This is a genomic window from Arenibacter echinorum (assembly GCF_003259375.1).
In the GTDB taxonomy this organism is placed as follows: Bacteria; Bacteroidota; Bacteroidia; order Flavobacteriales; family Flavobacteriaceae; genus Arenibacter; species Arenibacter echinorum.
The window spans coordinates 1-194,517 of sequence record NZ_QLLN01000008.1 but is presented as its reverse complement, the minus strand read 5'-3'; the positions used below and the strand labels follow the sequence as shown (position 1 = coordinate 194,517).

General features: G+C 38.8%; 183 protein-coding genes, 1 other RNA gene, 1 pseudogene and 1 riboswitch. Of the genes and pseudogenes, 101 read left to right on the top strand and 84 right to left on the bottom strand.

Annotated elements, in window-relative coordinates:
• The first annotated feature begins 280 nt into the window (after positions 1 to 280).
• From LV92_RS19400 to trhA, 4 genes are all read left to right on the top strand, one after another.
• Complete coding sequence (locus LV92_RS19400) at positions 281 to 2,182, top strand: 3-keto-disaccharide hydrolase (RefSeq protein ID WP_111625251.1); 1,902 nt, start codon at positions 281 to 283, stop codon at positions 2,180 to 2,182.
• A gap of 16 nt (positions 2,183 to 2,198) precedes the next feature.
• A complete protein-coding gene (locus LV92_RS19395; protein ID WP_111625250.1) occupies positions 2,199 to 4,157 on the top strand; it encodes a plastocyanin/azurin family copper-binding protein in 1,959 nt (652 codons plus the stop codon).
• A gap of 200 nt (positions 4,158 to 4,357) precedes the next feature.
• Positions 4,358 to 6,835: a TonB-dependent receptor plug domain-containing protein gene (locus LV92_RS19390; RefSeq protein ID WP_146613561.1), complete on the top strand. Its 2,478-nt coding sequence runs from the start codon at positions 4,358 to 4,360 to the stop codon at positions 6,833 to 6,835.
• Positions 6,836 to 7,005: 170 nt separating this feature from the next.
• Positions 7,006 to 7,623, top strand: coding sequence for a PAQR family membrane homeostasis protein TrhA (gene trhA, locus LV92_RS19385; protein WP_111625248.1), 618 nt, complete (start codon positions 7,006 to 7,008; stop codon positions 7,621 to 7,623).
• Here trhA and LV92_RS19380 read toward each other — a convergent pair.
• Positions 7,620 to 8,048, bottom strand: a complete 429-nt coding sequence (locus LV92_RS19380) for a DUF4268 domain-containing protein (protein WP_111625247.1) — start codon at positions 8,046 to 8,048, stop codon at positions 7,620 to 7,622. The two genes, trhA and LV92_RS19380, sit on opposite strands and share 4 nt — an antisense overlap.
• The gene (locus tag LV92_RS19375) at positions 8,049 to 8,720 is read right to left on the bottom strand and encodes a ZIP family metal transporter (protein ID WP_111625246.1); all 672 of its coding nucleotides are present in this window, start codon (positions 8,718 to 8,720) and stop codon (positions 8,049 to 8,051) included.
• A 90-nt stretch (positions 8,721 to 8,810) separates the two neighbouring features.
• On the opposite strand from LV92_RS19375, the gene LV92_RS19370 reads away from it, so the two are divergent.
• Positions 8,811 to 9,974, top strand: coding sequence for a THUMP domain-containing class I SAM-dependent RNA methyltransferase (locus LV92_RS19370; protein WP_111625245.1), 1,164 nt, complete (start codon positions 8,811 to 8,813; stop codon positions 9,972 to 9,974).
• A 240-nt stretch (positions 9,975 to 10,214) separates the two neighbouring features.
• Here the strand turns inward: LV92_RS19370 and LV92_RS19360 are convergent, their stop codons facing one another.
• Genes LV92_RS19360 through rlmD form a run of 3 tightly spaced genes read right to left on the bottom strand, consistent with a single transcriptional unit; the run spans position 10,215 to position 12,974 of the window.
• Entirely contained in the window at positions 10,215 to 11,036 is an 822-nt protein-coding gene (locus tag LV92_RS19360) for a DUF6048 family protein (protein WP_111625243.1), read from the bottom strand.
• Positions 11,017 to 11,547: a DUF6452 family protein gene (locus LV92_RS19355; RefSeq protein ID WP_111625242.1), complete on the bottom strand. Its 531-nt coding sequence runs from the start codon at positions 11,545 to 11,547 to the stop codon at positions 11,017 to 11,019. The genes LV92_RS19360 and LV92_RS19355 overlap by 20 nt, the downstream gene beginning before the upstream one ends.
• Positions 11,548 to 11,558: 11 nt before the next feature.
• Positions 11,559 to 12,974 carry a 23S rRNA (uracil(1939)-C(5))-methyltransferase RlmD gene (rlmD, locus tag LV92_RS19350; protein ID WP_111625241.1) on the bottom strand — a complete coding sequence of 472 codons (1,416 nt, stop codon included), beginning with the start codon at positions 12,972 to 12,974 and terminating at the stop codon, positions 11,559 to 11,561.
• Positions 12,975 to 13,200: 226 nt separating this feature from the next.
• Here rlmD and LV92_RS19345 point away from each other — a divergent pair, with 226 nt between their 5' ends.
• The 5 genes from LV92_RS19345 to rocD all read left to right on the top strand — a co-directional run bounded on the left by LV92_RS19345 (position 13,201) and on the right by rocD (position 19,460).
• Complete coding sequence (locus LV92_RS19345; protein WP_111625268.1) at positions 13,201 to 14,667, top strand: sulfatase; 1,467 nt, start codon at positions 13,201 to 13,203, stop codon at positions 14,665 to 14,667.
• Positions 14,668 to 14,729: 62 nt separating this feature from the next.
• Positions 14,730 to 15,968 carry a glycoside hydrolase family protein gene (locus LV92_RS19340; protein WP_111625240.1) on the top strand — a complete coding sequence of 413 codons (1,239 nt, stop codon included), beginning with the start codon at positions 14,730 to 14,732 and terminating at the stop codon, positions 15,966 to 15,968.
• Positions 15,969 to 16,056: 88 nt separating this feature from the next.
• Positions 16,057 to 17,130 (top strand): glycoside hydrolase family protein, encoded by a 1,074-nt coding sequence (locus LV92_RS19335; RefSeq protein ID WP_111625239.1) that lies wholly within the window; start codon positions 16,057 to 16,059, stop codon positions 17,128 to 17,130.
• Positions 17,127 to 18,035, top strand: coding sequence for an endonuclease/exonuclease/phosphatase family protein (locus tag LV92_RS19330; protein WP_111625238.1), 909 nt, complete (start codon positions 17,127 to 17,129; stop codon positions 18,033 to 18,035). The genes LV92_RS19335 and LV92_RS19330 overlap by 4 nt, the downstream gene beginning before the upstream one ends.
• 144 nt (positions 18,036 to 18,179) lie before the next feature.
• Positions 18,180 to 19,460 (top strand): ornithine--oxo-acid transaminase, encoded by a 1,281-nt coding sequence (gene rocD, locus LV92_RS19325; RefSeq protein ID WP_111625267.1) that lies wholly within the window; start codon positions 18,180 to 18,182, stop codon positions 19,458 to 19,460.
• A 53-nt stretch (positions 19,461 to 19,513) separates the two neighbouring features.
• On the opposite strand, the gene LV92_RS19320 is transcribed toward rocD, so the two are convergent.
• From LV92_RS19320 to LV92_RS19305, 4 genes are read right to left on the bottom strand one after another with little or no spacing between them, the layout of a single operon-like run.
• A complete protein-coding gene (locus tag LV92_RS19320; protein WP_146613560.1) occupies positions 19,514 to 19,897 on the bottom strand; it encodes a DUF2752 domain-containing protein in 384 nt (127 codons plus the stop codon).
• 19 nt (positions 19,898 to 19,916) lie between these two features.
• Positions 19,917 to 20,201: a CD225/dispanin family protein gene (locus LV92_RS19315; RefSeq protein WP_111625236.1), complete on the bottom strand. Its 285-nt coding sequence runs from the start codon at positions 20,199 to 20,201 to the stop codon at positions 19,917 to 19,919.
• Between the two features lie 37 nt (positions 20,202 to 20,238).
• Positions 20,239 to 20,577 carry a CCC motif membrane protein gene (locus LV92_RS19310; protein WP_111625235.1) on the bottom strand — a complete coding sequence of 113 codons (339 nt, stop codon included), beginning with the start codon at positions 20,575 to 20,577 and terminating at the stop codon, positions 20,239 to 20,241.
• 8 nt (positions 20,578 to 20,585) lie between these two features.
• Complete coding sequence (locus LV92_RS19305; RefSeq protein WP_245946439.1) at positions 20,586 to 20,846, bottom strand: DUF2752 domain-containing protein; 261 nt, start codon at positions 20,844 to 20,846, stop codon at positions 20,586 to 20,588.
• A 101-nt stretch (positions 20,847 to 20,947) separates the two neighbouring features.
• Between LV92_RS19305 and LV92_RS19300 the strand changes: the two genes are divergently transcribed.
• The gene (locus LV92_RS19300; RefSeq protein WP_111625234.1) at positions 20,948 to 21,145 is read left to right on the top strand and encodes a hypothetical protein; all 198 of its coding nucleotides are present in this window, start codon (positions 20,948 to 20,950) and stop codon (positions 21,143 to 21,145) included.
• On the top strand, positions 21,145 to 21,693 hold the full coding sequence (locus LV92_RS19295) for a Smr/MutS family protein (RefSeq protein ID WP_111625233.1): 549 nt from the start codon (positions 21,145 to 21,147) through the stop codon (positions 21,691 to 21,693). The genes LV92_RS19300 and LV92_RS19295 overlap by 1 nt, the downstream gene beginning before the upstream one ends.
• Here LV92_RS19295 and LV92_RS19290 read toward each other — a convergent pair whose 3' ends face one another.
• Positions 21,694 to 22,203: a hypothetical protein gene (locus LV92_RS19290; protein ID WP_111625232.1), complete on the bottom strand. Its 510-nt coding sequence runs from the start codon at positions 22,201 to 22,203 to the stop codon at positions 21,694 to 21,696.
• Between the two features lie 134 nt (positions 22,204 to 22,337).
• On the opposite strand from LV92_RS19290, the gene LV92_RS19285 reads away from it, so the two are divergent.
• On the top strand, positions 22,338 to 23,486 hold the full coding sequence (locus LV92_RS19285) for a cysteine desulfurase family protein (RefSeq protein ID WP_111625265.1): 1,149 nt from the start codon (positions 22,338 to 22,340) through the stop codon (positions 23,484 to 23,486).
• Here the strand turns inward: LV92_RS19285 and LV92_RS19280 are convergent.
• From LV92_RS19280 to LV92_RS19270, 3 genes are all read right to left on the bottom strand, one after another.
• Entirely contained in the window at positions 23,483 to 24,136 is a 654-nt protein-coding gene (locus LV92_RS19280; RefSeq protein WP_111625231.1) for a hypothetical protein, read from the bottom strand. The two genes, LV92_RS19285 and LV92_RS19280, sit on opposite strands and share 4 nt — an antisense overlap.
• Positions 24,137 to 24,255: 119 nt before the next feature.
• The gene (locus tag LV92_RS19275; protein ID WP_111625264.1) at positions 24,256 to 26,724 is read right to left on the bottom strand and encodes a TonB-dependent receptor; all 2,469 of its coding nucleotides are present in this window, start codon (positions 26,722 to 26,724) and stop codon (positions 24,256 to 24,258) included.
• Between the two features lie 4 nt (positions 26,725 to 26,728).
• Complete coding sequence (locus LV92_RS19270; RefSeq protein WP_111625230.1) at positions 26,729 to 28,417, bottom strand: M23 family metallopeptidase; 1,689 nt, start codon at positions 28,415 to 28,417, stop codon at positions 26,729 to 26,731.
• 195 nt (positions 28,418 to 28,612) lie between these two features.
• On the opposite strand from LV92_RS19270, the gene LV92_RS19265 reads away from it, so the two are divergent.
• From LV92_RS19265 to LV92_RS22100, 6 genes and pseudogenes are all read left to right on the top strand, one after another.
• Positions 28,613 to 28,903, top strand: a complete 291-nt coding sequence (locus LV92_RS19265) for a hypothetical protein (protein ID WP_031444723.1) — start codon at positions 28,613 to 28,615, stop codon at positions 28,901 to 28,903.
• 14 nt (positions 28,904 to 28,917) lie between these two features.
• Complete coding sequence (locus LV92_RS19260; protein ID WP_031444722.1) at positions 28,918 to 29,214, top strand: cell division protein ZapA; 297 nt, start codon at positions 28,918 to 28,920, stop codon at positions 29,212 to 29,214.
• Positions 29,215 to 29,268: 54 nt separating this feature from the next.
• Positions 29,269 to 29,378, top strand: a non-coding RNA gene (gene ssrS, locus LV92_RS19255) — 6S RNA.
• 54 nt (positions 29,379 to 29,432) lie between these two features.
• Positions 29,433 to 30,998 carry a ribonuclease Y gene (rny, locus tag LV92_RS19250; RefSeq protein WP_111625229.1) on the top strand — a complete coding sequence of 522 codons (1,566 nt, stop codon included), beginning with the start codon at positions 29,433 to 29,435 and terminating at the stop codon, positions 30,996 to 30,998.
• Between the two features lie 204 nt (positions 30,999 to 31,202).
• Positions 31,203 to 31,874, top strand: a pseudogene (locus LV92_RS22190) (transglutaminase-like domain-containing protein); the annotation flags it as partial.
• A gap of 24 nt (positions 31,875 to 31,898) precedes the next feature.
• Entirely contained in the window at positions 31,899 to 32,033 is a 135-nt protein-coding gene (locus LV92_RS22100; RefSeq protein WP_262511307.1) for a hypothetical protein, read from the top strand.
• A gap of 15 nt (positions 32,034 to 32,048) precedes the next feature.
• Here the strand turns inward: LV92_RS22100 and LV92_RS19240 are convergent, their stop codons facing one another.
• The 13 genes from LV92_RS19240 to LV92_RS19180 all read right to left on the bottom strand — a co-directional run bounded on the left by LV92_RS19240 (position 32,049) and on the right by LV92_RS19180 (position 48,956).
• Positions 32,049 to 32,900, bottom strand: coding sequence for a hypothetical protein (locus LV92_RS19240; RefSeq protein WP_111625228.1), 852 nt, complete (start codon positions 32,898 to 32,900; stop codon positions 32,049 to 32,051).
• 59 nt (positions 32,901 to 32,959) lie between these two features.
• Positions 32,960 to 35,146, bottom strand: a complete 2,187-nt coding sequence (locus tag LV92_RS19235; protein WP_111625227.1) for a DUF349 domain-containing protein — start codon at positions 35,144 to 35,146, stop codon at positions 32,960 to 32,962.
• 153 nt (positions 35,147 to 35,299) lie between these two features.
• Positions 35,300 to 36,052: a shikimate dehydrogenase family protein gene (locus LV92_RS19230; protein WP_111625226.1), complete on the bottom strand. Its 753-nt coding sequence runs from the start codon at positions 36,050 to 36,052 to the stop codon at positions 35,300 to 35,302.
• Positions 36,030 to 37,043: a DUF368 domain-containing protein gene (locus LV92_RS19225; RefSeq protein WP_111625225.1), complete on the bottom strand. Its 1,014-nt coding sequence runs from the start codon at positions 37,041 to 37,043 to the stop codon at positions 36,030 to 36,032. The genes LV92_RS19230 and LV92_RS19225 overlap by 23 nt, the downstream gene beginning before the upstream one ends.
• Positions 37,044 to 37,057: 14 nt before the next feature.
• Complete coding sequence (locus LV92_RS19220; protein ID WP_111625224.1) at positions 37,058 to 37,975, bottom strand: DUF368 domain-containing protein; 918 nt, start codon at positions 37,973 to 37,975, stop codon at positions 37,058 to 37,060.
• Between the two features lie 28 nt (positions 37,976 to 38,003).
• On the bottom strand, positions 38,004 to 39,404 hold the full coding sequence (locus LV92_RS19215) for a tetratricopeptide repeat protein (RefSeq protein WP_111625223.1): 1,401 nt from the start codon (positions 39,402 to 39,404) through the stop codon (positions 38,004 to 38,006).
• A 95-nt stretch (positions 39,405 to 39,499) separates the two neighbouring features.
• On the bottom strand, positions 39,500 to 40,681 hold the full coding sequence (locus tag LV92_RS19210) for an aspartate aminotransferase family protein (RefSeq protein WP_111625222.1): 1,182 nt from the start codon (positions 40,679 to 40,681) through the stop codon (positions 39,500 to 39,502).
• A 5-nt stretch (positions 40,682 to 40,686) separates the two neighbouring features.
• On the bottom strand, positions 40,687 to 42,705 hold the full coding sequence (locus LV92_RS19205) for an OstA-like protein (RefSeq protein ID WP_111625221.1): 2,019 nt from the start codon (positions 42,703 to 42,705) through the stop codon (positions 40,687 to 40,689).
• Between the two features lie 111 nt (positions 42,706 to 42,816).
• Positions 42,817 to 44,088 carry an adenylosuccinate synthase gene (locus LV92_RS19200; protein ID WP_111625220.1) on the bottom strand — a complete coding sequence of 424 codons (1,272 nt, stop codon included), beginning with the start codon at positions 44,086 to 44,088 and terminating at the stop codon, positions 42,817 to 42,819.
• Between the two features lie 16 nt (positions 44,089 to 44,104).
• Positions 44,105 to 44,560 (bottom strand): Fur family transcriptional regulator, encoded by a 456-nt coding sequence (locus LV92_RS19195; RefSeq protein ID WP_031444710.1) that lies wholly within the window; start codon positions 44,558 to 44,560, stop codon positions 44,105 to 44,107.
• A gap of 41 nt (positions 44,561 to 44,601) precedes the next feature.
• Positions 44,602 to 46,806 (bottom strand): RelA/SpoT family protein, encoded by a 2,205-nt coding sequence (locus tag LV92_RS19190; protein WP_111625262.1) that lies wholly within the window; start codon positions 46,804 to 46,806, stop codon positions 44,602 to 44,604.
• Between the two features lie 44 nt (positions 46,807 to 46,850).
• On the bottom strand, positions 46,851 to 48,083 hold the full coding sequence (locus tag LV92_RS19185; protein ID WP_111625219.1) for a M48 family metallopeptidase: 1,233 nt from the start codon (positions 48,081 to 48,083) through the stop codon (positions 46,851 to 46,853).
• Between the two features lie 63 nt (positions 48,084 to 48,146).
• A complete protein-coding gene (locus LV92_RS19180) occupies positions 48,147 to 48,956 on the bottom strand; it encodes a TrmH family RNA methyltransferase (protein ID WP_111625218.1) in 810 nt (269 codons plus the stop codon).
• A 72-nt stretch (positions 48,957 to 49,028) separates the two neighbouring features.
• On the opposite strand from LV92_RS19180, the gene LV92_RS19175 reads away from it, so the two are divergent.
• Entirely contained in the window at positions 49,029 to 49,832 is an 804-nt protein-coding gene (locus LV92_RS19175) for a DUF6503 family protein (RefSeq protein ID WP_111625217.1), read from the top strand.
• Positions 49,833 to 50,027: 195 nt separating this feature from the next.
• Here LV92_RS19175 and LV92_RS19170 read toward each other — a convergent pair whose 3' ends face one another.
• Positions 50,028 to 51,095 (bottom strand): DUF3810 domain-containing protein, encoded by a 1,068-nt coding sequence (locus LV92_RS19170; RefSeq protein ID WP_111625216.1) that lies wholly within the window; start codon positions 51,093 to 51,095, stop codon positions 50,028 to 50,030.
• Positions 51,096 to 51,167: 72 nt separating this feature from the next.
• Between LV92_RS19170 and LV92_RS19165 the strand changes: the two genes are divergently transcribed.
• Together LV92_RS19165 and LV92_RS19160 are read left to right on the top strand one after the other, a co-directional pair.
• On the top strand, positions 51,168 to 52,628 hold the full coding sequence (locus LV92_RS19165) for an aminoacyl-histidine dipeptidase (RefSeq protein ID WP_111625215.1): 1,461 nt from the start codon (positions 51,168 to 51,170) through the stop codon (positions 52,626 to 52,628).
• Positions 52,629 to 52,793: 165 nt separating this feature from the next.
• Positions 52,794 to 53,255 (top strand): CBS domain-containing protein, encoded by a 462-nt coding sequence (locus LV92_RS19160; protein WP_111625214.1) that lies wholly within the window; start codon positions 52,794 to 52,796, stop codon positions 53,253 to 53,255.
• Positions 53,256 to 53,408: 153 nt separating this feature from the next.
• Here the strand turns inward: LV92_RS19160 and LV92_RS19155 are convergent, their stop codons facing one another.
• From LV92_RS19155 to LV92_RS19145, 3 genes are read right to left on the bottom strand one after another with little or no spacing between them, the layout of a single operon-like run.
• Positions 53,409 to 54,515 (bottom strand): peptidylprolyl isomerase, encoded by a 1,107-nt coding sequence (locus LV92_RS19155; protein ID WP_111625213.1) that lies wholly within the window; start codon positions 54,513 to 54,515, stop codon positions 53,409 to 53,411.
• Between the two features lie 11 nt (positions 54,516 to 54,526).
• Positions 54,527 to 55,072 (bottom strand): gliding motility-associated peptidyl-prolyl isomerase GldI, encoded by a 546-nt coding sequence (gene gldI, locus LV92_RS19150; protein ID WP_111625212.1) that lies wholly within the window; start codon positions 55,070 to 55,072, stop codon positions 54,527 to 54,529.
• The gene (locus LV92_RS19145) at positions 55,069 to 56,085 is read right to left on the bottom strand and encodes a DHH family phosphoesterase (RefSeq protein ID WP_111625211.1); all 1,017 of its coding nucleotides are present in this window, start codon (positions 56,083 to 56,085) and stop codon (positions 55,069 to 55,071) included. Before LV92_RS19145 ends, gldI begins: the two co-directional genes overlap by 4 nt.
• Before the next feature lie 421 nt (positions 56,086 to 56,506).
• On the opposite strand from LV92_RS19145, the gene LV92_RS19140 reads away from it, so the two are divergent.
• Both LV92_RS19140 and LV92_RS19135 read left to right on the top strand, forming a co-directional pair.
• Positions 56,507 to 57,445: a calcium/sodium antiporter gene (locus tag LV92_RS19140; protein ID WP_111625210.1), complete on the top strand. Its 939-nt coding sequence runs from the start codon at positions 56,507 to 56,509 to the stop codon at positions 57,443 to 57,445.
• 22 nt (positions 57,446 to 57,467) lie between these two features.
• Positions 57,468 to 59,081, top strand: a complete 1,614-nt coding sequence (locus tag LV92_RS19135) for a carboxypeptidase-like regulatory domain-containing protein (protein ID WP_111625209.1) — start codon at positions 57,468 to 57,470, stop codon at positions 59,079 to 59,081.
• A 75-nt stretch (positions 59,082 to 59,156) separates the two neighbouring features.
• On the opposite strand, the gene LV92_RS19130 is transcribed toward LV92_RS19135, so the two are convergent.
• Complete coding sequence (locus tag LV92_RS19130) at positions 59,157 to 60,170, bottom strand: glutamine synthetase beta-grasp domain-containing protein (RefSeq protein WP_111625208.1); 1,014 nt, start codon at positions 60,168 to 60,170, stop codon at positions 59,157 to 59,159.
• A gap of 197 nt (positions 60,171 to 60,367) precedes the next feature.
• Between LV92_RS19130 and LV92_RS19125 the strand changes: the two genes are divergently transcribed.
• The 4 genes from LV92_RS19125 (at position 60,368) to LV92_RS19110 (ending at position 65,554) form a co-directional block, all read left to right on the top strand.
• Entirely contained in the window at positions 60,368 to 62,554 is a 2,187-nt protein-coding gene (locus tag LV92_RS19125; RefSeq protein WP_111625261.1) for a glutamine synthetase III family protein, read from the top strand.
• 90 nt (positions 62,555 to 62,644) lie between these two features.
• A complete protein-coding gene (locus tag LV92_RS19120; protein ID WP_111625207.1) occupies positions 62,645 to 63,823 on the top strand; it encodes an AIR synthase related protein in 1,179 nt (392 codons plus the stop codon).
• A gap of 49 nt (positions 63,824 to 63,872) precedes the next feature.
• On the top strand, positions 63,873 to 64,316 hold the full coding sequence (locus tag LV92_RS19115) for a QcrA and Rieske domain-containing protein (RefSeq protein WP_111625206.1): 444 nt from the start codon (positions 63,873 to 63,875) through the stop codon (positions 64,314 to 64,316).
• Positions 64,317 to 64,600: 284 nt separating this feature from the next.
• Positions 64,601 to 65,554, top strand: coding sequence for an FAD:protein FMN transferase (locus tag LV92_RS19110; protein ID WP_245946438.1), 954 nt, complete (start codon positions 64,601 to 64,603; stop codon positions 65,552 to 65,554).
• A gap of 3 nt (positions 65,555 to 65,557) precedes the next feature.
• Here LV92_RS19110 and LV92_RS19105 read toward each other — a convergent pair whose 3' ends face one another.
• Positions 65,558 to 66,205 (bottom strand): ATP-binding cassette domain-containing protein, encoded by a 648-nt coding sequence (locus tag LV92_RS19105; RefSeq protein ID WP_111625205.1) that lies wholly within the window; start codon positions 66,203 to 66,205, stop codon positions 65,558 to 65,560.
• Between the two features lie 387 nt (positions 66,206 to 66,592).
• Here LV92_RS19105 and prfA point away from each other — a divergent pair, with 387 nt between their 5' ends.
• Entirely contained in the window at positions 66,593 to 67,669 is a 1,077-nt protein-coding gene (prfA, locus tag LV92_RS19095; RefSeq protein ID WP_111625203.1) for a peptide chain release factor 1, read from the top strand.
• 5 nt (positions 67,670 to 67,674) lie between these two features.
• Positions 67,675 to 68,493, top strand: a complete 819-nt coding sequence (gene pyrF, locus LV92_RS19090; RefSeq protein WP_111625202.1) for an orotidine-5'-phosphate decarboxylase — start codon at positions 67,675 to 67,677, stop codon at positions 68,491 to 68,493.
• A gap of 6 nt (positions 68,494 to 68,499) precedes the next feature.
• Here the strand turns inward: pyrF and LV92_RS19085 are convergent, their stop codons facing one another.
• Positions 68,500 to 68,697 carry a hypothetical protein gene (locus tag LV92_RS19085; protein WP_111625201.1) on the bottom strand — a complete coding sequence of 66 codons (198 nt, stop codon included), beginning with the start codon at positions 68,695 to 68,697 and terminating at the stop codon, positions 68,500 to 68,502.
• A gap of 187 nt (positions 68,698 to 68,884) precedes the next feature.
• Here LV92_RS19085 and LV92_RS19080 point away from each other — a divergent pair, with 187 nt between their 5' ends.
• A complete protein-coding gene (locus LV92_RS19080; protein WP_111625200.1) occupies positions 68,885 to 69,664 on the top strand; it encodes an alpha/beta fold hydrolase in 780 nt (259 codons plus the stop codon).
• Positions 69,665 to 69,940: 276 nt separating this feature from the next.
• Here LV92_RS19080 and LV92_RS19075 read toward each other — a convergent pair whose 3' ends face one another.
• Both LV92_RS19075 and purU read right to left on the bottom strand, forming a co-directional pair.
• The gene (locus LV92_RS19075; RefSeq protein ID WP_111625199.1) at positions 69,941 to 70,642 is read right to left on the bottom strand and encodes a DUF4197 domain-containing protein; all 702 of its coding nucleotides are present in this window, start codon (positions 70,640 to 70,642) and stop codon (positions 69,941 to 69,943) included.
• A 56-nt stretch (positions 70,643 to 70,698) separates the two neighbouring features.
• Positions 70,699 to 71,550 (bottom strand): formyltetrahydrofolate deformylase, encoded by an 852-nt coding sequence (gene purU, locus LV92_RS19070; protein WP_111625198.1) that lies wholly within the window; start codon positions 71,548 to 71,550, stop codon positions 70,699 to 70,701.
• Positions 71,551 to 71,803: 253 nt separating this feature from the next.
• Between purU and LV92_RS19060 the strand changes: the two genes are divergently transcribed.
• The gene (locus LV92_RS19060) at positions 71,804 to 75,262 is read left to right on the top strand and encodes a methylmalonyl-CoA mutase family protein (protein WP_111625196.1); all 3,459 of its coding nucleotides are present in this window, start codon (positions 71,804 to 71,806) and stop codon (positions 75,260 to 75,262) included.
• Positions 75,263 to 75,357: 95 nt separating this feature from the next.
• Here the strand turns inward: LV92_RS19060 and LV92_RS19055 are convergent, their stop codons facing one another.
• Complete coding sequence (locus tag LV92_RS19055; RefSeq protein ID WP_111625195.1) at positions 75,358 to 75,750, bottom strand: hypothetical protein; 393 nt, start codon at positions 75,748 to 75,750, stop codon at positions 75,358 to 75,360.
• Positions 75,751 to 75,868: 118 nt separating this feature from the next.
• Here LV92_RS19055 and LV92_RS19050 point away from each other — a divergent pair, with 118 nt between their 5' ends.
• The 3 genes from LV92_RS19050 (at position 75,869) to LV92_RS19040 (ending at position 78,843) form a co-directional block, all read left to right on the top strand.
• Positions 75,869 to 76,321 carry an Lrp/AsnC family transcriptional regulator gene (locus LV92_RS19050; RefSeq protein WP_111625259.1) on the top strand — a complete coding sequence of 151 codons (453 nt, stop codon included), beginning with the start codon at positions 75,869 to 75,871 and terminating at the stop codon, positions 76,319 to 76,321.
• 208 nt (positions 76,322 to 76,529) lie between these two features.
• The gene (locus LV92_RS19045) at positions 76,530 to 77,942 is read left to right on the top strand and encodes an alpha/beta hydrolase (RefSeq protein ID WP_111625194.1); all 1,413 of its coding nucleotides are present in this window, start codon (positions 76,530 to 76,532) and stop codon (positions 77,940 to 77,942) included.
• Positions 77,943 to 78,201: 259 nt separating this feature from the next.
• The gene (locus LV92_RS19040) at positions 78,202 to 78,843 is read left to right on the top strand and encodes a DUF1684 domain-containing protein (protein ID WP_111625258.1); all 642 of its coding nucleotides are present in this window, start codon (positions 78,202 to 78,204) and stop codon (positions 78,841 to 78,843) included.
• 51 nt (positions 78,844 to 78,894) lie between these two features.
• Here the strand turns inward: LV92_RS19040 and LV92_RS19035 are convergent, their stop codons facing one another.
• The 4 genes from LV92_RS19035 to crcB form a co-directional block, all read right to left on the bottom strand.
• Positions 78,895 to 79,962 carry an outer membrane beta-barrel protein gene (locus LV92_RS19035; RefSeq protein WP_111625193.1) on the bottom strand — a complete coding sequence of 356 codons (1,068 nt, stop codon included), beginning with the start codon at positions 79,960 to 79,962 and terminating at the stop codon, positions 78,895 to 78,897.
• A 118-nt stretch (positions 79,963 to 80,080) separates the two neighbouring features.
• Positions 80,081 to 81,331, bottom strand: a complete 1,251-nt coding sequence (locus tag LV92_RS19030) for an ammonium transporter (protein ID WP_111625192.1) — start codon at positions 81,329 to 81,331, stop codon at positions 80,081 to 80,083.
• A gap of 30 nt (positions 81,332 to 81,361) precedes the next feature.
• Positions 81,362 to 81,700, bottom strand: a complete 339-nt coding sequence (locus tag LV92_RS19025) for a P-II family nitrogen regulator (protein WP_111625191.1) — start codon at positions 81,698 to 81,700, stop codon at positions 81,362 to 81,364.
• Between the two features lie 297 nt (positions 81,701 to 81,997).
• A complete protein-coding gene (gene crcB / locus LV92_RS19020) occupies positions 81,998 to 82,366 on the bottom strand; it encodes a fluoride efflux transporter CrcB (protein WP_111625190.1) in 369 nt (122 codons plus the stop codon).
• A 664-nt stretch (positions 82,367 to 83,030) separates the two neighbouring features.
• On the opposite strand from crcB, the gene LV92_RS19010 reads away from it, so the two are divergent.
• Positions 83,031 to 83,420, top strand: a complete 390-nt coding sequence (locus LV92_RS19010) for a pyrophosphohydrolase domain-containing protein (RefSeq protein ID WP_111625188.1) — start codon at positions 83,031 to 83,033, stop codon at positions 83,418 to 83,420.
• A gap of 91 nt (positions 83,421 to 83,511) precedes the next feature.
• Here the strand turns inward: LV92_RS19010 and LV92_RS19005 are convergent, their stop codons facing one another.
• The gene (locus LV92_RS19005) at positions 83,512 to 84,585 is read right to left on the bottom strand and encodes a branched-chain amino acid aminotransferase (protein WP_111625187.1); all 1,074 of its coding nucleotides are present in this window, start codon (positions 84,583 to 84,585) and stop codon (positions 83,512 to 83,514) included.
• A 129-nt stretch (positions 84,586 to 84,714) separates the two neighbouring features.
• Between LV92_RS19005 and LV92_RS19000 the strand changes: the two genes are divergently transcribed.
• From LV92_RS19000 to LV92_RS18955, 10 genes are all read left to right on the top strand, one after another.
• Complete coding sequence (locus LV92_RS19000) at positions 84,715 to 85,194, top strand: DUF4920 domain-containing protein (RefSeq protein ID WP_111625186.1); 480 nt, start codon at positions 84,715 to 84,717, stop codon at positions 85,192 to 85,194.
• Between the two features lies 1 nt (position 85,195).
• Positions 85,196 to 85,861, top strand: coding sequence for a tRNA (5-methylaminomethyl-2-thiouridine)(34)-methyltransferase MnmD (gene mnmD / locus LV92_RS18995; RefSeq protein ID WP_111625185.1), 666 nt, complete (start codon positions 85,196 to 85,198; stop codon positions 85,859 to 85,861).
• 126 nt (positions 85,862 to 85,987) lie between these two features.
• A complete protein-coding gene (locus LV92_RS18990; protein ID WP_111625184.1) occupies positions 85,988 to 86,950 on the top strand; it encodes a TIGR01777 family oxidoreductase in 963 nt (320 codons plus the stop codon).
• Positions 86,951 to 87,094: 144 nt separating this feature from the next.
• Positions 87,095 to 87,667: a nucleotide exchange factor GrpE gene (locus tag LV92_RS18985; RefSeq protein WP_111625183.1), complete on the top strand. Its 573-nt coding sequence runs from the start codon at positions 87,095 to 87,097 to the stop codon at positions 87,665 to 87,667.
• Between the two features lie 9 nt (positions 87,668 to 87,676).
• A complete protein-coding gene (dnaJ, locus tag LV92_RS18980) occupies positions 87,677 to 88,801 on the top strand; it encodes a molecular chaperone DnaJ (protein ID WP_111625182.1) in 1,125 nt (374 codons plus the stop codon).
• A 544-nt stretch (positions 88,802 to 89,345) separates the two neighbouring features.
• Entirely contained in the window at positions 89,346 to 90,269 is a 924-nt protein-coding gene (locus tag LV92_RS18975) for an ABC transporter ATP-binding protein (RefSeq protein WP_111625181.1), read from the top strand.
• Between the two features lie 5 nt (positions 90,270 to 90,274).
• Complete coding sequence (locus LV92_RS18970) at positions 90,275 to 91,612, top strand: ABC transporter permease (RefSeq protein ID WP_111625180.1); 1,338 nt, start codon at positions 90,275 to 90,277, stop codon at positions 91,610 to 91,612.
• Position 91,613: 1 nt separating this feature from the next.
• Complete coding sequence (locus LV92_RS18965) at positions 91,614 to 92,510, top strand: mechanosensitive ion channel family protein (RefSeq protein WP_111625179.1); 897 nt, start codon at positions 91,614 to 91,616, stop codon at positions 92,508 to 92,510.
• Positions 92,500 to 93,378 (top strand): DUF6268 family outer membrane beta-barrel protein, encoded by an 879-nt coding sequence (locus LV92_RS18960; protein ID WP_111625178.1) that lies wholly within the window; start codon positions 92,500 to 92,502, stop codon positions 93,376 to 93,378. Before LV92_RS18965 ends, LV92_RS18960 begins: the two co-directional genes overlap by 11 nt.
• A gap of 11 nt (positions 93,379 to 93,389) precedes the next feature.
• On the top strand, positions 93,390 to 94,553 hold the full coding sequence (locus LV92_RS18955; RefSeq protein ID WP_111625177.1) for a sigma-54-dependent transcriptional regulator: 1,164 nt from the start codon (positions 93,390 to 93,392) through the stop codon (positions 94,551 to 94,553).
• A gap of 152 nt (positions 94,554 to 94,705) precedes the next feature.
• On the opposite strand, the gene LV92_RS18950 is transcribed toward LV92_RS18955, so the two are convergent.
• Entirely contained in the window at positions 94,706 to 95,395 is a 690-nt protein-coding gene (locus tag LV92_RS18950; RefSeq protein WP_111625176.1) for a hypothetical protein, read from the bottom strand.
• A 413-nt stretch (positions 95,396 to 95,808) separates the two neighbouring features.
• Between LV92_RS18950 and LV92_RS18945 the strand changes: the two genes are divergently transcribed.
• From LV92_RS18945 to LV92_RS18935, 3 genes are all read left to right on the top strand, one after another.
• Positions 95,809 to 96,687: a PPK2 family polyphosphate kinase gene (locus LV92_RS18945; RefSeq protein ID WP_111625175.1), complete on the top strand. Its 879-nt coding sequence runs from the start codon at positions 95,809 to 95,811 to the stop codon at positions 96,685 to 96,687.
• A complete protein-coding gene (locus tag LV92_RS18940) occupies positions 96,684 to 98,060 on the top strand; it encodes a M20/M25/M40 family metallo-hydrolase (protein ID WP_111625174.1) in 1,377 nt (458 codons plus the stop codon). The genes LV92_RS18945 and LV92_RS18940 overlap by 4 nt, the downstream gene beginning before the upstream one ends.
• Positions 98,061 to 98,211: 151 nt before the next feature.
• A complete protein-coding gene (locus LV92_RS18935; protein WP_111625173.1) occupies positions 98,212 to 99,144 on the top strand; it encodes a peptidylprolyl isomerase in 933 nt (310 codons plus the stop codon).
• A gap of 474 nt (positions 99,145 to 99,618) precedes the next feature.
• Here LV92_RS18935 and LV92_RS18930 read toward each other — a convergent pair whose 3' ends face one another.
• Entirely contained in the window at positions 99,619 to 99,810 is a 192-nt protein-coding gene (locus tag LV92_RS18930) for a cold-shock protein (RefSeq protein ID WP_026812084.1), read from the bottom strand.
• 340 nt (positions 99,811 to 100,150) lie between these two features.
• Positions 100,151 to 100,789: a peroxiredoxin gene (locus LV92_RS18925; protein WP_111625172.1), complete on the bottom strand. Its 639-nt coding sequence runs from the start codon at positions 100,787 to 100,789 to the stop codon at positions 100,151 to 100,153.
• 367 nt (positions 100,790 to 101,156) lie between these two features.
• Here LV92_RS18925 and LV92_RS18920 point away from each other — a divergent pair, with 367 nt between their 5' ends.
• Positions 101,157 to 101,708 carry a YfiT family bacillithiol transferase gene (locus LV92_RS18920; protein ID WP_111625171.1) on the top strand — a complete coding sequence of 184 codons (552 nt, stop codon included), beginning with the start codon at positions 101,157 to 101,159 and terminating at the stop codon, positions 101,706 to 101,708.
• 73 nt (positions 101,709 to 101,781) lie between these two features.
• Here the strand turns inward: LV92_RS18920 and LV92_RS18915 are convergent, their stop codons facing one another.
• Complete coding sequence (locus LV92_RS18915) at positions 101,782 to 102,342, bottom strand: thioredoxin family protein (protein ID WP_111625170.1); 561 nt, start codon at positions 102,340 to 102,342, stop codon at positions 101,782 to 101,784.
• A 247-nt stretch (positions 102,343 to 102,589) separates the two neighbouring features.
• Between LV92_RS18915 and LV92_RS22130 the strand changes: the two genes are divergently transcribed.
• The 4 genes from LV92_RS22130 to LV92_RS18895 are packed head-to-tail and all read left to right on the top strand — an operon-like array spanning position 102,590 to position 105,053.
• On the top strand, positions 102,590 to 102,757 hold the full coding sequence (locus LV92_RS22130; protein ID WP_317046776.1) for a hypothetical protein: 168 nt from the start codon (positions 102,590 to 102,592) through the stop codon (positions 102,755 to 102,757).
• A complete protein-coding gene (locus tag LV92_RS18905) occupies positions 102,754 to 103,092 on the top strand; it encodes a tRNA-binding protein (protein WP_111625169.1) in 339 nt (112 codons plus the stop codon). Before LV92_RS22130 ends, LV92_RS18905 begins: the two co-directional genes overlap by 4 nt.
• Before the next feature lie 3 nt (positions 103,093 to 103,095).
• Positions 103,096 to 104,016 (top strand): bile acid:sodium symporter family protein, encoded by a 921-nt coding sequence (locus tag LV92_RS18900; RefSeq protein WP_111625168.1) that lies wholly within the window; start codon positions 103,096 to 103,098, stop codon positions 104,014 to 104,016.
• Positions 104,013 to 105,053 (top strand): lysophospholipid acyltransferase family protein, encoded by a 1,041-nt coding sequence (locus tag LV92_RS18895; protein ID WP_111625167.1) that lies wholly within the window; start codon positions 104,013 to 104,015, stop codon positions 105,051 to 105,053. Before LV92_RS18900 ends, LV92_RS18895 begins: the two co-directional genes overlap by 4 nt.
• An 81-nt stretch (positions 105,054 to 105,134) precedes the next feature.
• Here the strand turns inward: LV92_RS18895 and LV92_RS18890 are convergent, their stop codons facing one another.
• Positions 105,135 to 105,506, bottom strand: a complete 372-nt coding sequence (locus LV92_RS18890; RefSeq protein ID WP_031444651.1) for a PUR family DNA/RNA-binding protein — start codon at positions 105,504 to 105,506, stop codon at positions 105,135 to 105,137.
• A gap of 80 nt (positions 105,507 to 105,586) precedes the next feature.
• Positions 105,587 to 107,341, bottom strand: a complete 1,755-nt coding sequence (locus LV92_RS18885) for an ABC transporter ATP-binding protein (RefSeq protein ID WP_111625166.1) — start codon at positions 107,339 to 107,341, stop codon at positions 105,587 to 105,589.
• A gap of 179 nt (positions 107,342 to 107,520) precedes the next feature.
• Here LV92_RS18885 and nusB point away from each other — a divergent pair, with 179 nt between their 5' ends.
• The 7 genes from nusB (at position 107,521) to LV92_RS18850 (ending at position 115,551) form a co-directional block, all read left to right on the top strand.
• Positions 107,521 to 108,468, top strand: coding sequence for a transcription antitermination factor NusB (nusB, locus tag LV92_RS18880; protein ID WP_111625165.1), 948 nt, complete (start codon positions 107,521 to 107,523; stop codon positions 108,466 to 108,468).
• A gap of 132 nt (positions 108,469 to 108,600) precedes the next feature.
• On the top strand, positions 108,601 to 109,074 hold the full coding sequence (locus LV92_RS18875) for a DUF1573 domain-containing protein (protein WP_111625164.1): 474 nt from the start codon (positions 108,601 to 108,603) through the stop codon (positions 109,072 to 109,074).
• 12 nt (positions 109,075 to 109,086) lie between these two features.
• Positions 109,087 to 109,374: a preprotein translocase subunit YajC gene (gene yajC, locus LV92_RS18870; protein ID WP_111625163.1), complete on the top strand. Its 288-nt coding sequence runs from the start codon at positions 109,087 to 109,089 to the stop codon at positions 109,372 to 109,374.
• Between the two features lie 96 nt (positions 109,375 to 109,470).
• Positions 109,471 to 110,790 (top strand): Gfo/Idh/MocA family protein, encoded by a 1,320-nt coding sequence (locus tag LV92_RS18865; protein ID WP_111625162.1) that lies wholly within the window; start codon positions 109,471 to 109,473, stop codon positions 110,788 to 110,790.
• Positions 110,791 to 111,109: 319 nt separating this feature from the next.
• The gene (locus LV92_RS18860; RefSeq protein WP_111625161.1) at positions 111,110 to 112,897 is read left to right on the top strand and encodes an FAD-dependent oxidoreductase; all 1,788 of its coding nucleotides are present in this window, start codon (positions 111,110 to 111,112) and stop codon (positions 112,895 to 112,897) included.
• Between the two features lie 45 nt (positions 112,898 to 112,942).
• Positions 112,943 to 114,058, top strand: coding sequence for a hypothetical protein (locus tag LV92_RS18855; RefSeq protein WP_111625160.1), 1,116 nt, complete (start codon positions 112,943 to 112,945; stop codon positions 114,056 to 114,058).
• A gap of 53 nt (positions 114,059 to 114,111) precedes the next feature.
• Complete coding sequence (locus tag LV92_RS18850; protein WP_111625159.1) at positions 114,112 to 115,551, top strand: carbon starvation CstA family protein; 1,440 nt, start codon at positions 114,112 to 114,114, stop codon at positions 115,549 to 115,551.
• 25 nt (positions 115,552 to 115,576) lie between these two features.
• Here LV92_RS18850 and LV92_RS18845 read toward each other — a convergent pair whose 3' ends face one another.
• The 7 genes from LV92_RS18845 to LV92_RS18815 form a co-directional block, all read right to left on the bottom strand.
• Positions 115,577 to 116,629 (bottom strand): proline iminopeptidase-family hydrolase, encoded by a 1,053-nt coding sequence (locus LV92_RS18845; RefSeq protein ID WP_111625158.1) that lies wholly within the window; start codon positions 116,627 to 116,629, stop codon positions 115,577 to 115,579.
• A 282-nt stretch (positions 116,630 to 116,911) separates the two neighbouring features.
• Entirely contained in the window at positions 116,912 to 117,949 is a 1,038-nt protein-coding gene (locus LV92_RS18840; RefSeq protein WP_111625157.1) for a methyltransferase, read from the bottom strand.
• A 591-nt stretch (positions 117,950 to 118,540) separates the two neighbouring features.
• The gene (locus tag LV92_RS18835) at positions 118,541 to 118,960 is read right to left on the bottom strand and encodes a RidA family protein (RefSeq protein ID WP_394336286.1); all 420 of its coding nucleotides are present in this window, start codon (positions 118,958 to 118,960) and stop codon (positions 118,541 to 118,543) included.
• A gap of 118 nt (positions 118,961 to 119,078) precedes the next feature.
• On the bottom strand, positions 119,079 to 119,999 hold the full coding sequence (locus LV92_RS21835; RefSeq protein WP_170126360.1) for an ester cyclase: 921 nt from the start codon (positions 119,997 to 119,999) through the stop codon (positions 119,079 to 119,081).
• A 61-nt stretch (positions 120,000 to 120,060) separates the two neighbouring features.
• Entirely contained in the window at positions 120,061 to 120,495 is a 435-nt protein-coding gene (locus tag LV92_RS18825) for a hypothetical protein (RefSeq protein ID WP_146613559.1), read from the bottom strand.
• A 174-nt stretch (positions 120,496 to 120,669) separates the two neighbouring features.
• Positions 120,670 to 121,437, bottom strand: a complete 768-nt coding sequence (locus LV92_RS18820) for a hypothetical protein (RefSeq protein ID WP_111625154.1) — start codon at positions 121,435 to 121,437, stop codon at positions 120,670 to 120,672.
• A gap of 58 nt (positions 121,438 to 121,495) precedes the next feature.
• Positions 121,496 to 122,035, bottom strand: coding sequence for an ester cyclase (locus LV92_RS18815; RefSeq protein WP_111625153.1), 540 nt, complete (start codon positions 122,033 to 122,035; stop codon positions 121,496 to 121,498).
• 183 nt (positions 122,036 to 122,218) lie between these two features.
• Here LV92_RS18815 and LV92_RS18810 point away from each other — a divergent pair, with 183 nt between their 5' ends.
• The 3 genes from LV92_RS18810 to LV92_RS18800 all read left to right on the top strand — a co-directional run bounded on the left by LV92_RS18810 (position 122,219) and on the right by LV92_RS18800 (position 125,912).
• On the top strand, positions 122,219 to 124,171 hold the full coding sequence (locus tag LV92_RS18810) for a histidine kinase dimerization/phosphoacceptor domain -containing protein (protein ID WP_111625152.1): 1,953 nt from the start codon (positions 122,219 to 122,221) through the stop codon (positions 124,169 to 124,171).
• A 2-nt stretch (positions 124,172 to 124,173) separates the two neighbouring features.
• Complete coding sequence (locus LV92_RS18805) at positions 124,174 to 124,908, top strand: LytR/AlgR family response regulator transcription factor (protein WP_111625151.1); 735 nt, start codon at positions 124,174 to 124,176, stop codon at positions 124,906 to 124,908.
• A gap of 215 nt (positions 124,909 to 125,123) precedes the next feature.
• On the top strand, positions 125,124 to 125,912 hold the full coding sequence (locus LV92_RS18800) for a hypothetical protein (RefSeq protein ID WP_170126359.1): 789 nt from the start codon (positions 125,124 to 125,126) through the stop codon (positions 125,910 to 125,912).
• A 120-nt stretch (positions 125,913 to 126,032) separates the two neighbouring features.
• Here the strand turns inward: LV92_RS18800 and rpiA are convergent, their stop codons facing one another.
• The 6 genes from rpiA to LV92_RS18770 form a co-directional block, all read right to left on the bottom strand.
• Positions 126,033 to 126,707 (bottom strand): ribose-5-phosphate isomerase RpiA, encoded by a 675-nt coding sequence (rpiA, locus tag LV92_RS18795; RefSeq protein ID WP_111625149.1) that lies wholly within the window; start codon positions 126,705 to 126,707, stop codon positions 126,033 to 126,035.
• Between the two features lie 44 nt (positions 126,708 to 126,751).
• Positions 126,752 to 127,360 carry an FMN-binding negative transcriptional regulator gene (locus tag LV92_RS18790; protein ID WP_111625148.1) on the bottom strand — a complete coding sequence of 203 codons (609 nt, stop codon included), beginning with the start codon at positions 127,358 to 127,360 and terminating at the stop codon, positions 126,752 to 126,754.
• A gap of 42 nt (positions 127,361 to 127,402) precedes the next feature.
• A complete protein-coding gene (locus tag LV92_RS18785; protein ID WP_111625147.1) occupies positions 127,403 to 128,245 on the bottom strand; it encodes an endonuclease/exonuclease/phosphatase family protein in 843 nt (280 codons plus the stop codon).
• Positions 128,246 to 128,375: 130 nt separating this feature from the next.
• Positions 128,376 to 129,650 (bottom strand): DEAD/DEAH box helicase, encoded by a 1,275-nt coding sequence (locus LV92_RS18780; protein ID WP_111625146.1) that lies wholly within the window; start codon positions 129,648 to 129,650, stop codon positions 128,376 to 128,378.
• 71 nt (positions 129,651 to 129,721) lie between these two features.
• Complete coding sequence (locus LV92_RS18775) at positions 129,722 to 131,278, bottom strand: NAD(P)/FAD-dependent oxidoreductase (RefSeq protein ID WP_111625145.1); 1,557 nt, start codon at positions 131,276 to 131,278, stop codon at positions 129,722 to 129,724.
• A 74-nt stretch (positions 131,279 to 131,352) separates the two neighbouring features.
• Positions 131,353 to 132,219: an AraC family transcriptional regulator gene (locus LV92_RS18770; protein ID WP_111625144.1), complete on the bottom strand. Its 867-nt coding sequence runs from the start codon at positions 132,217 to 132,219 to the stop codon at positions 131,353 to 131,355.
• A 195-nt stretch (positions 132,220 to 132,414) separates the two neighbouring features.
• Between LV92_RS18770 and LV92_RS18765 the strand changes: the two genes are divergently transcribed.
• The 9 genes from LV92_RS18765 to LV92_RS18725 all read left to right on the top strand — a co-directional run bounded on the left by LV92_RS18765 (position 132,415) and on the right by LV92_RS18725 (position 142,176).
• Positions 132,415 to 135,921 (top strand): PVC-type heme-binding CxxCH protein, encoded by a 3,507-nt coding sequence (locus LV92_RS18765; protein ID WP_111625143.1) that lies wholly within the window; start codon positions 132,415 to 132,417, stop codon positions 135,919 to 135,921.
• An 83-nt stretch (positions 135,922 to 136,004) separates the two neighbouring features.
• Complete coding sequence (locus LV92_RS18760) at positions 136,005 to 136,862, top strand: sugar phosphate isomerase/epimerase family protein (RefSeq protein ID WP_111625142.1); 858 nt, start codon at positions 136,005 to 136,007, stop codon at positions 136,860 to 136,862.
• Between the two features lie 13 nt (positions 136,863 to 136,875).
• Entirely contained in the window at positions 136,876 to 138,006 is a 1,131-nt protein-coding gene (locus LV92_RS18755) for a Gfo/Idh/MocA family protein (RefSeq protein ID WP_111625141.1), read from the top strand.
• Between the two features lie 675 nt (positions 138,007 to 138,681).
• Positions 138,682 to 138,984, top strand: a complete 303-nt coding sequence (locus LV92_RS18750) for a hypothetical protein (RefSeq protein WP_111625140.1) — start codon at positions 138,682 to 138,684, stop codon at positions 138,982 to 138,984.
• A 6-nt stretch (positions 138,985 to 138,990) separates the two neighbouring features.
• A complete protein-coding gene (locus LV92_RS18745) occupies positions 138,991 to 140,328 on the top strand; it encodes a 2TM domain-containing protein (protein WP_111625139.1) in 1,338 nt (445 codons plus the stop codon).
• Positions 140,329 to 140,418: 90 nt separating this feature from the next.
• Complete coding sequence (locus LV92_RS18740; RefSeq protein WP_111625138.1) at positions 140,419 to 140,721, top strand: 2TM domain-containing protein; 303 nt, start codon at positions 140,419 to 140,421, stop codon at positions 140,719 to 140,721.
• Positions 140,712 to 141,050: a 2TM domain-containing protein gene (locus LV92_RS18735; protein WP_111625137.1), complete on the top strand. Its 339-nt coding sequence runs from the start codon at positions 140,712 to 140,714 to the stop codon at positions 141,048 to 141,050. The genes LV92_RS18740 and LV92_RS18735 overlap by 10 nt, the downstream gene beginning before the upstream one ends.
• Positions 141,050 to 141,373, top strand: a complete 324-nt coding sequence (locus tag LV92_RS18730) for a 2TM domain-containing protein (protein ID WP_111625136.1) — start codon at positions 141,050 to 141,052, stop codon at positions 141,371 to 141,373. Before LV92_RS18735 ends, LV92_RS18730 begins: the two co-directional genes overlap by 1 nt.
• A 47-nt stretch (positions 141,374 to 141,420) precedes the next feature.
• Positions 141,421 to 142,176 carry a LytR/AlgR family response regulator transcription factor gene (locus LV92_RS18725; RefSeq protein WP_111625135.1) on the top strand — a complete coding sequence of 252 codons (756 nt, stop codon included), beginning with the start codon at positions 141,421 to 141,423 and terminating at the stop codon, positions 142,174 to 142,176.
• A 91-nt stretch (positions 142,177 to 142,267) separates the two neighbouring features.
• Here LV92_RS18725 and LV92_RS18720 read toward each other — a convergent pair whose 3' ends face one another.
• A complete protein-coding gene (locus LV92_RS18720; RefSeq protein WP_111625134.1) occupies positions 142,268 to 143,455 on the bottom strand; it encodes an LETM1-related biofilm-associated protein in 1,188 nt (395 codons plus the stop codon).
• Between the two features lie 178 nt (positions 143,456 to 143,633).
• Here LV92_RS18720 and LV92_RS18715 point away from each other — a divergent pair, with 178 nt between their 5' ends.
• From LV92_RS18715 to LV92_RS18705, 3 genes are all read left to right on the top strand, one after another.
• Positions 143,634 to 144,314, top strand: coding sequence for a DUF4331 family protein (locus LV92_RS18715; protein WP_111625133.1), 681 nt, complete (start codon positions 143,634 to 143,636; stop codon positions 144,312 to 144,314).
• A 25-nt stretch (positions 144,315 to 144,339) separates the two neighbouring features.
• Entirely contained in the window at positions 144,340 to 145,107 is a 768-nt protein-coding gene (locus LV92_RS18710) for a DUF4331 family protein (RefSeq protein WP_111625132.1), read from the top strand.
• 222 nt (positions 145,108 to 145,329) lie between these two features.
• Positions 145,330 to 146,607 carry a tetratricopeptide repeat protein gene (locus LV92_RS18705; protein WP_111625131.1) on the top strand — a complete coding sequence of 426 codons (1,278 nt, stop codon included), beginning with the start codon at positions 145,330 to 145,332 and terminating at the stop codon, positions 146,605 to 146,607.
• A 120-nt stretch (positions 146,608 to 146,727) separates the two neighbouring features.
• Here the strand turns inward: LV92_RS18705 and LV92_RS18695 are convergent, their stop codons facing one another.
• Positions 146,728 to 147,009, bottom strand: a complete 282-nt coding sequence (locus tag LV92_RS18695) for a hypothetical protein (protein ID WP_111625130.1) — start codon at positions 147,007 to 147,009, stop codon at positions 146,728 to 146,730.
• An 86-nt stretch (positions 147,010 to 147,095) separates the two neighbouring features.
• Positions 147,096 to 148,502, bottom strand: coding sequence for an NADP-dependent phosphogluconate dehydrogenase (gndA, locus tag LV92_RS18690; RefSeq protein WP_111625129.1), 1,407 nt, complete (start codon positions 148,500 to 148,502; stop codon positions 147,096 to 147,098).
• 189 nt (positions 148,503 to 148,691) lie between these two features.
• On the opposite strand from gndA, the gene zwf reads away from it, so the two are divergent.
• Together zwf and pgl are read left to right on the top strand one after the other, a co-directional pair.
• A complete protein-coding gene (gene zwf, locus LV92_RS18685; RefSeq protein ID WP_111625128.1) occupies positions 148,692 to 150,224 on the top strand; it encodes a glucose-6-phosphate dehydrogenase in 1,533 nt (510 codons plus the stop codon).
• 25 nt (positions 150,225 to 150,249) lie between these two features.
• Positions 150,250 to 150,960 carry a 6-phosphogluconolactonase gene (gene pgl / locus LV92_RS18680; protein ID WP_111625127.1) on the top strand — a complete coding sequence of 237 codons (711 nt, stop codon included), beginning with the start codon at positions 150,250 to 150,252 and terminating at the stop codon, positions 150,958 to 150,960.
• Here pgl and LV92_RS18675 read toward each other — a convergent pair.
• From LV92_RS18675 to LV92_RS18650, 6 genes are all read right to left on the bottom strand, one after another.
• On the bottom strand, positions 150,957 to 151,508 hold the full coding sequence (locus LV92_RS18675) for an acyl-CoA thioesterase (RefSeq protein WP_111625126.1): 552 nt from the start codon (positions 151,506 to 151,508) through the stop codon (positions 150,957 to 150,959). The genes pgl and LV92_RS18675 overlap by 4 nt on opposite strands.
• Positions 151,509 to 151,513: 5 nt before the next feature.
• Positions 151,514 to 151,870 (bottom strand): 6-phosphogluconate dehydrogenase, encoded by a 357-nt coding sequence (locus LV92_RS18670; protein WP_111625125.1) that lies wholly within the window; start codon positions 151,868 to 151,870, stop codon positions 151,514 to 151,516.
• A gap of 18 nt (positions 151,871 to 151,888) precedes the next feature.
• Positions 151,889 to 153,238 (bottom strand): DNA recombination protein RmuC, encoded by a 1,350-nt coding sequence (rmuC, locus tag LV92_RS18665; RefSeq protein WP_111625124.1) that lies wholly within the window; start codon positions 153,236 to 153,238, stop codon positions 151,889 to 151,891.
• Positions 153,239 to 153,302: 64 nt separating this feature from the next.
• Positions 153,303 to 154,097 (bottom strand): ABC transporter ATP-binding protein, encoded by a 795-nt coding sequence (locus LV92_RS18660; RefSeq protein ID WP_111625123.1) that lies wholly within the window; start codon positions 154,095 to 154,097, stop codon positions 153,303 to 153,305.
• A 112-nt stretch (positions 154,098 to 154,209) separates the two neighbouring features.
• Positions 154,210 to 155,241, bottom strand: coding sequence for a FecCD family ABC transporter permease (locus LV92_RS18655; protein WP_245946437.1), 1,032 nt, complete (start codon positions 155,239 to 155,241; stop codon positions 154,210 to 154,212).
• The gene (locus LV92_RS18650; RefSeq protein ID WP_111625121.1) at positions 155,242 to 156,387 is read right to left on the bottom strand and encodes an ABC transporter substrate-binding protein; all 1,146 of its coding nucleotides are present in this window, start codon (positions 156,385 to 156,387) and stop codon (positions 155,242 to 155,244) included.
• Positions 156,388 to 156,645: 258 nt separating this feature from the next.
• Positions 156,646 to 156,862, top strand: a riboswitch (cobalamin riboswitch).
• Between the two features lie 33 nt (positions 156,863 to 156,895).
• Here LV92_RS18650 and LV92_RS18645 point away from each other — a divergent pair.
• On the top strand, positions 156,896 to 158,740 hold the full coding sequence (locus LV92_RS18645; RefSeq protein ID WP_111625120.1) for a TonB-dependent receptor: 1,845 nt from the start codon (positions 156,896 to 156,898) through the stop codon (positions 158,738 to 158,740).
• A gap of 14 nt (positions 158,741 to 158,754) precedes the next feature.
• Positions 158,755 to 159,810 (top strand): YncE family protein, encoded by a 1,056-nt coding sequence (locus LV92_RS18640; RefSeq protein WP_111625119.1) that lies wholly within the window; start codon positions 158,755 to 158,757, stop codon positions 159,808 to 159,810.
• A 162-nt stretch (positions 159,811 to 159,972) separates the two neighbouring features.
• On the opposite strand, the gene LV92_RS18635 is transcribed toward LV92_RS18640, so the two are convergent.
• Both LV92_RS18635 and LV92_RS18630 read right to left on the bottom strand, forming a co-directional pair.
• A complete protein-coding gene (locus tag LV92_RS18635) occupies positions 159,973 to 161,445 on the bottom strand; it encodes a S41 family peptidase (protein ID WP_111625118.1) in 1,473 nt (490 codons plus the stop codon).
• A 93-nt stretch (positions 161,446 to 161,538) separates the two neighbouring features.
• Positions 161,539 to 163,032 carry a S41 family peptidase gene (locus tag LV92_RS18630; protein ID WP_111625256.1) on the bottom strand — a complete coding sequence of 498 codons (1,494 nt, stop codon included), beginning with the start codon at positions 163,030 to 163,032 and terminating at the stop codon, positions 161,539 to 161,541.
• A gap of 240 nt (positions 163,033 to 163,272) precedes the next feature.
• Here LV92_RS18630 and LV92_RS18625 point away from each other — a divergent pair, with 240 nt between their 5' ends.
• The 5 genes from LV92_RS18625 (at position 163,273) to LV92_RS18605 (ending at position 166,445) form a co-directional block, all read left to right on the top strand.
• Complete coding sequence (locus LV92_RS18625) at positions 163,273 to 163,782, top strand: RNA polymerase sigma factor (RefSeq protein ID WP_111625117.1); 510 nt, start codon at positions 163,273 to 163,275, stop codon at positions 163,780 to 163,782.
• On the top strand, positions 163,769 to 164,191 hold the full coding sequence (locus LV92_RS18620; protein ID WP_111625116.1) for a hypothetical protein: 423 nt from the start codon (positions 163,769 to 163,771) through the stop codon (positions 164,189 to 164,191). Before LV92_RS18625 ends, LV92_RS18620 begins: the two co-directional genes overlap by 14 nt.
• A gap of 10 nt (positions 164,192 to 164,201) precedes the next feature.
• The gene (locus LV92_RS18615; protein ID WP_111625255.1) at positions 164,202 to 164,747 is read left to right on the top strand and encodes a DUF4252 domain-containing protein; all 546 of its coding nucleotides are present in this window, start codon (positions 164,202 to 164,204) and stop codon (positions 164,745 to 164,747) included.
• A gap of 70 nt (positions 164,748 to 164,817) precedes the next feature.
• A complete protein-coding gene (locus LV92_RS18610; RefSeq protein ID WP_111625115.1) occupies positions 164,818 to 165,363 on the top strand; it encodes a DUF4252 domain-containing protein in 546 nt (181 codons plus the stop codon).
• 266 nt (positions 165,364 to 165,629) lie between these two features.
• Positions 165,630 to 166,445 (top strand): mechanosensitive ion channel family protein, encoded by an 816-nt coding sequence (locus tag LV92_RS18605; protein ID WP_111625114.1) that lies wholly within the window; start codon positions 165,630 to 165,632, stop codon positions 166,443 to 166,445.
• A gap of 128 nt (positions 166,446 to 166,573) precedes the next feature.
• On the opposite strand, the gene purB is transcribed toward LV92_RS18605, so the two are convergent.
• The 3 genes from purB to LV92_RS18590 form a co-directional block, all read right to left on the bottom strand.
• Positions 166,574 to 167,917: an adenylosuccinate lyase gene (purB, locus tag LV92_RS18600; protein WP_111625113.1), complete on the bottom strand. Its 1,344-nt coding sequence runs from the start codon at positions 167,915 to 167,917 to the stop codon at positions 166,574 to 166,576.
• Between the two features lie 105 nt (positions 167,918 to 168,022).
• Positions 168,023 to 168,517: an adenylosuccinate lyase gene (locus LV92_RS18595; RefSeq protein ID WP_317046774.1), complete on the bottom strand. Its 495-nt coding sequence runs from the start codon at positions 168,515 to 168,517 to the stop codon at positions 168,023 to 168,025.
• Between the two features lie 221 nt (positions 168,518 to 168,738).
• Positions 168,739 to 169,431 (bottom strand): SIR2 family NAD-dependent protein deacylase, encoded by a 693-nt coding sequence (locus tag LV92_RS18590; protein ID WP_111625111.1) that lies wholly within the window; start codon positions 169,429 to 169,431, stop codon positions 168,739 to 168,741.
• A 61-nt stretch (positions 169,432 to 169,492) separates the two neighbouring features.
• Between LV92_RS18590 and LV92_RS18585 the strand changes: the two genes are divergently transcribed.
• Both LV92_RS18585 and LV92_RS18580 read left to right on the top strand, forming a co-directional pair.
• A complete protein-coding gene (locus LV92_RS18585; RefSeq protein WP_111625110.1) occupies positions 169,493 to 170,149 on the top strand; it encodes a TrmH family RNA methyltransferase in 657 nt (218 codons plus the stop codon).
• A gap of 46 nt (positions 170,150 to 170,195) precedes the next feature.
• On the top strand, positions 170,196 to 170,723 hold the full coding sequence (locus LV92_RS18580) for an SRPBCC family protein (protein WP_111625109.1): 528 nt from the start codon (positions 170,196 to 170,198) through the stop codon (positions 170,721 to 170,723).
• 227 nt (positions 170,724 to 170,950) lie between these two features.
• Here the strand turns inward: LV92_RS18580 and LV92_RS18575 are convergent, their stop codons facing one another.
• The 6 genes from LV92_RS18575 to LV92_RS18550 form a co-directional block, all read right to left on the bottom strand.
• Positions 170,951 to 171,766, bottom strand: coding sequence for a metallophosphoesterase (locus LV92_RS18575; protein ID WP_111625108.1), 816 nt, complete (start codon positions 171,764 to 171,766; stop codon positions 170,951 to 170,953).
• Positions 171,767 to 171,906: 140 nt separating this feature from the next.
• On the bottom strand, positions 171,907 to 173,601 hold the full coding sequence (locus LV92_RS18570) for an alpha-amylase family glycosyl hydrolase (RefSeq protein WP_111625254.1): 1,695 nt from the start codon (positions 173,599 to 173,601) through the stop codon (positions 171,907 to 171,909).
• Between the two features lie 144 nt (positions 173,602 to 173,745).
• Entirely contained in the window at positions 173,746 to 174,525 is a 780-nt protein-coding gene (locus tag LV92_RS18565) for a carboxypeptidase-like regulatory domain-containing protein (protein WP_111625107.1), read from the bottom strand.
• Between the two features lie 77 nt (positions 174,526 to 174,602).
• A complete protein-coding gene (locus tag LV92_RS18560) occupies positions 174,603 to 176,411 on the bottom strand; it encodes a DEAD/DEAH box helicase (RefSeq protein ID WP_111625106.1) in 1,809 nt (602 codons plus the stop codon).
• A 161-nt stretch (positions 176,412 to 176,572) separates the two neighbouring features.
• Entirely contained in the window at positions 176,573 to 177,217 is a 645-nt protein-coding gene (locus LV92_RS18555) for a DUF4337 domain-containing protein (protein WP_111625105.1), read from the bottom strand.
• The gene (locus LV92_RS18550) at positions 177,204 to 177,794 is read right to left on the bottom strand and encodes a non-canonical purine NTP diphosphatase (protein WP_111625104.1); all 591 of its coding nucleotides are present in this window, start codon (positions 177,792 to 177,794) and stop codon (positions 177,204 to 177,206) included. Before LV92_RS18550 ends, LV92_RS18555 begins: the two co-directional genes overlap by 14 nt.
• A 109-nt stretch (positions 177,795 to 177,903) precedes the next feature.
• Here LV92_RS18550 and LV92_RS18545 point away from each other — a divergent pair, with 109 nt between their 5' ends.
• From LV92_RS18545 to serA, 4 genes are all read left to right on the top strand, one after another.
• Complete coding sequence (locus LV92_RS18545; RefSeq protein WP_111625103.1) at positions 177,904 to 178,356, top strand: methyltransferase family protein; 453 nt, start codon at positions 177,904 to 177,906, stop codon at positions 178,354 to 178,356.
• 86 nt (positions 178,357 to 178,442) lie between these two features.
• On the top strand, positions 178,443 to 179,054 hold the full coding sequence (locus LV92_RS18540; RefSeq protein WP_111625102.1) for a SatD family protein: 612 nt from the start codon (positions 178,443 to 178,445) through the stop codon (positions 179,052 to 179,054).
• The gene (locus LV92_RS18535; protein ID WP_111625101.1) at positions 179,051 to 179,752 is read left to right on the top strand and encodes a DUF3307 domain-containing protein; all 702 of its coding nucleotides are present in this window, start codon (positions 179,051 to 179,053) and stop codon (positions 179,750 to 179,752) included. The genes LV92_RS18540 and LV92_RS18535 overlap by 4 nt, the downstream gene beginning before the upstream one ends.
• A 264-nt stretch (positions 179,753 to 180,016) precedes the next feature.
• The gene (gene serA / locus LV92_RS18530; RefSeq protein WP_111625100.1) at positions 180,017 to 181,909 is read left to right on the top strand and encodes a phosphoglycerate dehydrogenase; all 1,893 of its coding nucleotides are present in this window, start codon (positions 180,017 to 180,019) and stop codon (positions 181,907 to 181,909) included.
• Positions 181,910 to 182,070: 161 nt separating this feature from the next.
• Here serA and rlmH read toward each other — a convergent pair whose 3' ends face one another.
• Positions 182,071 to 182,544, bottom strand: coding sequence for a 23S rRNA (pseudouridine(1915)-N(3))-methyltransferase RlmH (gene rlmH / locus LV92_RS18525; protein WP_111625099.1), 474 nt, complete (start codon positions 182,542 to 182,544; stop codon positions 182,071 to 182,073).
• Between the two features lie 213 nt (positions 182,545 to 182,757).
• Here rlmH and nadC point away from each other — a divergent pair, with 213 nt between their 5' ends.
• From nadC to priA, 4 genes are read left to right on the top strand one after another with little or no spacing between them, the layout of a single operon-like run.
• Positions 182,758 to 183,615 (top strand): carboxylating nicotinate-nucleotide diphosphorylase, encoded by an 858-nt coding sequence (gene nadC / locus LV92_RS18520; RefSeq protein ID WP_111625098.1) that lies wholly within the window; start codon positions 182,758 to 182,760, stop codon positions 183,613 to 183,615.
• Positions 183,616 to 184,602, top strand: coding sequence for a YihY/virulence factor BrkB family protein (locus LV92_RS18515; protein WP_111625097.1), 987 nt, complete (start codon positions 183,616 to 183,618; stop codon positions 184,600 to 184,602).
• Positions 184,586 to 185,026, top strand: coding sequence for a DUF2147 domain-containing protein (locus tag LV92_RS18510; protein ID WP_111625253.1), 441 nt, complete (start codon positions 184,586 to 184,588; stop codon positions 185,024 to 185,026). Before LV92_RS18515 ends, LV92_RS18510 begins: the two co-directional genes overlap by 17 nt.
• 13 nt (positions 185,027 to 185,039) lie before the next feature.
• Positions 185,040 to 187,496 (top strand): replication restart helicase PriA, encoded by a 2,457-nt coding sequence (priA, locus tag LV92_RS18505; protein WP_111625096.1) that lies wholly within the window; start codon positions 185,040 to 185,042, stop codon positions 187,494 to 187,496.
• A 4-nt stretch (positions 187,497 to 187,500) separates the two neighbouring features.
• On the opposite strand, the gene LV92_RS18500 is transcribed toward priA, so the two are convergent.
• Positions 187,501 to 188,193, bottom strand: a complete 693-nt coding sequence (locus LV92_RS18500; protein WP_031444569.1) for a LytR/AlgR family response regulator transcription factor — start codon at positions 188,191 to 188,193, stop codon at positions 187,501 to 187,503.
• A gap of 234 nt (positions 188,194 to 188,427) precedes the next feature.
• On the opposite strand from LV92_RS18500, the gene rpsF reads away from it, so the two are divergent.
• The 5 genes from rpsF (at position 188,428) to hisS (ending at position 191,589) form a co-directional block, all read left to right on the top strand.
• Positions 188,428 to 188,766: a 30S ribosomal protein S6 gene (rpsF, locus tag LV92_RS18495; RefSeq protein WP_111625095.1), complete on the top strand. Its 339-nt coding sequence runs from the start codon at positions 188,428 to 188,430 to the stop codon at positions 188,764 to 188,766.
• Between the two features lie 2 nt (positions 188,767 to 188,768).
• Positions 188,769 to 189,068 (top strand): 30S ribosomal protein S18, encoded by a 300-nt coding sequence (gene rpsR, locus LV92_RS18490; protein WP_176225701.1) that lies wholly within the window; start codon positions 188,769 to 188,771, stop codon positions 189,066 to 189,068.
• A 13-nt stretch (positions 189,069 to 189,081) separates the two neighbouring features.
• Positions 189,082 to 189,537 carry a 50S ribosomal protein L9 gene (gene rplI / locus LV92_RS18485; protein ID WP_111625094.1) on the top strand — a complete coding sequence of 152 codons (456 nt, stop codon included), beginning with the start codon at positions 189,082 to 189,084 and terminating at the stop codon, positions 189,535 to 189,537.
• Between the two features lie 140 nt (positions 189,538 to 189,677).
• Positions 189,678 to 190,148, top strand: coding sequence for a DUF6495 family protein (locus tag LV92_RS18480; protein ID WP_111625252.1), 471 nt, complete (start codon positions 189,678 to 189,680; stop codon positions 190,146 to 190,148).
• Positions 190,149 to 190,212: 64 nt separating this feature from the next.
• A complete protein-coding gene (gene hisS / locus LV92_RS18475; RefSeq protein WP_111625093.1) occupies positions 190,213 to 191,589 on the top strand; it encodes a histidine--tRNA ligase in 1,377 nt (458 codons plus the stop codon).
• Here hisS and LV92_RS18470 read toward each other — a convergent pair.
• Positions 191,584 to 192,132 carry an NUDIX hydrolase gene (locus tag LV92_RS18470; protein WP_111625092.1) on the bottom strand — a complete coding sequence of 183 codons (549 nt, stop codon included), beginning with the start codon at positions 192,130 to 192,132 and terminating at the stop codon, positions 191,584 to 191,586. The genes hisS and LV92_RS18470 overlap by 6 nt on opposite strands.
• A 76-nt stretch (positions 192,133 to 192,208) precedes the next feature.
• On the bottom strand, positions 192,209 to 193,297 hold the full coding sequence (locus LV92_RS18465; RefSeq protein WP_111625091.1) for a M42 family metallopeptidase: 1,089 nt from the start codon (positions 193,295 to 193,297) through the stop codon (positions 192,209 to 192,211).
• Positions 193,298 to 193,437: 140 nt separating this feature from the next.
• Between LV92_RS18465 and LV92_RS18460 the strand changes: the two genes are divergently transcribed.
• On the top strand, positions 193,438 to 194,088 hold the full coding sequence (locus LV92_RS18460; RefSeq protein WP_245946436.1) for a DUF4294 domain-containing protein: 651 nt from the start codon (positions 193,438 to 193,440) through the stop codon (positions 194,086 to 194,088).
• The last annotated feature ends 429 nt before the right edge of the window (positions 194,089 to 194,517 follow it).

The following is a 194,517-nucleotide window of genomic DNA, read 5'->3' as shown; positions in this document are numbered from 1 at the left end:
GCACTTACCATGTATATGGTAGGTGCTTTTTTTTGGACCAAAGTCATATAAGGGACTCCCCATATATAATTGGTTTCCTCATCTGTCTAGAATATAGGAGGAGATAACCGACTTATTTTTATACTTACGAAAACCTTTTCGTAGTTCAAATGCCCAGTGTTCGGAGGCTTGGCGATAAAGTGTTTTTTAGCATGTCTTTGGTGATATAGAAGTTTTATAACTTATAGTTATATATTTAAGGTTTGGAACTATTGTTTCAAGTAACTTAAGCTTCAATTTTATGAAAACACCATTGTTTTTAAGTGGGTTATTGCTGATTTTTATTTCATGCGGTGATCGTCCATCCAAAGAAACTACAACCACTACTAGTGAATCTACCAAAATAAAGGATTATCTGCCATTCACTGAGCTCCAACTAGACGACCTATCCTTATTTAAGGTGGAAAACGATAATTGGAAGATTGTTGGAGATGTCTATGTTGATAGGAAGCAGGACAAGTTATTGACATCCTCGCCAGGAAAAGGGATTTTGGCGAACATTCCGGATGGACAAATAAAAAATGGTCACATTTTTACAAATTTTGAACATGGGAATATAGAAATTGAGCTGGATGTGATGATGCCGGTCAACTCAAATTCTGGACTCTATTTTCAGGGTAGATATGAAGTTCAATTATTGGATAGTTGGGGTGTAAAGGAGCCTACATCTGGTGATATAGGAGGTATTTATCAGCGTTGGGACGATAGTAGGGAAGGTGATCATAAAGCTTATGAGGGACATTCCCCAAAAACCAACGCTTCAAAATCTCCAGGATTATGGCAGCATTTTAAAATTATATTTCATGCTCCCAAATTTGACGCTTCTGGTAATAAAATCAAAAATGCCGTTTTTCAAGAGGTATGGTTGAATGATGAGTTGATTCAGGAAGATGTAGAGGTAACTGGCCCTACAAGGGCTTCTTCCTTTAACGATGAAAAAGCTAGAGGGCCATTAATTATTCAAGGTGATCACGGACCGGTAGCGATAAGGAATCTAAAATACAAGCTATACGAAGATAAAAAGGTATCCCTATTGGATATCCATATGACCGAATACGAAAGCAATTCTGATTCAATTGCTGCCTTTGACACCCTAACAGTGATTAGGGATATAAAGGCAGACAGTATTTCTGCCAAAATGGTCACAGGGGATAGGGTGAAAAGAATATTGAAGTATGATGGTCAAATTGATGTTTCAAATTCAGGAACCTATCTCTTTGATATAGGGGTGAACAATGGTGGTGCCCTATTGATAATTGGAACCGATACTATAGTTGATTTAAATGGGGATTACAGTTTGGATACACCTGGGATAGGGGAAGTAGAACTGGAAAAAGGAAAACTGCCTTTCACTTTTATCTATAATAAACACAATCCTTGGAATTCTGGATTTAGAATAGAAGTGGAAGGTCCGGAAATACAAAAGATGTCCTTGAATGCCAAGAATTCTTTGGGTTCTTCCAATAGAGGACCAGCAGAGAATATATTGATTCAGGTTCTGAATGAGCCTACAACCCAGCGCGGATTTATGATGCATAATGGTGAAAAAAGGACACATTGCATCGCGGTAGGTACCCCGGAAAATATAAATTTCTCCTATGATTTAAGCAGGGAGTCCATATTACAGGTCTGGCATGGCGATTTTCTGGATGTTACCCAAATGTGGCATGCCCGAGGGATTAATCAACTTGCTGAACCCAAAGGTTTTTCGGTATCCTTTCACGGTGATCCAGATTTTATGATTTTGGAAAATAAGGACATAGTTTGGCCAGATAGTATTCCGTCAAATGTAAATTATAAGCAATTGGGATATGAAATAGAGGACAATGGTCTTCCAGTATTTTTAGTACAAGTAGAGGGAACGTCTATTAGCAATACATTTAAACCCTCTAAAAATGGTCGTGGGCTAACACGTACCATTGCCATTGAGGGCAATGGGGACATATGGCATAAAATTGCAGAAGGGGAATCTATTCACAAACTCGAGGATGGTACTTTCATTATTAACGATGAAAGTTATTTTATAGATTTTTCAAAAAAAAACAATTTAACTCCTCTGGTACGTCATTCCAATGGAAAGGATGAATTACTTCTAAAAATACCCGCAGGTAGCAAGAACATTAAGTACAATATTATTTGGTAACCCAAAACAACCAATTATGCAGATTTTAAGACAGGCAGTTTTTTTTGTATTACTAATAGTTGCAGTGCAAATTACATTTGGTCAGGACAGTTCGGACATGGCCAAAAAGGAATCGGAATATTATAAAATAGTAGATGTACCCATCCCAAAAGACATCGTTTTGGAAGTGGGTGGTCTAACTTTAACGGATGACGATAAATTAGGAGTTTCAACAAGAAGGGGTGAGGTATGGCTAATAGATAAACCCTATAGCTTAAATCCACAGTACAAGAGGTATGCCAATGGGTTGCATGAGGCATTGGGCTTGGCCTATAAGGACAATGGATTTTATCTTTCCCAAAGAGGGGAACTTACTAGATTGGAGGATAGGAACGGGGATGGAAAGGCAGATAGTTATAAGACTGTTTACTCTTGGCCATTGTCTGGTAATTACCACGATTATTCCTATGGGCCGTTAATTTTGCCCAATGGGGATATGTTGGTTACCTTAAATTTATCATGGATTGGTCATGGAGCCAGTTTGGTTAAATGGAGGGGGTGGATGTTAAAAATAACACCTGAAGGTGAAATGACTCCGATAGCGACCGGGTTAAGGTCGCCAGCGGGTTTCCAAGTCAGTCCTGAAGGCGATTATTTTTACACCGAAAACCAAGGAGATTGGGTAGGATCGGGAAGGATGACCCATTTGGAAGTTGGTGATTTTGCAGGTAATCCTGAAGGTTTAAGATGGACAGATGACCCACAGTCTCCCTTAAAATTAAAACAGGAAGAAATTGAAAAGCAATCTGGTTTAAGTCTTTATGAATATGCCAAAAAAGTGCCTGCGCTAAAGGCTCCTGCTATTTGGTTTCCCCATACCATACAGGGAATTTCTACATCGGATATTTTATATGATACCACCAAAGGGGATTTTGGTCCCTTTGAAGGACAGATGTTTATCGGTGACCAAGGGCATAGTAAGATTATGCGGGTTTTTATGGAGAAAGTCAATGGGGTGTATCAAGGTGCTTCATTTTTATTTCGTGAGGGCTTTTCTTCGGGTATATTAAGAATGATTTGGGGGAGTGATACCAGTATGTTTGTTGGAATGACCAGTAGGGGATGGTCTTCCACAGGTAAAGAAAACTTTGGTTTACAAAGATTGGTCTGGACAGGGAAAGTACCCTTTGAGATAAAAACTATGAAAGCACTTGATGATGGATTTCAATTGGAATTCACTCAACCTGTCAATAGAAAGTTGGCCAGTGATGTAGCTAACTATAAAATGAAAAATTTTACTTATCAATATCATAATACCTACGGTAGTCCCATTGTGGAGGAACAGCCGGTAATGGTACACAAAGCAGAGGTTTCGCCAGATAGGCTTTCCGTTAAATTAACTTTGCACGGAATGCGGTTGGGCTTTATTCACGAGATTAAAATCCCAGACCTTACCTCTGAGATTGGCAAAAAACTATTGCATAACACAGGTTACTATACTTTGAACGAAGTCCCTGGCGGAGTTTTGAAGTCACCACAAATGACAGGAATTGCCAAATCGGGTAAAAACATTGATCAACCTAAAAGAATAACAAAAATGCCTATTGATTGGAATAATAAATCCGATCAAAAATTAATGATAGGTACCAAACCTGGTTTAAAGTATGATGTTGAGGAAGTGCAGGTGAAAAGAGGAGCTAAGGTAGAGCTCACTTTTAATAATAACGACGATATGATGCACAACCTCGTAATTACCCAGAAAGGTGTGGAGTCGGTGGATAAGGTGGGGCAAATGGCCTTAATGCTGGGATTGGACGGGCCTGACTATAACTATGTACCGGATACCGATTTAGTGCTTTATCACACCGCTATTATGCAACCGGAAACAGCTGAAAAGATTTATGTTAAAATGCCTGAGGAACCAGGTGAATATTGGATAGTATGTACTTTTCCAGGTCATTCATCGGTGATGAGGGCCAAGCTTATTGTCCAATAATACTGAAAGAGATTATCTGTAGTTTATTGGTTTATTTATTTTTTAACGGGACCTTATTTCGTGGTTGGTGAAAATGTTCATTTCAATGACTTAATGTGCAAATGGTTCGCGAATATTTCTTTTTGCCAAAGTTAAATTATGTTTTTTTTAAAGAAAAAATTGTAGATTTAATTTTACAGTCGAACTAAATATTGAACCTTTTGAAAATATCATCATTAGTATTATTTCTTTGGATTGTGTTCACTAATTTCACTTATTCCCAGGGAAAGGATACATCTGAATATTCTATAGCTAATGATTCCATTAATTATCGGGAAAAGGTGTTCTTGCATCTGGACAAATCATATTATAATGCGGGGGAAGATATTTGGTTTAAAGTATACCTTTTAAACGCGGCTTCCCACTTATGGGATGCTATAAGGAATGTAGTATATGTAGATATTGTTGGTCCGGACAACAAAATAATAGACTTCAAAATAATTAGGATAGAAGATGGTATTGGCAATGGGGACTTTGCCTTGCCTTCAGATTTATATGGAGGTGCGTATACGCTAAGGGCCTATACAAACTATATGAGGAATTTTGAAGAGGACTATTTTTTTAGGCAGCAGATATACATTAGCCCATTGAACTTTATAACGAAAAGCGCTGGGACTGTTTTGGATGGGATTGATCAGGTGGAATCGGAAGTAGTATTGGAAGGGCAAATTCCAGATTTGCAATTTTTCCCTGAGGGTGGGCACTTGGTCAATGATTATTTTAACCGTGTTGGTTTCAAAATATTAGGGGTAGATGGCAGGTCCATGGATATTGAAGGTGTAATTTTAGATGATACGGGTGTCCAAATCACTGAATTTACATCTGCCCATTTAGGGATGGGACTTTTCGATATTAAGCCTGTAGCGGGAAGAAAATACACTGCCAATATTATGTATAATGGCAAAAAATATTCCTATGATCTGCCACATGGGGTCAATAATGGAATTGTAATGCGGGTCCAGGAATTAAGGGATTATTATCAAATAAATATTCAAACATCAAGTGCCAATGGGCTTAAAGGCTATAGTTTGCTTGGGAGCCAGCGAACGGGAACAATATATAATGCCCAAATTAAGCAGGATAAATCTATAGCTGTTTTTAAGGTCGATAAAAAGCTCCTTGTGACCGGTATTGCCCAATTTACCCTTATGGATGAAAAGAGTAAAGCCATTTCCGAGAGATTGGTATTTTACGATGACAGCAGTTCGTCTCCCCAAATAAAAATTATTCCTACTTCGCACACCAATGCCAAAAATGGCACGGTGGAATTAAGTGTAGAACTGGATTCCGATGGAATGGAGATATCGAATTTCGGAGCAAATATGTCTATGTCCATTATAGATTTAGCGGCAGCGTCACCTAGGGAATTTCAGTCCGATATACGAACGTATTTGTTGTTAAATTCAGAATTAAAAGGGGATATAGAACATCCTGGTTACTACTTTTATTCCGAAGATCCTAAAAGAAGACAGTTCTTGGACCTGTTGATGATGACTCAAGGATGGCGACAGTTTATAGTAAACGATTTGCCGAATATCAAGGGTGATTCGTTTGAGTTTATTAAGGAATTGGGAATCTCTGTGGAAGGCGGGGTGCGTAAATTTCACAATCCTGAAAAACCGGATGTAGCTACCGTGAAATTAACTTTTCAAGACAGTAATCTGATGGGTCGCCTAAGCATAAAATCCGACGAAGACGGAAGTTTTAAGTTTTTGGGGCTAGATATTATGGAAGATAATAAATTGGCTTTTGAAATGGTGGATTATGAGCGTCCAATGAAAGAATTCGCTGTTCAATTGGATTCCATAAGACCTGCACCCGTCAGTGCCATTAAGAAGGAGTATGGGCTAAGGGAAACTACCAACTTTGAACAATTTTTAGAAAATCCTAATGCAAGAAAAGGCTTTGATACGAATTTTGAAAACGAAATGATGAAATTGATCCAATTGGATGAAGTATTGATCTTAACTGAAGGTAAGTCAAAGAAAAAAGAGATGGATACAAAAAGAAGCACCAATTCTATTTACAGCAGTGTATCCAATACAGTGGATTTTTCAGAAATAAGAAATCAGCCCTATCCGAATATTTTGGCGGCTTTACGTGCACGTGTCCCTGGGGTAGATGTGTATGGTGGATTTGTGGCTATTAGAGGTGTTAATTCCATGAGTTCGGAAAGAGGAACCACCCCCCTTTTCCTTTTAAATGGTGTACCTGTAAACCAAGAAGCAATTGAAAACGTCCCTGTTTGGGAGGTCGATTTTATTGATGTTTTAAAAGGGTCTAGAGCTTCCATTTTTGGTTCCGAAGGAGGAAACGGTGTTATTGCAGTGTACACCCTAACAGGTAAGGAGCTTAAGGATCAGAAAAATAAAGTTGCTGGCAATGTGTTTAACTACCAGGGATTTTATAAGCCCAGAAAGTTTTACGAACCGGCGTATGGAAATGACGATCTGGGAGCGAATAGGAAAAAATTCAGTTCCACCCTCCATTGGGAGCCCACAGTGAAAATGGATAATAATGGAAAGAGCAAAGTGATTTTTCCAGCAGGAACGAAATCTTCCATCTATAGAGTTGTTTTACAAGGAATTACCAACGATGGTTTACCACTGGCTTCCGAAGCTGTTTTTGAAGTAGATTGATCGTTGCCCAATAAGCTTTTGGTGTAATACGTAGATTTAATGGCGTAATGGAGCTATTTGCCTGGTTATAAGTGTTATTTGTGCAGACGGGGCAATATTATTTATTTCCTAAGATATGGCATTCATGTAAAATTTACTTTGGTTAATTTTACATTATCAACAACCAACAAATGCTGGAAAAAGAGGAAAAATTGAACACCCTTTCACATGCCCTTGGCATCCTTCTTGGGCTAATAGGCTTTATTGTGCTTTATCAGATAAACGATCGGCACAATGCCTATGGAATTTTTTCCATTGTTGTTTACAGCTTTACCTTTGTGCTTTTATTTACGGCATCAACCTTATACCATCTTGTAAAGGATCCAAATTTGAAAAATAGATTACGAATATTGGATCACATCAGTATTTATTTTTTAATTGCGGGGACCTATACACCAGTGGCCTTGATATTGTTGGAAAAAGGTAATGGGTGGCTACTATTTTATATTGTCTGGGGTATAGCTGCTGTTGGTACGCTAATGAAGTTATTTTACACTGGCAAATACGAATTTATATCGCTTTTACTTTATTTGGTAATGGGTTGGTTGATCGTATTGGATTTGGATAATTTACTAAGCAATACCACGACCATTGGAATGGGAACCCTTTTTTTAGGGGGTGCATTTTATACTTTAGGGATACTGTTTTACGCTATGGAAAGGATCCCTTATAATCACTTTATCTGGCATTTGTTCGTGCTGGGAGGTGCCATAAGTCATTGGTTTTTTATTATGATCGATGTGGTTTAGGGACGAATAATATCTTCATATTCGTTGAAGAAATCTTCAAATTTGGTCATGTTTTCCTTCAAAAATACCATGGTCTCTTGCCAGGTGTTTTTGTTATGTATGGAAACATTGTTCAAACTAACGGAGACCCTCGATATTTCCTTACCGTTGTCTAGGAAAACCGTATCCTGGAACAGGGCATTTGGTAGATATTCCTCTTTGAAAAGCGACTGAAGTGAAATTAATTTTTCCCATAATTCCATACGTTTCTCCAGATTTTGATTTTCAATATCCATTGAAACCATGGCAGTGGACAAATCAAAGTGGAACTTAAATGAGAAATCCTTTATTCCGGTGTTGTAAAGAATCCATTTTCTTGGAAATGATTTTCCAAAAGAAATCCAGAAATCCTGCCTTAACTTTTTTGCTTCTTCCTTACTAAACATTTACAGGGAATAAGCAATTACGATACCTAGTATAATGACCACCAATTTACGCAGGTTGAATTTGTGCGCTTCCGAACTTTCAAACAAAATAACCGTTGAGATATGGAGGAAAACACCAATTACCAAAGCGTTCAGCAAGACGGCATACCTATGGACAAACTCATAATTGGCTGCAATGTAGGTACCTATGGGGGTCATCACAGAGAAAAGAACGATAAAAAATATTGCGGATTGCAATTTTATCTTAGAGCTTAATAAGAATATGCTGAGGATAATGGCAATGGGGATTTTATGGATCAGAATTCCGTATAGAATTGTACCGTGATTTTCTATGGGCAATCCTTCAAGCAGGGAATGGATACAAAGGCTTATGAAAAGCATCCAAGGAAAATCCGATTTTTCAGGATCTAAATGAACATGCCCGTGTTCGGCCCCCTTGGAAAAAAATTCAAGAAAAATCTGGAGCAGTATCCCCAACATAATAAATACCCCTACCGTTTTTGGTTCTGCACTGCCATAAACTTCGGGGAACAATTCAAATACAGTAAGTGCCAGCAAAAAAGCGCCGCTGAAAGCTAAAAGAAGTTTAAAGACTTCCTTGTTTTTTGGTTTTGTGAAGTATACAAATATAAAACTCAGTAATACACCAAGAATGGGTAATAAATATTTCATTTAGGATTAGTTCTGGTATTCTACAAAATTATCATATTGGCTAATAAGGGCTAAAATTAACGTATTTTTGCGGTAATCTTAAAGGTAGATATGAACAATAATTTTAAAATGGTGGCCAAAACCATGTTTGGTTTTGAAGAAATTTTGGCAAAGGAACTGCGAAACCTTGGTGCAGGAAATGTTGAAGAAGGGGTTAGGAGCGTTTTTTTTGAAGGCGATACAGGCTTTATGTACAAGGCAAACCTTTGTTTGCGGACTGCGATTAAAATAGTGAAACCTATTCATTCATTTCGCGTTCGGGATGAGAACGATCTTTACAAAAAAATCTATGCCATGGATTGGTTCGATTATCTGTCGACCTCCACGACTTTTGCCATAGACGCCACAGTAAATAGTGAAAATTTTACCCACTCCTTATATATATCCCAAAAAACCAAAGATGCCATAGTGGATAAGTTTAGGGATACAGATGGTAGTAGGCCGGATGTAGATATAAAATTCCCGGATGTTAGGATCAATATCCATATACAAAATGATCAATGCAATGTGGCCTTGGATTCTTCAGGGAGGTCGTTACATCAACGTGGGTACAGGACGGCTACCAATATTGCGCCCATAAATGAGGTTTTGGCCGCAGGTCTTTTATTGTTAAGTGGATGGGATGGACAATGCGACTTTTTGGATCCCATGTGCGGTAGTGGCACTTTATTGACAGAAGCAGCCATGATTGCCTGTAATATTCCGGCCAACATTAATAGGAAGGAATTTGCCTTTGAGAAATGGCATGATTTTGATGCCGATCTTTTTGAAAAAATTGTGGACAGCAGTCTCAAAAGGACACGGGAGTTTAATCATAAGATCATTGGATATGACAAGGCGCCATCTGCAGTGCGAAAGGCTCAGGATAATATTGTTAATGCCAATTTATCCGATTATATAACCGTTGAAAGGAAAAACTTCTTTGATACCGAAAAATTCACTGACAAACATTTGCATATGGTGTTCAATCCACCTTACGGTGAGCGATTGGATATAGAAATGGAGGATTTTTATAGCGATATAGGAAACACTTTAAAACGCAATTATCCAGGGACCGATGCCTGGTTCATTACATCCAATTTGGAGGCCTTAAAATTTGTGGGGCTTCGTCCTTCAAGGAAGATAAAGGTCTTTAATAGTCATTTGGAATCGCGCTTGGTAAAATACGTAATGTACGAGGGGAGCAAGAAGGCCAAATTTAACAAGGAGGAATAACCCGTATTTGATAATTTAAAAGTATAGTAATCTTGAAACCAAAACACAAGGCCCTTTTCTTTAATTTTCTAGGCTTCGCCATTTTATTTGTGGCAGGCAGATTATTACTTGGGATGTTCTTATCGCTCAATACTCTGGTTCTAGCTTTTATAGCCGCGGTGGCCGCAAGTATATTGGCTCCCAAATTTAGTGCTGTAAAAACAAGATCAGGAGAAAAACTGATGATGAAATGGATTTTTATTAAGGGTTTCCGGGAGCTCTAGGTTTTTCTGGCATTGGTGGCTGCTTTTCTTCCTTTTCCTTAATTTTTTTTGCTTTTTTGTAGAGCGGTAAAAAATAGGTTATGGAATAGTTGTAGCCAACGCCAAATTTGCTACCGTCGGTAACTTTATTGAATCCAGGAATCCATAGATTACTAAAATTATCCGGTTCCTTGTTGCTGACCAAGAATCCGATGCGAACGCTTGCCCCCAAATAAATGTTGGCGAAGAGTTCGGCTTTTACACCTAGCACGGCCTCCAGCCAACTGGCATTTAATCCGCTATATTCTTGGGCGACATTGGAGCCCCAGGGAAAATCATTTACAGCGTTGGGGTCAGGATTGATTTGATATTCGGGATCGTTCCAATACCGGTTGGTGTCAAAAATTTGATAATTGTTCAAAGTTTGGCTAAAGGTACTATAGGCATAGCGCCCCCCGACATGTATTGAATTGTTCATACCATACCAATTGCTATAGGTGTTATAATCCACCCCAAGTTTTAAATAGCTTCCAGAAGTGGTAAAATTGTATAGGTCCTCTTGTCTGGTATTCTTTTCATTACCCAGTTCTGCGGCCACATACAGTTTGTTCGTTATCCTGTAATCCCCAACTAATTCAAGTCCTTGGTAATCATCGTTTAAAAAGGAAATTAACAGGCGACTAAGATCTATTCCCACCCTAATACCGTAAGGGTCGGTATGGGCCACTGTATCTTTTGGCTGCAAGTCGATAGGCTTGCTTTGGGAAGATCCCAAAAGAAAGGTGAGAAATAAAAAACTACTAATGATATATCTTAACATGGGCCGCTATTGAATTTTCTACCAATGGGGTTACAATTTCTATATCCTTTATCCAGTTATCGGTTTCCGTTTTTAAATCGCCGCTTAAATCTTCATAATTGGCAATATATCCACACGCCCTGGAAACAAACTTATCTATTCTATTGTAATTTAAGTACAAGGTATCTAAATCTCCCCCTTCAACGGTAACTGTTTCGCCACCGGAATCTGTAGTTTCAACATCTGAAGAGTTGCTAATAAAATAAAAACCTGTGGTGTTTTCTGTAACCTTTAAAGGAATGGAAATAGAATCCGAATCGGTTCTGTCGGATACGGTCGTAACCGTAGTATTCTGACCAACTCCCACAATTCTAAATTTGGTTACCTTTTTTAATTCGGTGGGGTTGTCCACATCATAAAATCTTATCACTAGTAGTGGGGTGTCCCCGTCTATACAGATATCATCTTTTTCGCAGGCTCCAAAGCTGATGAATGTAATTAAAACTAGTATTGGAATATAGAATTTCTTCATGCTCGGGTGGACTATTTGGTCCGTTTCTTTAAAAGTACAACATTTTCAACATGATGGGTTTGCGGAAACATATCCACGGGCTGCACTTTCAATATTTCATAATCGTCCTTCATCATTTCCAAATCCCTGGCTTGTGTAGCGCTGTTGCAGCTTACATATACGACCTTTTCTGGAGCAATGGATAGTATTTGCTGTACAACGGCCGCATGCATACCATCTCTGGGAGGATCGGTAATAATTAGATCTGGCCTTCCGTGTTCCTTTATGAAAGTAGGATTAAAGACATTCTTCATATCCCCTACAAAGAAATCTACGTTGTCTATTTTATTTCTTTTTGCATTAGCCTTGGCATCGGCAATAGCCTCGGGAACGGCTTCTATGCCTATTACCTTTTTGGCTTTTTTAGCTACGAATTGGGCAATAGTCCCCGTGCCGGTGTAAAGGTCATAAACCAATTCATTTCCGGTAAGTCCGGCAAAATCCCGCGTTACTTTATATAGTTCATACGCTTGGTCCGAGTTGGTTTGATAAAAGGATTTGGCATTTATTTTAAACTGAAGACCTTCCATTTCCTCAAATATATGATCCCGTCCGGAATAACATATGATTTCTTGGTCATATATGGTGTCATTTTGTTTTTGATTGATGACATATAGCAGAGAAGTTATTTCTGGAAAGCTTAAAGCCAAATGGTTCATTAATAATTCCCTTTTTTCCAAATCGTTCTCATAAAATTGGACCATGACCATAATTTCGCCCGTAGAGGAAGTACGTATCATTACCGTGCGCAGCATACCCCACTGATTCCTGGGATTAAAGAAAGATAGATTGTTCTTAATAGCAAAATCCTTTATTTCCAACCTAATAGCATTGGATGGATCTTCCTGCAAATGACATTTTTTAATGTCCAATATTTTGTCCCACATACCAGGGATGTGAAATCCCAGGGCGTTTTTATTATCAATTTCCTTACCGGAGTTTATTTCCTCCAGGGTCAACCATCGGCTATCCGAAAAAGAAAATTCCATTTTGTTTCTGTAGAAATACTGTTTTTTAGAGCCTATGATGCTACTGGTTTTTGGCAGTTCCAAATGGCCAATTCTACGAAGGTTGTTCTCAACCTCCTTTTGTTTGTAGAACAGTTGGTGCTCATAACCCATATCCTGCCATTTACATCCGCCACATACCCCAAAATGCTCACATACTGGAGTAGTCCTTTTATCGGAAAATGTATGGAATTTGGTGGCTACCCCCTCGAAATAGGCTTTTCTTTTTTTGGTGGTCATTACGTCCACTACATCCCCGGGGACAGTGTTGGTAAGGAAAATTACACGTCCGTCAGGTGCTTTTCCAATTGTCTTGCCTTTGGCTCCTGCATCTACTACTTCTACGTTTTCAAAAACTTGTCTTGTATTCTTTCTGCGCATGGCGCAAAAATAGGAGATTTTTTTAGGATTTATGTAGCTTTTTAACAGAGTCTTATTTGTATTTGTTAGATTCGTTTTGGCAATAGGAAAATTAAATATGAATGGATCGAAAGAATTGATTCGTATTAAACGAAGTGTTGGCCTGTATTAGATATTGGGGAACTAAGTGTTATTTTTGGAAAGTAGGAACAATTATCAATCTTTAAATTCAAATAAATTGGTTAAAATGGGAAAATTGCTTTTAAGTCTGTTAATGATCGGCTTTATTGCTGGACATGCACAGCAAGGCAAAACTGCAAAAAAAATAAAGAACAACAAGCCCAATGTATTATTCATAATTGCGGATGATTTAACGGCCACTGCTATTTCATCCTATGAAAATCAGGCGGCACATACACCCAATATTGATCAATTGGCGGCACAAGGTGTTAAATATACCAGAGCTTATACCCAGTATCCGGTCTGTGGGCCCTCAAGGGCTTCTTTAATGTTTGGCTATTACCCTAATGCTACTACCACCTACGGATATGTAAGCGGGAGAGAGAATGTTGGGCCTTCACGCAAATCACTTTCACAATTGTTTAAGGATAACGGTTATTATACGGCACGGGTAAGCAAGATTTACCATATGGGAGTTCCCATAGATATTGAAACGGGTTCCAACGGACAGGACGATGAGGCCTCCTGGACCGAAAGGTTTAATAGTCAGGGACCGGAATGGACTGCAGAGGGGGAGGCTGAATTGGTGCAAAATAATCCTTACGGACTTAAGCCAAGAAAAGGGGGTAATGTTATGACCATTGTAAAGGCGGATGGGGACGATTTGGTACATTCCGATGGTAAGACCGCTGTAAAGGCTATCGAACTTATTAAACAAAATAAAAATAATCCCTTCTTTTTGGCAGTGGGGTTGGTACGGCCCCATGTGCCTTTTGTTGCTCCAAGGAAATATTTTGAACCTTATCCACACCAACAAATGGTATTGCCCCCTAAAGTTGAAAATGATTGGGACGATATTCCCGCTCGAGGAATTAACTATGTGACCAGTGTAAATGGGGAAATGTCCGATGAACAGGAAAAAAAGGCAGTAGCTGGGTATTACGCTTCTGTAGCCTATATGGATGCACAGGTAGGAAAGATACTAAAGACTTTGAAGGAAGAAGGCTTGGAGGATAATACCATTGTTGTTTTTACTTCCGACCATGGCTTTCATTTGGGGGAACACCGTTTTTGGATGAAGGTAAGCCTTCATGAGGAATCGGTTAGGGTGCCTTTGATTATCAAAGTGCCTGGAAAAGCACCGGCGGTCTGTAATTCCTTTTCCGAACTGTTGGACCTGTATCCTACTTTGGCCGAATTGGCAGGGTTAAAGGCATCCAAACATTTACAGGGTAAAAGCCTTGTGAAAACTTTGGATAATCCAAAGTCGGATATTAGGGAATATGCATTTTCCGTAAGCCAAGGAGGCAAGTCCTTTCTTGTGCGAAGCCATAAATGGGCATATATTCAGTATGACGAAGATGCCGGATCAGGGATGGAGCTTTTCGACATGGAACACGATGCCAAACAATACAATAATTTGGCGCATAACCCTGCCTATGGTGATGTGGTTCAGGAAATGCAAAAGATTTTAAAGGAAAAATTACTGGAAATAAGAACAAATGACTTGGCCATATCATATGGTTCGGATTAACAAAATTGAAAAGTCTTTATGGAAAAAATAAGGACTGTAATTGGAGAGATTACCAACTATTAATGAAAGGAATATTCACTTGTTTTAAAAGGGGCATTCTGTTAGGATGCTTTATTAACACCTTTTTATGCTGGGCCCAAAATATCACGATTACGTCAGGGAAAATTGATGCCAGAGCAGTAGGGTTAAAGGAATCTCCCAATAAAATAATTGGCGCCTCTATATTTCAAATCCCGAATTATTTTGTTTGGGGAGCCAGCGTGGTTAAGGGAGACGATGGTAAGTATCATATGCTTTTTTCACTTTGGGAAAGCGGAGCGGAAGGAGGTAGTTTTGTCAAGGACTGGGTGTTGCAGTCCAAAATTGGATATGCCGTTTCAGATTATCCGGACAAGGGCTTTAAGTTTCAAAAAATAGTATTGAAAGGTACCCGCTATCACGGGGACAATATGTCCTGGGACGCCCAAATGGTGCACAATCCACATATCAATAAATTTAACGGAAAGTATTATCTGTATTATATAGGATCCAAAGATCCAGCGGAACAGCTCAGGGGTTCTTCAGGTGAAAATTTGGACAAACGGGCTAGGGTTCAACAATCACTCTGTATAGGGGTGTTGGAATTTGATAGTTTTGAAGATTTGCTTCTGGGAAACTTTATGCGTCCAAAACAGCCTTTGTTAACACCGCGAACTAGGGTAAAGGCCGATAATGTTATTAATGCATCCCCCTTTGGGATCAAGGTAAAACCAGACAATATAATAGTGGTGAACCCCTCAGTGGTTTATAACCCAAAGATTCAGAAATATATGCTGTTCTTTAAGGGCAACGTCTATGAGCCACACTGGAAAGGCGTCCATGGGGTGGCTATTGGCGATACCCCAAAAGGTCCATTTATACCTTTGGATAATTTTGTTTTCGATGTAAAAATGCCTGATGGTTCTTTGGCAAGTACTGAGGATCCCTATGTTTGGTACTCCAATAAAATCCAAAAATTTATGGCTATAGTGAAGGATTTTACGGGAAGACTAACAGGCCATAAAAAGACATTGGCCTTGTTATCATCGACTGGTGGTATTGTTTGGGATTTAACGGAAAAACCGCTATTTATGGAGCGGAAGTTGCATTTAATGGATGGGTCGATTCTTGAGGTGGATAGATTGGAACGCCCGCAACTGTTGTTAAATGAAGAAGGTTTTCCCAAATATTTGTATGCTGCCTGTGCTGTAGAAAATGTAAACCCTAAAAATGATGGCAGTTCTTTTAATGTACAGATTCCCTTGGAAGTTGTTATGGAATAATATAAGAAGTATTAATCCAATTAGTTAGTTATTAAAACCAAACCGGTCACCAAATGCCAGGATTTAAAAATATATTGAATATTGTGAAATGAAATACGTATTAAAATTGTTTGTTATTTTCATACTTTTGGTCATTGATTCTGGATATTCCCAAGACAAGTCTTTGCAGATGCCCTTATCTTTTATCGCCCAGAATTTGGAATACAAGGGCGTTGCCGTTCAAGATGATAATTATACTATTTGGGGCTGTGCACCCATACAGGATCAGGATGGAAAAACTCATTTATTCGTTGCAAGATGGCAAGAAAAGAATGTTAATCCTGCTTGGAGAAAATCTTCCGAAATAGCTCACTATGTTTCCGATTCACCAGAAGGGCCTTTTGTTTTCTCTGATATTGCCCTCAAAGGTACGGGAAAGGATACCTGGGATAAATATGCACCACATAACCCAGAAATAAAAAAAGTGGGTAAGCAATATGTGCTGTTGTATATTGCCAATACGGATTATCATCAACCTCCTCATGGCGGAAACCAACGTATTGGAATGGCCATTGCAAAATCTCCTTATGGTCCATGGAAGAAGGTTGGGAAGGACGGCATGGTCTTAAATGCCGACAACCCTATTAAATGGAATTATAAGTCCAATATGGGAGTGGCCAATCCGACCTTTATGAAAGTAAATGGAAGGTACTATTTGTATTTTAAAACCAAAACCACAGAAGGTATTTTAAAGTATGGCCTGGCTATAGCCAAGAAACTAAAGGGTCCATATACTATTCAGGACAAGCCCGTTACTTCTAATAAGGGGACATTGGAGGATGGAACCGTTTTTACCTATCAAGATTATATCTATTTGTTAACCACGGACAATCATGGTCAAAATACGGGTATAGTTGGCGGTGGGACACTTTGGAAATCTAAGGATGGACTTACGTTCAACTTGGAGGATGCTACTATTGGTTATGATCTATTGTCCACCTATTATAGGGAATACGATCCCCAAAAAGTAGTAAAGATATACGGCCCAGATCCGAAGCTGGAACGCCCTAAAATTTTGATGATAAATAATAAACCGGCATATTTGTACGCTCCTTCGGGTTGGAATATTTATGGGGGTCAACGCACTGTAGGGCATGTTCTTAAAATTAATATGGACCCATGAATTTTCGAAATATTTTATTGTTGATAATTACATTGCTACCATTTTCACTTTTGTCACAAAGTGAGGGGAGCGACTTCAAAATAATTACCTATAATATTTGGAACGGATATGATTGGGGCAAGGATAATGAAAGAAGGGGGAAGGTTCAAAATTGGATAAGTACTCAGACTCCAGATGTGGTGGCCCTTCAGGAATTGTGTGCCTATACCCCGGAAAAGTTGCAGGAAGATGCCAAAGCTTGGGGCCATAATTATTCTGTACTCTTAAAAACAACGGGTTATTCAGTTGGTTTTACCTCCAAGTATCCTATTGTGCTAAAGGAAGAATTAATGGATGGCTTGCATCATGGCGCTTTGCACTGTAAAACAAACGGAATTGATTTTTTGGTGGTTCACCTCCATCCTGGAAGCATTGCAAGAAGACGGGAAGAGGCCGGTATCCTATCCGCGAAATTGGATGCCATCACCAAATCTACTTCTAAATACGTGGTATTAGGCGATTTTAATGCCCATTCGCCCTTTGATGCGGATATGTACAACACCAATGGTTATTTAATTACAAGATTAAGGGAGTCCAACCTGGGAAAGGGTTTAAACGGCAATATAGAAAATGGAGGATTGGATTATGCTGTAATGTCCAAATTTCTTTCATTACCTTTATTTGATGCAGTTCAAAAATATTCTACAGGATTGATGGAAAGAGCTAGTTTTCCTGGGCGCGTTCTGGTTGAGGTAAATCAAGAAGCCCCCAATCAACTGCTTTCACGTATGGAAAGGATAGATTATATTATGGTTTCACCTTGGCTCTCTAAAAAATGTAAGGATGCCCAAGTCCACAACGGACCGGAAAATTGGTTTTTGTCCGATCATTATCCTGTCAGTGCCACTTTTTATTTAAAAGAGTGATTGGTAGGTTATTCCGATCAAAATTCAATGTCCTAAAATTTTAGGATGCAAGTTACAATTCGTAATTTGCGTGCTCTACAAAAGAAGGATGATTTCTCTCCCCAAGAAGGAATTGCTAAAGTTTTATTTAAAAGTTATTTAATCATGTCGGTTTTGGAAAAATTATCTTCTGAAGATGCCATCGCATTGGAAGAAAAATTCGGAGCGCACAACTATCATCCGCTACCTGTTGTTTTAAGTAGGGGAGAGGGAGTTTTTGTTTGGGATGTTGAAGGAAAAAAATATTACGACTTTTTGTCCGCCTATTCTGCAGTAAACCAAGGGCATTGTCATCCTAAAATTGTCAATGCCATGATAAAACAGGCTCAAACGCTAACCTTGACTTCCAGGGCATTCTACAATGATATGCTCGGAAAATTTGAGAAGTTGGCCTCACAAACATTTGGATACAACAAATTATTACCCATGAATACAGGGGCCGAAGCGGTGGAAACTGCTCTTAAAATTTGTAGAAAATGGGCCTATGAGAAAAAAGGTATTTCCGAAAACCAGGCGCAGATTGTTGTTTGTGAAAATAATTTTCATGGACGGACTACTACCATTATCTCATTTTCCAATGATCCTATTGCTCGCAAAAACTATGGCCCTTATACAGAAGGCTTTATTAAGATTGAGTACGATAATATAAACGCTTTGGAAGAGGTTTTGGAAAGTGATAAGAATATTGCTGGATTCCTTGTTGAGCCAATTCAAGGAGAAGCTGGAGTATACGTCCCTTCTGATGACTATCTTGTCAAGGCGCGAGAATTGTGTAAAAAGCATAATGTACTTTTTATTGCCGATGAGGTACAGACAGGAATAGCCCGTACAGGTAAATTATTGGCTACCTGTGGCAATTGTAGCTGTCCCGACAGGCACTGCAGTGGTACGCCAGAGGTGAAACCGGACATATTAATTTTGGGAAAGGCGCTTTCAGGAGGAGCTTATCCGATCTCCGGAGTTCTGGCCAATGACGAAATCATGGAAGTCATAAAACCCGGTAGTCATGGTAGTACTTTTGGAGGTAATCCAGTGGCAGCAGCAGTGGGCATAGCTGCTCTAGAGGTAGTCAAAGAAGAAGGACTTGCGGAAAATGCATATCAATTGGGTATGCTGTTCAGGGAAGAACTCAATAAGTTTATACCAAATAGTAATATTGTAAAGGCTGTCAGGGGTAAAGGATTATTAAATGCCATTTTGATAAACGACACGGAAGATAGTTCAACTGCTTGGGACATTTGTTTGGCATTAAGGGATAATGGACTTTTGGCGAAACCAACCCATGGAAATATTATTAGGTTCGCTCCTCCTTTAGTGATGAATAAAGAACAACTTTTGGAATGTGTTGGGATTATAATTCAAACGCTTAAGCGGTTTGAAAAATAATATTCCACACCTCGAAAGAGATTGCCCGTTATTGATATTGTAACGGGCTTTTTTTATTCTGGAGCCAAAAGGGTAAAAGGATATAGGTCTATATTCCTAAAAATAGTGAACAGGGTAATTATTATCAATAGCAGCATGGGAGTTTTGGGGTGATATATTAAATCTGGTAAACTTTCTTTGCCTTTTACGGGTGCATAGCTTCGAACCCAATGGTAGGCAATCAATAAAAACGCAGGAATAAAGAGTAGGTTATGTTTGGCTACACCAATTATATCCAAGTGGAGTAAATCGTGCAGTGCCCGCTGACTTCCACATCCCGTACAGTAATAGCCTGTGGCAGTCAAAAATGGACATTGAGGAAAGTGGTTGGAACTACTTGGGTTGTAGAAAAAATAAAGGAGCAGTATTCCAAAGAATACCACTCCTAAAACTATCATTCCAAATATTTTCTTTTTGTTAGAAATCACCTCCGCTCATTAATCCTCCAAAAAGGGCTAAGCCAAAAAAGGCGATATATATGAGCCAAAACAAGCCAGCTATGGCAATACCAACAATAGCCCATGTTTTTGCATTTTTAGAAGCTCTTTCGGCCTGTTCATAATTACCTAGGGCATAGGCCTCATTTACTTTGGCGGCATTCACAATACTCACTATACCAGGAATCAGGCAACAGAATACAGTACTGATAATCGCTAAAACCAAATAGTTGTTCGGTTTGGGACGGGTTTGGTTGTTTTCCATAAAAGTGCTTAATTAAATTGATGGGTTGTAATAAAGTCTATTGAAGGTTTTGAAAATAATCTTCCATTCTCTCTCTCATAAGTTCTTCGTTCTGTAATGCATCCCAACCAATAATAGAGATAATCCAAATGAAAAAGAAGATTACTAGAATATTCAAAACAATACCTATAATCGATAAGGTTTTTCCTAATTTAACATTGTTGTAGCCTTCATACATACTGGGATTTACTGCGTAGAGCATAGTGGCTTTTTTTGCTAGAATAAGGCCTATTATCCCAAATATCAGTCCAATAATTCCATAGCAGCAGCAGGTAACTATTGAAATAATCCCGAAAACCAATATTAGTGTTGCGTTGGGTAATTTTTGTTGTTCCATAATTTTTTTTAATGTATTAGATGAACCATTTTGTAAATGTAACTTACTATGATGATTCCAGCGTTTAGGTATAAAAGATAGATTTTGATCTTAAAGGAGTTTTTGATATCGAACAAGAGGGAGGCACCAATAAAACCAACTAGAAATATAATGGTATAAATGGCCGGGTATATCTTTAGGGCCTCTATAAAATTGCCGTCCAACAGATATGAAATAGAACGTTGAATTCCGCAACCTGGACACTCAATGCCGAAAATCTGCTTGTTCATACAAGGCAGCATATAATTTTCCAGTTCCAAGAGAATCGCCATCAGGATTATTTAAAGTACTAATATAATTCTTTACCGAAAAATACTATTATTTTTGGGCAATGAAAACAAAACGGACTTTTTATTTGGTGCTGATACTGGCAGGAGCTGTAATTGCTGGGTTGGGAGACTATATAATGCATGAGGAATATGCATTGAGCATTGGAATTGTCCTTTTAATGTTTGGTCTTTACAAGACCACACAGTTGTGGAGTATAGATCAAAATAGGGATGAGGAAAAAGACAAAGAAAATAGCTAATGGATTTTAAGGTAGGAGATCAAGTTGAGGCCATTGATGATATTGTTCAAGGGGTTGTGGTAAAAATAAATGGTAGGCAAATTTCGGTGGAAAGTAAAGACGGTTTCTTATTGAAATATACGGCGGACGAATTATTGAAAATTGCCGGCTCCAATGCTATTAAAGTGTCCAATTTTGAGGTGGCCAAAATAAAGGCAGAGAAGGAATTGCCAAAGAATAGGCACAGCAGGAAAATAAGGCCCAAGGAACGATACGCCCCACAGATGGAAGTTGATCTGCATATAGATAAGTTAACACCCTCAACAAAAGGAATGACCAATTTTGAAATGTTGAACCTTCAACTTGATACGGCCAAACGTCAACTGGATTTCGCTATTCGTAAAAAGATACAAAAGGTTGTATTTATTCACGGAGTCGGGGAAGGAATTTTGAAAGAAGAACTACATTATCTCTTTAAGCGGTACGAAAACGCAAAGTATTATGACGCGGACTACCAGAAATACGGTATGGGGGCTACGGAAGTTTATTTTTTTCAGAACACCCCATAATTAATTGGTTGTCACAGTCCCAAAATCATTGATACTTAAATCGGTTATACGCTGATTGTTGGATTCGTTGATAAAAGTAATTTCGCTGAGCCTTATAGTATGTTCATATGAAGTGTTCTCACCATCAACTATTTCTGTAGTGGTTATAAGTACAGAACCGCTCTCGGCCTCAATTTCTTCGATTACCGTAGGTTCCGTTACAGGGATAAGATCGCAAAAATAATCACTGGAAACATCATCGGAAAAATCACGATAGGTGAGGGAGGTACTAGTTGAGATAGGATATTCAACCTCTCCGTCCGATGCTTCATTCTTAAGAGTCCCACTCGCTAGGGTGAGTATTAGTGCTTCGTTGCCGTTAATTTTAAAGAATAAAGTGGTGCTGGTCGATACCGAAGTGTCACAATAATCTATGTCTATATCATCAAAGTCTATAGTCTCTATGGTTAAATCCCCATCATTGCATGAATAAAGGGATATGCACAAAAGGAAAGTCAAGAGATTTTTCATGCCTCAAATTTAATCGAAATATAGGTTATAATCCTAGAGGTTTATGAGCATTTTACAGGAAATTAACTTTATTTCGAGTAATTTTGGCGAACTTTCCTGGAGTTGGGGAAGGTTTTAATTTGATTTATTTTTTAATGAAAAAGGTTTATTTGGATAGTGCCGCAACCACTCAGGTTAGACCGGAAGTCATCTCAAAAATGCAAGATGCCCTGGCAAGTTGCTATGGTAACCCATCTTCTTCCCATGGTTTTGGAAGGACAGCTAAAACGGCTATTGAAAAAACAAGAAAAACTATTGCAAAGTATTTAAACGCTCACCCAGCGGAGATAATCTTTACTTCGGGAGGTACCGAAGCGGACAATATGATTCTTAGGTGCAGTGTTAGGGATCTTGGGGTGAAAACCTTGATTACTTCAAAAATAGAGCATCATGCGGTCTTGCATACAGCGGAGGCGCTGGTCAAAGAATATGGTATAGATCTCATGTTTGTGGATTTGGATATCTATGGAAATCCGGATCTTGGCCATTTGGAGTCGTTGCTGAAGAGGGATGGAAGTAAAAAATTAGTGAGTCTTATGCATGTGAACAATGAAATAGGAAACATTATAGATATAGAGGCAGTTGGCAAACTTTGTCTTGAAAATGATGCCTTATTTCATTCGGATACGGTACAGTCTATTGGACATTTCCCATTGGATGTGCAGAAATCCAATGCCCATTTCCTTACTGCGGCGGCTCATAAATTTCATGGTCCCAAAGGGGTTGGATTTGCTTATATAAAAAGAAACGCTGGTCTAAAACCCTTGATTTTTGGAGGATCGCAGGAACGTGGTTTTAGGGCTGGAACTGAACCGTTTCATAATATTGTAGGTTTGGAAGAGGCCTTTAAAGCGGCTTATGATCACCTGGGTGAGGAAAGGAATTATGTGATGGAGCTAAAAAGATATTTTATAGAAAAAATATCCAAAGCAATTCCCGATGCGGCCTTTAATGGTCTTTCCGGAGACATGGAAGGCGGTACCTATACCCTTGTGAATGTGCGCCTCCCTTTTGATCCTGAAAAGGCGCTGATGTTATTGTTTCATTTGGATCTAAAAGGTATAGCCTGTTCCAAAGGAAGTGCATGCCAGTCCGGTAGCGATATTGGTTCGCATGTTCTTGCGGAAATACTTTCTCCCGAAGACATGGAAAAGCCTTCTTTGCGCTTTTCGTTCTCAAAATATAATACCAAAGAAGAATTGGATTATGTTGTTGAGGTGTTAAGGGAATATGGTTCCAATTAGTTCTTTTTTCGATCTCTTGGGCGTTCCCTGTCATAAGGGAATTTTCTGGAAGCAAGTTTCATCATCAGATCGATGAGGTCTGTAGTATTCTTTCCCGATTTCTTATTAATCTGTTTTTCGTATTTCCAAAGTAATTTGCCGGTTAAACCGTCACTTATTTTTACTCCTATGCGGCCATAGTTGGCATCACCCTTAATATAATCTAGAAGGCTAAATTCTGTAGGGACACCTTTGGATAGCAGTACGTTTAAGTCTAAAGTACCACTTATAATGCCATCTACTTCTAAAATCTGTGCTAGTTCCTTTACGCTGTAAACATCAATGTTGTCGTAAGAAATACCTTTTTGTTTAAGGATGGCATTGGTGTTTTTTGTGTTCTGGAAGTCAACAGAAAATTTCTTTTTCTTTTTTCTTTGGGAAAAATAAGTTTCCAGGGCGTCCTGTACGGCGTAGCCTTCCTTCTCTTCCAAATCTTTTAATTCTGCACTGGATATTTCATCCTTCAATTCCAAATTGGTCAAGAATGGGATAATGGCCAAATTAGCATGATCTTGGCTCAATTCATCGAACTTTTCACTTTCATAAATGTTCTTTTGAGCGGATACACCTAGGCAAATAAAGGCGGAAATTATTACAAAAATATTTTTCATCTATTACTATTTGTTCTTTATATACTGCACATTATCTAGATGGATACTTCCAATTGGGCCTTAAAAATGTTATTGCCCAATGTGCTTTTCATTTTGCTGATTAAAACTTTTTTTCAGTACTAAAAACGCATCTCTATTTTTATATTTAAGATACGGCCGGTCATAAAATTGGGTACGGCAAATTGTTGTTCATTTACCAAATCCCTGACCCAGGTGTTGGTTATGGAATTTTGGTTGTTGAATAAATTAAATATTTCAAAGCCGCCACTTAGATCCTTGAAAACCCGTAAAAATGAATTTTTGCTATTGGATTTATTAGCTCCCACAAAAATATAGGAAATTCCCAAATCTGCACGCTTATAATCCCTTAATCTATTTTGATAAAGGTAGGGGTCGGTATAGCTAGGTGAACCTCCGGGCAGACCTGTATTATAAACTAGGTTCAGATACATTTTAAGGTCCGGTACCTCTGGCATATAGTCCTGAAAGAGAATACCGACCTTTAAGCGCTGGTCTGTGGGCCTTGAAATATAGCCCCGTTCATTAATGTTCTCCTCTGTTTTCAGGTAGCCTAAGCTAAACCAAGACTCTGTACCGGGAACAAAGGCGCCGTTTAGCCTTAATTCTGCCCCATATGCGTAGGCTTTTGCATTGTTTTGGGCTGCATATCTTATACGTACATCCTCCAAGGTATAGGGATTTACATGGGTCATTTTTTTCCAATAGGCCTCTCCGATCAACGTAAACGGACTTTGCCACAATTTAAAACTGTATTGGTTTCCTAATACAATATGATAGGATTTTTGGGCCTTCACCTCCGGATGAATAATACCATTGTTATCCCTTAGTTCCCTGTACAATGGGGGCTGTTGGTAGACTCCACCCGAGAGTCTGAACAGCATATCTTTTGTCCAATTTGGCTTTATGGAAAATTGGCCCCTGGGACTAAATATGGTATGTGAGCTGTTTTTTAGGTTTTTGCCATTCACGACCCAATGGCTAGCCCTGACTCCAATGTTATAATATATGTTGTGATCGTTCCATTGTGCTCTATGGCTATATTGCGCAAAGCCTGATAGTTTATGGGTGTTTACCGAATTCCTGGCAATAATACCCTCGTAGGGCAACAGGGGCGCCTCAAAGGGTATTTCGGGTTCATTGCGATTATAACCAGCATTGGAAGGTCGTACCATATATCCCAAAGAATCCAGGAATTCTGACTCCCTAATTTGGTCTCTAATATTGGTATGTTCGTATTTAAGCCCCCATGAAATGGCATTTCTATCTTTAGTATGGAGGCCTTTATGCTCCATATTGAAAATTTTAGCATCCAGATCATTTCTGGCCCGATTGTATTGTGTGGCCAAGCCATTTATAGGCGTAGGTTCCCCTGGGATATCGTCTTCAAGACCTGCATTTAATTCACTAAGCCGGTATTGGGATATTACATCGGAATATTCTTGCTCCTTATTAAAATACAGGGAGGAAATAAACTTTAAAGTGGTTTTATCATTTAATTGGTATTCCGCTTTCAGAGCGTTTAAGTTGGTCCTATATTGGTTTTTTTCACTTCCGGAATAATAGACGGTCAAAGTTTTTATGTCATTCAGGGTACCAAAATTGGTCTGCCTGGTAAAAGGTTGGTTTCTGTAATTGTTGATCGAAATATTTCCTAGGTAGCTAATTCGAAATTTGTTGGAAAATATGTAGGTAGTATATTGTTGAATGTCAAAAAAAGAGGGGTCGTAGTTTCCAGAGGTGTTCTGACTATTTACAAGGAGGCTGTTGTCCCGGGACCTGATGCTGGTCAAGGAAGATAATTTCTTGTTCTTGGATACACTTTCCAAAGTGGTCGAAGTCCCTAGGCGGGTCGCGTTTATTTTAAGTCCGAAAGAAACAGGTGTTTTATAGCTGATATCCAAAACTGAAGAAAGTTTATCGCCATATTTGGCTTGAAAGCCTCCAGCGGAAAATTGTAGGTTTCCCACCATGTCACTATTTATAAAACTTAGGCCTTCCTGTTGTCCCGAGCGTATTAAAAAGGGCCTATAGATCTCAATGTCATTGACATACACCAAATTTTCGTCAAAATTGCCGCCTCTCACCATGTACTGGGTGCTAAGCTCATTGTTGGAGGAAACCCCGGGCAAAAGCTTTAGGATATTCTCCACTCCCGCATTGGGTCCTGGAATATTTCGAACAATATCTGATGAAATGGTTGTAATTCCCTCAGCATACCTACTGCCGGAAGGGGTTACCACAACCTCGGCAATAAGTATGGCCTCATTTTTTAGAACAGGGTTGAATTCATAATTCTCATTGGTATTTAGAATTAGATCTTTGAGAATTAGCTTTTCGTTTCCAAGATGTGAAAAGGTTATTGTTGTTTCCTGGTCCGCAATAATTTCCAATATATAAAACCCGTTCACATCGGAAAAAGTCCCTTGGTTTTTGGATGTAATATTAACATTGGACAAAGGTGTTTGGTTTTCATCAAAAACCACACCGGTTATGGTAGCCGTTTGTGCTTTTAGAATGGTTGCCGAAAATGCTAAAACGACAAGAAAAAAAAGTTTAAAAAGTCTCAATGTTTCATTTTCTGTAAAAAGTACTTGTGAAAGTACTGCTATTACCAATATTATCGGTAACCACTACTTTCAAATTACATTGTTTTTTATCCAATATAAGATCATCAAAATTGTAGGTAATGGTATTGGTCTTGGGCTCATATTCCAGAAGTATCCATTCACCATTTAGGGTTGCATTGTAAGTGTCTATACCACTTAGGTCGTCCGTAATTTTTAAGCTTAAATAACTGTAGTTGGTAAGCCACTGTTTATCTTTAAAATTTTGAGGTCTTATCTGTGGGGCAACAGTGTCTTTTGCCAAGGTATAGGTGCCGAGGTCCCTAGTTCTTGTAGTAAAGGTAGTACCCCGTTTATAGGTGGAGGCGTAATTTGCAGATCTATTATTGTCCAATCTTGCTATGAATAGCTGTTTCCTTTCCTCGTCCGTATATTTTGAAACATCAAAGGTTATTGTAAAGTTTCTATGTGCGGGTACCTTGCTATTGTGAATGGTAATAGTATCCTGACCATTTTTTAGATCGATATAAAAATTGTCATAAAACGTATTGGCAGGGAAATATACTTTGGCTGCCCCCAAATCAAAATTGTTAGGTTTCTTGGCAATAATATAGTTGTCCGTCTTCTCTTCGATTTTTGGAATTTTAATTTCTTCAAGCTTGCCTTCCACTGGGATAACCAATTTTGTAAGGTTACCGGCGAGATCATAAATATCTATTTCCACATTATAGGATAAACCTTCGCTTACCTCTATTTTTCCATTATTGTAAATAGTCTTGTAAATACCCAAAAGATTGCTTTCATCCTTAAAACACTTCTGAATCCTTTCCCTATAGGTACTGTAATGGTTGTAATCTATCAAGGTGTTTATATATCTGCTTTCTGTAAAGGAGAATGTTTCAAAATTAAAATCGGTATATAATTTTCCATTCACTATTTGTTTTACAGAATAAACCCCGTTTTGATTGGCAGCGAGGTCTTGGCGGTCAAATGCATTTATTCCGAATCCAATGGTGCCAAGGGCAGTTACCTTGTCGGCAAGATAGGTGCCATCACTTTGTCTATGGTATTTTAGTTTTATTTTTTCCTGACTCTGATTTACCTGAGCGTTCCCGGAAAGGGGGTAGGCGTAAACACTCAATAAAGTAGGGTCTGTAGCATCCCTCACTTCTATTCCATGAAGGAGCGGATTTGTCGGCATTTCGGAGGCACTGCTTCTAATTTCGAAATGAAGGTGGGGTCCGGCAGATCCACCAGTATTTCCGGTATAAGCAATGAGATCACCTTTCTGAACCTTAAGCTCCGAAAATTGAGGAAAAATTTCCACTTCAAAAGATTTCTTTTGGTACTGGATATTCTTTACGTAAGCTTCTATTTCGGGAGAAAACTTTTGAAGATGTCCGTAGACAGAAGTGTAACCATTGGGATGGGCAATATAAAGTCCCTTTCCATAGCCCCATTCGGATACTTTTATTCTGGTAACCGTACCCTCACCTATAGCGTAGACCGGTAATCCCTGTCGCTGTTGCGTTTTTATATCGATACCTGCGTGGAAATGGTTGGAGCGCAGTTCCCCAAATGTTCCCGAAAGAACTATTGGAATATCCAAGGGAGGGCGGAAATAATCCGTCGGATATGGCGCTTGCCCATAAAACATTGATGTAAAAAGAAAAAATCCTAAGAAAAAGCCTTTCATATAAGTGATAATTGGTACGAAAGTAATTAATACCGTTCTAATTCAAAAAAAAGTCTGTGTTATATAAAATATAATAAAGGTCATTTTTTTTTCTTAAATTGAGGTTGGAAATTTTACTTTGAGAATAAATGAAAAAAGAATTGCTAAGTATAAAGAGGTGTGTTAACTTTGTGTAAAATGCATTGATATTTGCAAATGAGTGAATTGGTAGATATTGTTGATTCTTTAGAAAATAAAATTAGTAAGTTGTTGCATAAGCTGGAGCTTTTGCATCATACCAATATAAAATTGGAAGAAGAATTGGTTGCTGTAAAAAATGATCATGAAGCTACAAGAGTTTCGGTGAATGAATGGCAGGAAAAATACAATTCACTAAAATTAGCGAGTTCTATGCTGGGCAGTGATACAAATAAGACCGAAGCTAAGCTTAAAATAAACACATTGATTAGGGAGTTGGACCATTGTATTGCCCAACTTTCGGAATAATGTAAATAAAAAATATGGCAGAAAAGCTCAAAATTAAACTTTCTATAGCAGATAGGGTATATCCCTTAACAATTGATCCTTTACAGGAAGAGGGCTTAAGAAAGGCAGCTAAGAATATAGAACAGCTGGCAAAGAAATTTGAGCAAAACTATGCCGTTAGGGATAAGCAGGATGTGCTGGCCATGTGCGCACTTCAGTTTGCCTCTAAGATTGAGCAAAAGGGAATAGACCATTCAGAAGGTGTAAAAGAAGCTGCAGAGCGACTAAAAGCACTGAATATGTTGGTTAGTTCCAAGCTAGGGATGAAATAACGTTCTTTAAAATAAATATAGTTACTGCCCACATTGGTAATTAATTTTTGACAAACTCAACACTAATTTGTTTGAAAAGGGTGAGTTTAGATTGTAAAAGCAGGCCTTACTTGTATAAGGATCCTTGAGCAGTCTGGTAGCCCTAAACCTGTTTATCGGGGTTTGTACAAAACTTCCATCAATGTGGGCTTTTTTTATAAATAATTTTGAAATTAAATATGGATAGTATAGCAATAATAATAGGATTGGTTGGTTTGGGAATTGGTTTTGCCATTGCGAAATTTATGGAAAAGGGCAAGGCTTCCAAAACTATAGCCAGCGCAAAAAAAGAGGCGGCAAATATAATTAAGGAAGCCAATATTGAAGGAGAAAATATTAAGAAGGATAAAATATTTCAGGCCAAGGAAAAGTTTTTGGAGCTAAAAGCAGAGCACGAGAAGGTAATTATCAATAAGGACAAGAAAATTTCAGAGGCAGAGAAACGAACAAGGGATAAGGAATCCCAGGTCAGTAGTGAACTTGCAAAAGGCAAAAAATTGGGTGAGCAGCTCGAAGATAAACTGAAAGAGGTAGATTATAAGAGCGAGTTTCTAGAAAAGAAGCAATCTGAGTTGGAGAAGCTACATAAAAGTCAGGTACAACAGTTGGAGGTAATTTCCGGCTTATCTGCCGATGATGCTAAATCACAATTGATGGAGTCCTTGAAGGATACGGCAAAATCAGATGCCATGGCCTATATTCAGACTACGGTGGAAGAAGCAAAGCTTACGGCCCAGCAAGAAGCCAAAAAAATTATTATCAATACCATTCAGCGAATTGGTACCGAAGAGGCAGTGGAAAATTGTGTTTCCGTGTTTAATTTGGAATCCGACGATGTAAAAGGAAGGATTATTGGGCGTGAAGGACGAAATATTAGGGCATTGGAAGCGGCTACAGGGGTTGAAATAATTGTAGACGATACTCCCGAGGCCATTATCCTTTCCTGTTTCGATTCTGTTCGTAGGGAGGTTGCACGTTTGTCTTTGCACAAATTGGTGACAGATGGTAGGATACATCCAGCCAGAATTGAGGAAATTGTTAAAAAGACAGAAAAACAGATAGAGGAGGAAATTGTTGAAATAGGAAAACGCACCGTAATTGATTTAGGGATTCATGGCCTACATCCAGAATTGATCAAGGCGGTGGGCAGAATGAAATATCGTTCTTCCTATGGCCAGAACCTATTGCAACACTCCAGGGAAGTTGCCAAACTATGTGGTGTTATGGCCGCCGAGTTGGGATTAAATCCAAAATTGGCAAAACGTGCGGGACTATTACATGATATAGGGAAAGTGCCCAATACTGAAGCTGATGTGGAAACACCCCATGCCATTCTTGGTATGCAGTGGGCGGAGAAATTTGGTGAGAAACCGGATATTTGCAATGCCATTGGTGCCCACCACGATGAGATAGAAATGAAAACCCTTATTGCTCCTATCGTACAGGTTTGTGATGCTATTAGCGGTGCAAGGCCAGGTGCAAGACGACAAGTGTTGGATTCGTACATACAACGTTTGAAGGATTTGGAAGATATCGCTTTTGGATTTGGTGGAGTGCAAAAGGCATACGCTATTCAGGCAGGAAGGGAATTAAGGGTTATTGTAGAAAGCGAAAAAGTTAGCGATGATAAAGCAGCTGAACTTTCTTTTGAAATTTCTCAAAAAATCCAAACGGATATGACCTATCCCGGGCAAGTGAAAGTTACTGTTATTAGGGAAACTAGAGCGGTTAACGTAGCCAAGTAATTTTGTAAGGAATTATAAAAGAACTTCCCCAAAATGACATTCATAATCATTGTGGGGAATTTTTTTTATCTGTAGTAGAGAACAAGTAGATTGCTTGCTTTCTTAATCATATTTAATGGGGCAAGTATTATAGTTGGAAATGGAAAACAAATTACATTTCCCTCTATTATATCTTTTGTTCTCCGTAGCTATATACGAACGTGAATGCGAACGTGTAATTTAATCAGAAAAATTGTTATGTGGTTAAACGCATCCTGCTTACTTGAATTCCACATACCGGTTCCTACTCCATTTTTGCTAAAGTTGCGTCCAAGAAGTGGACGGCAACAGTGGATTGCACGTGAAGAGTATATTTTGTCACCTAGTGCACCGGTGAACGAGTTCACGGATAACTTCGGCAATTTGTGTCAGCGACTGGTTGCACCGGCTGGGAATTTTTCAGTGCGAACATCTGCATATGTGGAAACAGCGGACTCCTCTGATACCGCTCCCAATGCTCCGTTTGTCGAAGTACAACAATTGCCTGACGACGTCCTGCCTTTTCTTTACCCAAGCCGGTATTGCGAGTCGGATCGATTTACTGAAATGGCCGCATCACTTGTAAGAGGTTATTCCTCGGGTTATGATCAGTGTACAGCCATCGTTGATTATGTCCGGAACACCATACAGTACTCCCCCGGAGCCGGGCAGCAGATTATAAGTGCCTCAGAGTTGAACCAATTAAGCAGTGGAGTATGCAGGGATATGGCCCATTTGGGAATAGCTTGTTGCCGAGCGCTATCAATCCCAGCGCGTATGGTAGTGGGATACCTTGAGGGCCTTGTGCCCATGGATTTACACGCCTGGTTCGAGGTTTACGTTGGAAATCGATGGTACACCCTCGACCCTACACAAGCCGATATGAAGGGAGGTCGTATCGCAATCGCTTATGGACGCGACGCAGCGGACGTTGCCATCTTTACTCAATTTGGAAACCCTGTGGAGCTTTTGAATATGAAAGTTATTGTGGAGCAGAAGTCTAGACCTAATTACTAAAACCGACGGAATTTTCTAATCTTTTTTATAGGGCCTGCTTATGGTTTTGTTATTGTACATAGCCAATTCCTCTAAAGCCGTTTCGGTCCATTCGTCCCAATAGGATTGTTTTGATAGATCACTATACACTGCCGTATCATAAGCCTCCTGTTTTAATTGAAGTTCTTTATTTACTTCATTCCCTATGCGCTCCACTTTCTTTACCAGATCCTTAAAACTTTTAATCTCATGGTGTAGTCTTTTGATAAACTTCCTGGCGTAGACTTCGGTTATGTCAAAATGCAATTGTTCGTGATTTAAAACTAAGGATTGGTCTTTATTATTTTTAAAATAGGAAAGCTCGCAATCGAAATAGGTATCCACTTCTACAATAACCATGTTTTCCTCAGATTTTATGCTGGTAGTATAACCAAAATAGGCATTTGTGGCTGCAACAAAGGGTTTGCCTTTAGTTGATCCCTTAAAATCCGTCACTTTAAGCTTTCTATTGGTATTCCAAAGAATTTCCTTTTCAAAGGCTTCTGGATTGGGAACGGAATAGATATTTCCCCTAATTCTATGGCAAGGATTTAATAGGGTGTTTGGGAGTTTGTGTCTTGTTATAAATATTAAATTACCGCCAATTTCTTTTGCTTCTTTTTCTGCTGCCCGTTTAACCTGCCTAAGATTGCAATCCCCGATAAATCCATTGTGCTTGGTGGCTATAGTGCCTATAAGTAGGGAATCGTTGAGGTTTGGATCCTCTTTTGTAATAACAAATACCAAATTTGGTTCCGGTAATTGGTTGGAAAAGGGGCCAGCTGTTTCTTTTACAACTATTCTAGGCGTGCCGCAGCTTGTTAGTGAAATAACAAACCATAAAGCCATCACTACACTAACCTTATTTCTACTAATGTGCTTATATTTTAAATTGTTAAGATCGAGGTCTATTCTTCGTCAGCAGAGGATTCATCTTCGTTTTCGGCTTCTTTTATTAAATTATTTTCCAGAATGTTCAACTTTTTTAATTTGGCCTTCCATGTGGCCAAGGATTCCTTATGGTTGTTTATGTTTTTAATTACTTCTTTTACCACAGGATTATCTTCGGAAGCATTGGAAAAGAATTGAAGATTGTTCTCCAATTGCCTAATTTCACTCTTGCTTTCGTCTATTTTTCTTCTGATAAAAGTACGTTCGTTAGAGATGGCGTAGTCGTTGTCATTATTCGCCAACTGCTGAATCTTGTTGCCGTATTTCAACAGTTCAGCTTCTTGTCTATTGACATCCAATTTTTTGAACAGGGCATCTAGAATTTTGTTAAACTTGGCATTTATGCTCTTTTTATTGAAGGGCACCCTACCAGCTTCTTTCCATTCTGCAATAAACTCTTTAATGGCGGCTAAATCCTTACTTTTATCTCCACTTAGTTGGAAATTTTTTAATTTTTCCAGACATGCATTTTTCTTGTCAAAATTCTCTATCTCCTCCTTATGGGCTTCATTTTTTAAGGCGTGTAAACGGTCAAAATAATGGTTGCAGGCTGTTTTGAACTCCTTCCATATTTTGTCGGAGTATTTTCTGGGAACATGCCCAATTTTTTTCCATTCGTTCTGAATTCTTTTCATTTCCTGGGTGGTAGTATCCCATTCCTCACTGTCCTTTAAGGAAACCGCAAGCTCTAACAATGCCCTTTTTTTATCTAGATTTACTTGTTGGTCTTTCTTTAAATTTTTGTAATAGTTGTTTTTGTTTCTATTAAATTCACGCACCGCATCCTTAAAACCTGCCCAAGTCTTCTCATTTACTTTTTGCGGCACTTTCCCTGCCTTAAAGAAAGAATCGCGCAATTTTTCCACCTCTCGAATTTGCTGCTGCAGCTCTTTGTGACTCGAAGCAATGTGAGTGGCTATTGTACTTATGGCTTGAATTATTTCGTGTTTCTTTTCTAGGTTTTGTTCATAAACCTTTTCCAAGTCTTTATAGTAATCCTGTCGTCTTTGGTGCAGCAATTTGGTAGCATTGCTAAATCGGTCCCAAATCTCTTCCCTGTGCTCTTTGCCGACGGGGCCAATATCTTCCTTCCAGATTTTGTGCAGGGTCTGAAGTTCCTGAAATGCCTTGTTTAAATCCTCTATTTGGACCAACTCTTCTGCCCGCACCACGATCTTTAGTTTTTCCTCGTAGTTGTGCTTAAAATCCAGATCCCTTAGTTCCCTATTTAGATGTAGGAAGTCGTAAAAAATTTCAATGTGATGGTGGTATGTGCGCCAAACATCATTGTAATTGGCACGTGGAATAGGCCCGGCATTTTTCCATCGTTCCTGAAGGTCTTTAAAATTTTTATAGGTTGTGTTTATATCCTCTTCAACGTTAACCAATGCCTTGAGTTCGTTGATGATTTCCAGTCTTTGTGCAAGATTGGATTTAAGTCCCTGTTCCAGGTTTTTGTAATAACTATTTCTTTTTTCCCGGTAATCCGAATATACCTCGTTAAACTGTCTTTTGTCAACGGAATTGTATCGGAAATCTATTTCGTTTCCACCACTATTTATAAAGTCTTCCTTCTTTTCGTCTATGAATTCCTGAAACTTCTGATCGAATTCATATTTAATGCCGTCAACATGCTTTTTAATAGCCTGCACCTTTTCGTTCCTTACCAATCGCTGAAGTTCACCTACCAAATTCTCCATGGACATGGCGTGGTAATCCGGCATGGGAATATGGTGTCGCTGATGGTTATCCGAATCTTCGGCATCCTCTGCATTGGATTCATCTATTTCCTCCAGAACATCTTCCTCTTTCCCTTCAGTTGTTTCGGCGGAAGTTTCATTGTTCACAACATCTTCTACAACAACTTCGGATGTCGCGCTTTCTTCAATGGATACTTTTTCCGGGGCTTTTTGGGTTGAAGATTCTTTCAACTTTTCTTCGTTCTTGGTATCCGAATCGATAGATGCACTTTTATCTTCCACCAATTCCTCGGAGTTATTTACAGAATCTGTTTCAATAGTCTCAGGATTGGGAGCGGATTTTGTTTCATTCTCGGCTTCCGAATTATTTCTTGCTTCGGTATTTCCTGAGGTTTCCTCTGTACCCACATTATTCTGTAGGTTGTCGTCTTTATCTTCTAACATTTTATGAATGTTTATAGCTTTCTAAATGTAATGTACGGAAATATAATTACATCCGTCTATATATCAAAGGTAATGAAACTTCTTTTTAAGGTTTTTTTAGAGAGGGGAATCCCGTATTTTTCTTGGTATTAAGAGACCTAATTGCTTCTTGTACTAGGAATTCCATATCTCCCAGGATTTTTCCGCCTGAAATTGAAGCATGTTGGCGCCATTGCTTATTTTGCCACCTTGCTGCTCACCAGATAGCAAAAATGCTGTTTTTTCGGGATTGTAGATAAGGTCGAAAAGTAAATGTTGTTTGGTGATGAAGCTGTATGGCAGGTCTGGCTTGTCGTTTATGTTGGGGTACGTACCTAAAGGAGTACAATTCACAATTACTGTATGGTCCTTTAGCACTTCTTTATTAATATCTATGTAATTGAGCTGTTTGTCTCTGGGATTTCTAGATACTAATATATAGGATATCCCCAATTTGTTAAGTACATATGCCACCGCTTTGGAAGCGCCACCGGTACCCAGGATAAGCGCTTTTTTATGGTGTTCCTTAAGATGGGGCTCTATGGATTTTTGAAAGCCATAGGCGTCTGTATTGAAGCCTATTGTTTGATTCCCCTTTATTTTAATGGTATTTACGGCTCCAATAGCTTGGGCTTCAGGATCTATTATCGATAAAAAGGGCATAACCTGTTCTTTGTAGGGAATAGTTACGTTAAAACCATGGATATTACTGTTTTGTTCCAAGAGACCCTTGAACTGGTCAATATGCTCTAAATCAAAATTCTCGTATGAATGTCTTTCCAGTCCCATTTCAGAGAATTTCTTGGTAAAATATCCCCTTGAAAATGAATAGGAAATATTTTTTCCAATTAACCCAAATCTAATTTTATCTCTTTCTGTTTTTTCCATACCAGTCTAATCCTAATAAAATTAATATCCCAAAAAATATAAAAAAAATGGCCCACCAAGTCTCGGAAGATCCCAAATTTGGCAGGAATCTTTCATAATTCTTTATTATTGGGTTATGGTTGGTGTCCAAAAGCAAATTGCCAGTGATATCCGTTTTGAATAAGGTGCGTTTCCAAGGCCATACCACTCCCAATGATCCTGTAATAAAGCCTATGATAACGGCTGTGGTTATGTGCCTGAAATGCTTTAATACGTAGGTCAATAGATGGGAGAGGGTTACCAATCCGGCAGCCGATCCTGTAGTAAATACCGCAAGAATTTTTAGGGTATTGAGCCGTGTTGCATTTTTAATAAAGCTGTAATCGCCTATCAAGATTTCCGAAAAGGTATCATAAAGAGCGTTTACGGAATCTACCAAAAGAAGCACATAATTACCTAGAAGGATCAGTATAAAGGAACCGGATAGTCCGGGTAAGGTCATGCCCGAGACACTGATAATGCCACAAAAAAATATAAAGATTAAATTATCGTTTTGCGTAGCAGGATTAAGAAAGCTTATGGATATACCTATGATCAATCCAACTATACCTGCTGGGATGGTCTTTTTTCCCCAATGCCCAAAATCCTTTCCTATGTAGTATATGGAGCCCAATATCATCCCAAAAAAGGCAGACCACACATAGAGCTCATTTCTTTCCAAAAAATAATCCAAAATCTTGGAGACACTGAAATAGCTTACCAACATGCCAAAGATCAGGAGCGTTAAAAACTGCCCGTTTGTGTAGCGATAGAAACTTTTTAACCTTCCACTGATCAACAGTTTAAAGGCTTTTCCGTTTACCTTTTGAAGGGAGTAGATAAATTCTTCGTAAAATCCGCCAACAAAAGCGACTATACCCCCTGATACCCCCGGAACTTTGTTGGCCGCACCCATAAATAAGCCCTTGATAACAAGGAAAAATTTATCAGTGAATGTTCTGGGGTTTTTCATTAGGGGTTGGGCGATTATTTTTTAGCGGCCAATTTTTCCAGTATAAAAATAAGGGAAAAACCAAGTAAAGCGAGAATAATGGCACTTATTAATTGAGGGTCTCCATCAAAAGAAAAAGGGGAGATATTCTGATCCTTGATAGTAATTATTTTTTCCCCGAACATTTTGGTCTCCAAGACTTCCTTCCATGGCCATATTTTGTTTAAGGAACCTAAAATAAACCCGGTCAACAGCGCCAAGGTTAGGTTCTTGTAATGTGTAAACATCCATTTTAGAAGTTTTGCAAAACTCAGCAGTCCAAAAATGGCTCCTAGGCCAACCGTGATTACAATTTTAAGATCTCGTTCATGAACTGCATCCAAAACCGTTTTATAGGATCCCAGCAGCACTAAGATAAAGGCTCCGGATATCCCGGGTAAAATCATGGCGCATATGGCTAAGGCTCCTGAGAAGAATAAATAAGGTAATGATCCTGAATTTTCGGAAGGAGGCAATTTTGTAACGTAAAAGGCAATGGTAGCTCCCAGAATCAATATTATTATTGCAGCCAAATTCCATTTTTTTATTTCCTTGCCTACCAATATAATACTGGCCACAACCAGGCCAAAGAAAAAGGACCATAGGGGTATGGGTTCGTTCTCCATTAACCAACTAATGAGTTTGGCCAAGGAAAGGACGCTAATGCCAATACCAAGAAGCAGAGCCAGCAGAAAGTTGCCATTAAGTTTGATCCAAAAGGCTTTTATTCCTTCCTTTCTCAATGTATTTAAAAGGGAAACATTTACGTTGTTAATACTTGTGATGAGTTCTTCGTAAATCCCGGAGATAAAAGCAATGGTGCCTCCCGATACACCGGGCACAACATCTGCAGCGCCCATGGCCATTCCTTTTAATAAAATAAAGATGTAAGATAAAAGATTGCGATTTTCCATATATGATAAAAAAACAAAAATAGTTTATTTATCTGGAAGCCTTTTTCACATCTTCAATTAAGTTTTGAGCCCATTCTGTGTTGAAGAATTGGGGAAATTCGTCCTCAAATAAATGTAGTTGGTCAAGGTCTATTTTAAGGGCGTTTATCAACCTGTATTGAGCTCTGGGGAAATCGCTTATTAGCAGATAAAATCCTGCCATTTTATACTGCATTTCACATCGCTGTGGATAAAATTCATGACCTTGGAGCAGTATTTCTATGGCCGCATGAACGTCCAGGTTTTGTACTGCTACATCGGCCCAATGAAACCAAGTGTCAAATTCGTAATTTCCTAGGTCTACCGCCTGCTGATAAGCATAGTAGGCCTCGTCATTATTTTTTAAAGTGGAGTGGATTTTTCCGCATTTTTTCCAGTACTTGGAATTTTCCCCATCAATATTTATGGCTTTATTGATGTAGTATAGCGCCTTTTTATAATCCTTTTGTCTAATGTAGTATTCCGTAATTGCCAACCATCCCTTATCCAACAACGGATCTTCATGAACCGTTCTGTAATAATAGGATTTGGCCAATTCATCATTCTTTAATTTTTCGTGACATCTACCGATCCTTAAATAAGCATGCGAGGTAGGGTCTTCAATGGCAATGGTGGTTTCATAATTCTCAATGGCCTCATTGTACTTGCCCATTTTTTCCAATACCTTTCCCTTTTCAAAATAAGCACCAATAAAAGTGTCATCGGAAATAATGGCAAAGTCAAAAGCGGTCAGGGCCTCCTTGTGCATTTTTTTAGTAAAATACATTTTGCCCAATTGGTGCCAGGCAACTTCGCTATAAGGATTTCGTTCAAGGTAATCATTTAGGTACACGATGGCTCCGTCATAATCCTCAAGAAATTCAAAACAATAGATAACATTGTAAAGTGATGAATAATCCTCTTCATCATAGGACACACACATCATGAAATTTTGTTTGGCGTCCTCAAAATTATCCATGAACAAATATTCCATTCCCAGTAAGGAATGGATGTCAAAACTGTCATCAGTTAGATTTAATGCCTGGGTCAAAAGGGAAACAGCCGCTTCGTGATTGTCTTTCTTGGAATAAATATTGGCCCTTTGAATGTATATTTCCTCATTATTGCTGTCTATTACCTGTAGTTCATCCAGCATTTTCTCTGCCAGCTCCAGATTATTTTCAAAAACAAGGACTTCTATGGACAACAACTTAAGCTCTATACTGTCAGGATGCTGTTGCAGCCCTATTTTAATGGCTTTTTTGGCTAATGCAATTTTACCGTTATTGAGGTAGTGGTGAATAATATCTTGAAAATCTTCCGCGTCAAAGAAGTAGACATCATCGGTCTTGAGCATGGATTCAAACTTAGCAATTGGTTGCCCTGGTCTCTCGTTTGGTTCTAACGCCATAGGAACTTCTAATTATTCATTGGAACTAAAGTAGTCTTTTGAAACCCTTAATTCCGACAGATTTGGTCTATTATATTAACAAATTAGTTAACAATTTATTGTTTAAGGCCGTTCAATACCTCTAAAATCAGGGCACAGCCAAGGCTAATTTCCTGATTGCTAATGGTCAATGGAGGTGATATGCGAATTGCATTTGGTTCAAAAAGGAGCCAAAAAAGTATTATGCCTTTCTCGGCACATTTAAGGATTACCTCATTGGCCACTTCAGGTTTTTCCATTATTAAGGCCAACATTAATCCTTTACCTCGAATCTCCTTTATCGATGGGTGCTGCAAAAGTTCTCTAAAAAGAACTTCCTTTTCCAAGGATTCCTGAATAAGCCGGCTTTCCGTTATTTCTTGCAAGGTGGCGAGACAAGCCGCTGCAATTACAGGATTGCCTCCAAAGGTGGTAATATGGCCCAGTTTTGGGTTCTCTATAAGTGATTGCATCATGTGGTGGGAAGCTACAAATGCACCTACCGGCATTCCGCCGGCCATGCCCTTTCCAATAACCAAAATATCCGGAGTACAATCGAAATGTTCAAAAGCAAACAGTTTTCCGGTTCGTCCAAATCCAGGCTGGATCTCATCCAATATTAACATTGCACCAACTGAGGTACATCGCTCCCTTACCTTTTTTAAATATCCGTTCTCCGGTAAGATGAAACCAGCACCTCCCTGGATAGTTTCCAAAACAACTGCAGCCGTTTTTTCAGTTATGGATAATATATCCTCTTCTGAATTAAAGTGAATAAAGCCAACGTCAGGAATAAGTGGCCTAAAGGCACTTTTCCGCTCCTCAAAGCCCATAATGCTGAGACTTCCCATTGTATTACCATGGTAGGCGTGCCGAGCTGCAATAATTTGGCTTCTTCCCGTAAACCTTCTGGCTAATTTCAGGGCACCTTCAATAGCCTCGGTCCCGGAATTTACCAAATATGTGGTTTCCAACGGTGCAGGGAGTAGGCTTGCCAGCAACTTGGTATAGGCTACGGCCGGTTCTTGGATGTACTCGCCGTAGACCATAACATGCATATATTTTTGCGCTTGTTCCTGAACGGCTGTAACCACCCTTGGGTGGCAATGCCCCAAACTGCACGCGGATACTCCGGCAACAAAATCGAGATGGGCCTTTCCTTTGGTATCGTAAATATAACTTCCCTTGGCATGTGAAATTTCCAAAGCCAAAGGATGCGAAGAAGTTTGTGCCTGGTATTTAAAATAATCCTCTTTCATTTGCGCTATTTGTCAAGGATTCTTAAAATCCAGGTTTCATCCATGTAATTACCATTATAATTGCTGTTCCGAGATTGGAGCGCTTCCTCCCAGGTGTCAAATCGCTCTAAATAAACATAGTGGTATTGGTTGAAATTTCGAAAAAAGTATTTGGGTTCCAAACCTTTTTTGGTAAGGCTTTCTATGAATTTCTCGTAATTTTTCTTTACTCCAAAAACGTTCGCTATTAAATAGTATCCGGGATGCAAACCTTCCTCTTTGTCGCCCTCCTCGTAGCGTACCTCTGCTTTTGATTCTGAAACGCTGGGCTTGGCTTCTTTTTTTGGTTGCTCTTTTTTGGTTGGTTCCAATTTCTTCTTAATGGGGTTGGGAGGTAATAACTTAGAAGAATTTATGGAATCGCGTTTCCTTTGGTCCTCTATGGCTTCTTCAGGTGCCACGTCCAAATCTATAGGGTTTTCTACCCCTCTAATAGTGACCAGTTTAATGTTGTTGTCGTCCTCATCAAAGATATCGTCCTTGCTGAGAATTCTTTCCTCGCCACGCCAAATAAAACCTTTCAGTAGCCTACTGTTATCAGGGAGTTCTTTTTCCGGAAAAATATCGCCATCAGGATTGGTAATAAAGGTAATATCCTCTATCTCGTTATTGGCAAGGGTCATTCTAATGGCACTGCATATGGTCTTATCTATTCCAATAAGCTCTTGGTTATCATTGTACAGATAATAGATGACCTCGGTGTTTTTGACCAGATCAATAAGACTTAGTTTATTATCTATAAATTTCCCGAATAGATCCTTGCCCTTGCCCTGATTGTAGCCTACTTTGCCTACCGTATCCAAGGAAATTATAAAGGCATTATTGATAACTTTCAAAGAGTCCAATTTTTCGGTTTCCAAGTTGGAAAGTAAGTGGATACTGTCGCCGGTCATTTGATTTTCTCCATTCCAAATAATAGGATTTGTAATTAATTCGGTAATACCGGTTTTTTGGTTAAAATGGATGGAGTCGCATTTTCCGCTTAGATCGGTCTTGTAGAATTTTGCATTTCTGAATGCCCTAAGGATACGTTGTTCCGGTTTTCCTGTAATCATTAGGGTATCGCCGTGCATATATAGGGAGTCCTGTTCTACCAGATTTATGGATACCGCCCTTTTGGTGGCAAAAACGGAATCCTTGGCCTTATATACTTCAGCGTAGTGCGCCCTGATCAATCCATTGTTTACGGTATCCCTTATGGTAATATTGTTCGTGGCGGATGCAAATTCCGTTTTCTTGTCAAAATATAAGCTGTCACCAGTAATTATTCGATTGTTGTAGTCTATACGGGTATTTTTGATTCCGTATCCGTTTTCGATTTTAGTGTCGTAGAACCCACGCTCGCAATACATTTTATAGGTTTCCCCGGTGATGGTAGACGGACCGTACAAATAGGCATTCTTGGAAACGGTGTAATAATCCAATTGTTTGGAAACCAAATTGAATTCTGGGTTCACCAGGTTCACACTTTCCAAGAACTGGGATTTTTTAAGTTGTGTAAAGTAGCGTCCTATTCTACTGGTAAGGGTATTGGAGGAATCAACTACTGTTCCGTTATGCTCATAGTAAGCCTCTTGTTTTTCCCTGTCGAACCGCAAGGTGTCCGTGGTAAGGGTCATGCTGGTATGGTTCAATACCACATTTTCCCATGCCTTGGCAAGGTTTAAATTGCCATCATAATCTATTTTCCCACTGGTCAACTGTACGGAATCTCCCTGTTTCAGTTTGATATTCCCAATGGCCTTGAGTCTATTTTCCTTTTGGTAATATATCGCAATATCGCACCATAGATCCGCTCCTTCGTGCTCAAATTGTACCTGCCGGTCATCCTTGCTAAAGATGGCTGCCCCGGGATATTGTTTTTCATCTTTGGTAAAGTTGGCTCCATAAACAATGTTTATTTGTTTAACCTCTGCTTGAGGCTCCTGTGCCCAACCGCTCCAACAAATGAATACAGTTAATAATAAAAATACGGACTTAAGCAATGTTCAAAATTTTGGTCAAAAATAGTATATTTTGAGGGAGGATAATATAGTTTGGGATAGTTTTAGTAAATCCCCAATAACGAAAAAGCCATCTTTTAAGATGGCTTTTGTTTATCGATATATAGTCTGGGTCCTATCCGGTCCTACCGAGACAATCTTAATAGGAACTTCCAATTCCTTTTCTAGAAACTTAATGTAATCCATCAAGGTGTCAGGAAGTTCATCTGACTTGCTCATTTTGGTCAAATCCTTAGCCCAACCCTTCATTTCCGTATAGACCGGAGTCACATATTCCGGTTCTATGCTATAGGGCAAATGTTTTATCTGCTTTCCTTTATAGTTGTATGCCGTACAAACTTTTAGGGTTTTAAACCCACTGAGTACGTCCGCCTTCATCATCATCAATTCCGTAACCCCATTAATTTCAACGGCGTATTTAAGAGCTACAAGGTCCAACCATCCGCATCGTCTTGGTCTACCTGTGGTTGCGCCAAATTCGTTACCGACCCTGCCCATGGTTGCGCCGTCCTCATCAAAAAGTTCTGTAGGGAACGGTCCGCTGCCCACACGGGTGGTATACGCTTTGAAAATACCTAAAACGCTACCAATTTTATTGGGTGCCACACCCAATCCGGTACATGCTCCAGCTGCAGTGGTATTGGATGAGGTTACAAAAGGATAGGTTCCAAAATCGATATCCAATAAAGATCCCTGTGCACCTTCAGCCAATATTTTTTTACCTTCCCTCTGTGCGTTGAAAATATATTCCTCACTATCTATGAAGGTTAATTTTTTTAGCTCTTCTACAGCCATAAAGAAATCGGCTTCCAATTCCTTTAGGTCATATTGAATCTCTACATTGTAAAAGCTGATCATGGCCTCATGTTTGTTGGCCAATATCCTGTACTTTTCTTTCCAGTCCGAGAATTCCAAATCTCCTACCCTCATTCCGTTCCTTCCGGTTTTGTCCATATAGGTCGGGCCAATACCTTTTAAAGTAGATCCTATTTTAGCCTTGCCTTTAGAGGTTTCGGAAGCGGCATCCAGTAAACGGTGGGTAGGCAAAATTAAGTGGGCCTTTCTAGAGATAAATAATTTTGATTTAATATCTAGATTGAACTTTTTAAGATTATCCAGCTCCTTTCTAAAAATAACCGGGTCTATAACCACTCCGTTGCCAACAATGTTAACCGCGGTTTTGTGGAAAATTCCTGAAGGAATGGTATGCAAAACATGTTTTATACCATCAAATTCTAATGTGTGACCAGCATTTGGTCCACCTTGGAAACGTGCAATTATGTCATAGTTTTTTGTTAAAACATCAACTATTTTCCCTTTTCCTTCATCTCCCCATTGGAGTCCTAGTAGTAAATCTACTGCCATTATTTATGTAATTGGATTAATTATTCGTGTTCTCTTCTTTATTTCGTGTTCCGTAAAAATAGAGCGAGTGAGTATTGATCTTAATATTGAAAACTTCCTCAATGGTCTTTTTTATACTTTGAATACGCGGATCGCAAAATTCCATAACCTCACCGGTATCTGTAAGGATAACATGATCGTGCTGTCTGTCAAAATAAGATTTTTCGTATTGGGCCTGGTTTTTTCCAAATTGGTGCTTTCTTACCAATTTGCATTCCAAGAGAAGCTCAATTGTGTTATATAGTGTAGCCCTGCTAACGCGATAATTTTTGTTTTTCATAGTGATATAGAGCGATTCTATATCAAAATGTTCTTCGCTGTCGTAGATTTCCTGTAAGATTGCGTAGCGCTCAGGTGTTTTTCTGTGACCATTTTCCTCCAGAAAAGTGGTGAAGACATTTTTAACTATTTCTTGATTCTTATTTTCGCCCATAGCATTTACCCAGCGTTAGGGTACAAATGTACAGTTAAAATTTAAATTCTGGATACTTTATCGATGCCGTTAATGCGCTTTAGATTATCTATAACTTTTTTAAGGATAGCATTGTTTTTTACAACAAGTGTGATTCTACCCGAGAATGTTCCACCATCCGTGCTGAAATTAATATTTCTCATATTCACATGTAAATTGCCAGATATTACCTCGGTAATTTCACTGATCAAACCTATATTATCTATCCCGGTAAGCATTATTTCCACAGTAAATTCTTCTTGGGAAGAATCGATCCATTTGGCCGATATGATTCTATAAGCGTAGTTGGACTGCAGGGAAATGGCATTGGGGCAGTTTTTCTTATGCACCTTGATTCCGTCGTTCACGCTCACAAATCCAAATACCTCGTCGCCAGGAATTGGATTGCAACACTGGGACAATTTATACTCCAATTTGTCCTCTTCCTTACCAAAAACAAGGGTGTCATATTTTGTGGTTATTTCTTCCCTGTGAATATCCTCAGGAACGGGGGTTCTCTTTATCTTATTTTTAAAGAAGGTTATAAATGCATTGCTATAGGAGGCCGCAAAATCTTTTAGCATCTGATTGTCAATAGCCCCTATGCCTACTCTATAAAATAAGTCCAGACTGGTCTTGAGCTTGAAAAAGACAACCAATTTGTTTATGGTATCCTCGTTAAGGGTAATTTTTTGGGATTTTAATTTACGCCTAAGGACCTCCTTGCCATCCATGGCCGTAGATTTCTTTTCTTCCCTTAAAGATGATTTTATTTTGGCCCTGGCCCTTGCCGTTGTGGCGTAGTCCAACCAACTTTGGCTGGGTTTGGCCGTGTCCGAGGTGAGAATGTCCACTTGGTCCCCACTTTGCAAGGTAGTATTCAGGGGTACCAGTTTACCATTTACTTTGGCTCCACGGGTATGCATGCCTACTTCGGTATGTATATTGAATGCAAAATCCAATGGGGTGGCTCCTTTGGGAAGGGATTTTAATTCTCCCTTGGGAGTAAACACAAAAATCTCTTTGGAATAAAGGTTAAGTTTAAATTCCTCTACAAAATCGACCGCATTGGTGTTTGCATTTTCCAAGGCTTCCTGCAGTTTGTTAAGCCATTCCTCAATTCCCTGTTCTTTTTGATTACCGTGCTTGTACTTAAAATGCGCGGCATAACCTTTCTCGGCAATTTCGTGCATTCTTTCACTGCGGATCTGAACTTCTACCCATTTACCTTTTGGACCCATTACGGTGATGTGCAAGGCTTCATAACCTGTAGATTTGGGAGAAGAAATCCAATCCCTTAAGCGAACAGGGTTAGGGGTAAAGTGATCGGTAACAATGGAATATATTTTCCAAGCCAAAAACTTTTCGTTATGCCGGTCCGATTTGTATATGATCCGAATCGCAAATTTGTCATATATCTCATCGAAGGATACATTCTGAACCTTCATTTTTCGGCGAATGGAGAATATGGATTTCATCCGGCCCTTAATGTAGTAATCAAGGTTTTCTTTATCCAAGGAGTCGCTTATCACCCCGGAAAAAGCATCTATATAAGCCTGTTGTTCTTCTTTGGACTCTTCAATCTTACCTAGGATATCTTCGTAAACATCTGGTTCCGTGTATTTCAGACTAAGGTCTTCCAGTTCCGTTTTAATATTGTAAAGCCCTATTCTATGCGCTAAAGGTGCGTATATGTAGAGAGTTTCAGATGCTATCTTCACTTGTTTATGCTCTGGCATGGAATCCATAGTGAGCATATTGTGATATCTGTCCGCTATCTTTATAATAATTACCCTTACATCGTCATTAAGTGTAAGGAGCATTTTTCTAAAATTCTCCGCCTGTTGGGAAATGTTCATATCCTTTTTCAGGTGGGCAATCTTAGTGAGTCCGTCCACGATTCGTGCAACGGTCTCGCCAAACAAACGTTCTATGTCCGCCAGGGTGTATTCGGTGTCCTCAACAACATCATGGAGTAGGGCAGATGCTATGGAAACTGCATCCAGACCCATTTCGGAAGCCACAATTTTTGCTACTGCTATTGGGTGGAAAACGTATGCTTCCCCCGATTTCCTTCTTTGATTCTTGTGGGCATCCACAGCAATATCAAAAGCAGAGCGTATCAATTTCTTATCCTCATCGGTAAGACTTTGATAGCTTATGCGGAGCAGTTCCTTATATTGTTTCGCTATTTCCTTGTTTTCTTTCTCTATTGCAGCTTCGGTCATCATAAATTAAAAATAGCACAAACTATGATAGTAGACAACAAAAATTATGCCTTTAAGTTTTGAATTCTGGACATCAAGGTTGGGTGTGAATAGTGCATAAAAACATAAGCAGGATGAGGTGTAAGATTACTTAGGCTGTTCTTGGATAATTTTTTCAAGGACGTAATCAGAGGTTTGGGGGCAAAAGTTTTTTTAGCAAAGTCATCTGCCTGATATTCAAATTTCCTGGACATGGCGTTCATGATCAATCCTGTTATTTCCGAAATAGGACTGTATAGGATTCCAAAACCTATAAGCGCTGCATGAAAACTAGGTTGCGAAACGCCAATAGCCAAAGATACCTCCGGATTATTTATAAAAATTGAAAGGATGAATAGGGTGAGACCGGTAAGTAAAATAGAGGCGGATAAATTGAAGATGATGTGTTTTCTTTTGTAATGTCCCACTTCATGTGCAAGCACTGCTACAATTTCGTCTTCTTCCAGGTCGTTGATCAAGGTATCATATAGGGTTATTCTCTTTTCTTTGCCAAATCCAGAAAAATAGGCATTGGCCTTGGTAGATCTTTTTGATCCATCTATCACAAATATATTCTTTAATTCAAATCCCACGTTTTTGGCGTAAGCTTCTATTTTGCTTTTTAAACTACCTTCTGCCAAGGGAGTTTGTTTGTTGAAAAGGGGCACGATCAGTTTACTGTAAAACAGGTTCATGAAAAGTGAAAAAACGGCTATGAGAGCCCAGGCATAAATCCAAAAGTTGGTGCCCGCCCATTGAAAAAACCAAATGATCAATGACAGTATTCCTCCCCCGATGATCATCATCATAATCCAACCTTTAATTTTATCTGTCCAGAATAATTTTTTGCTACTCTTGTTAAAGCCAAATTTTTCCTCAATTACAAAGGTGTGGTAGTAAGAAAAGGGGGTTGTAACAATATCATTGCCTATCATAATTATTCCGAAAAAAATAAGTGCAATCAGAATAGGGTTATCGCTAAAGCTCCTGGCAATGGTATCTATCCATTCAAATCCCCCAAAAATCAGAAAAATTAAGGTTAGGCTTAAGGAGAAGACAGAGCTTGCCATCCCAAAACGATAGTTGGTTTTCTTATACTCCTGTGATTTTCTGTATTCCTCTTGGTCGAAAACGTCGTTGAGTTCACTTGGGACAACATCCGTATAGCGTTTGGCATTTAAATATTCCAGCACAGTTTCAATTAAAAACTGAATCAACAAAATGGCTATGATGATATAAAATAGGATGTTACTGTTCATTTAAAAAATTAATGGATTTCAATATTGTTTTATGTTGCAGTTTTGTGGATGCCTGTTTTTTCTTTATAATCCCCTTTGCCTCCTTGCCTCAAAGATAAGTATTGCTGCGGATACGGAGACGTTCATGGAGTCTATTTCTCCATGCATGGGAATTATAATATTTTGGGTTGCCTTGTTCAGCCATTGTTCGGATAGCCCGGTAGCCTCTGTTCCCACCACAATTGCCGTGCCTTTGGTAAAATCTATTTCTGTATATGGCTTGGAGGCACTTAGTGCTGCACAGTTGATGTTGATATTGCGACTAATTAAGAACTGGATAATTTCGGGTGTGGATCCCATAGCTATATTGGTAGTGAAAACACATCCAACACTCGAGCGGATTATATTTGGGTTGTATAGGTCGCTTTTCGGATTGGCTATAATTACGGCATCCAGGCCGGCAGCATCGGCGGTACGAAGGAGGGCGCCAATATTGCCTGGTTTTTCAGGGGCTTCCGCCACTAAAATAAGTGGACTGTCGTTCTTAAATTTTAAAGACTCCAGAGAATGCTCCCGGGCCACTGCTACGGCCAATATGCCCTCAGTGGTTTCCCTATGCGCCAATTTTTGAAATATATCCTTTGATATGGCAATTATTTCTGGGGTAGGTGAAATTCCATGTACTAATTCCATAATAGCCTCGCCGGTAACGAGCTCGGGATAGAAAAGAATAGTCTTTAAAGTATATTGTCCCTTAATTGCGAGCTGTAACTCTTTGATGCCTTCAATAACAAAAAGCCCATTTTTTTTTCGTTCACGGGATTTTTCCTTTAAAGATATTGTGCTCCTTACTAAGGGGTTATGGATACTGCTAATCTCTTTTATATAGCTCATTGGTGCAAAAATAATATATTATGTTAACTTAATTATAGTAATACGACCAATGGGGCAACTAAAATAAGTAAGATGAAATATGTAATTGTAGTGGTGCTACTGGTTAGTACGCTATCCTGTAAAATGGAAAACAAAACAAAGGAAGCCGAAGTGGAAATGGCCGAACCTAGGACAGAATCAAGGGTTGATCTGGAACGATATCCAGAGCAGTTAATTAAGGTTTTTGAGGCTCATGGCGGGTTGGCGAATTGGAAAAACAAGAAGAGTTTGGTTTTTAAGCAAGGGGAAGAGCTTCATACCATTGATTTACAAACCAGAATGGATAGGGTGGACGGACCAGCTTATTCCCTTGGTTTTGACGGTGATAAGGTATGGCTGCTTAACGAAGAAAATGCGTTTAAGGGCGATCCAGTGTTTTATCACAACCTTAGGTCTTATTTTTTTAATATGCCTTTTGTTTTGGGGGATAAGGGTATTGTTTATGATGAAACGGAGGATTTGGTATATGAAGGGGTTAATTATCCCGGTATTGCAGTTCGATTCAATTCGGGAATAGGCACCTCTTATAAGGATGAGTATTTCTTACATTATGACCCCCAGACCTTTAAAATGGCTTGGCTTGGATATACAGTGAGTTATAGAAGTGGTGAACGTTCCGATAAAGTAAGTTGGATAGGTTATCACGATTGGACGGACGTAAATGGCCTAAAAGTTCCCAAAGAATTGACTTGGTACAGTTCCGAGGGGCGCACGATTAAAGAGCCGAGAAAACCGGTTGTTTTTGAAGCGATAGCGTTTAGCGGACAGGCTAAACCGATAAGTTTCTTTGCGAAGCCTGAAAATGGAGTATTTGTAGAAGGGAAAGTACAAGAGTAAAAAACAGGGTGTTACCAAAAATGAACTTACTGTTACTGATCATCGAAAATACTGGTTCAAAGGATTGGGAATATTGGTGTTTGATGTTCCTTAAAGAGTTTAGTTTGCTGCTTATCGTATTTTGTTCAATAATTTAATGAGTATCGGTAATTAATGTTATTGCAATTTAACATGGCTTTTTTAGTGCCATGTTTTTTATAAGGGATTTTGCTGATAATAATTTATCAAAAGGGTCACCACGGCATTGTAGCTTTTTATTCCTTCCTTTTGATTGTTGGCCTTTAAAAAAGTATTGAATATAGATTTAAAAATGGGTTCCATAGGGTTTTCATGTGCCTCCCAGAATTCGGCCACTTCTTTATAATTCTTTTTTACCCCGGGATTCAGTTTGTTGTATTGGTTTTTAAACTCCTCCTTGTCCCAACTGGCAAGTTCATTTAGACAATAACTTAGGGCATAGGCATATGCCGAATATTTAAAATAGATATCCTCATTGCTAACAGTTGCCAAATAACCAATAAAATTGGTTTCATTTTCAGCAGAAAATCCTAATTGATGTCCTATCTCATGGCCACATATTACGGGAAACCTAAAATTCGGCAGCGCGCTATTAGCTTGGGCTTCATTGGTGAACGGATTTAAATAGCCCCCATAACCCATATAGCTCAAAGGGATGCTGAAAATGGATTTTTTTAAACTGGGGTGATGGTAGGCAAAAAGGGGGATTTTACTTTTCAAAGATTGGTAACCCTCCAAGGTACGCTCCATAATTTCTTTTTTGGTATAGGGGACTTGTACCATTTTACTGGTATCAGACGTTATTCTAAATTGAATTTCATTTGTTTTCAGCACCAGTTGGTTCACAAAATTTTCCAGTTCTTGCTGGCTGTGTTTTTCGCCAAGTTCCAAGGTTTGTGAAAGAGGTTGCCTATAATAATTTAGTCCCCATAAAAGATGAAATGTAAAATATGCTACGGATAGGACCATAGCAATGTCCCTTGTAAACCCCAACAAGTTTTTTTTAATGGCCATTCTGTTCACAATGATATATCGCACTCCCAAGATAATTATAAGCGCGTACAGCATATCACCTATGGAAAAAGGAATCCATCCCATTAAGGAGCGCCAAAATCCGGATATAAAAGGGTATATCCCTTTACTGTAATAGGTTTCTATAAATTCAGGGTATTGCCCTAGCCATTTTACCAAGATTATTTGTGGAACCAATAAAAGGGCGATAAGATTTTTAATTTTAGTATTCATCAAGTCAAAAATAGCCAATAATCTAGTATGGTTGTTTTTCTATCTGTATTTTTGATTTCATAATTTATAAATATGAATAAGGAAATAAGAGATTTAGAGCCGAAAAATATCTGGAATAAATTTGCCGATTTAAATGCTGTTCCCAGACCATCCAAACATGAGGAAAGGGTAATAGCATTAATGATGGACTTTGGAAAGGCCCTTGGTCTTGAAACCTCTAAGGATGATGTGGGAAATGTAATAATTAAGAAACCTGCATCGCTGGGGATGGAAGATAGGAAGACTGTAATTCTGCAGTCGCATTTGGATATGGTACATCAAAAAAATACCGATACGGATTTCGATTTTAATACCCAGGGCATAGAGATGTATGTTGATGGAGATTGGGTAAGGGCAAAAGGTACCACCCTAGGGGCCGATAATGGCCTGGGGGTAGCCACCATAATGGCGCTGTTGGAGAGCAATGATATTTCCCATCCGCCTTTGGAAGCCCTGTTTACGATCGATGAAGAAACTGGAATGACCGGGGCCAAGGGATTAAAGGGAGGATTGTTGAAAGGTGATATTTTGTTGAATCTGGATACGGAAGATGACGACGAAATTGATATAGGTTGCGCTGGAGGCATAGATATTACTGCCAAAGGAATATATGGGGAGTTGGCCTTGGGCGAGGGCTCCGCTGCCTACAAAATAGTGGTTAAAGGACTTTCTGGGGGTCATAGTGGAGTAGATATCCATTTAGGACTGGGCAATGCCAATAAGATCATGAATTCTTTATTGATATTGGGGCAGAAGCAAATTGGTTTAAGGGTTTCTAAAATTGACGGCGGAGGATTACGAAATGCAATTCCAAGGGAAAGTACCGCTTTGGTGGCAATAAAAGCATCGGACTCCGACGAATTAGATACCTTGTTTAAAGATTGGGCCATTAATATAAAGAAGGAATTTGCAGCCACTGAGGCAAATCTTAAGATTGTTTGTGAACCTGCGCATCTTCCAAAAACGGTAATGGAGCCCAAGGACCAGCAGGTTTTAACGGAAGCTATTAAGAACGCCCTTAATGGAGTCTATGCCATGAGCAAAACTATGAAGGACCTGGTGGAGACATCCAATAATATTGCTAGAGTAGAGGTTGGGGATGGTAAAATAAATATAGCCTGTCTAACCAGATCATCCGTAGAGGCCGGTAAAATGGAATTGGCCAAAAACCTACAAAATAATTTTGAAAAGGCGGGGTATGAAGTAACTTTAAGTGGAGATTATCCTGGTTGGAATCCCAATCCCGATTCTGAAATCTTGAAACTCTTGGAAAGGAAATATCAGGAGCTTTTTAATGATCAGCCAAGAGTCGTTGCCTGTCATGCAGGTTTGGAATGTGGCATTTTGGGAAAGAATTATCCTGAGGTAGATATGATAAGTTTTGGACCAACTATAAAAGGTGCCCATTCTCCCGATGAACGAGCCAGTATATCTTCATTGCAAAAATTTTGGAAATTTATTTTGGAGATACTTGAGGAAATTCCAAAAAAATAGAAGCACTATGGCCTGAATGCTATATAGGATTTAAGATGTACATGGCTGTAAAACAATTATATAGCTTTCTGAAAAATGCCTCCCGTTTAAAAAGATGGGGGGTATTTTTTTTTAGGTTAACAGGATTATATTTCTTATATTTAAGAGAATCAAAAGAAAGCCGATATGGGAATCAAAAGTTTTCAGGGTCCTAGAGTTCAACAACCCAGTGAAGAAGCACCACTAAGGGTTTGCGACTATATGACCAGAAAACTGATTACTTTCAGACCGGACCAATCTGTAGAAGAGGTAATAGTTGCCCTTTTAAAATATAAAATTTCAGGGGGCCCTGTAGTAAATGACAAAAATGAATTGATCGGGATTATTTCTGAAGGAGATTGTATTAAACACATAAGTGAAAATAGATACCACAATCTGCCAAGTTCCAATTTGACGGTGGAAGGACACATGATAAAAAATGTGGAAACCATTGACGGCAATATGAATATTTTTGATGCTGCCAATAAGTTTTTGAACGAAAAGCGCAGACGTTTTCCAATAGTGGAAAATGGAAAGTTGGTCGGACAGATTTCCCAGAAAGATATATTAAAGGCTACCTTAAAGCTTAAATCGACAAACTGGAAATAGATTTCCCATTTGGATTTGATTGGCGGAGTAAATTTTCTTATCCTTGTTACTTTTCGGATACTCACTTTATCATAATAACGGAATAAGCAATAAAAAAATCCTTGTTGATCTCCAATTTAGAGGCCAACAAGGATTTTTATTTTTGGAATACAATTATTGGGCTATCCCAGTAATTTCCAAATCAAAAATTAACTTAGCATCTGGGGGAATAGGACCATAACCAGCTTCACCATAGCCTAAATGGGATGGTATAAACAAACGAACCTTGTCTCCAACCTTCATTTGCATAAGACCTTCCTTGAATCCTGGAATTATCCTGGCTTCCGGGCTGTAGTCCATTGGAATGGCTTCGTAACCGCGACCTTGTTTTCTGGCCTCCTGATAAACGCCATATTTTTTGGCGATTTCTTCGTAGTTACTGTCAAAGAGTGATCCGTCAGACAAATATCCCGCATATAGCACATTTACCTTTTGCCCCACTTTGGGCTGCTCTCCATTGCCCTCTGCTAGGGTAAGTATTTTAAGCCCTGATGGTAGCTCTTCCGCGGTACTTTCCTCTGCGGTAATTTGGGCAACGAAATCGGTTTTCATTTTCTCCATCGCCTTGATCCTTTCCTCTTCCTCGGCAAAGTAATCGCTCATTACTTTTGCGGCATCAAATTTCTTGGCTTCTTTACCGTTTCTAATTATTTCAACGGTGTTCATAACCACATCGGTAATTGGTTTGTCGCCTTCCGCAGTTTTAACATTGGCGATAGAATCAACAACATCCATTCCTTGGACAACTTCACCAAAAACAGTGTGTCTGCCATTTAAAAAGGGAGTTTCCTTGTGGGTAATGAAAAACTGACTTCCGTTGGTAGTAGGTCCGGAATTGGCCATGGATAGGATACCGGCCTTATTGTGCGTAAGGGAGTCGTTAAATTCATCCTTAAATTTATATCCAGGATTTCCCATACCTGTTCCAGTTGGATCTCCACCTTGAATCATAAAGTCCTTTATAATTCTATGAAAGATGATACCGTCATAATATTTTTTGCCCTTTAGGCTGTCGGTAACAAAAGGATTTTTTCCTTCGGCTAGGGATATAAAATTGGCAACGGTCAAAGGGGTCTTTTGGTACTCTAATTTAAGGAGAATTTCACCTTTGGTAGTGGTAATATCCGCAAAGATACCATCTCCCAAATCGGCATGCTTACTGGACTTGCAGCTTGAAAATGCTATGGATACTACTGCCAATAATAAATAAATTTTCTTCATTGTAATTAATTTTAATTGTTGTCTTTTTGTTTATCTATGTTTAAAATGGTAATGGTGGATTTAATGGGGACGTTCACGCCAATTTTATTATTGTCCCCGTGATAACCGTAAGATAGGGAGGAGGGGAACAAAAACGTTGCACTTTCCTTCTCTTTTAAAAGTTTTATGCTATTTCTCAAACCAGGGAAAAGGTCTTGCTTATCAACCTTATAGGTTATGGTTCCAATATTCTCTTTGGAATATATTGTGTCACTGTTAAAGGTCATAACATTGTACTGCAGTGTAACCAGGTCATCTGTAGTTGGGTAATAATCAGTCTGGTCGTTCTTGTCTATATAATGATACCAAGAACCGATGCCACTGGAAAAGTAGGTGTTCAAGGAGTCATTTTTAATAATTTCCATAATTTGTTTTTCTTCCTGTGCCAATAGGTCCTTATTGCGCTCCACCGATTTTTGTAAAATACTTCCGGTTTTAACTTTAATGGGCTTACGCGGTTCTGGTACGTTGCAGCTGGAGAAGGCGGTAACTAGCAAAAGCAATATCAAATGTTTCATGCGTTTAAATCATCTTTGTATTGGGGTAGTAAGGCCTTGAATTGGTTTATGGTTTCTTCCATGGAAACATCGCTTCGCCCACCTGCGGCATTGGTATGTCCACCTCCGTTAAAATTGGCCCTAGCAAATTCATTTACCGAAAAATCACCTTCAGATCTAAAAGAGATCTTGATAATTCCTTCCTCGCGGTTTTCAATGAAGATAACAGCAAAAACAATTCCTTCCAGGGTTAATCCGTAATTCACGAAACCTTCGGTATCTCCCTTTTTGAAATTATAGGTATCCAACTCGTCTTGCGACAAGGTGATAAATGCAGTATTAAATTCTTCCAGGATGACCATATTTTTTAAAGCACAACCTAAAAGGTGTAATCTACTTGGTGTGTTGGTGTCATATACCTTGTTGTGTGCTTCCGTATTTTTGGCGCCTTGCTCTATTAATTTTGCAACTACGAGATGTGTTCGGCTGGTGGTGGAAGAATATTTAAAAGATCCGGTGTCGGTCATGATACCGGTGTATAACGAAATTGCAAGGTCCGGGGTAATGCTTTCTACATCGTCTAGTCCTTCAATTACATTGAAAACCATTTCACATGTAGAACTCATGCTAACATCAGAGTAGGTAATCTTTGAGTAGTTATCGGGTTCCTGATGGTGATCTATCATTACAAATGTGGCCGATGAATCTTCCAATAAAGGTTGCAGTTGCCCAATCCGTCCCAAGTGATTGAAATCCAAAGTAAATATAACGGTAGCGTTGTTAATAAGGGCTTTAGCTGCTGAGGAGTCTCTTTCAAAATTGACTATTTGTTCGCTTCCTGGCATCCATTTTAAGAATTTGGGAAAATCGTTGGGAACAATGATGGTGGCATCCTGTCCTTTTCCTTTCAGGTAGTGCCATAGTCCCAAAGTAGAACCAATAGCATCTCCGTCCGGATTTTTGTGCGGTATAATTACAATTTTCTGGGGTATTTCCAACAACCCCTTAATTGCCTTTATAATCTCTAAATTCATGCGCGCAAAGATACAATTTAATAATATATGCCATTGTTTGAAAAATCTATTTTTATATTGTGCGTAATCCGAGGTGTCCGGAATTAAGCTACAGCTGCGTTCTTAGGTGTGGAGAGGCCGTAGAATTGATAGTTTGAAGCTTTTATGGAGTAATCAAGAATTGTGTGGTTCTAGCTGCAAAATAAGGCTTCCGAAAATTTTCATCTGGAGCCAATATGCGATTAACGGCCAAAGATCTCTGGGTTATATTCTACTAAAATTGCATTGGGGGTGATTTAAAAATGAACTTTTTTAATGGATTGCCTTTGTTGTTGGAATTTTTTTAGGAAGTTAAGTTGAATTTCTTGATTTATTGGAAAGGCAGTTATGTTGCTGAAAAAAAAAGTCGGATTCTTGATTATATTTGTAGGAAAACTTTTTGATGCTGGATATACTTTTTATTGCATTAGGATTGGTATTGTTAATTGCGGGAGGAAATTGGCTTCTAAAGGCGGCAGTTGCTTTGTCATTAAAACTCAATATTCCAAAGATTGTTATAGGCATGACAGTGGTTTCCTTTGCTACTTCTGCGCCCGAGCTTATAGTTAGTGTAAATGCTGCTTTGGAAGGTTTTCCCGATTTGGCGCTGGGTAATGTTGTAGGCTCCAATATTGCTAATCTGGGTTTGGTATTGGCAATAACGGTCATCCTGGGCAGTATTGAAGTTAGAAAGAGTTTTTATACTACGGATTGGCCGGTTATGATGTTGGCATCCTTTTTATTTTTCGTTTTTATTTATTTTGATGGTGAATTACAAAGATACGAGGGCTTTATTATGGTGCTTGTACTCTTTATTTTCCTGGTGTACTTATTGCGTTTTCAGAAAACGGCGGTTGTAGATGAATTGCCTGAGGATGATGTTCCTCTGCCATTATATAAAACGGTGCTATTTTTGGGCTTGGGCGGACTTGCCCTTTGGGGAGGTTCAGAACTATTGATTAAGGGTGCTGTGGGACTTGCTACTTTTTATGGTGTCAGTGAGCGGGTAATTGCGGTAACCATTGTGTCTATCGGGACCAGTATTCCGGAATTGGCTGCCTCTGTTATTGCGGTACTTAAGAAGGAAAAGGCAATTTCTTTAGGAAATCTAATAGGATCCAATATTTTTAATCTGTTGGCCGTTTTGGGCATTACATCAATTATTACGCCTATTAAGGTGTCAGATCAAGGCTTGCTGACCAACGATATTTTTTGGATGTTGGGTACATCCTTTTTAATTCTTCCGCTGGTGTTTTTGCCAAAAGGGCTTAGGTTAGGTTGGAAGGACGGAGCAATCCTTTTGGCTGTGTACGTTCTATTTGTATATTTAACAATAACCTAAAAGGCAGTAATCAATTTGGCTTATGCGAATAAGGGTCAACTTTATAGCTTTCTTAGTATTATTTTGTACAGTTGTTCATGGCCAAGAAAGTGAATTTATAAGTGGAATCCTGATTGATGCTGAAAACATAGAGCCAATTCCATTTGCAAGCATTCGGGTGAAGAATAGGGCAGTTGGGGTTATTTCCAATAATGATGGGAGTTTTAGGATACCCATAAAATTTAGGGAGCTTAATGATACTTTGGAGGTCACCTCTATGGGTTATGATTCTCGGGAAATTGTAATTGGCGAATTATTATCGGATAAAATCAATCGGTTATTTTTAAAACCTATGCTGGTTCAATTGGATGAGGTTACCTTGAGCGCGTCCAAGAAAAGGCGAAGAGGCAGAAATGACAATGATAGGCCCGTTACTGCCGAAGAGATTATTTCCAAGGCCATAGAAAAAATCCCTCTAAATTATCCCTATAATCCACAGTCATACGTTGGATACTACAGGGATTACCAATGGAAATCTGGAGGTTATACCAATTTGAATGAGGCAATTGTTGAGGTTTTTGATAAGGGTTTCGGGACGTTGGATTATGAGGACTCCAATACAAGGATATACGAATACTCTAGAAATGCTAATTTTCCAACGGATTCCTTAAGTGAAAGGCTATATGATTATGGCGAATACAAGACCAAGACCATCCCCAAGGCCTATTTAAATAGTTATGGGGGCAATGAGTTTGTAATATTGCGCATCATGGATGCTATTAGAAATTATAATACCTTCTCCTATTCCTATGTTGATCATTTGGATAAGGATTTTATTAAGAACCATGATTTTTCAATTGAGGACGACACCTCCTTGGACGGAATGCCACTGTATGCAATAGATATATACAAGCACAACAGAAAGATTATGGTCCGGGGAAAGATTTATATTTCCAAGGATAATTTTGAAATCGTTAAATTGGAATACGCAACATATGACGCTTTGTTGGGAACTAGGAAAATAAGCAAGACCAGTAAAAAAATCGAGGATAGGTTACTCTATCGCACAGTAGTGGAATACAAGAAAGAGGACAATTTAATGTTTCCCAGTTATATTTCCTTTAGTAATAAATTTGAGGTAAAAGTGCCTCCGGTCTTTACTGTCAAGAATGTGTTTGTAGACTTTGAAAACAAGCTATTTGAAATTGTTTTTAATAGAGAGCCCATGCATTTTAAGGTGCTTAAGGATAAAAATTACAATATTAGTTATAAAGGTAGGGGTATAGATATCGAGAAGATAGTTCTTGCAGATAGTGTAACCGTACAGCTATATCCTAAGATGAACCTTGGAGATCAGGCCTTGGAAATTTTTTACGCTGATCCGGGGGATATTGGTAAAGATGATTTTCGTGTATTAATGGATAATATTATAGATTTGGATGGGAATAAGTTGGATTACTCCGAAACTTATTCCTTAATGCAATTCAGGGAATTTTTTGTACAACAGCGAAAACCGGTAGGGCAATATCCGGGCAAGCATCTTTATATGGATAAAAATTGGCCCATATTTCAGGATCAACCTATTGTTAAACCTGATAATTACAGTGATTTTTGGATGAACACTCCACTGCGTAACGAAGGAGCCATCATAAAATAAATTGTATAAAAAAACCGCCCCTCTTTCTCAAAAGGAACGGTCGGTAAAAATAATCAACAATTATTTTTTTACTCTTTATATTTTAACGGATTTAACCGTTTTAACGATTCTTCCTGCAATTTTGTATGGATCACCGTTAGAAGCCGGTCTTCTATCTTCCAACCAACCTTTCCAGCCTTTTTGTACTGTAATGATCGGAATTCTAATAGAGGCACCCCTATCGGAAATACCATAGCTAAAGTCATGGATAGAAGCTGTTTCGTGCTTCCCTGTCAAACGTTGTTCGTTGAACTCTCCGTAAACTTCAATGTGTTCTTTAACAACAGGACGGAAAGCCTCACATATTTTCTCGTAAACTTCTCTTGAACCACAAGTTCTTAAAGTAGTGTTGGAGAAGTTGGCGTGCATACCTGAACCGTTCCAATCGGTATCACCAAGAGGTTTTGGGTGGTATTCTATATAGTAACCATGTTTTTCGGTTAATCTGTCCAATAAATATCTTGCAACCCAAATTTCATCACCTGCTTTTTTGGCACCTTTGGCGAATAATTGGAATTCCCACTGTCCACAGGCAACTTCTTGGTTAATTCCTTCAAAATTCAGACCGGCATCGATACAAGCATCTGCATGTTCTTCAACCAAATCACGACCATGGGTATTTAGACCACCAACAGAACAGTAGTACATACCTTGTGGTTTTGGATATCCACCTCTAGGGAATCCTAAAGGAAGTTCCGTTCTGGTGTCCATAATGAAATATTCTTGCTCAAATCCAAACCAGAAATCATTGTCTTCATCTTCAATGGTAGCCCTACCGTTAGACACGTGTGGGGTACCATCAGCATTCATGACCTCGGTCATTACTAAGTAACCATTGATACGATGTGGATCAGGATAGATTGCTACGGGCTTTAACACACAGTCAGAAGATCCTCCTTCCGCCTGGCGGGTTGAACTTCCATCAAAAGACCAGATTGGGCAATCTTCCAATTTACCACTGAAATTTTCCTCAACCTTAGTTTTACTCCTCATGTTTTGCGTGGGCTCGTACCCATCCAACCAAATGTATTCTAATTTAGACTTGCTCATAATATGTATTGTTGATTTTTATTATTAACGCAGACAAAAATAATAATTTTCAACATATATGCCATTTTTTAGTGGGTTAAATGACAATAATGTTGATATTTTTTTGGAGACCCCTATTTTTTTGGGGGTATATTATTAAATATGTATTTTATGTGGATTATTTTAATGAATTGTTATTTTTGTCAAAAAAAGAATATATGTCAAATCAAAGATTTAAGGCCATAGAAAGCAGTCATAACAGAAGTGAAATAATTGTGGAGGAAACTGGCAGGCGTTCGGAATATTTTGGGATGAACGTGTTCAATGAGGAACGTATGTTACAGTATTTGACCAAGGATGCTTATGATAGGGTAAAGGCGGCTGTGGTATCAGGTGTTAAAATAGATAGAAAAGTTGCCGATCAGGTGGCGGAAGGTATGAAGACCTGGGCAATATCCATGGGTGCAACACATTATACCCATTGGTTTCAACCACTAACAGGAACCACAGCTGAGAAACATGATGCTTTTTTTGATTTTTCGCCCGAAGGAAGGGTGATGGAAAAGTTCGGTGGTGGCCAGTTGGTGCAGCAGGAGTCGGATGCCTCCAGTTTTCCAAACGGCGGGATAAGAAATACTTTTGAGGCCAGGGGCTACACGGCCTGGGATCCAACGTCTCCGGCATTTCTTTACGGCACCACTCTATGTATACCAACAGTTTTTGTAGCATATACCGGGGAAGCCTTGGACAATAAGGCTCCACTATTAAGGGCATTGAATGCTATGGATGAAGCCGCTACTGCCGTAGCTAAATTCTTTGATAAAAATGTTACCAAAGTCTTCGCCACCTTAGGCTGGGAGCAGGAGTATTTCTTAATAGATAAGTCATTGGCCTTTTCCCGACCCGATATTAGTTTGGCAGGCCGCACTTTAATAGGCCAATCCGCTGCAAAAGGGCAGCAATTGGACGATCACTACTTTGGGGTTATTCCAAATCGCGTTTTGAATTTCATGAAAGATCTGGAAAGGGAATGTACCAAATTGGGAATTCCGGTAAAAACCAGACACAATGAAGTAGCCCCTAATCAATTTGAGTTAGCTCCAATCTTTGAAGAAACCAATCTGGCCGTAGATCACAATCTATTGCTCATGGATGTCATGGAAAAGATTGCTGATAAGCATTTTTTTAAAGTACTCTTTCATGAAAAACCTTTTAGGGGAATAAATGGGTCTGGCAAGCATAACAATTGGTCTTTGTCTACGGATACCGGTGTTAATTTGCTTAGTCCTGGGTCTACCCCAATGAAAAATCTTCAGTTTTTAACTTTTTTCGTGAATACTATAAAGGCTGTGGATAATTATGAGGAATTATTGCGTTCTTCCATTGCTTCTGCTGGAAACGACCATAGATTGGGCGCCAATGAGGCGCCTCCTGCTATCTTGTCGATTTTTATAGGGGAACAACTGAATGAAGTTTTAAATGAACTTGAAGGGGTGACCAAGGGGAAATTGTCCCCTGAAGAAAAGACCGAATTAAAGTTGAACGTGGTAGGCAAGATTCCGGAAATTCTTCTGGACAATACAGATCGTAACCGCACCTCGCCTTTTGCATTTACTGGAAACAAGTTCGAGATGCGGGGCGTAGGTTCCAAAACCAATTGTGCCAAGCCTATGACGGTACTGAATACTATTGTGGCCAAACAACTTATGGCCTTTAAAAAGGAGGTAGATCAACTGGTGGATAAGAAAGGTCTTAAAAAGGATGAGGCAATTTTTAATGTCCTTAGGGAATATATAAAAACCTCCAAAAGAATTAGGTTCGAGGGCGATGGTTACAGCGAGATTTGGGAAAATGAGGCCAAATCCCGCGGCTTGAGCAATAACAAGAATACACCCCAGGCGTTACAGATACTTACCTCCAAAGAAAGTTTGGCACTGTTCAAGTCCATGAATGTCATGAGCGAAATTGAGGTAAGGGTTCGGCAGGAAGTGGAGTTGGAAGAATATATTCTTCATATTCAAATTGAAGGTAGGGTCTTCAATGAGCTTGCTTACAGCTATATTATACCTGCAGCAGTGGAGTATCAGAATAAATTGATAAAAAATGTGGTAGGTCTAAAAGAAATTTACGGTGCAGCCCATAAAAAAATGTCGGAAAGTCAGTTGGATATTGTAGAGCGAATTTCAGAGCATATCCGCGCCATAAAAATTAAGACTGATGCTATGGTAGATGAAAGAAAGAAAGCCAACAATATGACGGACATCAATAAAAAGGCCAATACTTATTGCGATAGTGTACGTCCTTATTTCGATGAAATAAGGTACCATTGCGATAAATTGGAGCAATTGGTAGGCGACGAATATTGGCCACTAACTAAATATAGGGAACTATTGTTCATTAAATAAATTGGACATTTAGATATTATTGTATTAAAAGCCTACAATTAGTGGGCTTTTTTTTGTGGATTCTCCTATTTTTGTCGCAAACTTTTATTCATGAGCTCATCAAATAGCAAAAGATACGATCAAAGAGGGGTTTCTGCTTCCAAGGAAGACGTGCACAATGCCATAAAAAACATTGATAAGGGATTGTTTCCCAAGGCTTTTTGCAAAATTGTGCCCGATTACCTCACCAATGATGATGAGTACTGTTTGGTGATGCACGCCGATGGCGCCGGAACTAAATCCTCCTTGGCCTATATGTATTGGAAAGAGACAGGTGATATTTCCGTATGGAAAGGAATAGCACAAGATGCCCTTATCATGAATGTGGACGATCTTATTTGTGTTGGGGCTACGGATAATATTATGTTGTCCTCTACTATAGGAAGAAACAAGAATTTAATTCCTGGAGAGGTTATATCCGCCATAATCAATGGTACGGAAGAGTTGATCGAGGATTTGGAAAAACATGGGATCACGATAAGGTCAACCGGAGGGGAAACGGCAGATGTAGGGGATTTGGTACGCACCATTATAGTGGATTCCACCGTAACGGCAAGATTGAAAAGGAGTGAAGTGATCAATAATGCCAATATTGAAGCTGGAGATGTAATTGTTGGCTTATCTTCCTCAGGACAGGCCAGCTACGAAAAGGAATATAACGGCGGTATGGGGAGCAACGGACTTACCTCTGCCAGGCACGACGTTTTTGCAAAATACTTGGCAGAAAAGTATCCTGAAAGTTATGATGCGGCAGTGCCCGAAGATCTGGTGTATTCCGGTAATGTGAAGTTGACGGATCAGGTTCCCAACGCCCCCTTGGATGCGGGAAAATTGGTGTTATCCCCAACCCGTACCTATGCTCCCATTGTTAAAAAAATTCTAGGTAAATACAGTGCTAAAGATATCCATGGAATGGTACATTGCAGTGGAGGTGCACAGACCAAAATTCTTCATTTTATAGATAAGCTCCATATTGTTAAGGACAACTTGTTTCCCATTCCTCCTTTGTTCAAATTAATTCAAGAACAATCGGGGACCGACTGGAAGGAAATGTATCAAGTTTTTAATTGCGGACATAGATTGGAATTGTATGTAAATCCTGCTATTGCAGAAGACCTTATTGCCATTTCGGAAGGCTTTGGGGTTTCGGCCCAAATTGTAGGTAGGGTGGAAGAGAATTCTGTTAAAAAGCTCACAATTAAAAGCGAGTTCGGCACCTTTGTGTATTAAGGTATACGAATACCCTTTTTCCTACGTTGTTTTATAAAGAAATTACGTTATGGAAAGAAAGCAGTTTTTAAGGACTTTAGGTACCGGAGCAGCATTTGCCCTTACTTTTCCCTGCTTACATGGTTGTTCATCGGATAGCGATGAAGTTATAGATCCTAAACCAGTACCAACAGGTGTGGATTTTACCATTGATCTAAGTTCAGCAGAAGGAGCCAAATTGCAAAACAATGGCGATTTCATAATTAAGAATTATGTGGTCGTTGTAAAAAACTTGGCGGGTGATTTTGTGGCAGCAAGTCAAGTCTGCAGTCATCAACAGACCGATGGGATAAGTTTTAAAACGGATAATGGAGGCTATTTCAAGTGTTCTACCCATGGTTCCACCTTTAGTCAGACCGGCACCCCTTTAAATCAAATTGGTAATGATGTTTCAAAGCCCCTGAAAATATTTAAAACGGAGTTAGACGGGCAGATCCTGCGTGTTTTTGAATAATCAATTTTTTTTTAACCACTTGCTTAAATGGGATTTTCCTTAAAATCATTGTTCGGACTCTTATTTTATGTCTTATGGCCATTTCCTTTGCAATCTCTTCGCATTGGGAGGTCGTTCACAATTCTCGCGTCAAGTAGTGCCGTTTCGGTTAATGTTTTTTGGTTTGCACTGAGTGGATCTAGGCTCTGCAATTACTATACACTTATTCTGGACAAAAAGAAAAAAACTTCAATGTTTAATTTTGTTCTAGGGTGAGGGCTTTATTTTCTATTTTAATTTGCTGTATGGTGCTAATAGGCCATGCCCAGGAGCTTAAGTATGTTACCGTTCAGCGATCGGTGAACTTAATGGGCGATAAATTTGATATCACTGTGGTGGCCGATAATGAGGAAATGGGTTATATAAATATTGAAGAGGCTGTTTCTGAAATTAAAAGGATAGAAAAACTGATATCTTCATGGGACGAGGAATCAGAAACTTCAAAAATCAATAAAAACGCCGGAATAAAACCGGTGAAGGTAAGTGTAGAGCTGTTCAAACTAATTGAAAGGGCAAATCAGATTTCTGAAATAACCAATGGTGCATTTGATATTACATTTGCCGGGTTGGATAAGATCTGGAAGTTTGATGGTTCCATGAAATATAAGCCTACCAAGGACGAAATTTTACAATCCGTAAGCAAGGTGGGGTATAAAAAAATTATCCTCAATGAGGTTGAGCATACGGTCTTTCTGCAATTGAAAGGGATGAAGATCGGTCTTGGAGGTATAGCTAAGGGCTATGCCGCTGATAAGGCCAAAGAACTTTTAGTGGGGAAGCAGGTTAGCGCGGGGGTTATCAATGCTTCCGGTGATCTAACTACTTGGGGTACCAAGGCTACTGGGGAAAAGTGGTTGATAGGCATTGCAAACCCACTGAGCAAAGACAAAATATTTTCGTGGCTGCCCGTTCTGGAATCTTCAGTAGCTACTTCCGAGAGTTACGATAAATATATCACATTTGACGGAAAGAAATATTCCCATATTCTCGATCCCCGGACCGGAAATCCTATTTCAGGAATAAATAGTGTATCGGTCTTTTCAAAAACAGCCGAATGGTCGGATGCTTTGGCTACGGCTATTTTTGTACTTGGTGTGGATTCGGGAATGGCACTGATAAATCAATTAAAGGGGACCGAGGCAATAATTGTGGATGGTAACAACAAAATGCACAAAAGTAGCGGCATCTTATTCAATTGAGTTCTAATTAATATATCCTTCCCTCTTGAGTTCTTTCTTGTCTTCTATTTTTTTGGAACAACCGTTCTTTAGAAGATAGACCGTATCGCTTACAGCTAAAATATCATTGTAAAAATGATCGGTCAGGATTATAATACTCCTTTTCTTAACTTGATTCACAAGAGCCTTGAATTTCTCCACATATATTGGTGCAATGAAGGAAAAGGGCTCGTCCAGAAGTATAATTTCCTTGTTGGACATGAGCACTAAGTAAGCTTCGATAACCCTAATTTCTCCGCTGGATAAATTTTTGATCCGGGTCTTGTCGTAAACTTTAAAACTTTGGAAATGGTTAATGAATTGCTCCCATGAAACCTTGAAAAGTCCAAAGGCTAGCTTAATGCTTAAATGCTTGGGCAAAAGGGAATATTGGGGTAGGTAACCTATTTTTTCTGTTAAGTACAAGGGTTTTGGAAGGCACTTTCCATTGCTGCGAATGTTCTTGTATTTGGGTTGTAGATCCCCAAATAAAATTCTCAACAAGGAAGTTTTCCCACTGCCATTTCTTCCAAGGATTCCAGTGACTTTTCCCTGTTCCGACTTAATGTAAATCCCGTACAGGATCTTTCTTCCAGCAAACTCCAAATCAACGCTGTCTATTTCCAAGGTCAAAATAAACGGAGGAGCTTAATGAATATTACGGTTATGAAGGTATCTATGAGAAATGAAATTAAGATAAGGGCTGTTTTGGATAGGCCAAAATTTTGATAAAACGTTAAGCGCTTTCTCAACCCTATGTCATAATAGGCCAGGTAGATCCCTACATAGAACAATATTTTGGAACTCAGGATCATGGTATTTAGGTGGGATATCTTAAAAATAACACTCCCGCTAAATAGCATAAAAACCGTAATAAGAAATGATATCCAAAGGTAAGGCTGGGCAAAGTGGAAACTCAATTGATAGGTTCTGAAATTGAAAATTGAATTCATCTATTGAATAGGATATGCTTAAATGTACAAAATTATCGTAAATTCGCAGTCCAAGTGTAGATTGTATATGATAGATAAATTAAACATAGTAAAGCAACGCTTTGATGAGGTTTCGGACCTTATAATTCAGCCTGGTATTATTGCTGATCAAAAGCGTTATGTGGCACTAAACAAGGAATATAAGGATTTAAAACAACTTGTAGACAAGAGGGATCTTTATTTGGAGTATACCAATAATATATCCGAGGCAGAGGAGATTCTGTCCGATGGCAGTGATCCTGAAATGGTGGATATGGCCAAAATGCAATTGGAGGAGGCCAAGGAAAAATTGCCCAAATTGGAGGAGGAGATTAAATTGATGTTGATTCCCAAAGATCCTGAAGATTCCAAAAACGTGGTGGTAGAGGTAAGAGCAGGTACTGGAGGGGATGAAGCTAGTATTTTTGCCGGTGACCTTTTCAGAATGTACACCAAATATTGCGAGTCTAAAGGATGGAAGACGAATGTGATTGACCTAAGCGAAGGTACAAGTGGCGGGTACAAAGAAATTCAGTTCGAGGTTACAGGCGAGGATGTATACGGTACCCTTAAGTTTGAAGCTGGGGTGCACCGTGTGCAGCGTGTACCACAGACCGAAACCCAAGGAAGGGTGCATACCAGTGCTGCTACGGTAATGGTGCTTCCCGAGGCCGAGGATTTTGATGTACAGATAGATCCCAAGGAAGTGAGGATAGATTTTTTCTGTTCCTCGGGACCAGGAGGTCAATCTGTAAACACGACTTATTCCGCTGTGCGTTTAACCCACCTTCCAACAGGCTTGGTAGCACAATGTCAAGATCAGAAATCACAGCATAAAAACAAGGAAAAGGCATTTAAGGTTTTACGCTCCAGATTGTACGATATGGAATTGGCAAAAAAACAGGAGGAAGATTCCGCCAAGAGAAATTCCCAGGTAAGTAGTGGTGACCGTTCGGCTAAAATTAGAACCTATAATTACCCACAAGGTAGGGTAACGGATCATAGGATCGGATTAACGCTTTACGACCTTCAAAACATTATTAATGGCGATATTCAACGTATTATAGACGAACTAAGTTTGGTTGACAATACGGAGAAATTAAAGGAAGCCTCTGAGATATTTTAATTCCTATGACCACTGATTTTTTAGTTGGACAGATTCGAAAAAAGGAATCCTTTCTTTGTATTGGGTTGGATACGGACTTGGATAAGGTTCCAAAGCACCTATTAAAGGAGGAAGATCCCATTTTCGCTTTTAACAAAGCTATAATTGATGCTACACATCATTTATGTGTTGCCTATAAGCCCAATACCGCCTTTTATGAAGCTTATGGGATAAAGGGATGGCAGGCTTTGGAAAAAACCATCAATTATTTAAATATCAATTACCCTGAAATATTTACTATTGCAGATGCCAAACGTGGGGATATTGGTAATACCTCCACCCGTTATGCCAAAGCCTTTTTTGAGGATTTAGGATTCGATTCTGTGACCATTGCACCTTATATGGGCAGGGATTCTGTGGAACCATTTCTGGCTTTTAAGGATAAGCATACTATATTGTTGGCATTAACTTCCAATATGGGGGCGTTCGATTTTCAAACTAAAATGGTAGATGGAAAGGAGCTCTACAAGCAGGTGCTGGAAATTTCGAAAACCTATGAAAATTCGGAAAACTTAATGTATGTTGTAGGTGCGACCAAGGCGACTTTTTTGACAGAAATAAGAAATATTATTCCTAACAGTTTTCTTTTGGTACCGGGAGTAGGGGTACAAGGTGGCAGTTTAGCTGAAGTGTGCAGATATGGAATGAGTGATAATGTAGGTCTTTTGGTAAACTCCTCCAGGGGAATTATATATGCCTCGGACCAAGACAATTTTGCACAAGCTTCTGCCGAAAAGGCAAAAGAATTGCAGCAGGAAATGAGTTTGGAACTTAAAAAACGCTAAGTTTCCTTAATGTGTCAGGGTTTGAATGATTTTTTGGATTTTTGCAGCTTTCAATTCAAAAAATTCGGCAAGTTTTGAATTGGAATGTTTTTCGCTGGTAGCCTTGTCCATGAAACTTTTGTATTGGTATTCCAAAAAGCTTATTTCTTTTGAACCGTTGATTATTGGGGAAACCGATCCAACTTTGCAATACTGATTTTCCATATAATTTTTTTCTTACAAATATAGCTAGAAACAAGGTTTAAGGGGAGCCATCTGAAAGTGCATTTATCCAATAATCAGGTAATTTATCTATTTTTTTACCTTGTAGCAATGTTGAAAAGTATATTTTGATTTATTGGATCCATATAAAGTGTATTGGAAATAACACTACATTTATAAAAAATGAATATTGATAAGTTATAATATACATAGCCACGATACCTCTGCCAAATGGGTGACTTTTGTACATGGTGCAGGAGGCAGCTCCACTATTTGGTATAAGCAGCTTCGGGAATTTAAAAAGCATTTTAATGTACTTCTCTTGGATCTACGGGGTCATGGGAACTCTAAGATACATCTAAAGGATGCCTTTAAGAATAAGTATACTTTTGATAATATAACCGAGGATATATTGGAAGTAATCAATTTTGAAAAGATTGAAAAATCTCATTTTATTGGAATTTCCCTGGGCACAATTTTAATTCGAAATTTGGCAGAGAAGCATCCCCATCGGGTAGAGAGCATGATTATGGGCGGGGCCATTATGAAATTGAACCTGAGGTCACAAATATTGATGAGACTTGGCGTTATTTTAAAATCCATAGTCCCTTATTTATGGCTGTACAAATTTTTTGCCTTTGTAATTATGCCCAATAAGAACCATAAGGAATCGCGATTACTTTTTGTTCGTGAGGCGAAAAAATTGTATCAAAAGGAATTTATTCGTTGGTTCAAGTTAACCTCGGAGATTAATCCATTGCTTAGTTTTTTTAGAACAGTGGATATAAAAATTCCAACGCTCTACGTAATGGGGGCAGAGGACTATTTGTTCTTGCCCACTATTAAACAAATTGTAGAGGATCACAAAAGTGCCGAACTGATAGTGGTCCAGAATTGTGGACACGTAGTGAACGTGGAGCAGCCTCAGTTTTTTAACGACACGGTCATAAAATATCTTTTGGTAAAATAGTTTAAGATTTCCTAAAGGGAATAGCTGAAATAATGTCCAATATTATCACTAACTCCCATTGATTGTCGGGTTCGGCACAAACAGCCTAAGGCACAAACAAAAAAACCGGTGCTCCCACCGGTTTTAAACTAACTAACTCAAAAAATACTAACTCAAATTCTTTAGGTATATCTGTATTGCTATTTTAGGTAAATTAAAGGCTGTAATCTATGCTTGTTTAAGTGTAACGTAAAGTATTGGGATTTATTGCGTAAAATGCCTATAAATTGTTCATTTTTAATCCTGTAGGGCAAAAACTTTTCTCAATACATCCGTGGTTCTTGAGGAAACCTTGTTCCTAATCTCCTTTTCTTCAACAGCAATCATCGTAAATACGCCATTCAGGGCCTCTTGGGTAACGTAATCTGTAAGGTCCGGATTTACATTATTGGTAAGGGGAATGTTGTTGTATCTAGTAATTAAATTGTTCCAGATCTTATCTGCCCCGACTTTTTCAAAGGAATTTTTGATCACAGGGTTAAATTTATTGTACAGTTCTGTTTGTGTTGCATTGGTAAGGTATATGGTTGCTGCATTGTCCGATCCCAAAAGAATGTTTTTGGCATCGCTAAAGGTCATTCCCTTTACCGCATTTACAAATATAGGTGTGGCTTCACCAACGGCATCCTCTGCGGCCCTGTTCAGTATTTTTAGACCTTCATCGGCTAAGCTGGACAAGCCAATGTCCCTGAGGGTCTTGTCTACTTTCTGTAATTCTTCGGGAAGCATAATTTTCACCAGTTCGTTACCAAAAAAGCCATCGTTTTGAGTAAGTTTGCTTACCTGTTTGTCGATTCCCATATTAAGGGCTTCCTTTAATCCGTTTGCAATTTCTTCATTGCCAAGGGTACCTCCTTGGGGTAATTGATTGACCACCTGTTGTAATTCCGAACATCCAACGAATTGAAATAGGACTACGGCTAATAAGACTTTTTTCATTTTAAAATTTTAGAGTTATAACAATAACTTAGGCTATAGGGATTTATTACTTGGGGTTATGAGAAAATTACGGTTTTGTTGTTGTAGACCATGGTCTTTCTTCCAATGTGAAGTTTTACAGCCCTGGATAGTACAATTTTTTCCAAATCCCGTCCCTTCGTAATAAAGTCCTTGATACTATGCGCATGGGTTACGGTTGTAACATCCTGTTCTATGATAGGGCCGGCATCCAATTCCTCGGTAACGTAATGACTGGTGGCACCTATAATTTTGACACCCCTCTCAAAGGCCGCGTGATATGGTTTTGCACCAGCAAATGCGGGAAGAAACGAATGGTGTATGTTGATAATCTTATTGGGGTATTGATCAATAATTTTGCCAGTAACAATTTGCATATATCTGGCCAATACAATAAAATCTATTTGGTACTCCTTTAAAAGCGCCAATTGACGATTTTCAGCTTCAATTTTGGTGCTTTTAGTTACCGGTATATGGAAAAAAGGAATTTCGAATTGATTTGCTACATATTCCAAGTCACTGTGATTGCTAAGGATAAAGGGTATTTCAACCTCTAATTCACCTATATTGTACCTGCTTAATAAATCGTATAGACAATGATTGTATTTAGAAACGAATAGGGCCATTTTTGGCTTTACAGAGCCCAAATGCAAACTCCACTCCATTTGATATGGTTGGGCCAATTCATTCTCAAATTCTTGCTTTAAATTTTTTACGGCTGGAATGTTCTTTTCAAAATCACTTTCCAGTCTCATAAAGAATACACCAGCTTCTTTATCTACGTGCTGATCAATATAAATAATATTGCCTCCTTTCTTATGTATAAATCCGGTTACTGTACTAATTATTCCTGATTGGTCGGGGCAATTAATGAGGATAGTTGTCTTCAAAGTTTAACTGTTTTAGGGGGTAAAATTAGGATTTTAGGAATGAAGTAGTCTAGCTGAGAGGTATTTTTATAAAATTCTAATTTTATCACCATAATTTTTGCGTTTTTGTTAAATTGCACCCAAATAATGTTCCTTTTTTTATCTATTAAAAAGAGAGCGCCTCGATAATTCAATTCCTTCAATTACCTCTTCAAGGAGCGATTATGGATGGAGGTATTTATTAAATCGATAAAAGGGAATTAGTATTGATGTTATGAAACAGAAGCCACCATATATTCCTAAAAATAAAGTTCGTATAGTTACGGCTGCATCCCTGTTTGATGGTCACGATGCGGCAATTAACATGATGAGGCGTATTATTCAGTCTACCGGTGTGGAGGTAATTCATTTGGGTCACGATCGCAGTGTGTCCGAGGTAGTTGATTGTGCCATACAGGAGGATGTAAATGCCATTGCCATAACTTCATACCAGGGAGGGCACATGGAGTATTTTAAGTACATGCACGATCTTTTGACGGATAAGGGTGCAGGCCACATTAAGATTTTTGGAGGTGGCGGAGGAGTAATTCACCCTGTAGAGATAAAAGAATTAATGGATTATGGGATAACCAAAATATATTCCCCTGATGATGGCAGGACTATGGGGCTACAGGGAATGATAAATGATTTGGTAAAGCAAAGCGATTTCCCCGTTCCAAATTTAAAAATTCCCGAAGGCCGATCAATAATCCAGTTATTAGAGGAAAGGAATGTAAATGCCATAGCACGGCTTATTACCTTGGCCGAAAATAGACATGAGGACTTTGAAAAGGATTTTTCAGGTTTGGCTATAAAGAAAAGTGCTGTGCCCGTACTTGGCATCACAGGGACAGGAGGCGCTGGAAAATCGAGTTTGGTAGATGAATTGGTAAGAAGATTCTTGTTGGATTTCCCAGATAAGACCATAGGACTAATTTCTGTTGATCCGTCCAAAAGGAAAACGGGAGGTGCATTGTTAGGAGATCGTATTCGTATGAACGCCATCAACGACTCCCGGGTCTATATGAGATCGCTTGCTACTAGACAGTCCAATTTGGCATTGTCCAAACACGTGGACGAGGCAGTGCAAGTCCTAAAAGCGGCAGGGTTCCATTTAATTATTTTGGAGACATCGGGCATCGGTCAGTCGGATACGGAGATAATTGAACACAGTGATGTATCCTTATATGTTATGACGCCCGAATTTGGCGCCGCTACCCAGTTGGAAAAAATTGATATGTTGGATTTTGCGGATATCGTTGCTATTAATAAGTTCGATAAAAGAGGAGCGCTAGATGCACTAAGGGACGTAAAAAAGCAATATGTGCGCAATCATGGACTATGGGAGGCAGATCATGATGAGCTGCCTATTTTAGGGACTATAGCCTCGCAGTTCAATGATCCTGGCATGAATCGTTTGTATAAAACCGTAATGGATAAATTGGTTTCAAAAACCGGAACAGCCTTGAATTCCCAATTCCAAATTGGAAATGGCAATGAAGAGAAGGTTTATATAATTCCCCCTTCGCGCACACGTTATTTGTCGGAAATAGCCGATAACAATCGGGCCTATGATAAAGAGGTCCTTCATCAAGCCGAGCTGGCCCAAAGCTTATATGGTATTTTTAAGACCATACAGGCCATATCAAGGGTAGATACCAAGGTAGATTTTAATACATTTCTGTTAAAAGAAGGATTAAATTCAGAAGCAATTTTGGGGTTATCGCTATCTGATGATAAAAAACACCTATTGAAGCAACTGTTCAAAGAGTTCAATGAAATAAAAATGAATTTGGATTCCCATAATTGGGAACTGATCCTAAATTGGAAAAAAAAGATTCAACAGTATAAAGCTCCAACTTTTAGTTTTAAGGTAAGGGGAAAAGAGATAAAATTGGAAACCCATACGAAATCATTGGCCCAAACCGATATTCCAAAAGTGGCGCTTCCAAAATACAGGGCATGGGGCGATATTTTGGGTTGGATACTCCAAGAAAATGTACCAGGGGAATTTCCTTATACGGCCGGACTCTATCCTTTTAAGAGAACAGAAGAAGATCCTACAAGAATGTTTGCGGGAGAAGGTGGCCCTGAACGCACCAACAGGCGTTTTCATTATGTTAGTTTGGGATTGCCGGCCAAGCGTTTATCCACCGCATTTGATTCGGTAACCCTCTATGGTCAAGATCCGGATTTTAGACCTGATATTTATGGGAAAATAGGCAACGCAGGGGTTTCTATCTGCTGTTTGGACGATGCCAAAAAATTGTATTCCGGATTTGATCTGTGTAGTCCCACTACCTCTGTCAGTATGACTATCAATGGTCCTGCACCTATGTTGTTGGGTTATTTTATGAATGCCGCCATTGATCAGAATTGTGAGAAATATATATTGAAAAATGGGCTTGAAAAAGAGGTTGAAAGGAAAATAGCTGCCTTGTATAAGGAGAAAGGTTTGGCCAGGCCAAAATACCAAGGGGAATTACCTGAAGGTAATGAGGGGTTGGGATTAATGCTATTGGGTATCACGGGTGATCAGGTCTTGCCCCAAAATGTGTATTCCGAAATTAAAAAGAAGACCCTTAATACGGTAAGAGGTACGGTGCAAGCAGATATCTTAAAAGAAGATCAGGCTCAAAATACCTGCATTTTTTCAACCGAATTTGCCCTGCGACTAATGGGGGATGTTCAGGAATACTTTATTCAGCACTCGGTACGTAATTTTTATTCGGTTTCCATTTCAGGGTATCACATTGCGGAGGCGGGGGCCAATCCCATTACCCAATTGGCGTTTACGCTGTCTAACGGCTTTACCTATGTGGAGTATTATTTAAGTAGGGGAATGGATATCAATAAATTTGGTCCCAACCTATCCTTTTTCTTTTCAAATGGGATAGACCCGGAATATGCTGTAATAGGAAGGGTTGCACGTCGCATATGGGCAAAGTCAATGCACCTTAAGTATGGAGCAGACCCCAGAGCGCAGATGTTAAAGTACCATATCCAAACTTCGGGGCGAAGCTTGCATGCCCAGGAAATAGATTTTAATGATATCCGTACTACCTTACAAGCTCTGTATGCCATCTATGACAACTGTAATTCCTTACATACCAATGCCTATGATGAGGCAATAACCACTCCAACAGAGGACTCCGTTCGCAGGGCCATGGCCATTCAATTGATTATAAACAAAGAATTGGGCTTGACAAAAAACGAAAATCCATTGCAGGGTTCCTTTATAATTGAAGAATTGACAGATCTGGTGGAGGAAGCCGTGTTACTGGAGTTTGACCGTATTACAGAACGGGGGGGTGTGCTGGGGGCTATGGAAACAATGTATCAGCGATCTAAAATTCAGGAGGAGAGCCTCTACTACGAAACGCTAAAGCACAACGGGGAACTGCCTATTATAGGAGTAAATTCCTTTTTGAGCACCAAAGGGTCGCCGACAATTATGCCGGCAGAAGTTATCCGGGCAACAGAGTCCGAAAAACAGGCCCAAATAGGCGCCTTGGAAAATTTACATGCTGCGATGGGGCTAACTGCCAAGGCCCAATTAAAGGAATTACAGGAAATAGCGGTTAAAAACGGGAATATTTTTGAAAAGTTGATGGAGGTTACCAAGTTCAGCTCTTTGGGACAAATTACAGATGCGTTGTTTGCGGTAGGGGGGCAGTATAGGAGGAATATGTAGTTGCAGGGATATGACCTTAATTGGTATTAAGTTCGATTATGGGGAAAATATAAGACTCTTATGAAATACAAATACAGGAAAATAAGCAGAAAGAATTAGCTCCGAATAGATCGTCTCCAAACTTTGTACAATCTTCTGAAACTTTTAATTTCGCTCCTTAAAAGATTTAAGTATTCCTTTTCCTTTACCCCATCCTTTTCCAAACCGGTACAATAAGAACTTATATTTCTTATGATAACATTGATAAAGGTTGCGCTTCTCATTCGTGAAGCATAACATTCGGAGCGTTCTGCTGCTGCAATTTGTTGGGGAATTAGAATGGAATCGGTTAGCAGGGAATCTACCATTATATCCCTATGGCTGTTAGATTGGTATAACTTTAGCAGATCCTTGTTGTAGGATAGGTACGAAGCAATTTCCCTGCTCATCTGTAAAAGATCCAAGGATTTGCGATAAATCGGAATCGTACTTAAGTTTTTGTAAGGCATTTTTTTATAATAACTTCTGTTATATAAAATTACGTCGAAATTAGCAAATTAGAGTTTATATAACAAAGTAAAATTGTAATTTAGCTGTTGAAAGTTAATAATTTTGATCCATTTTATTTTGAATACAAAGATTGACGTCCTTAATTGGAAGATATTAAAATTACTTCAGGAAAATGCCCGGGAATCTTTTGCCAATATAGGCAGGAAAGTGGGATTAACGCCCCCTGCGGTTGCGGAAAGGGTGAAGAAAATGGAAGACATTGGGGTTATCTCAGGTTACAAAGCAGTGGTATCCCATTCGCATACTGGATATCAATTAAAAGCCATAATTACTCTGCGTGCCTTTATGGGGAAGTTGCGGCCTTTTTTGGATATTGTAAACACCTATGAAGAGGTTGTTAATTGTTATAGGATTACAGGTAATGAAAATATTATAATGTTGGTGGTCCTAAAGGATCAATTTCATTTGGAAAAATTCATAGACAAGCTTATACAATACGGGGAGACCAGGACCCACATTATTCTATCCGATGTAGTGTCCAACGCTCCCATTAAAAAAAGGGAGGCTTAAGAGAAGTTAGTAATAAGGAAATTAAAATTAAAAGGGGTTGGCAGCTTTGGTACTATATTTTTATTATTTAATTTAATGTATTGTAAGGCCTAGGTGAAAAAGAGCTGGTAGTATTTTTTGCAATGACAACTGTTATCAGTTTCTATGGCGTTTCGGAATGGCCGGAATATTATTTTAATTTGGCTAGATATTTGATGTCAATAATTCTATGAAAAAAATTATATTATTTCTGTTTCTTGGGGCCGGTTTATTGAGTAATTCACAACAGATGACCTTGAAAAAAGGTGTCGTAATCGATTCAATTGGCGTCAAAGATTCCATATCCGAAAGTTTTTCACTTTACATTCCTACCAGTTTTGAAATGGATAAAAATTGGCCCATCCTTTTTGTTTTTGATATGGAAGGTAGGGGTAGGCAAGCTATTCGTATGTTTATAGGGGCAGCCGAAAAGCAGGGGTATATACTAGCGGCATCGAACAATGTAAACGATACTTTGACCACATCCCAGAATATTCTGATAACCGGAAGGATGTTCAATGATGTCATCAAGATATTACCTGTTCAAAAGAACAGAATCTACAGTGCTGGCTTTGATAGTGGTGCCAGATTTGCATCTGTACTGCCCATTTTTGTGAAAGGTATATCCGGAGTAATTTCCTCTGGTGCCGTATATCCCAATATGGACATATTGGATACGAATAATTTATTTCATTTTATAGGAATCGTAGGGAAGGAAGATTATGCATATCCAGAAATGTTGGCAGGGAGTTCCATAATGGGTCGCTTAAAATTCCCTAATCAATTATTGGTGTTTAACGGAGGGCATGAATGGCCCAATACCCAATATCTGGGGAAGGCCTTGGAAATTTTCACCCTGTCGGCCATGGCCAAGGGTCAATCCGAGAAAGATGAGACCTATATAAATGATACTTATGCCCAAAATTTGAAGGATATAAATCTCTTGATTGGATCCAACAGATTAATCCAGGCCGATAATTTATTGGATGAAGTAATATCCGTATATAGGGTCTTGAAGGATAGTGATTCCCTCAAGAAAATAAAGCGCGAGCTTAAAAAAGATAAGCTTTTTAAAACCATGACGCGGAATGAGAACAACACCCTGTTAAAGGAGTCATTTATTAAAGAGGATTATGTATATTATTTGGAAGAGGATCTAGCTACTTATAATTATAATAATTTGGGTTGGTGGATATACCAAATGGACGAGTTGAAGAAATACGACAACAGTAAAATAGAGGCGGAAAGAGAAATGGGAAAACGTCTTTTAGGTTATGTAAATGCATTAATCGAGGATAATATTGATATAGTAAATTCTGGAACTCAGGTAGATCAAGAAGTCCTGAGTCTGCTTTGGATGTTAAAAACGATAACGGATCCCACAGACCATAGCTATTACCTCAAAATAATATCGAATAGTGCTAAAATGGAGGATTACGGAACCTCCCTGTTTTATTTGGAAGAATTATTGAAAAAAGGGTATATGGACAAAGCTGAATTATATAGTCTGGAGAATACGGCTTTGTTGCGTATAACCCCCGAATTTAATGAAATTGTGGCCAAATACTTAAAAGATGCCCGTTATGAAACTATAGAAGAATAAGTTGCTGTCATAAAGGGAATTCCTGTTTGTTGAAGTCTCTGGACCCCTAATATTATTTTCCTAGACATATTTAATACCCATTTCATGTAAGCGGATAAGTGCAAGGGTACCTCTTTTTATAATTATATCTTTTTCATTAAAAAAAACTTCTATAAATATTTTCGGATTTACTTCATAAATCGGCCCAGGGTAAGTTTGGTACCCAAAATTCTTTTATTCAGAAAAATGGATGTTGTATTTTTATGCCAAAAGAAGGAAAATGAAGCAGTTATTTTTGGTTTTATTCTTATTGACATTGAGCTGTAAGGAAAAAAGGTACCACGATCAAGAGGAAAAGAATACGGTGCAACTGGAGTCCGGAGCCATAGAGGATATTATTCAATTTCAGAAAAAACTGAACGAGGAATTCAAAGATCCTAAAACCTCGCCCTTGCCGGATAGGTTTAGAAAGGATTTTACAACTTTGGATTTTTATGAGCCAGATACAACCTATAGGATTATTGCAAAATTCACGCGTACGCCAGAGGCTTTACCTTTCATGATGCCTACCACTACAGAAAGACAGACGGAGGAGGTTATTTTTGGGATAATAACTTTTAATCTAAAAGGACGTATCCATAAATTGGAAGTATATCAAAATCAGGAATTGATGCAACAAGAGAAATATAGGGATTATTTATTTTTGCCGTTTGCGGACCTTACCAATGGAGAGGAAACTTATGGTGGGGGAAGATATTTAGACCTGACCATTCCTTCAGGAGATACAATTCTTTTGGATTTTAATAAGGCTTATAATCCATACTGTGCCTACAATCCAAAATATTCCTGTCCTTTGGTTCCAAGGCAGAATAGGTTGGATGTTGAGATTGCGGCAGGGGTGAAGGCATTTAAAAAGGGGTGAAAATAAAAAGCCCCGCTTTAAGCGGGGCTATAAATAATAAACTCATTTTTTTTAGAAAGAGTAAACGGCTGCTAGCACAAATGAGGATAAACTCTTTTGTGGAGCCAAATCCGTATCTAGGAAATTAAAGGAATCATCCGATGCACTATCCAAACGCAATTCAGGCTTAATTATTAAATTGCCTATGGTGGCACTTCCTGTAAGAGTTACTGCAAAAACACTGGAATCTTCAACTCCTGTTCCAATTGCACCATAGTCGCCTGTTTCTGTGAAATATTCACCTCTTAATCCCAAGGTAAAGTTTTCAGAAGTAGCGTATTGTGGATAAAGAGCTACACCAGCAAAACCAACATCATCATTATCGTAAAGGGCTGCATTGATTCCTAAAAAGAATGATTCTGACAAATCAAATCCACCTGTGAAGTCAATTTCGAATGCCCCGTCATCAGCAAGGAAGTTTAGGAATTGACCGCTATATCCCAATTGAGCACCAAAAGCATATTTCTCGGTAGGATTCAATTCAGTTTGATCTGTTGGGTTCATGATGGCCAACATTAAGCTAAAATCATCAGATAGGGTAAAGTCAGCCTTCAGACCAGTATGGGAGAAAGGACCATAAGAAAACAAATAAGATGTACTATAGTTAAAATTGGCAACTGGAGATATTACTTCGTAACCTAGAAAGGTGTTGAAGTTACCAAATGTCAATTTAACCGATTCGCTTAAATTCCAGTATACATACAATTGGTTTACAATGTTTCCTGTAGCTGAATATAAAGGAGAAGCAAAAATAGCATCTGTTCCTCTAGGTCCAAAAACAAGGTCCGCTACAAACCCAACATCTTCGCCTTCGTAAGCGGCTATTACATTGGCCATCCCTAAAGCAAAACCAGGTAAGTTGGCAAAGGAAGATCCGGGAGCCGCATTGGGCAATCCAGAGGCATCGTCAAAACCATTGTCGCCATTTAAGTTGGTTCTGTAATAGGCATCCACACTTCCGCTTAGGCTAAATTTCTTGGCTTCTTCTTCATCTTCTTGGGCGAAAGTTACTGTTGAAGCAAGAGCAAATGCAAGTAATAGTAAATTTTTTACGTATTTTGTATAAATAATCGTTTTCATAATTCAATTGTTTATATCCTTTGTTTAAGGATGTTAGCTAAATATTGAGTTGTTGTTTTGAAAAAAGGTTATTAACGGAGCGTTCTGCAAAACGCTCCGTTACCTTTTGTTTTGTTTATTAGTGTTGGTTCATTCTGAAGTCGGCATAAGCATCCATTCCGTGCTCATGTAAATCCAAGCCTTCCAATTCTTCTTCTTTGGAAACTCTTATTCCAGAAGTTTTCTTGATAGCGAATAGAATGATGAATGCAGTTAGACAGCAGAAAACACCAGCTGCAGCTACTCCTGTTAATTGATATAAAAATTGTGATACACCGGCCTTAACTCCAAAGATCCCTACTGCCAAAGTACCCCAGATACCGCAGATAAGGTGAACTGCAACTGCTCCAACTGGATCGTCCAATTTTATTTTGTCCACTAAGGCTACACCTAGTACAATTACTACACCGGCGATTAGACCTATAATAATTGCCTCGAAAGGAGACATTAAGTCGGCTCCGGCTGTAATTCCAACCAAACCACCCAAGATACCGTTCAGCATCATGGTAAGGTCATAGTTCTTGTAAAGTATTGTTGAGAAAATAAAAGATCCTATGCCACCTGCAGCTGCTGCCAAACAAGTAGTAACCAATACTATTGAAGTCCCAGCTGGATCTGCAGATAATACCGATCCTCCATTAAAGCCGAACCAGCCTAACCAAAGAATAAGAACCCCTGCTGCTGCCAAAGGTATGTTGTGTCCTGGAATTGCATTTGGTTTGCCATCTTCGCCAAACTTACCAATCCTTGGTCCTAATATATATATGGCAACCAAAGCTGCCCATCCTCCAACGGAATGTACCAAGGTAGATCCAGCGAAATCATGGAAACCTCCATCTTCACCACCAAGTGTAGAAAGGAATCCACCACCCCATTGCCAAGATCCAACAATAGGATATACCACACCTACATAGATTATGGTGAATATCATAAAGCCGCCTAGTTTAATACGTTCTGCTACTGCTCCAGAAACTATGGTAGCAGCTGTAGCGGCAAACATCGCTTGAAAAAGAAAATCTGTCCAATAGGTATACCCTTCATTATAACTTAGGTCTAGGCTACCATCTGGAAGAATAGGGGCTTCAATGCCGAATCCTGCAAAACCAAGATAACCGTTGAAATCACCTGGGTACATAAGGTTGAATCCTCCTATATAATATAAAAGTAACCCTATGCAGATGATGAATACGTTCTTAAATAAGATGTTGATTGTGTTTTTTTGTCTGGTAAGTCCGATTTCCAAAAGTGAAAATCCTAAATGCATGAAGAATACGAGAGCCGTACATATCATCATCCAAACGTTATTTGCTGTAAATAATCCTACGTCCATGTTGTTTTTTGTTTGTTGGTTCTTAATTTTTTAGTTAATTCCTGCTTTTCCGCTTTCTTTTGTTCTGATGCGATATGCTTCCAAAACTTCGGAAACGAAAATTTTCCCGTCACCTACGTTGCCGGAATACGCTGTTTCAAGAATAGTGTTTACGGTAGTCTCCAAGAAATCGTCCGATATTACAATGGAAAGATACCTGCGTTGAATGTCGGATGTACTATAGGAAATGCCTCTATAGACATGACCTTCTTTTTCATTTCCAACTCCCGTTACGTCCCAGTAACTAAAAAAGTTTACTCCAATTTGATGTAACGCTTTTTTTACGTCATCAAATTTTGACTTCCTAATAATTGCCTCGATTTTTTTCATAATTGATTTATTATTTATGAGACAAAAATATATATTAAATACATACCCCCCTATTTTTTAGGGGGTATATGCGTTAGAATTACATTTTATATAAAAATGCCCTATTTATTTTGAGGGTATGGTGATTCAAAAAGATTATTATGTTGATTTGTTAAAACTTTTAACACTTGATTGGGCTAAAAGCTGAAAAAATCGCGTCTTTTTAGGTATTTTACTATTGATAATGCAGAAAAACGGCCAATTCCACTAAAATAAACAGAAAGGTCTATAAATGTTTTAAAAGATTTTAATGGGGGTTTATAGCTTGGAAAACCAGAATCCGATAGCTACTGCAGAGATACCAATTACAAGACTGGCAAGAGTATAAGCGGTGAAGTTGATAAGATCCCCTGTTTTTAAAAAAGAGTGTTGTTCCAGGGCAAAAGTGGAAAAAGTTGTGAAGCCACCACAGAAGCCTGTAGTTAATAATAAGGTCTGATTAGCTGTAAAGAAATTGTTTTTAAGAGAAAGTCCTAGAATAAAACCGATAAGTAGGCAACCTAATATATTTACTATAAAAGTGCCGAGAATAAAATTTTGAAAAGTATTGTTGAATGTTTTGCTTATTAAAAAACGTAAGCCGCTACCTAGGCCCCCTCCAAGAAAGACGAGTAGAAACTGCTTCATGTATATATAGTTTTTATTCCTTGTTCAAAGTAAATAAAAAATATCATATATAAAGGTCTTAATTATGGGTATAGCGTAATTGTAAATACTACCTTATATAGTATTTAGGTAAAGATGTATTAATTTTCTTTTAGACGAGAATTAAACTGCCTTCTTATATTTCGAGTTAATTAAATCTAGGGGGAAGATTACTGTGGTAGATTCTGAAATATTTTTGACGGACTTTTCTTTCTTTTTGGAACTACCGTTAAAACTGACTAAAAAAAGCAATGCGTTTATACCAATAAGAACTAACAAAATACTGAAAAAAGTTACCATACAACTAAATGATTTAGTTATTCAACGCAAAATTACGCCTTTTAGTATATTAAACGTTGTAATAAACAGGAATGTTATGAGCAGCGGTTCTTTTTATTGTGAACGGAAAAAAAATGTTAATTTTTAAGGAAAAACTTAATTAGAAACAAAATTATTATGAAAATTATAAAGAAAAGTCCTACCCATTGAACACCTTTGTAGTTTTTTTTATGAAGTTTTTTGTCTTTTAAATAGGAAAATATAATAATTACTACAAATGCAACGAAAAAAAGACCTGCAAAAATTAATTGTCCCTTACTGAACATATTTATATTTTTACGCAAATCTAACTTAAATAATTTCAATTATGAAAAGTAAACTTAATGCTGTAGAATTGTTCCATAATTCATTTGGGTTGGGTGTTTCCAAAGAAATCAAGGCCAATTTGGGTGAGGCCAAGAATTTGCTGCGCTTTAATTTGATGGATGAAGAGAATAAGGAATATCTAGAGGCAGCTAACAATAATGACTTAGTTGAGGTTGCAGATGCACTTGGCGATATGTTATACATATTGTGCGGTACTATATTGGAGCACGGGATGCAGTATAAAATAGAGGAAGTTTTTGAGGAAATACAGCGAAGTAATATGAGTAAGTTAGGGGATGATGGCAAACCAATCTATCGGGAAGATGGAAAAGTGCTGAAGGGCCCAAATTATTTTAAGCCTAATATTGTGGATATTCTAGATAAAAAGTAGGTTATAGCCGTTGGGAAATCTCAATAAAGACCAAAAAAATTCCCTTGTTCCTTGAAGAAGAGGGGATTTTTTTAATAGGTAAAGTTGGTTTTTATAGAACGTTTACCTCATATCTCCAGCCAAATTTATCTTCGGCCTTGTTGTATTGTATGTCAGTAATACGCTTCTTTAAAATGGAGGCGTAACTATCTTTTAACTCCGGCAGGTCATAGTCCTTTTCTTGGTAACCAAAAGTGGCTATAGGCGAGATTACTGCAGCGGTACCTGCTCCGAACATTTCTTTGAGACTACCATTTTTGGAGGCTTCCACCACCTCTTTTACAGTAATTTTTCTAACCTCTACTGCTATTTTTTCGTCTTTGGCAATCTCTATAATGCTCTTTCTGGTTATACCGTCCAATATTCTATCGCTCGTAGGGCTGGTAATCAAAGTGTCGTTTATCCTGACAAATATATTCATGGCCCCGGCCTCCTCAATATATTCATGGTTGTTGTCATCTGTCCATATTACTTGGTTATAACCTTTTTCTACTGCCAACTGCGTTGGGTAAAACTGTCCGGCGTAATTACCGCCGGCCTTGGCAAAACCTACACCACCATTGGCCGATCGTGAATATTTCTCCTCTATCAAAACTTTTACCTTCCCTGCAAAATAGGAGGCCGATGGGGAACAGGCGATTATAAATTTGTATTCGTCCGAAGGGGAAGCATGGAATCCACACCCTGAGGCAAATACAAAAGGTCTAATATATAAGGAACTCCCTTCGGCAGTCGGAATCCATTTATGGTCCAATTTTAAAAGTGCTGTTAAACCTTCCATAAAGTAATCTTCGGGGAATTCCGGCATAGCAAGTCTTTTGGACGATATGTTGATACGCTTTTGGTTTTCCAAAGGACGGAAGAGCCAAACATTTTGATCTTTGTCCTTATAGGCCTTCATTCCTTCAAAAACAGATTGTCCGTAATGAAAAATTTTAGCCGATGGGTCAAGTGTAATGGGTTGATAAGGAACTATTTTTGGTACTTCCCAAGCGCCATTCTTATAATTACAGAGCATCATGTGATCCGTAAAATATTTTCCAAACGATAAATTATTAAAATCTACTTTATCAATTTTCGAGTCTTTAACTTTCTCAACTTTTATTGAATTTGAAACAGTTTGCATACAATTCTAATTTAAAGCAATAAAATTAAGCAAATATCATTAGCAGTTCTTCTTTTTTCGTCTAAAAATGACCAGTTTTGTAAAGTGATATAAATTCTGAATATTTTGAGGCAATTTAACATTTTGATTATGATTTTTATGGTGTTTTCGGCTTGTGTGGCTCAAAATAAGCCGTCGGTACCGACCAAAGCGGCCTTGATCAACGGGAGTAATGATTATTTTGGAACTCAATTTGACGATTCCGATGCCATAAGCAGTGGGGAAATGCTTGGGAATTATGAAACGATGTCCAAGAAGGATACCCTGGCTTCCAGATTTTCCGGTCTGGTAACGGAGGTTTGCAAGGCCAAAGGATGTTGGATGAAATTGGAATTGGGAAACGGCGAAGTAAGCATGGTTAGATTTAAGGACTATGCATTCTTTGTACCACAGGAATTGGAGGGAAAAGAGGTAATTGTAAATGGTTTGGCCTATGTTGAAGAAATGAGTATTAGGGACCAAAGACACTTTGCCCGTGATGGGGGGAAATCGGAAGAGGAAATTGCCGCTTTGACAAAGGTTGAGAAAAAATATGCCTTTGAGGCAGATGGAGTACTGATAAAAAAATAAATTGAAAAGAAAAATCATAACTACGGCCGACGGTTCCAAAACCATTCAGATCGAAGATTGGAACGAGCAGTATCACTCTATCCATGGTGCTATCCAAGAAGCCTATCATGTTTTTATTAAGAACGGTTTGTCCTTATTCCAAGACCGTCAATTGTCTATTCTGGAAATAGGCTTCGGTACGGGCTTGAATGCGCTTATAACATTATTGGAATCTGAAAAGCGAGGTTTGGATATAACCTATAAAGGTATAGAGGCCTATCCCGTTGTCACGGAAGAATTACAACAATTGGACTATACATCAGCCTTGAATGCGGGGAACTTGGAACAGGATTTTTTAAGTATGCACCAAACTTCTTGGGAGCAATCGCATCCAATAACGGCTAATTTTTCACTAATAAAGCAACAGATCGATTTTAAGGAAATCTCAGACGTTGATCTATTTGATCTAATTTACTTTGATGCCTTTGGAGCAAGGGTGCAACCTGAACTTTGGACCGAGGAAGTTTTTACCCTAATGTACAGGGCATTAAAAAAAGATGGCGTGCTGGTTACCTACTCGGCAAAAGGAAGTGTTAGGAGAGCTATGCAGGCCGTAGGATTTGTTGTTGAACGTTTGCCAGGGCCTCCAGGAAAAAGAGAAATGCTACGAGCCTTAAAGGTTTTATAATTGTCATGCTATTATTATGGATTGTTTAACATATAAAGGGCTGAGACTGTTAAACCTAAACTAAAGTGAACTAATTAAAGCTTTAAAACCCATATATTTATATCAAAGTTGATAGAAAGAAAGGGTATGAAGGTTTTAGTAACAGGTGCAACTGGTCTGGTGGGTAGTGAAATTGTGAATTTGTGCAAACAAAACAATATCTCTATAAATTATTTGACCACTAGGAAGGATAAAATTGTATCCCAAACCGATTATAATGGCTTTTACTGGAATCCGGAAAAGAATGAAATAGACGAAAATTGCTTTAAGGGAATAACCACAATTATTAACCTTGCGGGGTCCAGTATTTCTCAGAGATGGACACGAAGTAATAAAAAAAAGATTCTTAACAGTAGGGTAAAGTCCCTTCGAACTCTGTTGGGTGCTTTATCCAAAGTCGGAGACCATAGCATTAAAACAATAGTTTCTGCTTCGGCAATAGGGATTTACCCCAATTCTCTTTCCCAATATTATAGGGAAGATGTAGAAGAAGTGGATGACAGTTTTTTAGGGGAGGTGGTATCTGTTTGGGAGAAAGAGGTAGATGCCTTTGAAAAATTAAATATTAAAACAGCCAAGATTAGGATAGGATTGGTAATGTCCAATAAAGGTGGGGCATTGCCAGAAATGGCCAAACCTGTAAAATATTATATAGGGGCTGCTATGGGTTCGGGAAATCAATGGCAATCCTGGATTCATCTGCATGATCTAGGCCGGTTATTTCTACATGTAATTTCAAATGACCTAACAGGAATTTATAATGCAGTGGCCCCAAATCCTGTGACCAATGTTAAGCTTACAAAAGAAATTGCTAGAGTTTTGGAAAGACCTTTGTTTTTGCCCAATATTCCACGAACAGTGATGCGTTTGGTTTTGGGTGAAATGTCCTATTTGTTATTTGCCAGTCAGCGGGTGAGCAGTAAAAAAATTCAAGATTCGGGATTTGATTTTATTTATCCCAATATCTGCAGGGCACTGGAAAATATTTATTTGGACAAAGGAGCTCCAACCACCATAGATGCGCTCTACCGGAATGAGTTTATTTCTTAGACATAACATTATAATAAGTTAATAAGCTTTTAACATCCGCCATTGGCGGATGTTTTTTTATAAAGTTTAATGACATTATGACATTTTTAAAGAATTGGCAGTACTTTTGCCATCTGAAATCGGAAGTATATAAATGTATTTTAAATGAGCAACGAAAATAAAATGGAAGAGATGGAAGATGATGTTCTGAGCAATATAGAGAATCAAGAATCGGAACAAGATGGTTCTTCTGCTGGGAGCGGGCACTTTGAGAAAAGTCAAGAACTTAGCTTGGAAGAGCAATTGAAGGAAGACCTTAGTAAGGAAAAAGACAAATTTTTACGTCTTTTTGCGGAATTTGAGAATTACAAAAGGCGTACTTCCAAAGAGAGAATGGATTTGTTTAAAACAGCAGGTCAAGAGGTTATAGTGTCCTTATTGCCAGTTATAGATGATTTTGACCGTGCATTAAAGGAAATTTCCAAATCAGAGGACCAAGAATTGTTCAAGGGAGTAGAATTAATAAGCAATAAATTCAAGGAAACTTTAAAAAATAAGGGTCTTCAAGAAATTGAAGTCAAACAAGGTGATGCTTTTGATGCAGAAATTCACGATGCCATTACTCAAATTCCTGCTCCAAACAAAAAGTTGAAGGGGAAAATAGTAGATGTGGTTGAAATGGGTTTTAAATTGGGTGACAAAATCATACGCCATCCAAAAGTGGTTGTTGGAAATTAAAAATATTTTATGAAGGAGGATTATTATGACATCTTGGGTATTGGTAAAAATGCTACTGCGGCTGAAGTAAAAAAGGCTTATCGCAAGAAAGCAATAGAGTACCATCCTGACAAAAATCCAGGTGATGCCAAGGCGGAGGAAATGTTCAAAAAAGCGGCCGAAGCCTATGAAGTTTTAAGCGACCCTAATAAGAAGGCGCGTTATGACCAATATGGCCATGCAGCCTTTGAGGGCGGCGGTGGATTTGGCGGCGGCAGTATGAACATGGATGATATTTTTAGTCAGTTCGGAGATATTTTCGGCGGTGCCTTTGGTGGTGGAGGATTTAGCGGCTTTTCCGGATTTGGTGGCGGTGGCGGCCAACGACGTGTTAAGGGAAGCAATCTAAGAATAAGGGTTAAGCTTACGCTGGAGGAAATTGCCAATGGTGTTGAAAAGAAAATAAAAGTAAGGAGAAAAGTTCAGGCAGAAGGGGTAACCTACCAAACCTGTGGGACCTGTGGAGGTCGTGGACAGGTTACCAAAATAACCAATACCATTCTCGGTAGAATGCAGACTGCAGCTACCTGCAGTGCCTGTGGAGGCAGTGGTCAAATAATAGATAAGAAACCCAGTGATGCGGATGCCAATGGACTAAAGGTTTCTGAGGAAACCGTGAGTATCAATATTCCTGCCGGGGTTGAGGATGGCATGCAGTTAAAAGTGCCAAACAAAGGAAACGATGCTCCTGGAAATGGAGTTCCCGGGGATCTATTGGTGGCCATTGAGACAGAAGAGCACGAAACGCTAAAGAGGGAAGGGGATAATCTTCATTATGATCTTTATATTAGTATTTCTGAAGCAGTTTTAGGGACCTCCAAAGAGATTGATGCCGTAGGTGGTAAGGTAAGGATCAAATTGGAAGCTGGTATACAGTCTGGTAAAATCTTAAGATTAAGAGGAAAAGGTATTACGAGTCTAAACGGATATGGCAGTGGGGATTTATTGGTCCACGTAAATGTTTGGACGCCCAAAGAATTGAACAAAGAGCAAAAAGATTTTTTTGAACGCATGCAGAATAACGAAAATTTTGAGCCTAAGCCCGAGAAATCGGATAAATCTTTCTTTGAAAAGGTCAAGGATATGTTCTCTTAAAAGAGGGTTTACCGTTTTAAATAAAAAACGTATATTTGAGATAATATTGGGAAACCAATATTATTTTCTTTTTCATAGCAATTTTTTTTCCCATCCTTGATTCGTTGAGGGTGGGTTTTGTTTTTTAGTGAAACCCTATCTTCAAAAGCTCCAAAGGAGCGCATTGAATATAGCTGGTTGAACTAATCCCGCCTTTTGGCGGGATCTATTACTTGGAATGTCCCCTAGTTCCAAATGAACGCCAAGAACATGGTTCGTTGAACTAATCCCGCCTTTTGGCGGGATCTCTTTGCGGGAATGTCCTCCAGCTCCGAAGGAGCGTAATGAGTAAGGTTGATGGTATAGATATAGAAATGAAGGGAAGTGCATGGCGTTTTTTGGTTACTTCCGTTTTCTTCGTTTTTTGGTATAGCTAATTTCGGAATTTTATAGCGGACTTGACCTTCGATAATTATCGAAGTTAAATTATGTGAAAAAGTATAATTAATAATTTTCCGGCCTATCTCTTAAATAGCAATTATATATCTTTGGGGAAATTGCATGCATGAATAATATATTGGTCGCTAATGAGGTTTCCAAGCAGTTTGGTAGCCATATAGCTCTCAACAAAGTTTCATTGGAAATTCCCGAAAATAGCATCTACGGTCTACTTGGACCCAACGGAGCCGGGAAAACCACATTAATACGGATAATTAATCAAATAATCTATCCGGATCAAGGGACAATTTTCTTTGATGGTAAGCCTTTGCAGGCCCAACATATTTCTATGATTGGATATTTGCCAGAGGAAAGGGGACTTTATAAAAGTATGAAAGTGGGGGAGCAGGCTCTATATCTTGCCCAGTTAAAAGGACTGTCAAAATCCGATGCCAAAATCAGGTTAAAATATTGGTTCGATAGATTGGAGATTGGGGATTGGTGGAACAAGAAAATACAGGAACTTTCTAAAGGGATGGCTCAAAAAATACAATTTATTGTTACTGTTTTGCACGAGCCAAAGCTTCTGATCTTTGATGAGCCCTTTAGCGGTTTTGATCCTATAAATGCCAACCTTATTAAGGATGAAATCCTTCAATTAAGGGACAAGGGAACGACCATAATTTTTTCTACACACCGAATGGAATCCGTTGAGGAGCTATGTGAATATATTGCTTTGGTGCATAAGTCGGAAAAAATATTGGATGGGAAACTTAGCGATATTAAAAAAGCGTATAAAAATAATATTTATAAGGTAGGGCTAGGTGTGCAAAGTTCCAACGGACTCTTGGAGGACCTAAAGGATAAATTTCAGATTCTATCTTCGGAATATGTAGATGAGGGATTGCAACTAAATTTTACTGTGCAATTGCCCTCTGATGATACTGGTCCCTTTCTATCCCATTTGTCGGGCAAGGCAAATGTCAATAAATTCATGGAGACAATTCCGTCGGCTAACGACATATTTATTAGAACCGTTCAATCCAAATAATATTCATGGGTAAGTTATCGCTGATCATTAAACGCGAATATTTAGCAAAAGTTAGAAATAAATCATTTGTGGTAATGACTTTCTTGAGTCCGATCCTCATGGTGGGAATGGTAGTGCTTATTGTTTATCTGACCAAGATCAACGATAACGAAGTAAGGACTATTGGAATATTAAATGAGAGCAATTATTTTTCCACAGATTTTCAGGGAACGGAAAGCACTTCCTTTGTCAAGTTTAAGGATATTGACTTACAGGCTGCCAAGGACACTATCCAAAAAATGGGATTTTATGGCCTGCTTTACATCCCCAACGAACAAGACTTGGAACAAGTGGCAAGCAGATCTTTCTTTTATAGCAAGGACGCTCCGGGTTCGTCTCTATTGGATAATTTGGAAAATGTCTTCGAAGACCGTTTGCGCATGCAACGATTACAGGAATTAGGGGTTTCAGTATCCGATTTTGAGAGTGTGGGCAATAATTTTGAAATTAAAACTGCAACATTTACGGGGGAACAGAACCTGAAAGGAATAACCGAAATAAAGGCGTTTATAGGCGGGGCATTCGGATACCTGATTATGATGTTCATCATTATTTATGGTGGATTTGTTATGCGTAGCGTAATAGAGGAAAAAACAACCAGGATAATAGAAGTTATCATCTCTTCGGTAAAACCTTTTCAGCTTATGCTGGGAAAAATTATCGGTACCTCCTTGGCCGGAGTTACCCAGTTCGCTATTTGGATTATTTCGGCTTTTTTAATGTTTGGTGTATTGATTCTGGTTTTTGACATAGATCCATCAGCCATTAATTCCGGTGCAAATAATGCACCTGGCTTGATCGGGGGGGCTGCCTATGTGGCAGCATCCGATTCTGCCATGCAATTATATGCGAACGAACTTTTTAGGATTCCTTGGATAATGCTTATTTGTTTTTTTGTGATCTATTTTGTCCTGGGCTACCTAATATATAGCTCAATATATGCAGCAATAGGGGCCGCGGTGGACAATGAAACAGATACACAACAGTTTATTTTTCCTATAATATTACCGTTAATGTTGGCCATTTATGTAGGCTTCTTTTCGGTCTTTAATAATCCTCATGGTCCTATTGCTGTAGGATTCTCGTTATTTCCATTAACATCACCTATTGTAATGCTCATGCGACTACCGGGAGGTATCGGGGAAGGTGGTGTGCCTATTTGGGAGGTTGTGGTATCAATTCTTTTATTAATTATCACTTTTATCGGTATTGTATGGTTGGCGGCCAAAATATATAGGGTAGGGATATTGATGTACGGAAAAAAACCTTCTTATAAGGATTTGCTTAAATGGCTGAAATATTAGTATGGAAGAAATAAAGAGTATTTTAAATGGTTTGGATGAATTTCTCGCCTACAAAATTTGGAATGGTGACAAGGTGGATATAACTGCAGCTACCTTTTTAACCGTTATTATTTCTTTGGTCCTAGTTAACTTTGCCCTAAAACTGTTTCACAGATTGGTTACTGCAAAGTTGCCCGAGGAGGACAAGAATAAATTCATCAGTGTATTTGGATTTTTAAGATACTTGTTCTACATTTTGGTGGTATTGGTTATCCTACACACCTCCGGGGTCAATCTCACCGTCTTGTTGACCGCGTCGGCTGCACTGTTTGTAGGTTTGGGATTTGCCCTTCAATATTTGTTCCAAGACATCATCTCCGGTATTCTGATTATTATGGATCAGTCCTTGCGCGTAGGGGATATTGTAGAGGTAAATCAAAAAGTAGGACAGGTTTTTGAAATACGATTAAGGACTACTAGGGCACTTACAAGGGATGACAAGGTGATCATAATTCCCAACCATCAATTTTTAACGGATAGTATTTATAATTATACCCAAAATCATAAAAGTACTAGAGAGAGCGTTAAGGTTGGAGTGGCCTATGGAAGCGATGTTGTTTTGGTGACTAAAATTTTGGAAAATATCGCTAGTGAACAGAAAGGGGTCTTAAAAAATCCCAAGCCATTTGTACTTTTTGAAGATTTTGGGGATTCTGCTTTGTTATTTTCCATCAATTTTTTCATCAATGACAGTTATGGAGATCCAAAAATTAAAAGTGCTATGCGGTATATTATTGATGCTAAATTTAGGGAACACAATATAAGTATTCCATTTCCTCAAAGGGACGTTCATGTATTTCAATCCCGTCCAATTCAAACCATGCAGGTCGAAAAAAAGGATATTGGTAATGGGAATTAGAATAAAAGCTAGGAAATTCATTTTGGGATTCCTTTTGTCGATCAATTTCTGTATTGCCCAAACACCGGATATTTTTAGGTTAGAGTATATGCTAATGCCCAGAAATACGGCTGAAGCAAAATTATCCAGAATTAAATTGGTGGCCAACATGCCAATTAAAGTGGGGAAGAATGACAATATTATTGTAGGGGGTGAATACAATCGCATTGAATACGACTTAAACCGTAGAACACCTTATGACGATTTAATTACTGAAACATTTCATGTGGCCGATATAAATATGGCCTACATATTGCAATACAATCAAGATTGGCGCTTTGTTGGGGTCGTAACACCTCGTTTGTCGTCCACATTGACCAACGATATTGGTCAAGGGGATGTCTCCGTAAACGTGACGGTAGGGGCGCTTCGGGATAGACCAAAAATAGAGAAACCAACGCGTTTGGTATTGGGAATAGCCTATAACTCAACTGTGGCCGTTAGAGTGCCCTTGCCCTTAGTCTATTTTGAAAAGAGATTTCATCCCAATTGGGCCTATGTGGTAGGGGCTCCCAAAAGTGGTATGAAGTACTTTTTTAACGAAAATCATATGTTACAAACGGAGTTTATTTTGGATGGATATTACGTTAATTTACAGAATACGGTCATTAGCTCGGATTCTGGTGTTGCCTCTTCCATTTCCACCTCGGTAGCTTTGTTTACATTGGGATACCAATATGCAGTGGCCAAAAATATTTTCTTTTATGGTTACGCCGGCCACACCTTGTTTCAGGCAGGGGTGTTGAGAAATGATGAGCGAGAAGATATATTTACATTGAACGATCAACCTAGTTTCTATTTTAGAACAGGTTTTAGAATTGGAATTTAAAATACTTAATTATGTCTAGAATACTAGTTATAGAGGATGAATCGGCCATTAGAAGGGTTTTGGTGAAAATTCTTTCAGAAGAAAATGAAGATTATAAAGTAGAGGAGGCCGAAGATGGGTTGGTGGGATTGGAAACAATAAAAAAAGATGATTTTGATCTTGTGCTATGTGATATAAAGATGCCCAAGATGGACGGGGTGGAGGTATTGGTAGCAGCAAGAAAAATAAAGCCTGAAATTCCCTTTATTATGATTTCCGGGCACGGAGACCTGGATACGGCCGTGAATACCATGAGACAAGGGGCCTTCGATTATATTTCCAAACCCCCTGATCTGAACAGGTTGTTGACTACGGTGCGAAATGCCTTGGATAGGAAGGATTTGGTGGTAGAAAACAAGATCTTAAAGAAAAAAGTAAGTAAGAACTATGAAATGATCGGGGAAAGTAAGGAAATCTCAGTAATCAAGGAAATGATTGAGAAGGTGGCCCCTACCGATGCCAGGGTCCTTATTACGGGTTCCAATGGTACCGGCAAGGAACTTGTGGCCCATTGGATACATGAAAAAAGCGAGCGAAATGCCAATCCAATGATTGAGGTCAACTGTGCGGCAATCCCTTCCGAATTAATTGAAAGTGAACTTTTTGGACACGTTAAGGGTGCTTTTACGTCAGCTGTAAAGGATAGGGCCGGTAAATTTGAGGCGGCCAATAGTGGTACCATATTTTTGGACGAAATAGGGGATATGAGCCTCTCTGCCCAAGCAAAAGTGCTTAGGGCTCTTCAGGAAAATAAAATAAGCAGGGTTGGATCGGATAAGGATATCAAAGTAGATGTCAGGGTAGTGGCCGCAACCAACAAGGACCTAAAAAAGGAAATAGAAAATGGAAGGTTCCGTGAAGATCTATACCATAGGTTGGCCGTAATTCTGATTAAGGTTCCTTCCTTAAACGATAGAAGAGATGATATTCCATTGCTCATAAAGCATTTTTCCGAAAAAATAGCGGCCGAGCAAGGAAGTGCTCCCAAAACTTTTTCGGCAAAGGCCATTGCCTTATTAAAGGGGTATGATTGGACAGGAAATATTAGGGAGTTGAGAAATGTTGTAGAACGTCTTATAATACTTGGGGGCACTGAAGTTACCGAGGAAGATGTAAAATCTTTTGCAAGTAAATAAGCATCATAGGTTATAACGGTGTAGGGCTAAATGGCAGTCCATGGATAAATGTGAAAATTAGGGATACGCAAATACACAGCTCGAATAATGTTTTTGGAGAATTAGCCCCCTGGGAACTAATCCCCGCCTGTTTTATTTTCCAGCACTAATTCTTAGTTCTTGCAGCCATTCAACTTTTTAAGGGCGTTGGCAGCAATTTCCTTGGTTTTTAAGTTATAATACTTTTTGCCTTCGGAAAGATTAGGCTTCATAAGTTGCTGTTCACAAATATTGTAAACGTTTTGTGCAAATGCTGTTGCTTCTTTACAGTCCACAGACTCTACCACCTTGTCCAAAGATTCTTTGAACTTTTCCAAAGCAATATCCACTTTTATTTCAAGGGTATTTTTATCCAGCGGTTTGTGTGATTCTTTTTCAGCTATGGAAGTCTTGGTATTCATGGCCAGAACATCATTATTGTACCGGCTATCATGGGAGTCGTGTTCGTCCAAGGCTTCCATACTTCCCAAAGCGTTGTCCAAAGCTTTTTTTAGTAATATTTTGACACTTGGCAGGGAGGTAGCTCTGGTAGCGTTGGTTAAGTTAACAGAACTTTCATCTATAAGTTCCATAGCATGCTCACAGCCACAATCCTCTAATTGCGACTTGGATTTCACTATGGCATTCAACGCTTTATAGGCGAAATATTTGGACATGTTAATGTCCTCGGTGGCTATTGCCTTTTCAGTTTGTGATTGGATGTAGCCAATATTGGAACCGGCATATTCACAGGCTTTGTTACTCTTAAAAGATGAAAAAATAAACAACGCCAAAGAACAAACAGCTATAACGGAAAGTCTCATAAAGTAGGTTTTAGTTTATTGTTATACTGGGAAATATAACCTTGTAAAGGTAATCTTACGACTTTGTTTTTTCATGATTTTTTCGATGAAGTACAGATATTGACCATTTTTTTAGACCAACTGAAACTTTCCATGGATATATGGTTATTTTTTGCTCTGGGTTTCCATGTAAATGATCGATAAAGTTCCACAAGAGATTCTATCTCTTTTTGGAAAGGTAAGGCAATTCCTTATCTCAGTTAAGATCTAATGGCCTACAAGGGTCATATGGCTTAGGAGACTACATATTAATTAACAATTATTGCATAAATCCCGTGGCTTAGGGGATTCTGTCCCTAACTTTTAGGTAATATGAAAAATTTCATATATTTTTTGTTTTTAATTGCTCAACAATGGGGCACTAAAACTAATTCATGAAGAACATAGAAGCAGCGACCTATAAGGTTGATAGTGAAATTAAATTGTCAGATCTCAATACGAGGGAAGATTTGGAGTCTTCTGATAAAAAATTAAGGAAAGCGCTGGAGAGTGTAAGGATAGAGCTGGGGGAGTTTCAGGATACCATGTATGCCCATGCCAAATACAGCGTTTTAATCTGCTTGCAGGGAACCGATACTGCCGGGAAGGATAGCTTGATCAGGGAAGTATTCAAAGATTTTAACGCTAGGGGAGTGGTGGTCCATAGTTTTAAGGTGCCAACAGAACTGGAATTAAAGCACGATTATATTTGGCGGCACTATATTGCCTTACCTGCAAAGGGAAAATTTGGGGTTTTTAACCGAACACATTATGAGAATGTTTTGGTGACCAGGGTACATCCAGAATACATATTGAACGAACATATTCCTGGGATCCATAGTTTAGATGACATAGATCAAAGTTTTTGGGACAAACGCTTCGAACAAATAAATAATTTTGAACGACATATTGCAGAAAATGGGACTATCATATTTAAATTCTTTCTGCATTTGTCCAAAGAAGAGCAGCGACAACGATTATTGCGCAGGTTGGATTTAAGGAAGAAAAATTGGAAGTTTTCCCCAAGCGATTTAAAAGAAAGGCTTATTTGGGATCTATACCAAAAATGCTATGAGGATGCACTTAACAATACCTCAAAACCACATGCACCTTGGTTTGTTATTCCTTCGGATAACAAAAAGGCAGCCCGATTAATAGTTGCCAGTATTTTGCATGAAGAGTTAAAAAAATACAAAGATATAAGGGAACCGGAACTGGATGATAAAATAAAGGCTAATTTAGAAGAATATAAAAAACAACTGGAAAACGAATGAGGTATTTATTGTTGGTATTCTTACTAATTGCAACACAGATTGAAGCACAGAACGATGATCAAAAACAAATTAATGAAATATACAAAACAGCTCTCACCAATGGTAAAGGCTATGCTTGGTTAAATTATCTATCCAACCAAATAGGAGGACGACTTTCAGGATCTTTGCAGGCACAGAAGGCCGTGGATTACACAAAAAAAATTCTCGATTCCATGGGACTGGACCGCGTTTGGCTTCAGCCAGTTAAAGTCCCAAAGTGGGTAAGGGGCACACCGGAATTTGCATATATAGAGAGCGATCCCGGATTAACCAACAATGTTCCAATATGTGCTCTGGGAGGATCTGTGGCTACTCCACTCGGCGGTATAAAAGCTGGGGTCGTGGAGGTACAGGGGATCGAAGGTTTAAAAGTATTGGGAAAAGAAAAAATTCAAGGTAAGATTGTATTTTTTAATAAAGCCATGGACCCAACCAATATTAATGCTTTTGTGTCCTATAGCAGTAGTGTGGATCAACGTTATGCAGGTGCGGCCGAAGCGGTCAAATACGGAGCGGTAGGAATTATAGTAAGATCTTTGAATCTTAGATTGGACGATTTTCCCCATACAGGTGCTATGAGTTATGGAGATACCCCTGTGGAAAGCAGGATTCCCGCTGCTGCCATAAGTACAAATGGTGCCGAACTGCTAAGTGCCACCTTGAAACTTAATCCGGAAATAAATTTTTTCTTTAGACAAAATTGCAAAATATTGCCAGATGCAGATTCTTACAATGTAATTGGGGAAATTAAAGGTAGTACCTACCCAAATGAAATTTTGGTAGTGGGTGGACATTTGGATTCCTGGGATTTGGGTGATGGTTCACATGATGATGGTGCTGGATGTGTGCAGAGCATGGAAGTGCTGAGGTTGCTGAAAGCAACTGGATATAGACCTAAAAGGACCATAAGGGTGGTGCTTTTTATGAACGAGGAAAACGGACTTCGTGGCGGAACCACTTATGCGGAGCAGGCATCCAAAAATAATGAAAAACATATTTTTGCCCTTGAAAGTGATTCCGGGGGTTTTACACCTCGTGGTTTTTCTTTTGATTGCAATGAGACCAATTTTGAACAGGTGGAGGGTTGGAAAAGCTTGTTTGAACCCTATTTGTTACATCTGTTTGTAAAAGGTGGGAGTGAAGCCGATATCGGACCATTGAAAAATGACAATATTGTTTTGGCAGGTCTAATACCTGATTCCCAACGTTATTTTGACCATCACCATTCTGCAAATGATACCTTTGCCCATGTAAATAAACGGGAATTGGAACTTGGAGCCGCCTCTATGGCCAGTTTAATCTACCTTTTTGATCAGTATGGTTTTAAAGAGTAACTGCCTCTAGCTATGGGCACAGATCTTGGAAGAAGGAAATTTATAGTATATAATGCATAATAGAAAGTAGATTAATGATTTCAAATCTTCAGAGCTTTTTATAAACAGAAAACTTATCCTTACCTTTGCGGACTAATTAAAAAACAGCAATATGCAAGACGGAATTTACGCAAAATTCAATACTTCGAAAGGTGAAATACTGGTAAAGCTTACCCATGATAAAACCCCTGGTACAGTGGGTAACTTTGTAGCCTTGGCAGAAGGTAATCTAGAAAATAGTATCAAAGCTCAAGGTAAGCCTTATTATGATGGATTAAAATTTCACAGGGTTATTCCGGATTTCATGATTCAAGGTGGTTGTCCACTGGGAACAGGCACGGGTGATGGTGGTTATAAATTTGATGATGAATTTCATCCAGATCTTACCCATGACGGACCTGGTGTGCTTTCAATGGCCAATGCCGGTCCTGGAACAAATGGCACCCAATTCTTTATTACTCATGTGGCCACTCCTTGGTTAGATAACAAACATACTGTGTTTGGGCGCGTAGTAGAAGGTCAAGATGTTGTGGATGCCATTAAGCAAGGTGATAAAATAGAAAGTTTAACCATAGAAAGAATTGGTGCGGAAGCCGATAAATGGAACGCGGTAGAAGCTTTTAGGACTTTTGAGGGTTCAAGGGAAAAAAGACTTGCAGAGGAAAAGAAAAAAATAGCTGCCGAACTGGATAAGGTGGCCGCAGGCTTTAACGAAACGGAAAGCGGACTAAGATATAAAATTGTTCAAGAGGGAAAAGGGGCTAAAGCTGTCAGCGGAAAAAATGTTTCAGTCCATTATGAAGGATCTTTGTTGAACGGTCAAGTTTTTGATTCTTCCTATAAAAGAAAGGAACCTATTAGTTTTCAATTGGGTGTAGGCCAAGTAATTCCAGGATGGGATGAAGGCATTGGCCTATTGAAGGTTGGGGACAAAGCCAGATTTGTAATTCCTTCTAATTTGGCTTATGGAAGTGCAGGTGCTGGAGGGGTTATTCCACCAGATGCCACCCTTATATTTGACGTTGAATTAATGGGGATAGGATAAGAATCCAATTCTTATAAAAATGAAAGGCCCTAATTTATTAGGGCCTTTCATTTTTACTATGGGTTCGGCAAAATGAGAGCCGACAAATGTATTCAACCCCATTGTGCATGTTATGAAGTTAAGCCAGAAGCAGTAAATTCGAAATTGCTTTCTACCTTTTGGTCCTATTAAGACTTAAGACTAAAAGGGCTATGTTTATTACCAACAAGGACAGAAGAATGGTGAAAAAAGTAGTCATGCTAAAGTTATTTATAATGGTGTATATTAAGTGTTTAAAAGGAAGATGATAAAATAGGGGAAAGGTTGCGTAAAAAATATAAATATTACCTTTTGGGGTGAAAATACTTGAAATACTGGAATTGAAAAGAAGTAGTTGAAAATCTATGGAGGCATGTTTTTATGTACACTAAAGGCCAATAAAAAACCCATCCTTTAGGATGGGTTCTATTTTCTAAAAAAATTGTACCGTAATTATTAAATCACTTTTACATTTACTGCGTTCAATCCTTTTTTACCTTGTTGTAATTCAAATTCTACAACATCACCTTCGCGGATTTCGTCGATTAAACCTGAAATGTGTACAAAGTGATCTTCGCTTGAGCCTTCTTCAGTGATAAATCCGAATCCTTTGGAGTCATTGAAGAATTTTACTGTTCCTTTATTCATTATAAAAAATTAAATTAGCCACCAATATAAGGCTTTATAATTTAACTACATGATTTTTTGATAGTTATATTTTTTTTGAGGATATTGAAGCGATATTGGAAAAGAAAATAAGTGGCTAATCAACTGTACGTTAATGGTCTTCGGCCATAATTTTTATTCTATTTCCGATCAAGTTTTTGTACTGCCCATTCTTTTAAAGGACAGGTGGGATAATTATTTCTGGATGTACCCCTAATTTATTTTTAATAAGATAGGAGTGGACTTAGGACTAATAAAAAAGTCTTCCCAACCCGGGAAGACTTCATTATTTAATAATTGCCGACAATTGTGAAATACAAAATTAAAGGTTCGGCTGTGGGGTCATCCTTAAATACGGCTTTATTTCTTCCACGCCTTTGGTGAATATTTTTTTTGCATCCTCGGTATTTATAGATGGACTTATAACAACCCTATCCCCGTTTTCCCAATTGGCAGGAGTGGCTACTTTGTGATAAGCAGTTAACTGTAATGAATCTATTACCCTAAGAAGTTCATGAAAATTACGTCCTGTAGATGCCGGATATGTGATTATAAGTTTTACCGTTTTGTCCGGCGCTATGATGTATACGGAACGCACGGTTAAACTATCGTTGGCATTAGGATGGATCATATCGTAAAGTGTGGAAACTTTTTTGTCATCGTCGGCAATAATGGGGAAATTAACAGTGGTATGCTGTGTCTCGTTAATATCCTTGATCCATTCACCATGAGAAGCAACCCCATCAACGCTAAGTGCCAGCATTTTTACGTTTCGTTTATCAAATTCACCTTTGAATTTTGCAGCAGTCCCCAACTCGGTCGTACATACCGGGGTAAAATCAGCTGGATGTGAAAACAAAATTCCCCATCCATCACCCAAATAATCATATAAATTGATCATTCCCATTGAACTATCTGCTGTAAAATCGGGGGCTACGTCGCCCAATCGTATTGTTGCCATATTTTAGTTTTTTAGTTAAAATTTTATTATCCTATAAAATTAGTAGATTATATTGTAACCATCTTTTTTAAAAGGTTAAAAATCTATTAAAATTTAACAAAAAAACAACTGCTCTTTGGATATTTTTTGATTAGAATTCTTTTTAGCTATTATTCCATAATCTTTTGAAATTCAATAACTACTGCATTTAATTTAATTATATTCTTTGATATTTATTTATGCAAAATATTTGTTTTTCTTATCCTGGGAATCCATTGGGTAAGCATTCCTTCAACTCAAATATAGGATGGGGTAAATATCAAAAATACTGTGGTTTTAATCAGTGGTTTTGCTATTTATATTCATTATTCTTCTTTAATTTTATGCTATGGAAGAAAGAACCTTAGAAGAATTGAAATATCCCATTGGCCATTTCGTCTTTACGAAGACGGTAAGTGATGTAACGCTGTCCGATTGGATATCCGAATTGGAGGCTTTGCCTACCCGTTTGGAAGACATGGTAGTTCATCTTAGCGACCAACAGTTAAATACACCATACCGTCCAGGTGGTTGGACCATTAGACAAGTGGTGCATCATATTGCGGATAGCCATCATCACAGTTATACCAGATTCAAATGGGCTTTGACAGAGGACAGACCCGTTATTAAAGCATATGATGAGAAGGAATGGAGCAAACTGTTCGATGCCAATAGCGCGCCAATAGTCCTTTCTTTAAATTATCTTAAGGCACTGCATGCAAAATTGGTATATCTCTTAAAAGGTTTGTCCAAGGAAGATTTGGAAAGGGTGTATATTCATCCCGATGGTAATGTTGCTGTAAGCCTTCTGGAAAATATTGGAAAATACGCTTGGCACGGCAATCATCATTTGGCACACATAGAAGGCATTCTTGAACGTAAAGGTTGGATTTGTCCATAATTCTATTCGAAGAAATTCTTTAGAACAGCAATGGGCTTCGCCTAATATAATAAAGTAAAAATGTAGTTAGAAACTATTGTTTTTTCCACTTTATATTGCAGCCCATACTCGGTTTTTGTTTCTCATTTATTTCTTTTCCAGCAAGAAGGGCGTCCATGGCAGTTTTTAAATCCTCCCCGGTAACGGGAATGCCATTTCCCGGTCGGGAGTTGTCAAACTGTCCCCGGTATACCAGCTTTAAATCGACATCGAATAAATAGAAATCAGGGGTACAGGCAGCATCATATGCCTTGGCCACTTCTTGGCTCTCATCGTACAGATAAGGAAAAGTATACTTCTGTTCCATACTGATCAGTTTCATTAAATGGGGCGCATCTTGAGGATAGTTTTCTGCGTCGTTGCTGGAAATTGCCATAAATGAAATATCTTTAGGTTGATATTCCATTGCTGTTTTGGCGATTTCAGCATTCAAATGCTTAACAAAAGGGCAGTGATTGCAGATGAACATAATTACGGTACCCTTTGTACCTTTTAAGTCTTGAAGGCTTTTTTGTTCGTCCGAAGTGGTATCGAGCAGTTTAAAGTTGGGAGCTAATGTGCCCAAAGGCAACATGTTACTGGGTGTATTGGCCATGACTTTAGTGTTTTGAAAATAGGTCTTGTACAAAGTTAATCCAAATTAAAGATTCTTGTATGTAGATCGTAAACTAGTTATTTTTAGATTAAACCATAAATTATATGGAAAATGAAAATTTCTTATCCAACATTATCGGAGGCCATAACTGATTTAAAAAAATGCCGGTTTCACAGAAGATTTAAATTTGTGTGAGGTAGGGATAGAAAAAAAAATAAAAAAAATACATTCTGCAAAAGATTTTAATGTGATTAAATTTTACAGGTTCGAGGGAATGAGCGATCCAGATGATAACATGGTCCTATATGTAATTGAAACTTCAGCCGGGGACAAGGGCCTATTGGCTGATGCTTATGGGGCATATTCAGGAAGTATTCCTAAGGATATTATTGATAAACTCAGAATTGTTAGATGAACGAAACTATTACTTGGCCCGATTTTTCCAAAATAGATATGAGAGTGGGCACTATAATTGAAATTAAAGATTTTCCGGAGGCAAGGAAACCGGCCTACCAAGTACAGGTAGATTTTGGCAAGGAGATTGGGATTAGGAAAACATCGGCCCAAATTACCCATAGGTATTCCAAAGATGAACTTTTGGGGAAGCAGATAATTGCCGTGATTAATTTTCCTAAAAAGCAAATTGCAAATTTTATGAGCGAATGTCTTATATTAGGGGCTGTTGATGGTTCTGATGTAATATTGTTGCGACCGGAAGCCGAAGTTGACAATGGACTTAAAATTTCATAATTTTTGGTAACGACCCCCCTAGATAAGATTCAAATAGACTTTAACGAACAATCACTTTGGGTGCTTAACGTGGCATTAGCCCTAGTGATGTTTGGGATTGCATTGGACATATCCATAGATGACTTTAGACGTTTGGCAAGAAAACCAAAGCCACTTTTTGTGGGTGTCTTGAGCCAGTTTGTTTTATTGCCAGCGGTAACCTTTGTATTGGTTTTGCTAGTGGAGCCCTTGCCCAGTATTGCATTGGGAATGTTTATGGTCGCTGCCTGTCCAGGGGGAAATATATCCAATTTTATTACACATTTGGCCAAGGGGAATACGGCCCTGTCCGTGAGCTTAACGGCTGTGGCCACGTTGCTGGCTGTTATTATGACACCTTTGAACCTTCAATTATGGGGTTCCCTTTATGGGCCTACCGCATCAATCCTTCAACAAGTTGCCATTGCGCCTTTTTCAATGGTGAAACTAGTGGCATTGCTTCTGGCTTTACCTTTAATTTTGGGGATGTGGATAAACCATATCAGACCAAAATTTGCATCCAAAATAGCCAAGGTTTTAAAGGTACTTTCCTTGGTGTTCTTTGTGACCCTTATTTTTATTGCGTTGTATGACAATAGGGATATTTTTATGGAATATGTGCTCTACGTATTCTGGATAGTAGTTTTGCACAACCTCTTGGCTTTTGTTACAGGCTTTTCGGTGGCTAAATTTTTTAGGCTTTCACAAATGGATAAAAGAACAATTGGAATAGAAACCGGGATTCAGAACTCAGGCCTTGGATTGTTGCTCATATTTACTTTTTTTGATGGTATGGGGGGGATGGCTCTTTTGGCTGCTTTTTGGGGTATATGGCACTTGATATCCGGTTTGATCATAGCTACTTTTTGGGGGTATTTTCCAATTGATAAAGAAGAATTTGTTTGAGAAAAATAGGATATCTTGTTATTTGGGTTTGGATACGAATGGCCTTGACTTTCTATTTTTCCAAAATAAAGATCGAAGGGTCGTCCAATGTACCTTCAGGAAAACCCATCATGTTTTTGGCAAATCATCAAAACGCATTGCTAGATGCCTTATTGATAGCAACCCATTGTAATCGGAGTCCCTATTTTTTAACTAGGTCCGATGTATTTAAGACGGCCTTGTTGAAAGTGTTTTTCGAATTTTTAAAAATGATTCCCGTGTATAGGATCAGGGATGGAAAGAATTCCTTAGCGGGTAATAGTGCTGTTTTTGAACGCTGCTCCCAGCTGCTGCAAAGAGGGGAGGCCATACTTATTTTTCCAGAGGGAAACCATTCTTTAAAACGTAGGGTCCGGCCATTGAGTAAGGGGTTTACCCGTATTTTGTTTTTGGCTTTGGAAAACAATCCGTCAATGGATATAGGTATTGTCCCAATTGGAGTGAATTATGCCAATGCCGCAAAGTTTCCTGATAATGCCGCACTGTATTATGGCAAAGAGATTAGGGTACAGGATTTTTTTGACAAGGAGGATTTGTCGGGATCGGCAAGTCGACTCAAGGAGGAAGTGTATCATCATTTAAAAAAGCTTACCACCCACATAGAAGAGGAGTCAAGTTATGAAGAAAAAGTACATACATTAGATAGGGCCAATGTGGATTATTTGGATCCTGTAGGTGTTAATCAAATTATAGAAAAAAGTACTTCGCCAGATCATAAGAAAATTGGAAAAGGAAAAGTTGCACTGAAGAAGTATATTTTTAGGGGAGCATTTTCTATTTTGAATTTCCCAATGATGATTATTTGGTCAAAGTTCATAAAACCTAAGGTAAGCGAGCCGGAATTTTTGAGTACTACCCGTTTTATGTTTGCCTTATTGTTTTATCCCTTCTTCTATCTGTTATTGATCGCAGGCATGTTAATGTTGCTTCATTGGCCGGCTACCTTAATTATTTGCACGGCCCATTTAACTTTAAATATCGCCCTGGTTAAATTGTAATGGGAAGGCTAAAACAGGGTTAAAATAAAAACGGTCCCTATTTACAGGGACCGTTATGTTTTTATAAAAAAAATAGGAAGACTAAATATCGTCAAAGCTTACATCTGTAAAACTATCTGTAGAACTTATGGATCCATTTTCCTCGGAATCTTCTTTCTTAAAATCTTTTTGGTGACGTTCGGAAATAACCTCTGAACCTTTTTCATCGATAATGTAATCCATCATCTCATCCAAATTCTCCTTAAAGGCGGTAAAGTCTTCTTTGTATAAATAAATTTTGTGTTTTTTATAATGAAAAGAACCATCGTCATGGGTGAACTTTTTGCTTTCGGTAACAGTCAAGTAATAATCTCCTGCCTTTGTGCTTCTAACATCGAAAAAATAAGTTCTTCTTCCTGCTCTTAAAACTTTTGAATAAATTTCTTCTTGGTCCATTAAATCTTTATCGCTCATTTCGTCTAGTGTATAGTTAATTTTTCATAGGTATATATCTGTCAAAAGTGGAAAAAAAAACCTAATATAACAACATTTTTCTATTTTTCTTTCTCAGAAAGTTGGTGCATATAAAGCTCTTTGTAGTATCCTTCTACTGAATTTAATTCTTCATGTGTACCTTCCTGTATTAATTTTCCAGCTTCTAAAACGATAATTTTGTCTGCGTTTTTAGCAGATGAAACCCTATGGCTTACGATGAGCGTAGTCTTGTTTTTGGATTCTTTTTTCAGTTGGTTCAAAATCTCTTCCTCCGTTTCAGTATCAACTGCTGAAAGACAATCGTCAAAGAGGTAGATCTGAGGGTCTTTAAGGAGGGCGCGTGCAATGGAAACACGTTGTTTTTGGCCTCCACTTAGGGTAATGCCCCTTTCTCCCAATATAGTCTCATATTGTTTATTAAAGCCCATGATATTCTCATGTACTACCGCTTTCTTGGCTACGGCAATAATTTCCTCATCTGTTGAATTTTCTTTTCCAAACTTAATATTGTTCTTTATGGTGTCGGAAAAAAGGAAAGCATCTTGTGGTACTGCCCCTATGGATTGTCGTAGGCTTTGTAGGTTTAATTGCTTAATTGGGATATCATCTATTAGAATTTCTCCGGACTCTATGTCATATAAGCGGGCAATTAGATCCAATATGGTCGATTTTCCCGAACCCGTTTTTCCCAATATGGCAACCGTCTCACCCTTGTTTATAGTAAAGGATATGTTGTTCAGGGCAGTAATATTGGTATCCTCGTAGGTAAAGGTTACGTTCTTAAACTCGATTTTTCCTTTTATAGGAGTTTCTTCTTTGACCGTACTTACTATGTTGGGTTCTTCCTGCAAAAATTGATTAATCCTCTTTTGTGAGGCTTCCGCCCGCTGTACTATAGAGGTAACCCAGCCCACAACGGCTACCGGCCAGGTGAGCATGTTTACATATAGAATAAACTCTGCAATAATACCAATTGACGCTATCTCGCCATCAATATATTGTTTACCGCCAACGTATATTACGAAAATATTACTGATCCCGATCAATAGAATCATTAGAGGGAAAAACCAGGCATTGACCTTGGCCAGATCCATACTTTTGTTTTTGCCGTCCAGTGCCAAATATTTCAATTCAGCGTTTACCTTGGGTTCCAGGGCATAGGCTTTTATAACCGAAATCCCTGAAAAGGATTCCTGGGTAAAAGTGGATAGGTTTGATAGGAATTCTTGCACAATTGTGCTTCGTTTATGAATTATTTTACTGATCTGGTAGATCAACACAGAAAGAATAGGCAATGGCAACAAAGCGTAGAGTGCCAGTACAGGTGCTTTTATAAACATCAGGGGAACCAGACAAACAAAAAGTGTAAGCGTTTGGATACCGTACATAATGGCTGGCCCACCATATAATCTTACCTGATTTACATCTTCACTGATCCTGTTCATTAAATCGCCTGTCCTATTTTTTTTGTAGAAATTGAGACTCAAAAGTTGATAATGGTCAAATACTTCATTCTTTAAATCATATTCTATATATCTGGAAACATTAATAATGGTCTGTCTCATTAGAAAGGTAAAAAAACCGGACAGCAAAGCTGCTCCCACAATAATCAGGATGTATTCCAAAAGCATTTCCTTAGCTTCTGCCTTTAGAATATCATTACCTATAAAGCGTTCAACCACTTCAATGGATTTTTTTACATAGGAAGGCATGACCAATTGAAAAATACGCGCTATCATGGTAATTACAATACCAACAAGGAGCTTAAATCGGTACTTTTTAAAATACTTATTTAGATGTTGAAGTTCTTTCATTGGATATGAAACAGGAATTGCAGGAATTTGGATTACAATTCGGCAAAGATAGTTTTTTGGATCTAAACCAAATGTTATAAAACACATAAGATAATACCCAAAAAGGTAGTTAGGATTAAAAAATATAATCCTATTTTTGTACCCGAAAGTTTTATTTATCTTACTAAAGTTCTTTAAAAATGCTTACAAGAAGGCACATTAGGGTTAAAGTTATGCAATGTATTTATGCATTGACGCAATCGAAGGATGATTCCCTTGAAAAACAAGAGAAATTTTTGAAAGTAAGCATAGAGAACATGTACACTCTTTACCTGTTAATGCTGAGTCTTTTTATAGAGTTACATGAAAGGGCTGAGAATCAAGTTAGCCTTTCCTCCAAAAAATATCTAAAAAACAATACAGATTCGTATCCCGACAAGGAAAAATTCCTAAGAAATAAGCTTTTGCTGCAAATTGCTGGGAACAAGACATTAAAGGATGAATTGTCCAAAAGAAAATTGAACAACTGGTATTTGAACGAGGAGTACATTAGGATAATTTACAATGAGGTTATGGAAAGTGAGATATATGCCAAATATATGTCCAATGCCGACAGTTCTTATGAGGAGGACAAAAGGCTTATAATCGATTTGTTCCGAGAAATCATTGCGCCCAATGAAAAGATTTACGATTATTTTGAAGATGACAAATTAACATGGGTAGATGATATTCCCATTGTAAACACCTTTCTCTTAAAGCAGTTTAAAAAAGTAAAGGAAAGTACTGTCCCGTCTTATTTTTTACCGCCACTTTTTAAGGATGAGGATGATATGGTATACGCCAATAGGCTATTGACGAAAACATTGCTGAACAATTCCAAATTGGAACAGGAGATAGAAGGTAAGACACCCAATTGGGACAAGGATCGAATTGCGGATATTGATGCCATACTTTTGAAAATGGCAATTTGCGAACTACTCAATTTTCCATCTATACCGGAACGGGTTACCATAAACGAGTTTTTAGAAATTGCAAAGGAATACTCCACTCCCAAGAGTAGCATATTCATTAATGGAATATTGGATAAGCTGGTGAGGGAATACAAGGAGGATGGGAAACTAAAAAAAGTAGGTAGGGGTTTATTATAAACAAATATTCCTTAATTTTGCGCAAATAAAAATTAATAGGGATGGAATGAGCCGTAGTAATTCTTGAAACCTACCAAGATGATTATTGGCGATTTGCATCTTACCACTTAAGAAATAATTAAATTTAAACAGATGAAAAAAGTATTCTTAACCTTAAGTATTATTTCTGTTCTTGTCCTTTCCTCCTGTAAGGAAAAGGCCTCCAGTAAAATTGAAGCATCCAATGTAGAAGTTGCTGCCGAAAGGGATGCAGCTGCAAAAAGTCTTCCTGTTATGGAATTCGATAAAACAGAGCACGATTTTGGATCAATAGATCAAAATGCTCCCCAGGAAACTATTTTTACATTTACAAATACTGGCGATGCTCCCTTGATTATTACTGATGCAAAAAGTAGCTGTGGTTGTACAATTCCTGAATATCCAAAAAACACTCCAATAGCACCAGGTGAAAAAGGTGAGTTGTTGGTAAAGTTTAACGGTTCTGGACAAAATCAGGTCACCAAGAATATAACCGTTACCGCCAACACTAGCAAAGGAACGGAAACTCTTACAATTAAAGCATTTGTAACTCCAAAAGGAGCAGGTCCAGTAGGTCCTGTTAAATAAGTAGATAAAATTATGTTAGAACAATATCCATATCTTCCGCTGATATTAATGTTTGTAGTGGTGTATTTTTTTATGATCGCACCGCAAAGGAAACGTCAAAAACAAGAGAAGAAATTTAGCGAAGAATTAAAAAAGGGAGATAAAGTTGTTACCAAGAGTGGTATGCACGGAAAAGTAGTCGATTTAAATGACAGTGATTTTTCCTGTGTTATAGAAACTATGGCCGGAAAAATAAAGTTTGACCGTACTGCCATATCGATGGAGATGAGCAAAAAAGTAAACGCTCCCGAAAAGAAGTAATTTTTTTTCTGAATAATTTAAAAGGCACCAACCAAAAGTTGGTGCTTTTTTGTTATAAAATTTTGTACATTAAGGTCTTATTAAATCTATAATTCCATGATTCAGAATAGAAGAAAATTCATAAAAAAAGGTTCCCTGTTAGCTATGGGCACAGGAGCGGCATTCTTATTTCCTATGGAGCTTTTGGCTTCCATTAGAAGGAATATTAGTCCGAACGATAAAATTGGTGTAGGGTTGATAGGTTGCAATGGTATGGGCTTTAGCGATTTGACTTCCATGCTTAAAATGAGTGAAATTGAGGTTGTGGCTCTGTGTGATGTGGATGATAGTGTTTTAAAAAAGAGAACGGCTGATTTGGAAAAAGCAGGAATAAAAAAGCCGAAGTTATACAAGGACTATAGAAAATTATTGGAGGATAAGGATGTAGATGTGGTAATAATTGGAACCCCCGATCATTGGCATTGCCTACAGCTTTCCGATGCCGTTAAAGCTGGCAAGGATGTGTATTGTGAAAAACCTTTGGCCAATTCCATAGAGGAATGCAATCTTATGTTAAGTTCTGTACAGGCAAGTAATAGAATGGTACAAATTGGCCAATGGCAAAGGAGTCAGCCCCATTTTGTGGATGCCATAGATTTTGTCCATTCGGGAAAATTGGGTGAAATTCGTTTGGCGAAAGCGTGGGCCTATCAGGGTTGGATGGGGTCTATCCCTGTTTTGCCGGATACTGCCGCTCCTGCCGGAGTCGATTATGATATGTGGTTGGGACCTGCACCCAAGAGACCGTTCAATACCAATAGGTTCCATTTCAATTTTAGATGGTATTGGGATTATGCCGGAGGGTTAATGACAGATTGGGGAGTGCACCTCATGGACTATGCACTATATGGAATGAAGGCCAACACTCCAAAATCGGTGATGGCTTTGGGAGGTAAGTTTGCCTATCCCAATGATGCTTCAGAAACTCCGGATACCTTGCAGACCGTTTATGAGTATGATGGTTTTTCCATCTTATGGGAACATGCCACAGGGATAGATAATGGTAATTACGGACGCAATCACGGAATCTCGTTTATTGGTAATAATGGCACCCTTGTTTTGGACCGTAATGGTTGGGAGGTAATTGCCGAAAAGGATAAGATGCAAAGCATAACTTTACAACAAAACCAAGGCAACGGTCTGGACAAACACACCGTAAATTTTATTGAGGCGGTAAAATCCCGTGATGCTTCCCAATTAAAAGCCCCATTAAAAGTGGGATATGATGCGGCATTGGTCTGCCATATGGGAAATATCGCTTTTAAAACAGGTAATAGGATATACTGGGACAATTATTCCGGACAGTTTTCGGATGATGCTTCAAATGCATTGATAAATGCCCATTACCACAACGGTTGGGAGTTGCCCAAGGGATAATAAAATCATCTAGATTTAGATACTTTGGGTTGTGGACATGTTGATCGGGTTTTGGCTTGCCAACTGCCTTTATTTTGAACGTTATGCCGTGGAATAAGTGAATTGAATCAATTTCTTCTTTATTTTTTTTCTTCAATTTTTGGTATAATTTATAGTCTATTTGGATCAGGATTGATGTCGATAAGGATTGAAAGGAAGGGCTCACAATTGAAGTATCAGCAAAATTTTGTCTAATTTACCCGGGAAATAGAGTCGAAATTTGAGATCCAATTGTCTCTATGACAAACACGTGTTTTTAAAAAAATTAAAATAAATTTTTATGAAATATTTAGTTCTGATTTTGTGCTTCTTCGGTATAAATTTTATGATATCCCAAGATTTGTTACTGGAAGCGGAAAGTTTTGACGAAAAAGGGGGGTGGGTCGTTGATCCTCAATTCATTGAACAAATGGGTTCTTCCTATCTCTTGGCCCATGGCATGGGTGTACCTGTGGAAAATGCGCAAACCCAGGTAAATTTCAAAAAGAATGGCGAATATAAGGTTTGGGTACGAACCAAGAATTGGGTACCGGGAGAATGGGAAGCACCGGGAAAATTCCAGATAAAAGTAAATGGCTTAGTGTTGGAAAATACACTTGGTCTCCGTTCTGGATGGGGTTGGGAATATGCCGGAGCTGTCCAGATAACGAATAAAAAGAATACTTTGGAACTTGTAGACCTTACAGGTTTTAATGGTCGATGTGATGCCATCTATTTTACTACATCTGACATTGAACCACCTTCATCCGTGAAAAAGTTGGCTACTTGGAGGAAAACTGTAGTTATGGAGCCGTTGGCACCCAAAATCACCAAGAAATATGATTTAGTTGTTGTAGGTGGAGGGATTGCTGGTTGCGCAGCGGCTATAGCGGCAGCAGAGCAAGGGCTTCAGGTCGCGCTAATTCACGACCGACCTGTTTTGGGAGGTAACGCCAGTAGTGAAATTAGGGTACATACTCTGGGTATATATGGCAATTTTGAACGGATCCTAAAAAAGTTGGATACGGAACATTATCCCAATGGCTCTCCCGAAGCACATAAGGACCAAATTAAAAGGGATAACAATGTAAAAAGTTACGAGAATGTTTCCCTCTTTTTAAATTGGAGGGCCTATGATGCAAAAGCTGTTGAAAATAAAATAAGCTATGTGGATGCGCGTCAAACTGCATCAGCGGAAAGTATTCGCTTTGAGGCCCCGCTATTTGTCGATTCAACCGGAGATGGTTGGATAGGTTTTTGGGCCGGAGCAGAATTTTCTTATGGTAGGGAAAGTGTAGATCAATACGGGGAAGAATGGAAAGAGCATGGGGAATTATGGAGTCCGAAACAGCCAGATAATGCCGTGATGGGATCTTCCGTACTTTGGCGTTCCTACGAGGCGGAAGAAGTGGCAGAATTTCCAGAGGTACCTTGGGCAATGCCAGTGGCTAGAGATTATGCCAAGGTGAAAGGGGAATGGCAGTGGGAGTTTAGCCGTAATGATCTTAATCAAATAGACGATGCCGAGGAAATCCGCGATCATATGTTAAGGGCTATATATGGTTCTTTTGGTAACGCGAAAAAACTACCTGAAAATGCCAATCGAAAATTGGAATGGGTATCTTATTTAGTTGGTAAACGCGAATCCCGCAGATTGGTCGGGGATTATATTTTTACATTGAACGATGCCAAATCTGGCCGCACTTTTCCCGATGGCGTTGTTGAGGAAACCAGGGAGGTAGACGTACATTATCAGACGGTGTTGGAGGATGAGAAAAATCCTGACTTTATTTCTGAGGCCCTTTTTTATAAGACCCCTAAATATTATATCCCTTACCGAAGCTTGTATTCCAAAAATATAAGTAATTTATTTATGGCCGGAAGAAATTTCAGTACCAGCCATGTTGGCCTGGGTGGACCTAGGGTGATGAGAACCACGGGTCAAATGGGTGCAGCTGTTGGTTTTGCTGCCTCCCTTTGCAAAAAGTACGACGTTAATCCGAGGGATATTTATACAGGATATTTGGATGAATATATGAATCTTATCGAGGAACAAAAATATACGCCTATCCCAGATTCAAAGAAATAGTTTTTTAAGCACATCTTGTTCCGTGAAAGAAGTATGTAAATCATCATGAAGATAATAATAGCTGTCATACTATTTAGTGGATTGGGGCTTGTTTGGATTCAAAAAACAGACGTTATTCCTACTAGTGTTTCCCAAAATAAAACGCTGAGCAATAAACCGGAGTTCTTTGTAATGGAATGGCGGGAGGGTATGGTGTTAGAAAATAAACCAACTCCATTTTTTATTGAGGTAGAGACTATGGGCAATCAGAATGTTGATATCCTTGTTACCGCGCATGATAGACCAGTACTTTATACCGCTGATATTTGCACGCCAGTATGTGCAGATGGCGAATGTAGGTTAATGTATATTACAATTTATTGGAATTTATTAGGAGCGTATGCGGGTTATGATAAGGTGGAGGGCCAGACATTGACAAAACATGACCATGTGGAATTCTTGAAACAGGATTATGAAAAATTGCACCATTTATTAATTGATGACAATTCAATTCTGAAAAGAAAGAAAATTGATGAGTTGGTTTTAAAACCAAAGGAGTCCGAATTGGATGGTGTAGATGCCATAGCGGGTGCCACAATAGCAGAGGTAAAGGAATCTGTGGTAGATGGGGCGCTCTATTCCTGTTATGTTGCTTGGAATATTGCACATGGACCAATTAAGGCAGAGCTACAGGAATATACCACCTCCAATTTCGATAATAAATTAAAGGGTTACATGCTCATGAGCAGCGAGGTGGATTATCAAATGTATGCCCTTAATTCTTTGAGCGAATCGGAGTATTTTGATTATAAGGATCGAATAGTACAAATCTTTAAATCAGGTATTCCCTTGGTACGTACTTATATTGTACAAAATCTTCCTAAATTGTTCTGGGAAAGCGAAAGCTTACAAAGACCTTTTTGGGAGAGCTTTGCCGAGGTTGATATAAATAATAGAAGCTTGTTGTTGAATCATATTCAGGAAGCTCCGATTGAGGTTTTATTGTTATTGGCCAGCAATTTGGAGCTAATGACAAAAAATCAGTTGAAATTATATCTTTCGGCCATTGAAAATATTGCAATGACCAACCCTGATATTAACGCACAGCTTTTACGCTTTGCCGAGTCGGGTAAACATACATACGCTTATATTGTAGCCGAATTTTTGGAGGAGATGGAATAGGGGCGGCAGGGGTATAACGTTTGTGATAAAATTAAAATTATAAAATTTTTTAGATGATATCATTCTTATTATCAATTGGAGCTTTAATACTTGGCTATTTTACTTACGGGAAATTTATGGAACGGATATTCGGGGTGGATAAGGATAGAGAAACCCCTGCAGTTCGACTTCGGGACGAGGTTGATTTTATGACCTTGCCCACTTGGAAGGTCTTTCTGATACAATTCTTAAATATAGCTGGCTTGGGACCTATTTTTGGTGCCATTGCCGGGGCGATGTTTGGGCCTGCCGCATTCTTGTGGATCGTATTGGGCAGTATATTTGCTGGTGCGGTGCACGACTATTTTTCCGGAATGTTGTCCATAAGGCATGATGGGTTGAGTATTAGTGAAGTGGTGGGCATATATCTTGGTCCCACAGCAAAACAGTTTATGCGTCTTTTCTCGGTAGTACTTTTAATATTTGTTGGGACCGTCTTTTTGGTTGGTCCAGCAAAAATAATCGATGGAATGACGGGGAATATGTGGAACGTTTGGATTTGGGTAGCCATTATTTTGGTTTACTATGTTCTGTCCACTTTATTGCCTATAGATAAATTAATAAGCAAGCTCTACCCAATATTTGGAGTAGCAATGTTGCTTATGGCGATAGGACTGCTAATTGCTCTATTTTTCGGGGATTACCATATTCCTGAATTGGTTCCCAGTAATTTAAGAAATATGACCAATGATCCTGAGGCAACACCTTTGTTTCCCATTCTCTTTATAACTATTGCCTGCGGTGCCATTTCTGGATTTCATGCCACCCAATCCCCACTAATGGCGCGTTGTATGAAGAACGAAGCCCAAGGAAGGAAGATATTCTACGGTACAATGGTCACAGAGGGCATAGTAGCCTTGATTTGGGCCGCTGCCGCTATGACATTTTTCGGTAATGTGGAAGGTTTAAACGGCGCTATGATTGCCAATAACAACAATGCAGCTTGGGCGGCCAATGAAATATCGCTTAACATGCTGGGTCAAATTGGGGGAGTGCTGGCCTTATTGGGAATTGTTGCAGCCCCTATAACTTCTGGCGATACTGCCTTCAGATCTGCACGCTTAATACTTTCCGATATATTTAAGTCCAACCAAAAGAAAATAGTGAACAGGCTTCTTATTAGTTTGCCGCTATTTGTTATCGCATTTGTTCTTACTCAGATCGATTTTGGAATTATATGGCGCTATTTTGCATGGAGCAACCAAACCTTGGCGATGATCGTGCTTTGGACCATAACCGCCTATTTAATTTATGAAAACAAGGCCTATTGGGTTACCCTTTTGCCTGCCATTTTTATGACAATGGTATGTAGTACGTATATTTTAATTGCCCCGGAAGGTTTCCAATTGCCAAACGAAATTTCTTATATAGGAGGTACACTAATAACCTTGACCATTACTATTGCTTTTTGGGTATACACCTCACAAAAGAAAAAAGTCTTTGTTGGGGCATGAGGCAGAAATTTTTCATAATTGTATTTTACTTCATAACGCTGTTGTCCACATCTTTTATAAATTTTATTAAACCATTGAAATAGGTTTTTTGGTCATCGTATTGCGATAAATGGCTGCCATTTGGACATAACAAAAATTGACCCTTGGGTAATTCTTTGGACATCCATTCCATATATTTTGGATCCATGGTATCATGGGTAGCACCGATGACTAAAGTGGGTACTGTTATGCTCTTCAATCTTTTGGAAACATCCCAACCCTTTAAGGAGGCATTTCCAGTAACCCCAAATTCACTATAGCCTTGCATAAAGACATATATATTGGGGTTGAGGTGGCCCATGGCCCTATTTATGGATTCTGGCCATTGATCCATAGGCATTCTTAAGAAATGTTCGGTGTAGTAATACTCTGTTACCAATTCTGAATATTTAGGATTTTCAAAATCATTATTGGCCTCCATATTCTTTATTTCCTTATAAACTTCAGGGGGTAGTTGTGGACCAAGGACTTCAGCAGCATATTTCTCATATTCCGGGATGCTGGCCATCATATTGGAAATAATAAGACCTTTTAAATTATTCTGATATTGCAAGGCATACTCCATTGCCAGAATGCCTCCCCATGACTGCCCCATCAAATAGAAGTTGTCCTTATTTAAATTTAATGCTTTGCGGACCTGTTCCACTTCCTCAACAAAATGTTCCGTTGTCCACAGGGTGGAATCATTTGGTTTGTCACTGTAATAGGAGTCCAATTGATCGTAATAAATATATTCAATTTCTTCTTTTGGTAAATAACCATCAAAACATTCAAAAAATTCGTGTGTACCACCCGGACCGCCATGAAGTAATAACACTTTCATCTTTGGATTGTTACCAACCCTTTTTGTCCATACCTTAAAAGTGCCTTTGGGGGTGGTAATCGGTATCATTTTTATTCCACCTGTAAATTGATCATCGCTTTTGGAGTAGTCCAAATAGGTCGAGGTGTTCACTGAGTCACTTTCCGATGACTGTTTCTCGGCACATGAATTTAAAAGCAATATAGAAATGAGTGCGTAGAGATGTATTGTTTTCATATATGTAATTTTATTTTAAATAGTAGACTGCAATTTTTTGGCATAGGTAAATGGAATCATTTTATATTATATGAAGTTAATTGGGGTAATACCAAATGGTCATATCACGGTGATCTTCCTTTCTACTAGAAAGCCCTAACTAAAATCAAACACATTGAAATAATCTTGAGGTGCTCAAAACCAATTATTTAGGCACTCCTAAAAATAATCCTTTTTCGTGAATAGCATTTTATTAATTTCACAGATACGGTATACATCTAATTATGCAATCCAGATCGATCCTTATTTTATAGCAATGCCTGCGCTCGATGGCCCAGCTAAGGGAATGATACTTGTCTTAACAAACCCAGCTTCCTTGGCAAGCCCGTCAAAATCCGAAGTCGATATATCGTACCCTTCCGGCGTTTCGATAAGCATGTTGAGGGACATCAGCAATCCAAAGGCATTTTTTCGACGATCGTCATCGATAAGATTTTCGATTACCACAAAAGCACCTCCTTTGGGAAGGGCATTATAGGCTTTTTTAACAAGCATTTTTTTGTCCTTGGTTCCCCAGTCATGTAAGATTTGACCCATAGTAATCACATCGGCTTTTGGGAAATTGTCCGTAAAAAAGTCCCCAGAAACCACCTTTACCTTATCACCTAGGCCCATGGCATCTAAATTTTCTTGGGCAATGGGCGACACCGGGGGCAGGTCGAACGTGGTACATTGCATATGTGGGTTTTTCATTGCCACATGGGCAGAAAGAGTTCCTCCCGAGCCTCCAATATCACACAGAGTTTTGTAATTGGAAAAATCGAATCCATTGGCAAAAGCTATAAAATTTCCCATTTGTACGCCGGTCATCGCACGTATAAATTCCCGCAATTTGTCGGGATCGGCATAGATGACCTCAAAAGGGGATTGTCCACCATCCTTGGCTTCATTTTGTTGCAAGCCTGTTTTTAGACCGTCCTCCAAATTGTTCCAAAAGGGGTACAAACGGTTGTTGCACATTTCTAAAATTCCACCTATGTAGCTGGGTTTGTTCTTGTCCAGAAATAGATCAGTATCCTCTGCATTACTGTAAAGAGCACTTTCCTTTATTCCTTTTCTTTTTAAAAAGCCCATGGCTACCAAAGCATCCAAAAAATCATATAGGCTTCGTGAGTGCAGACTAAGTTTGGTTTGAATTTCATTGCCGGATAATTCCCGTTTGGCCAAAATGGTAAAAAGTTCCATATTCACCGCAGTGAGCAAAGTTTTGGTTCCGAAAAACCCTGTGCCTACCTGCATAATTTTTGAGGGATCTACTGTAATCTGAGCTGCTACTTCCATAATTGATCGTTTTTAGAAATTTGTTAACTGTGCAATGGTTTCTTTTTTCAATTTTAAAATATCATGTTAAAGATAATTAGGTGTATTATCCATGTTGTTAGTATTAGAAGGTATGGCCGGTAATTCTTTTTATTTTTTTTATCGTAAAAATCAGCCCAATAAGAATCAAGTAGATTATTCCGTATTGTATATTTTAGGTCATAGGCTCTGAACATCCGAAAATATGTGGCCCAATTCGTCCGATTGTGGCCCCGAGAAAAATCATCGCAGTCGAGAGGTATTAGGCACTTATATCTTTTAATATAGGTCTCGACTTCGCTCGACCGGACAACATCAACCTATACAATTCATTAGTAATTAAGAATCAATCGAACTCACGTTGTTTATTTGTGATATTTATTCAATGCATCATTTAGTTGTTGGGTGTCCAAATATTGTTGAAAACCTATAACTTTTCCATCTTTAAGCGTCCAAAAATGGGCCGCCTGGGCAAATGGGTATTCGAATAACATTTTCCAAAAGCTATTATATTTGTCGGATGCCCGTAGAGCACTGTTAACTTGATTATGATTATTATGATTTGTCTTAAAATTATTCCGCTTTATGCACTTCCAATTCAATTTCTATCAAAAACTCAGGTAGAGCTAACTCCTTAACACCTAGCCATGAACCTGTTGGGAATTGATTTTTATAAATTTCATTTCTATAGCCGGCAACTTCCAAAAATTTTGGCATATCGGTGGTGAAGACATTTTCTACCACTACATTATCAAAGGTGCATCCATAGTGGGCTAGGACCTTTTCCAAATCGGAATAACAGTTTTTCATTTGCTGTTCAAAATCACCTATTGCGGTCGGGTTGCCTTCATCGTCCATACTCACTGCTCCGGAAATCTTTATTTCATTCCCAATTTTTACCGCATGTGAGTAGCCATAGGCCTTCTCTACTTCAGGACGCAATAGAAAATATTCGGGGATTTCTTTTTCAACCGTAATCGCAGGTTGATCCATAGCTTCAACCGCGGTTTTGTCCTTACAGTTTAGGCTCATTCCTATTAGGAAAAGTAGTAGAATTCCTATGGTAAATTTTTTTTTTTTGATCATTGTGGTATTAGCTTTGGTGGTTTTTTTATTTCGGCATGGGCATAGAATATCCCAATTGTTCGTAAACTACTAGATTGTCATAAAAGGCGTCTTCGCGTGCAGCTTTTCCTTCGGTGTCGAACATCCACACACTAAAACCGTGGGTTTCAATTTTTTTGTTGGTAGGAGGATTGCCCATGAATTCCCCTTTGTTGGTGCCGGTACATGTCCAGTTGAGGTAGGCTTTATTGCCATCAATTACTGTTTTGTCCAAGTTTACCTTAAAATCAGGAAAAGCGCTGTGGTAAATATCCATAAAGTCTCCGTAATCGGATTGTTTTTTGGCGATGGTGACCCCATTGGCTGTTCTCGTCACATTTTTGACCAAATTTTCATACATTAATTCCTTGTCGTTTGCATTCCAAGCTTTGGTCACATTATCTATAGTTGCCTGAATGACCTTTTCATCGGCAGACATACTGTTTTTCATCTCCATTTCCTGAAGGGCCATTACTACCGCTGTGGGATCCCACATCCCCACTTCCCGAACAATTTTGCCATCTACAAATTGATATGTTAAGTGTACAGGGATATTGACTACTTGACCATTTCCAGCAAGGGTACCCTGCCAATCCAACCAACAATTTACCCAAGTTTCCCCATCATCGGTAAGTACCATTTCATATTCTTGGTCCTTATCTAGAAAGCTTCTTTGGGAATAAGCCAATTCTGCTTGCTTATGGAATTCTATGGCCTCTTTAGGAGTTATGGGGTTATCCTTGCTATTATAATATGTCTTGGAGGTATCGGCATAAATATTCGTGTCATAGGTTTTATTATTGTAATTGCCTATCAATTGCTTAACTGTATTAATTTGGGGGGAATCCTGGGTGTAACGTTCCGGTCCTTTCTCCTGACAGGCCGTTATGAAAGCTATTGCTAGCCCAATTATAATCAGTTTTTTCATGATGTTATAGGATTAGTGGACCGGATAAGCTTCTTATTACATATCCGATCAGGATTCTCTACTACTTTTTCATTAATTCCGGATTTTCTTGATAAATCTCGTCAGAATGGGTAACAACGTATTTATTCCATGACTTAAAAAAGGCATTGCGATCCTCTTCTTTGGGCCAAGCTTTGTCGATCAAATCATTCTGCATATTAGCAGCGGCATCAATATCGTTCCAGGAGGCATATTCACTAATAATTACCAAATCCCGTAAGTCTCCACCAGATATATGATGTAGCACCCTTTCACTGATGACCTTATCATTCTTGAAGGATATTTTTTCAGAAAAATCTTTTAAAAGTCCATTGAGCTCGGCCCTGGTTCCATTTTCAGGTATGCTTAGCTTCCAAGTGGTTACAGTGAAATAGTTTCCCTCTTGTGCAGATCCTGTAGTGGGAATAAATAGAGCAACGATCATTAGTGCTCCGATAATTGATTTCATAGTTTTCATACTGTTGTTTTTATTTGTTATTATTCTCCTTTTTCTTGTTTTAAAACAGGTAGGGGGGCTGTAGTAATGGTTTGGTCTATTTTCTTTAGGAAATTGCTAATTCAAATTGAAAATCTGCAAACTACTGGTTACCCTAAGATTTCTTTGAAACCTTGTGCCTACCTGTTTATGAATTTAATTTGATGGGGTATAAGCCAGGTCTGGATGCATTTGTCCAGTCTCTGTTTCGTATTTCAGGACATAACTGAACATTTCATCAAAAAGTTTTTTCCCTTCTTCACCCAATAAGGCTTCGTTTTCCTTGGATTTTTTAGCATAGTCCTCTGCGTCTACTGCCGAAATTACAGCCAGATAGTAATCTCCCATATTACCAAATCCGTTGTGGTATATGCGATAGTACTCCTTGGATCCTTTAGAAGTATATAGGGCTTTTAATTCTTTTAGTTTTCCTTTGAGGTTTTGGATGTTGCTCGGGGTAACGTGTAAGAAATGCCATTTTCTGTAGTTCTGACCCTCGGTAGTTGTGCTAATGCCTTCGGGCATATAAGTGAGTTCCTTGTTTAAATAGATTATATAATCCCCATGTTTGTCATAACATTCATTGTACCGCTTAAAAAGATTTCTAAAAGCATCCTCTCCCATTTTTTCCGCTAAGGGAGCCATGACGTTCTTGTCCAGTTCCGCCATATTTTCTATAGGGGAAATGTTGAAGTACCTTCCGGAGTCGGTGGAGCCTACCTGCCAGCTCATGTCCTGAAGATTATGTTTTATACAGGCTTCTTTGAAATCTTTTGAAACCATGTCATAATCATGGATTTTAGAAGGCTTCACCTGATCTTCATGAATGTAATAGGCTTGGTTTTTTTCAGCTTGTGCCGTGCCAATCAATGGTACTAGCACTGCTACCATTGCAATAAAAATGGTTTTTCTTAGTGTTCTCATGATAATTGTTGTTTTTATGGTTTAGATATTTATTTTACAGGGGAGTTCATATGTTGAGCTATTTAAGATTAGGTGCTACTAGGGAGTACCCCATTTGCTGTAAAAATTCCAGTTCATTGTAAAAAATATCTTCTCGGTATATTCTACCCTCCTCATTAAAATAGAGATGTGAAAATCCATTTATTTTTACTTTCTTACCTGTAGCCATTACCTCCGCAAATTGGCCTGTATTGGTCCCTGAAAATATCCAGTCAACATACCCTTGGTTATCACAAACAAGGCTATTTTTCAATTTTATATTATAGTCTGGGAATCCAGTGCCATATAGGTTAAATTTTGCTTTTAACTCTCTTTTATTGGTAACCATGGGTATTCCGTTCATATTTCGTAAAAAATCTTCGGTTACCAGACTATCAATTTCTTTTTCACCCTTAGGGTTCAGATAGGCTTTTATAGTTGTTTCCAGTTTATTTTTAGTAGCGACCATACTTTTGCTGCTGGACATTTCAATGGTTTCTTTGCGATCTTTAACCTGGTTGTTTTTACATGAAATACAACCTATAACCATAAAAATTAAAAATATTATTGGTGATTTCATGTCTTTCAAATAACTACATACCTTGAACTAATTAATAGGATTCTATAAGGATTATCAATTTGATTGGGACGGAGTCCTTGTTTTAATGTCCGAACAACTAGTTTTATTTAGCCTGTGATTAATGCCAATAATATTGTATCTTGATCATCCCCGGATTTTTATGGTATATCATTGTTTAAAAAGATGGGCAAACATTACTTCATAGCAATTTTCGTCAGTATACTTAGCTGCTCTTTGCTATTTGGTCAACTCATAAACTTTAATCGAGAGACACCCTATGAAAAGGTATTTGTAGATACTGATAATTTTGGGGCTTCCTACCTGCAACATTTGGAGAATTTTTATGCACTTGCTCCTACGGATACCCTACAGTTTAACATTCTTAACGACTTGGCTTATTATTGGCATACACGTAATTTAACAAAGGCCTTAAATTTTACGGAGGATGGATTAAAGTGTACCTTGGCAAAAGGAGATATGCTATGGCACGGTAGATTTCAAATTACCCAAGGTGCCATTCTATTGCGAATGGAAAAACTGGATGAAGCCCAAGCCGTTTTGGAAGAGGCCAAAGCTAAAGTCTTGACCAAAGACCTACCTTTTTTAAATACGCAATTGGGCTATGTTTATGAACGTCGGGGGCAGCTCGGAAAGGCTGCCGATTATGTTATGGAAGCACTGAGATTAGGGGAGGAATTAAATGATAAAAGGGCTATAGCCCTTGCATATAGCGACTTAGGTAATATTTTCTGGAAACAAGAAAAATATGATAAGGGTTTAAAATACGGTATTAAATCCATCGTCATTTTTGAAGAAAGGGGCATAATTGATCTGGATTATGATTTTACCCTGTATGTGGTGGCCAACAACTTTTTAAAACTTAATAGATATGACGAAGCCCTAAAATATTACGAACATTCCTTGGCCATAGGTGAGCGCTACGGATTCTATAATAATTTAAGTGATGTATATATTTCCCTTGTAGATCTCTATGCCTATTTGGGCCAGTACAAAAAAGCGGAAAGTGCCGGTGCTAATGCGGTTAAATACGCGGAGTTATTGGATAATGACTTTATGCTGATGCGTTCTTGGCTATCTATTGGGAAACTGCAAAACCTCCAGGGAAAATATAGATATGCCATAGAAAGTCTTCAGAAGTCACTGGAAGTGGCTACGGCTGAATTCGGAGATGAATACTATTTGAGTCAGGTTTATGAAGCCCTAGGAAAGGCTTACGCCGGGGACCATGATTATATGGAGGCCTATAAGGCATTTTCCAAGTATGATGGGCTAAAAAAGGAAATATTTACAGCAGAATCCGATCAACGAATAGCTCTGCTGCAAACCGAATTTGAAGTTGCACAGAAGGAGGACACCATACTTCTCCAACAGGGTACCATCCGTAAGCAAAAGAGCAATCAGATGTTAACTTCTACTATCACGGGATTATTATTGTTTCTCTTGATCGTGGGCTTTGTAGCTATTAGAATTAACCGTAGGAAGAATAAACTACTTCAACAACAAAACCAGGAAAAGGAATTTCTTATTAAGGAAATCCATCACCGGGTAAAGAATAACCTCGAGGTGGTCTCCAGTTTGCTTTCACTCCAATCTACCCATATAGAGGATAAAAAAATTAAGGAGAATATGCACCAAATCCAAAATCGGATTCAGAGCATGAGTATGATCCATCAAAATTTGTATCAGGGAAAGAATTTAGGAGGCATTGCGATGAAAAATTATTTCAAAATCTTAGGGGATTATGTATTGCAATCCTACGGTGCGGGACAAAAAATAGTTATGGTTTATGACATGGAGGAGATAGAACTAAATGTAGACATAGCAACCCCTATAGGGTTAATAGTTAACGAGTTGATTACGAATTCTTTAAAATATGCCTTTCCCAATAGTCTTACTGGTGTAATCACAATTAGTTTGGTCCAGAAGCCTGCACATTTGGAACTCACTGTTACGGATAATGGTATAGGTATCAATAAAGGAAATCAAACCCATGGTACAGGATTTGGTACCCAATTGATATCGTTATTAACCAAGCAATTGGATGGTAAAATGGTTCTTCATCAAGATAAAGGGACTTCGGTTTCTTTCGAATTTCAACACCATAAAGCAGCTTAATTATGGAACAAAAGACCCGTATTTTAATTGTAGAAGATGATATGATCATCGCTGCCAATATTTCTTTGCAGCTCTCCAATTTGGGTTATGAGGTAATGGGGATTGAAACTAGGGGAGAGGAGGCAATTTTACATGCCACCGCCAATTGTCCAGATATTATATTGTTGGATATTAACTTAAGGGGCAATATAAACGGTATTGAGGCAGCCGAACAAATTCAGAAATACAAAAGGATTCCCATTATCTATCTCACGGCCAATAGTGACGAGGCTACTTTTGCCAAGGCCAAGGCTACACGCCCCCATGCATTTATTTCAAAACCATTTAATAGTATAAATCTGCAGCGCACAATTGCCTTGGTAGTTGATCAAATAAAGGATAATGATATGGATACCAATGAGGTATCTGAGAATTTGGAGATGCTTTTGGATCGAATTTTTGTTAGACATAATGGAAAAATGGTAAAACTGCTTCTGGATGATATTTTGTATATAGAAGCGGATAGAAATTATAGTAATATAGTCACTTCAACAGGAAATTATTTGGTGAGCACTACCCTCAAAGTGGTGGAAAATGAAATGAAAAACCATATGTTTCTTAGGGTCCACAGATCTTATATGGTCAATATTTCCAAATTGGATGTGGTTGCTGATAATCATTTGGAAATAAACAGGAAAGTTATTCCCCTTAGTAAATCCTTTAAGGAGAATCTAATGAAGCATTTGCATACCATTTAGTTTAGTTAATTCTAAGCTTGGTAAATTTAAGTTTGTATACGGACATTAGTAGCCTTCATTCGTCCTAACCTCCTACATAAATTGGGGTTTATAGATTAATATAATACGATATACGGTTCAAGCCAACCTTATGTCCAAATTCGCTTTTGGGTATTATTGCAATGTAGAGTTAATAATCTCGAAAGAACTTTATTAATCCATAACACCTTATTATTATGAAAAATTTATTAATCCTTATCGCATTATTGATGGTGGGCAACATGAGTGTGGCCCAAGAAAAATTGTACCTGCTTTTTGAGTTTATGCAAGTAGACAATGAGCAGGAAATGGAGTATAGCGCAACTGAAGAGTTTTGGGAGAAAATTCAGGCCCAGCGAGTTAAAGCTGGGGATATTGCTGGTTGGGATCTATGGTCCCTTTACCCAGGGGGCGAGATGCAAGACTTCCAATATCTCACGGTAACTGTTTATGACGATCCCGTAAAGATGATGGATGGTAGCAGTTGGGTACATCTTATGGATAGGGCTAAGGCCGCCTATCCCAGCATGTCCGAAGCAGATCTTAATAAAAAATTAAACCACTCCTCGGCAACCCGGGACTTGGCTGTTAGAATATTTTCAGAGGAAATTGCCGTAACCAAAGGAGATTTTGATATGCCAATAGGTACAGTAGCCCAAATGGATATGATGAAGGTAGGTTTAATGGATTATGATTCTTATGAAAAAGCGGAGATGGAAATATTTCAGCCGATCCACCAAAAAGTTGTCGATACAGGAGGTAAGGCCAATTGGGGCCTAATACGGTTTATTTCTCCAATAGGAAGTGATACCTATGCTTCACATATGACCGTGAGTATGTTCAAGGATTACAAGCAGGCCTTGAACCAAAATATTAATTGGGGTGAGGGGGCAACGCCGGCCTCCACCAAAGCAATGCAGGATGCCATAGCGCTAAGGGATATGAAATATGTTTATATGGCCAATTTGATCAGAAAAGTCCGGTAAACATTGACCATAGTTTGTCGGACCAAATAAAAAAAACCTATAATGTCGACATTATAGGTTTTTCTTTTGAAAATTTCTAGTTATTGGGAAAGGTAGGTATATAAAAATGTTTGTGCCTACTTATTTCTTTAGGGTAATGGTGGTTTCTCCCTGTCCTATTATTATGATATCTGCCATATCTAAAAATAGACCGGTTTCTACAACACCCGGAATTTGTTTTAGTTTGGTCTCCAATAATTGGATATTTGAAATATGTTCAATATTGAGGTCCAAAATAAAGTTGCCCTCATCGGTAACAAAATTTTCACTATCCTTTACTCTTAATTTTGGCTGTAGCCCCATTTTTTGAAGCGACTGCTCAATTTTTTTGGTAGCAAAAGGAATGGTTTCCACGGGCAGTTTAAAATCGCCCAACCTTTTTACTTCTTTCTGGGAATCTGCAATAATAATGACCAAATCGGAATTATAGGTCAATATTTTCTCCCTTAATAGGGCGCCACCCCCTCCTTTTATAAGTTGCATATAGGGATCAAATTCATCGGCACCATCAATATATAAGTCTATGGCGCTGGTTTTTTCCAAGGTAGTAAGGGGAATTCCCAATTCCATTGCCAATTTCTTGGTGTTTTCGGAAGAAGGCACGCCAACTATTTCCAGTCCGTTTTTTACTAGTCTGCCCAATTCCTTAACCATGTGGGCTGCAGTGGAGCCCGTTCCCAAACCCACGGTCATCCCACTTTTAACATATTTTACGGCTTCTATGGCTGCAAGTCGTTTTTCATTATCCAGGTTCATATCTCTATTAATTGTGTAAAAGAATTTTAAATACTATTCTGTTGTTATTTTTTTTGTTTTATCATGTTGGCAATTTCATGGGCACCCGGATTATTGGTCTTTTGTAATTCCTCTATTATTTTTGGATGGTCCTCCGGCCTTGTTTGCGATAACTTATAAGTTGCCTGAATATCTGAAATGTTGATTTGGAATCCAACAATACCCTTAATTTGTCTCATGGTTTTGTGGGATAGATTATGGATCGAAACCGGATTGGCGGATGCCTTTTCGTATTTGTCCACCAATTTATGCAGGGAATCCAAGACCACTTCATCATTTAGTATTCGTATTTTACCGTAGACGTGTACTGCAATATAGTTCCAGGTCGGTACTTCCTCCTCCTTATACCAGGACGAGGAGACGTAGCTATGCGGACCATTAAAAATAGCTAAGACCTCTTCATTTTCCATGAATGATTTCCATTGGGGATTGGCCTTGGAGATATGACCGACCAATATGTCCTTTCCTTCTGCATCCGTATCCAATTCCAATGGGATATGTGTGGCCCAAGACCGTCCATCGATTTGGTTGATCAAAATGCCAAAGCTGTTTTGCATTAGGAATTCCCGAACTTCATCCAGGTTTTCGTTTCTATAATGGGATGGGGTGTACATGTTCTATGTTATGCTTTAGTGGTCAAATACTCTAAACCCGATTTAATCCTTTACGGTCATCAAAACGGGCAAATGGTCCGAAATATGCATGTTATTGGGCATTCTGTCATCAATATGGGTATAGGACAGGACGTCAATATTATTTACAAAGATATAGTCTATTCTATTTTCCATAATTCTGTCCTGATCAAAACCATTAAAAGTACCTTTGGGCCCGTAGAATGGTTTCCTCGAAATTCCCATGGCATCTGTTAGGTTCTTTTTTAAGAACTGTATAGGCTCGGTGTCTGGGGTTAAATTTAGATCTCCCATTAAGATTGCAGGAAGGTCGGAGGTGTTTATTTCTTTAATCTTTTTATAAATGAGTTGGGCAGAATTTATTCTGGCCTGCATTCCCCTATGGTCGAAATGTGTATTGAAAACATAGAATTGTTTTTGGGTCTTTACATTTTCAAACAGGGCATAGGTGCAGATTCGCTCCATAGAGGCATCCCAACCCACCGATACTTTTTCTGGGGTTTCGGATAACCAAAAGGTATTCGTTTTTAGCACTCTGAATTTATAGCTGTTGTAAAAAATTGCCGAGTATTCTCCCTTTTGTTGCCCATCGTCCCGACCGACTCCTACATAGGAATAACCATTGAGGGCATTGTTCAAATAATCTACCTGATGGTGCAGGCCCTCCTGAATACCTATAATATCGGCATCATAGTGTTGAATTAGTGAGGCCAATGAAGCCTTGCGTTTGTTCCAATTATTGATAGTGTCAGAAGTATTGTCGTACCTTATATTAAAACCGATAAAATTGGTGGTTTGGGAAAATGAGCTTTTTGGAATAATAAAAAGGGTCAAGCCCATTAATATGGTACTAAGTATATTTTTCATAGGATATTTATTTTAGACTTTAAGAGTAAATCTTTTAAAAGAATAAATATCCTGAATTTTTTAAATACCTACTAATCCTTTGTAGTATATATCATCAAAATAAATGAAAAAAGGGAACTGATATTTAGTATCAATCCCTTTTTGGTCTATTGTTTCTGTTTCTGCTATGGTTGTTATTTCTACCCCCTCTAGGATTGGAATGTCCTGTCCTTTGTTTTTGTCTATTGTTGTGATGTTTTTTCTCTTCCAAGGGTATCTCTTCCGATCCATCATCCACAAAAGGGTGGTCCGTAATAACGGGTACCTGCTGGTTTATTAATTTTTGAATATCCTTTAGATAAGGTCGCTCTTCAGCATCACAGAACGATAGTGCAACCCCACTGGCACTTGCCCTACCTGTTCTGCCAATTCGATGGACATAAGTTTCCGGAACGTTGGGCAGGTCATAATTGATCACCAAGGAAAGTTCTTCCACATCTATTCCTCTAGCCGCAATATCGGTTGCAATTAGGACCTTTAATTCCCCATCCTTAAAATCGCCCAGAGCTTTTTGACGTGCATTCTGTGATTTATTGCCGTGAATGGCATCGGCCTTAATATCGGCCTTGGCCAATTGTTTTACTATTTTGTTGGCACCGTGTTTGGTACGTGAAAAAACAAGGGCCGAATCATTGGGATCCTTTTCCAAAAGATGGATCAATAAGTTTGGTTTATTTTTTTTGGTAACAAAATAAACGCCCTGTTCCACTTTTTCAGCTGTAGCCTGTTGGGGTTTAATGGTAACACGGTCAAAATCGCCCAATATTTTTTTGGATAGTTCCACTATAGCCGGTGGCATGGTAGCGGAAAAGAAAAGGGACTGACGATTTTGCGGTAGTTTGGCAATAATCTTTTTGATATCATGGATAAAACCCATGTCCAACATTTGATCGGCCTCATCCAATACGGCATATTTTATATCCTTTAGGGAAATAAATCCTTGATTCATTAAATCCAATAACCTTCCTGGGGTAGCTATAACTACATCCACTCCCTTTCTAAGGGCATCTGTTTGTCTTCCCTGCTTTATTCCTCCGAAAATCACAGTATTCCTTATTCCTGTAAATCTGGAATATGAGGTAAAACTCTCGCCAATTTGGATGGCCAACTCCCTTGTTGGGGTAACCACTAAGGTTCTAATTTTTCGTTGTTGCTTATCGGCTTCCTTGTCCATTACCATTTGTTGAATGATCGGAATGGAAAACGCCGCCGTTTTACCGGTTCCTGTTTGCGCGCAACCCAATAGATCCTTACCCTTAAGCAATATGGGAATGGACTGTTCTTGTATTGGGGTTGGATTTGTATAGCCTTCAGCCGTCAAGGCTTTTAGGATAGGCTCAATAATACCTAATTCTTTGAATGTCATGTAGTATGTAAAATAAGCGGCAAAGGTAGGGGATTAGTTTGGATAAACCGTTTAAATCAAAAAAATAGACCTTAGAATCCAGCAGCAGCGGCCTCTGCACATCGTTCCCCGTCCATAGCTGCCGACACAATGCCACCAGCGTAACCTCCACCTTCCCCACAGGGAAAAAGTCCCTTTAATTCCGGATGTTCCAAGTTTTCATTTCTTGGAATATTAACAGGGGAGGAGGTTCTTGATTCTACCCCCACAACATTGGCCTCCACAGTGTAATAGCCCTTCATTTTTTCACCAAAGGCGGTAAAACCCGAACGTAGCCTACTGCCAATCAGTTTGGGTAAAAGCGAATGTAGAGGGGCCGATTTCAATCCCGGCTGATATGAGGTAGGGTTTAGATCGTTGGACAGTTTGCCTTCCACGAAATCGGTAAGTCGCTGTGCAGGTGCAGTTTGTGTACGTCCACCTGAAGTAAAAGCAAGTCGCTCCAAATCCTTTTGGTATTCCAAGCCCTTCAATGGGCCAAAGTGCTCGTATTTGTGAATATCGACGTCCACATTTATTTCCACTACAATACCAGAGTTGGCAAATAGGTTATTTCTTTTGGAGGGCGACATACCGTTGACGACTACTTCTCCCGGCGCGGTTGCCGCGGGAACTATAAATCCACCCGGACACATACAAAAGGAGTATACGCCTCTATCCTTCACCTGTTCTACCAGACTATAGGAGGCAGCAGGGAGCAATTCGTTCCGTTGTCCTTTACAGTGGTACTGAATACTATCTATAATATGTTGAGGGTGTTCTACCCGGACACCCATGGCAAATGACTTGGCCTGTAAGGCGATTTTTTTGTCGTTGAGCAAATAATAGATATCCCGGGCAGAATGGCCTGTAGCCAAAATAACCCTCTCCGCCGGCATTTCGGAACCATCTTGCAAAACAATGGCCTTTATGGCGCTATTGGCAATGGTAAAATCGACCACCTTGGTTTGAAAGTGTATTTCCCCTCCATATTTTATAATGGTCTCCCTTATATTTTGCACTAGCTTGGGCAATTTATTGGTACCTATATGTGGATGTGCATCTATAAGTATTTGTTCGGTTGCGCCGTGGTAGACCAAATTTTCAAAGATTCGACGTACATCCCCTCTTTTAAGACTTCGGGTGTACAATTTTCCATCGGAATAAGTACCGGCACCTCCTTCTCCAAAGCAGTAATTGGAGTCTTCATTGACTATGTGGTCCCTATTGATAGCCTTCAGGTCCCGTCTTCGGTCTTTAACATTTTTACCCCTTTCAAGGACTATGGGCCTATATCCCAATTCGATACAGCGCAGAGCGGCGTACATTCCGGCGGGTCCAAAACCTATGATATGTATTTTTTTTGCTTTGGAAACATCTTTGTAATCAAAATTGTACTCCTTGATTTTAGGAGCAGGTTCATTGATGTAAACCGAAACCTTATAATTGAAGTAAATGGTGGATTTACGAGCATCGATCGATTTCCTAAGCACGTTTACCATTGAAATTTCCTCCATGGGAATTCCCAAATATTTTGAAGCTTTCTTTCTTAGGATATCATCTACCGATTCTTCCAATAAAGTGGTCCTGAGCTGAATGTTTCTTACCATAGCGCAAAATTACTTTAATTAAAGTAATTATTTATTCAAAAAAAACACGACCGGCCATTGTGTTCTAGGTTTGTTTATGAGCTATACTCCTTTTTATAGGACAACGGGGTTCTCTTAGTAATTGCCTTAAACTGTTTGTTGAAATTGGACAGTGTTTGAAAACCGCTCTCGTAGCAGGCCTGACCAATATTCATTTTATCTTCGATCAGTAATTTGCAGGCGTATCCAATTCTAATTTCACTTAAAAATTCAGAAAAGGTCTTGTTCGCATGGATCTTAAAGTATCTGCTAAAGGAGGTAGGGGTCATATTGGCCAAAGAGGCCACCGTGCCCAATTCTATTTTGTTTTTGAAATTCTTCATAACATAGGCGTGTACATTGTTCATCCTTTCCGTATCCCCTTCCTTTAAAGAGTTGGTATAGCCCGGACTGGCCAGTACAGTGCTTTCAGTGGTGTTGGCAAGGCAGTTTAGAATTTTGAAAAGCTCAAGAACACTCTCCATGCCTTCAAGATGTAAAAGGTTGTTGATCATGCCGCGAATGTTGTCCGCTGTTCTACCCGTTACATCCAGGCCCCGCAAGCTCTTTTGGAACAATTGCCTTAGCTTGATCATTTCTTCCTTTTGCAATAAACTTTTGCCAATAAAATCGTCGTGAAAGTAAACTACGATTCCCTCGGACCATAAATTTTCCTCAACAGCGTACCCTTCATTGTCGCTACGCCACATATGGGGTAAATTTGGCCCTGTAAAGGTGATATCCCCTTCTTTAAAATGCTTTACGTGGTCACCAATAAATCGGGTGCCACTACCTTTTAAAACCATAAATAGTTGATATTCCGGGTGGAAATGCCAAATAGGGTCAAAATTGGGTTGTCGCAACAATTTGGCAACAAAGGCGTGGGAGTTGGGAATGGGCGATTTTTGTAATGCAGATTTCACTAACGGGCAAGGGTTTTATTCTCCAAAAATACAGTTGTCAATCTTGGGTATGTATCTAAAGGATTGTAATTATTTGTCAATAAATATAGGTAAAATTCATAATCAATGATATAATACAGTCAATTGTAGATAACATCGAGGATTCTTTGTGCTGTATTAATTGTTATAATTGTTAAACTTAAATACAACTAAATCATGAAAACCTTACAGGCTCGTATTTTTTGTTTGCTTATTGTACTTGCAACCTTGGTAAGTTGTGGTCCTTCTGAAAGGAAAAAAAAGGACGACCAGCCAAGACGTGTGGAAATGTTGTTCCTAGGGCATGCCCTAGAGCACCATAATTCACGGGTATATATGCCTATTTTGGCCTCAGCCTTAACCCAAAGTGGTATAAACATTACCTATACGGAAGAGGTGGAAGACCTTAATCCAGAAAATTTAGCGCTTTATGATGGAGTAATAATTTACGCCAATCATGAAAATAGGTTTCCAGAACAGGAAAAAGCCTTGCTGGATTATGTTGCAGCAGGCCATGCATTTGTACCTATTCATTGTGCTAGTTTTTGTTTTAACGAGTCTGAAGAATACGTGGACCTTGTGGGTGGACAATTTAAAACCCACGGCAAGGATACTTTTACGGCCAAAATTATTGATAAGTCGCATCCCATCATGCAAAAGTTTGAGGAATTCTCCACATGGGATGAAACCTATGTTCATGATAAATTCGCCAAAGATATTACCGTGTTGATGGAAAGGGTGGAAGGGGAACATCATGAGCCTTGGACCTGGGTAAAGCAATTTGGTAAAGGGAAAGTATTCTATACAGCTTACGGACATGATGAAAGAACTTGGAGCAAACCCGGATTTCAAAATCTTATAAAAGAGGGTATTTTATGGGCAGTAGAGGACCAGGTAAAAAATAATTGGGAAGAATTTGCCAAAGACATACCAACCCTGAAATATAAGGAAATGGCCAATATCCCCAATTATGAGAAAAGGGATCCTGCACCTAAATATCAAATGCCTTTAACGCCGGAGGAATCGGCAAAATTAATTCAGGTCCCAAGTGGGTTTAAGTTGGAGCTGTTTGCTTCGGAACCCAATATTATTAATCCTATAGCTATGAATTGGGATGAAAAAGGTAGGCTATGGGTAATAGAGACCGTTGATTATCCCAATACAGTGCGGGACGATAAAGGCTCGGGAGACGACAGAATAAAAATATGTGAAGACACCGATGGGGATGGTAAAGCGGACAAGTTTACCGTATTCGCCGAAAAATTAAATATCCCTACCAGTTTTACTTTTGTAAATGGGGGTATTTTGGTTTCCCAGGCACCGTATTTTTTATTCTTAAAGGATACGGATGGCGATGACAAGGCAGATGTAAAGGAAACGGTAATCGATGGATGGGGAGTTTTTGACACCCACGCCGGGCCTTCTAACCTTCAGCCTGGTATCGACAACAATATTTATGGTGTAGTAGGTTATTCAGGATTTAAAGGAAGTATTGCGGGTGAAAATTTCGAGTTTGGCCAAGGAATATATCGCTTTGACAGGGACATTGGCAATTTTGAATTTTTGACCAATACCAGTAACAATACTTGGGGATTGGGGATTTCCGAGGATAACTCCATTTTTGCTTCCACAGCCAACAACACCCACAGTGTCTTTATGGGTATTCCCAACAAGAACTTAAAAGATGTGAAGGGGATATCATTAAAAGGTAGTTCAAAAATTGATGGCCATTACGCTATGTTGCCCATTACCCAAAATATTAGACAAGTGGATGTTTTTGGAGGTTTTACGGCAGCAGCGGGCCACCATTTTTACACAGCAAGAACCTATCCTGAAAAATATTGGAACAAGTATGCCTTTGTGTGCGAACCAACAGGAGGAGTGGTGCATATTGCTAAAATTGAAAAGGATGGCGCCGGATATTTGGAAAAGGATGGCGGCAATTTGATGGCCAGTTCGGATGAATGGGTTTCCCCTGTTGAGGCCAAGGTAGGACCTGACGGTGCCGTTTGGGTGTTGGACTGGTATAATTTCATTATTCAGCACAATCCGACCCCTAATGAGGACAGAGGTGGCTATGATGCCGTAAATGGGCTAGGAAATGCATATGAAAACCCCTTACGTGATAAGTCCAAGGGGCGTATTTGGCGCATTGTGCCCAAAGATGTGGAAGATAAGACATCCATGACTTTGGATAAGGAGGATTCAAAAGGATTGGTAAAAGCCCTTTCCAATGACAATATGTTCTGGCGTATGACCGCGCAGCGGTTATTGGTTGAAAATGGAGATACCGCTGTAGTACCCGAACTCATTAAATTGGTCAAGAATACCGAAGTGGACGTTTTGGGACTTAATCCGGGCGCGCTGCATGCTTTATGGACCATGGATGGACTTGGGGTTGTTTCTTTCAATTCGGACGCAATGGAAGTGGTTAAAGCTGCCTTAAGCCATCCCTCAGCTGGGGTTAGGAGAGCGGCCATACAGATCTTACCGAAAAATGAAACGGTAGATGTCCTTTTGATGGAGTCTAATATACTCCAGGACAAGTATCCGGAAGTGCAATTGGCGGCACTTATATATTTTTCTGAAAGGGAGCCCAATGAGGAAATAGGACGACAGTTGTTTTTGTTGAGTGAGAACGAACAAGTTTTGGCCGACGATTGGTTGGCAAAAGCCCTATATGCGGCAGGAAGTAAACATCACAAAGGATTTATCACTGCTTTTCAGTCTGCCAATCCTAATTTTAAAATGGGATCGACCGAAAAAAATCAAAGGCAGGCAGTTGGTCTTGATGATTCACAATGGAAAACCATGCTTCTTCCCCAATTTATAGAAGACGCAGGATTGCATATGGATGGTATAGTTTGGTTTCGCAGAAATCTTAACCTGCCTTCAGATGTTGCTGCCAAGTCGGGTACTATTTCTCTAGGGCCCATAGATGATTCCGACAAGGTTTATGTTAATGGCACGATGGTAGGGGCAACCGAGAAGGACTATCAGGCCAATAGGGTGTATCAAATTCCATCAGGGATATTGAAAGAAGGCAAAAATTCTCTAGCCGTCCGGGTAGAGGATACTGGCGGTGGCGGAGGAATCTGGGGTAAAAAAGAACAAATGTATTTTAAAACGGGTCAATATAGTGTTTCGTTGGCAGGGGATTGGAAATACGAAGTGGAAATGGACTACTCCAAAAGTGCCAAAAGCGCTTTTGCGGATAAACCCTTGGCCCAGCTTTTGGTAGAAACGTATATTAACGAGGTGGAAGTGGGCGCGGACAGTATCTCGGACAGCAGTTCGAGTGCTATGACCATTAATATCAAGACCATTAAAAACGAAATGAAATATGATATCACGGAGTTTGTCGTAGAAATGGGAAAACCAGTGGAACTTGTATTTGAGAACACAGATTTTATGCAGCACAACCTGGTCATTACCAAGGTAGGTGAAAAGGAAAAAGTGGGGATGGCCGCCGATAAATTGGCCATGGATCCCAATGGGGCAGAGAAAAATTATGTTCCTGAAATGCCTGAAGTGCTTTTTGCCACAGCCATTATTAACCCTGAAGAAAAGGTTGTCTTAAAATTTACAGCTCCCGAAGAACCAGGAGATTATCCTTTTATCTGCACCTTTCCAGGCCATTGGCGAATTATGCAAGGGGTTATGAAGGTAGTCAAGGTAAAATAGACGGCATAATGGCCTTGAATTTATTAGGTATAATATTCTATAGTAAACTATTGCTACAACTTATTTAAAGTAATTATTCTATAATGACAAATGATATAAAATACGGTGTAAGCACCTGGCTTTGGGAGTCACCTTTCAATACCCAATCCATTGCCTTGTTTCCGAAAATTAAAGGCATGGGGTATGATTTAGTGGAAATTCCAGTGGAAGATCCCGAATTGATCAATGGGCAAATAGTAAAGAAGGCCCTTGAAGACAATGGGTTGGAGGCCGTTGTTTGTGGCGCTTTTGGGCCTACAAAGGATCTGACCCATAAAGATGCTGCTGTACATCAAAATTGCTTTAACTACATTGAAAAATGCTTTGAACTTTGTAATCTTTGGGAAGTAGATTTTTTGGCGGGACCCATGTATGCAGCGGTGGGGAAGGCAAGAATGCTTCCTTTGGAAGATCGAAAAAGGGAATGGGATTTGGCCGTGACCAATATAGGTAAGGTTTGTGCTATGGCTCAAGACCATGGATTGTCCATTGCCTTGGAGCCACTTAATCGTTTTGAGTCCGACATGATCAATACTGCTGAAGATGTAATGCGTTTTATTAGAGATATTAATCATAGTAAAGCTAAAGTGTTACTTGATGGGTTTCATATGACCATTGAGGAAAGTAACATCGCCAAAGCCATAAAGTTGGTAGGGGATAAGTTGCTACATGTGCAGGTTTCGGAGAACCATAGGGGTATTCCAGGTACTGGCCTAACCCCTTGGACTGATTTTGCAGAGGGATTAAAAGCCATTGATTATAAAGGGGCAATGGTCATTGAAAGTTTTACTCCGGAGATCAAGGAGCTGGCGGGGGCAGTATGTATTTGGAAAATCTTGGCCAAGAGCCAAGACGAATTTGCTTCCCTAGGAATCGAATTTTTGAAAAAGACGTTTAAATAAAAAAAACAATAAGATGAGCAGTAAGAAAGTAAATATCGCTATAGTGGGCCTGGGGTTTGGAGCTGAATTTATCCCTATCTACCAAAAGCATCCAAACGCCAATTTAGTGGCTATATCACAAAGAAATCCGGATAAATTAAAGAAGTTGGCCGATGAGTTCAAAATTGAAAAAAGATATACTTCCTATGACGACCTGCTGCAGGACCCGGAAATAGATGCGGTACATATCAACACCCCTATTCCGGACCATGGCATCCAGTCAATAAAAGCGCTAAAAGCAGGGAAACACGTGGCCTGTACGGTGCCTATGGCGACTACATTGGAAGAATGTGAGGAAATCGTACGCTTAACACAGGAAACCGGCCTCACCTATATGATGATGGAAACTGTTGTGTATGCTAGAGAGTTCTTGTATATGAAGGAGTTGTATGAAAAAGGCGAGCTGGGCAAGGTGCAATTTTTAAAAGCGAGCCATCAGCAGGATATGGACGGTTGGCCCAATTATTGGCCAGGTTTGCCTCCTATGCATTATGCAACACATTGTGTGGGCCCCGTTCTAGGTCTTTTAAGAAGCGAAGCTGAATACGTATCCTGTTTTGGGTCGGGAACTATACGGGAGGAGTTAATTCCGTATTACAACTCGCCATATGCAGTGGAGACCACGCATATTAAATTTCGGAATTCCGATGTAAGCGCTCAGGTGTATCGTTCACTTTTTGATGTGGCAAGACAATACAGGGAAAGTTTTGAGGTGTATGGTTCAAAAAAATCAGTAGAGTGGCCTCTCATTGAAGGAAAGCCATTGGTAGTGCACACGGCCAAAAAACCGGAACCAGAGATTCCAGAGGAAGTGGAAAGCCCGGATTTCGCAAAATTATTGCCTAAAGAAATACAGCATTTTACCTCCCAAGGGGTGTATGATTCTGAAGGGCACCAACATCTTTCCTTTACTCAAGGAGCTGGTCATGGGGGCTCGCATCCACATTTGGTACACGAATTTGTAAATGCTCTGGTTCAAAATAAAGCGCCATATCCCAATGCCAAGCAGTCGGCCAATATTACCTGTGTAGGAATTCTGGCCCATGAGTCGGCGATTATAGGAGGGGAGATTATCAAGCTGCCTGAGTTTACCTTTTCAACATAAATAACGGGTTCTTAAATTATTGTGAATTAAACAATTAAATGGTGTTTTAATTATAAAGTAGTAGTGCCATTTATGGTTAGAGCTATTTTTTTTGCAAAAAAGCACCGGACATATTGAAATATTTGTTAATTTTAACATTCATAAGTAAGACTTAAAAAATAAGTATTTGGTAAAAAGACTATTTTTTAACTTTTAAAAGAGGACGTAGGGGTGCGTCCTCTTTTTCATTTTAATACTGTCTCTTACTTATTCAGCTATCCTAGATGCTTTCGGCCTTCAACTTTATTTTCAAGTTCCTATTTGTTTATGTAGGATCTTTTGGGTCTAATATAGGTTCCCACTCATAAACAATGTCCTTTTAATTGAATTTTTTGTGCGTCAAGATTGCTAATATATTTATCGTTAGGGTTAATTTTTTTTCAAAAAAGACCATTAATCAGGAGAATAAAGGTTAACTTTATAATTCATAAGTTAAGACTTGAAAAATAAGTTTGTAAGAGCAAATCTATTTTTTAAACTTTTTAAAAGAGGACGTAGGGGTGCGTCCTCTTTTTTATTTATGGTTATTCCCTCTCCAGTTCATCCCATAAAATCTACAATTCGGTAGCTCCAATTTTCCCAACTATTTTATTTAAGTCACATTTGACCAATGAAAACATTACGTAAAAATGAGCTATGCATAAAGTTATTTTGATAATTCTCGCAATAGTCGTCAATGAATTGGCGGGGGCATATGATGAAAGTAAATTAATAGATAACTGTATTTTTTATACTACGAATCAATACAGTAACGAATATAGGTGGATGCCGGTAATATTTATGGAGGCATCCGTTAATACTGAAAATATTGCCCAGTACATTCCAGTGGATCCTGAACCGTCTTGGAAACTTTTTCCTAACTTTAAGCCAATAGCAACCCATTGTGCATACAACCATAAGATGAATTTCCAGAATTATGGAGTAATGGATGACAAATAAGGCTGAATGATACGATTTATTAAACATTTGGGCAATGCACTGTTCATTGGAACCTTGATATACTTTGTTTTTCTCGCCGTTTACCTTTTTATGGGAGAATTTGATGGAGGCTTTAGTTATCGCAGGGCTTTTCAGGAGTACTATGCCAATATGATTTTTGCTGTAATACTTTATATGGTGAATGCGTATTGGATTCAATTCCATATTGTTAAATATACGCAGCAGGTATACAGTGGGAGACGTTTGTTGATCGGGATTTCTGGCAATATAGTCCTCTCTTTGGCAGGGATATTCGTTTCGCGTTTAATTCTCAAGGTAGGGATTGGTAATATGTCCATCTCAGATTTTTTGGTGAATGAGACATTGGGGCACTACAAAGTCTCTCTTTTGCTGGCGATTTTAATTTCTGCAATATTTTATTTGGCATGGTACTTTAAGCATCGGCAGGAGAACAAGGTAAAGGAGCAGAAAATAATTGCGGGTACTGCCTTTGCCAAGTTCGATGCCCTTAAGAATCAATTGGATCCGCATTTCCTGTTTAATAGTTTAAACGTGCTTACCAGTTTAATTGAGGAGGACCCCATGCAGGCACAAAAATTCACCACTTCCCTTTCAAAAGTATATCGCTATGTTTTGGAGCAGAAGAACAAAGACTTGGTAACTGTGGATGAGGAGCTTGCCTTTGCGGAGACTTATGTGAGGTTGTTGAAAATGAGATTTGAGGATAGCATAGTTTTCGATATCCCGGAGAAATGTAGCAATGCCGAGGCAAAAATAGTCCCCTTGTCCCTACAGCTCCTATTGGAAAACGCGGTTAAGCACAACGCGGTAACGGCTGCAAGACCCTTGCGGATACGTGTATATGAAGAGGGCGGTATGCTTTGTATATCTAATAATCTACAGGAGAAGCAGGTCGTTAAGAAAAGTAGTGGGGTTGGACTTAGAAATATAAAGGAACGTTATCAAATGTTGTCCAATAGGGAGGTTCAGATCAGAAAATCTGCTTTGGAATTTACGGTCAAGCTCCCGATACTTATGGAAAGGATAGGGGTTAGGGAAACACATGAAACATTTTTGGAGGAAAAACGCTATCAAAAGGCCAAAGAACAGGTAGGGGCCATAAAGGGGTTTTATGGCAATCTGTTATCCTATTGTGTAGTGCTGCCCGTCTTGGCTATAGTTAATTATAACACTACAAGTTTTCCCTGGGTACTTTTTCCCGCAGTTGGATGGGGATTTGGTGTGGCTGTACATGGAATGGAGGTTTTTGGTTATAATCCGTTCTTGGGGAAAAACTGGGAAGAAAGAAAAATTCAAAAGTATATGGAAGATGAAAATTTTTAGGGTTACGTTCCATCCTGTAAAATCAACAATTCATAAGTTTATTTTTGAAAATGAATCGGCAGGTCGCGAATTTTGAATTAAAATAAAATCATGGAAAATTTAGATAGGGAAAACAAGTATTTCAGGGCCAAAGAAAGGGTAGGTGCCATTAAGAAGTTCTATATGAGCCTAATGTCCTATTTTGTTTTTATAGGGTTTCTGGCAGCCCTAAATTACTGGACCAATCAATGGCGCTACCCTTGGTTCCTATGGGCGGCCTTTGGTTGGGGAATAGGGTTGGTGTTTCACGCCGTTAAAGTTTTTGGTTTAAATCCTTTCTTTGGAAAGAATTGGGAAGAACGAAAAATTAAAGAGTATATGCAGGAGGATGAAAGAAAAAACAGATGGAAATAATGGAATTGGATAAGGAAAATAAATTGGAGCGCGCCAAAAAACACGTAGCGGAATTAAAGGGATTTTATGTTCACCTTGTGGTGTATCTAGCTGTTAACGTATTTATTACGACAACTAAGATCATAGGAGATTTAGGCAATGGAGAATCCTTTCTGGAGGCATTTTGGGGCTTTGAGACTTTTGCAGTGTGGTTGTTTTGGGGTATTGGGTTATTGTTTCACAGTTTAAAGGTCTTTTCTTATAATCCTTTTTTCAATAAAAATTGGGAAGAAAGGCAAATCCACAGGTATATGGAGAAAGAAAAACGGGAAGCTGAAAAATATAAATAATGGAAAGGGATAGGGATAATTTGGAAAAGTACATTAAGGCGAAAAGGCGAGTGGATAATCTTAAGAATTTTTACGCACATATTGCAGTTTACCTGGTTATGAATACCCTGCTATTTGTTTTTAAGGTAAGGATCTTGAATTTTATTACAACCAATGGGGTTGAGGACCAGGGTTTCTTAAATTGGATGGAATGGAACATGATCTTTATTCCAGTTATTTGGGGGGTGGTCCTATTGGTGACCGGAGTTTACTTTTTGAAATTGAAACCTGGATTTTTTAGAAAGTGGGAGGAAAGGCAAATACAAAAATACATGGAGGAATGAGTAAATAGTGCCAGAGCAATCAAATAAAAACCAATTAGCCAACTAAAATGAATGCAATCATTATTGAAGATGAAAAACCGGCCGCTAGAAGATTGGGGCGATTACTGACGAATTTGAAGGTGGGGGTGTCCACTATGCTCTATTCTGTAGAGGAGGCCATTGAGTGGTTTCGGGAAAACAAACATCCCGATTTAATTTTTTTGGATATTCAGCTTTCGGACGGATTATCGTTTGAGATTTTTGAGGCAGTTGAAATTCAAAGTTCGGTAATTTTTACCACAGCATATGATGAGTATGCATTGCAGGCATTTAAGTTGAACAGCATAGATTATTTGTTAAAACCAATTGATGATGAAGAGTTGGAAATTGCCGTAAAAAAGTACCTTGCTTTTAGACCTGAAAAACAGAAAATGTCCCTCGATTTTGAAGATATAAAAAAGTTGTTGGTAAACCCTTTGGAAAGGGAATACAAAAAGAGGTTTACGGTGAGTGTTGGGCAACATCTAAAAATTATCAATGCAGAGGAGATAGAATGTTTTTACAGTGAGAACAAAGGTACCTACGCATCTACTATTGATGGGAGAAATTATCTACTGGACCATACTTTGGAAAACTTGGAATCGGAACTTCATCCCAATTCTTTTTTTAGGGTGAGCAGAAAATTCTATGTGAACATAATCCATATAAAAGACATTGTTTCTTATACCAATTCTAGGCTGGAAATCAAATTAAACCGCTTTAATGGCCAAGAAATCATAGTAAGTAGAGAAAGAGTAAAAGACTTTAAGTTATGGTTGGAGTAAATTGATTTAATTAATTAATTTTAAACATGTTAAGTTTAAAAAATATCTACTATAGGTTTTTCTTATAGTAGTGTTGTTGGGTAATTTTGGACTATTCTTCAACCCTGTTGTCGTCAAATGAGGAAGGTAGTAATTTAGGAATTAATTTGATGAATATCGGCAGTAAAACTGCCCCTCCAGGAAGTATGAAAATCGCCAACGAAGGGATGCTTTTAAAAATATCGACCAGTTGATTTTGTACTTTTTTCTTCTCTTCCGGGCTGAGATCCTTGACCGTTGATTTGGATAATAAGGTGACCAATTCCTTACTTCCCGAAAGTTCCTTTTGTAGACGTTTGCTGTTTCTGAGAATCAATTTTTTTACAATTTTGGACATGCTATCGTAAAATTGAACAGCCAAATTATGGTCTTTTAGATGGGGTATTTTGTCGCCATTTAATTGAAAAAATCCGGTAACATCCTGAAGCGATTTTGCAATTCCATTTTGGTCAAAACCTAGATCCCTACCAAGGCCAAAAATAAAGTCCGATTCGGTGTAATCCAATGACTGATCTTCCCATACCGTCAAACAGGCCACATCCAAGAAATACCTATTTTCCGAGGTCGAATATTTGTTGACCAATTCATTTCTATAGGAGCCGTCAAAATCCTGTTTTGCACTTTCAATAAAGGTCAGTGAGGATGCAAAAAGTTGCGCGAGTCTTTCGTCACTCTTGTTTTTCTCTTTCGAATTTAAGGTATGATATGTAATATTTATGGTGATATGTTCCAGGCGTTGGGCATATTCTTTTACGGATTTTTCTCCTTCAAGATATCTTTTGAAGCTTAGTACATCTATAAAAAGTAGCGAATTGGTTATGATATTATTAAAGGTCTTGCTGATAACATTATCTTCCAGATATATTCTGGAATTTAAAAGGTTTTCCAGTTTGGAAGATGTTTTCTTTCCGGTAAGGAATTTGTTTAAAAAGGAAATTCTGTCTATCCCCAAGTCTTTATAGAACATAAAGATGTATCCCAAAAAGGCTTCAAAATTGTGTTCCCTGTTTTTGAGCTTATAGGTGAAATAGAGTGCGGTTATTAAATTGATCTTTGCTTTTTCATCTTCGGATAAGGGAACCTCCTTTATGATAAAAGGGGGGATATCCAAATTGATCCCATATACAAAGCCGGTACTTTTTAGGAGGGCATATAAATCTTCAAAGGAGCCGAAATAATCATTATTGTCCTTTACCAGATACCCAAACTTATCTATCCAACCAGAGGTCGAAGGATTCATAGATCCAAATTTTAGAGGGTAAAATTAAATTAAAATATGGGACTTCATTCTTATCGTGGTTGTTTTTTCGGCAAACGGGCTCATTTATTAGTTAACATAATATTAACATTTAAAACCAAACCCCTTCGATTCAACCTCCGTAGGTAAGGGTGATTTTAATCTAAAAAATATCTTAATTATGAAAAAGACAAAATTATTATTTGGACTTGGCTTGTTAGCGGTGGCAGGGACTATTTTGGTGGCTGCGGATCACATAGACGCTCCGTCTTCCATGGGGACTTCTGCGGATATCGCTGATTTTTACGGATTTGAACCTTCTGAAGGTTCGGACAACACTGTTTTTGTGGTGGACATGCAATCCAATGTGCTGCCGGATTTGGCCTATGGAAGCTTTGATGAAATGGTTTTAACCGAAATCAACATTGATACCGATGGGGATTTGGTAGAGGATTTGGTAATTCAAGCCATACCTAGAGATGGTAGAATGTATTTCTTTGGACCGGTAGTGCCTATAAAAACTGGATTGGATAGTGAGGTTTTGGTTGACTCGCCATTAGGAAGTGTTGAAATTTCCGGGACAACCGCCATTAAGACAACTAAGGGGAATGGTGTAACGCTTTTTGCCGGACCTAGACAGGACTCTTTTTTCTTCGATTTCTTCCAGTTTAATGCGGTCATCGGTGGAATGGCTCCAGGTGGATTTAAAACTGCAGAAGAGGCAGTGGATACATTTGAAGGCAAAAACACTATGTCCATAGTGGTAGAGGTGCCAAACGCCTTGTTAGGAACTCCTACAGGCCTTAATGCGTTGCAATTACAGGTTTATAAGACCTGGGTTACTACAAACAAAAAACAATAATCACTTAACTTTTAAAAATACAACTATGAAACTAAATAATATAAGATACATTTTGCTGCCGATATTAAGTATGGCTTTATTGACTTCCTGTAATAACGACGATGAAATATTGGAGCCCATGGCAATGGCCACTTGTAATGATGGTATAATGAATGGCAATGAAACGGGCATTGATTGTGGTGGTTCTTGCGAACCTTGTACGACCGCCGCGGATTTTTCGGGGAGTTATACCCAGGTAGATCATATGGGGAGACCTGGAATTAATACAGTTTTTGGATACGATATGGAGGGTCAGCCAAGTGTAAAGGATGCACATAACAGGACTATTCCCTCGGAAATGGCTACTACTTTCCAGGCTGGGTATGAAGCTCGTTTGGAGCAATATTATGATGTGTATGCTGGTCTTTTGGGTATTGACCCAGCTGCCCTCAATTACGAGAATAATATTTTGGGACTGGATGCCGCTACCCTGACGACTTATTTGGCTGCAGACGTATTGGAGATTTCTCCAAGCTTGCCCACTACTTATTTTGATCCGGGAACCGATTTTGACAACGACGGCAGGATATTGGTTCCGGACGGGGACGAGGTAGCGCTTACCGGGAGAAGACTGACCGATGATGTAATAGATGTATCGTTAATCTTACTATTTGGTGGGGCTGAAGGAGATCGTTTTGACGGATCCGATAAAAATATGGATGGTAGCCCGGACACTCCAAGGTTAACTTCCGATGGCGTTGCGTTAACAGCTACCGTCTCCACAAGTTTTCCATACGTGGGTAATCCGGAATAGGTATTTATCTGTGAAATGGGCCATGACAATTTTTGACAACTCTATATACTTACGGGGACGAAATGTATAATGGCGAATTACACCCGCCTGAATGAAGAAGTCGGGAGGTCTGACAGAAAAATATACAATAAAATTTAAGCAGATGAAAAGGAGAATAGGGGAGGATGTTAATAGTTCTCCCTTATTTAAAAAAGCATCATTTAGCAATTTAAACCTTCAACTATGAAATATACATTTCTATTTATAGTGTTGCTTATGGCGGTATCCTGTTCACAGGAGGCTCCGGAGCAAATTACAAACATCCGGGATTATAATGTTTATCTCAATACTGTAGAATCCAAGAAAACGTCCAAATATTTTGAGCAATGGAACTCCATGATCAAACCGGACAGTATGCAGCTTATGAGTTTTGGAATCGTTGCGGGGGAGTACAGCAGGTATTTTCAAGAGACTGGAGATATTACTCAGTTAAAGATGGCTGAAAAAGCCCTGAAAAAGGCAGTTGAAATCGCGGCGATTGGCAAATCCGGCTATTACAGGGCATTGGCCCGCAACTATATTTCACAACATCGCTTCAAGGAGGCATTGGAACTCGCCAATTTATCCAAGAATATGGGCAGTGGGGTTGGAGAGTCACAGAAATTGCTTTTTGACGTCCATATGGAACTAGGGAATTATACAGATGCCCAGCAGTATCTGGATAGTATAAAGAATATGTCCGATTTTGATTATTTGATTCGATTGGCCAAATGGAACGATCATTTAGGGGATTTGGAAACAGCCATTCATTTCATGGAGAAGGCAAAGGTATATGCTGAATCTGCAAAGAATTCCACCTTAATGTTGTGGTCCTATACCAATTTGGCGGATTACTACGGACATGCAGGAAGAATACAGGATTCCTATGATCACTATTTAAAATCGCTAAGAATGGATCCCCAAAACGCTTATGCCAAAAAGGGAATCGCCTGGATCGTATTTTCTTATGAAAAAAATCCAAAAGAGGCATTGCGCATTTTGGATTCCATTACCAAAACTTATATGTCTCCAGACTACTTTCTGTTGAAGGCTGAGATAGCTGAGTATATGGGCGACAGCTTGCAATTGAACAATAATTTGGACAGCTATGCCATAGCTGTGGAGAACCCTAGTTATGGTGCTATGTACAATGTCTATAATGCCGGCATGTATTTGGAATTAACAGAACAGTACAATAAGGCACTCAAGGTGGCGGAAATTGAAGTGGGTAATAGGCCTACTCCGGAATCCTATAATCTATTGGCATATAGTTATTTTAAACTTGGGGAAAAGGATAAGGCACTAGAGATCGTTAGGAATCATATTGAAGGAAAAACCTTTGAGCCTACAATACTTTATCGTACAGCCGAGATTTATAAGGCCACTGGGAATTATTCCAAACTTGCGGAATTAAAGCATGAATTATTAGGTGCAATCTATGAACTTGGGCCTTCAATGGAAAGTAAAATTTTGAATCTTTAATTACAGTAAAAATCGGTTGAACGGGCCACATTATTTCTAACGAGGGGTTAAATTTTGGTAATGTGTGTTTAGTGTTTTTTAGGTGGGAACACCATGACATGTATTGTTGTGGTGTTCTTTTTATTTGAAGAGTACAATTAGCAATCCCAAAAGGGCCACAACAATGAAAAGAAAAATATAAGTTTCCCTAGTACGATCTTTCAAGGCCCTATTTTTAATTTTTTCCTTTATTTTCTTTAATTCAATTTCGGATACGGTCTTAAAGTCCAGTTTGGTAAGTGCAGGTACGGAATCGGAATATATATTGTCCCGATTACTGTCCTTAAACCGTGCTCGATTGGAAGGTTTTAGAGAGCGATTCTGATTCACTCTATTGTTCATGTCCTGAATGCTTCCGCTCATCTTAAATTTATTGGGCTACTTTTAATTGATATTAAAAATAGCCCAAAAAAAACTTATATACAAAGGTTTGTTTTATCCCTAAGATATTATTCCCATTCGGTATGAAAGACACCTTCCATATCTGTCCTTTCATAGGTGTGCGATCCAAAGTGATCACGCTGCGCCTGAATAAGGTTCAAAGGCAATCTGCCAGAAGTGTAGGCATCAAAATACGTCAAGGAGTTGGAAAGACCTGGCAATGGAATGCCATTTTTAGCTCCATAGGCTACAAGATTTCTTGTGGCCCCTACGGTAGATTGTACCTTGGGAACAAACTGTGGGGATAATAATAGATTGGGCAATTGCTTGTCTTTGGTAAAAGAGGCAGATATATCTTCCAACAAGCCCGCACGGATAATACATCCTGCTCTCCAAATTTTGGCTATTACGGAAAGATCCAGATCGTAACCGTATTCCTTGGAAGCATCCGCCAATTGATGGAGTCCCTGGGCATAGGTGGTAATAAAGGAAAAGTATAGGGCTTCTTCTGCCCATTTGGCCATTTCCTTTTTGTCCATTATGGCTGGTTCCGGCCTGTTGTAAAGCTTATCGGCCAAGACCCTTTCTTCCTTCAAGGCCGAAATTTCCCTCATACTCACCGCTATATCTATACTGGGAATTGGAATGCCCAGGTCCATTGCATTTTGGGAAGTCCATTTCCCAGTGCCTTTTTGTTTGGCTTTGTCCAATATCTTGTCTACCAATCTACCTTCTCCTTTGTCATCTTCCTGTTTAAAAATCTCGGCAGATATTTCTATTAAAAAGGACTGCAATCGACCTTTGTTCCATGAATCAAAAACGTCATGAAGTTCATCATTACTGTACTTGCCGGCTTTCTTTAGGAGGTCATATATTTCGGAGGTAAGTTGCATTAGGCCATACTCAATGCCGTTATGTACCATTTTTACATAGTTTCCGGCAGATTTAGGTCCCAAATAGGCTACACAGGGTTCCCCTTTAAATTTAGCAGAGACGGCCTCAAATATAGGTTGCACCTCTTTGTAGGCTTCTTTATTTCCACCCGGCATGATACTGGGGCCTCGCCTGGCACCTTTTGCTCCTCCTGAGACGCCAGAACCAAAAAAGTGTATACCTCTACCTTGTAAATAGGTCTCCCTACGATCGGTATCGGTAAAAAATGAATTTCCACCATCTATGATAAGGTCGTTTTTATCCAAATATGGCAATAGACTTTCAATTACGGAGTCCACAATTTTACCGGCAGGCACTAAAAGCATGATTTTTCTAGGCTGTGATAAGGATTGTACAAAATGTTCGATATCTGTAGAGGCGTTTACTCTTTTGGTATCCTGTCCTTCTTGGATCAGTGCATTTACTTTTTCATCATCAAGATCGTATCCCATGGCCGAAAAGTTGTTGTCCGCAACGTTCAATATAAAATTACGTCCCATTACCCCTAGGCCGATCAATCCAAAGTCATATGTGTTTTCCATGTTTTTTACTTAAAGTTATTTAACAAAATAAAGTGGCTTTTGTTAAGTGTCCTTGTTTATAAATGAATAATCTAAATTAGTTTTATCTTCGCACGATAATTCAAAAATCAAAAATAGTCAATTATACGGTTTTTAGAACCAAAGTTTTAAATTCCCAACAAATTGAACAAAACTTCCAATAATTATAATATGAACAAAACAGCAAATCAAATGCTTGTTATTTTTGGGGCATCAGGAGATTTAACTGCTAGAAAGCTGGTACCAGCTTTATTTAATTTATACAAGGCAAAACAGCTTCCTGAGAATTTCGTGGTATTGGGAGTAAGTAGGAGCAACATGACCGATGGTGAGTTCAGGAGGAAGGTAGTCCAGGAAAGTACTTACCTCAAGGATAAGGTAAAAGACGCATCCTCTGATTTTATAGACACCTTTGCCGATAAGTTTTTTTATGAAGATCTGGGCGATGATTACAATAAGGAATACAGTAAGTTGGCAACCAGGATATCCGACTTAAATAATAAATTCAGTACCGGCAGCAACTATATTTTTTATCTTTCCACACCACCTAGTCTCTATGAGCTAATAGCAAAAAATCTTTCCAAGCAAGGTTTAAATAACGAAACTGATGGCTGGAAGCGGATCATTGTGGAAAAACCATTTGGCTATAGCTTGGAGACGGCCAAAAAACTGAATATAGGTCTGCAAACCTATTTTAAAGAATCCCAGATATACAGGATTGACCATTATTTGGGAAAGGAAACGGTTCAGAATTTATTGGTAACGCGTTTCTCCAATAGTATTTTTGAGCCACTATGGAACAGAAATTACATACACCATATTGAAATCACCAATGCCGAAAGTGTTGGTGTGGAAAAAAGGGGGGGGTATTATGACAAATCGGGTGCGCTTCGGGATATGTTCCAGAATCATTTGTTGCAGATCGTCTCGTTAATAGTAATGGAACCACCTATAGATGCCAGTGCTCAGGAAATAAGGAACGAAAAGGTAAAGGCATTAAAATCATTGCGAATTATGCGTGATGAGGAAACCTTATACAACAATACGGTAAGGGCACAATACCTATCATCTGTCATAGATGGTAAAAGAGTTAAGGGTTATAGGGAAGAGGATGGTGTTGATCCCAATTCCAAAACGGAGACCTATGCCGCCATTAAATTTTTTGTGGATAATTGGAGATGGAAAGATGTCCCCTTTTATGTGCGGACCGCCAAAAGAATGCCTACCAAGGTAACCGAAGTGGTGATACATTTTAAATCGCCCCACCACCAAGTGTTTAAAAATTCTGATATGAACAACAAGGACAACCAGTTGATCATTAGGATTCAACCGGATGAAGGCATCCTTATTAAATTTGGGGTGAAAGTTCCGGGACAGGGCTTTACGGTAGAACGCGCCAATTTGGACTTTTACTACTCCAATCTGGCGGGCAATAATGTAATGGACGCCTACGAAAGATTGTTATTGGATGCCATGCAGGGCGATGCTACTCTTTATGCCAGAGCGGATGAGGTGGAAGCGGCATGGGAGTTTGTTGATCCTATATTGGACTATTGGAAGAACGGATCGGATGTTAATATATATGGGTATTCTTCCGGAGTTTGGGGGCCAACTAATTCGGACCGTTTATTGGAAGGGGACTTGAAGTGGAGGAATCCTGGTGAAAACTTGGCCGACGATCCAGGTTTCTGTGTTATTAAGTAAATATTAATTTTATAAAATATAATAGATGCATATTAATATATCGCCTACCAAAACAGAAGTTGCCAAAAACTTTTCCGATTATTTGAAAGAACTGATAAAAGAAAATAAAACAACCCATATTGCCTTGTCAGGAGGTAGTACCCCAAAGGTAGTCTTTGATTATATGGCAGAGCATTACAAGGATGTTGATTGGTCTACGGTTCATTTGTATTGGGGAGATGAGCGATGTGTTCCTCCAACCGATTCGGAAAGCAATTACAAAATGACAGTAGATCACTTGTTGTCCAAGATCAATATTCCCAAGGATAATATTCATCGAGTTAGAGGGGAAGACCTGCCGGAATTGGAGGCCGGAAGATATGGAAAGGTCTTGGAGGAGGAATTGCCCATAGTGAATAACACACCTCAATTTGATTTGGTAATCCTTGGTATGGGTGATGACGGACATACAGCATCTATTTTCCCACATGAAATTGATTTATGGGACTCAACGAATAACTGTGAAGTAGCAGTTCATCCTGATTCGGGACAAAGAAGGATTACCATAACCGGGAAACTGATCAATAATGCCACAACGGTTGCGTTTTTGGTGACAGGAGGTAGTAAAGCTGAAAAAGTCAGGTCTATAATTACCAAAGAGGAAGGTCATGAAAGTTATCCGGCTTCCTTGGTGTCGCCTTCATCAGGGGAATTAATATGGTTCTTGGATGAGGAGGCCGCAGCCCAAATCAACTAAGCGGGATCCAGATTAATTTTTACATTTTCGTTGTCCAAATCCTTTAAGTGGTCATTAATTTTAAATTGGGACGATTCAAATTGACTGCTTCTGGACATGGCCTGTTTTTTCCGTTGAATACTACGGCAAAACCTGCGAACCCCTTGTTCGTCTTCAATGATCAGGCCGGGTACAGGGGTGCTCCGTCCGTCTGCATCTTTGGCGACCATGGTAAAATAAGAGGAATTGCAATGCTTCTTCTTACCTGTAGTTACATTTTCAGATTCCACACGAACGCCTATAACCATGGACGTGCGACCAGTATAATTTACCGAGGCCTTAAGTGTGATCAACTCCCCAACTTCAATAGGATTCAAAAAATCCACCTTGTTCACGGAAGCCGTTACACAATATTTTCTAGAGTGCTTTGAGGCACAGGCAAAGGCTATTTGATCCATAAGGTTTAATATGTGGCCACCATGTACCTTTCCCCCAAAATTGGAATGGGAAGGTAACATAAGCTCGGTTATGGATACTCTGGATTGTTTTGCTGTTTTAAATTTGTCCATCGTTTTTAATTTAAGTGGGGAGATTTTTCTTTTTCAACAGAAGTGACAAAATATTTGGTATCTCCTAACCAAAAGAAGGTCCTATAGCGCTCAATATAGGTCACTTTTACATAAGACCCCTGATATTCCTTCAAATTGGCAATTACATCGTCTTTTAAGACCGAGAAGGAAAATATTTGTGCTCCGGATATCCCTTGACTAATTTCGCCTTCCCATGTTTTTATGAGTACTCCTTTGTGACTAATTTTAATTAGTTCTCCGGAACGGATTCCTTCGCTATAAGGAACAAAATATACAAACAAAAAATAGGCGGTAAATATTAGAACCAGGCCTAGTACGGTTAATCCGAGAATTTTTTTCATTTTAAATCTTTAATTTGCTTAAAGCAGCGTTAAGGGTTCCTCGTTTTCTTCATCATCATCCTCGGCTCTCTTGAGAATCGATTCTGGTATGGATTTCTTTGCTTTGGCTCCCATTTTCTTTAGTTTTTCTATACTTGAAATAATATTTCCTCTGCCATCGACCAATTTGTTCATAGCTCCCTTGTATTCCGTCTTGGCCTCATCCATCTTTTTCCCCACCTTCATCAAATCCCCAACAAAACCCTCAAATTTGTCGTATAAGGCTCCTGCTTGACGAGCAATTTCAATGGCATTGCGTTGTTGTTTTTCATTGTTCCACATGGTGTCAATGGTACGTAAGGTGGCCAATAGGGTGGAAGGGGTTACTATGATTATGTTCTGTTCAAATGCCTTGTTGTACAGGTTGTTATCGTTGTTTATTGCAATAGCAAATGCAGGTTCTATGGGAACGAACATGAGTACAAAATCCGGACTTTCCATTTCATAAAGGTCCTCATATTTCTTGGCAGAAAGTTGGTCTACATGTCTTCTTAAAGAATTGATATGATCTTTAAGAAATTTGTCCTTTAGTTCATCCTCGGCGTTTACATATCGTTCATAGTCCGTTAAGGAAACCTTGGAATCCACGATCATCTTTTTACCGTCGGGCAGGTTTATAATAACATCGGGTAGTACTCTACTGCCGTCTTCGCGGGTAAAGCTCTGTTGCACCGTATATTCCCGGTCCTTTTCCAGGCCCGATTTTTCAAGCACCCGTTCCAATACCAATTCGCCCCAATTGCCCTGCATCTTACTGTCACCTTTTAGGGCTTTGGTTAGGTTTTCAGCTTCTTGGGTTATTTTAAGGTTTTGTGTTTGAAGATTGGCCAATTGTTCCTTTAAGGCGGAATGCATGCCTACACTTTCTTTCTGGCTGTCCTCTACCTTTTTTTCAAAAAGAACTATTTTCTCTTGTAAAGGGGTCAATATATTTTTAATGTTCTCCCTATTCTGCTCTGTAAATTTGGTGCTCTTTTCATCCAGAATCTTGTTGGCCAAATTCTCGAACTCCTTGGTAAATTTTTCCTGTAGTTTTTCTACTTCCCCTTTTTGTTCCCGATTTTTCAGGTCTAAATTCTCCATTTCCGCCTGATAACGGACTATTTTATTGCCCAATTGTTCCTTTTCGGATTGTAATTGCGCTTTGTATTCCTCTGCATCCAATAATTTCTGTTCCAGGACGCTGAGGTTTGTTCTCAATTGCTGTTCCCGCTCCAAAAGGGCGCTTTGACTGGATTTTGTTTTTAGATTTTGGATATAATTTCCAAGGAAATATCCAACTGCAAGGCCAACTAGGGCAAGGACTGCATATACTAGCAATTCATTCATTTAATTATTGATCTTTGCCGTAAAGATAGTGGATTGTGTTAAAAAATAGTGATGTTGACTTTTATTACTTATTAACTCTAAAAGAACCTGTTTGGGCATCGAAAGTAATGGTGTCTGTAGGGAACAAATTTTCAAAACTTTTCTGTTGTATCAATTCACAAGGGGAACCAAAGCTGCTTTGGTGTTTTTCCAAAATCAACATTTTGTCACACAACTGAATTGCAATTTCAATTTCGTGGGTAGTAAAGAGGATGGTTTTTTTTGTTGTGTGGGCTATGGATTTGAGCAATTTCAATATTTGTACCTTATGGTATAGATCCAAATGTGTTGTAGGCTCATCTAGTAAAACTAGCTGGGTATCCTGTGCTATGGCCCTGGCGATCATTACACGCTGCAATTGTCCGTCGCTTAGTTCATAACATTTTTTGGACTTTAATTCTGAAATTTGGACCATGTCCAGTGCCATGGAGATCTGATCTCTGTCATCTGAGGTAAGTGTACCTATCCAATTGGTGTAAGGCTGCCGACCTAGACTAATCAGTTCCAATACCGTTAAATTTTTGGAGGCAATGGGTTCTGTTAAAACAACACTTACTTCAGCTGCCAGTTCGGCTATAGTATGTTGTTCCATAGGCAACATGTTCAAAGTAATACTGCCAGATAATTTAGGCTGTACATTGCCAAGGGTACGCAATAAGGTAGACTTACCAATACCATTAATACCTACAATTGAGGCAAGTTCCCCTTTCACAAGGGAAAAATTTATATCCCGGGCAATGCAGGACAGTTGCTTCTTGTTGGCATAACCTATGCTTAGGTTTTCCGTTTTTAGGGCGATATGGGGAGTAGTGGTATCTATTTTAGGTAAATTATTAAGTTGCTAAGTTATTCCTTTTTTTCTGTGTTAATATCTCATTCTACACTACTTATTCATAGAAGGTACATTACCGCTGCCCGATATTGATCAAGAATTAAAAAATCATTTTTCTTTTCCTTAATAGCAGCCAAATAACCACAGGTGCTCCAATGATGGATGTTATGGCGTTAATGGGTAAAACACTGGCCGAACTGGGAAGTTGGGCAATGGTATCGCAAATCAGCATTAAAATAGCACCATAAATCAATACTGCCGGAACCAAAACTTTGTGATCGGTGGTATTGAAAATTTGTCGGGTCAAATGTGGCACGGCCAGGCCTATAAAGGCAATGGGGCCTGCAAATGCAGTTACGCCACCTGCCAACAATCCCGTGGCAACAATTATGGAATACCGGGATCGCTTCATATTTACCCCCAGACTTTTGGCATAGCTTTCTCCCAATAAAAGGGCGTTTAGGGGTTTTATGGAAAAAATACTGATCAAAATTCCAATTGCTATAATCATTAATAACAATAAAAGTTGGTTCCAGGATAGATTCCCGATACTTCCAAAAGACCAATATACATATTGCTGTAATTTTTCGGCGGTGGAAAAATAGGACAATACGCTCACCACTGCGGTGGTAATACTGCCGAACATTAGGCCTATGATGAGAAGGGCCATAGTGTCCTTTACCTTGGCGGCAACAATCATGACGGCCAATAACACCAGAAAGCTCCCGATACTGGACGCCAATGCCAAGGAAATATCATTTACCATTCCGAAGGCTAAAATACCGGAGAATAGGGAGGACCCTAAAATTAATAGGGCAGCGCCTAAACTTGCGCCGGCGCTTATGCCCAAAACAAAGGGGCCGGCCAAGGGATTTCGAAATAAGGTCTGCATCAATAAACCACTTAAGGCCAAACCACTACCTACTAATATGGCGGTTAAGGCTTTGGGAATTCTATAGTTCCAAATAATATAGCTCCAAGAATCTACTTGGGTGGTTCTTCCGATTATAGCGTTCCACGTATCCTGTAAGGGAATGGATACCGAGCCTAAGCTAATGTTCACCATAAAACAAACCAACATTACCATCAGCAGAAGGACAAAATAGGTTCTATATGTTTTTAATTGAAGCACTTAATCCAAGGGTTTAAAAAAGGTCGGTATATAGTTGGGAAGCAGCTCGGGATGAAAAATATGGATAAGGTCTTTTAGGACCAAATCCGGTCTGTTCGGTGCCAGTTCAAAATAGAGCAATCCCCCAGTTTCCCCTTTGGAATTGGCATAGGTATACACCTTTCTATTTCTGAAAGCAGAAAACTGGGTATAATGTCGGTTGGCTTCGCTTAGTTCCGAATAACTCCCAAATTGTGAGGGGGAAATCCAGAAATCGGCATCATGGGCACGCTCAAGTACACTTTCCAAACTTAGGGAAAGGCTTCCATTTGAAGCCGTATCCTTCCATAAATATTCTGCATTTGCATCTTCTATAAATTTAGAGGCCCAACTTTTTCCACCTGGCAGGTACCAGATATCCTTATAAAGGGCTCCGCTTAGAACCCTAGGTCTGTTATTTGCCTTTTTTGCAAGCGTCTTTGCGTTATTGTAATTATCTGCAATAGTACGGAATATACTATCGGCCATTTCCTCCTTTTGGAAAAATGGGGCAAAATACTTTATCCATTCCGCCTTTCCCAAAGGTGTTTGCTCTGTCCAATCCCCATTGTAAACTACCGGAATATTGGATCGTTGAATAGTTTCGTAGGCCTTGTTTTCGTGGTTAATGCTAAATCCTACCACTACTTCGGGATTTAGGGCGATTACCATTTCTGAATTTAAGGATTCATTGTTGCCCAATTCCTGCACCAATCCCAAATTTATTCGTGTTCTGGTCTTTGGGGAGGATACGTACTCCGTATCTGGGAATCCTATTAATTTATCAGCCGCTCCCAGTGCTTCCAATGCGGGGATATGGGTGGTAGAGGTTACAACTATTTTTTGGACGGGCACCCCAATAATGGCATCGTACTCATCCCTATTCAATGTTATGGTCGACAATTTTTCTTTAGCTACCAGAGCATAGATAAAACTGGCTTCAGATTCTGGCCAAGGTGAGGATACTTTAATAATGGTTACATCTGGCGATGTCCTATCAATGGTAAAACCTTGGGCATATTCTATGTTTACTGGTTGCGATAACACAGAACTGGAAACAGTCTCCTTTTTAGGCTGTTTGCAAGAACAAATACATAGAAGGAATAGGAATAGAAGGGCTTTGTTCAAGGGGCTAAAGGTTTGTTTAAGAATTCAAAAGTAGCATTAATTTCTTGAATCAAAATTTCTAAAAGCCTAACAATGGTCATAATTTATTGCTATAAGAGTATTTATTTTTGGACAAATAAAAAATTATGAGAGGAGAGTCCAACACCCTAATTTATATTATTGCGGCTGTTATAGTCTTGCACTTTATTGTTGGTTTTATCTGGTTAGCCTATAAACTAAATAGAAAAAAGTACAGTGATACTTCCGAAAAAAAGTAGTAGTTTCGCTGCGAATTTTGGTTTCTATTCCCTAATGTGTTGGGGATAGGATTAAAAGGGAATTCGGTGAAACTCCGAAACTGTTCCCGCAACTGTGAGCTTAATCCATGTTTATTGGATGGCTATCATTTCTTCTAATACCACTGCCCTAAATTATGGGGTGGGAAGGTAAATGATAGTACGCAAGTCAGGAGACCTGCCATATTCAGCACAAAATAGAATAGATCTTCGGGCAAAGGATCTTCTTGAATATGGAAAAAAAGCAAATATTTTTATTTTTTATTGGACTATTGGCCTTTGTTCAAGTTTTTGGACAGAGAGATGGTGTTATTGTTTTGGACGAGGTTATTTTAAGCGACGCCAAGCTGCTTCATTTTTCAAAAGGAACAAAAGTTAGGGTAGTCAATGATTCCGTTCAACAAAAAAGTGGCACCTCACTAACCGATTTACTGCGGTACAATTCCAATGTGTATTTTAAGGAAAATGGTTATGGAATGGTCTCTTCAGCTTCATTTCGGGGAACCAATGCCCAGCAAACAGCTGTAGTATGGAACGGGATTAATATAAATTCACAACTTACCGGTCAGACAGATTTCAATACTTTGATTCCAGGGAATTATGGGGATGTTGTTGTCAGAAGTGGCGGGGGCTCCGTGCAATATGGGAGTGGTGCAGTTGGCGGAACAATTCTGTTAAACGATAGCTTCAGGTTTAATGACAGCTGGAAAAATAGTTTACAGACAAGTTATGGTAGTTTCAATACTAGCAAACTGGCTTTTAATACTTCCCTTGGTACAGAAAAAACCTCTTTTCATATTGGAATCAACCACATAGCTTCGGATAACGATTATAAGTATCTCGGAACAGACAGCAGAAACGAGAATGGTGCTTATGATCAACTTAATTTAAATGCAAATGTTGGTTTTATTTTGTCCGATCAACAAATCTTAAAATTGTACCACAATACCTTTAATGGGGACAGGAATTTTTCTGGGACCTTGACGGCTCCGGCCGATGAAAATTACACGGATTTAAACCACAGGTCGCTCATAGAGTTGAGCAGCTTTAACGAACGGAAGATTGCACGTTTAAAAGTGGGGCATTTATACGAACGTTATCGTTATTTCCCAAATAAGCAGAGGGATGAGTTTAGCTTTGGGCAAGCCAACACCCTCCTTGCCAACTACGATTACAAATATCAATGGAACAAAATTACCTTGAATGGAATTGTAGACATTTCTTCCATTTGGGCCAAAGGGGCTTCTATTGAAAATGCCCAAAGAAATTTTGTTTCCGGTACTTTTCTTTTTTCCCATGAACTCTCAGATAAATTAAATTATGGTGTAAACCTGAGACAGGAAGTGGTCAGCGATTATCAAAGCCCCTTTCTTTTTTCACTGAACGGCAGTTATAAGGTAGCCAAAAACTACACTATAAATATGAACGCATCCAAAAACCATAGGGTTCCTACATTTAATGACCTTTACTGGTCTGGGGCAGGGGCCAGTGGTAATTTGGAAGTTTTGCCAGAAACCTCTTGGCAGTTGGAACTGGGGCAGACGCTTGAAGTTAAAAACCTAGCACTCTCATTAAATGCATATAGCATAACAACCGATAATTTAATTCAATGGAGGCCCAATGCACAAGGAATTTGGATGGCTATGAATGTTCAGGATGTTTCCCAGTACGGTCTGGAACTGGGTTTTGATTGGAAAAGGAAATGGGGAAGCCAAGAATTGGTTTGGGAAAGTGAATATGCCTATACTAAATCAATCGATAATGCAACCAAAAATCAACTACTCTATGTCCCTGAGCATATGTTGAGGTCTAATGTGGCCTATCAATATAAGAAGTTGGTAGCTTTTTATCAATTTTTATACAATGGATCGGTCTATACCACTACAGACAATAGCGACAGTTTGCCCTCTTATACAGTTGGCAACATAGGATTGGATTACCATTGGCCTGACATTTCCAAAATCAAATTTATTTTAGGTTTAAAAGTGAACAACCTGTTTAATAAAAATTATCAGAACGTGGCCTATAGGCCCATGCCCAATAGAAATTTTCAACTACAATTAATTACTAAATTTTAAAACAGTTTAAACAAATGAAGAGTAGAAATGTTTTTTTATCCCTATTGACTATAGGCCTTTCCTGGTCATGTTCCAACGATGATGAGCAGGATCAAGAGCCTTTGGGTGATTACGCAAATGGAATATTGGTTTCCAATGAAGGCCCCTTTAGCAATGGCACGGGAACGGTCACATTTATTTCCGAGGATCTATCCGTAGTAAATAACGGAATTTATAAAATGAAGAATGATGAGGATCTTGGAAACGTTGTACAGTCGATAGGATTTACGGAGGATGAGGCGTTTATAGTAGCCAATGTCTCCAACAAGATAAATGTAGTAAACAGGTATACTTTTGAAAAAATAGCGAGCATTACCGACGGATTGAACAACCCGAGGTATTTTATTGAAGCCAACGGCAAGGGGTATGTTACCAACTGGGGTGATACTGCCGATGAAACAGATGATTTTGTAGCCATTATCAATCTTCAGGATTATGCGGTGGAAGGCACCATATCTGTAGCTTTGGGCCCTGAAGCCATTTTGGCCAAGGACAATACAGTTTATGTAGCCCATCAGGGTGCTTGGGGGCAGAACAATAAGGTTTCGGTTATCAATACCGCTACCAATGAGGTAATAAAAACGCTTGCGGTAGGGGATGCACCCAATTCTATGCAATTGGATGCCTCCGGCAACTTATGGGTATTGGCCTCAGGTAAACCTGCCTATACGGAAGATGAAACGGCCGGGGTACTGTCAAAGATCAATACGGTCACCAATGAGGTGGACAACAATATCCAGTTTGAAACTACCCAGCATCCCAGTGGTTTAAATTTAGATGGAGGTGTTTTGTACTATCATTTGGGAGATACCGTATTTGAACAGAGTTTGTCGTCAACCACCTTGGGCATGGAAGCCGTCTTGGAAGACGTCAGTTTTTATAGCATGGTGATTAATAATGGTAGGTTGTATGGTACAGATGCAGGCGATTATGCAAGTAACGGAACGCTTACTGTTTATGATCTAAACACCAAAATGGCTATAGAAGCTATAACTGTGGGGATTATTCCAGGTGGAATTTACTTTAATTAGGTTATTGGTCCATAAGGTTGGGTATTCTTTGGTTAGGGAAATCCTGAAAGTTATTTGACCAATAACGAATGTATAACAAAACCCCTCTTTTACCTGGCAAGGACCAAGTAGAAGAGGGGTTTTTGTTTTATAGCCCGTGGGGCATTAATCTATAAGCAAAGCTTATTGAAAAGTAATATCAATAGGTTTGTCCAGATACATATTATCCTTAATAGCCGTAAACATTTTGGAGTTGGATACTTCATTTACTGGCATTTTTACGCTAAAGTCCTTTTTGGCACTTACTCCGGTAATTTCTTGGATTGCCCTTGCAAAAAGTGGTTCGTTTACATCCCCTAATGTTCCTAGATCAGCAAGATCTTCCGCTAATACAACATCGGGAGCCAAGCCAGAGGTATAGTCGTAAAAACCGTCCGAATTTTCATTTCTCCCCATAAGAGGCTGCATGGCCCATCTATTACTGGGGTTTATTTTATTTTCCCTGTCGGACCTGTAGATATAATCATTGTCTACGTCATCTACCATGGTAACGGAAAATTCGTTCTTGCCCCTGGTAGTTTCGCCAATATGAAAAACATTGACATAAGGTGCCAGACCGTTCATTACCAATTCACTGGCCGATGCGGAGCTTCCTGTTGCCAGAACATATACTTTACTAAGGTTTAGACTGTTTAACGCAGATCCTGAGTCTGTTTTATTTGCAAAATAATCTTCCAATTGCTCTTTATTCAGCATGGATTGTATTTTATCGTTCCATCTTTGTCTTACATATAATTCGCTAGTATTGGTGCCATATACCATACTGGCCAATAATCTGGAACTGTTTACCGAACCTCCAGGGTTGTAACGAAGATCAAGCACCAATTCCGTTGCCCCTGCTGTTTTAAACTGTCCGAAGACTGTATTTAGTTCTTCATTAAAGCTACTTGTAAAACCGTTGTACATTAGATAGGCAATTTTGGTTCCGTTGACCTCTACGGTTTTCGCTACCAATATTGGATCTTCTTGCAATCCTGCAGACTTGGTCAAGGTTACTTCACTGTCATTATCGGTTACTACAGTACCAGAAATATCTGCCATACCAAGGGTATAGGTATCTGTATTTCCAAAAAGTAGGCTTATGTAATTGGCATCGGTCAGTTGAACCCCGTTCACTCTAGTGAAAATATCCCCCCTGGCAATATCTTTGGTAGATGCATGGGAGTTCGGAATTATATATCGTACGTATCCAAAAAGATCGGTACTGCCCTCATTTCTTGCAAGGCCAAATTCAAGTCCATTGCTTTTTGAAACGCCACTTAAGGAATTTACCAGTGTTTCATAATCGTCCTCAACAAAACTAAACCTATCAATAGCGGAACTACTACCAACTACCTTAGTATGTTTGTAACAGGTCTGGTAGAAAAACTCCTCTGGATCAGTGTATGTTTCTAGATAAGCCACATAGTCGTCATTGGTGGCGAACCTGCTATCTCCCAAATTAGGGGCGTCCGCCTGCCAAAAATACCATTGATTCAGGCCTTGCCACATAAAGTTTTGCACGGTTGACTCCTTTGGGAAGACGAATGCGTCATCATCTTTGTCCGAACAGGAAAGAACAATGGCAATTAATAGAAGGCCTAGGATTTTTTTCATATTGTAATTGTATTATTAATTGTGTCGCACATTATATTAAATAGCCTATGTTAATCCTTGTAGGCTTTAGCGGCACCTTATACAGAGCACTGGTTACTGATTAATTTTCAAGTTTAAGGGTTTTTTGATATCCATAAACATATTATCCTTAATCTTTGTGAACATTTTGGAACTACTTACCAATTTAACCGGCATATCCACTGTAAAATCCATTTTTGCGGTAGTTCCTGTAATCTCGGCAATGGCCTTGGCCAACAGGGGTTCATCCAAATTGCCCAGAACTCCTAAATTGGATAGATCTTCACTCAACGAAATATCAGGTGTAAGTCCGTCCGTATACTCGGAAAAGCCATTGGCGTTTTCATTTCGCCCTATCAATGGTTGAATGGCCCAATGATTATCAGGGTTAATATTATCCTCTCTATCTGGGTCGTAAACATTGCCATTGTCCAAATCGTCTACAAAGGTAACCGAAAATTCATTCTTCCCCGTTGTTGTGGTCCCGATATGTATTACATTTAAGTAAGGGTCCAAGCCGTTCATAACCAATTCACTTGCTGATGCACTACTCCTGGTAGCAATAATATAAACTTTGCTTAGGCCTAACGTATTTATAGGGGTATTGTTGTCCGTTGCGTCGGCAAAATACTCAATAAGGTCGGTGTCCTTAAACTCTGATTGCAGCTTAGCATTATACCTGGCCTTCAGGAAAACACTATTGGTATAGGTACCATAAATCATGCTGGATAATAATCGGGCCGAATTGACCGATCCACCTGGATTGTACCTTAAATCCAATACTAAATCCGTAACGCCGGCGGACTTGAACTCTCCAAAGGCATCATTCAACTGTTCGTCAAATTCGTTGGTAAAGCCATTGTACATTAAATAGCCTATTTTTTTTCCTCCGGTTTCCAAAACCTTGTTGATATAGATCGGATTTTCGGTCAAGTTAGCTTCTTTTGTTAAAGTAACTTCACTGTCTGTGTTGGTAATAACATTATTGGAGATTTCTGCCATATTTAAGGTGTAGGTGTCGCTATCACCAAATAACAGGTCTATATAGTTATCCAAATTAAGGGAAGTGCCATTGACACCTGTAAAAATATCCCCTCTTTGGATATCCTTGGTAGAAGCATTGGAATTAGGTACAATGTAACGTACATATCCATAAACATCATCACTATCGACAAATAAGCTCAAACCGAATTCCAAACCATTACTCTTGGATATTCCTGCAAAAGATTGTGTCAATTCCTTATAATCATCGGAATAAAAACTAAATCGGTCTTCCGTGTAAAGTAGTTTTTCTTCAAAAAATGTCCCGGGGTCTTCCTCGGTTTCCAAATATGAAACGTAATCGTCATAGGAAGCAAAACGGTAATCTCCCAAGTCAGCTACATCACTTTGCCAAAAATAATAGGTATTCATGGTCTGCCACATAAAGTTTTGGACTGTTACATCTATTTCTGCTTCCGGGGTACTAACATTTTCTGCTATTTCCTCGGCAAGCTGGGTGTCATTATTCTTGCTACAACTGGAGAGGAACAAACTCAATCCTAATAAAAACAATAAATACTTCTTCATAATTTTTAACATAATTGCCAAAACATGACGAGTAGTGGCTTACAAATATCATTCCATTAAAAAAGTATGAATCAGTTTTGGGGAACGATTTATTTATATACGGTAATAATGCCAATTTGGTTTCCGTTGCGCTAATTTACTTACATTGTAACGAATTGGAAATTAATTGTAACAAAATTCGATGTATGTCGTCTTCCTATTGTAAGCCTGTTATTTAGGATTATAAACAACTAAACCAAAATGCAACAAACCGAGTTTTTAAATGTGGTATTGCCATTTAAGGATAAACTGTATAGACTGGCAAAACGTTTGTTGGTCTCTAAAGAAGAAGCTGAAGATGCCACACAAGAAATCTTAATGAAGCTATGGTCCAAGAACAATATGATGGAGGACTATAATAATGTGGAAGCCTATGCCATGATGATGACCAAGAATTTTTGCTTGGACCGACTTAAATCCAAACAGGCCGGAAACTTAAAATTGGTTCACAGTAATTACAAGGATGAAAACGTTTCACTACAAAATCAGGTGGAAGTTAGTGATAGTCTAAGTTGGATAGAAAAAATCATGGAGGATTTGCCGGAACAGCAAAAAATGGTCTTACAGTTAAGGGATGTGGAACAGTATGAATTTGAGGAAATAGCAGAACTTTTGGGTATGAGTGCTACCGCGGTTAGAGTAGCTTTATCCAGAGCGCGAAAAACAGTGAGGGAAAAATTAGTTCAAAAGCACAATTATGGAATTAAGTAATATAGAAAAATTATTGGAAAGGTATTTTGAAGCAAACGCTACGGTTGCCGAAGAAGAAATGTTGAGGGAATATTTTGCAAAGGAAGATGTTCCTTTACACTTAAAAGAATATGCCCCAATGTTTCAGTATTTTTCCATAGCCAGAGAAGAAAAGTTTACCAAACAAGTTCCACTAAAACCTAGAAAAAAAAGTTATTTAAAGTGGATTTCCGTTGCGGCAGTGAGCATTTTGATATTTGGTATATATCTTGGAAGAAGTTATCAAGAACAGAAAAAAGCGGAATACGCCTATCAGGAAACTAAAAAGGCATTAAGTCTTTTGGCGACCAATCTTGGTAAGGGAACCGAGAAAGTAGCTTATTTAAGGGAGTTTGAAGAAACAAAACAAAAAATTTACAACAAAAATTAAATTTAAAAAGATGAAGAAGAATATCATAATAGTATTAGTAGCCGTGTTGCCCTTTATTGGGTTTTCACAATCTATGTTCGATAAATTTGAAGATTTGGACAATGTAAGCGCCGTAGTGGTCAATGAAAGCATGTTTAAATTATTGAGCAAGATTAATGTTGAGGTCGATGACAAAGAGGCTCAGGATTTTATGGATATAGCCCAAAACCTGAAAAATTTAAAGGTTTTTATTACCGAGGATAAAAAGATTTCCGCAGACATGCAGATTACCATGGAGAAGTATTTGAAATCCTCGTCATTACAGGAACTAATGAGGGTCAAGGATAAGGATGCCAACGTAAAGTTTTACATCAAGAGCGGGAAGGATGAAGACCATGTAAGTGAATTACTCATGTTTGTTACCGGAATTAAAAATGGGAACGTGGAAATCAATGACAGGAAATTTGAAACGGTATTGCTATCGCTAACCGGGGATATAGATCTAAACAAGATAGGATCGTTAACTCAAAAGATGAATTTACCGTCCGAGCTAAATAAGGCGGGTAAGAACAAGTAATAGCAGGTTAGGGTAGTGTCCAACTAAAAAGGCCGTTACCCTTGTTGGTCAAAACTTAATAATAAAGTATATGAGAACAAAAGTTGAAAAATTGGCCTGGGCCATATTGTTGATCTTTGCAATTTCTGCATGTTCGTCAACACAAAGTCTACAGGAATATTTTGTTGACAATACGGATAATCCCAATTTTTTGTCGGTAGATCTGCCTGTAAGTCTATTGAACATGGAGAAGGCCGATTTAACCGAAGACCAAAGGGAAGCACTTGGGTCATTAAAAAAATTAAATATCCTGGCGTTTAAAATAACCGAGGATAACCTTATGGAGTTTCAAAAAGAAAAAGCGAATATCGCTGCCATCTTAAAAAATGGCAAATTCACCGAGCTGATGAAAATGAACACCAGATATGGCAAAGCTTCTGTAAGATATTTGGGTGATGATGATGCCATTGATGAGGTAATTATCTATGGTGATAGTGAGGAGAAGGGTCTTATGCTGGTCCGCGTTTTGGGTAAAAATATGAACCCTGCCAAATTGGTCCAGTTTATGAAGGCTTTGGAGAAATCGGATTATAAGGGAGAAGGCTTGGGAAAAATCGGAAATTTTTTGAAAAGTTAAACAAGGAATTACATAATTCAATATTATTAAAGTTTTGAAGCTCTGTTTAGCCAAACGGCAACTCAGAGCTTTTTTATGACCATTTTTTTGGGATAGGCAATGTATTATCGGATTATAAGTGCTTACCTGGTATTTATATAAAAGCTTAACAAGCTCTTGAATCTTCGGTCTATAGATTTCCTTTTGGCAAGGCTTGGGAAAGCAGTTTTAAGAGTTTTTTTATTTTCTATATTAGTACTTACAAAATACACTAACTATATATTATTATGGAAAAAGCAGAAGAATGGCTTAATTACGGAATAGAATTGGCAAAGGAGTTTGGACCTAAGGTACTAACGGCCTTGTTAATTTTCATAATTGGATTATGGGTTATAAAAAGGATTATTGGTGGTACAAGAAAGGTTATGTACACTAGTAAATACGATGAATCCCTACAACGTTTTTTACTTAGTATGGTGTCATGGGTCCTTAAAATATTTTTGATCCTAGTGGTCATTGGGCAGTTAGGGATAAATATAACCACCTTCGCCGCAGTAATCGCCGCCGCCGGTTTGGCTGTTGGCCTTGCACTGCAGGGCTCATTGTCCAACTTCGCCGGCGGGGTTTTGATCATGATTTTTAAGCCCTACAAAATTGGGGATTTAATAGAGGCACAGGGAGTATTGGGTAACGTAAAGGAAATTGAAATTTTCACTACAAAACTTATAACACCACAAAATAAGCTGGCCATTGTGCCCAATGGTGCCATGGCCAATGGCAATATTATAAACTATACCGCTGAAGGTAAGATGAGAGTGGACACTACCATTGGAATTGGATATGGCGAGGATATAAAGAAGGCCAAAGAAGTATTATTGGCGGTATTGGAGTCCAATCCAAAGGTATTGAAAGACCCTGCACCATCGGTTAACGTATCGGAGTTGGCGGATAGCTCCGTAAATTTTGCCGTACGCCCCTTTTGTGTTCCGGGAGACTATTGGTCGGTATATTTTGAGACATTAGAAAATTGCAAGTTAGCACTGGATAAGGCAGGTATTGAGATACCATATCCACATCAGGTGGAGATACAAAAGAAGGGGTAAGCGTTGTTCCTTTGTAGTGTCAATAAAATAAGCAATCCAGAGTATCCTTATAGCACTCTGGATTGCTTTAAATTTAATTCAAAGATGTTGTTTTAACCTTTTGCAAAGGTTGTACACATTGGTATTTTTTAAATACCCGTATAACTACTTGGGGTAATTTGTTTCAATTCAGTTTTTATTTCTTCGGTTGTTTCCAAGGTGTCGATAAAATTGGAAATGGACTGCTGTGTAATCTTCTCATTGGTCCGTGTTAATCCTTTCAATGCTTCATAAGGATTGGGATAGGCTTCACGCCTTAAAATGGTCTGAATGGCCTCAGCCACTACGGCCCAATTATTTTCTAGGTCTTGCTCAAACTTCTCCTTATTCAACAATAGTTTATTCAACCCTTTTAATGTGGATTGAAAGGCTATAAGTGTATGGCCAAAAGGCACGCCAACGTTTCTAAGCACCGTACTATCTGTTAAATCCCTCTGCAACCTGGAAATAGGAAGTTTGGCTGATAAATGTTCGAAAATGGCGTTGGCAATTCCCAAATTCCCTTCGGAGTTTTCAAAATCGATTGGGTTTACCTTATGGGGCATGGCGGAAGATCCTACTTCGCCAGCTTTTATTTTTTGTTTAAAATAGTCCATGGAAACATACGTCCAAAAATCCCGGTCCAAATCTATTATAATAGTATTGATTCTCTTGAGGCAGTCGAACAAGGCGGCCATATGGTCGTAATGTTCTATCTGCGTAGTTGGAAAGGAATGGTGTAGGCCAAGCTTCTCCTGAACAAATTTTTGCCCAAAATCTCTCCAATCAATTTTAGGGTAGGCAACCTTGTGGGCATTATAGTTCCCTGTTGCGCCACCAAATTTAGCTGCACTTGGAATATCGTTAAGTAGGTTAAACTGCTCTTCCAAACGAACAGCAAATACCTCGATCTCTTTTCCTAAACGGGTTGGGGACGCGGGCTGGCCGTGTGTTCTTGCCAACATGGGTACAGCTTCCCATTCCTTGGTCAAAGCCGTTAACTTGTTCAATACCTCCAAATATTGGGGTACGTAAACCTCGTTCATGGCTTCTTTAATGGACAGGGGAATAGCCGTGTTGTTGATATCTTGAGAGGTAAGTCCAAAATGGATAAATTCCTTATGCGCCTCCAGACCTAATTTGTCGAACTCCTTTTTTATAAAATATTCAACAGCCTTTACATCATGGTTGGTTACCTTTTCAATTTCCTTAATAGCCATGGCGTCCTCCGAGTCAAAATCAATATAGATTTTTCTCAAATCATTAAATTTTGAACTGTCAAAATTTGAAAGCTGAGGAAGTGGAATTTCGCATAGTGCTATAAAATATTCAATTTCTACGCGCACCCTATATTTTATAAGGGCCTCTTCAGAAAAATATAAGGCAAGGGAATCTATTTTGTTTCTGTATCTGCCATCAATAGGGGATATGGCGTTTAATTTGTTTAATGACATCTTATGCTATTTGATTGATTTTGGAAAAGCGCAAAGATAGCTATAAGTTAAAGAGTTTAAAAGTGAAGTGGAATATTGTTCCCTTATTTGTACAAAAGCCGTTACCTACCTTAGCTTTGCCAAGGTCATCCTTGCCCTGGCCTTGTAAGCTGCACTCCCATTTTGATAGTTCTGTTCCAGTATCATGCGCAATTCCGGGTGAATCCAATTGAACTTAATGCCCAATAACAAAAGGCTGGTCATAGAATATGCTTGGGCCGCCACTTTATGGTCACCTATAAGCCAATCGAAACAAGCGGATGTTATACTTTCCAAGTGTTTTTCGCTCAGAGTATCACGGGTTTCCTGGTCCTTGAATTGAAAGTATGACTTCATTAAGATCTCACATATTTTTGCAATGGGTCTTACTGCCGGATCCAAATGTACCGAACCAATATTATGGACAAAAGTATCCATACTCGGAAAGAGGTAGGTCAAATGTTCTTTGGAAGTAAATTCCAAAACCCAACATGCTTTACAGGAAACAGGGTCATCTACTTGAAAGGCGATTTCCATTAGGGTTGCAATACTGGACGGATTGTTTAGTATAAGGTTAGACATTTCCATTCTTTTGGTCCTGGAATGGTCAATGTAGTTAAGGGTGTTATAGAGTTCTAAGTTGGTCACGGATACACCTAAAATTTAATTTTTTTGTTGGATTGTAAGCATAGTATTGTTTTATACAGCTGTTGGTATTCTAAAAAATAAATATAAAAAGAACTTTAAACTTCTGGCTAAACGGGCCAAGTATTATAGTCTTATATACCCCTGGACAACCAAATTTAGGATTCCCTTCCAATTAAATCCGAAACCAATTGGGGTACCCCGTTTACGGCACTCGCCTGTATTATAGTGAGTCCGCTAAAATCCGTTTTACTTATATTAGGTTTGGGGTCTATAAAGTAAATTGGCGTATCCCGGGGTACGTAGTGTATTAAACTGGCTGCTGGATAAACTTGCATCGAGGTGCCAATTACGATTAAAATATGGGCTGTTTGTGTAATATTTGCTGCTTTTGCCAATAATGGAACTTCCTCACCAAACCATACAATATGGGGGCGCAATTGTTTTCCATCTTCCGAAAGGTCGCCTATTTTAATGTCGGTTTTCCAGTCAATTATTTTGTTGGGATTATGACTGCACCTGGCCTTTAATAACTCCCCGTGCAAATGAATTACCTTGGAGCTACCTGCCCGTTCGTGCAGGTCATCCACATTTTGGGTAATGATGCTAACATTAAAATGCTCCTCCAAGTGTACCAAAGCTTTATGGGCCAAGTTGGGAAGGACTTTGAACAATTGTCTTCTTCTCTCGTTGTAAAAATTTAGTACCAAATCGGGATTCCTCTGAAAACCTTGAGGGGTGGCTACTTCCATAACATCATGACCTTCCCACAATCCATCCGCATCCCTAAAAGTGTTAATTCCACTTTCCGCACTGACTCCTGCACCGGTTAAGACTACTATTTTTTTCATTGTGATAGAATATAGTAATATTTGTAAAATTAAACGATTTCTTTTTTAATACCTTAGGATTATGGTCGATCTGAAGCTGCTTGATTATTTGGAAGGTTTTATAACCCCTGAGCGGAAAGCTCGTTTCATGGATATTCTGGAAGATCGAACAAATTATATAACGGTTGCTATAGAGGATGTTTACCAAATGCACAACACCAGCGCTGTGGTAAGAAGCTGCGATGTCTTTGGGGTACAGCAGGCCCACCTTATAGAAAGCAAGTTTGGCAAGCGACTGGACAAGGATATTGCCATGGGAGCCCAGCAATGGGTTGATATAAAAAGATACAATACCACGATGAATTGTATAGACACTTTGAGGGAACAAGGGTATAAAATTGTGGCCACGACCCCTCATGAAAATAATTGCTCCTTAACTGGTTTTAAGTTTGATGGTAAAACAGCGCTATTTTTTGGAACGGAGCGGGACGGGTTAAGTAAAGAGGTGTTGGAAAAGGCAGATTCTTTCCTGAAAATACCAATGGTCGGGTTTACCGCAAGTTTAAATATTTCCGTTTCAGCCGCAATAATCTTGCATACCTTAACGAGCCAATTACGCAAAGAGAACATAAATTGGAGGTTGACCGAAAATGAGAAACTGGAAAAAAGATTGGATTGGACCAAGAAATCTGTACGGAGTTTGAATGATGTTTTGGCCAGATTTCATGGAACAAAATGATATTTTTAGTATATTTAGTACAGGACTAACCAACACCTAAAAGCTCATGGCCATATTACTTTATATAATTATAGGGATTATTATATTGATTGTCGTTCTGGCCCTAATAGCTCCCAAAAGCTATGATGTTTCCCGATCCATAGAAATTTCCAAACCAAAGGCTGAAGTCTTTGATAATATAAAATATTTAAAGAAACAGCAGGAGTGGTCTCCTTGGGCCATAAAAGACCCCAACATGGAAAAGAAATTCACAGGTGTTGATGGCGAGGTGGGGGCCATAAGTTATTGGAACGGTAACAAGGATGTGGGTGAGGGTGAGCAGGAAATAACAAAGATAGTTGAAGGTAAAAGAGTTGAAGGGGAACTTCGGTTCATGAAGCCCTTTAAGTCAACCTCCGATAGTTATTTGGATCTCGTGGAACTGGGAAATGGAAAAACGAAGGTTACCTGGGGATTTAAGGGAGAGAGCAAGTTTCCAATGACTATCATTATGTTGTTTATGAACATGGATAAAGCCGTTGGTAAGGATTTTGAGGCGGGACTGCGAAATTTAAAATCGATACTGGAAAAATAACTAAGTCACGAAAGTAATATGGTTAGTTCAAAATTCCAATGACCAACTTGGAACAGATAGTTATTGTATTTTTGATGTAAAGGTTTGTCCAAGGAGTTGAATAGTGTGGAGTTCACCTAGGCATTATTTTGCACTTTAGGAAAGAGATAGGGGAGGGCCATGGGTTTATGGCTGTGGTAAAGCAAACGGAAGCCAACAGAATAGCGACGCATTCACAAAATTAGTATCTAGATGTAGAAAATACTTGCCTCAGCCCTGGCTCCAAAGCGTATAGGATAAATAGTAGTTCCAACTCCTTTAGATACGTACATTTTTGAAATTTCATTGTTGTACCAGCCTTTAACATAATTTCCACTCCCGAATGGCGTAAAAAAGGGCTTTCCAAAAAATGTTATCTGCCCTCCGTGCGTATGCCCGGATAATATTAGGTTGGGTTTTATATTTAGAGATGTACTTATTTGATCAATTTCTTCCCTATAGATAGGACAATGATTAAGTATTACTGTAGTTAAGGATGAATCTATATTTTGGGCAGATTTAGTAAAGTCTGGGTACCCACAAACAAAATCATCAATACCCAATATGTTGATTTTTCTATCTTCGGTTTCAAAAATGAGTGATTCGTTCACCAGTATTTTCCCATTATATCTCCCATAGGTGCTTTTTAATTGTTGCAAATCTATTCGGCCTGAATATTCCTTATTACCCAAAATAGCTATTTTGGGAATATGAGCATTTAATAGGCTTAAAAAATCCTCCAAAACAGTTAAGTTTTTGTTCCGCTCTATAGAATCCCCTGTGAAAAAGATGACGTCCGGCCGCTCCTTGTTAATTCGGTCCGCAATGGATTTATGTACCGATTTTATACCGCGCAAATGCAGGTCGGTTAGGTGAATGGCTTTGATTTTGTTGGATTCCGATTCAGAAATGTCGTGCTCCGTCCACTCTATAAAATTGGTCTCCAACCAGAAAGAATCAAGTATAACAAAACTAATGGACCCCAAAACCAATTTTAGGACAAATTGCCTTCTATTCAATTTCATTTAATATCTGTTGGAAACATTTTTTAGCATTAAATAAGGAAGTGCACGAAATTAGGAAACATATTTAGAAATAGTCTTGTCAAAAAGTTAAATTGTTACCATTAAAGATCATAGGGAGAATGTAAGGGTCATCTTGTCCCTTAATTCTTGACTAATTCCAATAGTGCAATATCAAAGTTATTTTCCAGGAATACTTTGCCATTTTCTACTGTAACAATGGTTTCGGAAAATGCATCGTATAGTTTTGTTCCATCACCGAAAAAGCCTTTTACCCATAGGAATTTTTTGCCCAAGGGTAGTTTTAAGCCAACTACGACCTTATCCCTAAAATCCCCATTCAGAAAGGTTCTGCCAAAGACATACGGGCTTTTGGAGAGCCTTTGGTGTTTTCCAGCTCCTATTGCGGGATGATCGTTTCTAAATTTTCCCAGTTTTTGCCAATAGCCCAATATTTTCTGATTAAATGGAATACTGTCCAACTCCCCCCAGTTCATAAAAGATCTAAGGGTAGCATCACCCTGGGTGCCTTCAATGGTTAAACTGCGTACAGACTCGTCCCCATAATAAATTTGGGAGGCACCAGGGGTAAGTAATAATACATTTGCTGCGTGATACGGGTTTTTTCTCTCCTTGTCAAAGGGGTTTAGGTCATCGTGTGAAGTAAGGTAATTAACCACACTTTTTCCTTCCAATGCAGTAAACAGTAGGTCGTTATATTTGCTAAAAATAGCTTCATAGTCCTTGTTGGCATCATCCTTTAATTCAAAATTGATCAGACTGTGGAACCCATTGTCAAAATAATCTACTTTTTTGTCCCCAAAATTGTATTCACGACCACTGGATATTTCATAACCGTATACTTCTCCGACCATAAAAAAGGAATTGTCGTCCAGGACCTCTTCCGGATGCTTTCTTTTCCAAGTATTAAAGGCATAGGAGGCTTCACTGTATAATTCCTTCCATGTTTTTTCGTCCACATGTTTAGCCGTATCTACCCTAAAACCGTCTATTCCCAAATCGTTTACATAGTCTGTAAGCCATTTAATAATATAAAACCGCGGTGCCCTGGGGTATTTGGTACGATCAAAAAAAACTTGTAGTTCGTCCAGTTCGTTGCTTAGTCGCCCTTCTTCCTTCCATTTAGCCAATAGGGCATCTGGAAGTTCAACGGCCTCGTCAGATTCCGTTATTATATCGGGCAAGTTCTTCACTAGGGTACAATTGGTTGTTGTTTCATAATTTGTGTTTTCACATATCGGTCCAGTGCGTACCCATTCTTTTGGCCAAACAGGGTCTAAGTTCGTCACCGGTCCCGTGTGGTTGAGTACAATATCCATCAGGATTCTGATACCATTTTTATGCGCTGTCTTAACAAGTATTTCCAGTTCTTTTTTTGTTCCAAAATTGGGGTCCAGAGTTGTCCAATCCTTGGCCCAATATCCATGATATCCGTATGTGCTACCTGTACCTTCGTCTACAATGTCATGGATTTGCTCAACTATAGGGCTAAACCAAATGGCATTAATACCCAAATCGGTAAAATAGCCATCATTTATTTTTTGGGTTATTCCTTGGATATCACCTCCCATAAAGCCCCTTAATACAGCAGTTTCCTTGGTTCTGTTTAGGCTAATATCGTTTAAAGTGTCCCCATTGTTAAAACGGTCTGTAAGTAAAAAATAAATGTTGGCGGCATTCCAGAAAAAAGGTGATTTCACTTCCTTTTTTTGTGGCAGCTCTGCAATGGAACCGCTTTCTTTTACCACTTCATTTTTATTCTCTTTGCAGGATAAAAAAAACAATAAAAGCGCGGCAAGAAGAAGTCCCTTTTTCATTAGCATCTATTTTGCTTAAAGCTATAAAATGATGTCGGTAAAAGAAAATTTATTTTAAGCGAAACGCAATGGGGGCGAGAATCAAAAATATTGATTTAAAAGAATAAAGATGAGCCTCGCTTATAGCGATGCTAAGGTACGGGTCTATTTTTTCCTATTTAGGACCTTGTATTCTTCGTAACAGCTACTTATGGCATCCAAGATCTGTAAGTCATTGGCGGTAGTAATAAAGGATTTGGAGTAGTTACAATTATTAAGGATGTCCTCAATATCTACCTTTTCCAATTGCAGTAGCTCGGTCAAAGTTTCCCTGTCAAATTTGGAAGCCAAAAGATCCCTAATTTGATCGTCTTCCTTCATTTGGCGTAGTTTACGCATTTGGTTGGGTTTTTTTCCGAATAAATTTCTCAACAAATCTGCAGGGTTAAGTATGGCTCCCAAAACCTTGGTGACCGCACTTGGGTTCTTGCTCCCGGCTTCATAACCTACGGACAAACCAGAAATACTATATTGAAAAGCGTTGTTCAGGGGTAAGTTCTTGACATCAATTTCCAAATAGCCTGTGAGGGAGTAGGGTCTAACGATTACTTCTTCTAGTGCATATGCCAATTCCGTAAGGGAAATTTTTGTATCCTTAAATTTGAACATATCATTGGTAACCCTGACTTTTTGGGATTTAAAACCCAAAAAAGTAATATATAGGGTGTCATTCACCTTAGCAGGAATACTGAACTCTCCTTTTTCATTGGTAATTGTGCCCACCACTTCGTTAAGATTTACGACATGAACACTTTCCATTGGCTGGTCGGTTTGGGCATTTTGGACAACCGCTTTTAATTGTTTTACCTCTTCGTCATTTTTGTCCACTTGAGAATATCCAAAAGAGATAAATAAGATTGATAGGGCCAGTAAATAATTTTTCATTAAATAATTTGGATGATTATAATTGGTAAACTAACTAAAAAAATACGCCGAAGCGTATTTTTTTAATATAGAATTAACTAATAGGAATCACTTTTTCTTTTCGTTCTCCTTTTACCAGAACTACTAGCAGAGCTTCCTTTGGAGTCACTTCTGTCTCTTCTTCTTCCTTTGTTTCTATCATTGTCCCTGAAATCCCTTCCGCCGCCACTTCGGCTTCTGTCACGTCTTCCTCGGCCGCCTCCACCGCCGCCTCCTGGACTTTTTGACACTTCTACGTTAACAAATCGTCCATCAACCTTAAATTCGGTAAATGTCTTTAAAATTGCTTCTGTAGCGGATGCGTCAGTGTTAAAGAACGAAAAACTGTCCTTTACATCCACCTTAAAAATATCATCCTTGCCCAAATTAACGGTGTCTCTTAAGAAATCCTTTAAAGTCATCCAGTCATAGCCATCCTTTTCTCCAACATTGATGAAATATCTAACATTGCCATCCGCTGGAATTCGGCTATCACCATCTCTGGATCTTCCTCTATCCTCGCGATCGCCCCGGTCACGGGAGTCAGAGGTATTTAAATCTTGGGTTTTGTTGTAGTAATTAAAGAATCGGGTAAATTCTACCGAGATTATTTTTTTGATAAGTTCTTCTCTATCTATACCTTGAAGTACATCATTAATTGCAGGTAGGTAGTTGTCTACCTCCTCATTAATTTTTGTATCCTTAATTTTATTGGCCAAATGGTAAAGCTGTATTTCACAAATTTCCATTCCAGTAGGAATTTTTTTGGAAATAAAAGCTTGTTGAATTTTATTCTCGATGGCCTTGATTTTCCTAAATTCACTTTTGGTGATGATGACCATGGAAATTCCTGATTTCCCAGCTCTTCCAGTACGTCCACTACGGTGTGTATAGGTTTCTATTTCATCTGGCAATTGGTAATTGATTACATGGGTTATATCATCAACATCAATACCACGGGCGGCTACATCCGTAGCAACCAACATTTGTATTTGTTTCTTACGGAAGGAATTCATCACCAAATCCCTTTGGTTTTGACTTAGATCTCCGTGAAGTGCACCAGCGTTATAACCATCCTCGATCAACTTTTCAGCTACCTTTTGGGTATCTCTTTTTGTTCTACAGAAAATAACGGAAAATATGTCAGGATTGGTATCCGCTAGTCTTTTTAGTGCAGGATAACGATCACGACCACCTACTACGTAGTATTCGTGTTGTACCGTAGTTGCTCCTGAATTTTTTGTTCCTACCGTAATTTCTTGCGGACTGTGCATGAATTTTTTAGCTATAACAGCTACCTCTCTGGGCATGGTTGCAGAAAACAACCAAGTGGACTTTTCTTTTGGAGTGTTGGAAAGAATATCTTTGATATCCTCCATAAAGCCCATATTCAACATTTCATCGGCCTCATCAAGAATACAGTAATCAATTTTGGAGATATCCACCAAGCCACGACCAATCATGTCTTTCATTCTACCTGGGGTAGCTACCACTATTTGGGCACCCCTTTTTATTTGTCTGGCCTGATCGGTAATACTGGCACCACCATAGATTGCAACAACATTGACCCCTTTTTCATACTTGGAATACAATGTAAGTTCGTTGGTGATTTGCAAACAAAGTTCCCTTGTAGGAGAAAGTATCAAACCTTGTGTAGTTCTACTCTCGCTATCTATTTTTTGAATTAGTGGGAATCCAAATGCTGCAGTTTTGCCGGTACCCGTTTGTGCTAGGGCAACTAAATCGGTTTCACTTTCCAATAAGATCGGAATAGCTTTTTCTTGTACTTCTGAAGGCGATTCAAATCCTAAATCAGAAATAGCATCCAATAGGGACTTCTTTAGCCCCAATGCTTCAAATTTTGTCATAATATGTTTTAAATAATCGCAAATATGTATGTTGCATAGAGCGATTATTCTTTATAACCTATTTAGACTCAGCGCAACACATGCTATACCAGCGGCGTTAATTGAAGCGGCAAAGGTACTGCTAATTTTTTAATTAAAATATTTTATTTTGAAAGCGGTTTTTATGGAGCCAGGATAAAGCCGTATGCGGAAATTAGAATTCCAATGGCACCGAACGCCAACATAAGTACAATAAAGTTTTTCTGTAATTTTTTGTTATCACGAATTATGATACAAACAGCCCCTAGTACGATACATATTTGAAACAATAATTTTCCCAAGTCGAATTTCTTGGTCGCTGTTTCGTAATCCTGGGTGAGTTTTTCCCATTCGTTTATTCCTATAATTTTCCCCATTTCCCCATCAAGGTCCTGTGCCCAATGTTCTCTGGGAACATTGGATGATCCAACTAGAATTTCAGTTTTTTCAGCTTCGTATTTTAATACCATGCTTTTGGTCTGGGCTATTTTGGTTTTAATATTTTTAGTTTTATCCTCGGGTATTATACCTGTTTCCGTTAAGGCATTCAAATAATCCAGTTCACTTTCCTTTAAACTTTGTTTTATACTTTTAGATTGGTACCAATTGGAGTAGTTTACGAATTGGCTGTGGGCAATCATCATTTCCTCCTCCAGATTATTGTTGACAAGTTCCGCTATGGCCAGTAAAGCAGCGAATACAGCAATCAGTATTCCTCCTATGGTCTCGGTACGATCCAATATTTTAGGTGTTGTAGTAGTTTTTTCCTCGGATTTATTTGTTGACATGGGTTTGGTTTTTGAAAAATGCAAGTAATTGTTCAATGGCTTTGGCCCTATGGCTTATTTTGTTTTTTATCGAAATAGGTAATTCAGCAAAAGTTTTGTCATACCCATTGGGCTTAAAAATAGGGTCGTATCCAAAACCTTTGGCACCTTTTTTTTGGGTTGTTATATCGCCTTGTACAATTCCTTTGAAGAGAAATTGTTCATTGTTAAGATTTAAGGCGATAACGGTTTTAAAATGCGCCGACCTGTTGGTTTGGTTATCCAATTGGAGCAATAATTTGTCCATATTGTCATCTGAGTTTTTTTGTTCGCCGGCATATCTTGCAGAATATACCCCTGGCGCTCCGTCCAAGGCATCCACTAAAAGTCCGGTATCGTCTGCGAAACAGGGATAACCGTAATTTTCTGTGACAAAATTGGCTTTAAGGGTTGCGTTGCCTTCCAGATCATTTGCAGTTTCAAGAATCTCATCCATGCAGCCAATGTCCTCTAAAGACAGTAGTTCTATTTCTTTGGGAAATAGGATTTGTACTTCTTTTAGTTTGTTGGGGTTGTGTGTTGCAAATACCAATTGCATTTTACTTAGTTTTATTATTCTTTGGTTCGGGCTTGATAATCTTAAGGGCAAATTAATATTAAAGGTCTAAAAGTAGTAATTTTATTTCCTTATCATTTTATTATATTCTATGAAGTTAAAAATCCCGCCCCTTGTTGTTACTTTTATTTTTGCCTTATTTATGTATCTATTGGCTACATACATGCCAGTAGGTTATTTTGATTTTTTTGGTAGAAATTATTTAATGTATTTACTTTTCTTTCTTGCATTATTAATCGGGGTTGTTACTTTGTTTCAATTTTTTGGATCAAAAACCAGTATAGACCCACTTGTCCCTTCCAAAGCGTCTAAATTGGTTACAGGTGGCCTTTATCAATATTCCAGAAATCCTATGTATTTGGCATTATTGCTACTTCTTTTGACCTGGGGACTGTATCTGGGAAACGCATTTAATACGCTATTGGCCGCCGGGTTTGTCTATTATATGAATACTTATCAGATCATACCCGAGGAGGAAGCTTTGACGAATATTTTCGGGAAGGAGTATCAAAAGTATTGCGTAATGGTTCGTCGCTGGTTTTAATCATTTATTTATAATCGATTTAACTTATAAGTAAAAATATTAGTATTTTAGCTTATATTTTAATATATTAGCATTTTAACTTATATATGGTAGCTATAATTACAGGGGATATTATTAATTCTGACCGCTATGGGGCTTCGGAATGGATGGATATTCTGAAGCCATACCTTGGTCGTCATGGCAAAACACCCAATGATTGGGAGATTTATAGGGGCGATGAATTTCAAATAAGAACAAGCCCGGAAAGAGCTTTGCCTATGGCCGTTCAGATAAAAGCCCTCATTAAATCCATCAAGAATTTGGATGTGAGAATGGGGATAGGACTGGGGTCCGAAACGTTCGTAGGGAGCAGTGTGAGTCAGTCCAACGGGAAGGCATACCAACGCTCCGGTAGAATTTTTGAAACCTTAAAGGAGCAAAAGCTTAATTTGGCCATAGTTACAGGCCATGACGATAAGGATGAAACGTTGAACCTTATGTTGAAACTTGCATTGAATTTTATGGACGATTGGTCTACTGTTTCAGCACAAATGGTGAGTTTGGCCCTAGCAAAACCAAACGCTTCCCAACAGGAGGTTGCGGACCAATTAAAAATAAGGCAATCAGCGGTAAGCCAGCGATTAAAGCGGGCCAGGATGGATTTGGTGTTGGATCTACTGGCGTATTACGATCAAAATATAAAACATATTAAGGAATGATATTGTTTACTAAGCTATTGTTGGCCCACCTTCTGGGGGACTTTCTGTTTCAACCCAATAAATGGGTGGTGCACAAAGAGGCAAATAAGATAGCGTCCAAATATCTATACCTGCATATATTGGTTCATGTAATAATCGCCATGTTGTTATTGTGGGATTTAAAATTATGGGGATGGGTTTTGGTCATTGGTATATCACATTATTTTATAGACCTCTCAAAATTATATGCCAATCCTTATTTTGAGAACAAGGCCATTCCTTTTTTTATAGACCAGGCATTGCATTTGGTTGTTTTGTATTGCTGTGTGTTTAATTCTGATTTAGTGGGGCATACCGTGGGTCTTTTACAGGAAATGAATTGGCCGTTGGTTACGGCAGTTGTATTTGCAAGTTATCCCTCTTCCATTATTATGGCCAAATTGTTGGAAGGTATGTCGGACAGGATAGAATTGGACCATAAATCCCTTCCAAATGCGGGAAAGTATATTGGAATTATAGAACGATTGTTTGTATTGATCTTTATAATTTTAGGTAGATGGGAGGCAATTGGTCTATTGATTACCGCCAAATCTGTTTTCAGGTTCAATGACCTTAAGGAAAGTAACTCAAGAAAGCTTACGGAGTATATATTGATCGGCACCCTACTGAGTTTTGGATTGGCCATCATAACCGGATTAATTTATCTTGGGGTTCGCTAAAGGTGTATAAGGCCAATGCAGGAATATTGGTAGATCTTATCTGTATTAAATCAATTTCACTTTAGTAGTTATGAATGGTGGATTTAAACATTAGCTTGAAGGTTGGGTGAAGAAAAAATTTTATCAATTCCTTAATTTTAATGGTATAAAAAAATCATTTTCTTACATATATCGATGAAAATCAAGTATCGATTACTTTTCTTCGTAATAATAGGGAGTTGGATAAAATTAATTCATACTTTTGCCCCTTAAAATTCAGATTCAATGGTTGCGGTAGGCAGAAAATATGTGTTTGATTTTGATAGTACCCTAACTAGGGTAGAGGCACTGGATGTTTTGGCGGAGATTACGCTAAATGGAAGAGCGGATAAGGATGATATTATTCGGGAAATCCAAAAAATAACCAATCTGGGCATTGATGGGGACATTTCTTTTACCCAGTCCTTGGAAAAAAGAATTAATTTATTAAACGCACACAAGGACGACTTGGAGAATTTGGTCCAATTACTTCGCCAAAAGATATCCAAGTCGATAGAATCCAACAAGGAATTTTTTCATAATTATTCCGATGATATTTATGTAATTTCCTGTGGCTTTAAAGAGTTTATAGATCCCATAGTCGCCGAATACAACATTCCTGCGGATAGGGTGTATGCCAATACATTTCGGTTCGACGAAAACGGTAAAATAATAGGATTTGACGAGGCTAACGTATTGGCCTCGCACAACGGAAAAATTGCCTGTTTAAAAAACTTGGATTTACAAGGGGAAGTACAGGTAATTGGAGACGGTTATAGTGACTATGTAATGCGCGAAGCAGGTATTGCGGATAAATTTTTCGCCTATACCGAGAATGTGCATAGAGAAAAGGCTGCGAGAAACGCAGACTATATTACACCTAATTTAGATGAATTTTTATTTGTGAACAAGTTGCCAAGAAAGATATCCTACCCAAAGAATAGAATTAAGATTTTATTGTTGGAAAATGTCCATCAAAATGCTTTTGATACCCTTTCCGAGGAGGGGTTTTCCGTAGAGCTTCTGAAGCATAGCCTATCAGAGGATGAACTAATTGAAAAAATAAAAGGAGTACATGTCCTAGGAATACGTTCCAAGACCCAAGTCACCAAAAATGTGTTGGCTGCGGCAGACAAGTTAATGGTGGTTGGCGCTTTCTGTATAGGTACTACCCAAATAGATTTGGAGGCCTGCAAGAAAAAAGGAGTAGTAGTATTTAATGCCCCGTATAGCAATACACGGTCTGTTGTGGAACTGGCTATTGGTGAGATCATCATGTTAATGAGAAGTATCTTTCCGCGCAGTACTGAAATCCACGCTGGACAATGGAATAAAACTGCGGCCAATTCAAAAGAGGTACGAGGTAAAAATCTGGGTATTATAGGTTATGGAAATATTGGAAAACAATTGTCCGTATTGGCCGAGGCCTTGGGGATGCGTGTTTACTACTATGATGTAGGAGATCAATTGGCTTTGGGTAATGCCACCAAATGCAATACATTGGAAGATTTGTTAAATGTTTCTGATGTGGTAACCTTGCACATAGACGATAATAAGGCCAATAATAATTTTATAGGGGAAAGGGAAATTAATCAAATGAAGGATGGTGCCCTATTCGTAAACCTGTCCAGAGGTTTTGTGGTGGACATTGAAGCTTTGGCCAATGCCTTAAAAAGCGGAAAGATTGCGGGAGCGGCTATAGATGTTTTTCCAGAGGAGCCTAGAAGCAATGGTGAGTTCTTAACAGAGCTTAAAGGCTTGGAGAACGTTATTCTTACTCCCCATATTGGTGGTAGTACGGAAGAAGCACAACGTGATATAGCTGATTTTGTTCCCAATAAAATAATGGACTATATTAATTCTGGGAATACTGTAGATGCTGTAAACTTTCCAAATATTAGACTGCCTAAACAAAATAATGCCCATCGTTTTTTACATATTCACAAGAATGTACCAGGCGTTATGGCGAAGATCAATGAAGTTTTGGCCCGTTATGATATGAATATTTCGGGACAGTATCTTTCTACGGATAACGAGGTGGGATATGTAATTTCCGATTTGGACAAAGAATATAATAAGGATGTTCTAAAGGCCCTTAAAAAAATAGATAACACTATTAAATTTAGGGTTTTATATTAGAATGTTATTGGTAATCAAACCTAAAGGACTGCCTGAAATTTATTTTCAGGCAGTTTTTTTATGCATTTTAATGAAAAAATTCTGGGAATCGAACCTTTGGCGGTTAACTGAAAAGGATATTTTTTAAATAGGTTGGTACCTTCTTTTGTAATCGCGTATTGCTATTGATGGTGGTAAGGTTCATTCCTTAGAATGGTAAATGCCCTATAAAGCTGCTCCACCATAAACAATCGGACCATTTGGTGCGAAAAGGTCATTTTTGATAAACTGATTTTACCTCGGCTTTTTTGATACACCGCATCGCTAAATCCGTAAGGTCCACCAATGACAAATACAAGTTGCTTTAGGCCGGAGTTCATGTTTTTTTGTAGGTATTCCGAGAATTCTACGGAAGTTTTCTGTTTTCCGTTTTCATCCAACAGCACGAGTAAATCTGTAGCACTAAGTTTATTGAGTATGGCGTCCCCTTCTTTTTCCTTTTGTTGTTTTTCGGACAGATTTTTGGTATTCTTTATGTCGGGAATTATTTCCAGCTCAAACTTAATATAGTGTTTTAGCCTATTCTGATATTCCTCAATTAATTGGTTCAATTGAGTACTATCTGTTTTTCCCAGTACTAATAGTTTTATAGTCATTGGGCAAATGTAATGTGCATATTTCAAACTCCAAAAAGAAGATTATGCACGCATGCCGTTAATTAAATGAAGAATTGCTGTGCCAATGTGAAATAGTAGGTTTCAAATTAGCTCGGAGGTTTGTTTTATTTGGAACATTTGACCATTAATGAAATTTCAAAGGAGGCGGAATTGGAGAAACATTTTAGTAAATTAGCATAGAAAAAATAGTGCATGATATCAGAACAACAATTTAAGAAGGAGCTCGATTTAATTATAAAGAATGCTATACGGGAAGATGTAGGAGATGGCGATCACAGCTCACTGGCATGTATACCGGCCTCTGCAACCGGAAAGGCAAAGCTGTTGGTCAAGGACAAGGGTATTATTGCCGGAGTGGATTTTGCCAAAAAAGTTTTCCAATATGTGGATAGTAACTTAGAAGTGGAAGAACTTATTAAAGACGGCGCAGCCGTAAAATTTGGGGATATCGTGTTTTATGTTTCGGGAAGTTCTCAAAGTATTTTAAAGGCAGAGAGGTTGGTTCTTAATGGGATGCAAAGAATGAGTGCCATTGCCACCAAGACCAATTATTTTGTAAAACTTATGGAAGGTACCAACACCAAGATTTTGGATACCCGTAAGACAACCCCTGGAATAAGGGCATTGGAAAAATGGGCGGTAAAGATAGGTGGAGGTGAAAATCATAGATTTGCCCTCTATGATATGGTTATGCTAAAGGATAACCATATCGATTTTGCTGGAGGTATCACAAAGGCAATTGAAAAAACACAACAATATCTGGCCGACAAAAAATTAGATCTAAAAATTATTGTAGAAGCTAGAAACCTCAAAGAGGTTGATGTAATCTTGCAGTCTAACGGAATATATAGGATTTTGCTGGATAACTTTAGTTTTGCGGATACCCAGAAAGCTGTAAAAATGATCGGGGATAAATGTCTTACAGAATCTTCTGGCGGAATTAATGAGGAAACTATAAGGAAATATGCAGAATGTGGTGTTGATTTTATCTCTTCGGGTGCATTAACACATTCCATATACAATATGGATCTTAGTCTTAAAGCCGTTTAAATGTCCCAGGAAATCGAAAGAAAACTGGAGAAGATTCCCATAGTGAATTGGGTAGTGGGGCTAATGAAAAGTTTTAAGTTGCCTGCCTTTGAGGGCCTTTCTTTTTATGACCTTATTGAGATGTATGTTTTGGGGATAGTGAAAGGAGCCTTATCCACCCGGGCAAGCTCCATTTCCTTTAGTTTGTTTTTGGCCCTATTTCCATTGTTGATTTTTTTGGTTACCCTAATTCCTTTCATCATTCCCTATGTTTCTGTGGGAAATTCGAATTTTGACACGGAATTCCTAATTTTTTTGGAATCATTTCTACCTAGGGCAACGGGTGATTATTTTAGTGAAATTTACTTGCAGATCAGTGAGCAGGAAAGAGGGGATGTCCTATCCTCTGCAATCGCATTTATAACCTCAATTTTTTTGATGGCCAACGGGGTGAATGCCATTTTTGTGGGATTTGAGAACTCTTACCATGTAAATCTCAATCGCAGTATATTTAAGCAATATGTCTATTCCTTGATGGTGGGCTTGATGCTGTCCATACTTCTTCTGTTAGGGGCAGTCATATTTGTTTATTTTGAGGCATATGTACTTATTGGATTATATGATATAACACACAGGGGAGTGGAATTGGAGGTGGATCAAAGTGAATTTATTTTGGTGCAATGGGGTAAGTTTTTGTTTTTGGGTATGTTGGCCTATTTTGTAACGGCTATTCTATATTATTTTGGCACCAAGGAGGGAAGGCAGGCCAAATTTTTTTCAGCCGGAGCCTTGATGACTACCTTGCTTTTTATACTTACTTCCTATTTATTCGGGGTATATGTTGAAAAATTTGCCCGATATAACGAATTATACGGTGCTTTAGGAGGTTTGTTGATTTTATTGGTATTTATTTGGTTAAATTCCAATATCTTGCTGTTGGGGTTTGAACTGAATGCCTCGTTAAATTCTTTAAGAAAAAAATATGATAAACATGATGAAAAGGAATAAATGGGCAATGTTGGGTGTTTTTATGCTTTTTTCTTTGTCGGCTTCGGCGCAAAGCATCTTTGGGAAATGGAAAACCATCGATGATAGAACAGGTAATCCCAAGGCAATTATTAGTATCTATGAGGAAGATGGACTTATGTACGGTCATGTTGTTGAGATATTGGAAGAAGGTAAGGAAAATGCCGTTTGTGGAAAATGTGATGGGGAGAAAAAAGATCAGCCTATTCTTGGCATGAAGATAATTGAAGAGGTAGAGCATATTGGCAATGGGGAATGGAAGGGGAAAACCTTGTTCGATCCGGAACAAGCAATGACCTTTAGGTGCAAATTGTGGCTAAATCCCGAGAATCCTGATGAATTAAAGGTGAGGGGGTATTTGGCTTTCATCTACCGCACCCAGACTTGGATAAGGGTGGAAGGATAGAATTTTAGGGAATATGCAGGATTTTATCAATGTTATTTTACCCATTCCTATAGAAAAGCTCTTTACCTATAAGGTTAACGAGGAAGAGGCCAAAATATTAAAACCTGGAATGAGGGTAGCCGTTCCCTTCGGAAAATCAAAAATATATACAGCCTTGGTGTTCGAAATCCATAACACCGCACCTTTAGTCTACGAAGCAAAGGAAATTGATCAAATATTGGACGATTATCCTGTTGTGACCAATATCCAACTTAAGTTCTGGCATTGGTTGGCCCAATATTATATGTGTTCTATAGGGGAAGTTTTTCGCTCGGCCGTACCAAGTGCCCTGCTTTTGGAAAGTGAAACTTTGATACTCAGGAACGATAGGGCGAATATAGAGGAAAGCGATTTGCTCGATGATGAATTTATGGTGTTCGAGGCCTTACAGCATCAATCAATTCTCAGGGTTCAGGAAATAAGTGATATCCTAGACAAAAAGAATATCATCCCAGTTTTAAATAGGTTGCTTCAAAAGAATATCATCTTTCTCAAGGAGGAGATGTACGAACAATATAAACCCAAATTAGTCCGATACGTTCAACTGGGAAAAAACTATAGGTCTGAAGAGAATTTGGAAGCCTTGTTGAATGGTTTGACCAGGGCTCCCAAACAAAGCCAAGTGGTATTGTCTTTGTTTCAATTACAAGCAGCAACCAAAAAGCCGGTAAAGGTGAGCGATTTGGAAAAAGCCAGTAATAGTTCAAGCTCCATCATTAAGACGTTGATAGATAAGGGTATTTTGGAAGAACAATTTGTTCAGACCGATAGGGTTGTTTACGAGGGTGATGATGAAAACGAAACCTTAAAATCGTTGAACGACTATCAAAAGGCTGCTCTCAAGGATATAAAAAACTCCTTTAAGGACAACAAAGTAGTGCTTTTGCATGGGGTTACCTCTTCGGGGAAAACAGAGGTCTATGTGAAGCTGATCGAAGAATTCTTAAGCCAAGGAAAGCAAGCACTTTATTTGCTTCCGGAAATTGCCCTAACTACCCAGTTGATTTCCAGATTACAGGCCTATTTTGGTGAAAAAGTGGCCGTTTATCATTCAAAATATAATGTTCAGGAAAGGGTGGAAGTTTGGAATAATGTTTTGGAGGGCAAGCCAAAAGCACAGATTGTAATTGGGGCCAGGTCTGCTTTGTTTTTGCCATTTAAGGATCTGGGATTGGTTATTGTGGATGAGGAGCATGAAAGTTCTTTTAAACAATATGACCCGGCGCCCAGATATCACGCAAGGGACGCCGCCATTGTTTTAGGTAATTTGCACGGGAGCGATATTCTATTGGGGTCCGCCACGCCAAGTGTGGAAAGCTTTTATAACGTAAAGGTCGGCAAGTACGGCTATGCGCATATAGAAAGAAGATACGGGAATGTGCTTATGCCGGACATGGAATTGGTAGATATAAAGGAGCAGTCCCGAAAAAAGAGGATGAAAGGACATTTTTCGGAGCGGTTATTGGAAGAGATTGCGGAGACCTTGGATAACGGGGAGCAGGTTATTCTCTTTCAAAATAGACGAGGGTTTGCGCCCATTATGGAATGTACTACCTGCGGGCATGCGCCCCAATGTCCAAATTGCGATGTAAGTTTAACCTATCACCAGCAAAGAAAACAATTGCGATGTCACTATTGCAGTTATCATATAGCCCTTCAGGAAACTTGCCAAGCCTGTGGGAATGCAACCTTGGATACCAAAGGTTTTGGAACCGAGCAGGTAGAGCAGGAGCTCAATAAATTGTTCCCAAAGGCCAATGTTGGGCGAATGGATTTGGATACCACCAGGGGCAAACATGGTTATGAAAAGATCATCAATTCCTTTGAGCAACAGGAGATGGATATTCTAGTGGGTACCCAAATGCTGACCAAGGGGCTCGATTTCAGGAATGTAAACCTGGTCGGAATCATGAATGCGGATTCTTTGTTGAATTTTCCTGATTTTAGGGCTCATGAGAGAAGTTTTCAATTGCTTACCCAAGTGGCCGGCAGGGCAGGGAGGACCAAGAAGAGGGGTAAGGTAATTATTCAGAGTTATAATCCCAATCATAGAATATTACAGCAGGTAACAACTAGTGATTATAATGGAATGTTTCAGGAGCAGATTTATGAAAGGGAACAGTATAAGTATCCTCCTATAAACAGAATTATCAAAATTACGTTTAAGCACAAGGATTACAATAAACTAAACGATGCTGCGGAATGGTTTGCCAAATCCTTGAGGAATAGTTTTGGCGGAAACGTATTGGGGCCCGAATATCCGCCTGTGGCAAGAATCCGAAATCAATATATTAAGAATGTTATTATTAAGATCGGGGGAAACTACTCTTTGGTAAAAACAAAAAATAGCATTAAAAGAATTGAAAAATCCTTTAATGCTATTTCCTATTACAGAGGTGTTCGGGTAATCTACAATGTAGATCACATATAACTATCTAAAAATTATTTAGTGCCTCTGCCAATTCAGTTTTCTTATTTCTACTTAGAGGTATTTGTTTTCCGCTAACTTCTACATTTTTACTGTTAAACTTCTCCACTTTCTCCAGGTTAACAATATAGGATTTGTGAATTCTCAAAAACTTATCTTCTGGCAACTGTTTTTCAAAAGATTTCATTGTTGATAAAATTACGATATTGGCCTCATCTGTAACTAGTTTTATGTAGTCGCCCAAAGCTTCTATCCATTTTATCTCGTTTAAAATAACCTTTCTTTTCTTCAAGTTACTCTTAACAAAGATATGTTCTTCGTCTTCCGTTACCTTATTGATTTGTTCGTATTTAGCTACCGCCCGCTTAACGGAAGCGTCAAAACGTGATAGGGTAATGGGTTTGTGAAGGTAATCTGTTACATCGTAGTCAAATGCCTTAAGGGCATAATCCGGTTTACCGGTGATCAAAATTACCTGAGGACTGTTATCTAGGGACTCTAATAGGTCGAATCCAGTGATAATTGGCATCTCTACATCTAGGAAAATTAAATCGATTTCATTGTTCTTGATGCCGTTCTTGGCTTCAATGGCATTACTGTACTCAGCTACCAAAGCCAGATTCGGATGGTTATTCACCAGTTTGGCAACTGCCATCCGCTGCATGGACGAGTCGTCCACGATAATGCTTCTTAATTTCATAAATGGTTGATTTGTGGGGTTAAATCATCGACAAAGTACTTAAAAATCACGCTGATGTACAACAAAAGTTGTAAACATTGCAGTAATTGTTGTGTAAATGGCAATGACCATAGTTTAATTGTTTTTGGTTAAGTTCAATATTATGTTTTCTCTAGGTATAACGAAGATTTTTCCAATTTCTTGTGATATGAATAAAAAATAATTACTTTTGCACACTTAAAAAATTTTAAACATATGAACAATTACGAAACTGTTTTCATTTTAAATCCCGTTCTATCTGATGTTCAGATAGAGGAAACAGTTAAGAAATTTGAGGATTTCTTAATTAACAGAGGTGCCAAAATGGTAGCCAAAGAAAACTGGGGCCTAAAGAAATTGGCCTATCCTATCCAACACAAGAAAAGTGGTTTTTACCATTTGTTCGAGTTTACAGCTGAAGGCGACGTTGTTGCCCCTTACGAATTGGAATTCAGAAGGGACGAACGTATTATGCGTTTCTTGACCGTAAAATTAGACAAGCATGCCGTATCATGGGCAGAAAGAAGAAGAACAAAGTTAAAAGCTAAAGCGTAAGGATTATGGCATCAATAGAACAACAAGCAAAAGGTAAAAAAGACGGAGAGATCAGATATCTTACTCCTCTTAATATAGAGACCAATACTCAAAAGAAATATTGTCGTTTCAAAAAATCAGGTATTAAATATGTAGATTACAAGGATCCTGATTTCTTAATAAAGTTAGTAAATGAGCAAGGTAAATTGCTTCCAAGAAGACTTACTGGAACTTCCTTGAAATATCAGCGTAAAGTGGCCGTTGCTGTAAAAAGAGCACGCCATTTAGCTTTAATGCCATATGTTGGCGATTTATTAAAATAAAAAGAAACGGACGATGGAACTTATATTAAAGGAAGACGTACAAAACTTAGGTTTTAAAGATGATTTGGTGAACGTAAAGAATGGTTTTGGTAGAAATTACCTTATCCCAAGAGGATTGGCCTCTTTAGCTACACCATCTGCCAAAAAAGTACTGGCAGAAAACCTAAAGCAAAGAGCTCATAAAGAGAAGAAAATTGTTGATGCTGCCAATAAGACGGCAGAAGCCATTAAACAATTGGAAATTAAAATTACGGCTAAAGCTGGTGCAGGAGATAAATTGTTTGGATCTATTACCAATATGGATTTGGCCGATGCTTTGGAAAAAGCTGGACATTCTCTTGATAGGAGATATATTGCAATTCAGGGTGGAGCGGTAAAAAGGACAGGTCCTTACAATGCTCAAATAAGATTGCACAGAGATGTGGTAATCGATTTCCCATTTGAAGTAATTGCAGAGGCAAAAGGATAATACTATCCGGATAAGTAATATGAAAGGCCGCATTTATGTGGCCTTTTTTATGTTAATTACCTTAAAATTTACAGCAAAAAATTGTTCCATATGTCCGTCCTGGTTTCATGGGCAGGGCGTTTTCGAAATTTAGCGGCGAAATGAAATACTTAAGATTAACAAGACAACAACTAGAGGAGTTGCACCAAGAGTTTATCAACTTTTTGGCTACACAGTCCATAACAGGGGACGAATGGGAAAAGTTGAAGAAAGAAAAACCGGAGGTAGCGGAGGAGGAACTGGATATTTTTAGTGATTTAATTTGGGAGGGTGTATTGTCCAAAGTACAGTTTCTGGAAAATATATCCGCACAGCAAATGCATTTTTTTCATCTGGAGGAAAAAGAGATGAAGCTCATTTCTGTAAAAGTCATGAATCCGGATATTGATCTTAGTACCAAAGAAGGCTTTTCTTGGTTCAGAAAAAACTATCAATCAGATTTTGTAGAATATCTAACAGCCTCCAAGGCGTATTCAGCAGATAAAAACCTGGATAAGTTTAATTTAATAAAACAAGGAGCCGTAATTACCAAAGGTGAACTTTACCAATGGTTCGATGATTTAATTGGTTAATTTTGATTTTTCCTATCCAAGAAAACTTCTTTAATCCCTTATATTTACAATAGATTAAAATACAATGGCACAAAAACCATCCATACCTAAAGGAACCAGAGATTTTTCCCCTTCCGAAGTCAATAAGCGCAACTATATTTTTGCTGTGGTAAAAAAACATTTTCAGACCTACGGTTTTCAACCTATTGAAACACCGTCCTTTGAAAATTCGGAAACCTTAATGGGGAAATATGGAGACGAAGGGGATCGACTGATCTTTAAAATCCTTAATTCGGGGGATTTTTTGAATAAGGTGAATGATGGGTTGTATTCTACTAAGGATTCAAGTGCCTTGACTTCAAAGATTTCAGAAAAAGCCTTGCGCTATGACCTTACCGTGCCCTTTGCCCGTTACGTGGTAATGCACCAAAATGAAATCGACTTTCCTTTTAAAAGGTATCAGATCCAACCAGTATGGCGTGCAGATAGACCTCAAAAAGGACGTTTTCGTGAATTTTTTCAGTGTGATGCCGATGTGGTAGGTTCAGGTTCCCTCTTACAGGAAGTGGAATTGGTACAGTTGTACGATGCTGTTTTTACGGATTTAAAGTTGGAAGGAGTAACCATTAAGCTAAACAACAGAAAGATATTGGCCGGGATTGCCGAGGTAATCGGGGAGCGGGATAAATTAATCGACTTCACCGTGGCCCTGGATAAGCTGGACAAAATAGGGATTGATGGAGTTTCTAAAGAAATGAGGGAAAAGAATATCTCAGAGGCAGCCATTAATAAAGCGGCCCCCCTGTTCGCACTCAAGGGCACTAATCTGGAACAGCTTTCGGTTTTGGCCAACTTGCTGAAGGATTCCGAGGAAGGAAGCAAAGGGGTAGGGGAACTAAAGTTTATAATTGAAACCTTGGAGCAACTGGGATTGCAAACCGCAAATCTGAAGATAGATGTTACTTTGGCCAGGGGACTTAATTACTATACCGGGGCCATATTTGAGGTAGCTGCTCCGGAAGGGGTAAGCATGGGGTCTATCGGCGGAGGCGGTCGCTACGATGACCTTACTGGCATTTTTGGTCTTAAGGACGTAAGCGGAGTAGGAATCTCTTTTGGTCTGGACCGTATTTATTTAGTGCTGGAGGAGCTGGGGCTGTTCCCTGAAGCTATTGACCAATCCTTACAAGTACTCTGTGTAAATTTCGGGGATAAGGAGGCATTGACTTCTTTGAAACTTGTTAATCAATTAAGGAGGGCAGGTGTAAAATGTGATCTTTATCCGTCCAGTGCCAAGATGCAGAAACAAATGAAATATGCCAATAATAGAAATGTTCCTTATGTGGTGTTGATCGGGGAGCAGGAATTGGCCGGCAATTCATTTGTGGTAAAGGATATGGTCAAAGGAGGGCAGGAAACCTATAGTTTGGATAAACCTGAGGAGTTTTTGAAGAATTTATAGCTTTTTCTTAATGGCCTGAAATATGGCTTCATAATAATCCAAATCATAAGGCACGTATTTCTTGGAATGTAATTCGCTTTCCAGTTCCCTTTGGAATTTGGGCATTGTAATCAGGGAAAGATCGGCCACTTCGCTTTCTTGCATTTCAAGTTCTGAAAGAGGAGCTTTTAATTCGCAAATAAAAGTATGGTGGAATTCACAGTCCAATAGATCTTTGTGATGTTGGTGGATGTATTTGAATACCCCTATTTTATGTAATTCAGTTTCCGCAACATCAAGTCCGATCTCTTCTTGCACCTCCCTAATGGCAGAATCCGTTACATCCTCACCGGCACCAATATGTCCGGCTACGGATACATCCCAAAGTCCTGGATGGGTATCCTTGTTTTTGGCGCGCTGCTGTATAACTATTTCTCCGTTTTTGGTATAGAACCAGACATGGATGCTAGGGTGAAAAACCCCCTTTCTATGTGCCTCCGACTTCATAATGGACTTTCCCGTGTAATTACCATCGGCATCCAATACGTCTATTAATTCATCCATATCTTATTGTAATTTAATTATTGGGCAAAATACTTAAAACAAAAAAATCCTCCCCAAAGGGAGGATAATATAAGTGCTATTCAAAATAACTAAAAGTTTCGCCTTCTTTAATGTTTAGGAGTGTTTCGTAAATAAGTCTAATTACGTTTTCAACATCGTCCCTATGAACGGTTTCCACTGTGGTGTGCATATACCTAAGTGGCAATGATATCAAAGCCGAGGCTACACCACCATTGCTGTAGGCAAAGGCATCGGTATCCGTGCCGGTATACCTTGAAGCGGCCATACGTTGAAAAGGAATCTTACTGGCTTCAGCAGTTTCAATGATTCGTTCCCTAAGTTTGTTTTGTACTGCAGGAGCGTAGGAAATTACAGGACCTGCGCCAATTTCGGTATGACCTTGTTTCTTTTTCTCGATCATAGGAGTTGTGGTGTCATGACAGACATCGGTGATAATGGCAACATTCGGCTTTATTCTATGGGTGATCATTTCAGCTCCCTTAAGGCCAATTTCTTCCTGAACGGAATTGGTAATATAAAGTCCAAACGGAAGTGTCTTTTTATTTTCCTTTAGCAGTCTGGCCACCTCTGCAATCATAAAACCACCCACACGGTTGTCAATAGCGCGACAAACAAATTTATCCTTATTTAGAATTTGGAAGGTATCCGGATAGGTGATGACACAACCTACATGTACCCCAATTTTTTCCACTTCTGCCTTGTCCTTTGCGCCTATGTCTATAAAAATGTTGTCCAATTTAGGGGATTCTTCTTTAGAGCTGTCCCTAGTATGAATGGCCGGCCATCCAAATATTCCTTTTACGATTCCATTTTTAGTGTGGATATCCACCCATTTGGAGGGGGCAATCTGGTGATCGCTTCCTCCGTTGCGGATCACATAGATCAAACCGTTATCGGTAATGTAATTTACATACCAGGAAATTTCATCGGAATGCCCTTCAATGACCACTTTGTATTTTGCGTCAGGATTTATAACTCCTACTGCGGTACCGTAGGTGTCGGTAATAAAATTATCTACATAGGGTTTTATATAATCCATCCATAATTTCTGCCCTTCCCATTCATATCCGGTGGGAGAAGGATTATTTAAATATTTTTCTAAAAAATCTATGGATTTTTTGGTAAGAATCTTTTTAGCGCTCATTTACGTATATTTTGAATGCAAACTTAACAATATTCGCTTTTAATTAATAGCAAGCTCCTTTCTTTATCATTAATTTTGGCAAGGCTTTTGTATTTTAAGATTCAATGGAAAAAAAAATTTCGATAATATTTTTTTGGATAATGGGATTTACAGGACTGGCGCAGGTTCCTGAAGAGACTTTGGATTCCTTGGCCCAGCAGTATATTATAATGGAGGGAGACTCCGTTCTTCAAAGTTCCATTGCCTTAAATGAGGTTTATGTATTTGGTAGACTTAAGTTCTCCTCCTATAACGATAAGTTAAGGTACTATATATTAAGGAGGAAAACCATGAAGGTCTATCCTTATGCCAAATTGGCTGCCGAAAGGTTGGTGGAACTGAATGACAGTTTGGAGCACATAAAAAAGAATTCCCATAAAAGGAGGTTTACACGCAAGGTTCAAAAATTCATTGAAGATGAATTCTCCGAGGAACTAAAGAAACTGACACGTACAGAAGGTCAGATTTTGGTAAAGTTGATCTATAGGCAAACCGGGATCACGGCTTTCGATTTGGTGAAAGAGTTACGAAGTGGCTGGCGTGCCTTTTGGTACAATACTACCGCCAAAATGTTCAGCATAAGTATTAAGGAAGAATTCCATCCGGATCTGGTGCACGAGGATTACCTTATAGAGGATATTCTTCAAAGGGCCTTTGCCGATTTCAGTTTGGAAAGACAGCCTTCCGTTTTGGAATACGATTACGCTACCCTTACCAATATTTGGAAAGATCAGAACAAGTCCAAGGAGTAAGGTTGGATATCCTTTTTTTTTAAAGTAAACTCAAGGTTTTAGGGTTATTTTGGGCGTTCCCTCCTTGTGTCGGGCCGTGTGCTGTGCTGTATCCCTTGCTTTGCTTCGGGGATGCCGCTGCGCCCACTAACGCGGGGGGGCTTCAATTTTAACGTTGCATTGTTTTGCGGTTATGGGAAAAAGTATTAAATTGTTTTCCCTTTTTCGGGTAAATTTCCGTGCGCAAGGTGCTTGTTGACAGCGGGTTGTGCGGGGGCCTAAAAAAAAGGCGAAAAAAGTTTTGAAAAATCCTTGTGGATTTAAAAAAGGGTGGTAGATTTGCACCCCGCTAACGAAGCAATTCGGGAATCGGCGGAAAGGGTGTTCGGAGCACTGCGTTCATTAAGGTTCTGTATCCGATATCGTCCGGCAAAAAAGAAAAAATATTTT

Excerpts from the sequence above, each read along its gene's own strand:
- LV92_RS19400 (WP_111625251.1), top strand. The coding sequence starts at position 281 with ATGAAAACACCATTGTTTTTAAGTGGGTTATTGCTGATTTTTATTTCA.
- LV92_RS19395 (WP_111625250.1), top strand. The coding sequence starts at position 2,199 with ATGCAGATTTTAAGACAGGCAGTTTTTTTTGTATTACTAATAGTTGCA.
- trhA (WP_111625248.1), top strand. The coding sequence starts at position 7,006 with ATGCTGGAAAAAGAGGAAAAATTGAACACCCTTTCACATGCCCTTGGC.
- LV92_RS19380 (WP_111625247.1), bottom strand. The coding sequence starts at position 8,048 with ATGTTTAGTAAGGAAGAAGCAAAAAAGTTAAGGCAGGATTTCTGGATT.
- LV92_RS19375 (WP_111625246.1), bottom strand. The coding sequence starts at position 8,720 with ATGAAATATTTATTACCCATTCTTGGTGTATTACTGAGTTTTATATTT.
- LV92_RS19370 (WP_111625245.1), top strand. The coding sequence starts at position 8,811 with ATGAACAATAATTTTAAAATGGTGGCCAAAACCATGTTTGGTTTTGAA.
- LV92_RS19360 (WP_111625243.1), bottom strand. The coding sequence starts at position 11,036 with ATGTTAAGATATATCATTAGTAGTTTTTTATTTCTCACCTTTCTTTTG.
- LV92_RS19355 (WP_111625242.1), bottom strand. The coding sequence starts at position 11,547 with ATGAAGAAATTCTATATTCCAATACTAGTTTTAATTACATTCATCAGC.
- rlmD (WP_111625241.1), bottom strand. The coding sequence starts at position 12,974 with ATGCGCAGAAAGAATACAAGACAAGTTTTTGAAAACGTAGAAGTAGTA.
- LV92_RS19345 (WP_111625268.1), top strand. The coding sequence starts at position 13,201 with ATGGGAAAATTGCTTTTAAGTCTGTTAATGATCGGCTTTATTGCTGGA.
- LV92_RS19340 (WP_111625240.1), top strand. The coding sequence starts at position 14,730 with ATGAAAGGAATATTCACTTGTTTTAAAAGGGGCATTCTGTTAGGATGC.
- LV92_RS19335 (WP_111625239.1), top strand. The coding sequence starts at position 16,057 with ATGAAATACGTATTAAAATTGTTTGTTATTTTCATACTTTTGGTCATT.
- LV92_RS19330 (WP_111625238.1), top strand. The coding sequence starts at position 17,127 with ATGAATTTTCGAAATATTTTATTGTTGATAATTACATTGCTACCATTT.
- rocD (WP_111625267.1), top strand. The coding sequence starts at position 18,180 with ATGTCGGTTTTGGAAAAATTATCTTCTGAAGATGCCATCGCATTGGAA.
- LV92_RS19320 (WP_146613560.1), bottom strand. The coding sequence starts at position 19,897 with ATGATAGTTTTAGGAGTGGTATTCTTTGGAATACTGCTCCTTTATTTT.
- LV92_RS19315 (WP_111625236.1), bottom strand. The coding sequence starts at position 20,201 with ATGGAAAACAACCAAACCCGTCCCAAACCGAACAACTATTTGGTTTTA.
- LV92_RS19310 (WP_111625235.1), bottom strand. The coding sequence starts at position 20,577 with ATGGAACAACAAAAATTACCCAACGCAACACTAATATTGGTTTTCGGG.
- LV92_RS19305 (WP_245946439.1), bottom strand. The coding sequence starts at position 20,846 with ATGAACAAGCAGATTTTCGGCATTGAGTGTCCAGGTTGCGGAATTCAA.
- LV92_RS19300 (WP_111625234.1), top strand. The coding sequence starts at position 20,948 with ATGAAAACAAAACGGACTTTTTATTTGGTGCTGATACTGGCAGGAGCT.
- LV92_RS19295 (WP_111625233.1), top strand. The coding sequence starts at position 21,145 with ATGGATTTTAAGGTAGGAGATCAAGTTGAGGCCATTGATGATATTGTT.
- LV92_RS19290 (WP_111625232.1), bottom strand. The coding sequence starts at position 22,203 with ATGAAAAATCTCTTGACTTTCCTTTTGTGCATATCCCTTTATTCATGC.
- LV92_RS19285 (WP_111625265.1), top strand. The coding sequence starts at position 22,338 with ATGAAAAAGGTTTATTTGGATAGTGCCGCAACCACTCAGGTTAGACCG.
- LV92_RS19280 (WP_111625231.1), bottom strand. The coding sequence starts at position 24,136 with ATGAAAAATATTTTTGTAATAATTTCCGCCTTTATTTGCCTAGGTGTA.
- LV92_RS19270 (WP_111625230.1), bottom strand. The coding sequence starts at position 28,417 with ATGAAAGGCTTTTTCTTAGGATTTTTTCTTTTTACATCAATGTTTTAT.
- LV92_RS19265 (WP_031444723.1), top strand. The coding sequence starts at position 28,613 with ATGAGTGAATTGGTAGATATTGTTGATTCTTTAGAAAATAAAATTAGT.
- LV92_RS19260 (WP_031444722.1), top strand. The coding sequence starts at position 28,918 with ATGGCAGAAAAGCTCAAAATTAAACTTTCTATAGCAGATAGGGTATAT.
- rny (WP_111625229.1), top strand. The coding sequence starts at position 29,433 with ATGGATAGTATAGCAATAATAATAGGATTGGTTGGTTTGGGAATTGGT.
- LV92_RS22100 (WP_262511307.1), top strand. The coding sequence starts at position 31,899 with ATGAAGGGAGGTCGTATCGCAATCGCTTATGGACGCGACGCAGCGGAC.
- LV92_RS19240 (WP_111625228.1), bottom strand. The coding sequence starts at position 32,900 with ATGGCTTTATGGTTTGTTATTTCACTAACAAGCTGCGGCACGCCTAGA.
- LV92_RS19235 (WP_111625227.1), bottom strand. The coding sequence starts at position 35,146 with ATGTTAGAAGATAAAGACGACAACCTACAGAATAATGTGGGTACAGAG.
- LV92_RS19230 (WP_111625226.1), bottom strand. The coding sequence starts at position 36,052 with ATGGAAAAAACAGAAAGAGATAAAATTAGATTTGGGTTAATTGGAAAA.
- LV92_RS19225 (WP_111625225.1), bottom strand. The coding sequence starts at position 37,043 with ATGAAAAACCCCAGAACATTCACTGATAAATTTTTCCTTGTTATCAAG.
- LV92_RS19220 (WP_111625224.1), bottom strand. The coding sequence starts at position 37,975 with ATGGAAAATCGCAATCTTTTATCTTACATCTTTATTTTATTAAAAGGA.
- LV92_RS19215 (WP_111625223.1), bottom strand. The coding sequence starts at position 39,404 with ATGGCGTTAGAACCAAACGAGAGACCAGGGCAACCAATTGCTAAGTTT.
- LV92_RS19210 (WP_111625222.1), bottom strand. The coding sequence starts at position 40,681 with ATGAAAGAGGATTATTTTAAATACCAGGCACAAACTTCTTCGCATCCT.
- LV92_RS19200 (WP_111625220.1), bottom strand. The coding sequence starts at position 44,088 with ATGGCAGTAGATTTACTACTAGGACTCCAATGGGGAGATGAAGGAAAA.
- LV92_RS19195 (WP_031444710.1), bottom strand. The coding sequence starts at position 44,560 with ATGGGCGAAAATAAGAATCAAGAAATAGTTAAAAATGTCTTCACCACT.
- LV92_RS19190 (WP_111625262.1), bottom strand. The coding sequence starts at position 46,806 with ATGACCGAAGCTGCAATAGAGAAAGAAAACAAGGAAATAGCGAAACAA.
- LV92_RS19185 (WP_111625219.1), bottom strand. The coding sequence starts at position 48,083 with ATGAACAGTAACATCCTATTTTATATCATCATAGCCATTTTGTTGATT.
- LV92_RS19180 (WP_111625218.1), bottom strand. The coding sequence starts at position 48,956 with ATGAGCTATATAAAAGAGATTAGCAGTATCCATAACCCCTTAGTAAGG.
- LV92_RS19175 (WP_111625217.1), top strand. The coding sequence starts at position 49,029 with ATGAAATATGTAATTGTAGTGGTGCTACTGGTTAGTACGCTATCCTGT.
- LV92_RS19170 (WP_111625216.1), bottom strand. The coding sequence starts at position 51,095 with ATGAATACTAAAATTAAAAATCTTATCGCCCTTTTATTGGTTCCACAA.
- LV92_RS19165 (WP_111625215.1), top strand. The coding sequence starts at position 51,168 with ATGAATAAGGAAATAAGAGATTTAGAGCCGAAAAATATCTGGAATAAA.
- LV92_RS19160 (WP_111625214.1), top strand. The coding sequence starts at position 52,794 with ATGGGAATCAAAAGTTTTCAGGGTCCTAGAGTTCAACAACCCAGTGAA.
- LV92_RS19155 (WP_111625213.1), bottom strand. The coding sequence starts at position 54,515 with ATGAAGAAAATTTATTTATTATTGGCAGTAGTATCCATAGCATTTTCA.
- gldI (WP_111625212.1), bottom strand. The coding sequence starts at position 55,072 with ATGAAACATTTGATATTGCTTTTGCTAGTTACCGCCTTCTCCAGCTGC.
- LV92_RS19145 (WP_111625211.1), bottom strand. The coding sequence starts at position 56,085 with ATGAATTTAGAGATTATAAAGGCAATTAAGGGGTTGTTGGAAATACCC.
- LV92_RS19140 (WP_111625210.1), top strand. The coding sequence starts at position 56,507 with ATGCTGGATATACTTTTTATTGCATTAGGATTGGTATTGTTAATTGCG.
- LV92_RS19135 (WP_111625209.1), top strand. The coding sequence starts at position 57,468 with ATGCGAATAAGGGTCAACTTTATAGCTTTCTTAGTATTATTTTGTACA.
- LV92_RS19130 (WP_111625208.1), bottom strand. The coding sequence starts at position 60,170 with ATGAGCAAGTCTAAATTAGAATACATTTGGTTGGATGGGTACGAGCCC.
- LV92_RS19125 (WP_111625261.1), top strand. The coding sequence starts at position 60,368 with ATGTCAAATCAAAGATTTAAGGCCATAGAAAGCAGTCATAACAGAAGT.
- LV92_RS19120 (WP_111625207.1), top strand. The coding sequence starts at position 62,645 with ATGAGCTCATCAAATAGCAAAAGATACGATCAAAGAGGGGTTTCTGCT.
- LV92_RS19115 (WP_111625206.1), top strand. The coding sequence starts at position 63,873 with ATGGAAAGAAAGCAGTTTTTAAGGACTTTAGGTACCGGAGCAGCATTT.
- LV92_RS19110 (WP_245946438.1), top strand. The coding sequence starts at position 64,601 with ATGGTGCTAATAGGCCATGCCCAGGAGCTTAAGTATGTTACCGTTCAG.
- prfA (WP_111625203.1), top strand. The coding sequence starts at position 66,593 with ATGATAGATAAATTAAACATAGTAAAGCAACGCTTTGATGAGGTTTCG.
- pyrF (WP_111625202.1), top strand. The coding sequence starts at position 67,675 with ATGACCACTGATTTTTTAGTTGGACAGATTCGAAAAAAGGAATCCTTT.
- LV92_RS19085 (WP_111625201.1), bottom strand. The coding sequence starts at position 68,697 with ATGGAAAATCAGTATTGCAAAGTTGGATCGGTTTCCCCAATAATCAAC.
- LV92_RS19075 (WP_111625199.1), bottom strand. The coding sequence starts at position 70,642 with ATGAAAAAAGTCTTATTAGCCGTAGTCCTATTTCAATTCGTTGGATGT.
- LV92_RS19060 (WP_111625196.1), top strand. The coding sequence starts at position 71,804 with ATGAAACAGAAGCCACCATATATTCCTAAAAATAAAGTTCGTATAGTT.
- LV92_RS19055 (WP_111625195.1), bottom strand. The coding sequence starts at position 75,750 with ATGCCTTACAAAAACTTAAGTACGATTCCGATTTATCGCAAATCCTTG.
- LV92_RS19045 (WP_111625194.1), top strand. The coding sequence starts at position 76,530 with ATGAAAAAAATTATATTATTTCTGTTTCTTGGGGCCGGTTTATTGAGT.
- LV92_RS19040 (WP_111625258.1), top strand. The coding sequence starts at position 78,202 with ATGAAGCAGTTATTTTTGGTTTTATTCTTATTGACATTGAGCTGTAAG.
- LV92_RS19035 (WP_111625193.1), bottom strand. The coding sequence starts at position 79,962 with ATGAAAACGATTATTTATACAAAATACGTAAAAAATTTACTATTACTT.
- LV92_RS19030 (WP_111625192.1), bottom strand. The coding sequence starts at position 81,331 with ATGGACGTAGGATTATTTACAGCAAATAACGTTTGGATGATGATATGT.
- LV92_RS19025 (WP_111625191.1), bottom strand. The coding sequence starts at position 81,700 with ATGAAAAAAATCGAGGCAATTATTAGGAAGTCAAAATTTGATGACGTA.
- crcB (WP_111625190.1), bottom strand. The coding sequence starts at position 82,366 with ATGAAGCAGTTTCTACTCGTCTTTCTTGGAGGGGGCCTAGGTAGCGGC.
- LV92_RS19010 (WP_111625188.1), top strand. The coding sequence starts at position 83,031 with ATGAAAAGTAAACTTAATGCTGTAGAATTGTTCCATAATTCATTTGGG.
- LV92_RS19005 (WP_111625187.1), bottom strand. The coding sequence starts at position 84,585 with ATGCAAACTGTTTCAAATTCAATAAAAGTTGAGAAAGTTAAAGACTCG.
- LV92_RS19000 (WP_111625186.1), top strand. The coding sequence starts at position 84,715 with ATGATTTTTATGGTGTTTTCGGCTTGTGTGGCTCAAAATAAGCCGTCG.
- LV92_RS18990 (WP_111625184.1), top strand. The coding sequence starts at position 85,988 with ATGAAGGTTTTAGTAACAGGTGCAACTGGTCTGGTGGGTAGTGAAATT.
- LV92_RS18985 (WP_111625183.1), top strand. The coding sequence starts at position 87,095 with ATGAGCAACGAAAATAAAATGGAAGAGATGGAAGATGATGTTCTGAGC.
- dnaJ (WP_111625182.1), top strand. The coding sequence starts at position 87,677 with ATGAAGGAGGATTATTATGACATCTTGGGTATTGGTAAAAATGCTACT.
- LV92_RS18975 (WP_111625181.1), top strand. The coding sequence starts at position 89,346 with ATGAATAATATATTGGTCGCTAATGAGGTTTCCAAGCAGTTTGGTAGC.
- LV92_RS18970 (WP_111625180.1), top strand. The coding sequence starts at position 90,275 with ATGGGTAAGTTATCGCTGATCATTAAACGCGAATATTTAGCAAAAGTT.
- LV92_RS18965 (WP_111625179.1), top strand. The coding sequence starts at position 91,614 with ATGGAAGAAATAAAGAGTATTTTAAATGGTTTGGATGAATTTCTCGCC.
- LV92_RS18960 (WP_111625178.1), top strand. The coding sequence starts at position 92,500 with ATGGGAATTAGAATAAAAGCTAGGAAATTCATTTTGGGATTCCTTTTG.
- LV92_RS18955 (WP_111625177.1), top strand. The coding sequence starts at position 93,390 with ATGTCTAGAATACTAGTTATAGAGGATGAATCGGCCATTAGAAGGGTT.
- LV92_RS18950 (WP_111625176.1), bottom strand. The coding sequence starts at position 95,395 with ATGAGACTTTCCGTTATAGCTGTTTGTTCTTTGGCGTTGTTTATTTTT.
- LV92_RS18945 (WP_111625175.1), top strand. The coding sequence starts at position 95,809 with ATGAAGAACATAGAAGCAGCGACCTATAAGGTTGATAGTGAAATTAAA.
- LV92_RS18940 (WP_111625174.1), top strand. The coding sequence starts at position 96,684 with ATGAGGTATTTATTGTTGGTATTCTTACTAATTGCAACACAGATTGAA.
- LV92_RS18935 (WP_111625173.1), top strand. The coding sequence starts at position 98,212 with ATGCAAGACGGAATTTACGCAAAATTCAATACTTCGAAAGGTGAAATA.
- LV92_RS18930 (WP_026812084.1), bottom strand. The coding sequence starts at position 99,810 with ATGAATAAAGGAACAGTAAAATTCTTCAATGACTCCAAAGGATTCGGA.
- LV92_RS18925 (WP_111625172.1), bottom strand. The coding sequence starts at position 100,789 with ATGGCAACAATACGATTGGGCGACGTAGCCCCCGATTTTACAGCAGAT.
- LV92_RS18920 (WP_111625171.1), top strand. The coding sequence starts at position 101,157 with ATGGAAGAAAGAACCTTAGAAGAATTGAAATATCCCATTGGCCATTTC.
- LV92_RS18915 (WP_111625170.1), bottom strand. The coding sequence starts at position 102,342 with ATGGCCAATACACCCAGTAACATGTTGCCTTTGGGCACATTAGCTCCC.
- LV92_RS18905 (WP_111625169.1), top strand. The coding sequence starts at position 102,754 with ATGAACGAAACTATTACTTGGCCCGATTTTTCCAAAATAGATATGAGA.
- LV92_RS18890 (WP_031444651.1), bottom strand. The coding sequence starts at position 105,506 with ATGAGCGATAAAGATTTAATGGACCAAGAAGAAATTTATTCAAAAGTT.
- LV92_RS18885 (WP_111625166.1), bottom strand. The coding sequence starts at position 107,341 with ATGAAAGAACTTCAACATCTAAATAAGTATTTTAAAAAGTACCGATTT.
- nusB (WP_111625165.1), top strand. The coding sequence starts at position 107,521 with ATGCTTACAAGAAGGCACATTAGGGTTAAAGTTATGCAATGTATTTAT.
- LV92_RS18875 (WP_111625164.1), top strand. The coding sequence starts at position 108,601 with ATGAAAAAAGTATTCTTAACCTTAAGTATTATTTCTGTTCTTGTCCTT.
- yajC (WP_111625163.1), top strand. The coding sequence starts at position 109,087 with ATGTTAGAACAATATCCATATCTTCCGCTGATATTAATGTTTGTAGTG.
- LV92_RS18865 (WP_111625162.1), top strand. The coding sequence starts at position 109,471 with ATGATTCAGAATAGAAGAAAATTCATAAAAAAAGGTTCCCTGTTAGCT.
- LV92_RS18860 (WP_111625161.1), top strand. The coding sequence starts at position 111,110 with ATGAAATATTTAGTTCTGATTTTGTGCTTCTTCGGTATAAATTTTATG.
- LV92_RS18855 (WP_111625160.1), top strand. The coding sequence starts at position 112,943 with ATGAAGATAATAATAGCTGTCATACTATTTAGTGGATTGGGGCTTGTT.
- LV92_RS18850 (WP_111625159.1), top strand. The coding sequence starts at position 114,112 with ATGATATCATTCTTATTATCAATTGGAGCTTTAATACTTGGCTATTTT.
- LV92_RS18845 (WP_111625158.1), bottom strand. The coding sequence starts at position 116,629 with ATGAAAACAATACATCTCTACGCACTCATTTCTATATTGCTTTTAAAT.
- LV92_RS18840 (WP_111625157.1), bottom strand. The coding sequence starts at position 117,949 with ATGGAAGTAGCAGCTCAGATTACAGTAGATCCCTCAAAAATTATGCAG.
- LV92_RS18835 (WP_394336286.1), bottom strand. The coding sequence starts at position 118,960 with ATGGATCAACCTGCGATTACGGTTGAAAAAGAAATCCCCGAATATTTT.
- LV92_RS21835 (WP_170126360.1), bottom strand. The coding sequence starts at position 119,999 with ATGAAAAAACTGATTATAATTGGGCTAGCAATAGCTTTCATAACGGCC.
- LV92_RS18825 (WP_146613559.1), bottom strand. The coding sequence starts at position 120,495 with ATGAAAACTATGAAATCAATTATCGGAGCACTAATGATCGTTGCTCTA.
- LV92_RS18820 (WP_111625154.1), bottom strand. The coding sequence starts at position 121,437 with ATGAGAACACTAAGAAAAACCATTTTTATTGCAATGGTAGCAGTGCTA.
- LV92_RS18815 (WP_111625153.1), bottom strand. The coding sequence starts at position 122,035 with ATGAAATCACCAATAATATTTTTAATTTTTATGGTTATAGGTTGTATT.
- LV92_RS18810 (WP_111625152.1), top strand. The coding sequence starts at position 122,219 with ATGGGCAAACATTACTTCATAGCAATTTTCGTCAGTATACTTAGCTGC.
- LV92_RS18805 (WP_111625151.1), top strand. The coding sequence starts at position 124,174 with ATGGAACAAAAGACCCGTATTTTAATTGTAGAAGATGATATGATCATC.
- LV92_RS18800 (WP_170126359.1), top strand. The coding sequence starts at position 125,124 with ATGAAAAATTTATTAATCCTTATCGCATTATTGATGGTGGGCAACATG.
- rpiA (WP_111625149.1), bottom strand. The coding sequence starts at position 126,707 with ATGAACCTGGATAATGAAAAACGACTTGCAGCCATAGAAGCCGTAAAA.
- LV92_RS18790 (WP_111625148.1), bottom strand. The coding sequence starts at position 127,360 with ATGTACACCCCATCCCATTATAGAAACGAAAACCTGGATGAAGTTCGG.
- LV92_RS18785 (WP_111625147.1), bottom strand. The coding sequence starts at position 128,245 with ATGAAAAATATACTTAGTACCATATTAATGGGCTTGACCCTTTTTATT.
- LV92_RS18780 (WP_111625146.1), bottom strand. The coding sequence starts at position 129,650 with ATGACATTCAAAGAATTAGGTATTATTGAGCCTATCCTAAAAGCCTTG.
- LV92_RS18775 (WP_111625145.1), bottom strand. The coding sequence starts at position 131,278 with ATGGTAAGAAACATTCAGCTCAGGACCACTTTATTGGAAGAATCGGTA.
- LV92_RS18765 (WP_111625143.1), top strand. The coding sequence starts at position 132,415 with ATGAAAACCTTACAGGCTCGTATTTTTTGTTTGCTTATTGTACTTGCA.
- LV92_RS18760 (WP_111625142.1), top strand. The coding sequence starts at position 136,005 with ATGACAAATGATATAAAATACGGTGTAAGCACCTGGCTTTGGGAGTCA.
- LV92_RS18755 (WP_111625141.1), top strand. The coding sequence starts at position 136,876 with ATGAGCAGTAAGAAAGTAAATATCGCTATAGTGGGCCTGGGGTTTGGA.
- LV92_RS18750 (WP_111625140.1), top strand. The coding sequence starts at position 138,682 with ATGCATAAAGTTATTTTGATAATTCTCGCAATAGTCGTCAATGAATTG.
- LV92_RS18745 (WP_111625139.1), top strand. The coding sequence starts at position 138,991 with ATGATACGATTTATTAAACATTTGGGCAATGCACTGTTCATTGGAACC.
- LV92_RS18740 (WP_111625138.1), top strand. The coding sequence starts at position 140,419 with ATGGAAAATTTAGATAGGGAAAACAAGTATTTCAGGGCCAAAGAAAGG.
- LV92_RS18735 (WP_111625137.1), top strand. The coding sequence starts at position 140,712 with ATGGAAATAATGGAATTGGATAAGGAAAATAAATTGGAGCGCGCCAAA.
- LV92_RS18730 (WP_111625136.1), top strand. The coding sequence starts at position 141,050 with ATGGAAAGGGATAGGGATAATTTGGAAAAGTACATTAAGGCGAAAAGG.
- LV92_RS18725 (WP_111625135.1), top strand. The coding sequence starts at position 141,421 with ATGAATGCAATCATTATTGAAGATGAAAAACCGGCCGCTAGAAGATTG.
- LV92_RS18720 (WP_111625134.1), bottom strand. The coding sequence starts at position 143,455 with ATGAATCCTTCGACCTCTGGTTGGATAGATAAGTTTGGGTATCTGGTA.
- LV92_RS18715 (WP_111625133.1), top strand. The coding sequence starts at position 143,634 with ATGAAAAAGACAAAATTATTATTTGGACTTGGCTTGTTAGCGGTGGCA.
- LV92_RS18710 (WP_111625132.1), top strand. The coding sequence starts at position 144,340 with ATGAAACTAAATAATATAAGATACATTTTGCTGCCGATATTAAGTATG.
- LV92_RS18705 (WP_111625131.1), top strand. The coding sequence starts at position 145,330 with ATGAAATATACATTTCTATTTATAGTGTTGCTTATGGCGGTATCCTGT.
- LV92_RS18695 (WP_111625130.1), bottom strand. The coding sequence starts at position 147,009 with ATGAGCGGAAGCATTCAGGACATGAACAATAGAGTGAATCAGAATCGC.
- gndA (WP_111625129.1), bottom strand. The coding sequence starts at position 148,502 with ATGGAAAACACATATGACTTTGGATTGATCGGCCTAGGGGTAATGGGA.
- zwf (WP_111625128.1), top strand. The coding sequence starts at position 148,692 with ATGAACAAAACAGCAAATCAAATGCTTGTTATTTTTGGGGCATCAGGA.
- pgl (WP_111625127.1), top strand. The coding sequence starts at position 150,250 with ATGCATATTAATATATCGCCTACCAAAACAGAAGTTGCCAAAAACTTT.
- LV92_RS18675 (WP_111625126.1), bottom strand. The coding sequence starts at position 151,508 with ATGGACAAATTTAAAACAGCAAAACAATCCAGAGTATCCATAACCGAG.
- LV92_RS18670 (WP_111625125.1), bottom strand. The coding sequence starts at position 151,870 with ATGAAAAAAATTCTCGGATTAACCGTACTAGGCCTGGTTCTAATATTT.
- rmuC (WP_111625124.1), bottom strand. The coding sequence starts at position 153,238 with ATGAATGAATTGCTAGTATATGCAGTCCTTGCCCTAGTTGGCCTTGCA.
- LV92_RS18645 (WP_111625120.1), top strand. The coding sequence starts at position 156,896 with ATGGAAAAAAAGCAAATATTTTTATTTTTTATTGGACTATTGGCCTTT.
- LV92_RS18640 (WP_111625119.1), top strand. The coding sequence starts at position 158,755 with ATGAAGAGTAGAAATGTTTTTTTATCCCTATTGACTATAGGCCTTTCC.
- LV92_RS18635 (WP_111625118.1), bottom strand. The coding sequence starts at position 161,445 with ATGAAAAAAATCCTAGGCCTTCTATTAATTGCCATTGTTCTTTCCTGT.
- LV92_RS18630 (WP_111625256.1), bottom strand. The coding sequence starts at position 163,032 with ATGAAGAAGTATTTATTGTTTTTATTAGGATTGAGTTTGTTCCTCTCC.
- LV92_RS18625 (WP_111625117.1), top strand. The coding sequence starts at position 163,273 with ATGCAACAAACCGAGTTTTTAAATGTGGTATTGCCATTTAAGGATAAA.
- LV92_RS18620 (WP_111625116.1), top strand. The coding sequence starts at position 163,769 with ATGGAATTAAGTAATATAGAAAAATTATTGGAAAGGTATTTTGAAGCA.
- LV92_RS18615 (WP_111625255.1), top strand. The coding sequence starts at position 164,202 with ATGAAGAAGAATATCATAATAGTATTAGTAGCCGTGTTGCCCTTTATT.
- LV92_RS18610 (WP_111625115.1), top strand. The coding sequence starts at position 164,818 with ATGAGAACAAAAGTTGAAAAATTGGCCTGGGCCATATTGTTGATCTTT.
- LV92_RS18605 (WP_111625114.1), top strand. The coding sequence starts at position 165,630 with ATGGAAAAAGCAGAAGAATGGCTTAATTACGGAATAGAATTGGCAAAG.
- purB (WP_111625113.1), bottom strand. The coding sequence starts at position 167,917 with ATGTCATTAAACAAATTAAACGCCATATCCCCTATTGATGGCAGATAC.
- LV92_RS18595 (WP_317046774.1), bottom strand. The coding sequence starts at position 168,517 with ATGTCTAACCTTATACTAAACAATCCGTCCAGTATTGCAACCCTAATG.
- LV92_RS18590 (WP_111625111.1), bottom strand. The coding sequence starts at position 169,431 with ATGAAAAAAATAGTAGTCTTAACCGGTGCAGGAGTCAGTGCGGAAAGT.
- LV92_RS18585 (WP_111625110.1), top strand. The coding sequence starts at position 169,493 with ATGGTCGATCTGAAGCTGCTTGATTATTTGGAAGGTTTTATAACCCCT.
- LV92_RS18580 (WP_111625109.1), top strand. The coding sequence starts at position 170,196 with ATGGCCATATTACTTTATATAATTATAGGGATTATTATATTGATTGTC.
- LV92_RS18575 (WP_111625108.1), bottom strand. The coding sequence starts at position 171,766 with ATGAAATTGAATAGAAGGCAATTTGTCCTAAAATTGGTTTTGGGGTCC.
- LV92_RS18570 (WP_111625254.1), bottom strand. The coding sequence starts at position 173,601 with ATGAAAAAGGGACTTCTTCTTGCCGCGCTTTTATTGTTTTTTTTATCC.
- LV92_RS18565 (WP_111625107.1), bottom strand. The coding sequence starts at position 174,525 with ATGAAAAATTATTTACTGGCCCTATCAATCTTATTTATCTCTTTTGGA.
- LV92_RS18560 (WP_111625106.1), bottom strand. The coding sequence starts at position 176,411 with ATGACAAAATTTGAAGCATTGGGGCTAAAGAAGTCCCTATTGGATGCT.
- LV92_RS18555 (WP_111625105.1), bottom strand. The coding sequence starts at position 177,217 with ATGTCAACAAATAAATCCGAGGAAAAAACTACTACAACACCTAAAATA.
- LV92_RS18550 (WP_111625104.1), bottom strand. The coding sequence starts at position 177,794 with ATGCAATTGGTATTTGCAACACACAACCCCAACAAACTAAAAGAAGTA.
- LV92_RS18545 (WP_111625103.1), top strand. The coding sequence starts at position 177,904 with ATGAAGTTAAAAATCCCGCCCCTTGTTGTTACTTTTATTTTTGCCTTA.
- LV92_RS18540 (WP_111625102.1), top strand. The coding sequence starts at position 178,443 with ATGGTAGCTATAATTACAGGGGATATTATTAATTCTGACCGCTATGGG.
- LV92_RS18535 (WP_111625101.1), top strand. The coding sequence starts at position 179,051 with ATGATATTGTTTACTAAGCTATTGTTGGCCCACCTTCTGGGGGACTTT.
- serA (WP_111625100.1), top strand. The coding sequence starts at position 180,017 with ATGGTTGCGGTAGGCAGAAAATATGTGTTTGATTTTGATAGTACCCTA.
- rlmH (WP_111625099.1), bottom strand. The coding sequence starts at position 182,544 with ATGACTATAAAACTATTAGTACTGGGAAAAACAGATAGTACTCAATTG.
- nadC (WP_111625098.1), top strand. The coding sequence starts at position 182,758 with ATGATATCAGAACAACAATTTAAGAAGGAGCTCGATTTAATTATAAAG.
- LV92_RS18515 (WP_111625097.1), top strand. The coding sequence starts at position 183,616 with ATGTCCCAGGAAATCGAAAGAAAACTGGAGAAGATTCCCATAGTGAAT.
- LV92_RS18510 (WP_111625253.1), top strand. The coding sequence starts at position 184,586 with ATGATGAAAAGGAATAAATGGGCAATGTTGGGTGTTTTTATGCTTTTT.
- priA (WP_111625096.1), top strand. The coding sequence starts at position 185,040 with ATGCAGGATTTTATCAATGTTATTTTACCCATTCCTATAGAAAAGCTC.
- LV92_RS18500 (WP_031444569.1), bottom strand. The coding sequence starts at position 188,193 with ATGAAATTAAGAAGCATTATCGTGGACGACTCGTCCATGCAGCGGATG.
- rpsF (WP_111625095.1), top strand. The coding sequence starts at position 188,428 with ATGAACAATTACGAAACTGTTTTCATTTTAAATCCCGTTCTATCTGAT.
- rplI (WP_111625094.1), top strand. The coding sequence starts at position 189,082 with ATGGAACTTATATTAAAGGAAGACGTACAAAACTTAGGTTTTAAAGAT.
- LV92_RS18480 (WP_111625252.1), top strand. The coding sequence starts at position 189,678 with ATGAAATACTTAAGATTAACAAGACAACAACTAGAGGAGTTGCACCAA.
- hisS (WP_111625093.1), top strand. The coding sequence starts at position 190,213 with ATGGCACAAAAACCATCCATACCTAAAGGAACCAGAGATTTTTCCCCT.
- LV92_RS18470 (WP_111625092.1), bottom strand. The coding sequence starts at position 192,132 with ATGGATGAATTAATAGACGTATTGGATGCCGATGGTAATTACACGGGA.
- LV92_RS18465 (WP_111625091.1), bottom strand. The coding sequence starts at position 193,297 with ATGAGCGCTAAAAAGATTCTTACCAAAAAATCCATAGATTTTTTAGAA.
- LV92_RS18460 (WP_245946436.1), top strand. The coding sequence starts at position 193,438 with ATGGGATTTACAGGACTGGCGCAGGTTCCTGAAGAGACTTTGGATTCC.